Source organism: Nocardia sp. NPDC058658 (genome assembly GCF_042716665.1).
GTDB lineage: Bacteria > Actinomycetota > Actinomycetes > Mycobacteriales > Mycobacteriaceae > Nocardia.
Genome location: NZ_JBHXRR010000005.1, coordinates 55,109 through 285,794, shown reverse-complemented (window position 1 = coordinate 285,794; position 230,686 = coordinate 55,109). Strand labels below are relative to the sequence as shown.

Genomic DNA, 230,686 nt, shown 5'->3' with positions numbered 1-230,686 from the left:
ACGGCCGGATGACCGTGGCGGACCAACTGTGCGCCTTGCAGGACGAGTGCCATCAGTTCGACAACGCGACGGGCACGGTATTCGATATCGGACAGGTCGGTCAGTTCCTTGCCCACCCGGTCGATCGCATCGTCGAGGCGCGCATCCGCACCGCGGGCGAGCCCGACCTCGGCGAAGTACGCCTCGACCGTCTCGGGCTGACGCCCCATGGCACGCAACGCATCCAACGCCGCCACATTCCCCGAACCCTCCCAGATCGACATCAACGGCGCCTCGCGATACAGCCGCGGCATCCCCGATTCCTCCGCATACCCGTTGCCGCCCAGGCATTCCAGCGCTTCTGCGGCATGGGCGGGCGCGCGCTTACAGACCCAGTACTTGGTGATCGCGAGGGCGATCCGGCGCAGCGCGGCCTCGGCGGGATCGGTGCTGGCGCGATCGGTGGCCCCGGCCAGTCGCATCATCACCGTGGTCGCGGCATCGGATTCGACGACGAGGTCCGCCAGCACATTACGCATGGCGGGTTGATCGATCAGCTTGGCGCCGAACGCTTCTCGGTGCCTGGCGTGGTGGATGGCGGTGACCGCGCCGAGCCGCATGCCGGTGGCGGAGCCGATCACACAGTCGAGGCGGGTCATATTGACCATCTCGATGATCGTCTTCACGCCCGCGCCTTCGGCGCCGACGAGCCAGCCGGTGGCGTTCTCGTACTCGATCTCCGAGGAGGCATTGGACTTGTTGCCCAGTTTGTCCTTGAGCCGCTGAATACGAATCGGGTTGCGGGTGCCGTCGGGCAGCACGCGCGGCAGCAGAAAACACGACAGGCCGCCCGGGGCCTTGGCCAGGGTGAGGAACATGTCCGACATGGGCGCCGAGGTGAACCACTTGTGCCCGACGATGCGGTACGAACCGTCGGGTTGCGGTGCGGCCGTGGTGGTGTTGGCCCGGACGTCGGAGCCGCCCTGTTTCTCCGTCATCGACATGCCCGCGATGAGACCCGCCTTGGTCGATGGTTCGCGCAGGCCGAACTCGTAAGTGCGCGAACCCAACAGCGGTTCGAACCGCGCGGCCAGTTCGGGATTGTGGCGCAACGCGGGTACCACCGCATAGGTCATCGAGATGGGGCACATGTGTCCGGCGTCGGCGGCACCCCAGGTGAAGAACTTGGCGGCGCGGGCGGTGTGCGCGCCGGGCCGCTCGTCCAGCCACGGTGAACCGTGCAGGCCATGTGTCACAGCGACATTCATCAGGTCGTGCCAGTGCGGGTGGAATTCCACCTCATCGATCCGATTGCCCCACCGGTCGTGGGTGTGCAGGACCGGCGGGTACTCGTTGGCGAGCCTGCCCCACTCCTGCGCCTCGAAACCGCCTGCCAGCACGCCGAGTTCGCGCACCTCGGCTTCGGCCCAGCCTGCTCCTTCGCGGTGCAGGCCTTCCAGCAGCGCGGGGTTGCGCGCGGCGTCGAAGGGGATCAGCGGTGGCGCCTGATTGAACACTTCGTGGGTCGGCATGAGACTCCTTCGACTACAACGTTTCCGGGCGGGCGCCGAGCGCGCGCACGGCGAAGGCGACCAATTCGGGAATGACGGTTTCGGCGTGCGGCGCGGCGGCCAGCGGCCCGACGAGCACCTCACCGATCGCGCCGACGAGGGCGGCGGCGGTGAGGCTCGAATCCTGTGCGGGCAGTTGACCTTCGGCGACGCCGTGCGCGATGGCGGTCTCGAACGAGGCGGCGAACGCGCGCCGGAACTCCAGCCGCTGCGCATCGACGGCGGGATCGACGGGCTCGGCCAGCAGCACATAGGCCAGCTTCGGATTCTTCAGCGCACGACCGGCGAAGGTCTCCACCGCCGCGGTGACCCGCCCGACCACATCACCGTCGGCCACCGCGGCCCGCACCGCGTCGACCTCGCGGGCGACCACCGTCTCGAACACCGCCGCGACCAGCTCCGCCTTGTTCTCGAACTGCTTGTACACGGTGCCGGTGGCGATCCCCGCCTCGGCGGCGACCGCGGCCATCGACAATCCCGCGAACCCCGCCCGCGAGAGCACCCCGGTGGCACCCTGCACGATCAGCGCCCGTTGCGCGTCGAGCCGGGCCTGCACGGCCGGGGTCCTGCGATACACCATGCCAAGAAGTGAACCACCGATTCACCCCTTCACACAAGAGCACCCTGGCCGTATCGTCGAAGAATGGAACCAGGCCCAACCGCCGCCAACCGCGCGCAACCCCGGCAGCCCGTGGCCGAGCACGGCTTAACCGCCGCCGAGAGCAGCGCGCGAGGGCAATCCGCCAATTGCAGTGGGGTGAAGCGGTGAGTCCAGTGCGAGTGGAGCACGCGGGCCCGGTGACGACGGTGATCTTGGATCGACCGCATGCGCGCAATGCGGTCGATGGGCCGACCGCGCAGGCGCTGGTGGACGCGTTTCGTGCCTTCGAGGCCGATCCCGCGTCCTCGGTGGCGGTGCTGTGGGGCGATCACGGCACGTTCTGCTCCGGTGCCGATCTCAAAGCTCTCGGTACCGAGAACAGCAATCGCGTCACCGAAGACGGGGACGGGCCGATGGGGCCGACCCGGCTGCGGCTGTCCAAGCCGGTGATCGCGGCGGTCTCCGGGTACGCGGTGGCGGGTGGACTCGAACTCGCGCTGTGGTGTGATCTGCGAATTGCGGAGCAGGACGCCACTTTCGGTGTGTTCTGCCGCCGCTGGGGTGTCCCGCTCATCGACGGCGGCACCGTGCGATTGCCGCGCATCGTCGGCGAGGGCCGCGCGCTCGACATGATCCTGACCGGCCGCCCGGTGAGCGCACCCGAGGCGCTGCAGATGGGCCTGGTCACCCGCGTCGTGCCCACCGGCGACGCCCGCCGAGTCGCCGAGGAGCTGGCTGCCCAGCTCGCCGCCCTCCCCCAGACCTGCCTGCGCACCGACCGCGCCGCGCTCTACGACCAGTACGGCCACCCCGAGGAGGAGGCATTGCGCATCGAATTGCGGCACGGCATGACGGCCCTGTCCGGCGGTGCGCTCGACGGTGCCGCCCGCTTCGCCGCGGGCGAGGGCAGGCACGGCAGCACCGGCCACCGCTGATGGATCACCTCACCGTCGTCGACGAAATCTTCCTGCGCACCCACCGCGGCATGGGCACCCCCATCGCCCTCCAGGGCCTCTGGCGAACCCCCGACACGATGGAACCCGCGCTCCTGCAAGCGATTCACCACCACCTACGCCTCGGCCCCCTCGGCCGCAGAGTGGTCAACCCCCGAGTCCCCGGCGCCCGCCGCACCTGGCATCCCAACACCAACGCCCATCCCCTCGACCTCCTCCCGAGCGCCCGGCACGGCCGCCTCGAGGAGGCCACCCAGGCTTCCCGTAGCTCCAGCGCCGAAGTCGAGCCCATCGACAGCAACGCCCACGACGACGGACACACCCCACCTCACGGCCGCAACCAGGCAAGCGACTTTCTCCGCATCGACCGACTCCCCGACAGCGAAATCCTTCCCTGGGCCGACGCTCTCGGCGCCGACCTCGACCCCGAGTTCGGCCCCGGCTGGCGCCTCTCCGCTGCCCGCCTCGAAGACGGCGGAACCGTTGTCGCCCTGACCTGTTCGCACGCCCTGGCCGACGCCCGCGGCCTGATCCACGCCATCACCGCCGCCCTCCGATCCCTCGAATCAGCCGACACCGACCCAGCACACGATGCCGGACGGTCGCAGATCGCCCCAACGCCCGTCGTTGGTCGCGCGGCATCTTCGGAATGGACGGACGCCGTCTCCCAGTGGGCGACGATTTTCGGCGGCACCGCCCGCGCACTGCACCAGAGACTTCCTCGACCACTGATACGCCTCACCCGGACCGCAGCCTCTGACGAAACCCGGCCCGCCCACAGCAGCGCCACCGCCGAGACCCCGCCACCGATCCAAGGTTCCGATACCACCGACCGCCACCTGCACCCACTCCTACTCACCTTCGACGCCACCCACTGGAACACCACCGCCACCGCCCTCGGCGCAACCCCCAACAGCCTGTTCATCCACCTGATCGCGAACACCCTGTGGCAGAACGGCTTCCCGAATCCCACCATCACCGCCAGCCTCCCGGTCGACACCCGCGACGAACCCCGCGTCGACAACGACCTCGCGATGACCGAGATAACCATCCACCGCTCCGACACCCCCGCGACCATCCGCGACAAGGCCAAGGCCGCTTACCTACGCCGAATGTCCAGCCCCGCAGGCCTTCCCGAGGAAATCCTCCAGGTCGTCCCCGACCACCTGGCCTACACCCTCAGCAAGGGCGCAGGCGAACGAGACATCCTGTGCTCCAACATCGGCCCCCTACCCGAAGAAGTGCGAAAAGTAGGCCCGTACAACTGCACCCGAGTGGCAGCCCGCGCCATCCACCCGGGCATCACCACCTTCCCCCGCACCCAACTCGAGGGCTACTTCTCCCACCTCGGTGACACCTACACCCTCGCCCTGGTGAGCCTCGCCGACAACGACGCGCTGCCGGAGTCCGTCGACAAGGCCTGTGCGGCAATTGGATTACATCCCCACCCCTGGTAGTCAGACGCCGGCTATCCCGGCGAGCAAGGCACGTAACCCCCACACGAACTGATCCTCGGAATTCCACGCCGCCATCGCGTCCACCTGCGCGGCGGTGCGTGGCCAGCGATCGGCGTCGAGCAGGGCGAGCCCCTCGCGCCGTTGGGCGACGCGCTCGGATTCCGGTGCGAGCGGCGGCTTTCCGTCTGTCTCGGCAACATTGAGCGCGATCGAACCGAGTACCTGCACGATCACCGCGTACACACCGTGCGCCTGTTTCGCCGCGGGCAAGCCACCCCGGGCCAGGCACCCGAACATCGCCTCGCCGACATCGCTCGCCGCCTGCCCGTCCATCGGACCCGACATCATCAATATCGCGACCGCCGGATGCGCGAGCAGCTCGCCGCGCAGGCCGAGCGCGAAGCGGATCACCCCGTCGGTCCACTCCACGCCCAGGTCGCGCAGGGGTTCGAGGGAAACCGTCGAGAGCACACGTTCGATCACGGCGCGTTCGAGATCGGCCCGGCTCGCCACGTAGGTGTACACCGCGTTGGGATTCACCCCGAGCTTGCCCGCGACGGCCCGGATCGACAGCGCCCCGATTCCACCCTCGTCGAGGAGCTGCAGCGCGATGTCGACCACCTGCTCCTCGGCGAACGAACGCCGAGCCGGCCGCGACGCGCCGACACCTGTTGACTTCGCCTTCGACATGCGGTGAACTGTACTCCGTACAGCCAGAATGGATTCTCATGCGGAACACGTCATCGACCGAGCACCGCTACCCGCACGCCCACCCGACGAGCCGCGGACAATCGCTCGCGACCATCACACTGCTGATCTGCGCCCCGATCCTGATGAACCTGGCGTTCATCGGCCTGGGGACGACCTTCGATTACCCCGACGTCCTCCAGCTGCCCGCCACCGAGGTCCTCGCCCGATTCCGGGCCGAGCAGCGCACGATTATCACGCTGTTCACCGTGCTCGCCGCCGCGGCCTGCGCGTTCGTCCCGCTGTCGGTCCTGATCGGCCGCCTCGACGATTCACCCACGATGCGCTGGGCGGTGCGCGCGGGCGTCGCTGCGGCCATCGTGCAGACGATCGGCCTGCTGCGCTGGCCGCTGCTCGTCCCCACCCTGCCCGATTCCGCGATCGACGTTTTCGAACGGCAGCACATGCTGCTCGGCACCCTGCTCGGGGAAACCGTCGGCTACACCATGACCGCGATCTGGACAGCCCTGGTCGTCAAGGCCCTGCGCACCCCGGGCTGGTTCGCCGCACTCGGCAACATCAGCGCCGCCGCCATCGCCACCGGCGTGGTCGTCCCACTCGGCATCGAACCGGCCGCCGTCACCAACTTCGTCGGCTATCTGCTGTGGAGCGGGTGGCTACTCGCCTTCGCCGCCCTGCTCGCGAAGGGCACGGTCGTCCGTCAGGTCGCCGTCATCCCGATGAGCAGCACGCGAAGCCCCCAGACGAACTGATCGACGGAGGTCCAGGCGGCGATCTCCTCCAGGTGCGCGGTAGCGCGCGGCCACCGCTGCGGATCCAGATCCCGCAGGGCCTTGCGACGTGCCGCGATGCGCTCGGATTCCGCTGGCAGCGGCGGTTTTCCGTCGGTTTCGGCCACGTCGAGGGCGATCGAGCCGAGCACGTACACGAGCACCGCGTACACCCCGTGTGCGCGAATGGCGGCGTGCAGCCCGCCACGAGCCAGGCAGATGAACAGTGACTCGGTCATATCGCGCGCCACCGGTCCGTCCGCCGACGGACTGTCCATGGGCCCGGCCATGATCAGACCCGCGACGGCGGGATGTTCGAAAAGCCGCCCGCGCATGCTGAGCGCGAACTGGATCACCGCCGCGGTCCACTCCACCCCGTCGTCGGACAGGGGTCCGAGTTCCACCGACGCGAGCACGTGTTCGATCACGGCGCGCTCGAGGTCTTTCACGGTACCGACGCACGCGTGCACCGCATCCGCGTCGACCCCGAGCCGGTGCGCCACCGCACCGATGGACAACGCCTCGATGCCCCCCGTATCGAGGATCCCCAGCGCGGCCTCGACTACCCGCGCGACGGTGATCGCCCCTCCGTCGACGTCCGTACCTGGGGTTTCCACCTCGGACATACGCCGAACTGTACTCCGCGAACCACTGCGGCAGCCGTCACCGATCAGGGTGTCAGACCGAGTCGGGTGGCCAGCCACGGCAGCTGATCGCGCAACCCGGCCGCCCACAGCGCGAAATTGTGGCCGCCGGGCAGAATCCGCAATCGCACGTCCATCCCCGCGTCCTTCGCCGCCTGATACATCCGCTCCACCTGCGGCCGATACATCTCGTCGGAGGCCCCGACGACGAACGCACCGGCCGAGTCCGGATAGGTCCGCGACCGCAGCAGGTCGAGCGGATTGACCCGCAGCAGCGCTGCGGTATCGCCGCCGAACGCGGCGTCGACGGTGCGCTGCCGGTCGCCCAGCGTCGGCTCGTCCTGGCCGGAGATGTCGAGAAAAGTGGGGTAGACCTGGGGATAGTTGGTGGCCAGTTGCAGCGAACATGTTCCGCCGTAGGACAGTCCACCCACCGCCCACGACCGCGGATCCGGATCGACCTGCAGGTTCGCGCGCGTCCACGCGGGCACATCGACGGCCAGGTAGGTGGCGACATTGCCGAGCCTGGAGTCCATACACAGCGGGTTCGCCAGCTGGGAGCCGGTCCCGTCGGCCACCACGACCACCGGGGCGAGCCCACCGTGGGCGCGGGCGAAGGAATCCATGGTCTCGTCCAACTCCCCGCCGATGAACCAGTCTTCCGGCGCACCGGGCTCACCGGCGAGCAACACCAGCACCGGAAGCAACGGCCGAGGATCGGCGAAATAGGCTGGTGGCAAATAGATCTGGGCTTCCCGCGCGGTGAACCCGGACGCGGTCGGCGGCACCGTCGCGGTGAGCACCCGCCCACCGTCGGGCAGCCCGGCGGGCTCATGCCACGCGGGTTCCAGCGGACGCGCGCTGACCACCTGCTCACGCCGCGTCAGCTCACCGGCCTCGACCCGCTCCACCTCTTCGACGCCGAGCGCCGCGCCGACAGTCGGATACGACGCATACACCAGATTGATCCGAACACCCACCGTGACCAGCACCGCAACCGCCGCGAGCACGGTCACCACCCCGGTCCACACGCCCCGTCGCACCAGAATTCGCGGCACAACCAGCAGCACCGCGGCCAGCGCGATCCCGATCAGCACATACACCGACACGGCGATCGGGTCGGGAAACGGCCGCCACACCTCCTCGACGAACAGATACAGCGCTGCGGTGAGCACCGCGGCGGACAGCACCACGATCGGCATGATCGTCGTGACGTAGCGCCGCACGCGAGGTAACAGCAACCACACCGCACCCACGACGCCGAGTACCGTCAACGTCACCGGCAGCCATCCGGTGAGCAACGACAGATCGGTGATTCGCGTCATCGCTGACCTCCACTGATCACACTTCGACCGCCCGCGGCGCCCGCATCACCGGCCGGTACGGCCGCGATGACATACGGTACACAGAAGACGTCACGGCGCCGGTGCGGCGCACTCGCAGCAAAGGGTGGTTCCATGGACGACAACGCAGCTGCCACCGAACCGGCACCCGCACGCGGCGTCACGTTGGCGCGCACCGTGTTCCACCGGTTGCCGTTCACCGCGGGCTTCCTCGCCGTGGTCGCGATCCTCGGCCTGGCCACCGGCAGCCTCTGGCACAAGCTCTACGAGCGTTCGTGGTTCCCCGACATCGCCTACGGCTGGCCCGCCCTGACCGAGGGCAAGTGGTGGACACCGCTGTCGGGCTGGGTCTTCGGGCTCACACCCTTCCAATACCTGTGCATGGCAGTGCTTTTCGGGTTCGGAGTCGGCTGGGCGGAATGGCGGCTCGGCACCGCGCGCACCGCCGTGGTCTGCGTATCCGGCCAGTTGGTCGGCATCCTCGGCGCCTCGGTGACGGTCGGCCTGCTGGCGCACACCCATCTCGAATGGGCCGACCGGCTGTCGGAGGTGCGCGATGTCGGGTTCAGCACGGCGGCGATCTCGGCGCTGGCCGCGGTCTCGGCGACCCTGCGTTCGCCGTGGCGACTGCGGCTGCGGGCCGCGCTGATCGCGTACGTGTCGATCACGTTCCTGTTCGAATCGACCTTCGCCGATCTCATGCACCTGCTCGCGCTCGCCGTCTGGCTGCCGGTGGGCGAAAAGCTGTTCAGCCGTGTCGAACACGGCTTCTGGCCGCGCACCCGGCGCGAGGTACGCACGCTCGCCTTCGTCGGCCTGTTGGTGATCGCGGCGGCCTCGGTGGCGGTGTATTTCTTCCCCGGCAACAGCCTGCTCGGACCGACCGTGAACGAACGCGGCTCACTGGGTGGCACGATTCTCACGGTCCTGGTGATCGCGGTGGTCGCCGACCAGCTGCGCAAGGGCAGGCGGTGGGCGTGGTGGGCGACCGTGGCCTACGGTCTGCTGATCGTCGTCAGCACGCTGGTGTTGCTCGGCGTCGCCATCGGCACCGATTACGAGACCACCGGCGCGGTGACCGTCGGCACCGGCCTGCTGTGGGCGGGCGAGGTGGCGCTGCTCTACGGCGGGCGCGGTGCGTTCCGGGTGCCCGCGCGACGCAAGATCACCGACGGCGCGCTCACCGGCACCGAGCCCGGCGAGGCGGTCCGCACCCTGCTGGCTCGCTACGGCGGCAGCACCATGTCGTGGATGACCACCTGGCCGGAGAACAAGTACTGGTTCGCCGCCGACGGTGAACGCTGCGTCACCTACCAGCGCCACGCGGGCACGGTCATCGCGCTCACCGACCCGATCGGCCCCGCCGACCTGCTGCCCGACACCATCGCCACCTTCACCGACCGCTGCGAATCCGACGGCCTGATCCCGTGCCTGTTCTCCACCACCCAGTCCGTGGCCGACATCGCGGGCGAACTCGGTTGGCGCAGTGTGCAGATCGCCGAGGACACCATTGTCGACCTGCCGCAACTGGAGTTCAAAGGCAAAGCGTGGCAGGACATCCGGTCGGCTATCAACCGGGCAACCAAGGAAGGCATCGACTTCCGCCTCGTGGAACTGGCCGACCAACCGTTCGCGGTGATCGCCCAGGTGCGCGCGATCTCCGAGGAGTGGGTGGGCGAAAAGGGCCTTCCCGAAATGGGATTCACGCTCGGCGGCGTGGAGGAAGCCCTCGACCCGGCCGTCCGCGTTGGGCTGGCGATCGACACCGAAGGCAGCGTGCACGGCATCACCTCTTGGCTGCCCGTCTACGCGGCGGGCGGGGAGATCCGCGGCTGGACCCTGGACGTGATGCGCCGCCGACCCGACGGTTTCCGGCCGGTGGTGGAATTCCTCATCGCCTCGTCCTGCCAGACGTTCAAAGAGGAAGGCGCCGAGATCGTTTCGCTGTCCGGCGCCCCGCTGGCGCGCAGTGCGGGCACCGACGACGCCGAGCCGATCGATCGTCTGCTCGAAGGGCTCGGCGCTGCGATGGAACCGTATTACGGCTTCCGGTCACTGCATTCGTTCAAGGCCAAGTTCCAGCCCCGCCACGAACCGGTGTACCTGTGCTACCGCGACGAAGCAGATCTGCCGCGCATCGGCATCGCGCTGACGAAGGCGTATCTGCCGGAGGTCTCGGCCAAAGACCTCATGGCGCTCGGCACAGCCGGACATTAACCACCTGCCGGATCAGCCGCTCGGCACAGCCGGACATCAGCCACCCGCCACATCGGCCGCTCGGATCGCCGTGCCTGGGCGAGCCTCAGCTCACCGACACTTCGACCGGTGTCACCCGGGCCGCGACATCAGCGGGCACGTCGACGCCCGGTTCGAGGTTGTCGGCCGGGATCGGCTCACCCCACACCTGCCGCAGCGGCAGCACCCCGGCCCACACACCACCGGCCTCGATGTCGCTCGCATCGTCGTTGGGCCCACCGGTACGCACCTTGACCGAGGCCTCGGTGAGATCGAGCGCGAGCACCATCGTCGCCGCCATTTCCTTGCGATTGGGCGGGCGCACCCGATCCCACGCACCCGGCGCGGAGTGCTCGACGATCACCCGTAGGGCATCCATCCGCTCGGCCTCGTCGGTGACCAGCACCGCCCGCCCCCGGATCACCGCGGACCGGTAGTTCATCGAGAAATGCATGGCCGAGCGGGCGTAGATCAGACCGTCGACATGGGTGACCGCGAGCGAGATATCGGTGTCGATCGCGGCACGCAGATTGCCAGCGCCGGTGGATCCGTGCAGGTAGAGCGTGTCTCCGACCCTGCCGTAGATGGTGGGCAGCACGACCGGCGCCCCGCCGAGCAGCACACCGAGATGGCAGACCATGCCCGCGTCGAGCACCGAGTCGAGCTCCGCGCGATCGGTGGCGCCGCGTTCCTTGGAACGGGTCAGCGTGGTGCGCGGGGTCGGCGAGAGGGGGCTGCGGTTGACGTCGTGCGTACTCATAAGATGAGCTTCGCCGACGAAGTGGACCACGTGTAGATCCAATTCGATCGAAGTTCAACAGGCCAATTCGAGGTGGACGATGCTCGACGACCTTCCGATCCCGCTCGACCGAAGCGCCCCCGAACCGCTATCGGTGCAGGTAGCCGATGCCCTGCGCGCCGCGGCGACCGATCGGGTGCTGCGCGTCGGCGACCGCCTGCCCTCCTCACGCGCCCTGGCCCAGCGACTCGGCGTGAGCCGGACCGTGGTCGCGGGCGCCTACGACCAACTGCACGCCGAAGGCTGGCTCACCGGCAAACACGGCTCCGGCACCTACCTCAGCACCGCGCCCGCCCCCGCACCGCACACAACCGCCTCCCACCACCACCCAGATCCGGACGCGGACCTGCTCGATCTCAGCCCCGGCGCCCCGTGCGCCGAAGCGGTCGACTCCGCGGCCTGGCGCCGGGCCTGGCGCGCAGCAGGCGATCAGGCGCCCGAGACCCGCAAGAATCGCGCGGGCGAACCCGACTTCCGGACAGCGGTCGCCGATCACCTGCTCCGCCATCGCGGACTGGCCGCCGGACCCGGCTCGGTCGTCCTGGCCACCGCGGGAACCAGCAGTGCGGTCGTCGAACTCGCCACGGCGCTGCTCCGGCCCGGCGATACGGTCGCCATCGAAGACCCCGGCTACCTGCGTGCCGTCGGTGCGTTCCGGGCCGCGGGAATCGAGGTTCTCCCGGTGCCCGTCGACGCGGGCGGTTTGTGTGTCGACCGCATTCCGGCAGGCGTGCGCGCGGTGTATTGCACACCGGCACACCAGTTTCCACTCGGCGCGATGATGCCAGCGTCCCGCCGAGTCGAAATCGTCGAATTCGCCAGAACAACAGGCGCTTTGATCATCGAAGACGACTACGACGGCGAATTGCGTTACGACACAGCACCACTGCCACTACTGGCGTCGATGGCGCCCGACGTCGTCGTCCACCTCGGCACCACCAGCAAGATCATCGCCACCACCCTCGGCGTCGGCTGGCTCGTCGCCCGCCCCGACATCACCGACGCCGTACTCACCCACCGCGCCCACATCGGCACCTCCCCCAGCCCTGCCGGCCAGCACGTTCTCAGCGAGTTCGCCCGCCACGGCGACCTCGCTCGCCACCTTCGCCGCCTGCGCAGAGCAGTCCCACCGCGCCGTGCTCTCGTCGTCGACGAACTCGCCCGCCACGGCCTGCCCGTCCTCGGCGACGATGCCGGCTCGCACGTGGTCGTGGAACTGCCCGACCTCGCAGCCGAACACCACGCCATCGACACCGCCCGCACCCGCGGCGTCCGCCTCGACGGCCTGGCCCGCCACCACCTCGCCGAGCCACACCGTTTCGGCGTCGCCATCGGCTACACCGCCCTGACCAGCACCGACCTCGCCCGAGCCGTGCCGATCGCCGCCGACTGCCTCGCGCAGGCATCCCGCGGACAGCCGGGTGCGGTCGTAGCATGGACTCCAGAGTCCGGCACTACCCCTCCGACTATCGAACGGGTGAGCACATGACCGATCAGGACATTCTGGCGCGGATCAAGCAGCTGGTCGACGACGAGCACGCCCTGCGAGCCAAGGCCACCGCCGGTGAGATCGACCCGGTCGCCGAGCGCAAGCAGTTGGCCGAGCTGGAGGTGATGCTCGATCAGGCGTGGGATCTGTTGCGGCAGCGGCGCGCTCGGATCGGCTCCGGCGAATCTCCCGACGAGACCGGGATGCGTTCTCCCCGTGAGGTCGAGGGCTATCTGCAGTGACCGACGAATACGACGTCATCGTGATCGGCGGCGGCCCGGCGGGTGAGAACGCCGCCGCCTACGCCATCGCGGGCAGCGACCGCACCGCAGCCATCGTCGAGCGGGAACTGTTCGGCGGCGAGTGCAGTTTCTGGGCGTGTATTCCCAGCAAGGCACTGTTGCGTCCTGGTGCCGTTCTCGACCTCGGCGAGGCGATGCCGGGCGTGACCGCGAGCGGCCCGCAGGTGGGCGACGTCCTCGCTCGCCGCGACACGTTCATCCACCACCACGACGACAGTTCCCAGGTCGAGTGGGCGAAATCGGCCGGTATCGATCCTGTTCGTGGCGCGGGCCGCCTGGTCGGCGAGAAGCTTGTCGAGGTCGACACCGACGACGGCGTGAAAACGCTGTGTGCCCGGCACGCGGTGGTACTGGCGACCGGCACCACCGCCACCATCCCGGATATTCCGGGCGTGCGCGAGGCCCTGCCGTGGACCTCTCGCGACGCCACCAATCTCACCGTCGTCCCGCGCCGCGTCGCCATCGTCGGCGGCGGTGTCGTCGCCTGTGAGGCGGCGACCTGGCTGGCCGAACTCGGCGCCGAGGAGGTGACCCTGCTGGTCCGCGGCGACCGCCTGCTCCCCCGCAACGAACCATTCGCCTCGGCGATGGTGCTGCAGGGTCTGCTCGACACCGGCATCGTGAAGGTGCGTTTTCACACCGAACCGAAGCTGGTCTCGCGCCGCGACCCCGAGGACACCGGTGTCGGCCACATCCACGGCGGGCCGGTCACTCTCGTGCTCGATGACGGCGAACTCGAGGTCGACGAACTAGTCGTCGCCACCGGCCGCACCCCCGCCACTTCGTCCCTCGGCCTCGACACCGTCGGACTGCCCGCGGGTTACATCGAAGTCGACGACCAACTGACCGCACGCGGCGTACCGGGCGACTGGCTGTATGCCGTCGGCGACGTGAATCACCGTGTGGCACTGACACATATGGGCAAGTACCAGGCTCGCGTGTGCGGTGACGTGATCGCCGCACGCGCAGAGGGCAAGCCCCTCGACGGCATGCGGTTCACCGCGAGCGCCGACCATCAGCAGGTGCCCCAAGTCGTCTATACCGCACCGGAACTCGCGGCCGTCGGCCTCACCGAACACGAGGCGCGCACCGCGGGCCACGCGGTCGACACCGTCGAACTCGATATCGAGGTAGCGGGTTCGGCACTCTCGCGCGACGACTTCCACGGCCGCGCGAAACTCGTCGTCGACACCGCCGCCGACCGCATTCTCGGCGCCACCTTCGTCGGCCCCGACATGGGCGAACAACTGCATGCCGCCACCATCGCGGTGGTCGGACAGGTGCCGATGGACACCCTGTGGAACGCCGTCCCGGCCTTCCCGGCCGTCAGCGAATTCTGGCTCCGGCTACTGGAATCCTGGCGCCAGAAGACTATTTGAGCAGCCGCGACATCCGCCGGTCGGCGAGCACCTTGCCGCCGGTCTGGCAGGTGGCGCAGTACTGGAACGAGCGCTCGGCGTAGGACACCTCGCGCACCGTGTCGCCACATACCGGACACGGCTCGCCCGTTCTCGCGTGAACCCGCATGCCCGAACGCTTTTCGCCCTTCAACCGCGCCGCGTCCTGACCCACCGAGCGGTCGACCGCGTCGAGCAGCACCGTGCGCATCGCGGTGTACAACTGCGAAACCTTCTCCGCCGACATCGTTTTGGTATTCGCGAACGGGGAGATCTTCGCGGTGTGCAGTATCTCGTCGGAGTAGGCGTTGCCGATCCCGGCCAGCAGGGTCTGATCGACGATCGCGGTCTTGATCCGCTGCGAAGTGCTTTTCAGCAGCGCCGCGAACTCGTCCTCGGTCAGCCCGAGCGCATCGGGCCCCAGCCGCGCGATCCCCGGCACCATCATCGGGTCCTCGACGACGTACACGGCCAGCCGCTTCTTGGTCCCCGCCTCGGTCAGATCGATCGCCGGGGTCGTGCCCTCGGGCGTGAAGAAGTGCACGCGCAAAGCGAGGGGACTCTTCCCACCCGGCTTGGGCGGCATCGGATTCGGCTCGTCGACCCAGCGCAACCAGCCCGCGCGCGACAGATGGGTGATCAACCACAGTCCGCCACAATCCATTCCGAGGAACTTCCCCCACCGCCCCGCCCCGGTGACATCACGACCGGACAGCGCGGTGACCGGCGGATCGAAGGTCTTCACCACACTCAGGGCCGCCACGTCCACACGACCGACCACGGCGCCGACCGCATGATCCCGGAGGAACTGCGCCAACGCCTCGATTTCCGGCAGCTCGGGCACCAGGCCAGTTTAGCTACTTCGCGGGGATCGGCGCGGGATCCGTCAGCCCGCGCGGAGCAGATACACGTCCATGATCCAGCCCTTCTTCGCGCGTAATTCCGCTCGACGGGCCACGATGTCGCGTTCGACTTCGCGCAGGTTGCCTTCGATCAGCGTTTCGTCGGGCATGCCGAGGTAGGCACCCCACCAGATGTGGATATCGGCGCCCGGCACCTCGGTGAACGAGCATTCCCCGTCGAGCATCACCACCGTCGAACCGGGGCCGAGGCCTTCCTCGCGCAGCTTGCGTCCGGTCGTCACGTGGACCGGTTCACCGATCCGGTGCAGCACCATCCGGTGTCGGGCAGCCAGCGCGGCAATGCTGGTGACGCCCGGGATCACCTCGTAATCGAATATTGTCCGCCCCCGCGCCAGCACGTGCTCGACCATCCGCAGGGTGGAGTCGTAGAGCGACGGATCTCCCCACACGAGAATCGCGCCGACGCCGTCCACCTGGTCGAACGCTGCTTCCAGGAGTTCGGAACGACGTTCGTGCCAGTCCACGACCACCCCGGCGTAGTCGGCGGGGGTCCGTTCGCGCGGCGGATCGGCGATCTCGATGATCCGATGCGGCGTGTCGACGTACTCGGCCAGGATCGTCGTCCGCACGTCGACCAGTTCCTGTTTCTCGGCGCCTTTGCCGATCACGAAGAACGCCTCGGCCTTTCGCATGGCCTTGACTGCCTGCATCGTCACCTGATCGGGGTCGCCCGCACCGATGCCGATCACGTAGAGCTCGCGCATAGGCGAAGAGCTTGCCAGGTGGCTGGCCACCAGGTGACCAGGTGGTTGACCACCTACCGATCCCCGTAGGATTACCAGACGTGGCCACCCTTGATACGCAGTACGAGGATCTCCTCCGGGACGTGCTCGAGCATGGCACGCCCAAAGCCGATCGCACCGGCACCGGAACCCGCAGCATCTTCGGACACCAGCTGCGCTACGACCTGTCCGAATCCTTCCCGCTGATCACCACCAAGCGGGTCCACATGAAATCCATCGCCTACGAACTGCTGTGGTTCCTGCGCGGCGATTCCAATGTCTCCTGGCTGCGCGAACACGGTGTGACCATCTGGGACGAATGGGCCGACGCCAAGGGTGAACTCGGCCCCGTCTACGGCGTGCAATGGCGCTCGTGGCCGACCCCCGACGGCACCCACATCGACCAGATCGCCCAGGTGCTGCACACCTTGCGCACCGACCCGGATTCGCGCCGGATGATCGTCTCGGCCTGGAACGTGGCCGACCTGGACAAGATGGCCCTGGCCCCCTGCCACGCCTTCTTCCAGTTCTACGTCGCCGACGGCAAACTGTCGTGCCAGCTGTACCAGCGCAGCGCCGACCTTTTCCTCGGCGTGCCGTTCAATATCGCCAGCTACGCCCTGCTCACCCTGATGGTCGCCCAGCAGACCGAGCTCGAACCCGGCGAATTCATCTGGACCGGCGGCGACGTGCACATCTACGACAACCACGTCGACCAGGTCCGCGAGCAGCTCACCCGCGAACCCTTCCCGTTCCCCACGCTGCACCTGCGCCCGGCGACCAGCCTGTTCGACTACGCCTACGAGGACATCGAGCTGTCCGATTACAAGCACCACCCTGGCATCAAGGCGCCGGTGGCGGTGTGAGCGGTCAGGCCCGGAGGCGGCAGCGCAGCATAACCACGCAGGGCCCCGAGCACACCGAGAAGGTGACAGCGTGAGGCAGATCGGCCTGATCTGGGCGCAGGCGAACGACCGGGTGATCGGCGTCGACAACACGATTCCCTGGCGCGTGCCCGAGGACATGGCCAATTTCCGCGACACCACCATGGGTCACCCGGTGATCATGGGCAGGCGGACCTGGGACTCGCTGCCCGCGAGTTTCCGTCCGCTGTCCGGCCGCCGCAATATCGTGGTCACTCGCCAGACCGATTGGTCCGGCGAGGGTGCCGAACGCGCCGCCTCGGTGCCCGACGCGCTGACCATGACCGGCGAGTCCGACACCTGGGTGGCCGGTGGCGGCGAGATCTACCGCGCCGCGCTCCCGCTCGCGACAACCCTGCTGGTCACCGAGGTCGACACCGCCGTCGCGGGCGACGCGTTCGCGCCGGTCATCGGCCCCGAATGGCATGCCGACGACACGCCGTGGCTGACCTCGAAATCCGGTCTGCGCTACCGCATTCGCCACTACACCCGCGACTGACAACACCTGGCTAACGGTCGCGGCAAAACGCCCGACCGCGTGCGCGACGTCGGGCATACTCTTCGCAGACCTGCCCGCGAGATGCCTGCGAAAGGCTCGGATCCATGGACAAGAAATCGCTGACAGCGGTGGCCCGTCAACAGCTCAAGCTGGCTGCCACCTCGACGAGCGGCCGGAGTTCGCAAACGCTCATCGGCGGCCACACTCACGCGCTGCGCCAGACCGTCGTCGCCCTCGCCGAGGGCCAGAGCCTGGCCGAACACGACAATGCGGGCGATTCCACCATCCAGGTGCTGTCCGGCACGCTGGTGCTGATCGCGGGCACCGACGAGTGGAAGGGCTCGGCAGGCGACCTCATCGTCGTCCCGCGCGCCCGCCACAGCGTCAAAGCCGTCGACGACGTCACCTTTCTGCTGACCGTCGCGAAGTAGATCACCTGGTCGTTCGCCCGAAATGCACTGACACACCAGGACGCTGATTCGAACCTGTCGGTACGGAGCCGTACTCTGGACGCCATGGGTGAGCCACAGTCGGTCCTCGTTCCACTCACGCCCGCCGCAGTCTTCCTCGTCGCGACCATCGACGAGGGCGGCGAGGCCGCCGTTCGAACCTTGCTGAGCGAGGTCAACGATCTACGAAAGTCCGTTGGATTCCGCACGCCGGGCGGGGGTCTGAGCTGCGTCACCGGGATCGGTTCCAGCGCCTGGGACCGCTTGTTCACCGGGCCCAAACCCGCTGAGCTGCACGAGTTTCCGGGCTACAACGGCCCGAAACACTCCTGCCCCGCCACGCCCGGCGATCTGCTCTTCCACATCAGGGCCGAAACCACCGGCGCCTGCTACGAGCTCGCGATGGCCATCGCCACCCGCCTGCGCGGCGCCGCCACGGTGGTCGACGAGACCTCCGGCTTCCGCTATTACGAACAGCGCGACCTGCTCGGCTTCGTCGACGGCACCGCCAATCCGGAGGGCGCCGCCGCCGAGGCCTGTGTGTTCGTCGGCGACACCGATCCCGAGTTCGCCGGCGGTAGCTACGTGATCGTGCAGAAGTACATCCACCCGCTCGATCAGTGGAACGCACTGTCGGTCGAGGAGCAGGAACGCATCATCGGCCGCACCAAACTCAGCGATTACGAACTGCCCGACGACGTGAAGCCGCCGAGCTCGCACGTGGTGATGAACACCATCGTCGACGAGAACGGCGTCGAGCACGACATCGTGCGCGCCAACATGCCGTTCGGCACCATCGGCGACGGGCAGCTGGGCACCTATTACATCGCCTACTCGGCCACGCCGTCGGTCACCGAGAAGATGCTCGAGCGCATGTTCCTCGGCACCGATCAGGCCGCCTACGACCGCATCCTCGACTTCTCCACTGCCCTCACCGGCACCCTGTTCTTCACCCCATCAGCCGATTTCCTCGGCGACCTCCCCGACGCGCCCGCAGCGACCGCCACCGAAGACCCGGACGTTCCCGTCCCCGAATTCGAACCGGTGATCGAGGCGAACGCGGCGGCGACAGGCTCGGACGGTTCACTCGCCATCGGCACGATGAAAAGGAGCGCTCAATGAACAACCTGTACCGCGAACTCGCGCCGATCACCGGCGCGGCCTGGGCACAGATCGAAGAAGAAGCGACCCGCACGTTCAAGCGCAATATCGCGGGTCGCCGAGTAGTCGACGTGTCGGGCCCGCACGGGGTCGCCTACTCGGCGCTCAACCGCGGCAGGCTCACCTCCATCGACTCCCCGGATGACGGCGTGCAGGCCCACCAGCGTGTGGTGCAGCCGCTGGTCGAGCTGCGGGTGCCGTTCACGCTGAACCGCCAGGAACTCGACGACGTCGAGCGTGGCGCCAACGACGCCGACTTGGACAACCTGAAGGCGGCAGCTCAGAAGATCGCCTTCGCCGAGGACCGCGCGATCTTCGAGAGCTACGCCGCTGGCGGCATCACCGGCATCCGGGCCGCCGCGTCCAATGCCCCGGTCGCCCTGCCGAGCAATGTCGTCGACATCCCCGACGCGGTCGCGCACGCACTGACCGGCCTGCGGCTGGCCGGTGTGCAGGGCCCGTACTCGGTGGTGCTCAGCGCCGAGCTGTACACCCAGGTCAGCGAGACCTCCGATCACGGCCACCCGATCCGCACCCACATCGAGCGCCTGATCGACGGCGAGATCATCTGGGCACCGGCGATCTCGGGCGGCTTCGCGCTCACCACCCGCGGCGGCGACTTCGAACTGGCGCTTGGTCAGGATCTGTCGATCGGCTACCTCAGCCACGACGCCGAGACCGTGCAGCTGTACTTCCAGGAGACCTTCACGTTCCTCGTGGAGACCACCGAAGCAGTGGTATCGCTCGGTTCGTGACTAGGGTGGGCCACGAGTCGTGAGAGGGAGGTCCGCATGTCGGTCGTGCGTGCCGGGGTGGTGCCCGTTGGTCGGAGTCTGTTCTATTGCTTGATCGGAGTCCTGGTCACCACGGGCGTCGTCGGGTTGTTCCTGGCGATGTTCGGGGTGAACCGGGTGATCACCGGGTTGCTGGTCGGGGCGGTCGGCGGGTTCGCGGCGGGTGTCGCGCTGTTCGTCCGTGATGTCATCGAACTGCACGAGCACGCCATCTACGCGCGAACCCCGTTCCGCTCCTCGACCGTGCCGTGGGACCACGTCGTCGCGGGCCGCTTCACCCTCGACGAACACGACCGCTGGGCCCTTGCCCTCGACCTCACCGGCGAGCCCACCGACGAACTCGTCCTGCTGTCGATCCCCCCGGTGATCCGCCCCGTCACCGGCGCCTACGACATGCGCAAGCGCGAACAGGTGAGTGAGATCCGAGAACTACTGCGCGCCAAGCGAATCCCGATCACCGTCCTGCCCGAAATCGCCGGCGCCCTCAACCAGCACTGGCAGATCGCGCCCCCGACCACCCGCTGATACCAGCCCGGTGGCCGTACTCGCGCCGGGCAGTTATCCGGCAGCTGAGGTGCTGTGGGCCTCGCCCAGCCGGGTGACCAGCGCGTCGGCCGCCGCGCGCACCTGTTCGATGTCACCGCGGTAGCCGACGGTCCGCATGATCGCGGCCGGGATCTCGCGGTCGATGCCGATTCCCGCGGCGCCCTCGTCGTACCTGATCGCGATCACCGTTTCGACCAGCCGGAAAGGGAGAATGCGCGAGTCGTCGGATTCGCCTGCCGCAGCGGATGATTCGGCGGCGAGTCGTTCGTAGTGTCCGCGCAGTTCGTCGCGGCGGCAGCGGAACGCGACGAAACGTTCCGTACGCAGTTCGGGCAGCAGGTACAGCGCCCCGAGATTCCAACGCGCCGTGCGTAATTGACGCACATCGAACAGCGCCAGCGCGTACAGCTGGACCACCGCGGCTTCGGGCTCGGTCATCATCCGCTGCGCGAATTCCACCGGGCCCGCGACTGTTTCGGCCAGGAGCGCGTCGAGGATGTCGTCCTTGGCCGCGAAGTGGTGATACAGCGAGGCCTGCCGGATGCCGACCGCGTCGGCCACCGCCCGGGTCGAGGTGTTGGCGTAGCCCTTGGTGGTGAAGAGCTCCGCCGCCGCGTCGAGGATTTCCGCGCGCGGCGTGGTTCCCTGCCTGCGCCGCTGTTCCAGCCGGGGACGCCCGGGACCAAGATTCGCCACAGGTCGATTCTGTCATCGGACCCTCACCTGGGCCGCAGCGGGCAGTTCACCAGCAAGAAGGCCGGTCGGTCGAATTTCTGTCATTTGACAGAAACCCAGGCAACGCAGAAGTTACCGCGGTACCCGCAGTCGATACACGTACGACACCGTTCGAGCGATCGCGCGCGCAAAACTATCGACTGATAGATATTGGCCGCACCGCTGAAGGACACCGACATGGCCACGACCCTGGATTCCCCCGCCGCACCGCCCGAACTCGGCCGCGACAGCGCCGACCTGGCAACTTTCGGATATCAACCCGTCCTGCATCGCAAGCTGGGGCGCTACGCGTCCTTCGCGGCAGGTTTCTCGTTCGTCTCCATTCTCACCACGATCTTCCAGTTCTTCGGCTTCGGCTATTCGTTCGGCGGCGCCGCGTTCTTCTGGACCTGGCCGCTCGTGTTCGCCGGCCAGTTCCTGGTCGCGCTCAACTTCGCCGAACTCGCCGCCCGCTACCCGATCTCGGGCTGTATCTATCAGTGGTCGCGCCGCCTGGCGGGCGGGCTGATCGGCTGGTTCGCCGGCTGGATGATGGTGATCGCCCAGGTCGTCACCGCCGCCGCGGCCGCCATCGCACTGCAGGTGGTGCTGCCCTCGATCTGGGGCGGATTCCAGCTCATCGGCACCGACACCGCGCTCACCTCCCGCGACGGCGCGATGAACGCCGTGCTGCTGGGCAGTGTGCTGCTCGTGGTCACCACCACCATCAATGTGATCGGCATCGACCTGATGTCGAAGATCAATTCGATCGGCGTCACCGTCGAGATCGTCGGCGTGCTGGCGATCATCGCGCTGTTCTTCGTCAACACCGAGCGCGGCCCCGACGTGGTGTTCCAGACCGACCAGGCCTCCCCCGGCCCGTACTGGGCCGCGTTCCTGGTCTCGGGCCTGATGGCCGCGTACGTGATGGTCGGATTCGATTCCGCCGGTGAGCTTTCCGAGGAGACCAAGAACCCCCGCCAGGTCGCTCCCCGCACCATCCTGCTCGCCCTGTCGGTGTCGGCTCTCGGCGGCGGCCTCATGCTGCTGGGCGCCCTGATGGCGGCACCGAGCCTGTCCGACGGCGAATTGTCCACCGGCGGACTGGCTTACGTCATCACCTCGAAGCTCAACAGCCCCGCCGGATCGGTACTCCTCGGCTGCGTAGCCGTCGCCGTCATCGTCTGCACCCTCGCCATCCAGACCGCAGGCTCGCGCCTGATGTTCTCGATGGCCCGCGACGGCAAACTCCCCTTCGCGAAAGCCCTGTCGACAGTCCACCCCCGCTTCGGCACCCCCGTCTGGCCCGCCGTCGTGATCGGCGCCCTCGGCATCGGCCTCCTGGTCCTGAACCTCGGCAACCCCGCCATCTTCGCCACCCTGGCGAGCGTCTGCATCGTCAGCCTGTACCTGGCCTACCTCCTGGTCACCGTGCCCCTTCTCATCCGCCGCATCAAGGGCATGCCCGCCCTCGACGACCCCTCCCTGTTCCACCTCGGTCGCTGGGGCATCCCCCTCAACGCCCTCGCCGTCGCCTGGGGTATCGCCATGGTCATCAACCTTGCCTGGCCCCGCCCCGAGGTCTACACCCCCGCAGGCGGCAGCTGGTGGCAACTGTGGGCAGGCCCCCTCTCGGTAGCCGTGATCCTCACCGCAGGCGCCATCGTCTACCGCGTCGTCGTCGCAACCAGGCAAGCTGCCGAGGCCGAAACAGCCGTCGCGACAGTTTGATTCAGATTCGCGGCGGGCGCGGCGCGCACCCGCCCCGCCGCGACTCCGCCCAGTTCATCAACCCACTCGCCGAGGAGTCACCGATGACGAGTACCCAGTCCACCGACGGAGCCCGAGCCCACGCGCGAGCCCAGGCCGCGGCGGCCACATCGGCGCGCCCCCAGATACCGCCCGGTGTAGACGCCGTTGTCGCACAACGTATCCCCGCAGGGGGCTACGCGAACATCGTGCTCGGCCGCGGCACCCGCGTACGCCTCGCCGACCCGTCCGGCACCACCTGCGCCCACCTGTTCCTCTTGCGCGCCGAATCACCTTGGGAGCGCTTGAATGTCGCCGACACGGTCAAAGTTCCGTGGCAGGCCTACCTGAGCAACGGCCACCCACTGCTCTCCGACCAGGGCCGAGTCCTCGCCACCGTCCTCGACGACTCCGATGGCCACCACGACACGCTCTGCGGCCCCACCACCGAAGGCCGCCACCAACTCCACCTCGCCGGCGCCAAACAAGGCCTCGAACCCCGCGACATCGGCCCCTCGATCGCCCTGTTCCGCGGCGCGCGAGTAGTTGCCGACGGTGCGATCGAGCCGACCGGCAACGGCCCAGCAGGCGCCACCATCGACCTGATCATCCACCTACCGGTGACCCTGCTGATCGCCAACGCCCCCCACCCCCTCGACGACCGCCCCACCGGCGACCTCGACCTCCTCGCCTGGCTCTCCCCCGCAGACCTGAACACCACCAACACCGACCCCGAATACCAACGCGCAGTGGACAACACCGAAGCCGCCTGGTCGGCCGCACAGAACTCGGAGGTTCCGGCATGACCGCCACCCGCACCGTCGTCCTCGACGAAACCGTCCCCGCCCTGGCACCGTGGTCGGCCATCGTCCGCGCGGGCGACCACCTCGACATCATCGACCTGCACGGCAACCAGGCCGTCGACTGCCTGCTCTACTCCGCCGCCGACCACACCGACCGCTACAGCGCCCAGGCCACCGTCGCCGCCCAGCGCAATATCTTCCTCACCACCGGCAGCGTCCTGCTGACCGAGGGCGGCACCCCGCTGATGACGGTCGTGGCCGACGAGGTCGGCAACCACGACACCATCGCCGGCGCCTGCTCCCAGGAATCCAACACCCTGCGCTACGGCCACCACACCCGCCACCAGCACGCCTGCGTGGAGAACTTCCTCACCGCCGCCCTCGAATGGGGCCTCGGCAAACGCGACCTGGTCTCCAACATCAACTGGTTCATGAACGTCCCCGTCGAACCCGACGGCACCCTCGGCATCGTCGACGGCCTCTCGGCCCCCGGCAAGAAACTCACCCTCCGCGCCGAAATCGACACCCTCGTCCTGGTCTCCAACTGCCCCCAGATCAACAACCCCTGCAACGGTTTCGACCCCACCCCGGTCCGCATGGTGGTGACCCGATGAGCCTCGCCGACACCCTGAGCATCACTCTCGAACCGACCGCTGCCACTCCCGCCGCGACAACCCCGAACCCGCGACGCATCGATGTCGTGCGTCCCGGCATGCAGACCACCGTCCAGGACTGGCCGGGTCGAATCGGCTACTGGCACATCGGAGTTCCGCCGTCCGGGCCGATGGACGACCTGTCCTTCCGCCTCGGTAACCGAGTGCTCGGAAACCCTGAGGGCGCAGCCGGTTTGGAGTGCACGCTGGGCGGGCCCGCGCTACGGTTCTCGGCCCCGACCTGGGTGTGTGTCACCGGCGCGGTCGCCGATGTCCGCGTGGACGGCGTCCCGGTCGAGCAATGGCGAACCGTCGAGGTCCCGGCAGGCGGCGTGCTCGATGTCGGCGCGATCCGTGGCCCCGGCATGCGCACCTACATCCTGATCTCAGGTGGAATCGATGTAGACGAATTCCTGGGCAGCGCCGCCACTTTCACTCTCGGAAAGTTCGGTGGCGGAACCGGCGCAGCCCTACGCGCCGACGAATCGCTCACACTAGGCGCCCCCACGACCCGCCTCGCCCCCGCGATCCCGATGGCCGACCAACCCGCCTTCTCCCACCGTTGGGAACTCGCCGTCACCGAAGGCCCGCACGGCGCACCGGAGTTCTTCACCCGCAACGACTTCGACACCATCATCGGCACCGACTACGAAGTCCACTTCAACTCCGACCGCACGGGCGTCCGCCTCATCGGCCCCAAGCCCGAGTGGGCCCGCACCGACGGCGGCGAAGCGGGCCTGCACCCGTCGAACATCCACGACAACGCCTACACCGTCGGCGCCCTCGACTTCACCGGCGACACCCCGATCCTGCTCGGCCCCGACGGCCCCAGCCTCGGCGGATTCGTCTGCCCGGTAACAGTTGCCGCCGCCGACCGCTGGAAACTCGGCCAGCTCACCCCCGGCGACAAGGTCCGCTTCGTCCCCATCCGCGCCGAACACGCCGCGCCCGCAGCAGAACTCGGCCCCCGCCGCCGCGCCTCCTTCGGCACCGTCCTCTCAGCGGGCCGCGACGGTGACGACGGCATCCTGCGCCGCACCGAAGTAGACGACGAAACCGGCGTGACCTACCGCCGCCAAGGCGACGACGGCGTCCTCGTCGAATATGGCACCCTCACTTTGGATCTCGGCCTCCGCGCCCGCGTCCACGCCCTGCACCAGCACCTCATCGCGATCGGCCTGCGCGGCGTCATCGAGCTCACCCCCGGCATCCGCTCACTCCAGATCAGAGTCGACCCGGCCGTCCTGCCGATCCCCCGCCTGCTCGACCTCCTCGCCGAAGCCGAAGCGCAGCTACCGAATTCCGATCAGCTGATCGTCCCGAGCCGCACGGTCCACCTCCCGCTGTCCTGGGACGACCCCGCCACCCGCGAAGCGATCACCCGCTACATGCACGGTGTCCGCGCCGACGCCCCTTGGTGCCCGTGGAACATCGAATTCATCCGCCGCATGAACGGCCTGAACTCCGTCGACGACGTCTACAAGACCGTCTTCGACGCCGAATACCTGGTCCTCGGCCTAGGCGACGTCTACCTCGGCGCCCCCGTAGCCACCCCCACCGACCCCCGCCACCGCCTCGTCACCACCAAATACAACCCCGCCCGCACCTGGACCCCCGAGAACGCGGTCGGCATCGGCGGCGCCTACCTGTGCATCTACGGCATGGAGGGCCCCGGCGGCTACCAGTTCGTCGGCCGCACCACCCAGGTCTGGAACCACCGAGCCCGCCCCACCGGCACCGCGGGCCCCGGCGTAGACCACTTCCCCACCGAAACCCCCTGGCTACTCCGCTATTTCGACCGAATCCGCTGGCACCCCGTAGAACCGGACGAACTCCTCGACCTCCGCGCCGACTTCGCCGCAGGCAAGGTCGACATCCCCACCGAACCAGGCGAATTCCGCCTGGCCGACTACCGCAAATTCCTCGCCGACAACGCCCCCTCCATCACCGACTTCCGCACCACCCAAGCCGAAGCCTTCGCCGAGGAACGCCACTCCTGGCGCAGCACAGGCGAACTCACCGACTAGCCGATCAAGATCACCACGCTCCCACCGTGTTCGCCACTCGGGCGATACTTTGCTGGGAGCGTGGTGATCATTCGTCCAGTGCGACGAGGACGGTTTTGCCGGAGGCGTGGCCTTCGGCGAAGGCGGCGATCGCGGTGGGGGCTTCGGTGAGGGGGTAGCGGCGCTCGATGACAGGGCGGAGTGCGCCTTCGGCGACCAGGGTGGCCAGGTAGTTCAGGTCCGCGGATGCGGGGCGCATCAGGAGGGGTTTGAGGGTTCGGCGGGTGAAGAGGTTGACGATGACGACCGAGGCCAGCCAGCGGACGGGGCCGAGCCAGTTGTCGCCGGGGGCCGCCGCGGAGGAGATGTAGGCGCCGTCGGGGGTGAGTACGCGGAGGTATTCGCGGAGCTTGCGGTTGCCTGCGAGGTCGAAGATCGCGTCGTAAGGGGTGTCAGACGAGGTGAAATCTTCGACGGTGTAGTCGATTACGACGTCCGCGCCGACGCTTCGCACCATCTCGATGTGCCGGGTGCTGCAGACAGCGGTCACGTGCGCGCCGAGCACCTTCGCGATCTGCACCGCGAAACTGCCGACCCCGCCGGACGCGCCGTTGATCAGCACTCGCTGCCCCGGGCCGACCTTGCCGATGTCGCGCAGGCCCTGCAGTGCGGTCATACCCGAATCCGGCACGGCCGCAGCCTCTTCCCAGCCGATCGAGGCGGGAATGGCTGCGAAAGACTTCACATCGGCGCGGACATACTCGGCGAACGCCCCGCAAGGCACCTCACCGAAAACCCGGTCACCGATCGCGAATTCGGTGACAAGCGAGCCGACGGCGATCACCTCGCCCGCCAGGTTCTGGCCGATCATCGGATGCTTGGGCCTGCGCAACCCGAACCCGAGCCGCAGCAGATACGGCGTCCCCTCGAGCAGGTGCAGGTCCCCGCTGCACAGCGACGCCGCGCGAACCCGAACCACCACCTCGCGCTCGCCCGGCGTCGGCCGCGGCACGATCTCGCTGCGCAGCACCTCGCCCCCGCCGTATCGGGGCGCAACCCAGGCGGTCATCGAAGCCGTATCCACACCGGTCATCAGAATTCCTCATCTCGCACTTACAGCGTAAGTCTCTACAGCGAGACGCTACGCTTACGCCGTAAGTCCGTCAAGGAAGGAACACCCATGCCGCGCACACCCCTCACCAGAGAACGAGTCCTGCGCGCGGCCATCGACCTCGCCGACCAGGAGGGTCTCGACGCACTGTCGATGCGCAAGCTGGCCAAGGCGGTCGGTGTGGAGGCGATGTCGCTGTACAACCACGTCGCCAACAAGGACGACCTCTACGACGGCATCATCGACCTGGTGGTCGCGGAGATCTACGTCCCCGCGATCGGCGGCGACTGGCGGGCAGAGCTGCGCCACCGAGCGGCCTCGGCCCACGAGGTGCTGCTGAACCACCGCTGGGCCACCGGCCTACTCGGCTCGCGCGTCAATGTCGGCCCCGCCATGCTTCGCTATGTCGACGCCACCCTCGGCTGCCTGATCGCCGCCGGCTTCACCTACCAGCAAGCCGACCGGGCCTGGAACGCGATCGACAGCCACATCTACGGCTTCACGCTCCAGGCCATCAACTTCCCGCTCGAACCGTCCGAATACGCCTCGGCCGCGCAGCGATTCCTCCCGCTGATCCCCACCGAAACCCATCCGCACATGCACGCGTTGGCCTCGAAGGTCATCGCCGGAACGCACTCAGGTACCGCCGATTTCACCTTCGGTCTCGATCTGCTGCTCGACGGGTTGGCCAGGATGCTCGACCACCCGTGATCGGTCAGCCCGCGACCAGATCCGCGCTCCGGCGCACCGGTAGTCGACCGTCCAACTGCGGGGTGACCTCCATGACCGCTTCCGCCACGGCGAGACAGGCACCGAGGCGCGGCGGATGCCGCAAGCCCGAATCACCTTGCAGCAGTAGCCGAACCGCCGCCCACGGCAGATTCATATCAGCGAACTCCGTGTGGAACAGCCCCGCCGATGGTCGCGGATTCGCCTCGAGCAGCACCGGTTCGCCGGCGCGATAACGTAATTGAACATTGGTGAGATAGGCCAGTTCGAAGTGCCGAACGAGCCTACGCGCGATATCGACGGCCGTCGGGTCGTCGAGCAGCAGACGAAAGCGACCCTGCTTGGCGCGCGGAATGCCGACCAGCAGTTCACCTCCCGGCGCGGAAAGACAGTCGATACTCATTTCCGGGCCTTCGAGGAACGGCATCACCAACAGCGGCGACACCGATTCGCCCTCCTGCGCCGCCCGCCGCATCGCATCAGCTATCGCCTCGACCGAGGCCACCGGCCGCGGCGCGACCCGCAGGTTCGCCATGGTCAGCGGACGGTCGTCGAGGATACGGAACCCGAACGCCGAGAACTCACCACTTGGCTTGATGCACAGCGTCTCCCCCGTACGCGACAACTCCTCGACCGCCGCGTAGAACTCCTCAGCGTTGCTCGCCTCCCGCCACGGCGGCACCGGAATCCCTGCCGCACCGGCGATTTCGTAGGTGAGGACTTTGCTTGTCAACGCGGTCACCGCCGACAACGGCGAACACATCAGACTCGTGCCGACCGCCGCGAACTCCGCCAACCGACCCGCGAGCGCATCGAGGCGACGAGGCGGTATCAGCACATCGATGCGATGCGTCCGACAGAACTCGAGCGCGAACTGCGCGTATTCCTCGTTGCTCACATACCGAGGTTCGATCGCCGACACATCACACGCCGACAAGGCGGCCGCACTCGGATCCACGTTGCTGGCATAAATAGTGACCTCGACGCCGTCGGGATTCTCCCGTAGCAACCGCATAATCTGAACCGTTGCCGCACCAGCACTGCTCAGCCAAACCCGAAGCGTAATACCGACCGCTCCCTTCCTGTTCTCGAAGAGAATCGGACCCTATCCCGGTTCTGCTTCCAGCACATTTCAGGCAGAAGGACCCCACGTCACAGATCCGCGGTCCCTACTTCGCGAGCTGGCCGATCCGTTGGCGTGCGACGTTGAGCAATGTCGCGACATCGACATCGGGAATCTCCTCGCGGCGCAATTCCCGCACAAGTGAGCGCTGCTCCTCGTTCAATTCGTCAGTGAGGCGCTCGATCTTCGAACGGAGGTCCGAGATGTGCTCAACTCGGCCGCTGACATCACGCGCATCGCCGAAGTCATCGACGATCAGTCGCGTTTCGACCCGCGACAGAGGCACATCCAACTTGGCGGCGATGATCGTGCGCGCCTCGTATCCGACATCCGTGAGATGCCTGGCCTGCCCGCAAGGATCGTCTCCGTACACGTCGGGGACGGTGATTTCCCACCACCGGCCGACTCGGTTCGCGTGCACGTCGTAGGTGATTGCAGTCGTCATGATTCGTCCTCCTCCGGGCAATCGCACGCCGCCATCGCCTTGTTGATGGTCCGAACCACCCCTGGCGAGATAGTTCGATGACCATCGGGAACGCTCACGTCGTGCTTGCCTGCGTGACAGCCGTATATCGAGTGGCTACCCGCTCCATCGCGCAGCTCGACCAGCCCTCCTTCTTCAGGGCTTGCAGGACCTTCCTGGTCGGTTGCTCCGCGATCACCAAGCAACGCTACCAAGATAGCATCCATAACGACAAGTCGACTAGCTGTAATTTTCGCTAGCCGACTAGCGTACTACTCGAGGTCAGCCGAGCGGCGCCGCGACGATCACCGCCACTTCACCAACCGCCGCGTCGGTCGAGTCGCCCGCGACCACGAACCAGTGGGTGACCTCGCCGTCGGCCAGGTCGTCTTCGACCGCACCATCGGGCAGCACCGACAGCGCGCCTGCGGTGGACGAGACCAGGAACTCCTGGACGGCGGCCGGGCCGGAGGCGTGGGTGGTGTAGGTGGTGCATTCGTAGTCGATGCCGTGTTCGTCGCGCAGGGTTTCGGCGAGGGTGATCGCGGCGCTCTGGGTGAGCGTCGAGGTCGTGTCGCCGGAAACCTGAACGAAGGCGGGGTGGTCTTCGGACAGCGGGCGGACGCGGTCGGCGTAGGAGACGGGGTGGGCCGCGGCTGCGGCGATCTCGTCTTCGACGTCGGCCAGGACCAGCCAGTGGCCTGCCACGCCCGCGGCCGGCTCGGCGCTGATGCCGAATGTCGCTCCGGCGGCGGCGATTTCGACACCGGAGAGTTCGCCGGCGAACAGCACCGCGGCGCCCGCCTTGTGCACCGCCCAGGCGGCGAGGACCGAATCCAGGCTGCGGGGCAGCGAGATCGCGACCACGTCGCCGGGGCCCGCACCGCGCGCGATGAGCACGCGCGCCAGCTGCGAGGACTTGCGATCCAGTGCGCTGTAGGCGATTTCGCTGTCACCGCGCAGCAGGGCGGGTGCCTGCGGATCGGCTTCGACGACCTCGGCGAGCACCTTGGCCACCGTCTGCGCGCCGACACCCGCTGCCACCGGCGCCGAAACAGCCGCTGTCACACCGGATTCGGCGAGCAGCTGGGCCCGCTCGCTCGCGTCGAGGATGTCGATGTCGCCGACAAGGCCGGTCGGGTTGTAGAGCAGCTCGTCGAGCACGCGCAGCAGCCGCTCCGACAGCGTGCGTACCTCGTCGGCGGTGAACGTGCTGGTCAGGTACCGCATGGTGATCTCGATAGTCGAGTCGGCCATGACCACCAGCGTGAGCGGGTAGTGGGTGGCGTCGTCGAGGCCGACACCGGTGACCTGCAGTCCGTCGATCGAGCTCGCCGCGGTGACGGCGTCCTTGTCCACGGGGTAGGACTCGAACACCACGAGGGTGTCGAACGCCGACCCGTTGCCCGCCACCCGCTGGATGTCGGTCAAGCCGACGTAGTGGTGGCTGAGCAGTTCGGCCTGCTCGGACTGGACCCGCTTGGTCAGCTCCTGCGCGCTGATCCGGTCGTCGATCCGGATGCGCACGGGCAGGGTGTTGATGAACAGGCCGACCATCGACTCGACACCGGGCAGTTCCGGCGGGCGACCCGAGACGGTCGCGCCGAACACCACGTCGTCACGGCCGGTGAGGCGGCCGACGACGATGCCCCACGCGGTCTGCAGCAGCGTGTTCACGGTGACGCCGAGGCTGCCCGCGAACTTGCCGAGCGCCCTGGTGCGTTCGCTGTCGATCTCGACGATCAGCTTGTCGATCTCGTAGCGCTCCTCCGTGCGCGGCGCGGGTGCCAGCTGGGTGGGGCCTTCGACCCCGGCCAGCGCCTCCGACCAGGCCTGCAGCGACGCTTCGCGGTCCCAGCCCGCCAGGTAGGACAGGAAATTGCGGTACGACGCGATGCGCGGCAGCGCGTTCAGGTCGCCGTGCACCGCGTAGAGCACGAGCAGGTCGCGCATGAGCAGCGGCATCGACCAGCCGTCGATCAGGATGTGGTGCACGGTGATCGCCAGGTGGGCCTGACCGTCACCGGTGGTGTAGAGCCCGAAGCGGATCAGCGGCGCGGTGGCCATCTGGAACTGATCGGCCCGGTCGGCCGCCAGCAGCTGCTGCAGACGCGGCATCCGCTCGTCCTCTGGCAGACCGGTCAGGTCCACCTCGCGCCACGGCACCTCGAGCTCCGACATCACCACCTGCACCGCCTGACCGGCGGCGTCGGTGACGAACGCGGTCCGCAGGTTCGGGTAGCGGTCGAGCATGGCCTGGGCCGCGCCGCGCAGGCGGGCGATGTCGAGCGGGCCGGTCAGGTCGAGCACGGCCTGCACGGTGTAGACGTCGACGGTCGCCGCGCTGAGCATGGCGTGGAACATCAGGCCCGCCTGCAGCGGCGAGAGCGGCCAGATCTCCGACAGCGCCGGGTACTCGCGCTCCCACAGTTCGATATCGGCCTGCGAGACCTTCACCAGCGGCATGTCCGACGGGGTGAAACCGCCCGCGTCGGCCCGCTGCGCGTGGGCGGCCAGCGCGGTGAGCGCACCGACGAACAGGTCGGCGAAGTCCTGCGCCTGTTCGGTGGTGAGCAGCCCGGTCGGGAACGCGATGTTGGCGCCCAGCTGCGGGCCGTCGTCGCCGTCGTTGACGATGGCGTTGATGTCGAGCGTCGCGTTGGCGGGCATGTCCAGGTCCATCTCGGCGTCGAGCTGGCCCAGATCCGCGGCGGGCATCCAGCCCAGTTCGGCGAGCTCGGCTGGGATCTCGCCCGCGGTCGCCCGACCGAGGTAGTTGAAGCTGATCTGACCGGCGCTGGGCAGGTCCGCGCCCTCGCTGGTCAGGTACTTCAGCATGCCGTAGCCGATGCCCTTGTCGGGAATCGCGAGCATCTGCTCCTTGACCGACTTGATCACGTCACCGAGCACGGCGCCGCCTGCGAAGGCGTCGTCGAGATCGGCACCGGCCAGATCGACCCGGATCGGGAATGCGGTGGTGAACCAGCCGACAGTGCGCGAGAGGTCGGCACCGGCGACGATCTCCTCCTGGCGGCCGTGGCCTTCCAGCTTGATCAGCGCGGCGTTGCCGGATCGGTCACCGCGCCAACGGGATACGGCCAGCGCCAGTGCGGTGAGCAGGCCGTCGTTGACGCCGCCGTGGTAGAGGCCGGGGATCGCGGTGAGCACCGCGTCGGTGACCTCGGGCGACAGGGTGACCTGCACCCGGTCGACGGTGGCGAAGGTGTCGACCTTGGGGTCGAACGCCCGCGCGCCCAGCTGCGGATCGGCGGTGGTCGAGACCTCACGCCAGAACGGCAGTTCCTCGCGACGCTGTTCGCTCTGCTCCACCAGGCTGTGTGCCCAGCGGCGCATCGAGGTGCCGTTGACCGGCAGTTTGACCTGCTGGCCCGCCAGGATCTGGCCCCAGGCCATGCCGAGGTCCGGGATCAGGATGCGCCAGGAGACGCCGTCGATCACGAAGTGGTGGCCGACGATGAGCAGCACGTCGCGACGCGGCCCGTCGAAGGCGAACCAGACGAACTGCACCATGGCGGCGTTCGCGGGATCGAGACGGCCCATGGCCTCGTCGTATTCGACGCTGGCGAGCTTGGACAGCTGGTCGTCGGCGATGTCACCAGCGACCTCGACGCGGCGTACGAGCGTGGTCACGTCGACCTCACCCGGCGCCAATGCCTCGAACAGCCAACCCTTTTCGGCGCCGCCTGATTGCTCCGCTCCCGAGAGCCCTGCGTGGTCACGCTCCGCTACCGCCTCCGGGCTCGCCGGTCGCTCCGCGTGGGTGACCCGCGAGCGCAGCACGTCGTGGTGGTCGAACACCGCGCCGATCGTCGCGTGCAGGACCTCGTCGGTGAGGTTCTCGGGCAGACGAAGCACCATCGACTGGGAGAACCGGTTGTAGGTGGAACCGCCGGCCAGGATCTGGCGCATGATCGGCAGCATCGGGATCTCACCCACGCCGCCGCCGGGCAGCTCCGCCAGCACGATCTCGTCGGCATCGCCAGCGAGCACCGCGATCTCGGCGAGTGCGGCCACGCTGCGCTTCTCGAACACATCGCGCGGCTTGAACAGCACGCCACGGTCCTTGGCCCGCGAGACGAGCTGGATGGACAGAATCGAGTCACCGCCGAGGGCGAAGAACGAATCGTCCAGACCCACCGCGTCGACACCGAGCACCTCGGCGAAGACGGTGGCGATGATCGCCTCGACTTCACCTGTGGGCGTACGGAACTCGCGCGGGGCGAGGACCGGCTCGGGCAGGGCACGGCGGTCGAGCTTGCCGACCGGGGTCAGCGGGATCTCGTCGAGCACCATCACGGCGGCGGGCACCATGTGCCCTGGCAGCGCCTTGGCCGCGTGCTCGATCAGGTCGGCCGGGTCGGGGGCCGAACCGGGGACCGCGCGCACGTAGGACACCAGGATGGTGGCCCCGGCGTCGGTCTTGCGGCCGATCGTGGCGGCGAAATCGATCTCGTCGTGCGTGGTGAGCACGGCGTCGATCTCGCCCAGTTCGATGCGGAAACCGCGGATCTTCACCTGGAAGTCGTTGCGGCCCATGTACTCCACCACGGGCTTGCCCTTGACGGTGCGCCAGGCGACCACGTCGCCGGTGCGGTACAGGCGGGTGCCGGGTTCGCCGTACGGGCTGGCCACGAAACGCTCGGCGGTGAGGCCGGGGCGCGCGTGGTAGCCGCGGGTGAGCGGCGCGCCGCCCAGGTACAGCTCACCGGAGACGCCCTCTGGCACCGGCCGCAGCCGAGCGTCGAGCACGAGCGCGATCGCGCCGGGGATGGGGCCACCGATGTTCATGGTGTCGCCCGGCAGCAGCGGATCGGACAGGTTGGTCGCGATGGTGGTCTCGGTCGGGCCGTACAGGTTGTAGAACCGGTGCTGGTCCGGGTCGACGTCCACGCTGTGCCAGTTCGGCATCAGGTCGGCCGGCGCCGCCTCGCCACCGACGATCAGCGCCTGCAGGTCGACCAGCGAGGCGGGGTCCATCGAGGCCGCGACCAGCGGGGTGAGGAACACATGGCTCACCCGGTGACCGGTGATGATCTCGGCAAGTTCCTCGCCGCCGACCACCCCGACCGGGGTGATCACCAGCGTGCCCGCCGAACCGACGGCCAGCAGGAACTCGAGCACCGAGGCGTCGAACGAGGGCGACGCGAAGGCCAGCGCGCGGGTGCTCGTGTCGAGGTCGTACTGGCCGACCTGCGCGGCGGAGTAGTTCGGCACACTGAGGTGGCTGACCACGACGCCCTTGGGCAGGCCCGTGGAACCGGAGGTGTAGATCATGTACGCCGCGTTCGACGGCCGCACCGGCGCCAGGCGCTCCTCGGCGGTGACCGGCGCGGCGGACTGCTCGGCGATCTCGGCGCGCAGGGCCGGATCATCGAGCACCAGCCACTCACCCGAGGTGGGCATGGGCAGCTTGTCGAGCTCGGCCGAGATCGTAATGCCGCGTGCCGCACCGGAATCCGACATCATGTGCGCGATGCGATCGGCCGGGTACTTCGGGTCGACGGGCAGGAACGCCGCACCCGTCTTGACCACGGCCCAGATCGCCAGGGTCGTCTCCAGCGAGCGCTGCATCGCGATGGCGACGATCGTCTCCGGCGTGGCACCACGTGCGATCAGCACGCGAGCCAGGCGCGAGGACGCCGCGTCGAGCTCGGCGTAGGTCATCGACACGGTCGCGGCGCCGTCGACACCGGGCGCGACGATCGCCTCACCGTTCGGGTTGGTCGCCACGGCCTTCGCGAGCAGGTCCGACATGAGCGCGGTCGGGACAGCGGGACCGCCGGTGCGCGTGAGCAGGTCGGTGCGCTCGGCTTCCTCGAGGAGCTCGAGATCGCCGACCGGGGTGGCGGTGTCGGCGACGATACGGGCGAGCAGACGCTGGAAGCGCTGCGCGAACATCTCGATCGTCGACTGGTCGAAAAGGTCACTGGCGTAGGAGAACTCGGCGTAAGCGCCGGCTTCTTCGCCCTCAGCCGCCGCACGCATGGTGAGCAGCAGGTCGAACTTGGCGGTGTCGACGTCGAAGTCGACGGCCGAGACCGAAAGCCCCGGCAGTTCGAAGCTGGCGTCGGGCAGGTTCTCGAACGACAGCGCCACCTGGAACAGCGGGTGCCGCGCGGTGGAGCGATCGGGGTTGATCAGTTCCACCAGGCGTTCGAACGGGATGTCGGCGTTGGCGAAGGCGGCCAGGTCGGCTTCCTTGGCCTGAGCCAGCAGTTCGGTGAAGCTGAGCTGGCCGCCGACCTGGGTGCGCAGGGCGAGGGTGTTGACGAACATGCCGATCACGCCGTCGAGTTCGGCCTCGCCGCGACCCGCGATCGGGGTACCGATGACGATGTCGGAGGTACCCGACATGCGTGCCATGAACACCGCCAGCGCGCTGTGCACGACCATGAACAGCGTCGCGTTCTGTTCGCGGGCGATGGCGGACAGTCCGTCGTGGATGTCGCCGTCGATCGGGAACAGCACCCGGCCACCGGCGAAGGACTGTGTGGTCGGACGCGGCCGGTCGAAGGGCAGGTTCAACTCGTCGGGCACGCCCGCGAGGGCGCGCTTCCAGTAGTCGGCCTGCTGGGAGACGAGGCTGGTCTCGTCGGTCTCGGAGCCGAGCACCTCGCGCTGCCAGACGCTGAAGTCGGCGTACTGCACCGGCATCGGCGCCCAACCGGGTGCTTCGCCTGCCGCGCGGGCGGCGTAGGCGATCATCACGTCGCGGGTCAGCGGACCCATGGACCAGCCGTCGGCGCTGATGTGGTGAGCGACGAACACGAGGATGTACTCGCCGGCCGAGTCGGACACGGCTTGCGTCGAACCAGCGGCACTGACGGTGGTCGCGGCGGCATCGCCCGCAGCCGTCACGTCGGTGACAACGCGAAGCAGCTTGGCGCGCAAGGGAACTTCGCTGATCACGTCGAAGCCGGTGGAGATGACGTCGGCGATCTTGTCGCGAACCTGTTCGGCGGTAACGGTTTCCGGCGTCAGGTCGGGCACGTTGCCCTCGACCGACAGGATCACCTGGTGCGGTGTGCCATTGGCCGACGGGTAAACAGTGCGCAGGGTCTCGTGGCGTCCGAGGACGTCGGCGACGGCCAGCTGCAGTGCCTCGACATCCAGCGCGCCCGACAGTCGGACGGCGACGGGGATGTTGTTCACCGAGGACGCGGTGTCGAACTGGTTCAGGAACCACATCCGCTGCTGGGCGAGCGACAGCGGCACCTGTTCCGGACGCGGTCCGGCGACCAGCGCGCGCCGCCCACCGGCGCCCGCACCCTGCTCGACCTTCACCGCGAGCCCGGCCACCGTCGACGCCTCGAACAGCAGACGCACGGGCACCCGGCTGTCAAGGGCGGCGCCGAGGCGGGCCGCGACCTGGGTGGCCAGCAGCGAGTTACCGCCGAGGGCGAAGAAGTCGTCGTCGGCACCGACGCGTTCGGCGCCGAGGACGTCGGCGAAGACGCCGGCCACGATCTCCTCGATCGGGGTCGACGGTGCGCGGAAGGCTTGCGCCTCGAACTCCGGCTCCGGCAGGGCCTTGCGGTCCAGCTTGCCGTTCACGTTCAACGGCAGCGCGTCCATGACGACGAACGCAGCAGGCACCATGTACGAAGGCAGACCGGCGGCCAGCGTCGACTTCACCTGTGCCACATCGATATCTGCAGCAGTCGCCGAGGATGCAGCAGCGTCCACCGCCTGTGCATCCGACGCGCCGGCTTGCGACGCGCTCTTCGCTGCGGCACCGACCAGATAAGCCACCAGTCGGTCGCCGGTCAGCGGATCGGACTTGGCGATGACCGCTGCCTGCGCGATCTCGGGCAGCGCGAGCAGCGCGGCCTCGATCTCGCCGAGTTCGATACGGAAGCCGCGGATCTTCACCTGGAAGTCGGTGCGGCCCCGGTAGTCGAGTTCGCCGTTGTGCCAGGCCACCAGGTCACCGGTGCGGTACATGCGGGCACCGTCGGCGAACGGGTTGGCGACGAAACGATCGGCCGTGAGATCGGCGCGACCGAAGTAGCCGCGAGCCAGCTGGGCGCCGGCCAGGTACAGCTCACCGGCGACACCGTCGGGCACCGGACGCAAACGCTCGTCGAGCACGTAGACCTGGCTGTTCCACTCGGGCGAACCGATGGAAACCGAGCCCTGATCGGCGGCGTTGACCCGGTGCGAGGTGATCGAGACCGCGGCCTCGGTCGGGCCGTACAGGTTGAACAGCTCGGTGCGGCTGAACTCGGCGCGGAAGCGCTGAGCCAGCGAACCCGGCAGCGCTTCACCGATGGCCAGGACCCGCCACAGCGAATCGGGCATCCCGGAAGCGAGCAGCGCGTCGAGCATCGACGGCACCACATGCAGCGTGGTGACCCATTCGCGGGCCATCAGCTCGTTGAGGTAGGCCGGGTCGCGATGGCCGTCGGGCGAGGCGATCACCAAGCGACCACCACAGACCGCGGCCGACCAGAATTCCCAGACCGAGAGGTCGAAGGTGGCGGCGGTCTTGAGCAGCACCGCGTCGGCGGCGTCCATGCCGAACTCGATCAGCTTCCACTGCAGCTGGTTGGCGATCGCGCCGTGCGGGACGGCGACACCCTTCGGTCGGCCGGTGGAGCCGGACGTGAAGATCACGTACGCGGTGTTCTCCGAACGCAGGGGTTCCGTGCGCTCGGCATCGGAAATCGGTGCGGCACTGAGCGATTCCAGCTCGAGCTCGTCGATGCGCACCACAGGGGCGACATCGGTGGTGAACTCGGCGTTGGTCAGCACGCAGACCGGTGCCGCCGTCTCGAGGATGTAGTCGGTGCGCTCGGCCGCCTGATCGGGATCGACCGGCACGTACGCACCACCGGACTTGGCGACCGCGTACATCGCGACAACCAGATCCACCGAACGACGCATCGCCAAAGCGACCCGCGACTCCGGGCCCACACCGAGCGAGATCAGGTGCCGCGCAAGGCGGTTCACCTTCGCGTCGACTTCGGCGTAGGTGAGCTGGGCGCCGTCGTCGGCGACCAGCGCGGTCGCCTTCGGGTCGGCGGCCACGGACGCATCGAGCAGCGAGACCAAGGTGGCCTCGGTGTCGACCGCGTACGCCGTGGCGTTGCGGGCGTCGAGGATCTGGACACGTTCGGCCGGTGCGAGGAGTTCGATATCGCCGACCGCGGTGCGCGGGGTGGCGACGATCGCGCCGAGCAGACGGACGAACCGCTCCACGAACCCTTCGACCGTGGCGTGGTCGAACAGGTCGGTAGCGTAGGTGAACAGACCCGAAATGCCTTCGGGCTCACCGGCATCGGTGTAGCGGTCGGTGGCGATCAGGTGCAGGTCGAACTGCGACAGCTTGGAGTCGATGTCGAGTCCGGAGACCGTCAGACCGGGCAGTTCCAGGGTGGCGCGGCTGAGGTTCTGGAACGACAGGCCGACCTGGAACAGCGGGTGGCGCGCGGTAGAGCGGACAGGGTTGAGCACCTCGACGAGACGCTCGAACGGCACGTCGGCGTTGGCGAACGCCGCGATGTCGTCCTCGCGCTGGCGGGCCAGCAGTTCGGTGAAGGCTTCGCCGCCGTCGACCTTGGTGCGGAACACCAGGGTGTTGACGAACATGCCGATCATGTCGTCCAGGGCCGCTTCGCCACGACCGGCCATCGGGGTGCCGATGGCGATGTCGTCGGTGCCCGACAGGCGGGCCAGCAGTACCGCGAGGGCGGTGTGCACAACCATGAACAGCGTCGCACCTTCGGCGCGGGCCAGTTCGACCAGCGCGCGGTGGGTGTCGGCGTCGATCTGGAGGTCGACCTTGCTACCGGCGAAGGTCTGCACCGCCGGGCGCGGACGGTCGGCGGGCAGGTCGAGCTGATCGGGCAGGTCGGCGAGAGCCTGCCTCCAGTGCGCGACCTGCTTGGCCGCCATCGAGTCGGCGTCGTCCTCGCTGCCGAGGAGGTCGCGCTGCCAGATGCTGTAGTCGGCGTATTGGACCGCGAGGGGCGCCCAGCCGGGCTCGGCGCCCATGGAGCGGGCCGCGTAGGCGGTCATCAGGTCGCGGGTCAGCGGGGCGACCGAGGAACCGTCACCGGAGATGTGGTGGATGACCAGGGCAAGGACGAAGTCGCCCGCGATGCTCCCGGCGGGCCCGGAGGCGGTAGCGGAGCGTGACCACGCAGGGCCCTCGAGAGCATCGCCATCGGATACAGCGTTCTCGACACGGAAGAGAGCGACCTTCAGTGGCACCTCGGTCGTGACGTCGAACATCGTCGACATCAGTTCCGCGACAGCGGTTTCCATCTCGTCGGCGGCGACCGTGCGCTCGAGCAGTTCCGGCGCGGCCTGTGCGGGCGACAGGATCACCTGTGCCGCACCGGCTTCGGTCTGCGGGTAGATCGTGCGCAGGATCTCGTGGCGGGCCACCAGGTCGGCGACGGCCGCACGCAGCGCGTTCACGTCGAGCTCGCCGGTGAGGCGCACCGCGACCGGCACGTTGTAAGCCGCGGACTGGGTGTCGAAGCGGTTGAGGAACCACATCCGCTGCTGCGCGAGCGACAGCGGGATGAACTCGGGACGCGGGCCCGCCTTCAGTGCCTTACGATCACCGGTTTCGGCGTGCTGCTCGACCCGCTGGGCCAGGGCAGCGACCGTGGACGCCTCGAACAGCAGACGCACGGGGATGCGGGTGTCCAGTGCCTCGCCGAGACGCGCCGCGACCTGCGTGGCCAGCAGCGAGTTGCCGCCCCAGGCGAAGAAGTCGTCGTCGAGGCCGAACTGCTTGTCGGCGTCGAGGCGAAGGACCTCGGCGAAGGTGGCGGCGACGAGCTGTTCGCTCGGGCTCACCGGCGCGCGGAACACAGCCTTCTCGACCTCGGGCTCCGGGAGAGCCTTGCGGTCGAGCTTGCCGTTGGCGTTGAGCGGCAGGGCGTCGAGCTGCAGGAACACGGTCGGAACCATGTAGGACGGCAGTTCGGCGGCGAGTGCGGCACGGAGTGCGATCTTGTCGACCGGCGCGCCGGGCTCGACCGAGGTCGCGGCGTCGCCGGATTCCGCAAGCGCTTCGCCCGCGACACGGTCGGCCACGATGTAGGCGACCAGGCGATCGCCGACGACGGGGTCGGTGTGGGCGAGCACGGCAGCCGACGTGATGCCGGGCTGACGCAGCAGCGCGGCTTCGATCTCGCCGAGTTCGATGCGGAAACCGCGGATTTTCACCTGGAAGTCGGTGCGGCCCCGGTAGTCGAGTTCGCCGTCGGCGTTCCAGGCGACGAGGTCACCGGTGCGGTACATGCGTTCGCCGGTCACCGAGAACGGGTCGGCGACGAAGCGGTCGGCGGTGAGGTCGGCGCGACCGTAGTAGCCGCGGGCCAGCTGGGCGCCGGCCAGGTACAGCTCGCCGGAGACACCCACCGGGACCGGGCGCAGGCGCGAATCCAGCACGTAGACACGGCTGTTCCACTCCGGGGCACCGATCGACACCGACACCGTGTCCGCGTCGGTGACCGCGTGGCTGGTGATCGAGACCGCGGCCTCGGTCGGGCCGTACAGGTTGAACAGCGCGGCGGTATTGGCCGTGCGGAAACGCTGCGCGGTCGCGGCGGGCAGCGCCTCACCGATGGCGAGGACGCGGTGCAATGTACGCGGCAGTGCCGCACCGGATTCGGTGAGCAGTGCGTCGAGCATCGACGGCACCACGTGCAGGGTGGTGACGGCGGTGGCCCGCATCAGGTCGTTGAGGTAGGCCGGGTCGCGGTGTCCGTCGGCGGTGGCGACCACAAGGCGGGCGCCGGCGACGGCGGCGGTCCAGAACTCCCAGACCGAGAGGTCGAAGGTGGCTGCGGTCTTGAGCAGCACCGCGTCATCGGCACCGATCCCGAATTCGGCCGTCTCCCACAGCAACTGGTTGACGATCGCGCCGTGCGAGACCGCGACACCCTTGGGCTTGCCGGTCGAGCCGGACGTGAAGATCACGTACGCGGTGTTCGCCGGGACCAGGGCCACGCCGGTGATCGCGGCATCGCTGACATCGCTCAGGTCGAGCTCGTCGAGCACGACCACTTCGGCTGCCGCCGTGCTGAATTCGGCGTTCGCCGTGGTCAGCACAACAGCCGGGGCTGCGGTTTCCAGGATGTAGTCGGTGCGCTCGGCGGGCTGATCCGGGTCGATCGGCACATACGCAGCACCCGTGCGGGCCACCGCGTACATCGCGATGATCAGTTCGGCCGAGCGGCGCATCGCCAGCGCCACCCGATCCTCGGAGCTGATACCGAGCGAGATCAGGTGCCTGGCGAGGCGGTTCACTTCCGCGTCCAGCTCGGCATAGGTCAGCTCGATACGACCGGCAGTTTCGACAGCTGTCGCGCTGCTACGGGCAGTACCACCGTCGGCGCCGCGTTCGTCTGCGACCGCAACGCCCGCGGCGAAGGTATCGCCCGCAGCGTCGGAGTTGTCGACGGCCGAGGCGACCGTCTCCGTTGCGAGGCCCACCGGGGTGCGGCCCTGCGCGTCGTCCACGACCAGCGCGATGGCGTCGGGGGTGGCCGCCACGGTGGCGTCGAGCAGCGACACCAGGGTGGCGTCGGTGTCGACAGCATGCGCGGTGTCGTTCCAGGCGGTGACGATGCGCTCGGATTCCGGCGTGGTGAGCAGGTCGATGTCGCCGACCGGGATGGTGGCGTCGGCGGCGACCGCGTCGAGGACCAGCAGGAAGCGGTCGGCGAAGCTCTGGACCGTCGACTCGTCGAAAAGGTCGATGGCGTAACCGAATTCGGTGACCAGCTGGGCGGGTGCGCCGTCGTCGGTGTAGCGGTCGTAGAGGGTGACGTGCAGGTCGGTCTTGGCCAGCTGCGAGTCGTAGTCGACGGCGCTGACCGTGAGACCCGGCAGTTCGAAGGTGGTGTCGGCCAGGTTCTGGAACGACAGGCCCACCTGGAACAGCGGGTTGCGCGCGGTGGAGCGGACCGGGTTGAGCACCTCGACGAGGCGCTCGAACGGCACGTCGGCGTTGGCGAAGGCTTCCAGGTCGCGGTTGCGCACGTCGGCGAGCAGTTCGGCGAAGGAGGCGCCGGGGTTCACGGCGGTGCGGAACACCAGGGTGTTGACGAACATGCCGATCAGGTCGTCGAGTTCGCGTTCACCACGGCCAGCGATGGGGGTGCCGACGGCGATGTCGTCGGTGCCCGACAGGCGCGCGAGCAGCACGGCCAGTGCGGCGTGCACGACCATGAACAGCGAGGCGTTGTTCGCCCTGGCCAGATCGTGCAGGGCCGCGTGGCGGACCGGGTCGATCTCGAAGCGGATGGCCTGACCCTGGAACGACTGCGCGGGCGGGCGCGGCCGGTCGGTGGGCAGTTCCAACTGGTCGGGCAGGCCCGCGAGGGCTTCGGTCCAGTAGGCGACCTGCTTGGCGGCGAGGGATTCGGTGTCGGCCTCGTCGCCGAGGACCTCCCGCTGCCAGAGCGCATAGTCGGCGTACTGCACGGGCAGCGGCGCCCACTGCGGCGCCTCGCCCTGCACGCGGGCCACGTAGGCGGCCATGATGTCGCGGGCGAGCGGGCCCATCGAGGAGCCGTCGGCGGAGACGTGGTGCACGGTGAATGCGAGCACGTGGTCGGTCTCGCTGAGCTCGAACAGCGCGACCGCCAGCGGCACCTCGCGGGTGACGTCGAAGGTGGTCATCGCGAATTCGATGACCGCGCCGAGCAATTCGGATTCGTCGACATCGATATGGAGCACCTGCGCGCTGACCTGCGAGTTCGGCAGGATCACCTGGTGCGGGCCGTCAGCCGAGGCCGGGTAGGTGGTGCGCAGCATCTCGTGGCGGGCGAACACGTCGCCGATGGCCTGTTCGAGGGCGGGCACGTCGAGGTCGCCCGTGAGGCGGACGGCGAGGGGGATGTTGTCGACCGCGGAGGTCGACGTGTCGAACTGGTTGAGGAACCAGTAGCGCTGCTGGGCGGGCGACAGCGGGATGACGGCGGGCCGCTCCCCCGCGGTCAGGCGCGGACGGGCGCGGCCGGAACCGGCGTTGTGCTCGGCGCGGGCGGCCAGCGCGGACACGGTCGAGGCCTCGAACAGGTCGCGGACCGACAGCTGGGTGTCCAGGGCGGCGCCGATGCGGGCGGTGACCTGGGTGGCCAGCAGCGAGTTGCCGCCGAGTTCGAAGAAGTCGTCGTCGGCGCCGACGCGGGTCACGCCGAGCACGTCGCCGAAGGTGCCCGCCACGATCTCTTCGATCGGGGTGGACGCGGCGCGGAACACCTTGGCCTCGAACACGGGCGCGGGCAGCGCCTTGCGGTCGAGCTTGCCGGAAGCGTTGAGCGGGAAGGCATCCAGGATCACGAACGCGGTGGGCACCATGTAGGTCGGCAGTGCGCCGCCGAGCTCGGTGCGCACGGCGTCGAGGTCGATGCTGGTACCGGCGGCCGGGATCAGGTAGCCGACCAGCTGGTCGCCGAGGCGCTCGTCGGAGCGGACCACGACCACAGACTGGGCGATTGTGGGCAGTGCGGTCAGCGCGGACTCGATCTCGCCGAGTTCGATGCGCAGACCACGCAGCTTCACTTGGAAGTCGGTGCGGCCCAAGTACTCCAGCTCGCCGTCGCCCGTCCAGGTGACGAGGTCACCCGTGCGGTACATGCGCTCGCCGTCTTCACCGAACGGGTCGGCGACGAAGCGGTCGGCGGTGAGGTCGGGGCGGTTGACGTAACCGCGCGCCAGCTGGACACCAGCCAGGTACAGCTCGCCGGGCACACCGACGGGCACCGGGTGCAGGCGCGAATCCAGCACGTACACCTGGGTATTGAAGACCGGGGCACCGATCGGCACCGAGGTGATATCGGCGTCGACGACCTCGTGGAAGGTGACGTCGACGGCGGCTTCGGTCGGGCCGTAGAGGTTGTGCAGCGATGCGCCGGTGAGGGCGCGCATCCGCTGGGCGGTCGGCGCGGGCAGGGCCTCACCGGAGGCGAACACCAAACGCAAGGTCGACGCCGTCGCGGTGCCTGCGGTCTCTCCCGCGACCACGGAATCGGCAACCGTGCCGTCGGCGGGTGCGGGCGCGGTGCCGGCCGAAGCGACAGCGGCACGGTCGGCGAGTTCGGCTACGAACACCGACATCATCGACGGCACGAAGTGCGCGGTGGTGACACCCTCGGTGGCGATGATCTCGGCGAGGTAGGCCGGATCGCGGTGACCGTCGGGCTTGGCGACGACGAGACGCGCACCGATCTGCAAGGGCCAGAAGAACTCCCACACCGACACGTCGAACGTGGCGGGCGTCTTCTGCAGCACTACGTCGGCCTCGGTCAGGCCGTACTGCTCCTGCATCCACACGAGGCGGTTGACGATCGCACCGTGGCTGACCGCCACACCCTTCGGACGACCCGTCGAACCCGACGTGAAGATCACGTACGCGGTGTTCTCCGGCCGCACCGGGGTGATCCGCTCGGCATCGGTGACCGGTTCGGCCGAGTAGCCGGACAGGTCGAGGCTCTCGATGTTCAGCGCCGTGGTCGAACCGGCGTCGAATTCGTCACGGGCAGTGGTCAATACGCAGACCGGAGCCGCGGTTTCCAGGACGTAGTGAGTGCGCTCGGCCGGGTGGTCGGGGTCCAGCGGCACGTAAGCACCACCGGCCACGCTCACCGCGTACATGCCGATCACCAGGTCCAGCGAGCGGCGCATCCCGAGCGCGACCATGGTGTCCGGGCCGACGCCCTGGGCGATGAGGTGGCGGGCGAGGCGGTTCACCTGTGCGGAGAACTCGCGGTAGGACAGACTCGTCCCCTCGAAAGTGAGGGCGGTCGCGTTCGGGCTGGTCGCGGCCTGTGCCTCGAACATCGACACCAGCGTGGCGGCCTGGTCGACCGGATGCTCGGTGGCGTTCCAGTCGGTGACCACCTGGCGGTATTCGGCCGGGGCCAGCAGGTCGACCTCGCCGATCGCGCGGGTCGGCTCGGCGACGACCGCGGTCAGCATCCGCACCAGTCGCTGTGCCAGCGCGGCGATGGTGTCGGCGTCGAACATGTCTGTCGCGTAGGCGAATTCGGCCGACATGCCGTCGGCGGAACCGTCGGCACGGTGGCGGTCGGTCAGGTTCAGGTGCAGGTCGAACTTGGCGGTGACCACGTCCAGCGGCACGCCCGCGACCTCGAGGCCGGGCAGTTCGAAGGATGCCTCACCGGTGTTCTGGAACGACAGCATCACCTGGAACAGCGGGTGGCGTGCCTGCGAACGGGCCGGGTTCAGGATCTCGACGAGCCGCTCGAACGGCAGGTCGGCGTGGCCGAAGGCGGCGAGGTCGTTCTCCCTGGTCTGGGCGAGCAGGTCGGCGAACGGCTGGGCCGGGTCGACGGTGCTGCGCAGCACGAGGGTGTTGACGAACATGCCGATGGCATCGTCGAGCACCGCTTCACCACGGCCCGCGACGGCGGTGCCGATGGCGATGTCGTCGCTGCCCGACAGGCGGGCCAGCAGTGCGGCGAACGCGGCGTGCACGACCATGAACAGGCTGGCGCCGTGTTCGCGGGCGAGCGCGTTGAGGCTCGCCGCCAGGGTCGGGTCGATCGAGAACTCGTGCACGCCACCGCGATTGGACGCCACGGCGGGACGGGCGCGGTCGGCGGGCAAATCGAGCTGGTCGGGCAACCCGGCCAGATTCTGCGACCAGTAGGCCACCTGCTGGGCGATCATCGACGCCGAATCCGCTTCGGAACCAAGGGTTTCGCGCTGCCACAGGGCGAAGTCGGCGTACTGCACGGGCAGCGGTGCCCAGCCGGGCGCCTCACCGCGCGAGCGGGCGGCGTAGGCGATCATCACGTCGCGGGCCAGCGGGCGCACCGACCAGCCGTCGCCGGAGATGTGGTGCACGACGAAGACCAGCACGTGGGTGTCGGGGTGCGAGCCGTCCATCGAGCCCGCGATGCGCAGCAGTTCGGCGCGCACCGGGACTTCGGCGGTGACGTCGAATCCGGCGAGTACGAGTTCGCTGATCCGATCGCGAATCTCGTCCTCGCCCACGGTGATCGGGTTCAGCGAGATCGGCATCTGGCTCACGGGCAGCACAACCTGCACGCCGTGGCCGTCAGCGGTTTCGGGGTAGACGGTGCGCAGGACCTCGTGGCGTTCGACCACGTCGACGACGGCTTGGCGCAGGGCGTCGATGTCGAGGTCGCCGGTCAGGCGCACGGCGAGGGGGATGTTGTTGACGCCGGTGGCGCTGTCGAACCGGTTGAGGAACCACATGCGCTGCTGCGCCAGCGACAGCGGGATCTGCTCGGGGCGCGATCCGGCGACGAGCTCGCGACGGCTGCCGCTGCCCGCATGGGTTTCCACCTTGGCGGCCAATGCGGCCACCGACGGCGCCTCGAACAGCACGCGCACGGGCACGCGGGTGTCCAGCGCCGCACCGAGGCGGGCAACCACCTGGGTGGCGATGAGCGAGTTGCCGCCCAGGTCGAAGAAGTCGTCGTCGAGGCCGACCGCGCTGTCGCCGGTCAGGCCGAGCACCTCGGCGAAGGTGGTGGCGACGATCTCCTCGATCGGGGTGCGCGGCGCACGGAACTCCCGCGCCTCGAACACCGGCTCGGGCAGGGCACGGCGGTCGAGCTTGCCGTTGGCGCTGAGCGGCATCTCGTCGATGACGACGAACGCGGCCGGGACCATGTAGGACGGCAGCTGAGCGCCGAGCTGCGCACGCAGCGAATCGATGTCGACGGTCTCGCCGGTTGCCGGGACGACGTAACCGACGAGCTGGTCGCCGGTGCGCGCATCCGAACGCACGACCACCACGGCCTGCGCGACGGTGTTCTGCGCGGTGAGCGCGGCCTCGATCTCGCCGAGCTCGATGCGCAGACCACGCAGCTTGACCTGGAAGTCGGTGCGGCCGAGGTAGGTGATCACGCCGTTCTCGTCGCGGCGGACGAGGTCGCCGGTGCGGTACATGCGGGCGCCCGCGGTGCCGTCGCCGGAGTCGGTGTGCGAACCCGCGATGCTCTGGGCGGTGCTGCCAGTGGCGAACGGGTCGGCGACGAAGCGGTCGGCGGTCAGGTCGGGGCGGCCGAAGTAGCCGCGGGCCAGCTGGGCACCCGCGAGGTACAGCTCGCCTGCCACACCGGCGGGGACCGGGTGCAGGCGCGAGTCCAGGACGTAGGCCTGCGAGTTCCAGACCGGCGCGCCGATCGGAACGGCACCGTCGACCTGGTCGGCGACCGGGCCGTGCGTCGCGTGGACGGTGAACTCGGTGGGGCCGTACAGGTTGAACAGGGCCGCGTCGCTCACCTTGCGGAAGGCGACGACGGTATCGGCGGTGAAGGCCTCGCCGGCGATCAGCAGAGCGCGCAGCGAGGACAGAGCTCCGCCCTCGACAGCGGCTTCATCGACACTGCCAGCGAAAACGGTGAGCATCGACGGCACGAACGAGGTCATCGTGACCCGTTGCGCGGCAATGACATCCGCGAGGTACTGCGGATCGCGGTGACCGTCGGGGCTGGCCACGACGATCCGGCCGCCGGTGCTCAGCGGGCCGAACAGCTCCCACACCGACACGTCGAAGGTGGCGGGGGTCTTGAAGAGCACCACATCGTCGGCGCCGATGCCGTATTCGCCGGTGATCCAGCGGATCTGGTTGACCACGGCCGAGTGCGGCACGGCCACGCCCTTGGGTCGACCGGTCGAGCCGGAGGTGAAGATGACGTAGGCCGGGTGCTGCGGGAGCAGCGGCGCGATCCGCTCGGCATCGGTGACCGGGGTCGCCGGGTACGCCGAGAGGTCGATCGCGTCGACGACGAGCGTGAGCGGGTCACCCGCGACGGCGCCGCCGACGGCCGAGCGCATCCCTGCGGACGAGCCAGTCGCGACGTCCTCGCCGGTGGCGGCGACCTGGCCGGTCGCGGTCGCGGCAGGATCGGCAACGGCGCGCGAACCGACGGCAGCCTCATCGAGTCCGAACCCGTCGCGGGACGTGGTGAGGATGGCTACCGGGGCGGCCGTCTCCAGCACGTAGGCGATGCGGTCGGCGGGCTGGTCCAGGTCGAGCGGCACGTAGCCACCGCCTGCTTCCTGCACCGCGTAGGCGGCGACGACCAGGTCGATACTGCGACGCAGGCCGAGCGCGACCAGGGTCTCGGGGCCGACACCGGCTTCGATCAGGCGATGCGCCAAACGGTGCACGCGCGAAGCGAATTCGGCATAGGTGAGGGTTTCGCCGGTGGCGGGGTCGACCATCGCGACCGCGTCCGGGGTGGCCGCAGCCTGGCGGGCGAACTCGTCCACCAGCGTGCCCGCGCCGGGCAGCTCGTGGGCGGTGTCGTTCCAACCGTGTACCGCCAGTGCGGTTTCGGCGGAATCGAGCAGCGCGATGTCGCCGACGGCGCGGTTCGGGGTCGCCGCGATCTCGGTGAGCAGGCGGGCGAAGCGGGCGCCGAAGCGATCCATCGTCGCCGCGTCGAACAGGTCCGTCGCGTAGATCAGCTCGGCGACGATCCCCGATGCGTCACCCGGCTTCTCGGTGAGCACGACCTGCAGGTCGAACTTGGCCACGTCGATCGGCAGGTCGACGCCGCTGACGGTCAGACCAGGCAGTTCCAGGCTGGTCTGGGCGGTGTTCTGGAAGGCCAGCATGACCTGGAACAGCGGGTGGCGGGCCTGCGAGCGGGCCGGGTTGATGATCTCGACGAGACGCTCGAACGGCAGGTCGGCGTGGCCGAAGGCGGCGATGTCGCCCGCGCGGACCTCGCCGAGCAGGTCGGTGAAGCTGGCGTCGCCGTCGACCTCGGTGCGCAACACCAGGGTGTTGACGAACATGCCGATCAGGTCGTCGAGGGCGCGCTCACCACGGCCCGCGATGGGGGTGCCGATGGCGATGTCGTTCTCGCCGGACAGGCGCGAGAGCAGCAGCGCGAGGGCCGCGTGGGCGACCATGAACAGCGTCGCGCCGCGGGTGCGGGCCAGGTCTGCCAGTGCCGCATGGGTTTTCGCGTCGATCTCGAAGGTGTGGGTGGCGCCGCGTCCGCTGGCGACCGCGGGGCGCGGCCGGTCGGCGGGCAGATCGAGCTGTTCGGGCAGGCCGCGCAGCGTCGTTCCCCAGTACGAGATCTGCTGGGCGATCACCGATTTCGCGTCGTCCTCGTCACCGAGCACCGAACGCTGCCACAGCGCGAAGTCGGCGTACTGGACGTCGAGGGGACGCCAGGCCGGTTCCGCGCCTTCGACGCGGGCGCTGTAGGCGGTCATCACGTCGCGGGTGAGCGGACCCATGGAGAAGCCGTCGGCCGAGATGTGGTGCACGACAAGGGCGAGCACGTGTTCGGTCGGGCTGATCTCGAACAGGGCGGCGCGGAACGGCACCTCGGTGGTGACGTCGAATGCGGTGAGCACCAGCTCCGAAAGGCGTTGCGGCAGTTCGGCGGCGGTGGTCTCGATCGGCGCGAGGTCGGGAATGACCTTGCCGGTCGGGACGATCACCTGGTAGCCGGCGCCGGAAACCTCCGGGTAGTAGCTACGCAGGGACTCGTGGCGGGCGAGCACGTCGGCCACGGCCACCTGCAGCGCCTGGCGGTCGAGCAGGCCCGAGAGACGAACGGCGGCGGGGATGTTGTCCACCGCGGACTCGGGGTCGAAGCGGTTGAGGAACCACATGCGCTGCTGCGCGAGCGACAGCGGCACCCGTTCCGGACGCTGCTGCGGCACCAGCGGCGAGCGGCGTTCGGTACCGGAGTGCGTCTCCGCGCGGGCGGCCAGCCCGGCGACGGTGGAGGACTCGAACAGCTCGCGCACGCCGATATCGGTGTCGAGCGCGGACGACAGGCGGGCGGCGACCTGGGTGGCGGTGAGCGAGTTGCCGCCGAGGGCGAAGAAGTCGTCGTCGAGGCCGACCCGGTCCAGGCCGAGCACACCGGCGAAGGTGGCGGCGACGATCTCCTCGACCGGGGTGGTCGGGGCGCGGAACACCGCGGCCTCGAACACCGGCGCGGGCAGCGCCTTGCGGTCGAGCTTGCCGGAGGCGTTGAGCGGGAACTCGTCGAGGACGATGATCACCGTGGGGACCATGTAGGCGGGCAGGTTATTGCCCAGTTCCTCGCGGGCGTCCTCGATGTCGACGGTGCGGCCGGTCGCCGGGATCACGTAGGCGACGAGCTGGTCGCCGGTGTGCTGATCGCCGCGCACGACGACCACCGACTGCGCGACCTCGTCGAGGCCGGTCAGGGCCGATTCGATCTCGCCGAGTTCGATGCGCAGACCGCGCAGCTTCACCTGGAAGTCGGTGCGGCCCAGGTATTCCAGCTCGCCGTGTTCGGTCCAGGCGACGAGGTCACCGGTGCGGTACATGCGTTCGCCGCCCGCGGGGCTGCCGGCGGGCCCGGAGGCGGTAGCGGAGCGTGACCACGCAGGGCCTCCGGCTGCCCCGCCATCGGATACAGCGCCGAACGGGCTGGCGACGAAGCGATCCGCGGTCAGATCCGGCCGTGCGACGTAACCGCGCGCCAGCTGATCACCGGCGAGGTACAGCTCACCCGCGACGCCGACCGGGACGGGGCGCAGGCGCGCGTCGAGGACGTAGACCTGCGTGTTGAAGACCGGCGCACCGATCGGCACGGTGTCTACATCGGCATCCACGACCTCGTGGAAGGTGACGTCGACGGCGGCCTCGGTGGGGCCGTACAGGTTGTGCAGCGCGGCACCGGTCAGCTCACGCAGACGGTGAGCGGGCTTGGGCGGCAACGCTTCACCGGAGGCGAACACCATCCGCAGCGAATCGCATTGCGCGGCAGCGGCATCGGCGACGAACACCGCGAGCATCGACGGCACGAAGTGCGTGACGGTGACGCCCTCGGCGCGAATGATCTCGGCGAGGTACGCCGGATCGCGATGGCCGTCGGGCTTCGCGACGACCAGTCGCGCACCGATCTGCAAGGGCCAGAAGAACTCCCACACCGACACGTCGAACGTGGCGGGCGTCTTCTGCAGCACCACATCGGCCTCGGTCAGACCGTAGGCCTCCTGCATCCACACGAGGCGGTTGACGATCGCACCGTGGCTCACCGCCACGCCCTTCGGACGACCCGTCGAACCTGACGTGAAGATCACGTACGCGGTGTTCTCCGGACACAGCGGCGCGATGCGCTCGGCATCGGTGACCTGGGTGTCGGTGTAGCCGTCGAGGTCGAGCAGGTCGATGCGGACCTGCGCGGTGTCGATCTCCAGATCGGTGCCCGAGGTGAGCACGCACACCGGATCCGCTGTCGCCAGAATGTATTCCGTGCGCTCGGCCGGGTGATCGGGGTCGAGCGGCACGTAGGCGCCACCGGCCACGCTCACCGCGTACATGCCGACGACCAGGTCGAGCGAGCGGCGCATACCCAGTGCCACATAGGTTTCCGGGCCGACGCCGCGGTCGATCAGCCAGCGCGACAGGCGGTAGACCCGCTGGGCGAACTCGGCGTACGACAGGCTCTCGCCCTCGAAGGACAGGGCGGTGGCCTGCGGCGTGCGGGCGACCTGCGCCTCGAACATCGAGACGAGGGTGGCCTGCTGGTCGACCTCGTGCGCGGTCGAGTTCCACTCGCGCACAACCAGTTCGCGTTCGGCGGCGTCGAGCAGTTCGATATCGCCCACTGCGACAGTCGGTTCCGTGGTGATCGCGGTGAGCACTCGGATGAGGCGTTCGGCGATGCGGTGCACGGTGGCGGCGTCGAACAGGTCGCTCAGGTAGCCGGCGCGGATGCGCAGCTGGGTGTCGAGCTGGGCGATCAGCGACAGCGGGTAGTGGGTGGCGTCGGCGGCGTCGAGTCCGGTGACGGCCATGCCGTCGATGTCGGCGGCCTGGGCCTTGATGCCCTCGGCGTCGACGGGGTAGGACTCGAAGACCACCAGGGAGTCGAACAGGCCACCGATGCCGGCGGCGGTCTGGATCTCGGCGAGGCCGATGTAGTGGTGGTCGAGGAGGTCGGCCTGCTCGCCCTGGGTGCGGGTGAGCACGTCGCGCACCGATTCGGCGGCGTCGAAACGCACGCGCACCGGGACGGTGTTGATGAACAGGCCGACCATGGATTCCACGCCCGAGAGCTGCGCGGGACGGCCGGACACGGTGGTGCCGAAGAGCACGTCGTCGCGGCCGGTCATCCGGCCGAGCACGATCGACCAGGCGACCTGCAGGACAGTGTTCGGGGTAACGCCGAGGTCGGCGGCCAGCGCGACCAGGCGGGCCGTGGTGGGCTCGTCGAGGTCGAACAGGTACTCGTCGGACAGGGCGGCGATCTCGCGGCTCGCGTCGGGGCGGGCCAGCATGGTCGGCTCGGTGACGCCGCGCAGCGCGTGCGACCAGGCTTCGACCGAGACCGAATGATCCTGGCGGGCAACCCATTCCAGGAAGTGCCGGTAGGAGCGGACGGCGGGCAGCGCGCTCGCGTCGCCGTGCAGGGCGTAGAGGGCGAGCAGGTCGCGCATGACCAGCGGGGTCGACCAGCCGTCGAGCAGGATGTGGTGGTTGGACACCACGAAGCGCCATTCGTGCTCGGCGATCTGGATCAGCGTGAAGCGGATCAGCGGCGGGTTCGCCAGGTCGAAGCGAGCCGTGCGGTCGGCTTCGACGAGGTCGGCGTATTCGCCGGTCTCGATGCGGTCGTGTTCGGTCCAGGCCACGCGGGTGGTGTCGAGGACGACCTGGACGGCATTGCCGTCGTGGTCGGTGACGAACGCGGTGCGCAGGGTTTCGTGGCGATCCAGGAGTGCCTGGGCGGCGGCGCGCAGACGGGTGGCGTCGACGCGACCGGTGAGCGTGAGGACGGCCTGGGCGGTGTAGACGTCGACCGAGGTGGCTGCCAGCCGCGCGTGGAAGAACAGACCTGCTTGCAGCGCGGCCAGCGGCCACACCTGGGTCAGCTCGGGGTAGCGGGTTTCCCAGGTGTCGATGTCGCGCTGGGTGGCGCGCACGAGGGCGAAGTCGGACGGCGTGTGACCGCCCGCGTCGGCCGAATTGGCGTGCCGGGCAACGGCTTCCAGCGCGGTGATCCACAGATCGGCGAACTCGCGGACCTCGGCTTCGGCGAGCAGGGTGCTCGGGTAGCCGATGTTGGCGCTGAGCTTGTCGCCGACGACGATCGCGTTGACGTCGAGGGGTGCCATGGCGGGCATGTCGGCGTCGTAGGCGCCGCCGAGGGCGGCCAGCTCGGGTGCGGGGATCCAGCCGAAGCCGCGCAGGGCGTCGGGGACGTCGCTGTCGGCGACGCGGCCGAGGTAGTTGAAGCTGATCTGGCCGGGGAGCTGCGTGGGCAGTTCGGCGGCGGTCTCGGCGTTCATGTAGCGCAGCAGGCCGTAACCGATGCCCTTGTCGGGCACCGAAAGCAGCTGTTCCTTGACAGCCTTCACGGCCTGGCCCAGTGCGGGTCCACCGGCGAGGGCGGCGTCGATGTCGATGCCGGCCAGGTCGAGGCGGACCGGGAAGATGGCGGTGAACCAGCCGACGGTGCGAGACAGGTCGGCGCCGGGCGCGACCTCTTCCTCACGGCCGTGGCCTTCGAGACGCACGAGCAGGGCGTCGTTGTCCGTCGGCGCCCCGGCGACCGCACGGCGACCGTTCGACGCGGCGCTGTCGCCATTGCTCGACGTACCGGCCGAGCCGACGCGGGTGGAGCGCCACTTCGCCGCCGCGAGGGCCAGCGCGGTGAGCAGGCCGTCGTTGACGCCACCGTGGAACAGGGCGGGGACGGTGGTGAGCAGGGCCTTGGTGACCTCGGCGGACACCTCGACCGGCAGCTTCTCCACGACACCGGAGACGTCGACCGCAGGATCCATCGGCCGCTCGGTGAGCAGCGGGTCCGGGGTCGCGACGACCTCACGCCAGAAGTCGAGTTCGGCAGCGCGCTCGGTGCTCTTCGCCTCGTCGCCGAGGGCGTGCGCCCAGGCGCGCATGGAGGTGGCGGGGGCGCCGAGTTCGGGCTGCTGGCCCGAGGAGAGCTGGCCCCATGCGGAGACGAAGTCGGGCACGAGGATTCGCCAGGAAACACCGTCGACCACGAGGTGGTGGGCGACGACGATCAGGCGGCCTGCGCGAGAGGACGCGACATCCGGTTCCAGCCAGACGAAGCGCACGACGACACCGTTGGCCGGATCGAGGCGGTCGAGGCTGGCATCCAGTGCGGCCGAGGCGATTTCGACGAGTTCGGCGTCGGAGACGTTCGGGTCGAAGCTCGTGTGGTCGATCAGTTCGGTGGCGTCGACGGTGCCGGTGGGGGCGGTGGTGACGACCCAGCGACCGTCGACCTGGTGCAGGCGCGAGCGCAGCATGTCGTGGCGGTCGATGACCGCGCCGACGGTGGCGGCGATGCCCGCGCGGTCGATGCCGACCGGCAGTTCCAGTGCCATCGTCTGGTTGAACCGGTTGTACGAACCGGAGCGCTCCGCCATGAACCGCACGACCGGGGTCAGCGGCATCTCGCCGACGCCACCGCCCGGCAACTCGGCGAGGGTGATCGCGGAAGCCGCTGCGACATCGGCGGTTTCGGCGACCGAGGCCAGGCCGGCGACGGTGCGCTGTTCGAAGACGTTGCGCGGGGAGAAGAGCACGCCGCGGGCCTTGGCGCGGGAGACGAGCTGGATGGAGACGATCGAGTCGCCGCCGAGGGCGAAGAACGAATCGTCCACGCCGACGCGCTCCACCCCGAGCACCTCGGCGAAGACTTCGGCGATGGTCTGCTCGATCGGGTTGCGCGCGGCCCGGAAGGTGACCTCGGTGGCGAACACCGGTTCCGGCAACGCTTTTCGGTCGAGCTTGCCGACCGGGGTGAGCGGCACGTGGTCGATCACCATGATCGACGACGGCACCATGTACGCGGGCAGACGGTCCTCGACGTATGCGGTCAGTGCGGCGACGTCGATCGAACGGCCCGGCGCGGCAACCACATACGCGACCAGCGAGACGGCGCCCGCGGCGCTCTTGTGGCCGACGGTGGTGGCGAAGTCGACGGTGTCGTGTGCGGCGAGGGCGGAGTCGATCTCGCCCAGTTCGATGCGGAAGCCGCGGATCTTGACCTGGAAGTCGGAGCGGCCGACGTACTCGACGGTGCGATCGGCGGTCCAGCGCACGACGTCACCGGTGCGGTACATCCGCTCCCCCGGCAGGAACGGGTCGGCGACGAACCGGTCGGCGGTGAGTCCGGCGCGGGCGTGGTAGCCGCGGGCCAGCTGGATGCCTGACAGGTACAGCTCACCCGCGACACCGACCGGAACGGGCTGGAGCTGCGCGTCCAGGATCAGCGAGCGCATGCCGCGCGTCGGTCCACCGATGGTGACCAGTTCGCCCGGCATCAGCGCGTCGCTGATGTTGGTCATGATCGTGGTCTCGGTGGGGCCATATCCGTTGTGGAAGGCACGAGTTGTGCCGTCCGCCAAGGGAACTGCCCACTTGCTGACCAGATCGGCGGGCACCGCTTCACCACCGGCGACCAGGACACGCAGCGAGTCGAGACCGCTGGGGTCGAAGGTGGCCAGGGCGGCGGGGGTGATGAAGGCGTGGGTGACCTGCTCGGTGCGGATCAGTTCGGACAGTTCGTCGCCGCCGTAGACACCCGGCGGGACGACGACCAGCGTGCCGCCGCGGGCCAGGGCCAGCAGCAGTTCGAGGATCGAGGCGTCGAACGAGGGCGAGGCGAAATGCAGTGCGCGCGTGTCGGTGTCGAGTGCGTAGCGCTTGGCCTGTTCCTCGCCGAAGTTGGCGAGACCGGCGTGGGTGACCACGACGCCCTTGGGCACGCCGGTGGAGCCGGAGGTGTAGATGACGTAGGCGGGCTGTTCGGGGCTGGTCTCACGGACCAGTTCGGCGTCGGAGATCGGCCCGCCGTCGAAGCGTGCGAGGTCCAGCTCATCGAGCACGAGCCAACCGGCCGCCGGAGCGTCCACAGTCGAGCTGCTGGCGGCCGTCTCGGATGTGCCGACCTGCGACTCGGCCGACGTCGCGCCCGCTGCCGGGCTGCCGGGTGTCGTCTCGGCCCCCTGCGACTCGGCCGAGATGTCGACCGCGGCATGCGGCGCGATGTCCGGCAGTCCGCCGAGTACGGAGGCGACGGTGATGCCCAGCGGCGAACCGGAGTCGGTGACCATATGGGCGATGCGGTCGGCGGGGTAGGTCGGGTCGACCGGAACGAAGGCCGCACCGGTCTTGGCGACGGCCCAGGCGGCCAGCACCGAGTCGGCCGAGCGCGGAACACCGATCGCGACGAGGTCTTCGGCGCCGATCCCCTCGGCGATCAGCAAGCGCGCCAACCGGTTCGAGCGTTCGTCGAGGTCCGCGTAGGACAGGGCTGTCCCCTGGAATACGACGGCGTCACCGGTCGGGTTCTGGGCGACGGCCTCGGCGAGGAGGTTGCGCAGGGTGCGGGCGGGCACCGGCGGTTCGCCGACGCGGAACACCAGGTCGGCCCGCTCGGCGGCGTCGAGCACGTCGATCGCGCCGACGGTGATGGCGGCGTCGGCGGCGATCGCCTCGAGGACGCGCTGCCAGCGCACGGCGATGCTTGCGACGGTTTCCTCGTCGAAGAGTTCGGTGGCGTAGTTCAGTGCCAGCGCCATGCCGCCGTGGCCGGGTTCGCCCAGTTCGGAGAGGGTGAACTGCAGGTCGAAGCGGGCGATGCTCTCGTCGAGGTCGAGTGCGGAGACCGCGAGGCCGGGCAGTTCCAGGGTGGTGCGGTCCAGGTTCTGGAAGGCCAGCATCACCTGGAACAGCGGGTTGCGCGACTGCGAGCGTTCGGGCGCCAGGAGTTCGACCAGGCGCTCGAACGGGACGTCGGCGTTGCCGAAGGCGTCGAGGTCGGTGGCGCGTGCCTGTTCCAGGAGGTCGGTGAAGGATTCGGCCGGGCGCACGCCGGTGCGCAGGACCAGGGTGTTGACGAACATGCCGACCAGGTCGTCGAGGGCCTGCTCACCACGGCCCGCGATGGGGGTGCCGATGGCGATGTCGTCGGAGCCCGAGAGTCGGGCCAGCAGAACCGCGAGGGCGGTGTGCATGACCATGAACAGCGACGCGCCCTGGCGACGGGCGACCTCGTCGAGCTTGGCGATCAGCTCGGGCGAGAGTTCGCGGTGCACGGTGGCGCCGTGGTGCGAGGCGATCGCCGGGCGGGCGCGGTCGAACGGCAGGGTCAGCTCGTCGGGCACACCGGCGAGCTGCTGCTGCCAGTACCCGACCTGACGCGACATGAGCGAGTCGGCGTCGTCCTCGGTGCCGAGGACAGCGCGCTGCCAGATGGCGAAATCGGCGTACTGGACGGGCAGGGGTGCCCAGCCGGGAGCGGTGCCCTGGGCGCGAGCGGTGTAGGCCCGCATCACGTCGCGGGTCAGCGGTGCGATGGAGAAGCCGTCGGCGGCGATGTGATGCACGACCACGACCAAGACGTGCTCGGTGGCTGCGGAACTACCAAGGTGCTCACTCGCGGGACGCGAACCGTCGACACCGTTGTCGGCGTCGGCGACGCGGAACAGCCGCGCGCGCATCGGAACCTGTTCGGCCACATCGAAACCGGTGGAGACGAACTCGGTGACGGTCTCGAACAGCTCGTCCTGCGAGACCGCGACCGGACGCAGGTCGAGCGAAATGCGTTCCGCCGCAACGATCTGCTGCACCGGGGTGCCGCCGTGTTCGGGGTAGCGGGTGCGCAGCGATTCGTGCCTGCGGACCAGGTCGGCCAGCGCCAGAGACAGTGCCTCGGTGTCGAGTTCGCCGGTGAGGCGGATCGCGACGGGGAGGTTGTAGGCGGCGGAGGTGGTGTCGTACTTGTTGAGGAACCACATGCGCTGCTGCGCGAACGACAGCGGAACCAATTCACCCTCGGCGCGATCGCGGGCGACCAGCGCCGCGCGGGCGGTGCCGCCGGTGTGCGATTCCACCCGTGCCGCAAGGGCTTCCACGGTGGAGGCTTCGAACAGCGCGCGCACCGGCACCGTCGCGCCGAGTGCCGCACCGATCCGGGCGACGACGCGGGTGGCGATGAGCGAGTTGCCGCCGAGGTCGAAGAAGTCGTCGTCGACGCCGACCCGGTCTAGGCCGAGGACATCGGCGAAGACCGCGGCGACGGTTTCCTGCACAGGCGTGACGGGTGCGCGGAAGGCGCGCGCCTGCACGGCGGGGGCGGGCAGGGCGCGGCGGTCGAGCTTGCCGTTGACGGTCAGCGGGATCCACTCGAGGCGCACGAGCGCCGCCGGAACCATGTAGGCGGGCAGCTGTTCGGCCGCACCGCTGCGGATGACCTCGAGGTCGGGTTCGAGCTCACCCTCGGCGACCACGTAGGCGACGATCCGCTGGTCACCCGGCTGATCCTCACGCACGATGACCGCGGCCTGGGCGATGCCCGGCTGCGCGAGCACGGCGGCTTCGATCTCACCGAGTTCGATACGGAAGCCGCGGACCTTCACCTGGTCGTCGGCGCGGCCCAGGTACTCGAGTTCGCCGAAGCGGTTCCAGCGCGCGAGGTCGCCGGAGCGGTACAGGCGCGAGCCGCCCTGGTTCGGGCCGGCGAGGGGGTTGGCGACGAAGCGGGTGGCGGTCAGATCGGGGCGACCGAGGTAGCCACGCGCCAATTGCGGTCCGGAGACATACATTTCGCCCGCGACACCCACCGGCACCGGCCGCAACCGGTTGTCGAGGACGTACACGCCGAGACCCGCGATGGCCCGGCCGACGACCGAACCGGCCGCGGCGGCAATGGTTTTCGCGTCCAGCGCACGGAACGACACGTGCACCGTGGTCTCGGTGATGCCGTACATGTTGACCAGCGTCGGCGAGCTGTCGCCGTGGCGCGCAACCCAATCCGACAGGCGACGCAGTTCGAGCGCCTCACCACCGAACACGACGTAGCGCAGCGCGAGGGGCTCGAGACCCGGTCCGGCGTTCCGGTCGGCCTCGGCCAGCTGGTAGAACGCCGACGGCGTCTGGTTGAGCACCGTCACCTGCTCCACCCGCAGCAGTTCCAGGAACTGTTCAGGCGAGCGCGAGGTGTAGTAGTCGACGACGATCAGCGACCCACCGAACAGCAGCGGGCCCCACAGTTCCCAGACCGAGAAGTCGAAGGCGTAGGAGTGGAACAGCGTCCACACATCGCGCGGGCCGAAGCCGAAGTCGCGGTCGGTGTTGGCGAACAGGCGCACCACATTGCGGTGCGCGACCGCGACACCCTTGGGGCGGCCGGTCGAACCGGAGGTGTAGATGACGTAGGCGACATTGTCCGGCGAGAGCGGGGCGAGCCGGTCGGCGTCGGTGATCGGGGCGTCGTCGGCGTCTTCGACATTGCCGGTTTCCACGGCGAAGCCGTCGAGCACCACCGAGGGCAGGTACGCGGGCACCGTCACCTGGACGGTGGAATCGAGGATCACGCTGGTGGGGCGCGAGTCCTCGAGGACGTAGGCGATGCGCTCGGCCGGGTAGGTCGGGTCGACCGGCACGTAACCCGCACCGGTCTTGACCACGGCGAGTAGTGCGACGACGAGGTCGAGCGAGCGCGGCAGGATCACCGCGACCAGCGATTCCGGGCGGGCGCCGTCGTCGATCAGCCTGCGCGCCAACACATTCGCGCGGCGATCGAGTTCGCCGTAGGTCAGCGATTCCATGCCGAACTTGGCGGCGATGCGATCGGGGTAAGCAAGAGCCGCGGCGTCGAACAGGTCGACCAGGGTGGTGTGCTGGTTGCCGAACAGGCCGCGCCGGTAGCCGGCGGGGGTGCTGGCGTCGTGGATGACCGGCAGACCGATGGCGTCGACACCGGAGGACACCCAGCGCTGGGCGACGTCGCGCTGTTCGGCTTCACCGAGCAGGTCGATGTCGCCGACGATCACGTCGGGGTTCTCGGCGACGCTGCGCAGGATGCGGACCAGACGGTCACCGAAGGCGGCGACGGTTTCGGCGTCGAACAGATCGGTGGCGTAGTTCCACGACAGGGCGAGGGAGCCGTCGGCTGCTTCGCCCACAGTGAGCTGCACGTCGAATTTCGCTGTGCCCGGGTCGAAGTCGACGACGTCGAGGTCGAGGCCGGGCAGTGCGATGGTGCCGGTGTCGGCGGCGGTGGCCGCTTCGAAGGTGAGCGCCACCTGGAACAGCGGGTGGTGCGCCTGCGAGCGGGTGGGGCTGAGCACGTCGACGAGGCGTTCGAAGGGCACGTCGGCGTTGGCGAAGGCGGACAGGTCCACCTTGCGGATCTGGTCCAGGAGGTCGCTGAAGCTCGCGCTGGAGTCGACCTCGCTGCGCAGCACCAGGGTGTTGACGAACATGCCGACGAGGTCGTCGAGGGTGCGCTCGCCACGGCCCGCGATGGGGGTGCCGATGGCGATATCGGTGCTGTTGGACAGGCGCGCGGCCCAGGTGGCCAGGGCCGCGTGCATCACCATGAACAGGGTGACGCCGCGGGCGCGGGCGATCTCGGTCAGCGCGTGATGCAGATTCGCGTCGACCGAGAAGCGGTGTAGGTCACCGGCATTGGTGGCGACCTCGGGACGCGGGCGGTCGGCGGGCAGCTCGATCTGGTCGGGCAGGTCGCGCAGCTGCTCGGTCCAGTAGGTGAGCTGGCTCGCGGCGACCGATTCGGGATCGGACTCGTCACCGAGAACCTCACGCTGCCACAGGGTGTAGTCGGCGTACTGGACCTCGAGGGGCGCCCAGGCGGGGACCTCGCCACGGGTGCGCTCGGTGTAGGCGATGACGACATCGCGCAGCAGCGGGCGCAGCGAGAAGCCGTCGCCGCTGATGTGGTGCATGACCAGCACGGCCACATGGGTGCGCTCATCGACGCGCAAAAGGCCTGCGCGGAACGGGACTTCGCGGGTCACGTCGAAGTGCACGCTCGCCAGTTCGATGACCCGCGCGACCACGTCGTTCGCGGCGACCGGCTGCGCGGGCAGCGCGAAGCGGACTTCGTCGGCGGGCAGGATCTGCTGGTAGCCGGCGCCTTCCTCGACCGCGCCCGAAGTGATGTCGGCTGCCGGGTAGAAGGTGCGCAGGGACTCGTGCCGGGCGACCACGTCGGCGATGGCCGCTTCGAGTGCGGCCACGTCGAGGTCACCCGTGAGGCGGATCGCGACGGGGATGTTGTTGACGGCGGTGCGGTTGTCGAAGCGGTTGAGGAACCACATCCGCTGCTGGGCCTGCGACAGCGGCACCAGTTCGGGACGCGGGCGCGATTCGAGGGGAATGCGGCCGCCGCGGCCGGTGTGGGTTTCGACGCGGGCGGCCAGCGCGGCCACCGTCGAGGCCTCGAACAGCGCGCGCAGCGGCACCTGGGTGTCGAGGGCTTCGGACAGGCGCGCCGCGACCCTGGTGGCGACCAGGGAGTTGCCGCCGAGTTCGAAGAAGTCGTCGTCGAGGCCGACCTGACCGGCGCCGAGCACTTCGGCGAAGGTGGCGGCGACGATCTGCTGCACCGGCGTGACCGGCGCCTGGAAGGTACGCGCGGCGAAGACCGGCGAGGGTAGTGCCTTGCGGTCGAGTTTGCCGGAAGCGTTGAGCGGGAACGCATTCAGCACCACATACGCGGCGGGGACCATGTAGACGGGCAACTCGGTGCCGAGTGCGACCTTGACCGCATCGGTGTCGACGGTGGCGCCGGTCTGCGGGATGACGTAGGCGACCAGCTGATCGCCGGTGTGCTCGTCGGCACGGACCACGACCACCGACTGGGCGATCTCCGGCAGCGCCGTCAAAGCCGACTCGATCTCGCCGAGTTCGATGCGCAGACCACGCAGCTTCACCTGGAAGTCGGTGCGGCCCAGGTATTCCAGCTCGCCGTCGGCGGTCCAGGTGACGAGGTCACCGGTGCGGTACATGCGCTCGCCGGGCGCGAACGGGTCGGCGACGAAGCGATCCATCGTCAGGTCGGCGCGACCCACATAGCCGTGGGCCAGCTGCACGCCCGCGAGGTAGAGCTCACCCGCGACACCCACCGGCACCGGTCGCAGTCGCGAATCCAGCACGTACAGACGGGTGTTGAACACCGGGGCGCCGATCGGCACCGTCTCGGTGTCGGCGTCGGTGACCTCGTGATAGGTCACGTCGACGGCGGCTTCGGTGGGGCCGTAGAGGTTGTGCAGTGCGGCGCCGGTCAATTCGCGCAGACGCTGCGCGGTCGGCGCGGGCAGGCCTTCACCGGAGGCGAAGACATTGCGCAGCGAGACGCATTCGGCGGCAAGCGGTTCGGTGACGAACACGGCCATCATCGACGGCACGAAGTGCACCGTGGAGACCTGCTCGGCCACGATCAGCCGCGCCAGGTAGGCCGGGTCGCGATGCCCGTCCGGCTTGGCGACGACCAGGCGCGCACCGACCTGCAAGGGCCAGAAGAACTCCCACACCGACACGTCGAAGGTGGCGGGGGTCTTCTGCAGCACCACGTCGTCGGCGGCGAGGCCGTAGGCGGCGTGCATCCACACCAGGCGGTTGACGATCGCCGCGTGGCTGACCGCCACACCCTTCGGGCGACCGGTCGAGCCGGAGGTGAAGATGATGTAGGCGGTGTTGTCCGAGCGCAGCGGGCGGTGCCGGTCGGCATCGGTGACCGGCTCGGTCGAGTGACCGGACAGGTCGAGCTGGTCGATGCGCACCTCGCGACCGGCGGCCGCGGGCAGGCTCTCCCCCGAAGTCAGCACGCAGACGGGCTGCGCGGTCTCCAGGATGTGCTCGATGCGCTCGGCCGGGTGATCGGGATCGAGGGGCACGTACGCGCCACCGGCGGCGGACACGGCGTACATGCCGACCAGCAGGTCGATCGAGCGCCGCATACCAAGGGCCACATACGATTCCGGGCCGACACCTGCGTCTTTGAGCCAGCGCGCCAGCTGACGCACCCTGCCCGCGAACTCGGCGTACGACAGACTCGTCCCCTCGAACGTGAGCGCGATCGCGTCGGGAGTGCGCGCGACCTGGGCTTCGAACAGGGCGTGCAGGGTGGCCGGGTCGTCGTCGCTGGGGGTGCTCAGCGCGGCGTCGACGGCGAATTCGGTGTCGTTCCAGCGATCGAGCACCAGCGAGCGCTCGGCGGTGTCGAGCAGTTCGATGTCACCGACGGGGGCCGCGGGGTCGACCACGATGGCGGTGAGCACGCGCAGCAGGCGGGCGCCGAATCGTGCGGCGAAGTCGGCGTCGAAAAGGTCGGTGGCGTAGACGAGTTCGGCGTCCATGTGGCTGTCGTCCGGGACCTCGCTCAGCGCGAGCTGCAGGTCGAACTTGGCCATGTGCTGGTCGATGCCCAGCTCGGAGACCGTGAGGCCGGGCAGTTCCAGGGTGGTGCGGCCCAGGTTCTGGAACGAGAGCATCACCTGGAACAGCGGGTGCCGCGACTGCGAGCGCGCCGGGTTGAGCACCTCGACGAGACGTTCGAAAGGCACGTCGGCGTGGGCGAAGGCGGCCAGGTCGTGTTCGCGGACCTGTCCGAGCAGTTCGGTGAAGGTGGCGGCCGGGTCGACCTGTGCGCGCAACACGAGGGTGTTGACGAACATGCCGACCAGGTCGTCGAGTGCCTGCTGACCACGGCCCGCGACGGGAGTGCCGATGGCGATGTCGTCGGTGCCCGACAGGCGCGAGAGCAGAACGGCAAATGCGCTGTGCACCACCATGAACAGGGTGGTGCTGTGGTCGTGCGCGACCTGGTTCAGCGCGTCGACCAGTTCACCCGGCAGCTCGAAGCGATGCGTGCCCGCCTGGTAGCTGGCCTGCGCGGGCCGCGACTTGTGACCGAGGCGCAGTTCGTCGGGCAAGTCGGCCAGCGCACCGCGCCAGTGGTCGAGCTGCTCGGAGATCAGCGAGGTGGGATCGGTTTCGTCGCCGAGGATTTCGCGCTGCCACAGCGCGTAGTCGACGTACTGCACGGCCAGCGGCGGCCAGCCGGGTTCGGTGCCGGCGGTCCGCGCGACGTAGGCGGTCATCAGGTCGCGCACCAGCGGGCGCAGCGAGAAGCCGTCGGCGGCGATGTGGTGGACCACCATCACCAGGACGTGTTCGCGTTCGCTGAGTTCGTAAACGCGAAGGCGCACAGGCGCGTTCGCGGTGACGTCGAAACCGCGGCGGGCGAACTCGTAGAGCGAGGTCGCCATGTCGGTCTCGTCGGCTTCGATCAGCTCGACGTCCGGGATGGAACCGGCGGCCGCGAGGACCTTCTGGTAGGCGCTGCCGTCGGCCATGGTGGCGCGGCCCGATTCGGGCGCGACGTACACGGGGTAGACCGTGCGCAGGGTTTCGTGGCGGGCGATCACGTCGGCGACCGCGCCGCGCAGGGCGGGCAGGTCGAGCAGGCCCTGCAGGCGGACCGCGACGGGGATGTTGTAGGTGCCGGTGTCGGCGACGTCGAAGCGGTTCAGGAACCACATGCGCTGCTGCGCGAGCGACAGCGGCGGGTGCTCGGGGCGCGGACGAGCGGTGAGCTCGGCGCGCAGACCCGTGCCCGCGTGCGATTCCACGCGCGCGGCGAGCGCACCGACGGTGGGCGCCTCGAACAGGGTGCGCACGCCGACTTCGGCGTCGAGCGCCTTGCTCAGGCGGGCCGCGACCTGGGTGGCGACCAGCGAGTTGCCGCCGAGGGCGAAGAAGTCGTCGTCCACGCCGACGCGTTCGGCGCCGAGCAGGTCGGCGAAGATCTCGGCGACGATCTCCTCGATGGGGGTCGAGGGCGCACGGAACACTTTCGCCTCGAACACGGGCGCGGGCAGCGCCTTGCGGTCGAGCTTGCCGGAAGCGTTGAGCGGGAAGGCATCCAGCACAACGAGGGCCGAGGGCACCATGTAGGTGGGTAGCTCGGCGGTGATGCCTGCCTTCACGGCGGCGACGTCGACGGTCGTATCCGCTTCGGGCACAAGGTAACCGACGAGCTGGTCACCGGCGTGCGCGTCCGAGCGCACGACGACGACCGACTGCGCGACGCCCGGCTGGGCCAGCAGGGTCGCCTCGATCTCGCCGAGTTCGATGCGCAGACCGCGCAGCTTCACCTGGAAGTCGGTGCGGCCCAGGTAGTTCAGTTCGCCGTAGGTCAGCCCCGAGCCATCGGAGACCGAGCTCCAGGTGACGAGGTCGCCGGTGCGGTACATGCGCGAACCGGCCGCACCGTACGGGTTGGCGACGAAGCGATCGGCGGTGAGGTCGGCCCGGTTGAGGTAGCCGACGGCCAGCTGATCGCCCGCGAGGTAGAGCTCTCCCGCGACACCCGGCGCGACGGGATGCAGGCGCGAATCCAGCACGAACACCCGGGTGTTCCACACCGGGCGCCCGATCGGCACCGACTCCACATCGGCGTCGACAACCTCGTGATAGGTGACGTCGACCGCGGCCTCGGTGGGGCCGTACAGGTTGTGCAGGCGCGCGCCGGTGAGCTCGCGCAGGCGCTGCGCGGTGGGCGCGGGCAGCGCCTCACCGGAGGCGAACACCTGACGCAGGCGCACCGCGTTGCCGTTGCTACCCAGCGTCGAGACGAACACCGACAGCATCGAGGGCACGAAGTGGGCGGTGGTGATGCCGCGTTCGGCGATGATCTGGGCCAGGTACACCGGGTCGCGGTGGCCGTCGGGCTTGGCGACGACCAGGCGGGCGCCGGTCTGTAAGGGCCAGAAGAACTCCCAGACCGACACGTCGAAGGTGGCGGGGGTCTTCTGCAGGACGGCGTCGGCGGCGTCGATCGGGTACTCGTGCTGCATCCACAGCAGCCGGTTGACGATCGCGGCGTGATCGACCGCGACACCCTTGGGTCGACCGGTCGAGCCGGACGTGAAGATCACGTAGGCGGTGTTGGTGGCCCGAATCGGTTGCACGCGTTCGGCATCGGCGATCGGTGCGCCACTGAAGTCGGCGGGCGACTCGATGTTCTCGACCGCGGCCACGGTGACGCCGTCGGCGTCGAACGCGTCGCGACGGCTGGTGAGCACCAGGCGCGGCTGCGCGGTCTCGAGGATGTGACCGATGCGGTCGGCGGGCTGATCCGGGTCGAGGGGCACGTAGGCGGCGCCGGTCTGCAGCACCGCGTACATGGCCACGACCAGTTCGGTGGAGCGCCGAATCGCCAGTGCCACATGGTCACCGGGGCCCACGCCGTCGGAGATCAGGCGGCGGGCGATGCGGTTGGCCCGCTCCTGCAGCTCGCGGTAGGACAGTTCCTCGTTGTCGAAGACCAGGGCGGTGGCGTCCGGGGTGCGCTCGACCTGTGCGTCGAACAGTGACACCAGGGTGCCGTGCGGGACGGCGTGCGCGGTGTCGTTCCAGTCGACGAGGACCTGCGCGTGCTCTTCGGGGGCGAGAAGGTCGATGTCACCGACCATGACCTCCGGATCGGCGACGATCGCGGCGAAGATGTTGTCGAGCCTGCGGGCGAACGCGGCGACGGTGGATTCCTCGAAAAGGTCGAGGGCGTAGGAGAACTCGGCCGCCATGCCGCCGGCTTCACCGTCGGTGTCCTGCACCTCGGTGAGCGAGAGCTGCAGGTCGAACTTGGCCAGCTGGGGATCGTAGTCGATGCCGCTGACCGCGAGTCCGGGCAGCTGCAGGGAGGCCTGCTTGTTGTTCTGGAACGACAGCATCACCTGGAACAGCGGGTGCCGTGCCTGCGAACGGGCCGGGTTCAGCACCTCGACCAGGCGCTCGAACGGGACGTCGGCGTGGGCGAAGGCCTGCAGGTCGGTTTCGCGGGCCTGGTCGAGCAGGGTGGCGAAGGGGGTGGCGCCGTCGACCTGTGAGCGCAGCACCAGGGTGTTGACGAACATGCCGACCAGGTCGTCCAGGGCCTGGTCACCACGGCCTGCGACCGGGGTGCCGATGGCGATGTCGCTGGTGCCGCTGGCGCGGGCCAGCAGTACCGCCAGCGCGCTGTGCATGACCATGAACAGCGAGGCGTTGTAGCGGCGGCCCAATTCGACAAGGGCGCGCTGGGTTTCGCTCGCGATCACGAAGCTGTAGGTGCCGCCACGGTAGGAGGCGACCGGCGGGCGCGGGTGATCGGCCGGGAGCACGAGTTCGTCGGGCAGGTCGGCGAGTTCTTTTGCCCAGTAGGCGATCTCGGAGGAGATCAGCGACTTCGGGTCGTCCTCGGAGCCGAGGACCTCGCGCTGCCAGAGCGCGTAATCGGCATACTGGACCGGCAATTCGGCCCAGGTCGGCGCTTCCCACGAGGTGCGGGCGGCGTAGGCCATGATCACATCGCGCGAGAGCGGCGCCATCGACCAGCCGTCGGCGGAGATGTGGTGCACCACCATGCCGAGCACGTACTCGGACTCGGAGACCTCGAAAAGCCGTGCGTGCAACGGCACTTCGCTGGTCACGTCGAAGGCCATCGAGGCCAGATCGATCAGGTGATCGATGAGGTTGTCCTCGGTGACCCGGTACGGGGTGAGGTCGGGGACGATCTGCGCGGCGTCGAGGACCACCTGCACGGGGCCGTTGCCGGAGTCGGGGAACACCGTGCGCAGCGACTCGTGCCGGTCGATGACGTCGATGACCGCGACCTGCAGGGCGGCCACGTCGAGGTCACCGGAGAGGCGGATCGCGACGGGGATGTTGTTGACCGCCGACGCGGTGTCGAAGCGGTTGAGGAACCACATGCGCTGCTGCGCCAGCGACAGCGGTACGCGGTCGGGACGTTCGCGGGCCACGAGGGCCTTGCGCGCACCGTCACCGGCCTGGGACTCCACGCGCGCGGCCAGCGCCGCCACGGTCGGGGCCTCGAACAGCATGCGGACCGGGACACGGGTGTCGAGGGCGATGCCGATGCGGGAGGCGACCTGGGTGGCGATCAGCGAGTTGCCGCCCAGTTCGAAGAAGTCGTCCTCGACACCGACCCGGCCGAGCTCGAGCACGTCGGCGAAGATCTGCGCGACGATCTGCTCGATCGGGGTGGTCGGCGCGCGGAACTCACGCACCTCGAACACCGGCGCGGGCAGCGCGCGACGGTCGAGCTTGCCGTTCACGGTCAGCGGGATCGCCGCCAGGACCATGATCGACGACGGCACCATGTACGCGGGCAGGCGCTGCGCGACATGATCGGTGAGTTCGGCGATATCGATCGAATGACCCGGCGCGGCAACGACATAGGACACCAGCGAGGTGCTGCCGCCCTTGTTCTTGTGGCCGATGCTGACCGCGAAGTCGACGGTCTCGTGTGAGGCGAGGGCGGAGTCGATCTCGCCCAGTTCGATACGGAAACCGCGGACCTTCACCTGGAAGTCGGAGCGGCCGACGTATTCCACATTGCGGTCGGCGGTCCAGCGCACCACGTCACCGGTGCGGTACATCCGCGCGCCGGGGGCGTAGGGGTTGGCGACGAAACGGTCGGCGGTCAGCGAGGGGCGCGCGTGGTAACCGCGCGCCATGCCGACGCCGCCGATGTAGAGCTCACCCGCGACTCCCACCGGCACGGGACGCAGGCGGTCGTCGAGGATCAGGGTGTGCACGCCGCGGATGGGGCCGCCGATGACGACCCGCTCCCCCGGAATCAGGCCTTCGCTGAGGTTGGACGCGATGGTCGTTTCAGTGGGGCCGTAGACATTGCCCAGCATGCGGCGCGAGCCGTCGGGCAGGCGCACCGCCCACTTGGTGACCAGTTCCGGCGGGACCGCTTCACCACCGGCGGCGAGCACCCGCAGGTGATCGAGGCCGCGGGCATCGAAGGTGGCCAGCGCGGCGGGGGTCACGAAGGCGTGCGTGACCTGTTCGGTGATGAGGATGTCGCGCAGTTCCTCACCGCCGTACACACCCGGCGGGACGACGACGAGCGTGCCGCCCTTGCCGATGGCGAGCAGCATCTCCAGCACCGACGCGTCGAACGAGGGCGAGGCGAAATGCAGTGCGCGGGTGTCGGAGTCGAGCGAGTAGAGGTCGATCTGCTCGGCGCAGAAGTTCGCGACGCTGGCATGGGTGACCACCACGCCCTTGGGCACACCGGTGGAACCGGAGGTGTAGATCAGGTACGCGGGCTGCGCGGGATCGGTCTGGCGGACCAGTTCGCGCGGGGCGAGGGGTGCATCGGAAATGTGGCCGAGGTCGATGTCATCGACAACCACCCAGCTCACCGAATCCGGCAGCTCGTCGGCCTCGCCGGTGACCGTGATGCCAACGGACACACCGGCATCGGTGATCATGTGGGCGATGCGGTCGGCCGGGTAGTTCGGGTCGACGGGCACGAACGCGGCGCCGGTCTTGGTGACCGCCCACACGGCGAGCACCGATTCCAGCGAGCGCGGGACGGCGACGGCGACGAAGTCCTCGGCGCCCAGACCCTGCTGGATCAGCAAGCGCGCCAACTGGTTCGAGCGGCGATCGAGTTCGCCGTAGGACACAGCTGTCCCCTCGAACACCACGGCGGTCGCCTCGGTGTCGCGGGCAGCCTGGGCGATCAGCTGCGGCAGCGTGCGCGCGACTGCGGCGGGGGCGCCGAAGCGGGTGATCAGGTCGGCGCGTTCGGCATCGTCGAGCACGTCGATCGCGCCGACGGTGACGGCCGGGTCCGCCAGGATCGCGTCGAGCACCCGCCGCCAGCGCAGCAGCAGCTCTTCGACGGTGGACTGGTCGAACAGGTCGATGGCGTAGGTGAGCACGCCGGTCATGCCCGACAGCGAGCCGGTGCCGGTGTGTTCTTCGGTGAGGGTCCATTGCAGGTCGAACTTGGCCATGTCGACCTCGACCTCGTCGGCCGTGACCGTGAGACCGGGCAGCTCGAGGGTGCCGTGCGACATCTCCTGGAACGACAGGACCACCTGGAACAGCGGGTGGCGGGCCTGCGAGCGCGACGGGTTCAGCACGTCGACCAGGCGCTCGAACGGCACGTCCGCGTTGGCGAACGCGCTCAGGTCGGTTTCGCGTGTGCGGGTGAGGAATTCGGTGAACGGCTGAGTCGGGTCGACGTCGGAACGCAACACCAGGGTGTTGACGAACATGCCGATCAGGTCGTCGAGGGCCTGCTCACCGCGTCCGGCGATCGGGGTACCCACGGCGATGTCGGTGGTGCCCGACAGCCGCGCGAGCAGCACCGCGAGCGAAGCGTGCACGACCATGAACAGGGTGACACCGTTGGCGCGGGCCACGGCGGCGAGCTGTTCGTGGGTGTCGGCGTCGATCTCGAAACCGACGCGCGCGCCGCGGAAGCTCTGCTGCTGCGGGCGCGGGCGGTCGCTGGGCAGGTCGAGCTGGTCGGGCAGGCCATCGAGGGTCCGCTGCCAGTAGTCGAGCTGACGGGCGGCCATCGAGGTCGGGTCGGATTCGGCGCCGAGCAGTTCGTGCTGCCACAGGGTGTAGTCGCGGTACTGGACCGGCAGCGGCAGCCAGGCCGGGGCCTCACCCGCGGCCCGGGCCAGGTAGGCGGTGGCGACGTCGCGGGCCAGCGGGCCGAAGGAGAAACCGTCGGCCGCGATGTGGTGGACGACGAAGGCGACGGCGTATTCCGCTGCGCCCGCGCCGTGACCGGCGGGCTCGGAGGCGGTAGCGGAGCGTGACCACGCAGAGCCCTCGGGAGCGGCGCCGTTGGACTCAGCGGTTCCGCCGACGACCTTGAAGATCTGCACGCGGATCGGCAGTTCCAGGGTGACGTCGAAGCCGGTGGAGGCGAAGCTGATCAGTTCCTCGCGCAGGCGCGACTGGTCGATCGGGGTGACCGCGATGCCGAGGTCGAATTCGTCGGCGCCGAGCACCTGCTGGAAGCCGCCGTCGGCGTCGGGGAAGATCGTGCGCAGCGATTCCTGGCGCACCACAACATCATTGAGCGCGGCGATCAGGGCGTCGACGTCGACGCTGCCCTTCATCTGCACCACGAAGGGCAGGTTGTAGGTGGGCGCGGTGGGGTCGAACTGGTTGATGAACCACATCCGCTGCTGAGCCAGCGACAGCGGCACCTGCGCGGGATGCGGCTGTGCGACCAGCGGCGGGCGCGCGGCGGAAACGTCTGCGGGCGTGGCGGATTCGGCCCGCATGGCCAGTCCTGCGACGGTCGGGGTCTCGAACAGGGCGCGCACACCGAGCTGGATGCCGAAGGCGGCGCCGATGCGGGCGACGACCTGGGTGGCGACGAGGGAGTTGCCGCCGAGTTCGAAGAAGTTGTCGTCGGCGCCGACGCGTTCCTGGCTGAGCACGTCGGCGAAGATGCCCGCCACGATCTGCTCGGCGGGGGTGCGCGGGGCGCGGAAATCACCTGCGGCAGCGGTGAAGACGGGTTCGGGCAGGGCCTTGCGATCCAGCTTGCCGGAGGTGTTGAGCGGGAACGCGTCGAGCACCATGATCGACGCGGGCACCATGTAGGCGGGCAGCTTCTCGGACACGAAGCGGGTCAGGATCGCCGGGTCGGCGGCCTGGCCGGGCGCGGGAACGATGTAGGCCACCAGCTGCTGACCGGTCGCGGTGTCGACCACGAGGACGGCGGCCTGGCTGACGGTCGGGTGGGCGAGCAGGTCGGTTTCGATCTCGCCGAGCTCGATGCGCTGACCACGGAACTTGACCTGGAAGTCGGTGCGGCCGATGTATTCCAGGACGCCGTCGGCGTTCCAGCGCACCAGGTCGCCGGTGCGGTACATGCGCTCGCCGGGGGCGCCGACCGGGTTGGCGACGAAGCGGTCCGAGGTCAGGTCGGGGCGGCCGCGGTAGCAGCGGGCCAGCTGACGACCGGCCAGATACAGCTCACCCGGGGCGCCGATCGCGGCCGGGCGCAGACGCGAATCCAGTACGTAGACTTCGACATTCCACTCGGGGATACCGATCGGCACCTGGGTGGTGTCGGCTTCGGTTGCCTCCCAATAGGTTACCGAGACCGCGGCTTCGGTCGGGCCGTAGAGGTTGTGCAGGCCGGCGTCGGAGATCGCGCGCAGACCCGCGGCGGTCTCGGGCGGCAGGGCTTCACCGATAACGAAAACCGCACGCAGCGTTGCACATTGAGCCTGTGTGGCATGGGAGACGAACACGGTCAGCATGGACGGAACGAAGTCCGTCACCGTGACGCCGTGCCGAGAGATCATGTCCGCGACGTAGAGCGGGTCGCGGTGGCCGTCGGGGCTCGCGATGACCAGCTTCGCGCCGACCATCAGCGGCAGGAAGTAACCCCATAGCGACACGTCGAAGGTGGTGGCGGTCTTCTGCAGGTAGACGTCGTCGGCGGTCAACCGGTACTCGTCGAGCATCCACAGCTCTTGGTTGACGATCGCGTGGTGGGTGACCGCGACGCCCTTGGGGCGACCGGTCGAACCCGAGGTGTAGATGACGTAGGCCGTGTTGTCCGGGCGCAGCGGGGACAGACGGTCGACATCAGTGACAGGTGTGGCGTCGAAACCGGTCGTGTCGAGTCGATCGATCTCGACGCGGGCGACGGTTTCGGGCAGGTCGAGGTGGTCGCCGGAGGTCGTCAGGACGCAGACCGGTGCCGCGGACTCGAGGATGTAGGCGGTGCGGTCGGCCGGATGGTCCGGGTCGATCGGGACGTACGCGCCACCGGCCCGCAGCACGGCGTGCATGCCGATGACCAAGTCCAGCGAGCGGCGCATGCCGAGCGCGACCAGCGATTCCGGGCCCACGCCGTCGGCGATCAGGAAGCGAGCCAGCCGGTTCACCTTCGCACCGAATTCGGCGTAGGTGAGGGTTTCGCCTTCGAAATCGAGGGCGATGTTGTCGGGGGTGAGCGGGATCTGCGCGTCGAGCAGCGCGGGCAGCGTGGTCGCGGGGACCTCGTGCGCGGCGTCGTTCCACTCGGTCAGCGTGCGTTCCAGCTCGGCGGTGCCGGTGACCGGCAGGTTCCAGACCGGTAGCTCGGCGTCGGCGGCCAGGAAGCGGTCGAAGAACTCGAGGAACCGGCCGTGGTGGGTCTGTGCGTCGGCCGCGGAGTACAGGTTCGGGTTGGTCTCGAAGTCGATGTGGGAGCGGGTGCCACCGTGCGACTGATAGAAGTTGACGCCCAGGTCTTCGATGCTGCCCGTGGACAGCACGTTGAGCGTGCCCTCCATGTCACCGAACTGCAGGTGGTTGTCGAACAGCATGATGTTGACCCACGGGCCGAAGAACTCCGTGGAGACCATGCCCTCGCCCGCCGAGTCACGGCGGATGTCCTCGTGCCGGTAGCGCTGGTGGCGCAGGGCGCCGGAGACCTCGGTGGTCACCGAGCGCAGCAGCTGCGCGACCGTGGTGTCGTGGCCCACGCGCAGGCGCAGCGGGACGATGTTGGAGGTCACGCCGCCGGAGCGGCGCATCACTGCGGTGGTGCGGGCGGTGACCGGCAGGCTGAGGATGACGTCCTCGGTGCCGGTGATCTGGGCCAGGTACGCGGCGAAACCGGCGATCAGCAGCGGGGCGGCGGTGCTGTCGTGGCGGGCGATGGCCGCGGTGAGCAGCTCGTCCTGGGCGGTGCTCAGTGCCGCGCTGGTGACGTCGTTGACCGGCGAGGGCGGGGCCGAACGGCCGGTGAGGCTGCTGCCCTCTTCCAGACCCGCTACGCGCTGGGCCCAGTGTTCCTTGTCGGACTGGAAACGAGTGCTGTCGCGGTAGACGAGTTCGGACTCGTAGAGCGCGCGCAGATCCGTGGCTTTGTTCGGCGGGGCCGGAGTGCCGGTGACCTCGGCGGTATAGAGCTGTGCCGTGCGATTGACGAAGTTGTTGGCGCCGAAACCGTCGAGCACGATGTGGTGGACGCGGGCATACCAGTACCAGCGATCATCGCTGAGCTGCAGCGCGGCCGCCTGCACGAGACGGTCGCGCACGATGTCGAGCGGGCGGCTGTACTCCGCGCGCATCCACGCGGCGGCGGCGGCTTCCGGGTCGGCCTCGTCACGCAGGTCGACATAGATCAGCGTCGCGTCCTGTGTGGGATCGACGGTCTGCATCGGCTCACCGTCGACCTCGACGATGCGCAACCAGCCCGATTCGAGGTCGGTGGCCGCGTCGGCGCTCGCACGCTCGAGCGCGGCGACATCGAGGCGTCCACGCAGGTCGACGTACTGGGCGATGTTGATCGGCACCTGTGGGTCGACGTGCTGCGCGTACCAGATACCCAGCTGTGCGGGCGAGAGCGGGAAGTACTCCGAAGAGTCTCCACGTCCGTCACCAGTTTCGCCGTTTCCGCCGAAATCCAGCCGGTCCAACCCAAACCTCGCTTCCGGAACACCTGGGTAGGCGCTCCCCGACGACACCGGAACGCGAGCGCCCACCTAACTACCAGCGTGGCGCCCGCGTCTCGGGTTCAGTTCTCGAATCAATCAGGCAAAATGTCCATTGGCACTATCTCTCGGCCTGGCCGGTCTCGTTACACGGCCGAGACCATGCACCCAACCGCCCACACCGACAGCGCCGGTCTACTCGTCGCAAACCATCGCACCAATCTACCGGTGCGCCCGCCCCGCAACCAACCACCTCCATAGCTGGCGAGCATCGCCCCAGGTGAGCCAGTCGAGGTGCGTTTGCTGAAGCTTGTCTGCGTCCTCACATCCTCGCCGGACCGGCTGTGCATCGCACTCACTGAGGGATGGATCACACCGAACGGTCTGCTGTTGGGGTGCCAAGGGATACGGCGACATGAGCTGATCGTGCGCCGGTTCAATCCCTGACTTGCCGGACGCGGGCCGGGTCGTAGAGATGGGACTGAGCACAGTCGATCGACAGCGCCATCGCCCGGCCGACCAGGATCACCGCGGCTTGCCGTAGGCCCGCGGCTTCCACCTGGTCGGCGATGTCGATCAGGGTGCCACGCAGGACGAGTTGCTCGGGCTGGCTGGCGCGGTAGACGACGGCGACCGGGCAGTCCGCGCCGTACTCGGCGACCAGTTCCTCGGCGAGCGCTCTGATCCGGGTGATCGCGAGATGCAGGACGAGGGTGGCGCCCGTAGCGGCGAAGTTGGCGAGGGCCTCACCCTGGGGCATCGCGGTGGAGCGGGCCTGGGTTCGGGTGAGAACCACCGACTGGACGACTTCGGGGACGGTCAGTTCGGTGCCGAGGGCTGCCGCCGCGGCCGCGTAGGCGGGGACGCCGGGGGTGATGTCCCACGGGACGTTATAAGTGTCGAGTCTGCGGGTCTGTTCGGTGAGGGCCGAGTAGATCGACGGGTCGCCGGAGCACAGACGCGCCACGTCCTTACCCGCCTCGGTGGCACGCACGAGGTGGTCGATGATCTGGTCCAGGTCCAGGTGCTGGGTGTCGATCAGTTCCGTGCCGGGGGCGCAGTGCGCGAGGACCTCGGGATCGAGGTAGGTGCCCGCGTACAGACAGACCGGGCTGTTGCGCAGCAGGTTGACCGCTCGCACCGTGAGCAGGTCGGCGGCGCCGGGGCCTGCCCCGATGAAATGCACAGTCATGCACGGCAGTGTAGGGCGCTAGCCGATCACAGCGCCGGTGCGTTCGAATCGAAGGTGGCGATCCCGAGCGCCTTCCAAGCGGTGAGCAACTTCCCGTCACCGGATGCGGCAACCAGGTCAGGGTCCTCGAGTTGCGCAGCCGCCGCACAATGGACCGCGTCGTAGCCGCGCAGCGCATACCGCTGCGGGAAGGCAGCCGCCGATTCCGCCAGTTTCTCGTCCACCTCCGTCACATTGATCTGTTGCCAAAAATCGTCGCGCAGACGCGAGGCAGCACGGAGCTGGGATTCGTCGAGTCGGCCCATCCGGTGCGCCTGAGCCAGCGCTGCCGCAGATTCGACATAGAGCAGACGACACGACACAACATCATCGGCGAGGTCCCAAAACCGTTTACACGCAGCACTACTTGGTTCAGCGACCAGCAGCGGAATGAACGCGGAGGTATCGAGGTAGCCGATCACCGGCGCTGATCATCGATGAGATCGGAGACGATTCCACTGCCCTGAACCGGCTCTGCCGCAGGCTGCTTGCGCTTGCGGGCCGGCTGAACGCGGCCTTCTGCCCGCAGCTGCTCCAAAGCGGTCAGCCGATCAACGGGAACGATCCGGGCTATCGGCTTGCCGTGGTCGGTCACTGTCACAGTCCGGCCCGCCCGCACATCGGCCAGATGGCTGCTGAGATGGTCTCGCAGTTCCCGCACACCGATCTCCATGACGCTCCTTTTGTGTCCATAAAACCCTCCCCAATTATAGCCACTTTTGCTGGTTATGGACCGAGAGGCGCGGGCAAGTAGGTTCTGTATCGAACGGCGAGCGTCGGCGACGATGAGACGGGGGTCCGCGATGCGGGTTTCGAGTAGGACCGGTGGAGTGCGCAGCTCGGGTGCTTGCGTGCTGATGGTCGTGGCCGCGATCTCGGCGGCAGGGTGTGCGACCGACACGGTTGCCGGTCAGGCCACCGCCGCTGTCGACAGCTTCGCTCCGTCCGAGGGAGACCGGGATCCCTCGATCCGGATTCCCGGGGTCGTCATCACCGAGATCGCGCCCGGACAGCAGCATGTGCTGCGCACCCAGCGGGTCGCCTATCCGACGATCCCCGCAGTCGGTGGACCGCACGATTCCCAGTGGGCGGCCTGCACCGGCGTCGTCTACGCCAAGGCACTGCGCACCGAGAACGCGGTGCACTCCCTCGAACACGGCGCGGTGTGGATCGCCTACAACCCCGCGAAGGTGAGCGCCGAGGATCAGGCGACGCTGAGCGCCAGGGTGACCGACCGGCAGTACACCCTCATGTCACCCATCCCCGGCATGGACCACCCGATCTCGCTGCAATCGTGGGGCCACCAACTGCCCCTCGACTCCGCCGACGACGAACGCATCGACCAGTTCATCGTCGCCCTGCGCGAAAACCCGTACACCACACCCGAAGTCGGCGCGACCTGCTCGTCACCGCTGTTCGACCGCAACGATCCCCCGCCCTACGACCCGACTCCCCCTGGCCCCGACGCCGTCCCGATGCCCCGCTAGCCGGTCATATCGAAGTGCGCGATGACCTTCGTCGGCCGCACGCGCACCACGACTTCACCGGGAACCCCGTTGCGCTTCCCGAACTCCTCCGCCTTGTCCGCACCCATATACCGGGCGGCGATGGCGGTGGCGGTGCGCACCAGCTCGTCGAGGTCCTCGGACAATGTCACCGTGCCTTGCACCTCGACCAGCGCATACGGCTGCTCCTCGAGATCGACACACAGCGCCACGCGCGGATCACGCGCGAAAGCCCGCCCCTTTGCCGTCGCCTTACCCGTATTGAAAACCAGCTCGTCCCCCTCGACGATGAACCACACCGGCGTCACCAACGGCCGACCGTCCTTCGCGACGAACGCCACCTTCCCCGTTCGCGTGCCGTAGGAAAGAAACTCACGCACCTTGGGATCCGACAAAGAGGCCATCTACTCAGCGTAAACGCAGATGGCGCGCAGGTGCCGAAGGCGAATCAGCATGTCGAGGAGTCAGATCGCGCCGCTTTCGCGTGCTGTCGCCACGGCGGAGGTGCGCGACTTCACGCCGAGCTTGGCGTAGATGTGGACGAGGTGGGACTTGACCGTTGTCTCGCTGAGGAAGAGTTGTTTGGCGATGTCGCGGTTGGACAGACCCGCGGCGACGAGGCGAAGGACTTCGACTTCGCGGGGGCTCAGAGTGGTGTCGGCGCGGCGGACTCTGGTCATCAGCCGGGAAGCGACGGTTGGGGAGAGAACGCTTTCACCCGCCGCGGCGGCCCGGACGGCGGCGAGGAGTTCGGTGGGCGGGGTGTCCTTGAGGAGGTAGCCGACGGCCCCCGCTTCGATGGCGCCGAGGATGTCGGCGTCGGTGTCGTAGTTGGTGACCACGAGGACGTTCGGTGGCGTGGGAAGGGCGCGCAACCCCGCGGTGGCCGAGGCGCCGGAGCGGCCGTCGCCGAAGCGCAGGTCCATCAGGACCAGGTCGACGGGGGTTGCGGCGCAAAACGACACTGCCGCATCGGCATCCGCGACATCGCCGATGACGGTGATGTCGGGGGCGGCGTCGAGCAGGGCGCGCAGGCCCGCGCGGACGATGGCGTGATCGTCGGCGAGGAGAAGACGGATCACGATGCCGCCCCGAGCGGGAAGGTCACCGTCACGGCGGTGTGGCCGGGTTCGGATTCGACGGTCATCGCACCGCCCTGCTGCTCGACGCGGCTGCGCATGGCGGCGAGGCCGAACGCGCCGGATCGAGGGTGGCGCAACGTATCCGGCTTGATCCCGATACCGTCGTCGACGATGTCCAAGTGCGCGTCGGTGTCGTCGTAGGTGAGGGTGACCCGCATGCGCTCAGCTTGCGCGTGCTGCACCACATTGGCCACCGCGCTCTGCGCGATCCGCACCAGCGCCGCCTCGACCGGCATCGGCAGTCGTTCCGGCTCACCCTCGACGAGCAGCTGCGTGGTCAGCGTCGGCGACTGCGCGCGCAGGCAAATGCGTTCCAGCGCACCGGCGAGCGATTGTCCGTCCAGTGCGGCGGGCGACAATTCGTCGATGAGCCTGCGGGTTTCGGCCAGGTCTTCGGCGGCGGTCTCGCGCGCGAGCCGAATACGATCCAGCGCAGGATGATCCGGTGCTTCCTGCTCGACGGCGTGCAGGAGTAACTGAATACTGCTCAAGCCCTGGGCGACGGTGTCGTGGATCTCCTTGGCGAGGCGCTCACGCTCGGCGAGCTTGCCCGCGGTCCGTTCCTGTTCCGCGAGAGTCGCTCTGGTGCCGAGCAATTCGTCGATCAACCGCTCCCGCTCGACCGCCTCGCGATGCAGCGCCTGATAGCCGAGACCGATCCCGATCGCCACCAGCGCGCCGAGCACCGGCCCCACCACCGCACCCGCCGACCATCCACGATGCGCCGCGAACCCGAGCACACCGACCGCCGTCGCCACCATCACCGCGACCAGACTCCACGGCCGTGGCAGCAGGTGCAGGTAGACGAAGAACAACCCGAACGCCAGGTAGACCGCATCGGGGGTGAACGCGAGCAAAACCAGCCACACCACGGTCAGCGCCGCCAGCCACACCCACACCGCCCCGTCGGGAACGGCGTGCGGGAACTCCGCCCCCGCGAAATACACCAGCAGCCACACCACCGTCAGCGCGACCACCGCGAGTCCGTGACCGCCACCGCCGGGCAGCGACGCACGCACCGCCACCACCACCGCCAGCACCGTCACCAGCACATGCAGGCCGAGGCGCAGGGTGGTGACCACCGGGGTCAGGGGCGAGGGGTGCACGTCGACCAGCTTATGTGCGGCAACCACGCGGGCATCCATCGAAAGAAGTAACCGCCGCCAGACCTTGGATGGACGGCGTTTCGTGCGCCGGTGCGATGGCATCGGCAGTCGAGAACGAGACAGTGGAGTCATGTTCGTCGCACTCCGAGATCTGCGCGCCGCCCGTGGCCGCTTCCTGCTCATCACCACGGTGGTGCTGTTGGTGGCGGTGCTGGTGAGCTTCCTCAGTGGCCTCACGGCCGGGCTCGCGCACCAGAACATCTCCGCTGTCCAGGGGATCGATGCCGACCGGGTCGTTTTCGCCGAGACCGGCGCCGACCCGTCCTTCGACTCGTCGGTGCTCACCGAGCAGCAGATCGCGCAGTGGGAATCGGTGGACGCGACCCCCATCGGTATCTCGCGAACCAGGGCCGAGCACGCCGGTGCCAGTCCGACCCAGGTCGCGTTGTTCGGCGGCGATCCGTCGGCATTCAGCAATCACCCTGCTACTGGGCCCGGTGCGGTGGTGCTGAGTTCCGCGGCGGCACGTGAACTGTCCGCGGGCGCCGGTGACATCGTCGTGCTGGCCGGCCACGAGTTCACCGTCGCCGACGTAGCCGGCGACGAGTGGTACAGCCACACCCCCGTGATCTGGACGAGCTTGCCGGACTGGCAGGCGGCCAGCCCGCGCGCCGGTGTCGCGACCGTGCTCGCGGTGACCGGCGATGTGCCCGGCGGCCTCGACGCCGAATCCGGAACACACTCGCTGCCTGCGCGGGATGCCGTCCAGGCGATCGGCTCCTACCAGGCCGAGAACAGCTCACTCACCCTGATGACTGTGCTGCTGTTCGCTATCTCGGCGCTGGTGATCGGTGCCTTCTTCACGGTCTGGACCGTGCAGCGCCAACCCGATATCGCCACTTTGAAGGCCCTCGGCGCGACCACTGGCTCGCTGGTTCGCGATGCTCTCGCCCAGGCCGCGATCGTGCTGACCGCCGGCGTCACGGCAGGCCTTGCGATCACTGCACTCGCCTCGCTGTTCTTAGATGACGCAATGCCTTTCGTGCTCAGCCCCGCGACGACTCTGGTCCCCGCGCTGGCCCTGATCGTCCTCGGGCTCGCCGGCGCCGCTGTCGCCCTGCGCTTCCTGTTCACCACCGACCCGCTGACCGCGCTCGGCGCGACCCGCTGACCACCGCCGCCCGCACCGATGTCGCGGTCGCGCCGCCGATCAGGTGCACCGGCGGGCCAACCGAAGGATTCACCGTGGCAATCACTCTCACCGACGTGACCCTCACCTACCCCGACGGCACCGACCGTCTCACCGCCCTCGATCGGGTGAATCTGCATGTCCCCGGCGGCACCATCGCCGCGGTGACCGGCGCGTCCGGTTCGGGAAAGTCGAGCCTGCTCGCCGTCGCCGCGACTCTGATCCGGCCCGATTCGGGCACGGTTGTGCTCGAAACTTCTTCGGCTACTACGGATCTCGCCGCGTTGAGCCGCCGTGCGGCCGCCGCGGCTCGTCGGAACTCGATGGGCATCGTCTTCCAGCAACCGAATCTCATCCCGTCGCTCACTGCCGTCGAGCAGCTGGAGGTGACCGCCCACCTCGGCGGTCCGAAGCGGGCATCATGCAGTGAAACCACTGCCCGCGCAAAGGAACTGCTCGAAGCGGTAGGCCTGGCCGAACACGCGCACAAACGCCCCGTCCAGCTCTCCGGCGGCCAGCGCCAGCGCGTCAACATCGCCCGCGCCCTCATGAACGACCCCGCCCTGCTCGTGGTCGACGAACCCACCAGCGCGCTGGACTCCGAACGCGGTGCCGCGATCATCGCCCTGATCACCAGCATCGCCCGCGAGCACCGCGCCGCCACCATCCTGGTCACCCATGACCCCACCCACCTGCATCGCATGGACGCGGTCTACCGCATGTCCGACGGCCGCCTCACCGGTGTCACCGTCCCCGCGCCCGCCTGATCGTTGCGTCACCGCACAGGCGACGAATCCGGCGCGTCCGCTCGGCGCAACCCATGCCGACAGGCAGACTGGGCTCATGAGCGATCTGAGGCATCTCATCGTGGTGGATGCGGCCAATGTGATCGGGTCGCGGGCCAACGGGTGGTGGAAGGACCGGGCGGGTGCCGCGCGCAGGCTGCTCTCCGACGTGGCGACCCTGACGACCCGCCTTCCGGAAACCACCGAGGTCACGGTCGTCCTCGAAGGCGCGGCCAAGGCCGCCGCCGACGGCGCCGAACCCTCCGCACCGCGAATGCGGGTGGTCCTGGCCGAACGCTCGGGCGACGACAAGATCGTCGACGTGGTCGCCGAAGCGAACTCCCACGAGCAGATCACCGTCGTCACCGCCGACCGCGAACTCCGCACCCGGGTAGCAGCCCACGGCGCCGAAACCGTCGGCCCCGGCTGGTTCTGGAGCCAGCTCGACTGACCGCGAACTACCCTGTCAGCTCACCGTCCCCGGCGCCGCGATCCACTGGGTCGGCTGACCCGTCGCTTTGGAAACCGTCTCGAAATCGTGGTCGCAATGCAGAATCGTAATGCGATTCGCCTCTGCGGTCGCTGCGATCACCAGGTCCGCGGCACCGGCGCTGCGATGCTCCCCCTGTTCGGTGAGTAACTGCTGAATCTCATGCGTCCGCGTCCATACGCCATCGGGTGTGGGCGCCCAACCGAACAATTCGCCGAGCAGCTTCTTCTTTCGCAGTCGATCAGCGAGCGACGTTGCGCCATAGAGGAGTTCGAGCTCTACGACGTCGCAAACCGCGACCGCACCCGCAGTGACGGTCTCTTGCCATGCCTGTTTGACAGCGGGATTCGCGATGAATCTGACGGCGGCGGAGGTATCGATCAGATAGCTGATCATCCTCGGTAGTTGGACTTGTCGAGCAGCACGTCGAAGTCGCCCTGCTCGGCCATCTCAGCCAGGTTGTTCAACGCTCTGACTCGCTTGAGCCGCTTCGCGACCTCAGCGAGAGCTGCGTTGACAGTTTCCTTCTTCGTCGATGTTCCCAGAAGTTGCTGCGCCTCCGCGAGCGCTTCGTCGTCAACCTCGATCAGCAGCTTGGACACTTCCACCTCGCATTGACGTTATATACGACCTATATAGATTATATATCACCGAGTCGGGTCAGTGCATTCCTGCGGCGGCGGCCGACCTGCAAGCTAGGCCGACAGTGCGGCCAAGGCCATCTGACGCAGGACAGGGCGGGCGCGGGAGGCGCTGGCCGCGGAGGCGCTGTGGGGGGTGGAGTTGATCAGGCCGAAGGCGGCGTGGGCTTGGATTCGGGCGGTTTCCTCGAGGAGGGTGGGGGTCAGTTCACGGAGGACGCCTACCCAGATTTCGACGTATTGGCGTTGGGTGCGGCGCAGGGTGCGGCGGTCGGGGGTGGGGACGTTGTCGAGGTCGCGGTCCTGGATGCGGATGAGTTCGGGGTTGCCGAAGGCGAAGTCGAGGTGGAAGTCGACCAGGGCGGTGAGTGCTGTTGCCGCCGAGGATGATTCGTCAACTACCGCGCGGCCACCTGACAGCAGGCGCTCACTGACGCCGACGAGGAGTTCGACCAGCAGTGCCTCTTTGTTCGCGAAGTGGCGGTAGACGGCGGGGCCGCTGATGCCGACGGCGGCGCCGAGGTCGTCGAGGCGCACGCCGAAGAAGCCGCGGTCGGCGATGAGGCGCGCGCCCGCGGCCAGCAACTGCTCGCGACGCTGGGCCTTGAGCTGTTCGCGGCGGGTCACCTGAACAGGTTCGGTGGTCGACATTCCGGCGCCCCCTCTGGACAACTTGGTTAGTCAAGATTAACCTGAATTTCAGTTATTAGCGATTAACCGAATGAGAGAATGGCGCGATGACGGTTACGCAAGAGACCGAACCCACCGCGGTGAGCAATCGCGACGCGCACGCCGCGCTGGTCGCGGACCTACAGCAGCGGCTCGCCACGGCCGCGCTCGGTGGTCCACAGAAGTCGCGCGAACGGCATGTGGCCAGGGGCAAGCTGCTTCCCCGCGAGCGCGTCGACCAGCTCCTCGACCCGGGTAGCCCGTTCCTCGAGCTGGCCCCGCTCGCGGGCAACGGCATGTACGACGACGAGTGCCCCGGCGCGGGCATGATCGCGGGCATCGGCCGTATCTCGGGTCGCGAGTGCCTGATCCTGGCTAACGACCCCACGGTCAAGGGCGGCACGTACTACCCGATCTCGGTGAAGAAACACCTGCGCGCGCAAGAGGTGGCCGCCCAGAACAACCTGCCGTGCGTGTATCTGGTCGAGTCCGGCGGCGGGTTCCTGCCGCGCCAGGACGAGGTGTTCCCCGACCGTGAGCACTTCGGGCGGATCTTCTTCAACCAGGCGAACATGAGCGCGCGCGGTATCGCGCAGATCGCGGCGGTCATGGGTTCGTGCACCGCCGGTGGCGCGTACGTGCCCGCGATGGCCGACGAAGCGGTGATCGTGCGCGACCAGGGCACGATCTTCCTCGGCGGCCCGCCGCTGGTGAAGGCGGCGACCGGCGAGATCGTCACCGCCGAGGATCTCGGCGGCGGTCTGCTGCACTCACGCACCTCCGGCGTCACCGATCACCTCGCCGAGGACGACCGCGACGCACTGCACATCGTCCGCAATATCGTTGCGACGCTTGGTCCCCGCCCGGAGTCGCCGTGGGAGGTGCTGCCGAGCACACCGCCCGCCAAGCCCACCGACGAGCTCTACGACGTCGTCCCCGTCGACCCGCGCACACCGTACGACGTGCACGAGGTGATCGATCGAATCATCGACGGCGAGAGCGGCTTCCAGGAATTCAAGGCCGAGTACGGCAAAACCCTGGTCACCGGTTTCGCCCGCATCCACGGCCATCCCGTCGGCATCGTCGCCAACAACGGCGTGCTGTTCAGCGAATCCGCCATGAAGGGCGCGCATTTCATCGAACTGTGCGACAAGCGCAAGATCCCGCTGCTGTTCCTGCAGAACATCACCGGCTTCATGGTCGGCCGCGATTACGAGGCAGGCGGCATCGCCAAGCACGGCGCGAAGATGGTCACCGCCGTCGCGTGCGCGCGGGTGCCGAAGCTCACGGTGGTGATCGGCGGCTCCTACGGCGCGGGCAACTACTCCATGTGCGGGCGCGCGTATTCGCCTCGCTTCCTGTGGATGTGGCCGAATGCGCGCATCTCGGTGATGGGTGGCGAACAGGCCGCATCGGTGCTGGCGACGGTGCGCGGCGATCAGCTCGACAGCGCGGGCAAGCCGTGGTCGGTCGAGGATCAGGAGGCATTCAAGGCTCCGATCCGCGAGCAGTACGAGACCCAGGGCAACCCCTACTACGCGACCGCGCGCATCTGGGACGACGGCGTGATCGCGCCCGCCGACACCAGAACCGTGCTCGGCCTTGCCCTTTCGGTGTGCGCGCAAGCGCCGCTCGAACCCGTTTCCTACGGCGTCTTCCGGATGTGAGCCGAAATGCTGAACAAGAACCACCCCGTTGAATTCGACACCGTGCTGGTCGCCAATCGTGGCGAGATCGCGGTGCGAGTGATCAAAACGTTGCGCGCCATGGGCATTCGCTCGGTCGCGGTGTACAGCGATGCCGATGCCGATGCGCGCCATGTGCGTGAGGCCGATGTCGCCGTGCGGCTCGGGCCCGCGCCTGCCCGCGAGAGTTACCTGTCGATCGAGAAGGTCGTCGATGCTGCCGTGCGGTCCGGTGCGCAGGCGGTGCATCCGGGTTATGGCTTCCTGTCGGAGAATTCGGCTTTCGCGGCCGCGCTGGCCGATGCGGGCATCGTTTTCCTCGGGCCGCCCGCGAAGGCCATCGAGGTGATGGGCGACAAGATCACCGCGAAGAAGACGGTTACCGCGTTCGGTGTCCCCGTGGTGCCGGGCATCGCCGAACCGGGGCTCACCGATGCGCAATTGATCGCCGCCGCAACAGAAATCGGCTACCCGGTACTCGTGAAGCCGTCCGCCGGTGGTGGCGGTAAGGGTATGCGCCGGGTCGCCGATCCCGCTGATCTTCCTGCCGCGCTGGTCAGTGCCCGGCGTGAGGCCGGTGCGGCGTTCGGTGACGACACCCTGTTCCTGGAACGGTTCGTCAACCGGCCCCGCCACATCGAGGTGCAGGTCCTGGCCGACAAGTTCGGCAATGTGGTGCACCTCGGTGAGCGCGAATGCAGTTTGCAGCGCAGGCACCAGAAGGTGATCGAAGAGGCACCGTCGCCGCTGCTCGACGCACAGACCAGGGCTCGGATCGGCGCCGCGGCGTGCAATACCGCGCGCAGTGTCGACTACGTGGGTGCGGGCACCGTGGAGTTCATCGTCTCGGCCGACCAGCCCGACGAGTTCTTCTTCATGGAGATGAACACCCGTCTGCAGGTGGAACATCCGGTGACCGAGATGGTGACTGGGGTGGACCTGGTGGAGTGTCAGGTGCGGGTGGCGGCCGGTCAGAAGTTGGCGCGGACCCAGGACGAGATCCACCTGGTCGGCCATGCCATCGAGGCGCGCGTCTACGCGGAGGACCCGGGTCGCGGGTTCCTGCCCACCGGTGGCACCGTGCTCGCACTGTCGGAGCCGGAAGGTACTGGCGTTCGGGTGGATTCGGGGATCTCGGTGGGGACTGTGGTCGGTAGTGATTACGACCCGATGCTGTCGAAGGTGATCGCGCGGGGCAATACTCGCGCCGACGCCCTCGCCGCGCTGGATCGCGCACTGGAACAGACTGTGCTGCTGGGTGTTACGAGCAACATCGAATTCCTGCGGTTCCTGCTGGCCGACGACGATGTCCAGGCCGGCCGACTCGACACCGCGCTGCTGGACCGCCGCGTCGCCGACTTCGTGCCCGCCGAGGCCACCGACGACGAATTCATCGCCGCCGCAACGTATCACTGGCTCCGACGTTGGCCGGCTGGCGATGCGGACCTGTGGTCGACGCCGTCGGGATGGCGCCTCGGCACACCCGCGCCGACCACGATCCGCCTCGCAGCCGGAGACCTGGTGCGCCACGTCTTCATCACGGGCACACCGACTTCCGCCACTGTCTGGCTCGAGCGTGATGGCACTGCCGGGACCTCGCCGTCCGTGCCGGAGAGAGCCGCCGAACTACCCGCCCACACTGCGGGTGCTGGCGAACTACCCGCCCACACTGCGGGTGCTGGCGAACGGCCCGGCCATGCGGCAGGCTCGGACCACACGGCGGCCTCCGGCACACGCCCGCTCGACCTCGCCACAAGGCCCATGTCGGCCACCCTGGCCGATGACAGACTGACCCTCACCCTGGACGGACTGCGCCGCAAGGTGCGCATCATCGATGGCGACGATCAGCTGTGGGTGAGCGGCAACGGTCGCGTGGCCGTACTGCGCAAGGTCGCCGAGGCGGCCGTCCGTGGCGACGCCGCGCACGTCGGCGATGCCGAAATCCGCAGCCCCATGCCAGGTTCAGTCATCGCGACGCCGGTCGAGAACGGTGCGACTGTCGCCGTCGGCGATCCGGTGATCGTGATCGAGGCCATGAAGATGGAGCACGCGCTCACCGCGCCGGTAGCGGGCACGGTGGAGCTGCTCGCCGCCCCGGGCGCCCAGGTGAAGCTGGACCAGGTACTGGTGCGCGTCATCGCCGATCTACCGGACACCACCACTACCAACCCCGGCGTCACCGCCACGGCTGCGGCCATCGCCACCGGCCCCAGCGTCACCGCCACGGCTGCTGCTATCACGACCCACCCCGGCGTCACCGCCACCGTTGGCGGCCCGGCCGAGTCCGCCACCGTTGGCGGCCCGGCCGAGTCCGCCACCGTTGCCGGCCCGACCGAGCACGGCGCCGCGAAGACTGACCACCAAGGAACCCCCGCATGACCGACTACCTCTCCACCGGATCGCTGCCGGAGGAATACCGCCAGCTCGCACTCACCGTGCGCGACTTCGCCGACCAGGTCGTCGCCCCGGTCTCGGCGAAACACGATGCCGAGCACAGCTTTCCGTACGAAGTCGTGGCAGGCATGGCCGAGATGGGACTGTTCGGCCTGCCGTTTCCCGAGGAGTTCGGTGGCATGGGCGGCGACTACTTCGCCCTGTGCCTGGCGCTCGAGGAACTCGGCAAGGTCGACCAGAGTGTGGCGATCACCCTCGAGGGCGGCGTCTCGCTCGGCGCCATGCCGATCTACCGCTTCGGCAACGACAAGCAGCGCAACGAGTGGCTGCCCCAGCTCACCAGCGGTCGCGCGTTGGCGGGCTTCGGGCTCACCGAACCCGATGCGGGCAGCGACGCGGGCGGCACCCGCACCACCGCTGTCCAGGACGGCGAGACCTGGGTGATCAACGGCGCCAAGCAGTTCATCACCAACTCCGGCACCGACATCACCCGCCTGGTCACCGTCACCGCGGTCACCGGGCAGACCGGCGGCAAGAAGGAGATCTCCACCATCCTGGTGCCGACCGACACCCCCGGTTTCGTCGCCGAGCCCGCCTACAACAAGGTCGGCTGGAACGCCTCCGACACCCACCCGCTGAGCTTCACCGACGTGCGGGTGCCGCAGGAGAACCTGCTCGGCGAGCGCGGTCGCGGCTACGCCAACTTCCTGCGCATCCTCGACGAGGGCCGCATCGCGATCGCCGCCCTGGCGGTCGGTGCCGCGCAGGGTTGTGTGGACGAGAGTGTGCGGTACGCGAAGGAGCGGCAGGCGTTCGGCCAGGCCATCGGTCGCAATCAGGCCATCGCGTTCAAGATCGCCAGGATGGAGGCGCGCGCCCACACCGCGCGCACCGCCTATTACGACGCGGCCGCGCTGCTGCTGGCGGGCAAGCCGTTCAAGAAGCAGGCGTCCATCGCGAAGATGGTCGCCAGCGAGGCCGCGATGGACAATGCCCGCGACGCCACCCAGATCTTCGGTGGCAACGGATTCATGAACGAGTACCCCGTCGCCAGGCACTACCGTGACAGCAAGATCCTGGAAATCGGCGAGGGGACCACGGAGGTACAGCTGATGCTGATCGCAAGGGAGCTGGGTCTGTGACCGCGCCTGATCACGGCGGACCGGAGGCGGCAGCGGAGCGTGACCACGCAGGGCCTCGAGAGCAGGCGCCATCGAGCACAGCGCGTCGCGTCGTGCAGCGGGGGCTGTGGTTCGAGGAGTTCGAGATCGGCACGATCTACGAGCACCGCCCGGGCCGCACCATCACCGAGGCCGACAATGTCCTGTTCACCACGCTGACCATGAACACCCAGGCACTGCACCTGGACGCGGCCTTCGCCGACGCCCAGCCGCCGTTCAACCAGCGCCTGGTGAACTCGATGTTCACGCTGTCGACACTGGTCGGGCTGTCGGTCGCCCAGCTCACCCAGGGCACCCTGGTGGCCAACCTCGGCTTCTCCGAGATGACCGTGCCCGCGCCGCTGTTCCACGGCGACACCATGTACGCCGAAACGCTGGTGACCGACAAGCGCGAGTCCAAGAGTCGCCCGGGCGAGGGCATCGTGAGCCTGGCGCACACCGCGCGCAATCAGAACGGTGTGGTGGTGGCGACCGCCGTTCGCCAGACGCTCGTGCGAAAGGCGCCCGCCGCGTGAGCAACCGAGGCCCCGCTACCGCGTACGGCGTGAGCAGTGCGCGTCCACGGACCGTCGCCCTGCACCCGCGCGAAGCCGCCCGCGCGACCCGCCGAATGGAGTCAGCATGAGTACCTGGCAGCCGAGTGGACCCGCGTGGCTGTTCTGCCCGGCGGATCGTCCTGAGCGTTTCGCCAAAGCTGCCGCGGCCGCCGATGTGGTGATTCTCGATCTCGAGGACGGTGTCGCGGCGGGCGACAAGGCCGCCGCCAGACAGGCACTCCTCGACACTCCACTCGACCCGCAGCACACCGTGATTCGCGTCAACGCCGCCGACACCGACGAGTACGCGGCCGATCTGGCGGTGCTCGCGCAGACTGCCTACCGCCGGGTCATGCTGCCCAAATGTGAATCGGCAGAACAGGTTCGCAGCCTCGCGGATTACGAGGTGATCGTGCTGGTCGAATCGCCGCTGGGCGCAGTGCGGGTCGCCGAATCGGTGCAGGCCGACAATGCCATCGGCGTGATGTGGGGCGCCGAGGACCTGGTCGCGGGCCTCGGCGGCAATTCGAGCCGGACGGCCGACGGTGGCTACCGCGATGTCGCACGCCACGTCCGGTCGTCAAGCCTCTTGGCGGCCAAGGCATTCGGCCGCTTCGCCTTGGACTCGGTGTACCTGAACATCAAGGATCTCGATGGCCTCGCCGCGGAGACCGCCGACGCTGTCGCCGTCGGATTCGACGCCAAGGTCGCCATCCACCCTAGCCAGGTCGCCGTGATCCGTGACGGCTACGCGCCCGACCCGGCCGAGCTCGACTGGGCGCGCCGGGTGCTGGCGGAGGTGCCCAACCATCGGGGCGTCTTCGCGTTCGAGGGCCGTATGGTCGACGCACCGGTACTCCGGCATGCCGAGCAGATCGTTCGGCGAGCGGGCGTGCCGGGCTGAGTATCGGGGTAACCAGCTGCCGATATCCGAAGTAGTCCAGTTCGAGGAGGACATCCGGTGCAACCGCTATGGGTACCGAACGCACACGATATCGCGTCGGCCCGCATCACCGACTTCGCCACCTTCGTCACCGCGCGAACCGGCGTCGAATACCCCGACTACCAGGCATTGTGGCAGTGGTCGGTCAACGACGTCGAGGGCTTCTGGCAGGCGGTGTGGGACTACTTCGAGCTCGGTGAGACCGCGGGCGAGGTCCTGGAGTCGCGAGAGATGCCGGGTGCGCAGTGGTTCCCCGGCACCCGGCTGAACTATGTCGACCAGGTCATCCGCATGGCGCAGTTCGGCCACCCCGCGATCATCGCCCTGCACGAGGACGCCGAGCCACGCGAAATCCTGTGGTCGGATCTGATCGAGCAGGTCACCGTCTTCGCGCGGACACTGCGTGAGCAGGGTGTCGAAGCCGGTGACCGGGTGGTCGGCTATCTGCCGAACATTCCCGAAGCGATCGTCGCCTTCCTCGCCACCGCCAGCATCGGCGCGGTGTGGAGTGCGTGCGGTCAGGACTACACCGCCAAGGCGGCCCTCGACAGGCTGGGCCAACTCGACCCGAAGGTCCTGGTCACCGCCGACGGCTACCACTTCGGCGGCAAGGAACACGACAAGCGGGCCGATATCGCCGCCCTCCAGGACGGACTGGATCCGATTGCGACAGTGGCTGTTTCGCAGCTCGGGCTTGACGTGCCCGATGCGATGTCATGGACGGACGCTGTAGCCGACGCCGGGCTCGGTGTAATCGAAACTGTCCCTGTCGATTTCGACCATCCGTTGTGGATCGTGTTCTCTTCCGGTACCACCGGACTACCCAAGGGCATCGTCCACGGCCACGGCGGCGTGTTGCTCGAGCACCTGAAAGCCGTTGCTCTGCAGTCGAACATGGGCCCCGAAGACACGTTCTTCTGGTACACCAGCCCGAGCTGGATGATGTGGAACTTCCAGGTAGCGGGCCTGCTGACCGGCACCACTGTGGTCACCTACGACGGCAGCCCTACCGCCGGTGGAGCGGATGCCCTGTGGCGCCTCGCCGCTCAGGTCGGTGCCACCGTTTTCGGTACCAGCCCCGGTTATGTGCTCGGCTGCATCAAGGCCGGCTCGGTGCCACGCGTCGATCACGACCTGTCCGCGCTGCGCTCGGTCGGCATCACGGGGTCGGCGCTGCCCGTGTCGAGCGCGCTGTGGCTGAACGAGAATGCGGGCGAACATGTTCAGGTGAACTCGATCAGCGGCGGCACCGATGTGGTGTCGGCGTTCGTCGGCGGTGCGCCGACCGTACCGGTGTGGCCGGGTGAGCTCTCGGCGCCGTATCTCGGTGTCGCCCTCGATGCCTTCAACGAGCAGGGCGAGCCCGTGCGCGGCGAGGTCGGCGAGCTGGTGGTCACCGCGCCCATGCCGTCGATGCCGGTCAGGTTCTGGCGTGATGATGACGGAAAGCGCTACCACGCAGCCTATTTCGACACCTACCCCGGTGTATGGCGCCACGGCGACTGGATCACCCTCACCGAACACGGCAGCATCGTCGTGCACGGCCGCTCCGATTCCACCCTCAACCGCCACGGCATCCGCATGGGCAGCGCCGACATCTACCAGGTGGTCGAACAGTTCCCCGAGATCGCCGAGGCTCTGGTGATCGGTGCCGAACAACCCGACGGCGGCTACTGGATGCCGCTTTTCGTCGTGCTCGCCCCCGGCGCGGAACTGTCCGAGGACCTGAAAACCCGCCTGGCCACCGCGATCCGCACCGAGGTCTCCCCCCGCCACGTCCCCGACGAGATCCGCGAAGCCCCCGGCATCCCCCATACCCGCACCGGAAAGAAACTCGAAGTCCCCATCAAGAAGCTTTTCCAGGGCGCCGACCCCGCCCGCGTGGTCGAACGCAGTGCCGTCGACGACCCGGCGCTGCTCGACTGGTATGCCCGGATCACCCCGCCCGACAAGGGCTAATACACTTGAACTATGAATGTCAGCGATACTCGTGGGGCGCGTGGGGTAGCTGGGGCTGAAGTTCGGCGGCGACCGAAGAATCGTCGGGCGCAGATCGCGGCGTCGTCGGCGGTGGCATTCGGGGCCGCCGGATATCACGGAGTGAGCATGGAGGACATCGCATCCGGGCTCGGGATCAGCTCGGCCGCGCTGTATCGGCACTACCCGAGCAAGTACGCGTTGTTCCGGGAGGAGTTACTTCGGGTCGGGCAGTCGTTCACCACCTCGGTGATGGTGTCGGCGCCGGATACGCTGCCCGCGGCACAGCGGTTGCGGCACATGCTGACCGGGCTGATCGGCGCGACGGTCGAGAACCGTGCGACCGTGCGCCTGGTGCGCTGGGAGGGTCGCTACCTCGAACCGGCGGATCGGGTGATCCTGGACGAGCAGCAGAGCGCGGTACTGGTCGCGCTCGACGAACAGCTGGCGGTGCTGCGGCCCGAATTGACCACGGCCGAGCAGCGAATGGTCTCCACGGCGATTCTCGGGGTGGTCACCAGCATCGCCGATCACCACGCCGCGCTGCCCGTTCGCACGATGGACAAGTTGCTCAGCTCGGCGTGTATGGCGCTGACCGATACCGAATTGCCGCCTGCCGCACTCATTTCCGAGCAGGGTGCGCGCGCCGAGATCCCGGCCTCGTTCAAACATGAACTGCTGCTGCGCAAAGCGGTGGAGCTGTTCCACGAACGCGGGTACCCGAATGTGAGCGTCGAGGACATAGCTTCGGCGGCCGGGCTGTCGGCGGCGTCGGCGGTGTACCGGTTCTATCGCGGCAAGAGCGATATCCTCGCGGCGGCGTTCCGGCGGGCGGCGGACCGGGTGTCCGGGGCGATCGGGCCCGCGGTCGCGAGCACGCCCGACAGTGGTGCCGCACTCGGCGTGCTGGTCGATCAGTTCGTCGCCGACACCTTCGACGAGCGGGCGCTCGCCGTCGTCTACTACGCGGAGTTCGGGCACGTGCCCGCCGAGGAACGCGCGGTTCTGCGCAATATCCAGCGGTTGAGCGTGCAGGAATGGGCGCGGCTGGTGCGCGAGGTGCGCCCGGAACTGTCCGCGGCCGAGGCGCGCTTCCTGGTGCACGCGGCGTTCGCGATGGTGATCGACCTCGGTCAGACGTTCGGCGACGACCCGATCGCGGGCCGGGCCAGGGTGGGTTTCCTGATGCGACGGGTGCTGCTCGGCTGAGGTCACGCATTCGCCGGATGCGGCAGTTCACCCGTTGCGGATGAGGCGGACCGCTCGCGCGGCGACCTACGCTCGGCGATCAGGCCGTCGAACGGGAGCGTGAATGGATCCACGTGCGGGTGCGCTGACCAGGCGATCGTTGCTCGGACTCGGGGCCGCGATCGCCGCCGGTGCGCTGGTGCCAGGGTGCGGTGGCGAACCGTGGTCAGGGCCTGCCCACACGACCGGGCCCCGCGATGTCCTCGCCTTGGCGATCGAGGCTTACATCTTCGGCTATCCGATGATCATGCTGGACATGATGCGCGCGGCCAGCGGACCGTCCAACACCATCGAGCACAGCGTGCTGCCCGATCCGCACGACCGTGGGGTGGCCAGGCTCAGCCACGACATGGTGTATTCGCAGGCCTGGCTCGACCTTTCCGACGAGCCGATGGTGTTGCAGATTCCGGGGATGGAGCCGGATCGGTACTGGTTGTTCCAGCTGGTCGACGGGTGGGCCAATACGGTCCACGACCTGTCGAGTAAGACGCCGCGAACCTCCGTCGAGGGCCCGCCGTACACCTATGTCGTCACGGGTCCGCAGTGGACCGGCGACGTGCCGTCGATCATGACCCGACTACACATGCCGTCGGCGATGTGTACCGCTGTCGGCCGGATCCAGATCAACGGCACCGCGGACGCGCCCAAAGTGCACCAGTGGCAGCAGCAGGTGAAGCTGATCCCGTTGAGCGCCTGGATGCGGGGCGAACTCGACCGCACGGTCAGCCGCGTCCACCCGATCGACCGCGGACCGGAACCCCCGGTGAAACGCATCGCCGCGATGGACGGTCGCACCTACCTCGATCGCCTGTGCCGCGTCATGCTCGCCGATCCGCCCGCACCGGCTGACGCCCCGCTGATGGACCAGATCGCCGCGATCGGCGTACTCCCCGGTGGCACCGTCGACAACCAACCGACCGACGTGCTCGACGAGGCGGTCCGCCAGGCCCAGCGCCGCATCATCGACTGGACCGACCCCACCGCCCGCCACGTCAACGGTTGGGAAATCCCCATCGACCTGGCGAGCTTCGGCACCGACTACCTGCGCCGCGCCGCCAATACCCTCTACACCCCCGGCCTGGCTCCCCTGCGCGACATCCTCTACGCCAACCAGCAGGCCCCCACCACCGACGATCAGGGCCGCCCCCACCGCTACCGAATCCGCTTCGCCCCAGGCCAATGGCCGCCCGTCGACGCCTTCACCTCGATCACCGCCTACGACACCCAGGGTTTCCTCGTCCCCAACCCCGCCCAGACCTACTCCGTAGGCCACTTCCCCGCCGCCGTCCCCGCGCCCGACGGATCCGTGGAATTCGCTGTCCAACAACAAGACCCGAGCCCCACCATCCCCCAAGCCAACTGGCTCCCCATTCCCGAAACCGGCGACGTCATCCTCACCCTGCGCCTCTACGCGCCCCGCGAGGCGGCAATCGAGGGGAAGTGGGGGCCACCACCGCTGACCAGGCTCGACTGAGTCAGAAACGGCTCGGTACTACCGGCTGGGGAACTGAAACCACGGTCAGCAATTCGTCCAAGCCGAGAAAATCATCCGGGTTCGTGGTGAACAACGGGAGCTCCTCCGAGATGGCTACCGACGCGATCATGAGATCAGCGATCCGACGCCGCGGCTTACGCCCGACACTGACTACCGCAGCACATACCCGCCCATAGATCCGCGCAGCATCAGCACCGAATGGTATGGGGTCGAACTCGTTCTCCGCTCGCTGGAGGACATCCAAACGGCGCGCGCGCTCGGAATGCTCGTCGTATTCGTCCTGTTCGTCATTGCGGCGAACCTTATGCGGACCCGAAGACAACTCCGCCAGCGTGATTGTGCTGATGGCCATCGCGTCAGGCAGTTGCTCCGCATCGATCCAACGACGCAGGATCATGATGTTGGTATCGAGCAATCCGAACTCGTGATCAGCGGCCATACGGGTCACCCGCGTATTGGTCGGACACCTGGTCCTGGTCGGCGCGGAAAGCCTCGACGGAAATGGCAGGCGCGGTCCGCGACATCGCTGCGAACTCCGCCCGAGGCACGAAACGCCGACGACGGCGTAGCGGAATCAATTCACCGATCCGATGTCCGTCACGGGTGACAATGAAGGCCTGCCCTTGCTGGACGGCATCCATGATTTCCTTCGACCGATTACGTAAATCGCGTTGAGTGATCTCGGGTTGCGGCTGCATACCCCCAGTGTAGAGCAGGTGTGCCACAAGGTGCCACTATGTGCCACTCCCCTGAAATTCTGACAAGACTCCGGAAGTCAGGGTTTGTTGGACATGGCGGCGATGAGGGAGTTGGGGCGCATGTCGAGCCAGTGGGATTCTACGTAGTGCAGGCAGGAGGTTCGGGGGGCGGCGCCGAAGGCTACTGTCCAGCCGCCGGGGACGGCGGCGAAGGTGGGCCAGAGGGAGTGTTCGCCTTCGGTGTTGACCAGGACGTAGAACTGGGCGTTGTCGTCGTCGAACGGGTTGGTCACGGGGTGGCCTTTCTGATCACGGTGCCCAGGTGGGCCAAAGCTTGTGGGGTGCCTTCGATTTCGGTGTGGGCGAGGGCGCTGGTTCGGTACAGGCCCTCGCCGGTGGGGGGCGCGTGGAACGGGGGGAAGTCGGTGGTGGTGATGCCGTAGCTGGTGACGAGGGTGGCTAACCGGGTGGGGTCCGGTGGTTCGGTGAGGATCACCGTGGCGCCGATGCGCAGCGGGAGCAGGTAGCCGTGCCAGGCGGTGTGGGATTGGTGCAGGTGGACGTCGAGGGTGGTGAGGTTGTGGCGGGCCTGCATGGCGGTCACTCGGTGGACGGCGGCGGCGTGGCTGATGGTGACGCTGTGGGTGGCGCCGGGGGGAAACAATACGAGGGCGGGGTGTTGCGGCAGGATCGCGGTGCGGTGTTCGGTCCGGGCGATCGGTTCGCTGGGGTAGGTCGACAGGGTGACGCGGTCGATCGCGATCGTCGGGATGTCGTAGGACCCGAGGTGTTCGCGAGCGGCGACGGTCAGTGCCAGTGCGGGATCGGTGATCGGTGGCAGCAGGGCGGTGTCGACGGGCACCACCGCGCCTCCGGCTTTGAGCACCGCATAGGTGGCGACGATCAGTTCGACAGAGCGTGGGATATTCACCAGCACAGGCGATTCCGGGCCGATGCCGAGGGCGATCAGATGCCGGGCGAGTTGGTTGGTGCGCCGGTCGAGGTCACCGTAGGTGATGATCGAGGTCGGGCCGCCGTTCGGCGCATGGACGACGGCCGGGTCGAAAGGGGTTGCGGCAGCTTGGGCTTCGAACTCGTCGAGCAGCAGTTCGCCGGGCAGACCGGCGGACTGGGTATAGGGCCCGTCGTCGACGCGGCCGACGAATTCGATCTCGGCGGCCCATGCGTCGCCCGGCGGCCTGCGACGCACCAGGTCGCCGGTGGCGAACATCCGGTCGTCGACCGGGCCGATAGGGTTGGCGAGGAAGGTCGCCGCGGTGGCCTGTCTGCCGACGTAGCCGCGTGCCAATTGCACACCGGAGACGTAGAGTTCACCGATTTCGCCGTCGGCGACCGGGCACAGATGTTCGTCGAGGATCAGCAGTTCGACATCGTCGGCGGCCGAACCGAAGGGGACCACGTCGAGGTCGGCGCCGGTCACCTCGTGCGCGACGAATTCGCCCGCGGTTTCCGGCCTGCCGTAGACGTGCCACAGCGTGGCGCCACTCACCGCACGCAGGGCGGCGGCGGTTTTCGCGAGGTGCGATCCGCCGGAGCCGAGCACGATGCGCAGCGAGTCCAGGCGCGCTTCGGCGTCGGGCAGCGCAGCCAGTTCGGCCAGTTCCTCATGATCGAAACACGCTGCTGTCACGCCTGTTTCGGAGATGGCGTCGGCGAGCACCCGCGACGGCGAGACGACCAGGGTGGCGCCGGTCTGCAGGGCGAGCAGCATCTCCCCCACCGCGGCCTGGCCGGTCAGCGGCGCGTGCCAGAGGACGGAGTCGCCTGCGCCGATACCGCAGAGCCGTTGACGCCAGTTCGAATTCGCCTGTGCCGCACGATGTCCGACAACAACGGCGGTCGAGGAATTGGCGTCGACCACCAGGTAGGCGGGGTTGTCGGCACCGGGCCCCGGTAGCTCGTCGGGGGTGAGGTCGGCGATGGCATCGGTGTACAGCACCGGGAAGCCGGCGGGGTGCGCGGTTGCGGCGGCCGTGAGGATCAACGTCGGCGAGGCCAAGGTGACCGTGCGTTGTTGCAGGTCATCGGGGGTAGCAGGGTCGAGAAGGACGAACGCGCCGCCGGCTGCGAGCACCGCGTACGCGGCGACGACGAGTTCCGCCGAGCGCGGTAGCGACACCGCGACGGTGGTCTCGGGGCCGACGCCGTGCTCGACGAGTGCCGCGGCCAATGCGCCGACCCGCTGACCCAATTCGCCGTAGGTGAACGCTGATTCGCCGTCGCGGACGGCGAGGGCGTCGGGTTCGCGGTCGGCACAGGTGGTGAACGTGGCGATCAGCGTCGCCGGGTCACGGGGCTGTTCGCCGTCCAGGTCACGCAGGAGCGCGGCGAGGGTGGCTGCGGTTGTCATCGAATCCGTGTGCGACATCAGAGTTTTCCTTCCGAGTCGTCAACCGACCCAGCCCCGGCGATTACCGCGGCAGCTTCGGTCACCAGTGTTTGCAGAGTGGAAGTGAGGCCGGCCGCGCCGAGTGCGGCGAGCACGCCGGGCACGAGCCCGGCCAGCGCGACGTTCACCAGCGCTTCGGGTTTCATCTTCGCGCCCATCGCCTTGCTCACCGCGGCGAGTTTGGCGTCGAGGGCCGCGTAGGAGATGGCGTGCTCGCCGTGGGTGAATGCCACGGTCGCCGGCGCGATCCGAGCTGCCGAACCGATGAGGTTCGGCAGGTCGGCGATGGTGTGGGTGGTCTTCTCGGCGTCGGTGCGCATGTCGATCGCGCGCACCGCGACTCCTGGATCGGCGGCGACCGCGGTCAGCACCTTGCGGAAGCGTTCGGCCAGGGCCTGCACCGTCGACTCGTCGAAAAGGTCTGTGGCGTAGCCGAAGTGGATGTCGAGGCCGTCGAGGGCGCCGTCGTCGCTGTAGCGCTGCAACGCGGTGAGATGCAGGTCGAACTTGGCTTCGGTGAGGCCGGGGTCGAGGGCCCGCACGTGCAGGCCGGGTAGTTCGATGCCGCCCGGTGGCATGTTCTGGAAGGTCAGCATCACCTGGAACAGCGGGGTGTAGGCGCCGGTGCGGGTGCGGCCCATGGCGTCGACGACCTGCTCGAACGGCACGTCGGCGTGCGAGAGGGCGGCGAGGTCGCGTCGTTTCGCCTGGGCGAGCAGGTCGGTGAACGGCGCGCGCGAGTCGACCTCGGTGCGCAGGGCGACGGTGTTGACGAACATGCCGACGAGGTCGTCGAGTTCGCGGGCGCCGCGACCGGAGACCGGGGCGCCGATGGTGATGTCCGCGCTGCCGGATTGCTTGGCCAGCAGCACCGCCATGGCGCTGTGGACCACGGTGAACAGGGTGGTTCCGTTGGTGCGGGCCACCTCGTCGAGTCTGCGGGTGAGCGCGGTGTCGATACCGAATTCGACGGTGGCACCACGCATCACACGGCGGGCGGCGCGTGGCCGGTCCGTCGGCAGGGCGAGCAGTTCGGGTGCGCCTGCGAGTTCGCGGGTCCAATAGGCCAGTTGCTCGGTGAGCACGCTGTCGGGGTCTGTTTCGGAACCGAGCAGGTCGCGCTGCCAGGTGCTGAAGTCGCCGTACTGGATTTCCAGTGGGGCCCAGCCGGGTTCGCGACCGCTGGTGCGATCTACGTAGGCGCGCACCAGGTCTCGGGTGAGCGGGTCGATCGAGTAGCCGTCGGCGCTGATGTGATGCACCACGACGACGAGGACATGATCGTTGTCGCCGAGGCGGTACAGGGCGACGCGGATCGGGGGTGCGGCGGTGATGTCGAAGGGCTGGGCGACCAGGGCCGCGATGCGGGTTTCGACGTCGGTGGGCGCGACCGGGATGGGGGTGAGGTCGACGGCGGCCGACCAGGCGGGCATCACCTGCTGGATCGGTCCGGCCGCGGTGTCCGGGTAGCGGGTGCGCAGGGTGTCGTGGCGGGCAAGGAGATCGGCGACGGCCGCCTGCAGGGCGGGTAGGTCCAGGTCGCCGGTCAGTCGGATGGCGGCCGGGATGTGGTAGGCCGAGGACTGCGGCGACAGCTGGTGCAGGACCCACATGCGCTGCTGCGCGGGCGAGAGCGCCGCCGGGCCTTCGCCGGTGCGCTTTGTCAGCGGCGGGCGGGCGGTCGTGCGGTCGGCGGTGGTGAGGTGTTCGGCCAGTGCGGCGACGGTCGGGGCGTCGAAGACCGCGGCGACCGGGACCTGGGCGCCGAGTGCGGCGCCGAGGCGGGCGGCCAGGCGGGTCGCCATCAGCGAGTTGCCGCCGAGTGCGAAGAAGTCGTCGTCGAGTCCTGCGGCCGAGCAGCCGATGACCTCGGTAAACGTTTGTGCCACAAGACGTTCGGTCTCGGTGACCGGCGCGCGGAACGCCGCTTCGGCGAACTCCGGTTCGGGCAGGTTGGCACGGTCGACCTTGCCGTTGGCGTTGAGGGGCAGCGCGTCGAGGACAACCAGGGCGGCGGGCACCATGTAGGCGGGCAGGTCGGCGGCGAGTTCGGCGCGCAGTCGGGCCGCGACGTTTTGTTCGTCGCCCGGGGCCAGGTCGGAGACCGCCGCGTAGGCGATCAACCGGGCACCGGCGCGTTCGTCAGTCTTGGCGACGGCGACGGCGGCGCGGACCCCGGCACAGCGCAGCAGGGCCGTTTCGACCTCGCCGAGTTCGATGCGGAAGCCACCGATCTTGACCTGGAAGTCGGCGCGTTCGAGGTATTCGAGGGTGCCGTCGGCTCGCCATCGCACGATGTCGCCGGTGCGGTACATCCGTGCGTTCTCACTGAACGGATCGGCGACGAAGCGGTCGGCGGTGAGGGCTCGGCGACCGTGATACCCACGGGCGAGTTGCGCGCCGGCCAGGTAGAGCTCACCGGCGACGCCGATCGGGACGGGATGGAGTCGGGCGTCGAGCACGTACAGCGCACTGTTCCAGGCGGGCGTGCCGATCGGGACCATGGGCGACGGGTCCTGTGCCACTTCGTATTCGGTGATCGAGACGGCGGCCTCGGTCGGTCCGTACAAGTTGTGCAGAACGGCATCGGTGCCGCTGGCGCGGAACTGGGTCGCCGTGGCGGCAGGCAGCGCTTCGCCGATAGCGAGGACGGCCCGCAGCGAGGACGGGAGCGCGGTTTCGCCGGCCAGGAGCATGCCGACCAGCGACGGCACCGCATGCAGGACGGTGACGCTGTGCCGAGTCATGGTGTCGCGCAGCCTGTCCGGGTCGCGCTCGTCGCCGGGGCGGGTGATGATCAGCGCGCCGCCGGAGGTGAGGGGTGACCAGAACTCCCAGACCGAGAGGTCGAAGGTGGCCGGAGTTTTCAGCAGCACGCGGTCACCGGTGGTCATGGTGAAGCGGTCGTGCAGCCATGCGAGCTGGTTGACGATCGCGGCATGCGGGACGGTGACGCCCTTGGGCCGGCCGGTGGAGCCGGAGGTGAAGATGATGTAAGCGGGGTGCTCGGGGCGCAGCGGGGTGATGCGATCGGCATCGGTCACCGGTTCCGACGAGACTCCCTGCAGTGCACGGTGATCCAGTTCGAAGACGGGAACGTCCACGGGAATCGGGAGGCCGTCGACGGCTGTGGTGAGTACGCACAGCGGTGCCGCGGTGGTGACGATGTAGGCGATGCGATCGGCCGGGTGATCGGGGTCGATCGGCACGTAGGCGCCGCCCGCGCGGACCACGGCGTGCATGGCGATGACGAGGTCGATCCCCCGTCGCATCGCCAGCACCACCGTGCGCTCCGGGCCGACACCTTCTGCGATCAGAAGGTGGGCGATGTGGTTGACCTGGGCGTCGAAAGTTGCGTAGTCCAGGGTTTCGCCGCTCGCGTCGTCAACCAGCGCGAGAGCATCGGGGGTTCGATTCGCCTGGCGGGCAACCAGTTCAGCGAGGTCGGTCCGCTGCACCGGGTGGGCGGTGTCGTTCCAGGTTTCCAGGAGCAGGGTGCGGTCGGTGCCGAGTAGGTCGAGGTCGCCGACGGCGGTATCCGGTGCGGCGGTGACGGATTCGAGAATTCGGCGGAAGGTGGCGGCGAAGCGTTCGGCCGTTTCGGTGTCGAAGAGGTCGGTGGCGTAGCCGAGGGCCATGTCGATTCCCGCCGGGGTGCCGTCGGCGCTGTAGTTGTCGAGAGCGAACAGGTGCAGGTCGAACTGGGCTACACCGGAATCGAATTCGATGCTCGAGACGGTCAGGCCGGGCAGTTCCAGCTGACCACGGTCGTGGTTCTGGAACGAGTAGCCGACCTGGAACAGGGGGTGACGGGCGGTGGACCGGGTCGGGTTGAGCACCTCTACGAGCCGCTCGAACGGGACGTCGGCATGCGAGAACGCGGCGATGTCGGCGGTGCGGGCGGTGGCGAGCAGGTCGGTGAACGGGGCGTCCCCTGCGACCGGGGTACGCAGGACCAGGGTGTTGACGAACATGCCGATGACCTCGTCGAGTTCGGCTTCGCCGCGGCCCGCGTTGGGGGTGCCGACGGCGATGTCGGCGGTGCCGGAGATCCGGGCCAGCAGGGCCGCGAAGGCCGCGTGCACCACCATGAACAGGGTGGCGCCGTTGCTGCGGCCGAGGGCCGTGAGTGCGGCGTGCAGGTCGGCGTCGAGGGTGAAGCTCACCTTGTCGCCGCGCAGGGTTTGGCGGGCCGGTCGCGGGCGGTCGGTCGGCAGGGCCAGCTGGTCGGGCAGTCCGGTCAGCTGGGCCTGCCAGTAGGTGAGTTGCTGGGCGGCAACGGATTCCGGCTCGGCCTCGTCGCCGAGGAGGTCGTGCTGCCACAGGGCGTAGTCGGCGAACTGCACGGCGGGGGGTGCCCAGCCGGGGGCGGTGTCGGCGAGTCTGGCGGTGTAGGCCCGCATCAGGTCGGCGACGAAGGGTGCGATGGAAGAACCGTCGGCCGCGATGTGGTGCAGGACGGCGGCGAGCACGAACTCGGTGTCGGCCACCTGGAACAGGCGCATGCGCACCGGGATCTCGGTGGTGACGTCGAAGGTGGTCTCGGCCAGTGCGCGGATCGCGCCGGGGAGTGCGGCTTCGCTGATCGCCACCGGCATGAGCGGCGCTACGGCCTCGGCGAGTGTCGGAGTCGCCTCGGACCGCGCCGCGTCGACGCCCACCCACGACGCCGCGGACAACATCGCTTCGGAGTCTGCCGGCGTCGACATCGCTTCGGCGTCCGTCACCGGGGACACAGTCGACATCGCTTCGGCGTCCGTCACCGGGGACACAGTCGACATCGCTTCGACGCCCGTCGATGGAGCCACCATCGACATCGCCTCGGCGGGATCGCGGATCACCTGCACGGGCGTGCCGTCGAGCTCCGGATACACCGTGCGCAGCGACTCGTGGCGCGCGATCACATCGCCCATCGCGGCCCGCAGCGCGTCGACCTCGAGCGCACCGCTCAGACGCAGCACGAACGGGATGTTGTAGGCCACCGACGCGCGGTCGAAGCGGTTGAGGAACCACATGCGCTGCTGGGCGGGCGACAGCGGAAGGAGTTCGGGGCGGGCACGGCCGACGAGTGCGGGCCGGTCGACCCGAGACTGGGCGTCGACAGCGGCGGCCAATTCGGTGACGCGCGGCGCCTCGAACAGGGTTCGCACACCGACGCGCCGATCCAGGGCGGCACCGATGCGCGCCACGGCCTTGGCTGCCAGCAGGGAGCTGCCGCCGAGGGCGAAGAAGTCGTCGTCGGCGCCGATCGGCTGGTCGTCGGCGCGGCCGAGGACCCCGGTGTAGACGTCGGCGATGATCTGCTCGGTGATGGTGGCGGGCTTGCGGTAGGCGGTGGTTTCGAAGACGGGCGCGGGCAGGGCCGCCCGGTCGAGTTTGCCGTTGACGGTGAGCGGGATGCGATCGACCAGTACAACGGCGGCCGGGAGCATGTGCTCGGGCAGGGTGCGTGCCAGTTCCTTGCGCAGGGCTGCGCTGTCGAACTCGGCGGCGTCGGTGACCAGGTAGGCCACGATGCGCGGTTCGTCGACGAGGTCGGTGCGGACCAGGACAGCGACCTCGCGCGGTGCGACCGAACTGCGCAGCAGGGCAGCCTCGATCTCGCCCAGTTCCACCCGGAATCCGCGGAGGTTGATCTGCTGGTCAGCGCGGCCCAGGTATTCGAGGTCGACTCCGGCGTGATCCGTCTGCGCAGCACCGCCGGCACCGCCGGTGCGAGCGTCGGCAATCGGGGCATCGACATCGGAAGCGAGGGCTGACGACAGAGCGGCCTCGGCCGCACCGAGTTCGAGGATCAAACGATCGGCGAGTTCCGCGTCGGCGTGTGCCGATGCGGGCACCTCGCCAGCACAGGGCGCCACCCAGCGAGCCAGGTCGCCCGAACGGTAGGCGAGCGATCCGGGCGGTCCGTAGGGGTCGGCGACGAAGCGGCTCGCAGTGAGATCGGGTCGGCCCAGGTAGCCGCGGGCCAGCTGCGGTCCGGAGACGTAGATTTCGCCGGGGACGCCGACCGGAACGGGGCGCAGACGCGAATCCAGCACGCGCACTGTGAGTCCCGCGATCGCGCCGCCGATCACGCTGGCGGAGCCGGTGTTCGGGGTGATCTCACGGTAGGAGACGTGGACGGTGGTTTCGGTGATGCCGTACATGTTCACCATGCGTGGCGAGTCCGGGTAGCGGGCGAACCAGCCGGCGAGACGCTGGGGTTCGAGGGCCTCGCCACCGAAGATCACTGTGCGCAAGGCGTATTCGGTCGGCGCGGGTGCGGCCAGGTCGGCGGCGATGAGCTGATAGAACGCCGAGGGCGTCTGGTTGAGGACGGTGACGCGTTCGGTGCGCAGGAGTTCGCGGAACTGTTCGGGCGAGCGGGAGGTGAAGTAGTCGACCAGGACCACCGAGCCGCCGTGGAGCAGGGCGCCCCACAATTCCCAGACCGAGAAATCGAAGGCGTAGGAGTGGAACATCGTCCACACGTCCGAGGGCCCGAAGTCGAAGTTATGCGCGGTGTTGTCCAGCAGTGCAACGACATTCGCGTGCGGCACGACGACACCCTTGGGGCGGCCGGTCGATCCCGAGGTGTAGATGACGTAGGCGGGGCAGGCGGGGACCAGCGGCGTACGTCGGTCCGCGTCGGTCAGTGGTTCGGCGGCGAAGTCGGCCAGGTTGGCCGCGGCGGGATCGATGACCGGTCCACCGAACCAGTCGTGCGCCAAGCCCGTGTCGTCGTTGGTGATGGCGCAGAGCGGACGGGCATCGTCGAGGACGTATTCGATGCGATCGGCGGGGTAGTTCGGGTCGATCGGCAGGTAGCCGCCACCGGCTTTCAGCACGGCGAGCAAGGCGACGGGCAGCTCCACGGTGCGCGGAAGTGCCACCGCTACCAGTGCTTCCGGTCCGACGCCCGCGGCGACGAGACGTCGGGCGAGGCGGTTGGACCAGACGTCGAGCTCACCGTAGGTGAGGGTCGCCTCGCCGGCCTTCACCGCGACGGCGTTCGGGTCGAGAGCGGCGACACGCGCGAACCGGTCCACCATGGTGTCGGCGGCAGCCACCGAGGCACCGGTCGACGACCATTCGTGCAGGGTGCGCTGCTGTTCTTCGGCGCTGAGCAGTTGGATGTCGCCGACCACGACGGTCGGGTCGGCGACGACGGCGGCCAGCACCTGGGTGAACCGGCGGGCCAGCACCGCGACGCTGCCCTCGTCGAACAAGTCTGTGGCGTACGCGATTTCGATCGCCATGCCGTTGGCGCGTCCGTCGATGTCGTCGGATTCCCCGACGGTGAACTGCAGATCGAACTTCGCCACGGCGGCGTCGACATCGACCGGCTCGACGCGCAGACCCGCGGCCTCCAGCGGGGGAACGGTGAAGTTCTGCAGCACCAGTGCCACCTGGAACAGGGGGTGGCGGTTGCGGGCGCGCGCCGGATCGACGACGTCGACGACCTGCTCGAACGGGATATCGGCGTGCGAGAGGGCATCGAGGTCGCCCGCGCGGACGGCGTCGAGGGTGGTTTCGAATTCGGCGCGCGGGTCGATCTGGGTGCGCAGGACCAGGGTGTTGACGAACATGCCGATCACCCCGTCGAGGGCGGCCTCGCCGCGACCGGCGACCGGGGTGCCGATGGCGATATCGCTGCCACCGGACAGGCGGGCCAGCAGCACCGCGAGGGCCGCGTGCACGGTGCTGAACAGGGTGGCCTCGTGCTTGCGGGCCAGCTCGCGCAGTTCGCTGTGCAGGTCGGAGTCGATGTGGAAGCGATGGGTCGCGCCGCGGTAGGTGGACTCGGCCGGGCGGGGACGGTCGGTGGGGAGTTCGAGCTGCTCGGGCACACCCGCGAGAGCACGGCGCCAGAAGGACTGCTGGACGTGCGCGAGCGAGGTGGGATCGGTGATGTCACCGAGGATTTCGTGCTGCCAGAGGGCGTAGTCGGCGTACTGGATCGGCAGCGGCGCCCAGGCGGGGGCGGAGCCGGTGCGCCGGGCCGTGTAGGCGGACATGAGGTCGGCGGCCAGCGGGCCGAGGGAGAAGCCGTCGGCGGCGATGTGGTGGATCACCAGGACGAGCACATGGTGACCGTCGACCGCGAAAAGGTTCGCGCGGACCGGGATTTCGGCGGTGAGGTCGAACCGGACCGCGGCGCACTCGAGGAGGCGCGCGGAGAGGTCGGCTGCGGCGACGCTTTCGGCGCGCAGGGTGATGTCGGTGGCGTCGCTGATCTGTTGGACCGGGGTCGCCCACGCTGAGCGGACATTCTTTGCCGCATCGGTCGAATTTTCGACCGTTTCGTGGATTTGTGGGCGCTCAGCGCGGTGCTCCGCAACCTCCGGATAACTCGTGCGCAACGTCTCGTGCCTGCCGATCACGTCGGCGAGCGCCGCTTCCAGGGCGTCGACATCGAGGTCGCCGACGAGGCGCAGCGCGACGGGGATGTTGTCGACCGCATCGCCGACACCGTCGACGTCGGCCAGGTAGCGGTTGAGGAACCACATCCGGCGCTGGGCGGCCGAGAGCGGAATCTGCTGCGGGCGTTCGCGAGTGGTGAGTTCGAGGCGCGCGCCGGTGCCGCGCAGGGCGGTGCAGCGGTCGGCCAGCTTCGCCACCGACGGTGCGTCGAACAGCAGGCGGACCGGGATCTGGGTGTCGAGGGCGGCGCCGAGCCGGGCCGCGACCTGGGTGGCGTTGAGGGAGTTGCCGCCGAGGGCGAAGAAGTCGTCGTCGAGGCCGACTTCGCGGTCGGCGGGGAACCCGAGCACCGTGGCGAAAGTGGCCGCGACGATGCGTTCGACCTCGGTGGACGGCGTGCGGAAGACCGCGGCCTCGAAACTCGGTGCGGGAAGCGACTTTCGGTCGAGCTTGCCGGAGGAGTTGAGCGGGAACTCGTCGAGGACCACGAAGGCCGCGGGGACCATGTAGGCGGGGAGGGTGTCCGAGAGCGCGGACTTCAGGGCATCGACGTCGACGTGCTGTGCCGCGACGAGATACGCGACCAGGATGTCGTCGCGGACGAGGACCGCGGCCTGGGTGACCTGCGGCAGTGCGGAGAGGACGGCTTCGATCTCGCCGAGTTCGATCCGCAGACCGCGTAGCTTGACCTGGAAGTCGGTGCGGCCCAGGTACTCCAGTTCGCCGGTCTTCGTCCAGGTGACGAGGTCGCCGGTGCGGTACATCCGCTCACCGGGGGTGAAGGGGTTGGCGACGAAGCGGTCCTGCGTCAGGTCGACGCGACCCGCGTAGCCGCGCGCGAGTTGGTCACCCGCCAGGTACAACTCGCCGGGAACGCCGACGGGGACGGGGCGCAGGCGGCTGCCGAGGACGTACACCTGGGTGTTGTGCACAGGTGCGCCGATGGGGACCGAGATCGTGTCGGCGTCGGTGACCTCGTGGAAGGTCACGTCGACCGCGGCCTCGGTGGGGCCGTACAAGTTGTGCACAGTCGTACCGGTGAGCTGACGCAGCAACTGTGCCGGCGCGGGCGGCAGTGCCTCGCCCGAGGCGAACACCATGCGCAGCGAGGCGGCTGAGCCCGCGTCGAGGCGGCCGGGGGCGATCGCGCGGGCGTCGTCGAGTGCGGCGACGAAGACCGCGAGCATCGACGGGACGAAGTGGGCGACGGTGATCTGCTCGGCGTCGATCAGCCGGCTGAGGTAGGCGGGGTCGCGGTGGCCCTCGGGGTGGGCGAGGACGAGGCGGGCGCCGATCTGCAAGGGCCAGAAGAACTCCCACACCGACACGTCGAAGGTGGCGGGGGTCTTCTGCAGGACGGTGTCGTCAGGGGTGAGGCGGTAGGCGTCCTGCATCCACACCAGGCGGTTGACGATGGCGGCGTGGGAGACGACGACGCCCTTGGGCTTGCCGGTGGAGCCGGAGGTGAAGATCAGGTAGGCCGCGTTGCCGGGGGTGAGGGTGGCGAGGCGGTCGGCGTCGGTGATCGGCTCGGGCGAGTAGTCGGTGGTGTCGAGGTGTTCGAGGTCGAGAATCGCGGGAGAGTGCGTTCCGGCGGCCTCGCCCACCGCGGAGAGATCGAGGTCGTCGATCGCGCGGGTCAGGACGCAGACGGGGTCGGCGGCGGCGATGACCTGCGCGGTGCGCTCGGCCGGGTGGTCGGGGTCCAGTGGCACGTAGGCGCCGCCCGCGGCGATGACCGCGTACATGGCGATGACCAGGTCGGTGGATCGGCGCATACCGAGGGCGACGGTGCGTTCGGGGCCGACGCCGATCGAGATCAGCAGACGGGCAAGGCGATTCACCTTCACCGCGAGCTCGCCGTAGGACAGCACGCCCGCACAGCACGCTACGAAGTCGTCATCGGCCGACGACCGATCCTGCGCCACATCGAGACTCGTCGTGAACTGGTGTTCGGTCGGTACCTGGGTCCGCGCCACTGTGTTACTCGACGGCCCGGCCGACAAGTCGACTCCGAAGCTCAACGCGGGTGCGTCGGGGGTGCGCTCGGCCTGCGCGCTGAACAACGAGGCCAGCGTCAGGTGCTCGGGCACTGGGTACGCGGTGGCGTTCCAGGTGTCGAGCAGGCGGGTGCGCTCCGCGGTGTCGAGGAGGACGATGTCGCCGATCACGACGCTGGGATCGGCGGTCACCGTATCCAGCATCCGCAGGAAGCGGGTGCCGAAATCTGTGATGGTCTGCGCGTCGAAGAGGTCGGTCGCGTACTCGAAGCGGGCGAGCAGGCCGTCGGTGGTTTCGCGCAGGGTCAGGTGCAGGTCGAATTTGGCTGTGTGGGTGTCGATCTCGATTTCCGAGGCGGTCAGGCCCGCGAGTTCGAGTTCGGTTCTGGAGTTGTTCTGGAAGTCGAGCATCACCTGGAACAGCGGATGCCTGGCGGTCGAACGGTCGGGGTTGAGCACCTCGACGAGGCGGTCGAAGGTGACCTCGGTGTTGGCGAGCGCGCGCAGGTCGGCTGCGCGGACGGTGTCGAGGAGTTCCCGGAAGGTGGCCTCGGGGCGGATTCGGGTGCGCAACACGAGGGTGTTGACGAACATGCCGACCAGGTCGTCGAGCGCCTGGTCGCCGCGACCGGCGACAGGAGTGCCGATCGAGATGTCCTGCTGGCCCGACAGTTTGGTGAGTGTGGCCGCGAATGCGGTGTGCAGCACCATGAACAGCGACGCGTTGGCTTCGGTGCCGATGACGCGCAGTCGTTCGGCGATGGTGGCGGGGATCGTGAACGCCTGGCGCGCACCGCGACCCGATGCGACAGCGGGACGGGGGCGGTCGCTCGGCAGTGACAGCAGGTCGGGCAGGTCGGCCAGTTCCGTTGTCCAGAAGTCGATCTGGCGGGAAAGGGCGGAATCGGCATCGTCCTCGGCACCGAGGGCCGCACGCTGCCAGAGGGCGAAGTCGGCGTACTGGACCGGCAGTGGCGTCCACTGGGGTTCGGCGCCTGCCCGGTGGGCGGCGTAGGCGACCATCACGTCGCGGGTGAGCGGGGCGACCGACCAACCGTCGGCGGCGATGTGGTGCAGCACGAGGACGAGGACGTGCTCGTCGGTGGCGGTGTGCAGCAGGTGCAGGCGGACGGGGGGTTCGGTGTCCACCGCGAACGGCACGGCGGCCAGCGCGCGGATTCGCGTGTCGAGGTCGGCCGGGGCGATCGCGTGCGGTTCGAGGGTGATCGTCAGCTGGTCGGCGGCGAGTACCTGCTGGAACGGGATGCCGTCGACGGCGGGATAGCGGGTGCGCAAGGCCTCGTGCCTGGTGAAGACGGCAGCGACGGCCGCGTTCATGGCGGCGTAGTCGATGGTGCCGGTCAGGCGGATGGCGGCGGCGATATTGTCGGCGACCGATTCGGCGTCGAACTGGTTCAGGAACCACATGCGCTGCTGGGCGTAGGAGAGCGGAATCTGTTGCGGGCGTTCGCCTGCCACCAGCGCCGGGCGCACGGCGACGGCCGTCTCGGAGCCGAGCAGGGCGGCGAGGGCGGTGACGGTCGGTGCTTCGAACAGTGTCTTCAGCGAGACCGTGCGACCGAGCGCGGTGCCAAGGCGCGACACCACCTGGGTCGCGACGAGGGAGTTGCCGCCGAGGGCGAAGAAGTCGTCGTCGGCGCTGACCTGTTCGACCCCGAGCACCTCGCCGAACACCTGGGCCACCACCGACTCGGTGCCGACAGCAGGCGCGCGGAAGGAGCGGGCGGCGAACACCGGCTCCGGTAGCGCCCTGCGGTCGAGCTTGCCGTTCGGAGTGAGCGGCAGTTCGTCGATCACCACGAACGCGGACGGCACCATGTGCGCGGCGAGGGTGCCACGCAGAGCCGTGGCGAGCGCGTCGACGTCGATCTCGTCAGCCGGCGCGCACCGAGCCGCACGAGCCCCGTCGGCCGGACCGGCTGGCGCTTCGAGGCCTCCGACCACGGTGACGGCTGGCTCGCCCGCGCCGCGCTCCTGGGGGACCATGTCGGCATCGGCGCCCCGAACGGCTACCGCCGGATCTGCCTGCTGGACGGCGGACGTCTGCGGCTGCGCCTGTGGGACAAGGTAGGCGACGAGTTGGTCGCCGCGGTGGGCGTCGGCGCGGACCAGGACGACGGCCTGGCGGACCGAGGGCTGGGCGAGCAGCGCGGATTCGATCTCGCCGAGTTCGATGCGGAAGCCGCGAAGTTTGACCTGGTCGTCGTTGCGGCCCAGGTATTCGAGGGTGCTTTCGGGGGTCCAGCGGACCAGGTCGCCGGTACGGTACATGCGCTCGGACGGGGTCCAGGGGCAGGCGATGAAACGGGCGGCGGTGAGGGCGGCGCGGGAGCGGTAGCCGCGGGCCACCTGGGCGCCCGCGACGTAGAGCTCACCTGCGACGCCGACGGGGACCGGCTGCAGACGCGCGTCGAGTACCCACTGGGTGATGCCGCGCAGCGGGGTGCCGAGGGTCAGCGGGGAGTCGGCGGCGAGGGGGGCGCTGATATTGGTGGCGACCGTGGTTTCGGACGGGCCGTAGGCGTTCACGAACACGCGCGGGACGGGACCCGCGGTCCAGCGGGCGATGAGGTCGGGCGGGCAGGCTTCGCCGCCGACCATCACCATGCGCAGGGTGTCGAGCGGGGCGGGGTCGAGCACGGCGAGGCCGGACGGGGTCATCAGAGCGTGTGTGACGCGCTGCTCCGACAGTAGTTGCGCCAGTTCGTCTCCCACGTGACGTCCGGGCGGGGCGATCACCAGGGTGGCGGCGGAGTTCACGGCGAGCAGGAATTCCATCACCGAGATGTCGAAGGACGGCGAGCCGACCTGCAGGACGCGGGCGTCGGCGGTGCCGAACATGCGCGCGGTTTCCTCGGCCGCGAAACCGGCGATACCCGCCTGGGTGACCAGCACACCCTTGGGCAGACCGGTGGAGCCGGAGGTGTAGATGACGTAGGCCAGGTGCTGGGCGCGCAGGGGGCGGACGCGATCGAGTTCGGTGACGGGATCGCCGGAACGCCAGGCGCATTCGGCCATCAGCTTCAGTTCGTCGAGGACCAGCCAGTCGATCGGACCGGGCAGCGCCGACCGCGACTCGGACACTGTAAGACCAAGTCGCGCACCGGAATCGGTCACCATATGGGTGATCCGATCGAGTGGGTAGCTCGGGTCGACCGGCAACCAGGCGGCACCGGATTTGGCGATCGCCCACACCGCGAGGACCGACTCGATCGAGCGTGGGATACCGACGGCGATCACGTCGTCGGGGCCGACACCGCTGTCGATGAGGACCCTGGCCAGGCGTGACGACGCCCGGTCGAGTTCGCGATAGGTGAGGGTGCGGTCACCGTCGGTGACGGCATCGCGATCGCGGCCCGCGCCAACGGCGTCGGCCAGCAGGTCGGGGAGCAGACCGGTGGCGGTGACCGGTACTCCGCGCATGGTGGTGAGGTGGGAGAGTTCGGGTGCCGACAGCAGCGGCAGATCGCCGACCGCGGTGCCGGGGGTGGCGACCGCAGCGGACAGCAATCGCACGAAACGCGCACCGAGCGTGTGCATCTCGGGCTCGTCGAACAGGTCGGTGGCGTAGAGGGTGACGGCTTCGATGCCCGCGGGTTCGCCTGCGGGACCGCGGCGTTCGGCGAGGGTGAGCTGCAGGTCGAACTTGGTGATGTCGAGTTCGATCTCGTGCACGGTGACCGGCGAACCGGCCAGGTCGAAGGTGGTGTCGAGGACGGCCTGGAAGTTCAGCGCCACCTGGAACAGCGGGTGACGCGACTGCGAGCGGGCCGGGTTCACGACGTCGACCAGGCGATCGAAGGGGACGGTGGCGTGAGCGAAGGCGGCCAGGTCGGTTTCGCGGGTGTGCTCGAGGGCGGCGGTGAAGCTCGCGGCGGGGTCGACCTCGGTGCGCAGGACCAAGGTGTTGACGAACATGCCGATCAGGTCGTCGATGGCGCGGTCGCCGCGGCCCGCGACACCGGTGCCGATCGCGATGTCGGTGCTGCCGGACAGGCGCGCCAGCAGCACGGCCAGCGCGGTGTGCACAACCATGAACAGGGAGGCGCCTGCCTGCTGGGCCAGGTCGGCGAGGCGGCGGTGCAGGTCGGCGTCGATGGTGAAGGTGGTGCGGGCGCCGCGCATGCTCGGTTCGATCGGGCGCGGGCGGGCCGAGGGCAGTTCGAGCTGGTCGGGCAGATCCGCCAGAGTGCGCTTCCAGAAGGTGATTTCGCGCGATGCCAGGGATTGCGGGTCTGCTTCGGCGCCGAGGAGTTCGCGCTGCCACAGGGCGTAGTCGGCGTAGTGCACGCTCAGCGGCGACCAATCCGGCTCGACGCCGTCGGTGGCGGCGCGATAGGCGGAAAGTACGTCGCGCACCAGAACCTGCAGCGAAACACCGTCTGCCGCAATGTGATGCAGCACGACAGCGAGCACGCACTCCCCCGCCGAATCCGTAGCGAGCTCAGCCTCCGGATCTACGAGGAGGATTCGTGCGCGGAAAGGGGCTTCACGTTCGAGATCGAAACCGGCGCAAGCGAATCGGGTGAGTTCGGCGTCGAGGTCGGCGGCCGACACTGCGGTCGGGTCGCCGATGCGGACCAGGCCTGCGTCGCGGATGACCTGCTCGGCGACCTCGCCGCCGGGGGCGTCTACGGCGGGGAACACGGTGCGCAGGGCTTCGTGCCGGTCGACAACCGCATGGAGGGCAGCGACCAGGGCGGGTAGGTCGGTGTCACGCAGGCGGATGACGAACGGCATGTTGTAGCCGGGGGCCGAGGGGTCGAAACGGTTGAGGAACCAGATACGTTGCTGCGCAGGGGAAAGCGGGATCAGCGCGGGGCGCGGGCGAGCGGTGAGGACCGGGAGGCGGTCCGAGACACCGGTGTCGTCGCGCTCGGTGATGACGGCGGCGAGGCGGGCGACGGTGGTCGCGCCGAACAGGTCGCGCACGGTCAGGCGGCAGTCGAGATCGGCGCCGAGGCGGGCGGCTACCTGGGTGGCGACCAGGCTGTTGCCGCCCAGGGCGAAGAAGTCGTCGTCGCGGCCGACGCGGTCACGGCCGAGCACCTCGCCGAACACCATGGCCACCGCCTGCTCCACCGGACCGACGGGCTCGGCGTAGGTGACGACGGTGCGGACCGGGGCGGGCAGCGCCTTGCGGTCCAGCTTGCCCGAGGCATTCACCGGCAGCGCCTCGAGCAGCACGAAGGCGGCGGGCACCATGTAGGCGGGCAGGGCGCGCAGGGCGGTCTCGCGCAGATCGTCGATCGCGACCGTGCCCGGCTCGGCTTCCACCACATAGGCGACCAACTGTTCGCCGACACCCGCGTCGTCGCGGACCACGACCACCGCGCGGGCCACCGAGTCGACGCTGTCGAGGACCGCCTCGATCTCGCCGAGCTCGATCCGCAGACCACGCAGCTTCACCTGAAAGTCGGTGCGGCCCAGGTATTCCAGCTCACCGTTGGTGGTCCAGCGGACCAGGTCGCCGGTGCGATACATCCGCTCGCCGGGCGCCGGGCTCGGTGTACTACGACCGGACACCGACCCCTGATCGCGCGAAACGGCGCCGACTCGCCGGTCGGACACGTGCTGATCGGCGTCGATCACGGCAGGTCCTGGAGCGGCGACGAAACGGGCTGCGGTGAGTTCGGCACGGCCCACGTAACCCCGGGCGAGCTGTACCCCCGACAGATACAGCTCACCCGGAGCCCCGACCGGTACAGGCCGCAGCCGCGAGTCGAGAACATGGAGCCGGGTGTTGAACACCGGCGCGCCGATCGGCACCGTGACCCGGTCGGCGTCGAGCACCTCGTGGAAGGTGACGTCGACGGCGGCCTCGGTCGGGCCGTAGAGATTGTGCAGTCGCGCACCCGTGAGCAGCCGCAGCCGCTGAGCCGGTGCGGCGGGCAGCGCCTCGCCGGAGGCGAAGACCAGGCGCAGCGAGGTGCGCTCGGCGATTACCTGCTGTGCCAGAAAGACTTCGAGCATCGACGGCACGAAATGTGCGACGGTGACGCCGTATTCGGTGATCACCCGGCGCAGGTACGCGGGATCACGGTGGCCGTCGGGCTCCGCGAGCAGCAGGGTGGCGCCGATCTGCAAGGGCCAGAAGAACTCCCACACCGAGACGTCGAAGGTCATCGGGGTCTTCTGCAGCACCACATCGACACCGTGCAGGCGGTAGGTCTGCTGCATCCAGACGAGACGGTTCACGATCGCGGCGTGCTCGACCGCGACGCCCTTGGGCAGGCCGGTGGAACCGGAGGTGAAGATGACGTAGGCGGGGTGACCGGGGCGCAGCGGTGCGGTGCGGTCGGCGTCGGTGAGCGGGGCGTCGTCGTAGTCGCTCAGGTCGAGGGCGTCGACGGCCAGCACCGGCAGCCCGTCGACCGGCGAACCGTCGCGGGTGGTGGTGAGCACGGCGGCCGGGGCGGCGGTGGCGAGGATATGGGCGATGCGGTCGGCCGGGTGATCGGGGTCGATCGGCACGTACGCGGCGCCCGCGGTGAGCACCGCGTACATCGCGACCACGAGCTCCGGCGAACGCCGAATGCTCAGCGCCACCAGCGATTCCGGGCCGATACCGTCTTCGCGCAGGCGGCGGGCAAGTCGGTTGACGCGCTGGGCCAGCTCGCGATAGGTCAGGGTTGTGCCATCGAAGTTCGCAGAGTCGGCGTCACGAGCCGCGTCGGTCCGGGATGCGATCGCGTCACCCGATCGCGCGGTGTCAGCTGCATTCGATGTCGCAGCGTCGCCGGGACGCTGTGTTGCGTCGGCGTTCAGAGACGTCGCCATGCGCACGGCCACATCGTCCGGGGTGCGCGCGACCTGAGCCTCGAACATCGCGGGCAAGGTCGCGATCGGCACCGCACGCTCGGCCAGCGCGGCGTCCACGTCGAACCGGGTGGAGTTCCAGATTCGCGTGCTGACCTGCAGTTCCAGCTCGGTCGCTACCTCGATCGCGCTCAGCGGGGTGCCGAGGTCGGCGGCGGCGAGGCGCTCGAGGAAACCGAGGAAACGGGCGTGGTGCCTGGCCAGGGTGTCGGCGTCGTAGAGGTTCGGGTTGGCCTCGAAGTCGACGTGCACGCGGTCGCGGTCGCCGTAGTAGACGTTGAGGCTGAGGTCCTCGATCGGGCCGGTGGACAGCACCCGGTAGCGGCCGGTCGTGGTGCCGAGGGTGAGGTCGCTGCGGAAGAGCATGAAGTTGGCGAGCGGGCCGAACAGGGCGCGCCGGGCGGGGCGGCCGTCGTCGGAGGCGTCGCGGCGGATGTCCTCGGCCCGGTAGCGCTGGTGACGCAGCGCGCCCGCCACCTCGACCCGTGCGGCGCGCAGCAGCTCACCCCAGGTGGCGGCCGAACCCGCCGCGCCCGTGGGCAGACGCAGCGGCACGATATTGGACAGCATGCCCGCCGAGCGACGCATCACCGCGGTGGTGCGGGCGGTGACGGGCAGGCTGAGCACCGCGTCCGGGCGGTCGGTGAGGCGGCCGAGGTAGGCGGCGAAGGCGGCGAGCAGCACCGCGGAGATCGCCGAATCATCGCTGGCGGCAATGGTTTCCAGCCGGTCGACCAGCTTCTCCGACAGGCGTCCGCCGGTCACCAGGTTGATCGCCGAGCGCGGCGCGGTGCGGGCGTCGAGCGCGGTGGGGCTGTCCAGGCCCGCGATGCGCTGGGCCCAGTGGTCGCGATCGCCGATGAAACGGGTGCTCTCTCGGTACCGCTGCTCGCCTTCGACCAGCGCGGACAGCTCGCCCGGCATCACCTCGCGGGCCTGGGTGCCGAGCATCCGCGCGGTGTAGAGCTCGGCGATGCGCTGGGAATTGGTGAACGCGCCGTAGCCGTCGAGCACGATGTGATGGCCGCGCAAGTACCAGAACCAGCGCGTTTCGCCGACGCGCAGTACCGCGCCGGCCACCAGCCGGTCGGTGAGCAGGTCGATGGGAGCGCCGAATTCCGCGCGCATCCATTCCTGAGCGGCGGCGACGGGGTCGTCGTGGTGGCGCAGATCGATCAGCGGCAGCTCACGCTCGACTCCGATGGTGTGGTCGACGTACTGATGCGGGACACCGTCGGACTCGCCGATGCGCACCAGCGGTGAACCGTAGGCATGTGCGGCTTCGGCCGAAACCTCTTGCAGCACATCGGCATCCAGCTCGCCGTCGATATCGACGTACTGGGCGATGGTGATCGGGACGTCGGGGTCGAGCAGCTGCGCGTACCAGACACCCAGCTGGGCCGGGGTCAGCGGAAACGGCAGACCATCGACCTGCGCCTCCTGTGGTCGCGCGCTGTACCCACCCAACTCCGTACCGTGCACCAGAGCCTCCTCGAATCGCGAAAGAACAGCTCGAACCTTTTTCGGGCAACACGAATACACCTCGTGAACCGCAAGATTCGATATGAACGCGGTGGGCGTGACGCCACACTCGCGCAAGATCCCCGACAGATCATGTGAACGAGATCGGCGAGCTCTGCTCGCCGAAGCAGACAGACGTTGCGTCCGTCGCGGGTGCCTAGCTGTTGATCGTTCCTCCAACGGCCGTGTCAGTTACATCACATGGTTGCCTGTCCATGCAGTGCCGACAGTAGGCGCTCAGTTAATAAAAAGAAACTTTTTCCGCTAAAAAAATCGGTCGACTGTCCAGCAGATACCGGTCAGTAGGCATGACCTGGGCCTGAGTGTGGGCTCCAACATATCGGTGATTCCTATGTGAGCCACCACACCTTCAGATCCGGAGACTATGAGCCGAAACGTTGCATCTGCGTTGCATCGGCGCCGATGCGGCGATCGAGCACCCGGATCTTGGCTTCTATCTGCGCATACAGCGGTGAATCACGATCTATGGTGGCCCGATATGCAGCCCACGCGGCGGCGTCGTCGCGCCCTTCCGCGCAGGAGGTCCAGCGGCGCAGCACGGCGACGTCGGGCGCGGCGAGCACGGCGGTGCGCAATCGCACCCGGAGCTCGTCACGGATGTCGCAGATGCCCGGCGCCGAGGACCTCGGCAGCACCGGTCCCGCGTACAAGCGCAATGCGGATTCGATATCACCGGAGTCGAGCGCGGCCCGCAAGGCCTCCACATCGGTTGCGACATGCACGCGCAGACGGTAGGGACGCGAACCGACCACCGAGGCGCCGATCACCGAACGCAACCGCGACATCGCGGCGCGGATCGTGCCGTTGTCGAGATCGGTGTCGTCGAGCAGCAGCGCCAGATGATCGGCGCCGAGACCTTCGGGATGCTCGGTGAGCAAGAGCAGGATCTCGGCGTGACGCTGCGACAGCGACACCCGCTCCCCCGCGATGCTCAGCTGCGGTTGACCGAGACCGAGGACGTCGAGGCCGAGCCTGGCCGGTTCGGTGTCGTCGCGATTCGCCGGCGCCGGGGTGCCGTGTCCGGCGCGCATCGCCCGCAGCACCAGGTCCATCTCAGCGGCGGTCGCGGCCGCTTTGACCAGGGCGAGGATTTCCGGCTTGGCCACCCGCATCCCGCCGGCAATCATCAAGACGCCGATCAGCCGCCCGTCCGGCTCGTGCACGGGGGCCGCGGCACCGGTGATCTGGTGCATGCGATGCAGAAAATGTTCGGGTCCGTGGATCCAGGTGGCGCGGCCGGTGCGCACGACAAGGCCCACGGCGTTGGTACCGATGCGGCGCTCGCTGAGATCGTCGCCCTCGCGCACGCCGATCTCGGCGGCGGCGGCGACCTGTTCGGGATGGCCGTGCACCGAGAGCACCCGACCGAACTGATCGGCCACGGTCACGATCAATCCGGCCTGCGACGCGTCCTGGACCAGCAGTTTGTCGATCAGCGGCATGAGCGCGGCGATCGGATGGGCGTCGCGATAACGCTCCAGATCGGCGCCACGCAACCCGCGACCGTCGATGACGTCCGTCGGATCGACACCGCCGCGCACACTGCGCAGCCATGATTCGAGGACGAGCGGACGTAGTAGACCGGCCAGCTGGGTCAGCTGTTCCCCACCGGCACTGAGATATCCATGGGCCTGTGCGGCATAGGCTTCCAGAGCACCGAGCTGTGCGCCCGACTCCGATGCCTGCCGTGGGGGCCTCCCACCTGCAAGATTGCTGACCATTTGCCTTTCTTTCCCGCTACAAACTGTACCGGGCACTTATCGGGCAAAACGCCAGAAGTCGGGGTTTGTCCCGCAGGTCACATCGTGGTATCGAATGTCACTTCGTCACATGACCATGTAGTCGGCTATGTGTGCGGCCACCATCACCGTGGTGGCCTGTGGGCCGCGGCGCAGCGGGACGGGGACGATCGACAGATCGGCGACCGCCAGTGCTTCGATGCCGTGGACAGTGCCGTGCTCGTCGACCACCGCTCGATCGTCGTCGGGTCGGCCCATGCGGCAGGTGCCGGAAAGGTGTTGGGAGGTGCCCAGGTGTGCGTGGAGCCAGGGGTCGTCGGCGGGGCCGATTCGTCGGCCCAGGAGGTCGGCGGTGAGGGCTACTCCCTCGCGCAGGCGAGCGCGGTCCAGCTCGCTGCGGAGATAGTGCTGATCGACGTGCGCGGGGACGGATGGGTCCGCCGAGCGCAGCGTCAGCTCGCCGGATGATTCGGGGTGCATCAGTGCGACTCCGATTCGGCGCTGGCCCGGGGTGAATTTCTGGGTGTACGGGCGTAGTTCGAGGTCGTCGATTTCGAGGACGTATTCGAGTGGGACAGCGGGCTCGTCGGGCTTGCCGTCGGGGAATTCGACGCCGATCTCGGGGTGATCGGTGCACCACCGGCCCACCGGAGCGGGCTGCACGACCGGCACGCCGAGCGAGCGCAGCAGTGGTTCGGGACCGATCCCCGATCTGATCAACAGCGCCGCCGACTCGATCGCGCCCGCGCACAACACTGTTCGATCGGCATAGGTTCGCCCCCGCTCGCGACCGCGCGCCCACTCCACACCGATCACCCGGGGACCGCGCAGAAGCAGTCGAGTCACCATGGTGTCGGCGGTGACTGTCAGGTTGGGTCGTTCGAGTGCGGGATAGAGGTGGGTTATCGCGGGTCCGGCTCGTAGACCTTGCGAGACCGCCAACGGTACTCGACCGAATCCGACCTCAGCGGCACCTGCGTTGAGGTCCGGAATTTCGGTCAATCCTGCCGCTGCGCAACGTTCAGCGAAGTCGGCACTGAACTGGGCGGGGTCGTCGGTGCGCGAGATCGGGATCGGGCCGTGGGACCCGTGCCGAGCAGCCGTGCCGAAATCGTGGTCGTTTTCCAGATCGCAGAACACGGGTAGGACCGAGTCGAACGACCAGCGCGGGCCTGCCACGGCACTCCACGCGGCGAAGTCGGTGGCGGGTGGGCGAATGAAGTAACTGCCGTTGATCGCACCGGAGCCACCGATCAGCTTGCCGCGCAACAGGTTTCCCGGATATCGCCAGACCACCTCGGACGCGGGACCGATGGGGAGGTGGCCCGGGTCGAGCAGTTCGGCGGGCAGGTCAGCGGCGGTCGGCCAGACCGGACCCGCTTCGAACACCCGCACCGAACGCGCCGGATCCGCGCTGAGCCGAGCGGCGAGGACACAACCCGCCGACCCGGCTCCGACGATGAGAGCGTTCGTCACGCAACAGGATTCAGCGCGGGGGCATGCTCGGTTTGAGGGCTTCGAAGCTGCGGGCTCGGAGGACGCCGAGCCACAGGCCCGTTCCGTAGGCCACGTCGTCGAGGCGTTTGTAGGCGACGTAGCGCAGGGGGTCGAGCCCGCCCGAATCGCGGTGGGTGAACCAGTCGGCGAGGCCGTCCGCGAGTGCCATCGTGATGGCGATCTTGCGGATTCGGCTCGACGCGATGACCGCCAGTAGCGTCACCGGCCAATAGTCGCGACACATGGCCGAGGCCAGGCGCCACATGCCGGCGAAATAGCCGCGGGCCAGGTAGACCGCCGCGATTCTGGTCGGATTGTCGAGTTCGGTGAAGACCCGGCGCAGGCGGACGAGGGCGGTGGCGAGGGTGACGAGGCCGCCGAGCAGTCCCCATTTCGACAGGGTCGCGAACAGCAGACTGGCCAGCACGGTCCAGGTCGGCACCGACAACGGCGAGACCAGGCCGGAATGGCGTTTGCCCAGCGGGGCGGCACCGGTGCCGTAGAACAGTTTTCGCCCGAACCAGGCGCGGAAGGCCACGCGGTGATCGTGGGCGACGTGCGCGGCGGGCTCGTAACGCAGCCGCCAGCCCGCGCGTTCGAGCCGCCAGCACAGGTCGACATCCTCGGCCACCTGCATGGATTCGTCGAATCCGCCCTCGCCGAGCAGCGCCGCGCGTCGAGCCAGCAGCGCCGCGCTCGGCACATACGACACGATGCCGCGCGCGTGCACCGCCGATTCGCGGCGGCCAAGATCGAGGGAGGACCTGGTGTGTTCGTAGCGGGCGAGCGCGTTGGATTCCTTGTCGAGCGCCACGATGCGCGGGGCGACCAGCGCGACCTGCGGATCGCTGAAATGTCCGAGCATGACCTCGAGCCATCCGCTGCGCGGCACCACATCGGAGTCCAGGAACGCGACGAAGCCCGTTGTCGCCGCCTTCAATCCGGCATTGCGCGCGGCGGCGGGGCCGAGTGGGCTCTCGTGGCGGATCACCGATACCTGACCACGACCGGATCGCGGCGGGATGCGGACCGGCTCGTCGGAACCGTCGTCGACGACGATCACATTGTGTCCGCGCAGCACCGCGAGCAGACGTAAGAGCCCGTCGGCGTTGTTGTAGAGCGGGATGACGACGGTGACGTCGTCGAGGGACGGTTCCAGCCGTGGGCGCGGGTTGGCCACGCCGGAATCGAGCAGTCGGCGCGCGACGATCGCCGACCTGGTGTCGGTCACCTCCAGGTATCCGTCGCCGATCAACTCGGCGGCCTCCGGGGCCAAGCGCAGCATCCGTGCGGGCGATCCTCCGATCAGGATCCGACCCCCGGAAAATGCGCGTACCCGTGGATCGATCCGTACCCCGAAGCCGTCGGGCAGACGATCATGGCGCATTCCTCGCATGCTATTCGCAGTTGGGCCTCCAGACATCATCACCCCAGAAAAAAGGACCAAAGTCTGCCTGAAATACGGCTGTGACCGGTTGCCGGACGTGTCAACAAGATCGGCAGCGCACTTCCGGCAACTAGAGCGGACTCTCGTTGCACGCCTTGGCCGGTGGCCGCTTCACCGTGAGCGGCAGCGACACTCTGGTCCGGCTGCGCACCGGACGCGAGTGGTCGGCGGCGGGGCGCGGAATGGTGCGTCCCGGTGCCGTCAACGCCGCTTCGCCGTAGCCCTGCACGCACTCCGGGTCGGGCCCGTTGGCGGGGAGGCCGGTGAAGAATTTCGCGGCCAAGCAGCCGCCGCGGCAGGAGTCGTAGTGCGAGCATTTCGTGCACGCGCCACCGTCGACGGGTTCGCGGAGTTCGGCGAAGAGCTGCGAGTCGGTCCAGACCGCGTCGAAACCGCCGTCAGCGACGATGTTTCCGGCCTTGAAGCGGTCGTGGATGGCGAAGGGGCAGGCGTAGACGTCGCCGACCGGGTCGACCAGGCAGACCACGCGACCCGCGCCGCACATGTTCAAACCCGGTAGGGCCGAGCCGAATGCGGACAGGTGGAAGAACGAGTCGCCGGTGAGCACGCCCTCGCCGTTGGCCACGAGCCAGTCGTAGAGCTCGCGTTGCTGTTCGGGCAGGGGGTGCAGTTCGTCCCAGACGTCGGCACCGCGGCCAGAGGGGCGAAGGCGGGTCAGTCGCAGGGTGGCGCCGTATTTGTCTGCGATGGCCTTGAATTCGTCGAGCTGGGAGATGTTGTGCCGGGTGGCCACGACGGAGAGCTTCGCGTCCTTGAAACCGGCGTCGTACAGATTCGACAGTGCCCTGATCGCGGTGTCGTAGGAGCCGGGCCCGCGCACGGCGTCGTTGACCGCGGCGTCGGCACCGTCGAGGGATATCTGCACGTCGACGTAGTCGCTTGCCGCCAAGCGCGCGGCGACCTCTTCGTTGATGCGAACGCCGTTGGTGGAGAACTTGACCCCCACATTGTGCGCGGTGGCGTAGTCGACCAGTTCCCAGAAGTCAGGGCGCACGGTCGGTTCACCGCCGCCGATGTTGACGTAGAAGATCTGCATGCGTTCGAACTCGTCGATCAGCGCCTTGCACTGTTCGGTACTCAGTTCGTTCGGGTCGCGCCGGCCAGAGGAGGACAGGCAGTGCACGCACGACAGGTTGCAGGCGTAGGTGAGTTCCCAGGTGAGGCAGATCGGGGCGGCGAGGCCGGATTCGAAACGATCGATCAGCCTGCCGCCCTCGCTGGCCTCAGCGACTTCCAAGGCCTTCGGGGCGGGAGTGACCAGGCCTGGCGATGCCACGATCATGTCGGTGTCGGCCAGCTGCTCCAGCGCGGCGACATGGGCCTCGGAGGCGTCGATGCCCTTGGCACGCAGCGCGTCGCGCACCGAGGAGTGCGCGGGCAACGACCGGACCACGTCGACGAGATCGCGGCTCTTGAGGAACGAGAGCTTGCGGGTGCCGAAGTGATACAGCAGCGCGCCGAAGGACTCCGGGCGCAACGAGACCCGCGGGTGCAGCGTCCACCGGGTGTCGAGATCGAGCATGGTCAGTACACGCCGCACATGCCGTCGATGCTGACCTCTTCGATCAGCGTCTCGGTGACCAGGTCGGAGTCGGATTCGACGGTCGCAGGGGTGGTGTTCTCGGACATGACTACCTCCAGTGTGTTGCCGGTCACCCCGGACCTTAACGTCAGTGACTGCCATAAAGAGTGGAATCGGAAAATCTTTCTCTGCCCACACCCCACCCCCATCCCGTGCGAACCCCTCTAGACTTCCGGAGGGCAGGATGGGAAAAGGGCTGATGGCCCGGCGGCAGTAGAGGTGAGGCAGAGGCTTGCGTAACCATGGTGGGGCGGGTGCTGGTTCGACACTCTCCGAGGCCGAGATCGTTGATGCGGCACTGAAAGTTGTGCGCGAGGACGGTGTCGAGAAGCTCTCGATGCGGCGGCTCTCGCGCGAGCTCGGGGTGTCGCCGATGGCGCCGTACTACTACGTGGCCGACAAACGCGAGCTACTCGATCTCGTCGCCAGCGCCGCGCTGGTCGGGGTGCGCAAGCCGCCGCGCGAGTCCGGTCCGTGGCAGGAGCGCCTGCGCGATCTGATCGATCAGATAGACGATAAACTGCGCACGCATCCAGGCTTGGGCGACATCCTGCTCGAGCAGATGCTCGGAAAGCAGCTCGACCTGATCGACGCCGTGATGGAGATCCTGTTCGACGCGGGCTTTTCCGACCGCAATGTGCTGGCCGCCTACGCGACCATCCACACCTACCTGTTCGGCCGCAGCAGAGTGAACCCGCGCGATCGTTCCGCGCCCGCGGATGTGCTGCTGCCCGAGGCGGTGGCCCGAGCCACGAAGTACATGTCCGACCTGCGCGGCAAGTACTCCTACGACTTCGGGATGGAGGTGCTGGTCGCCGGACTCGAGGCGCAGCTTGCCCTGCAGGCGCGTCCCGGCCTAGCATGAAATTGAAACACGTTCTAGTTTTGCCCGAGAGGACGACATGACCACAGTCGAGGTTCCGCACGGCTCACGCTCGGTGGTGCTGCGGGTCGCCGCGGTGATCGCCGAAACAGCCGACACCCACTCCGTGGTCTTCGAGGTGCCCGCCGACCTGCGCGAGCGCTTCACCTACTCCCCCGGGCAGTTCCTCACGCTGCGCATCCCGAGCGAGCAGACCGGGTCGGTCGCGCGCTGCTATTCGCTGGCCAGCTCGCCGTTCACCGACGATCTGCCGAAGGTGACCGTCAAGCGCACCGAGGGCGGGTACGGCTCGAACTGGTTGTGCGACAACATCTCCGCCGGTGACCAGCTCGAGGTGCTGCCGCCCTCGGGCGTGTTCACCCCCAAGAACCTCGACGAGGATCTGCTGCTGTTCGGTGCCGGTAGCGGGATCACGCCGGTGATGTCGATTCTGAAGTCGGCGCTGTCGCAGGGTGGCGGCAAGGTGGTGCTGATCTACGCCAATCGCGATGCCGATTCGGTGATCTTCGCCGATGAGCTGCGCGAACTCGTGGGCAAGTATCCGCAGCGGTTGACCGTTGTGCACTGGCTCGAGCCGCTGCTCGGTCTGCCCACCGCCGACATGCTGGCGGGTCTGGTCGCGCCGTACGCCGCCTACGAGGCGTTCATGTGTGGGCCGAAGCCGTTCATGGATCTGGTGCACGACGCGCTGGCCTCGCTGAATGTGCCGCGCACGCGAACCCACGCCGAGGTGTTCAATTCCCTCGCCGGTGATCCGTTCGAAGACCACGCGCCGGTCGAGGTGTCCGAGGCCGAGGCGGCCGACGCCGCGACGGTCGAGGTGGAACTCGACGGGCAGGTGCACGAGATGTCGTGGCCGCGCAAGCAGACGCTGGTCGACATCATGCTCGACAAGGGGCTCGACGTGCCCTACTCCTGCCAGGAGGGCGAGTGCGGGTCGTGCGCTTGCACCGTGCTGGAAGGCAAAGTGGAGATGGCCAATTCGGAGATCCTGGATCCCGAGGACATCGAGAACGGCTACATCCTCGGCTGCCAGGCGCGACCGGTGACCGATCGGTTGCGGATCCAGTTCTAGCGCTTGGCCCTTCTAGCGCATGGCCCGGTAGGCGGCGCGCTGCTCCGGGTCGAGGTGCTCGGTCGCGTAACTCAGTGCGGTGCGGCCCAATTCGGGCGCGTTGTCGTTGAGGAAGTCGGTGAGTGCCGCCGGGTCGACGCGCTTGCCCACTTCTCTGAGCATCCAGCCGAGTGCTTTCTGGATGAGGTCTCGGTGGTCTTCTTTCAGGATCGCGGCGAGTTCGAGGGTGGTGCTGGGGTCACCTGCCTTGATGAAGGCGAACGTGGACAGCAGGGCGACTCGTCGTTCCCAGAGTGAATCCTGTTGCGCCAGTTCGAAAAGCAGGGTGCGATCGTCTTTGTCGAGCAGCCAGGGTCCGATGATGTTCTCGGCGGAGGCGTCGACCAGATCCCAGTTGTTGACTCGCCCTCTGCGGACGGCCGCCAGGTAGAGGTCGACCATCTCCTCGCGGGCCTTGTCGTCGCGGGCGCGTGGTTTCGATGCGGCGGCGAAGCGGGCATTGAGGATGAACAGGGCGGCCAGGCGTTCCTCGTGCATAGGGCTGTCGAGGAGTTCGTCGATCTGCGCGAGAGGCAATGTGGGGAACTGTTTCGCCACACCTCTGGTGGCGGGGACTCGGATGCCGAGGAAGATGTCGCCCTCGCCGTATTCGCCGGGGCCGGTTTTGAAGAAACGTTGCAGGTGATGCGCGTCAGTGGGGTTCGCCAGGTCGGCGAGGGTCTTGCGCACCTGTGCAGCGGTGGGAATCTCGGACACACGCACCTCCGGGTCGGGGTTCATTCAACACGGGGTGCGGTGACATCTTCGCGACGACCCCGTCGACTGTCCCCGACGGAGCTCAGGCGGAGGTGGTCGGCGCCGACTCTGCCGATCAGGCGGGCAGCGCACCGAGCAGGCGACCGGACTCGAATGTCGCCGCACCAGGGGGCAATTCGCCCGGTCGCCCGCTGGTGCGGACGGTGACGGTGCCGGTGCCGGTGGTGGGGCGGCCGAGTTCGTCCATCTTGCGGACCGTCTGCGCGGCGACGGCCGGGGCGCTGTCGAACATGCGCACACCGTCGGGCAGGGCCGCGACGATGGCGTCGATGACCAGCGGATAGTGGGTGCAGCCGAGGACCACGCCCTCGACGTCGGCGGGGGTGCGGGCGGCGGAGTCGGCGATCGAGGCGCGGATCGCGGTGACATCGCCGCGGTCGATCGCGTCGGCCAGTCCGTGACAGGCGACGCCGACGACCTTCGCGTCGCCACCGAAGCGGGCGATCAGGTCGGCTTGATAGCGGCTGGCGGTGGTCGCCGCCGTCGCCCAGACCGCGACCGATTTACATTGTGCCGCTGCGGGTTTGATCGCGGGGACGGTGCCGATCACCGGAATCTTGTCGCCAACGGCCGCGCGAACATGGTCGAGGGCGGTGACGCTGGCGGTGTTGCACGGCAGCACCACCACCTCGGCACCGAGTTCGACCGCCTGGCGCGCCGTGCCGACAACGCGCTCGACGACCCAGTCCTCCGGCTTCGGACCCCACGGTGCGTTGTCGGGGTCGAGCAGCAGCAACAGGTCGACATCGGGCCGCAGCTTGCGCACCCACGAAGCCGTAGGCAAGAGGCCGAGGCCGGAATCGATGAGCGCGACGATCACTGCTACACCGTATTACAGGGCGGAAATCGACCCTTCGCGACCGGTCAGACCGCCAGCTCGAGCTCGTCGAAGGCGACGGTCACGGTGCGTCGCCGCTGCTGCTTGGCGCCACTTCCGGGATGGTCGAGCCCTTCGGCGAACTCCACCCGGAGCATCGAGAGCTCGGCGTCGACATCGAGGACGACCCCGCTCAGACCGACGAACGGACCCTCTGGGAAATAGACGACCTCACCGGCCGACAGCTCACTACACCGCACGCAGGTCACGGTAATCGCGACCTCGGTGGATCGACCGGGATCCGCGCCGAATTCGGACACCGCCCTCATTCGCGAGGGCGGTGTCTGTGAAGGTGCTCAGCCCGCGGCGGCGAGGAGGTCGGCTACCGGGGTTTCGGTGGCGAGTTTGGCGCGCAGTTTCATCACCTGGGCGGTCATGCCCGCGCCGAGGACGGCGGTGAGGATGCCGTCGCGGGAGTAGTAGGCGAGGAACCTGCGGCCGTCGTCGGTGACGACGGTGACGTCGTCGTCGGGTGACGGGGTGCCGAGGGCCTGGATCTTGAGGTCGTACTGGTCGCTCCAGAAGTACGGGACGCGGGCCATGGTGGGCGGTGCGCCGCCGAGGAGGGCGGTGACCAGGAGTTTCGCTTGTTCACCCGCGCTGGTCCAGTGTTCTACGCGCTTGCGGACGCCACTGCTGTGCTGCCAGGCGGCAACGTCGCCGACGGCCCAGACGGCGTCGGCGTTCGTCCGGCCCACCTCGTCGGCGAGCACGCCGCCGCCCGCGGACCGTTCGGCCAGTTCGATGCCGGAATCGGCCAGCCAGTCGGTGACGGGGACCGAGCCCACGCCCACCACGACCAGGTCGGCGTCGATCTCGGTGCCGTCGGTGCATACCGCACCACGCACCCGGCCGGAGTCGTCGGCACGCAGGGTGTCGACGCCGACGCCGCAGCGCAGGTCGACGCCTTCGTCGCGGTGCAGACGTGCCACCAGGGCGCCGACCTGTTCGCCGAGAACCGAGGCCAGCGGGGTCGGCTGCGGTTCGATCAGGGTTACCTCGACACCGGCCGCGCGGAAGCTGGCGGCGAGTTCGCAGCCGATGAAACCGGCACCGATGATCAGCGCGCGATCCGCGCCGTCGAGTTCGGCGCGCAGGGATGCCGCATCCTCGTGCGCGCGCAGCACGTGTACGCCCGCGACGGCGGGCAGACCGGGGAGCCTGCGGGGGCGCAGACCGGTCGCGATGATCAGTTGGTCGTAGGCGAGCGTGCTGCCGTCGGCCAGTGCGACGGTGCGCGCTGCGGTGTCGACGCCGGTCACGGCCGTCCCGAGGCGCAGCTCGATGTTCTTGTCCACGAAGAACTCCGGCGGACGAAGGGTCGTGTCGTCGGTCTCCCCGCGCACGAACTGCTTCGACAACGGCGGACGGTCATAAGGCGGCCGAGTCTCGTCCCCGAGCAGCACCACCTCACCCGCATACCCCGCCCGACGCAGTTCCTCCGCCGTCCGCAGGCCTGCCAGCCCCGCTCCGACGATCACGATGGGCGCGCTCATGTTGTGTCCTCTCGGCAGGCTCGGTCACGACCGCACCATGCCTTGCTCTGCTGTGTCGCGGACCACTACGGCCCTAGATGTTTGTACCAGTGCAACGGCCCAGCTGTGCTGCCCACGTCGTAACCAGACGCCGCGACGACCGAGCCATCGACCGCCTCAGATGCAGATTCCGGGTCAGACAGACTCAACGAGGTCGGTGACATCCGGATGTGTGGCAACCAGGCCTTTGTCGAAGGTAACCAACCGTCCCCGATTCGACCGCGCCAGCGCGGCTAGATACGCGTCGGTCACCTGACGATGCACGATGACGCTCCCCATCTCGACTCCCGCAAACGGAATCGAGTCCGGCCAGAATTCGTGCCGCTCGTGCTGCGAAAGACCTTCGAGGGCCTTCAACGCGGCACCGGAAGTCTGCCCTTCACGCAGAAGTAGCCGCAAGAGACTGCCTTCAGTGATCGGACAGGTTGCGAACTTGACCGACGACCCTGCGAACCATTCCTCGGCTGCATCATGATGCGAGTGATCGGTAACGACCAGCGCGATCAGCACATTGGCATCGAGCAGCGCAGTCACTCATCCTCCAGCGAACGAACGTCCTCCGAGGTGACAACCTTCCCCAGCGTGATCGTCGGGAGCCCGGTCCGCTCACTCTCGGACACAACACCTTGGCAACCCTGGCCACCCTGGTTGAGACCACGACGCACGAGGAGCGCGACAGTCTGATTGAAGCTGCGGCGCGAGTCGCGCGCGATGGCCATGGCCTGAGCATGCAGGTCGTCGGGGAGATCGATCGTAGTGCGCACAACAACGAGACTAGCATCACTCGCATCATGATGCGAGGTATCGAGTATCGCCCAGGTGCTCACGGCGAGCCTCGTCCAACTCAGCCGATCCTGGCTCGACCGGCTCGCGCTGCGGACTCACGCGCAGGATGCGGATGGCGGTCAGGCCGAGGGCGGCGTGCAAGGTGGCGGCAACAGTGGCGACGACGTGTAGTCCGGTGGTGAAGGCTGTGCGGGCGTCCTCGAGGGTGGCGGGGGCGAGGGCGAGGTGGAGTGTTTCGGGGAGGGTGGGGGCGAGGTCGGGGCCGTTGAGACGGAAGAGGGCGGCGGCTAGGGAGCCGAGCAGGGCGATGCCAAGGGCGTTGCCGAGTTCGTTGGCTGTTTCGGCCAGGGCGGCGGCGGAGCCTGCGCGTTCGGTGGGGACGGCGGCGACGGCGATGTCGGCGACCACACTGAACGAGATGCCGTAACCGATGCCCGCGACGGCGGTTGCGGCGATGTACCAGCCGATACCGGCGCCGGTGCCGGTCGGCAACAGCAGTAGTAGGCCGGCCGCGATCGTGAAGTGGGCGGTGATCAGGGCGGTCGAGTGGCCGATGCGGGTCACGACGGCCGGGGTGACGACGGCGGCCACGGTGAGGACGAGGGCTCCGGGGACCGCGAGGAGTGCGGCGTCGGCGATGGACAGGCCGAGGACGGATTGCAGGTAGGTGGCCGCCAGGTACGCGGTCGCCGACCAGGCCGCCAAGGGCAGGAACCCGGTGATGATCGCGATGGTGAAGACGGGGTTGCGGAAGAGGGTGAAGTCGATCAGCGGGTTGTCGATGCGTCGTTGCCTGCGACCGAACACCGCGAGCAGCGCCACACCCGCGATGCCGAGAATCATCGGCCCGGTCGAGACGCCTTCCGCGGCAACATGCTTCACCGCATACATGCTCAGCAGCAGACCGGAGGCCGAGGTGAGCACGCTGACTATATCGACGCCGACACCGCCGCTCCCCCGCACCTCACCGAGCAGGATCGGCGCCAGCACCAGGAACACCAGCACCACGGGCACATTGATCAGCAGCACCGACCCCCACCAGAAATGAGTCAACAGCTGACCGGCGACGATCGGGCCGATCGCGAAACCCGCGGCGAAGGTGGCGGCGAAGATGCCGATGGCTTGGGCACGCTTGCGTGGGTCGGTGAACAGGGTGCCGAGTACGGCGAGCGCCGACGGCAACAGCGTCGCACCGGCCACACCCATCAGGACGCGGAAGGCGATCAGCAGTTCGGGGCTGGTGGCGAAGGCCGCTCCCACCGAACCGAGGCCGAAGATCGCCGCGCCGATCATCAGCAGGCGCTTGCGGCCGTAGCGGTCGCCGATGGTGCCGAACGCGATCAGCAGGGAGCCGACCGCGAAGCCGTAACTGTCCAGGATCCACAGGGATTGGTCGGCCGAGGGTGACAGGGCGTCGGTGATGGCGGGCATCGTCAGGAACAGCACCGAGCCGTCCATCGCGACGAGCAGCACGGGGCCGAGGACCACCAGCAGGCCGAGCCAGGAGCACACCTCGGTGTTTCGGGTTCGATTCATGCCACTCACCCTGCGATCGGACGGCGGCGGCAACCAGACCCCTGACGTGGGTACACCTGGGCGAGGTACGCAGGACCCACCCCCGGTGCCTACGATGGGAAGGATGGAGTTGGAAAGCCTCGGAACGTTCCTCAAGTCCCGCCGCGACCGCACCACCCCGGAACGGATCGGACTGCGCACCTTCGGCGTCACCCGCCGGGTGCCGGGCCTGCGTCGCGAGGAGCTGGCTCAGCTCGCCGGCGTCAGCGCCGGGTACTACACGCGCCTCGAACAGGACCAGGCAGGCACCGTCTCCGCGCAGGTGATCGACGCCCTCGCCCGGGTGCTGCAGCTCGACCCCGCCGAGACGACCCACCTGCACAATCTCGCGGGCCAACCGTCGGTCCCCCGGCTGGTCAGAGACGAACCGGAGCAGCCACACCCTCGGGTCCTCACGCTGCTCACCTCACTCGGTGACACGATGCCCGCCGTGGTCCTCGGTCGCCGTGGCGATGTGCTCGCCTGGAATCGTGCGGGGCACGCGCTCGTCGCCGAGCACGTCGATTTCACCGCGCCCGACGATCCCGCGCAACGCCCGTCGATTCCGCGACTGTTCTTCCTCGATCCGCACGCCAGGGACCTGTACCGGAATTGGGACGAGCTCGCCCGCATCCACGTCGGCTACCTGCGACTCACCGCGGGAAGGTACCCCACCGACGGGCATCTGGCCGAGCTGATCGGCGAACTCGCCATGCGCAGTGCGACTTTCGCGACGTTGTGGGCCGCTGCGGAGGTCACCGATTGCACTGTCGGACCCATGGATCTGCGTCATCCGACGGTCGGGCGCGTCGATGTCGACTATCAGGTGTGGTTGCAGCCCGACAGTCCCGACCACCGGCTCGAGATCTACACCGCGCGCGATGAGAGTTCGGCCGATGCGCTGCGCCTGCTGACTGCCGGATCCGCCGGGGCACAACAGCTTCCGGCGATGGTCGACTCCGAGACATCGGACGGAACCCACACCTAGACCGACGAACCGGTGACGCCGCACTGGCGACGCCACCGGTTTCGATCAGCTACCTGCGATGATCGCCCCTGCCGCACCCGGCGGGACCGGGGCGTAGGAATCGAACACCATCGAATAGTTCGCTCGGCCACGAGTTTTCGATCGTAGGTCCCCGATGTAGCCGAACATCTCTTGGAGCGGGGTCAGCGCGCGGATGACATGCGCGCCGCCACGTTCGGTGAGCTCGGTGACCCGGCCACGGCGGGCGTTGAGGTCACCGATCACCTCGCCGACGTACTCCTCCGGCGTGACGACCTCGACGGCCATCACCGGTTCGAGCAGGACCGGCTTCGCCCGCGCGATTGCCGCACGCACCGCCGCCGCGCCCGCCAGACGGAACGCCAGCTCCGACGAATCCTGCACGTGGGCGGCGCCGTCGAGCAGCGTCACCTTCACGTTCACCAGGGGGAAGCCGGCGAGCGTGCCGACGCGCAGCGCATCCTGTGCGCCCGCGTCCACCGCGGGGATGTACTCCCGTGGCACGCGCCCGCCGGTGACCCGGCTCTCGAACTCGTAGATCGCGTCGTCATCGGCCACGTGTGGTGCCAGCGCGATCACCACCTTGGCGAACTGCCCGTGCCCACCCTGTTGCTTGCGGTGGGTGTACTCGAACAGATCGACTGCGGCGGTGATGGTTTCGCGATAGGCCACGCGGGGGGCGCCGATGTCGGCGTCAACCCGGAACTCGCGTTTCATCCGGTCGACCAGGATCTCCAGATGCAGTTCGCCCATGCCGCCGATGACCGTCTGGCCGGTTTCGGCGTCGACGTGCACGGTGAACGTCGGGTCCTCGTCGGCCAGGCGAGCCAGGGCGGTGCCCAGTTTGTCCTGGTCGGCGCGGGTCCTCGGTTCGATCGAGACGGCGAGTACGGGGTCGGGGAACGTCATCGACTCCAGCACGACGGGGGCTTCCCGATCGCACAGGGTGTCGCCGGTTCCCGTCGCCTTCAGGCCGATCACGGCACAGATCTGCCCGGCCTGCACCCGCTCGACGGCGATCTCGGTGCTCGAATGCATCTGGAACAGCTTGCCCAAGCGCTCCTTTCGTCCATTGGTCGAATTCAGTACGGTCGCACCGGGTTCGGCGGTACCGGAGTACACCCGCAGGTACACGAGCTTGCCGAAGAACGGGTGCAGCGCGACCTTGAACGCCAGGGCCGCGAACGGCTTGGCGATATCGGGCGCTCGGTGGATGTGCTCACCTTCCGGCGAGAATCCGTGCACAGCAACGACATCCAGCGGCGACGGTAGGTAGTCGACGACGGCGTCCAGCAGCGGTTGCACGCCGATGTTGGCCAGTGCCGAGCCGCACAGAACCGGGTAGGCCTGCGCGTCGATCGTCATCCGCCGGATGGCGGCCTTCAGCATGTCGACGGCGATCGGCTTGCCTGCGAGGTAGCGCTCCAGCACTTCCTCGTCGGCTTCGGCGACCGCCGCCTCCAGCGCCTCGCGATGCTGGAAGGCCTTGGCACGCAGGTCTTCCGGGATCTCGATGGTCTCGAAGTGGGTGCCACGGTCGGTGTCGCCACGCCACACCTTCGCGGTCATCTCGACCAGGTCGATGATTCCCTCGAACTCGCGTTCGGCACCGATCGGCAGCTGAATCACCAACGGGCGCACCCGGAGTCGCTCCGCAATGGTCCGCACGGTGAACGCGAAGTCGGCACCGAGCTTGTCCATCTTGTTCACGAAGCAGACGCGCGGGACGCCGTACTTGTCGGCTTGACGCCACACCTGTTCCGATTGCGGCTCAACGCCTTCCTTGGCGTCGAACACCGCGACCGCACCGTCGAGCACCCGCAGCGAACGCTCCACCTCGACGGTGAAGTCGACGTGGCCGGGGGTGTCGAGGATGGTGATCTGGTGTTCGTTCCACCAGCAGGTGGTCGCCGCGGCCGTGATGGTGATGCCGTGTTCGCGTTCCTGGATCATCCGATCCATCACCGCGGTGCCGTCGTGCACCTCACCGAGGGTGCGGGTGACGCCGGTGTAGAACAGGATTCGTTCGGTGGTGGTGGTCTTGCCCGCGTCGATGTGGGCGGCGATGCCGATATTGCGTATTCGGGCGAGATCGATTCTGGTCATGGGAATCCCCCAGGCTGGTTCCGGTCGATGAATCGACGCTCGCCTGTCGGGCGTTCCGGGAACGGCACGGGCGTCGGATCACGCGGCGCCGCATCGGCGCCATCATGACCCGATGCGAACTAGAACCGCGGCTGCGGAAGTGCTGTAACCATGGGTCAAGTTCTACGCGACCGATTGCTGTCTGTCGACAGGATTTTCGCGCTCCGGGCATAAACGCGCGCACATCACAGTTCGTCCCAACGAGCAGCCCCGCCACCCCAAGGAGCCCACCGATGCCCGAAACCCCCCTCGACCTGCACGCCCTCATCGCCGACTCCCGCCTCGGCATCCTCGCCACCATCAAATCCGACGGACGCCCGCAACTGTCCCCCGTCACGCCGCACTACGACCGCGAGGCGGGCATCATCTACGTCTCCATGACCGAAGGCCGCGCCAAAACCGCCAACCTCCGCCGCGACCCCCGCGCCGCCCTCGAAGTCACCAGTGCCGACGGATGGTCATGGGCCACCGCCGAAGGCACCGCCACCTTGACCGGCCCTGGCACTGATCCTCACGGGCCGGAGGTCGAGGCCCTGGTCGGCTACTACCGCGCAGCGGCTGGCGAGCACCCTGACTGGAACGAGTATCGCGAGGTGATGGTCTCGGACCGTCGCGTACTCATGGCACTGTCCGTAGAACACGTCTACGGCGCCAAAATCCGCTGAGGCCTACTTGTGGCGACTCGACCACGGCGCAATCACCACATAGGGCTGCCTGAACCGGATCACGACTCGAAGGCTCGTTTGCGAGCTGCCTTGGCGTCCCGATGCGCCGCGGACGCGTTGTCGAAATCGCCACGCTGACCACGCTCGAAGAATCGTTGCGCCGCCTCGACCCGACGCAACCGCTGCATGTCGTCGAGCGGCGCGCCGCTGACCGTGTCGTCTTGGCGCGCGACCCCGGTCGCAATCCAGCCGATTCGTAACTGACCTGGACGAACTCGCTTCAGCCGCAGCGAAGTGTTGTCGCCCGCACGGGCATAGGGATCACCGTCTCCTCGCCAGCACAGGAAATCCACCCAAGCGACAGTTGCGGCAATCGACCCACCGTCGCCGACTATCTCGATCTCGTCACCCGTGTGGACCACACCACTGTCGACACGGCCCGAGACCACCACGGTGCCGTTGACGGTGAAAACGTTCTGAATCGGCATTCGGAACTGGCCCGAGATGCGATCCGCAGGACGGGGACGGTCGACCTCGACCGCGGCAAAGGTTAGGCAGGCGCGGATGTCTTCGCGCTCCAGGTAGGGGAATGCCTCGAGGATGGCGTCTTCGCTTTCGCCCTCGGCAAGGAGTTCCAACACGTCTGCGACGCTGATCCGCATACCGCGGATACACGGTCGGCCGCCGAGTTGATCCGGGTCGAAAGTAATCCTCGCGTGGTGGAACACAAGTGCGATGGTATCCACTGGGCCGCTGGCCGCAGGCCCGGCTTTCCGGAAACGCCGAACGGCGCCGCTCCCAGGGGAGCGACGCCGTTCGGGTTGTGCAGTGGGTCTTACAGACTCACTTGATGATCTTCGTGACGCGACCGGCACCGACGGTGCGGCCACCCTCGCGGATCGCGAAGCGCAGGCCTTCGTCCATGGCGACCGGCTGGATCAGCTTGACCAGCATCTCGGTGTTGTCGCCGGGCATGACCATCTCGGTGCCCTCGGGGAGGGTAACGACGCCGGTCACGTCCGTGGTACGGAAGTAGAACTGCGGGCGGTAGTTGTTGAAGAACGGGGTGTGGCGGCCGCCCTCGTCCTTCGACAGGATGTACGCCTGGCCCTCGAACTCCGTGTGGGGAGTCGTGGTGCCCGGCTTGACGACAACCTGGCCACGCTCGACATCTTCGCGCTTGATGCCACGAACCAGCAGGCCGACGTTGTCGCCCGCCTGGCCCTGGTCGAGCAGCTTGCGGAACATCTCGATACCGGTGACGGTGGTCTTGGTCGACTTCTCCTTGATGCCGACGATTTCCACCTCCTCGTTCACGTTGACGATGCCGCGCTCGACACGACCGGTGACGACGGTGCCACGACCGGTGATCGTGAAGACGTCCTCAACGGGCATCAGGAACGGGAGCTCGGTCTCGCGGACCGGGTCCGGGATCGAGTCGTCGACGGCCTGCATGAGCTCGACGATGGCCTCGGCCCACTTCTCGTCGCCCTCGAGGGCCTTCAGACCGGAAACGCGCACGACCGGCGCGTCCTCGTCGAATTCCTGCGAGGCCAGCAGTTCGCGGACCTCCATCTCGACGAGCTCGAGGATTTCCTCATCGTCGACCATGTCCGACTTGTTCAGCGCGACCAGGATGTAGGGCACGCCGACCTGACGGGCGAGCAGCACGTGCTCGCGAGTCTGCGGCATCGGGCCATCGGTGGCCGCGACGACCAGGATGGCGCCGTCCATCTGGGCCGCACCGGTGATCATGTTCTTGATGTAGTCCGCGTGGCCCGGGGCGTCGACGTGCGCGTAGTGGCGCTTATCGGTCTGGTACTCGACGTGGGAGATGTTGATCGTGATACCACGAGCCTTCTCCTCCGGCGCCTTGTCGATCTGATCGAACGCGAACGCGTCGTTCAGATCCGGGAACTTGTCAGCCAGCACCTTGGTGATCGCTGCAGTCAGCGTGGTCTTGCCATGGTCGACGTGACCGATGGTGCCGATGTTGACGTGCGGCTTCGTCCGCTCGAACTTCGCCTTCGCCACTTTTGGGTCCTCCTGGACTTGTTGTGCGTGCATTTGCAGCAGTGCGTGTGTCATCCCCACTGGCCGCGGGGATCGGGGTATTACTTGACGCCCGGCACCTGCGGTCCAGTGTGCCACTGGACCGCAAGAGGGTTTTATTCGCCGGTCGCCTTTGCGATGATCTCCTTGGACACATTGGCCGGAACCTCTGCGTACTGGGCGAACACCATGGAGTAGTTCGCGCGACCCTGGGTCTTGGACCGCAGGTCACCGATGTAACCGAACATCTCCGAGAGCGGAACCAGCGCCTTGACGACACGGGCACCACTGCGTTCCTCCATGGCCTGAATCTGGCCACGGCGGGAGTTGAGGTCGCCGATCACATCGCCCATATAATCCTCGGGCGTGATGACCTCGACCGCCATGAGCGGCTCGAGGATCACCGGACCGGCCTTACGGGCCGCTTCCTTGAGGGCCTGCGAACCCGCGATCTTGAACGCCATTTCCGAGGAGTCGACGTCGTGGTACGCGCCGTCGAGCAGGCTGACCTTCAGGTTCACCAGCGGGTAGCCGGCGAGCACGCCGTACTGCATGGCATCCTGGGCGCCCGCGTCGACCGACGGGATGTACTCACGGGGCACGCGACCGCCGGAGACCTTGTTCTCGAACTCGTAGGTCGCGCCGTCCTCGCCGACGAACGGCTCGAGGGCGATGATGACCTTCGCGAACTGGCCGGAGCCACCCGTCTGCTTCTTGTGGGTGAACTCGTGCTTTTCGACCTTCTTGGTGATGGTCTCGCGGTAGGCCACCTGCGGCTTGCCGACGTTCGCCTCGACCTTGAACTCGCGACGCATACGGTCGACGAGGATGTCGAGGTGGAGCTCGCCCATGCCGCCGATGACGGTCTGGCCGGTCTCCTGGTCGAGCTTGACCGAGAACGTCGGGTCTTCGCGCGCCAGCTTCTGGATCGCGGTGCCGAGCTTTTCCTGGTCGGACTTGGTCTTGGGCTCGATCGAGACCTCGATGACCGGATCCGGGAAGGTCATCGACTCGAGGACGACCTGGTTCTGCGCGTCGGACAGGGTGTCACCGGTGGTGGTGTCCTTCAGGCCGATGACCGCGTAGATGTGGCCTGCCGACGCCGCGGTGACCGGGTTCTCCTTGTTGGAGTGCATCTGGAACAGCTTGCCCAGACGCTCCTTCTTGCCCTTGGTCGAGTTCACGACCTGGGCACCGGAGGCAACCTGACCCGAGTACACCCGGATGTAGGTGAGCTCACCGAAGAACGGGTGCACCGCGATCTTGAACGCCAGGGCCGCGAACGGATCCTCGACGTTGGGCTTGCGGGTGACCAGCTCCTCTTCCTTGCCGGGGATGTGGCCGGTGGTGGCCTCAACGTCCAGCGGGGAAGGCAGGTAATCGATGACCGCGTCGAGCATGGGCTGCACGCCCTTGTTCTTGAACGCGGAACCACACAGCACCGGGTACAGCTCGGAGTTGACCGTCATCTTGCGGATGGCGCCCTTGATCTCCTCGATGGTGAGATCCTCGCCACCGAAGAACTTCTCGAGCAGTGCCTCGTCGGACTCGGCGACGGTCTCGAGCAGTTCCTGACGGTACTGCGCGGCCTTCTCCTTGAGGTCCTCAGGGATCTCGACGACCTCGTACTCTTCGCCGAGCTTGGTCTCGCCCTTCCAGACCTTGGCATTGTTCTCGACCAGGTCGACGATGCCCTCGAAGTCGTTCTCAGCGCCGATGGGCAGCTGGATCACGAGCGGACGAGCGCCGAGACGGTCCTTGATGGTCTGCACGGTGAAGTAGAAATCCGCACCGAGCTTGTCCATCTTGTTCACGAAGCAGATACGCGGCACGTCGTACTTGTCGGCCTGACGCCACACCTGCTCGGACTGGGGCTCGACACCCTCTTTGCCGTCGAACACCGCGACAGCGCCGTCGAGGACACGGAGCGAACGCTCCACCTCGACGGTGAAGTCGACGTGCCCGGGGGTGTCGATGATGTTGATCTGGTTGTCTTTCCAGAAGCAGGTGGTAGCCGCGGAGGTGATGGTGATACCACGCTCCTGCTCCTGCTCCATCCAGTCCATCGTGGCCGCGCCGTCGTGAACTTCACCGATCTTGTACGTGATACCGGTGTAGAACAGGATGCGTTCGGTCGTGGTGGTCTTGCCCGCATCGATGTGGGCCATGATGCCGATGTTGCGGACCTTGTTCAGGTCGGTGAGCACGTCCTGTGCCACGAAATTCTCCCTTTTAAGTGACGGGCCGGACTATCACCAGCGGTAGTGCGCGAAGGCCCGGTTCGACTCGGCCATCTTGTGGGTGTCTTCGCGACGCTTCACAGCGGCACCGAGGCCGTTGCTGGCATCGAGGAGCTCGTTGGCGAGACGCTCGACCATGGTCTTCTCGCGACGGGCGCGGGAGTAGCTGACCAGCCAGCGCAGCGCGAGGGTGTTGGCGCGGCCCGGACGGACCTCGACCGGCACCTGGTAGGTGGCGCCACCGACACGACGGGGCTTCACCTCGAGGGCGGGCTTGACGTTGTCCAGCGCGCGCTTGAGGGTGACGACCGGATCGGTGCCGGTCTTCTCACGCGCCTGCTCGAGAGCACCGTAAACGATACGCTCGGCGGTCGACTTCTTGCCGTCCATGAGGATCTTGTTGACCAGCTGAGTGACCAGCGGGGACCCGTAGACCGGGTCGTTGATCAGCGGACGCTTGGGTGCGGGGCCCTTGCGTGGCATATCAGCTCTTCTCCTTCTTGGCGCCGTAGCGGCTGCGCGCCTGCTTGCGGTTCTTCACGCCCTGGGTGTCGAGCGATCCACGGATGATCTTGTAACGGACACCAGGAAGGTCCTTCACACGACCGCCGCGAACGAGCACCATCGAGTGCTCCTGCAGGTTGTGGCCTTCACCGGGGATGTACGCCGTGACCTCGATCGCGCTGGTCAGGCGAACACGCGCGACCTTACGGAGCGCGGAGTTCGGCTTCTTGGGGGTGGTGGTGTACACGCGAGTGCACACGCCACGACGCTGCGGGCTCCCCTTGAGGGCCGCAGTCTTGGTCTTGGTGACCTTGTCGCGGCGACCCTTGCGGACCAGCTGGTTGATGGTTGGCATAGACCGGCTTTCCTTATTGGTAATTGCGCTTGGTGTGCAGTGTCTTGCAGTTCATCGAGCTTTCACCCGCACGTCAGACCACGTTTCCGTTAACCCGTGGTCGGGCGTGTCGCTGTGGCGCTCAGTGCCCTTTTCAAGGCACGCTGGAACGTATCGGCCGCTTTCGCTGGCCTACGTTCACACACGAACTTGCCCGTAGTAATCCGGGCACAGGGATCCACGATACCCGCGCGCAATCCTGGGGGCAAAGTGGGGTGCCTGGTCAAGGGTTCTATCGGGCCCGATTCAAGGTGAGTTCGACCAGCTTCGCCGCCACCGGGCACGGATCGGGGTGCCCGGACCCGGCGCGGTAGTTGATCCACCAACCGACCACACCCGCATCGGCGGCCTTCGCGCTCACCCCGCAGGAGTCGGGATCGCCAGGACGTCGGATCTCGACAGCCGACGCTCCCTGGATAGTAGTGATCGCCGAGGTGTAGCCGAGCTTCTGGTAGGTCTGCCGCTCGACATTGAGCGATCCGTTCTCGTACCAGTTCAGGGTCAGCTTCGCACCGCCCCCGGGGGCACCCATGACGTCCCACATGCAGACCGCACCGACGAAGGAGGCGTTGAACATCGCTTCCTCCCCCACCGCCTTGCCCATCTGCTCCTCGGTGAGCACCTCGCACTCACGCAGCAGCTTGTCGAATTCGTCGACGTTGACCGTGCCCCGACCGCCGCCACCTCCACCTTCGCCGACCTCCACCGGCGTGCCGGGGACAGTCTGGCCACAGCCGACGAGCACTGCCGCCGAGACCACCGCGAGGGCTGCCGCAGCGAAGCGCTTCTTCTCCGAGTGTGTTGTCCGCGTGTCGATCACTGCATCCGCCCCAGCGTCAGTTCAGCCAGTTGCCGCGCCGAGCCGCACGGTTCACGGCCTGCCACGGTGTATCCGAACGTGGACCACTCGAAGAAGTCGTCACCGAGTCCGATCGCGAAGTCGCAGGTAGTGCCGCCGAGACTCGTCCCGTACGACTGAAAACCCGTGCGCCCCTGCAGCGTTATCGTCTCGACGGTGCGATCCTTCGACTCGACCCACGCCCGTTCGCGGTCGATCGGGCTGCCTCGGTACGAAGCGAAAGTGACCACGGCCGAATCGGCTCCGGCGGATTGCCAGTTGCAGCCGACCGCATTACGGAACACCGCCGACAGACCGGGCAGCGCGGCGATGGACCGGACCTCGTCGTCGGTGACATGTCCGCACTCACCGACGAACGGCCCGAGTTCGGACACCTTGGGTGGAGTGCGCGCCGAACCAGTGGACTCGCCATCGTCGCTCGATCCGCACGCCGCCGATAGCACCGCACACGCCAGCCCTATCGCCACCGCAGGTTTGAACCGCATGGGCCCGACTCTACCCAGTGGACACAGCGCGAGCGGCATTCGAGCGCGCACATCACCTCATCGCCTCCGGCGGGGATCACAGATTGCCGCGGGCCTCCTGTTCGCGTTCGATGGCCTGGAAAAGGGCCTTGAAGTTGCCTTTTCCGAAACCGAGTGAGCCGTGTCGCTCGATGAGTTCGAAGAAGACGGTGGGGCGGTCGGTGAGGGGGCGGGTGAAGATCTGCAGGAGGTAGCCGTCTTCGTCGCGGTCGACCAGGATGCCGCGGCGCTGGAGCTCGTCGACGGGGACCCGCACGGCGCCGATGCGGGCGCGCAATTCCGGGTCCTCGTAATAGGTGTCGGGGGTTTGCAGGAATTCGACGCCCTCGGCGCGCAGTGCGTCGACGGTTTCGAGGATGTCGCCGGTGGCAAGGGCGATGTGCTGGACGCCGGGGCCGCGGTAGAACTCGAGGTACTCGTCGATCTGAGAACGCTTGCGGCCCACGGCCGGTTCGTTGAGGGGGAACTTCACGCGGTGGTTGCCGTTGGCGACGACCTTGCTCATCAGGGCGGAGTACTCGGTGGCGATGTCGTCGCCGACGAATTCGGCCATGTTCGTGAATCCCATGACGCCGCGGTAGAAGTCGACCCAGCGGTCCATCATGCCGAGTTCGACATTGCCGACCACGTGGTCGATGGCCTGGAAGACGCGCTTGCTCGGCTCGCGGGTGGAGGTGCGGGCGATATAGCCGGGCAGATAGGGGCCGACGTAGCCGGAGCGGTCGATCAGGGTGTGCCTGGTTTCGCCGTAGGTGGCCAGGGCTGCGGAGCGGACGGTGCCGAATTCGTCTGTCTCGTCGTGGGGTTCGACCAGGATGGTGGCGCCGTGCTCGCGCGCCCAGGCGATGCAGCGGTCGACGTCGGGGACTTCGAGTGCGATGTCGACGATGCCGTCGCCGTGGCGGTCGTGGTGGGCGACGAGCGGACTGTCGGGGTCGACGGCGCCGGTGATCACGAACCGCGCTCCCCCGCTGCGCAGCACGAACGCCTTGTGGTCGCGATTGCCGGTTTCGGGACCCGAGTACGCCTCCAGCCGCATCCCGAACGCCGATTGCAGGAAGTGGGCGCTCTGGGTCGCGTTGCCGACGACCCAGACGAGGGCGTCCCATCCGATCACGGGAAACGGATCGACACTGTCGTCGTGCTCGATCAGCCCGACGAGCTGCTGCTCAATGGTCATGACCAAGGAAATCGCGTCGCGGTACAGCTGGGCAACTACTTCATTTTTGCCTGAACAGGCTGGCATAAGAAGCCACCTGAAACGGCGAGATGGTGGACAATTTGAATAGCAACCGGACATGGAGGTCTTCGCATGCGCACGCCCGCGAAATTGGACGAACTCGACCTGGCGATCCTCACCGCGATGCACGAGTTCCAGAAGGCCGGGATCCTCGAGCTGTCACGGCGGACGAAGGTGGCGCGGGCGACGGTGCAGGCGCGGATCAACCGGATGGAGGAATCCGGGGTGATCGCCTCCTACGATCCGCAGATCGATGTCACCGCAGCGGGTTTCGATGTGCAGGCGTTCGTCACCTTGGAGATCGCGCAGGGGGCGCTGGATCAGGTGAGCGCGGAACTCACGGCGATTCCGGGGGTGATCGAGGCGTATGCGACGACGGGTTCCGGTGATGTGCTGTGCCGGATCGGGGCCGATTCGCATGCCGGGTTGCAGTCGGTGTTGTTGAGCATCGACCGGACGGGGTCGGTGGTGCGGTCACACAGCGTGATCGTTTTGTCGACGGTTGTCGCGCATCGGACGATGCCGTTGCTGCACACCTTGACCCCGGCGGGGACTGCGAAAGCGCCCGCCTACCGCGACCAGCGCTGAATGCGCCGTGGCGGCGGCGGATGTCGCGAAGTGGGCAAGCTCAGGGGCCGATGCCGAGTCAGTCGCTGATTTGCCTGGCAAGGCGAGTCAGCAGTCCTTGGACGTGTGCGGCGCTCATTGCCGGGTGAGGCGGGTCAGTAGTCCTTGGACGTGAGCTTCCGCGGCCGCGCGGGCGGACTCGGGATGCCCGGATTCGAGGGCTTCGACGATGCGGCGGTGTTCGCGCAGGGCGACGCGGCGGTTGCGGGCCGAGCACCACATGTCGCCGCGGTAGAGGTGGGCCTGGGCTTCGAGGCGGGCCAGTTCGTCGACGACGCAGGCGTTGCCGGAGGCGTCGCGGATGAAGGTGTGGAATTCCAGGTCGAGCTGGGCGTCGCGGGCGGGGTCGGCCGGTTCGTCGAGGTGGGTTTCCTGGGCGGTGATGATGCCGGTGAGCTTGTCGAGGTCGGTCTCGGTGAGGCGGGTGGCGGCCGCGGCGGCGGCCAGGCCGTCGAGGGCGGCGCGGACCGCGAGGACATCGCGGATGCGGTCGTCGTCGACGGCGGCCACCTTCGCCCCGGCGTGCGGTGCGCTCACGGCCAGACCCTCGTAGATCAACTGCTGCACCGCTTCGCGGACGGGGCTGCGGCTGACCCCGAGCTCGGTCGCCAGCGCGGGCACGCTGAGCGACCGGCCCGGGGGCAGTTCGCCGGAGAGGACCATCTGCCTGATCTGCCGATGGACAGACTGGCCGAGCAGCGAGGCCTCGGTCATCGCAGTGTCCTTTCCGTTGGTTGTGGTGATTATCCCTGGGGCCGGTAGTTCGCCTGCACCCGCTGAGTGAGGAAGTCCGCCGCGGCGACGGGCGGGTACTTGCCCGCGGGGCCCTGGATGATCGCGTCGCGGTCGGCCTGGGCGAAGTAGGCGATGCTGTAGCGCTCGCCCTGGTATTCGCCCTCGCCGGGGCTGCGGACACGGTGGAAGTTCGACGGCAGCAGGTCGTCGCTCCAGCGGGTGAGCATGTCACCGATATTGCAGGTGATCAGGCTCGACGACGGGGTGATGGAGGTCCATTCCTGTTCCTCCATCTCCTTGCCGGGGCACACCTGCAGTCCGCCCTGCCCGTCACGCTGGAAAAGCAGTGTGAGGCAGTCGAAGTCGGTGTGCGCGCCGGCCCGCCAGCGTCCGGGGACGCCACGCAGTTCCTCGGGGACGGCGAAGTAGTGCAGCAGCCGCAGGGCGCTCTGGTAGTTCTCGGAGCCGGGATCGTGTGCGGCGGTGAAGTGTTCGCGTTCGAGGCCGAGACGGTCGGCGAAGCAGGACAGCACGCGCATCGCCACTTCCCATGCCCGATGCTCGAAATCGAGGACACGGGAACGGAATCCGGCCAGTTCGGTTTCGGTCGGCCACAGCTTGTCCATGTGCGGCCGGGTGATCTGGTAGGACTCCTTCTGGTCCGGCACGCCGATGGACGGACGCACCTGACTCAGCGATTCCCAGCCCGCGTTGTTCTTCTTGACCAGGGGGTACTGCCCCTTGACCTCTTCGGGGAGGGCGAAGAAATCGGCTGTGGTGCCGAACATTTCGTCGATCAGGTCCTGCGGGATGCCGTGGCCGGAGAGCTGGAAGAAGCCGATCTCGGTGGCGGCGGCCCACAGCCCCTCGGTGATCTCGGCGCGTCGATCCTCGAAGTCGGTGAGGTCGATGACGCGGATCTCGCGGTCGGTGGTTTCCTTCCCGAGCCCGCCCATCTGCTTCTCGCGCGAGACCTCGGACATGTCGTAGCTGGTGGTCATGGGGTGGCTCCTTAGCCGGTGACGGAAATGGCGGGGTCGAGGAATTCCTTGGTGACCAGGTTTTTCGCGGTCAGGCCGGTGGGCACGTTCGCGCCGCCTGCCCGCAGGATGGGGCCGAATTCGTCGATGATGCGCTGGACGCGGGCGTCGTCGAAACTGCCGAGCACGCCGTCGGTGTCGTTGCCGATCAGGCCGCCGTCGATGAGGGCCTTGGACCCGAATTCGGCGAGTTCGGCGCTGTAGGGGTTGAGCTTGGGGTTCTGCTCGACGACGTCCACGACGACCTCGTTGACGTGGGTCGGGTCGGCCTTGAACGACGCGGTGGCCTGCTGGATCATCGGCACCAGCTTCTGCAGGCACGGGCGCAGCTCGGCGAGTTTGTCGGCGCGCACGTTCACGGTGCGGGCGTAACCCTCGTAGCCGACATCCTTGAGCAGCTGGTAGCCGACCGGCTTGTTCCAGGCCCGCACTTCGTGCTCGTAGGTGAAGGGTTCGGCATTGGCGAAGCCCTGCTGGGCGAAGGACGGATCGGTGACGAAACGCGAGGGCGAGTTGTCGTAGGAGGCGTCGATCTGCTCCTTCTTCACCAGCCCGCGCGCGACCAGCCAGTCCGGGTAAAGCTGCCCCTTGGACACCACCACCGGCTTGCCGGACTTGCCGATATCGGCGATGCCCTTCCAGTCGGGATTGGTCTTCGGGTCCCACATCAGCATCTGCGGGCTGTTGCGCAGCAGCGTGGTGACGGCGACGATCGGCTGCTGACCCGCGGCGGCGATGGCGTGCTCGGAGTGCGCGAGGCCGAGGGTGATGCTCTGGTCGACATACATCTGCGACGGCACGGTCTGGAAACCGATGGCCGGGCCGCCCGCGCGGATCTCCAGCTTCACGCCGGTGTCCTTGCCGCCGGCCACGAGCGGGCCGGTGATCTTGTTGTTGTCGGCGTCGACGGTGTAGCCGGGGCCGAGCAGGCCGAAGATCGGGCCGGAGTCGGTTTCGGGGGCCCACTGGAGCTGGACGACTACGGTGGCCGGGCAGGCGCCTGCGAGCTGCTGTTCGGCCGGGGCCGGTTCGAGGGCGACAGCGGGGGCGTCGGTGGTGTCGTCGGAACAGGCGGACGCGGTGCCTGCCAGCAGCACAGCGAGCGCGGCAATACCGATGCGACGCAAGGGAAGTTTCTTCATGATGATCCTCAGTTGGCGGAGTTGTGCCAGCGGCCGACGCTGACCTTCTGGATGACGGTGAACACCGTGAACACGAGCACGCCGAACAGGGCGGCCAGCAGCAGCGCACCGATCAGGTCCTCCGATTGCAGGCGGGCGCGGTAGGTGTCGAGCAGGGTGCCGATGCCGGGTTTGCCCTGTGCGAAGAACATGTCGCCGATGATGGCGCCCGTCACGGAAAGTCCTGCGGCGGTGCGCAATCCGGTCAGGGTAGAGGGCAGCGCGGCGGGCAGTTGCAGGGACCAGAGGCGGCGAAGGCGGCCCGCGCGGCCGAGGGTGAACAGTTCTTGGAGGTTGCCGTCGACGGATTTGATGCCGAACAGGGTCATCGCGATGATCGGGTGGATCGCGATCAGCACGCACACGGTAGTGCGGGCGGCGAAGCCGTAACCCAGCCACAGGCCGATCAGCGGAACCACGGCGAGCACCGGGATCGCTTGCAGGACAACCGCATAGGGGTAGACCACGTTCTCGATCGGCTTGGCCTGGCTCATCAGCACCGCGATCGCCACCCCGAGCACCGCCGAGATCAGCAGACCGGTGATCGCAACCTTGGCGGTCACCGCCAGCGCTTCGAGCATCACCTCGAGCTTCTTCGGGTCGGCGAGGGATTCACTGAACACCACATGCGGTGGCGGCAGCAGGAATCGGCGGCCCTCACTGAGGACCAGCATCGACACCGCGTACCAGGCGGCCAGCGCCAACGCGATCGAAACGAGTGGCGCCACCAGGGCACTGCCGACTTTGCGCAGCTGCGCCGTCGGGAGTTGCACCTTCGCTGCGGCGGGGATACGGGCCGCGACACTCACCATCAGGCAGCCTCTTTCAACGAGCGCGAGATGCGCGAAACGAGTTCGGTGAAGGCGGGTTCGAAACGCAGTTCGCGGTCCCGCGGGTAGGGCAGGTCGACGTCGATCACCTCATGGATGCGGCCCGGCCTGGCCGACATCACCACCACGCGCGAGGCGAGGAACACCGCTTCGGAGACCGAGTGGGTGATGAACAGGGCGGTGAAGGCGTTGTCGCGGTAGAGGCGAAGCAGCTCTTCCTGCATGTTGAGCCTGGTCATCTCGTCGAGCGCGCCGAACGGTTCGTCGAGGAGCATCAGGCGTGGTTCCAGCGACAGCGCCCTGGCCAGGGAGACGCGCATGCGCATGCCACCGGAGAGCTGGCTGGGCAGTTTGTTCGCGAAGTCCGCCAGGCCGACGGCTTCGATCGCCCGCTCGACGCGTTCGCGGCGCGTCTTGCGGTCGACCCCGGCCAACTCGGCCGAGAGTTCGACATTGCGGCGCACCTTGCGCCACGGCAGCAGGGTGGCTTCCTGGAAGATGAAGCCGATCGAATTCGTGCGTACCGCAACGGCTCCCGAGGTCACCGGTTCGAGGCCGGCGGCCAGGCGAAGCAGCGTGGATTTGCCGCAGCCGGACGGGCCGACCACCGCGACGAATTCGCCTTCGCGGATGTCCAGGTCGACATCGGTCAGGGCGAGCGTGCCGTCTTCGCCGCCGAAGCGCTTGCTCACGCCGGCGAAGGAAACCTCCATGCCGGACAGCAGCGTCCTCGCGTCGGCGTCGTTCACCGTGTCGTAGAGCGTCACCGTGATCACCTTCTCCTGCGGTCTATCGGTGTTGCGTGCAACTTTTGGACGATTTCAGTATTAGCCAGTCGAATTACATGCAATGTGTCGTTCGTTTCTGGCGTATTAACAGTCAGCGCATGCGAATCAGGCGCTGCGCGAGATCCCGGTGGTCGACGCGGGTGCTGACGCCGTCGCGGATGACGGCGTCGCCGTCGACCCACACGGTGTCGATCACGCGGGGCGAGGCGGCGGTGAGCAGGGTGGCGCCGGGGTCGAGCACGGGCAGACAGGCGAAGTCGCGGTCGAAGCGCACGAGGGTGAGGTCGGCGCGGTCACCGATCGCGATGCCGGTATGTGACGGGCGGCCGAGCACCCGGCCTGCCGCGCCGGTTGCCATGTGCAGCATCTGTTCGAAGCCGAGCAGGTCGGCCTTTTTGTGGGCCGCACGCTGCAGGTATGCGCCGATGCGCAGAGCGAGGAGCATGTCCTGGGTGTCGTTGCTGGCGGCACCGTCGACGCCGAGGGTGACATCGATGCCCGCCTCGAGCATCGCCGGGATCGGGGCGACGCCGCTGCCGAGGCGCATGTTCGAGACCGGGTTGTAGGAGACCGCTACGCCGCGCTCGGCGAAGACCTTGCGGCCGTGGTCGTCGAGGTTGACGCAGTGCACGGCCAGGGTGCGGTCCCAGAGGAAACCGCTCGCGTCGAGGTAGTCGACGGCACCGGCGCCTGCATGCAATCGGCACATGTCGTCGTCGGTGGTGGTCTCGAGGACATGTATCGACACGGTTTTGCCGGTGGACTGCGCGTACTCGCGGGCGGCCGCCATGCCGTCGGGGGTGAGGCAGCGCGGGTTGGGGACGGCGAGCGCGGTGGTGATGCGGGTGCCGAGCAGCTGCTTGTCGAGTTCGTCGACGTGGGCGAGCGCCTCGTCGAGGGGTTGCAGCAGGCGTGGGTCCAGGCCCCATTTGCGGGTGATGTCAGCGCGGTCGGCGATGCCGCGACCGAAGACCACGCGGATGCCCAGCTCTCGCAACGCGCGGAGCATGGCCTGGTGGACCTCGTCGGACGGGTTGGGCCACAGGTGTTCGACGACCGTGGTGACGCCGCTGCGCAGCAGTTCCAGACCACCGGCCAGCGCTGACAGGTAGGTCTGTTCGGGGGTGGCGGCCACGGTGTGTTCGCCGACGCAGCGCAGCCACTCCAGCAGCGGCAGACCCTCGCCGACCCCGCGCAGGACGGCCTGCTGCAGGTGGGTGTGGGTGTTGACGAAGCCGGGAAGCAGGTAGCCACCGCCACCGTCGGAACGGGGCAGATCGGCGTGCTCGGGACCGGCCTGGAGGGCGACGACGATGCCGTCGCGGACCACGATTTCGGCTGGTGCCCAGCCTTTTTCGGTGTAGGCGGTGACATCGGTGATGACGACGGAAGCGGCAGAATCCATGCGCGCACCTCTTTCGGGATGCGGCTGGTTAGCTCGCCGTTTTCAGCGGAACGCGTCGTCCGTTGCAGCCATGAACGACGTGGGACCGACCCTAGGAAGTGCTTGTTGCCGCCGGGTTAAAGCCGTGTCACGGGCGGACGTCCGCGCCGGGTTCGAGGATCTCGACCGACGGCACCGATTCGGGCTCGAGGAAGGCGAGCAAGGCCGCTGCTTCCGACTCCACCTGCGCCGCTTCGGTTTTCGTCCATGCGCGGGCCGGGCTGATCCGCAAGCGCGCCGTGCCGGACTTGACGAAGATCTTGTAGATGCCCGCCGTGAAGCCGTCGATCAGGACCGGCGAGACATTGGCGGCGTGGGCGCGCAGCGTCGGTGGGTTGTCGTCGCCGGTGATCCTGGCGCGGTCCTTGTGCGAGAGCAGCGCGTTGTCGTACCAGCCGAGCAGCCGGACCGGGGCGGGCAGGTCGGGGTCGGCCAGTTCGAGGTCGGCGGCGTCGTAGAGGGTGCGGCCGCGGTCGTCGGTGTAAGTGCGTACCCGGTCGCCCAGGTCGGTGACGGCTTTCTTCATGGCGGGCAGGCGTGACCAGGCCTGCATGTCCATGGTGCTCGCCGGGCCGAAGGCACGCAGGTAGCGCAGGATCAGTTCGCCGACGGGGTAGGTCGGGTCGAGTGGTGCGCCGAGCCAGGGCTCGACGCGCGACCAGACCGGTCGGCTGTTGTCGCGCCAGCGGCCGCGCGGCGGCGTTTGCAGGACGGGAAGCTGGTACAGCCAGGTCTGCACGACCGCGCCGGCGTCGCGGTCGGGGTAGCGCCGCGCGGCCTCGGCGCGCAGGTCCGCCGCCGACATCGGCTCGTCACCCAGCGCGGCTTCCCCGTGCGCGCGCACCTCGCCGGGGTCGAGACCGACCATCGCGCCGTAGTTGAAACCCTGACGGAACGGGGCCTTCTCGAGCTCGGGCTGGATGTGCGGGGCGATCCGCAACGCGTCCAGCGGGGTGACGAGATGAATCGTGCCGCGCATCAAGGTGATCCGCACGAGCGAACGGTCCTCGAGAGCCGCCGACACCGTCGAGGGGTCGAAATCGGCTATCCGACTCAACAATCCGATGAAGGGCGGTGGCACATCCTGGGCTTGCAGGCCGACGAGGTGGTCGCACATCTGCGGTGTCGTCAGGGACGACCGCTCGAGCAGGTGTTGACGTGCGAGCAACGTCCGGTTCAACACTCGATTCGACACCAGCATGCGTACTCCTTCGGCTCCTGCGCGAACGATACCGACAGGCCGGTCCCGCCCTGGGCTCGCCGACGATCGGAACAGACTGGCGTAATCACGCAATTCGCCTCGTTCCAGTCAGTTTTCTGACTATCGAAGGCCCGATTGCGTGATTACGCCGGTCTCATCGCAGCTGGACGACGACCTTGCCCGCTGCGGTCCGCTCGTCCAGGGCCGCAACAGCTTCCGCGGTGCGGTCGAGGGGGTACAGCACCGGGTCGGGGGCGGTGATCGCGCCGGAGGCCAGCAGCGGTTCGATCTCGGCCCACTGCTCGGCGAGGTAGGTGGGGTGGCTCATCACCCATTCGCCCCAGGCCGCGCCGACCACCTCGACGTTCTTGAGCAGCAGGCGGTTCACCTTCACCGTGGGGATCTCCCCCGCCGTGAAGCCGACGACGAGCAGTCGGCCGCCGCCCGCCAACGAGCGGATGCTGTCGGTGAAGCGGTCGCCGCCGACGGGATCGAGGACGATGTCGACGCCGCGACCGTCGGTCAGGTCCTTCACCGCGGCGAGCCAGCCGTCGGTCAGCACCACATCGGTGGCGCCGTTGGCCTTGGCGACCTGGGCTTTCGCGTCGGTGCTCACCACCGCGATCACCCGGCCCGCGCCCAGCGCCTTGGCCATGCGCAACGTGGAGGTGCCGACGCCGCCTGCCGCGCCGTGCACGAGGACCGCCTCACCGTCGGCCAGCCTGCCGCGCTTGGTCAGGCAGAAGTGCACGGTGAGGTCGTTGAACAGGACGCCCGCGCCTGCTTCGAGGGAGATGTTGTCGGGTAGCGGGAACACCGCGTGCTCGGGCGACACCGCCACCTCGGCGACGCCGTTGCCCAGCATGGTCAGTGCGGCGACGCGGTCACCGGGGCGCAGCGACGAACCCTCCGGCGCCTCGCGCACGATGCCTGCCACCTCGCCGCCGACGACGAAGGGCAGGCCCGGCTTCATCTGGTAGAGGCCGCGCGTCATGAGGACGTCGGGGAAGGCGATGCCCGCCGCGTGCACGTCGATCAGGACACCGCCCGGGTAGGCCACCGGCTCGGGCAGGTCGACGATCTCGATCGCCGACGGTCCGTCCAACTTGCCGACCTGGGCTGCGCGCATTTTTCGACACCTCTCTGGCGAATGACGTTCACCCGCGAACATAACCCGGCGGTGGGGTCAGCGATGGGCGAATTCGGTCACCGGCTCGCTGGCCAGCAGCACACCGGCCTTGGTGATCGTGAACCCGGACGCGCTCAGGTAGTACTGGGTGCCGTCGACCGGGTTCGTCGCGGTGAAGGAGCCACCACCGTTGGGCACCGGGTCGTCGAGTTCGAGCCCAGCACCGTCGCTGACCCGCAGGCCCTTGTAGTAGTAGCGCTGATCGCCGGTGTGGCAGATGACGACCCGCGATTTGGTGGTGCGGGCGATGGTCATCGCGGCGTCGTTGTCGTTGCAGCGGGGGCCCGATGAGAGGAAGCCCTGGCCGTCGGCGCCGGAAACGCTCGACTGCAGTGGAGGCACGGTGGTTTTGGTTGGCCCGCCGGGGACGGTCTGGCTGACGGTCACGACATCCGGTGGCGGAAGCGCGATTCCGGAGGTGACCGGCGGCCGATCGACGACCTGCTGATTGTCGTTGACGCTCAACATGATCCACACCGCCGCCCCGACCGCGGCGATCACGATCAGCGCGCCGAGGGCGCCGGCCAGGACCGGGGTCGACGAATTGCGTTGTGGGGGAAGGGGTAGCGGGGCCGACGGGTGGGTGTAGCCGGTGGGCGCCTGCTGCGTCACCTGGAAGCGGGCGGGATCGGGGGCGACCACTCGGTGGTCGGGCGACGAGCCGGTCGCTGAGTACGACTGCGACTGGGGGCCGGTTACCCGACGGTTCGAGTGCGAACCGGCGGACTCGGGGCCCGTCACCCGTCCAGCCGCCTGCGAACCGGCGGGCTGTGGGCCGGTTACCCGGCGGGTCGCGTGCGAACCAGCGGAGTGAGGGCCGGTCACTCGACGCGTCGACTGCGGGCTGACGGGTCCGGCTCCGGTGTGGTCCGGTGAAGCCGAGTCGGCCGCCGCACTCCAGGCCAGATGCTTCGACAGCGGGTCGGCGGCCGCTGTGGAGCCGCGAGTCTCCGGTGGGGAGTTCGGATCCACGGAGACCGCCGCCGAATCCCGAGTCTCGGGCGGGTCGGCAGGTACGACCGCCGAACCCCGAGTCGTCGGCGGAGAGTTCGGGTCGGATGCGGGCGACGACGTCGGCTGAGGGCCGGTGATCGGGATTCGGGGGCCGGATACCGTTGGCGGAGTGGAGCGGTCGGCCAGCAGGACCGCGTTGCGGGCGGCGCGAGCCAGGTCGACAGGGCTCGCGTACCGGTCGGCGGGCCGCTTGGCCATTCCCCGCTCGATCACCGGGTCGAAGGTCGCCAGGCTGGCGTCGGCCGCGCTGGGGCGGGGCGCGGGCGCCATCTGGTGCGAGCCGATCGCGCCCGCGAGGCTGTTCACCGGAAACGGCACCCGCCCGACCAGGCATTCGTAGAGCACGCAGGTGAGCGCGTAGGTGTCCACCGCGGGCGACATCGGCACACTCTCGAACCGCTCCGGCGCCATGTACGCCATCGAGCCGACCGCACTGCCCGCGCTGGTGAGCTGCGGGTCGGTGGCGGTGTGGGCGATGCCGAAGTCGACCAGGTAGGCGAACAGGTTGCCGGTGAGCAGGATGTTGCCGGGTTTCACGTCGCGATGGACCATCCCCACCTCGTGCGCGGCGTCGAGCGCGAACGCGATCTGCTCGACCACCTGCACCGACTCGACGGGCGTGAGCCTGCCGTACAGCTGCAGCCGCTCCTTGAGATCGACACCTTTGACCAGGCGCATATCGATGTAGAGAACACCGTCGACCTCGCCCCAGTCGTGCACCGGGATGACGTGCGGTTCCTGCACGCTCGCCATCGCCTGCGATTCGCGGCGGAAACGCTGCACGAAGGTGGGGTCACCGGCCAGTTCGCGGTTGAGCATCTTGAGGGCGACAACACGATTCTTGGAGGTGTCGTAGGCCTCATAGACCTCCCCCATACCGCCGACTCCGAGAAGTCTGCGAATTTCATAGCGCCCGAACATCGAGCCCGCCATTGCTCCGCCGGCCATTACTGCAGGCTACCCGGGTGCGGACACCTCTGTCATGTAAGACAATCGCGCCGGTACCGCCATCGTGATCGGCAACCGGTGCCGCTGGTCCCGGCTCGGCGCGAGGGTGTGATTCGCGACCCGTAAAGTCGTGTACAGAACTACGCAAGAAGTCGCGGCGCACCTGGTGGGCCGTGCAAGGAGCACACGTGTCACTCGATCAGCCACTGGCCCCGCTTCCCCAGGAGGGCACGGGCTTCGCCACGGCGTGGCCCGTCCGGGCCGGCGACGTGGATCCTTATCAACGACTGCGCCTGGACGCGGTAGCGCGCTACCTGTCCGATATCGCCTGGGACGAACTGAACCAGACCGCCCTGCACCTCACCGATCCCACCTGGATCGTGCGCCGCACCGTCATCGACGTGATCCGCCCGATCGTGTGGCCCGACAACGTGCACCTCGAGCGCTGGTGTTCGTCGATGTCGACGCGCTGGACGAACATGCGCACGCGGATCACCAGCGAACGCGGCGGGTTGATCGAGACCGAAGGCTTCTGGATCAACCTCAGCGAGTCGAGCAATCTGCCCGCCCGGATCAGCGACGACGGCCTCGCCTACCTGGCCCGATCCACCGACGAGCACCGCCTGCGCTGGCGGCCCTACCTCACCGATCCGGCACCGCGCGAGTCCGATTCCGACCTGCCGTTCCCGGTGCGGGCGACCGATATCGACCAGTACAACCACGTCAACAACGCCTGCTACTGGCAGGCCGTGGAACAGTTCCTGGTCGACTACCCGAAGCTGGTCGCGGGCCCGCACCGCGCCGTGATCGAGTACGTGGCGCCAGTGCTGGCCCGCGAGCACATCACCGTGCGCGCCCGCCACGAACCGGGCGATCACACCGGCCAGATGGTGCTGCGGCTGTGGTTTGTCGTCGGCGGCGTCACCACAACCGTCGTCCGCATCATGCCGCTGCCTGTGTAATCGGCGGCTGGCACCGCAGTTCGCGGCGCTTGACTCCGAGAACACGGGGCTCGGCCGTCCCCTCGGCAGCCTCGCTGCGCCCGGCAAGGCTGGTGGCCATGCCGGGCGCGTACGGCTAGCCCTTTGCTGCCTTGAGCAGGTCCGCTCGGGTGGTGAATTTGACTCGGGGTCTGCCTGCGGCTTTGCCTGCGGTCTTTTCGGCCTGGTCGATGGTCTTCCAGGCCTTGCGGTCGACCAGATCGGGTTGGCGTTCGGTGAGCAGGGCGCGCAGGGCGGCCCGGTCGCCGGTCGGCGCGGTGAGTTTGCCCGCGATGAAGTCGGCGATCACCGCTTCGACGGTTTCCTCGGCGTCGACCCGATTGGAGCCGATCACCCCGCGCGGGCCGCGCTTGATCCAGCCCGAGACATAGACGCCGGGGACGGGCTCGGCGGCCTCGATGACCCGGCCGTGTTCGCTCGGCACGGTGCCGCGACGCTCGTCGAAGGGCAAGCCCGCGACGGGTTCGCCGCGGTAGCCGATCGAGCGAAGGACCAGTCCGGTGTCGAGGGTTTCGGTGCGGTCGGTGGGGGTGGCCACCAATTGCCCGTTGTCGGCGGACAATTCGTTGTGCGCGAACTCGATCGCGGTGACCTTGTCGGTACCGAGCACTGCGGTCGGCGTGGCGAGATAGCGGAACACGATGCGCTTGTTCGCCGGATCCGATGTCGCCGTCGAATACTCCTGCGCGAGTTCGTACTTGAAACGCAGCGAGGGCTCGATGTTCGGATCGTCGAGGACCGCCTGGCTGTGCGGGTCGAGTTCGATCTCGGCGGGGTCGACGATCACATCGACACCCTTGCGATGGGTGAGCGCCAGGAACTCCGGCGAGCTGTACGCGGCCTGCAGCGGGCCACGCCTGCCCAGGATCACGACCTCGCGAATATTGCTGCGGCGCAAGGCGTCCAGTGCGTGATCGGCGATGTCGGTCTTGGCGAGCTCGTCCGGGTCGGCGGTGAGCACGCGCGCCACGTCGAGGGCGACATTGCCGTTGCCGACGATCACCGCGCGCTCGCCCGACAGGTCGAACTCGCGCTCGGCGAAGTCGGGATGGCCGTTGTACCAGGCCACGAACTCGGTGGCTGAGTGCGAGCCGGGCAGGTCCTCGCCGGGGATGTCGAGCGAGCGGTCGCTCGAGGCGCCGACGGCGTAGATCACCGCGTGGTGATGATCGAGGAGTTCGGTGTGATCGATGTGCTCGCCGACCTCGACATTGAGGTAGTACTGCAGCGTGTCGCGCCGGAACGCCGACTCGAACATCTCGGCCACGCCCTTGGTGCCCGCGTGATCGGGGGCAACGCCCGCGCGCACCAGACCCCACGGGGTCGGCAGCCGGTCGAACATCTCGATCTCGACATCACTGCGCCGCAGCAGTTCGTCGGCGGCGTAGCAGGCCGCCGGGCCCGCGCCGACGATGGCGACGCGCAGCGTGCCGAGGCTCTTGGGCGGGCGGGTCGGGGTGCTCAGCGGGTCGAAGTTCGACTCGAGCGGGTGACGCTGGAAGTAGGCGGCGTTGATCTCGCGGTATCTGGACAGCGAGGCCAGCAGGTCATCCTCGGAGAAGATCGCGTCCACCGGGCACGCGTCGACGCAGGCACCGCAGTCGATGCAGGTGTCGGGGTCGATGTACAGCATCTCCGCTGTCGCGAACTCCGGTTGATCCGGAGTCGGGCGGATGCAGTCGACCGGGCATTCGGTGACGCAGCTGGCGTCGTTGCAACAACGCTGCGTGATGACGTAGGCCATAGGTGCAGATCCTCGAAATGTGTGGTCGGTGGCTCGAGACGCCCCCTCGACGGCCCGCGGTGGGTGATCCGCGAACGCATCGATGGTGACGCAGCTTTCAGTGTGCCTCGAGTGTGACTGTCGCCTCACCGCTGCCCGCGATTACGGTGGTCTCATGGTGGCGACCCTGATCCTGATGCGGCACGGAAAATCGGCCTACCCCGACGGGGTGGACGACCACGCCCGCCCGCTGGCACCGCGTGGCGAACGCGAAGCGGCGCTGGCCGGTGACTGGCTGCGCGCCACCCAACCGCCGATCGACGCCGTGCGTTGTTCGACGGCCGAACGCACCAGACAGACGCTGGCCGTCACCGGCATCACCGCACCGGTCGAGTTCACCGACGACATCTACGACGCGAACCCGCACACCCTGATGGAACTGATCGGACTCACCGACGACTCGATCTCCACGCTGCTCGTCGTCGGCCACGTGCCCGGAATCCCCTGGACCGCATGGGAACTGGCGAGCAACCGCGAATCCGATCAGGCGACCGAACTCAGCCGCAAGTTCCCCACCTCGGCGCTGGCGGTGCTCGAATTCGACCGGCCGTGGGCACAACTGGGCCCCGGCACCGGCGAACTCACGTCATTCCACGTGCCGCGCTGAGTCCGTTTCGGGCGCGTTCACTTCAGTAACTTGCCGCCGACGACGACGCCGACGCCGAGCAGCACGAGCAGCAGGAGCGCGACGAATCCGTTCGTCAACGCCCAGACCACGCCGAGCACGAGTACCACCGGCGCCACCGCGATCGCGGTGATCACCGGACTCTCCTTGACCGTTTCCCAAGCCGAACGGGCCCTGACGCGGTCGATGTCCTTACCAGCCATGTGATCCACACTACGTTTCTGTCGGTGCCCGGTGTCATGCTTGCCCGCATGGATTGGAAAATCGAACTCGTTGCCATCCCGGTCACCGATGTCGACCGGGCCAAAGACTTCTACGTCAGTATCGGCTTCAACGCCGACCACGACCACACCCCGAGCCCGGATATCCGGTTCGTGCAGCTCACCCCGCCGGGTTCGGGGTGTTCGATCTGCATCGGGCGCGGGCTCACCAAGGCGGCGCCGGGCAGCGTCGAGGGCATGCAGATGGTCGTTGCCAGCGCCGACAAGGCCTATGAACAGCTGATCGCCGCAGGCGTGGAGGCCACTCCCGTCGAGGACATGGGCTGGGGCCGGTTCACCTTCTTCGCCGATCCCGACGGCAACAAGTGGGCCATCCAAGAGCTGCCGAACTACAGCTGAATTCGCTCGCCCGTGAGAACAATTCTTGCTTGGAGTGCACTCCAGGTGGATAGCTTCGAGGCAGTTCCACGGGAAAGGACGAGCACGATGGATCACGACGCCGCCCTGCGCGCCGACAGCGACGACGAACACGAGCGCCCGAAGTACTCGATCGGCCAGGTAGCCGAGCGTTCGGGCCTCAGTCGCGACACCCTGCGCTGGTACGAGCGGATCGGGCTGATGGGCTACATCGGCCGCGATCACACCGGCAACCGCCGGTTCAGCGACCGCGACCTGGAGTGGCTGGCGCTGATCGGACGGCTGCGTCTGACCGGCATGCCGGTGGCCGACATGATCCGCTACGCCGAACTGGTGCGGGCCGGGGAACAGACCTACCCGGAACGGCTGGAGATGTTCCGGCAGACCAGATCCGACGTGCTCGACAAGATCGCGGAACTCCAGCAGACCGTGGCCGTGCTCGACTACAAGATCGCGATCTACGAAGGACGATCCGATGCGTCGCGCCCGGCCACGATCACCGTGCCACCGAGCGAAGGAAGCGATACATGAGCACCACCGCGACACTGCCGACCACCACTCTCGGTACCGACGGTCCGATCGTCGGTACGCAAGGACTCGGCTGCATGGGCATCAGCGAGTTCTACGGCGATACCGATGCGGGCGAATCGCGGGCCACCCTCGACCACGCACTCGAACTCGGCGTCACCCTGTTCGACACCGCCGACGTGTACGGCTCGGGCCACAACGAGGAATTCCTGGCCGATTTCGTCCGCGCCAACCGCGACAACCTGCAGATCGCCACGAAATTCGGCATCGTGCGCAAGGCCGACGACCCGGCGTTCCGCGGCTTCGACAACTCCCCCGGCTACATCCGCGCCGCCGTCGAGGCCAGCCTGCGCAGGCTCGGCGTCGACACGATCGACCTGTATTACATGCACCGGCGCGACCCGCGCGTGCCGATCGAGGAGACCGTCGCCGCGATGGCCGAACTCGTCGCGGCGGGCAAGGTGCGTGCGCTCGGACTGTCGGAGGTGACCGGCGACGAACTGCGCGCCGCGCACGCGGTGCACCCGATCGCGGCGCTGCAGTCGGAGTGGTCGCTGTTCTCCCGCGATGTGGAGCGCACCGCGGTGCCCGCCGCGGCCGAACTGGGGGTGACGTTCGTTCCGTACTCGCCGCTGGGTCGCGGGTTCCTCACCGGTGCGTTCAAGTCGGCGAAAGAGCTGGGCGACAAGGACTTCCGCCAGTTCCAGCCGCGCTTCACCGGCGACAACGCCGAGCACAACACCGAGTTGCTGGCGCCGTTGGCCGCGATCGCCGCGGCGCACGACATCACGCAGGCGCAAGCCGCGCTGGCCTGGGTGCATGCGCGGGCGGGTGTGCACAACTTATCCGTGGTGCCGATCCCCGGCACTCGCAAGCGGAGCCGTCTCGCCGACAACGTCGCCGCGGCGTCGGTGCAGCTTTCCGCCGACGAGCTCGCGACGCTGGAACCTATCGCCGGGCAGGTGGCGGGTAACCGGTACGCGGACATGTCGTTCACTTCGGCCGGGCGCGAATAACTCCGGCCGGACGACGCGGGGCGACCTCGCCGATGCAGCCGTCGGGGAGGTCGCGGACCGCGTGGAATAGCGACTGGTCGCGAACAGTTCTTCTCGACGAACACAGGTCGGTGATCAACCGGGCCACTGCGTTCATGAACCGATCCGCAGTGCACCGGAACCGGTGCGGAAGGAGCACACGCAGATGACCGAGACCACCGAGGCGCAGCGTCGCGTCGTGCGCAATGTCGAGAAGAGCCGCTACGACGTGTTCTTCGACGATCAGCTCGCGGGCTTCACCGAGTACATCGAGCGCGACAACGACACCGATTTCATCCACACCGAGATCGACGACGCGTTCGCGGGCAAGGGGCTCGGCGGGGTGCTCGCCCGTCAGGCCGTCGAGGACGTGATCGCGCGCGAACGCACCATCACCGCGCACTGCCCGTTCATCCGCGGCTGGCTCGACAAGCATCCCGAGTACGACGCGCACGTGACGGGCAAGGGCATCGCGCGATGAGCGACCTGGAGGTCGACCCGGACGAGGCGCTGTGTGAGCCGTCGCCGCGCCCGGGTCCGATCACCGAGCTGTACCCGGCCAGGGAGGTGCCACTCGGCGGTGTGCGTGGTGTGTACGTGGAACGCACACTGCCGCAACGGGATCTACCGACCGTCGGGGCGTGGTGTTTCCTCGACCGCTTCGGCTCGGCCGCCGCGACCGAGGCGGGCGCCTCCCCCGACATCCTCCCGCACCCGCACATCGGCTTGCAGACGGTGACGTGGCCGCTCGACGGCCGCATCCGGCATCGCGATTCGGTGGGCTCCGATGTCGAGATCGAGCCGGGGCAGCTGAATCTGATGACCTCCGGTCGCGGCATCGCGCACTCGGAGTTCGCCGTGCCCGGCGCCGAGTCGGGCCACGGCCTCCAGTTGTGGATCGCCCTGCCCGGCACCGCGACCGGCGTCGATCCGCATTTCGAGCAGCATCGCGAACTGCCGATCTACGCGCAACCCGGACTGCGCGCCACCGTGCTGATCGGCTCACTGGGTGATGTCACGTCGCCGGCGAGGGCCTATACGCCGATCGTAGGGGCCGACATCGTGGTCGAGCCGGGTGCCGAAGTGCGGCTGCCGTTGGAGCAGACGTTCGAGTACGCGGTGCTGGTGATCGCGGGCACGGTCACCGTCGACGGCACCGAACTCGATCCGGGACCGCTGCTCTACCTGGGCACCGACCGGACCGAGCTGCACGTGACCAGCACCGGGGGCGCGCATTTCGCGCTGCTCGGCGGCGAACCCTTCGCCGAGGAACTGGTGATGTGGTGGAACTTCGTCGCCCGTAGTCACGACGAGATCGTCGAGGCCCGCGAAGCGTGGGAAGCCCGCGACACCAGCCGCTTTCCGCTGGTGGTCGGCCACAGTCCCGATGAGCGAATACCGGCCCCGCCATTACCGCCGTTGCGCTTGAAACCACGCAAACGAGCGACCGGCTGCGCTCACCACTGAGCGGCAACCCGATGCGAAGTCCTTGCACCGCATCGGGTTACGCAGTGTCAGCGCTCAGCGGCCAGCAGAGCGTCCAGCGCGCAGTAGCTGTCGTTGATGCCTGCCTCGCAGCCCGAGGCGACCATGCCCGCGCATTCCTCGGCGGTGTGGAAGATGCTGTCGGTGACGACCCTGGTGCGGCCGTCGCCGAGGTCGACGAAGGTGGTGGTGTCGATGCTGATGTGGGCGGGCATGCCGTCCCATTCGAAGGACTGCACGATGCGTTGCTTCGGGGTGATCTCGCGGAATCGGCCTTCGAAACCGAAGGTGTCGTCGCCGTCGTGTTCGACGAAGCGCCAGTGGCCGCCCTTGCGAAACTCCCAGCGCTCGACATCGACGACGTGACCACGCCCCCACCAGCGCGAGAGCTGTTCGATACGGCTGTAGGCGTCCCACACGCGGTCGAGCGGTGCGTCGAAATCGCGTTCGATGTGGAGTTCGCGGTCCGAGGACGTGAGGATCGTGGACTTGGTGGTTGTGCTCATCGCTCTGGCTCCGTTCGTTGCAGGAATTCACCGAGACGGTCCATCCGGGCCTCGAGCATCTGCCGATAACCCTGCATCCAGGCCACCTCCCGATCGAAGACGCGCTCGCAGATCCGGCAGTACCGCACCCGCCCACGCTTCTCGGTGACCACCATGCCTGCTTCCTCGAGCAGCCCGATGTGCTTGGAGATGCCGGTCAACGTCATCTCGAACCGCTCGGCCAACTCGCTGATACTCGCGGGCCCACGCCCGAGCTGCTCGAGGATGCCCCGCCGTGTGGGGTCCGCGAGCGCCCCGAACGAGGCATCCAGGAAGTCATACTGAACCATCTAGTTCAGTATGACGCGGCGCCCTCTTTCGGTCAAGGCCCCTTCGGCGAAAACCTGGACGGCGCCGAGATTGGCTACTACGCTCTGTCGTAGACAAGGTGGCGGACCGACCGAGGGGGAATCTCATGGACAAGACCACGTGCTGCATCGTTGGCGGCGGGCCTGCGGGGACGATGGCAGGCCTGCTACTGGCCAGAGCCGGGGTCGAAGTCACTGTGCTGGAAAAACATTCCGACTTCCTCCGAGATTTCCGTGGCGATTCGGTGCACCCGTCCACGGTGCGGTTGATCGACGAACTGGGGCTCGGCGCCGAGTTCGCCGAGTTGCCGCGCTCGGAGCTGAACCGGATGCACATGTACGCGGGCGACCGCATGGTGGCCGCCGCCGATTTTCGGCGGATTCCCGGCCGCTACCGACACATCGCCATGGTGCCGCAATGGGACTTTCTCGACCTGTTGACCAGGGCCGCCGCCGAAGAACCGACCTTCACCTTGCGCATGCGCTCGACCGCGACCGGAGTGATCGAGGAGGCAGGCCGGGTGACCGGCGTGCGCTGGCTCGACGCCGACAGCATCGAACACACACTGCGCGCCGACCTCGTGATCGCTTGCGACGGAAGAGATTCCGTGGTCCGCGAAGCAGCGGGGCTGCGTCAGCGGATGGAGGACGTGCCGATGGACATGTGGTTCTTCCGCATCCCGAAGGCGGTCGACGACGTCGACAGCGGGGCCGTGCAAGCTCGCTTCACCAATGGCAATTCCGCGGTGGCCATCGACCGCGGCGACTACTACCAGACCGGCTACATCATCGAAAAGGGCTGCGACGCACAGCTTCGCGCCGCCCACGACGTGGCGTGGCTGCGCGAGCGCGTCGCCGAACTGTTCGGCTGGTCCGCCGAATCGATGGCGGCGATCCGGACCTGGGACGACGTCAAGCTGCTCGAGGTCACGGTGGGCATGCTCGACCGGTGGTACGTGCCGGGGCTGCTGTGCATCGGCGACGCCGCGCACACGATGTCACCGGTCGGTGGGGTCGGGGTGAACCTCGCGGTGCAGGACGCCGTGGCTGCCGCGCGCATCCTGGCACAGCCGCTGCTCGACGGCACCGTGCAGACCACCGACCTGGAAAAAGTACAGCGCAGGCGACGACTGCCCGCGAGTTTCACCCAGCGATCCCAGCGCGGCGAACACGACATGCTCATCGCGCCCGCGTTGCGCGGAACCCTGCACACCGCACCCCTTCCGCTGCGCATCGTCGACGCCGTGCCCGCGCTCGCCGGCCTCACCGCCTATCTCGGCGGCATCGGCCTGCGCCCCGAGCACGCACCGGAGTTCGCGCGCCGACCGCGCATCGGCGCCCAACCGTCGAACGCGCGCCGCTGACCCGCGCGTACGGGCTTTCGCCGAACTGTCGGCTACGTCCCGAGGCCGGGCGTCGACCTCGCGCGTCGACGGGCTTTCCGAATCGCGCCGCAACGGCTAGGTTTGCCGCGAACGAACGGGACGAATCGGGCCCGGATGAAGCAGGAGGCTTGCGGGATGAGGATCGGCACTGGGGTCGGGGCGGCGCTGCTCGCGATGGGAGTCATCGTGGCGGCGGCGGGGAACGGGCACGCCGAGCCCAACCCGGCGGTCGTCGAACAGCAGGCCGCGGCGCCGTCGCTGCGCGGGGTCGACAAGGGCGTGAACTACCAGGTGAGCGCCACCGACGATCGACGCTCGGTGGTCACCACCATCGACACGGGCCGGTTCCAGCTCGTCCACGACGCGAAAGTCGTTGCGGTGACCGATGAATCGGGTGCGGTCCTCGCGGCGCTGCCGATGGTCGTGCGCATCGACGAGCACTCGGTGCCACTCACCCCGTCGATCGACGAGAAGGGCACCACCCTGACCCTCATCCCGGTCAGCGAATCCACCGCACCGGTGCGCGACATCAGCGCCCAGGAACGCTTCTTCGCCGAAACCCAGCGCCTGCAGCCACAGATCATCGAGGGAGCCGCCATCGGCGCGGCCATCGGTTTCGTGCTCGGCTTCCCGCTGGGGCTGTTCGTCCTGGACTTCATCACCGTCCCGGTCGCCACCGTCGCGGGTGCGGCGATCGGGGCGCTGGCCGCGTACGCGATGGCCGGTGGTCAGCCCGCGGTCGACACCGCGCTCGCCTACGTCACCGGGGCACCCTGACGGTTCGCCGCACGCGGCCACGCGCCGCTGGTTGTCAGCGGTTTCCGCTACCGTTGACACCAGGAGTCCGCACGGGTGGGTGGTGATGAGAGTGGAGTTCGACCCGCTGGCCGATATCGAACGCGCGCTGGCCGAACAGGCCGGGTGGACGTGGTTCGACGACTACCTGCTGTACACGTGTGGGGTGGCCGATCTGCTGGCGCGCGGTGAGGTGGCGCTGATCCCGCACACGGCCACGCGGGTGCGGACCGAGCCGGGGGAAGTCGCGTTGGCCGAGGGGGCGGTCAACTGGTACACGTGGCGGGCCACCGGCAACGGGAATTGGACGCCGAGCCAGGCCGCCGTCGCCGGGCCGACTCCGATCGCGGCCGCCGCGCAGTTGGGCAACGCCGTCGTGAACCGGACCCGGCGCACCCGGGCCGTGGCCGCCGCGCACCCGCGATGGGTGGCCGAACGGGCCGGGTCGGTGATGATCTCGGATCGGCGGCTGCACCTCACCAACCCGGATCGGTCGTTCTCGCTGTACTGGTCGGCACTCGAGTCCATCGACCTCACCGCACCGGATCGCGTCGGGTGCCGGTTCCCCGACCGAGACGGCAAACTGCAGCAGATCCAAGTCCAGACTCCGTGGGCAGCACTGCTTTTCGTCACCGCCGCGCTGCGGCACTTTCCGCACCATCCGCTGTTGAAGACCGGCACCTGGCTGCCCGCCGGGTTCGAGGACAAGTGTCATCTGGCGGGCAAGAAGTGTCCGAAAGTGCGCACGCTGGGATGAGACGTCCTCAGCGTTGACGTGCGCGGTAGGCGGCGACGGCGTTGCGGTTTCCGCAGGTGGTGCTGCAATAGCGGCGGGAGCGGTTGCGGGACAGGTCGAGGACGAGGCCCTCGCAGTCCGCGTCGGCACAGATCGACAGGCGACTCAGGTCGTCGGCGCGGATCAGGTCGATCATCGCCATGGCGGTTTCGACGGCGATGCGGACCGGGAGCGGGGCTTGCGGCGGGACGGCGTGCACGTGGTAGTCGACGTCGCCGTGGCGGACCAGCTGCGGCACGGCTCGGTGCTCGGCGAGGGTCTCGTTCACGAGCACGACGGCGGCATCGCGGTCGCTGGTGAGCATCGCGCGTAGGGGCGCACGCAATGCCCGGACAGCGGCCAGTTCGGCCGCGTCGCCGGCGTGGGCGCCGGTGTAGACGTGCCGGTGCAGGAACTCGGCGAGCTGGGCGGTCTCGGTGAGCGTGTCGGGGTCTTCTGCTGAGTTGACCAGCTCGACCGCCGCCAAGAGCGCCGCTTCGGTGTCATGAGCAAAAACCACGTTGACATATTACCTCAGCCTCCTTACCGTCATTAGTCATGGAGACTTTGACTCATGACGGTGCGGCCCGGAACCGAACCGGGTTGTTCTTCGCCCTCGCCTCCGCCACCTCGTTCGGCATGTCGGGGCCGCTCGCACGCGGACTCATGGACGCGGGCTGGAGTGCGGCCGCGGTGGTCGCCGCGCGCGTGCTGCTCGCCGGAGTCGTCCTGCTGCCCTTGGCAATTCACCAACTGCACGGCAACTGGCCACTGCTGCGCGCCAACGCGCGGCTCATCGCCGTCTACGGTTTGATCGCCGTGGCGGGCACCCAGCTCGCGTACTTCAACGCCGTCGCGCGCATGGAGGTCGGCACCGCATTGCTGATCGAATTCGCCGCCCCGATCGCCATCGTCGGCTGGCTGTGGGCGCGTCATCGTCAACGGCCCGGCGCGGCCACCATCGCGGGCGCGGCCCTCGGCATCACCGGCCTGATACTCGTTCTCGACGTGCTCTCCGGGGTCTCCACCGACCCGATCGGCATCGCGTGGGCACTGGGTTCGATGATCGGCGCTGCCGCCTACTTCCTGCTGTCCGCCGAGGGCGGCGCACTCCCCGGCACCGTCCTCGCCGCAGGCGGCCTCCTGATCGGCGGCCTCACCCTGCTCCTCGCAGGCGCCATCGGCATCGTCCCCCTCCACGCCACCACCAACCCCGCCGTCTTCGCCGACTTCACCACCCCCTGGTGGATCCCCATCCTGCTCATCGGCATAGTCACCGCCGCCATCGCCTACGTCACCGGCATAGCCGCCACCCGCCGCCTCGGCTCCCGCCTCGCCTCCTTCGTAGCCCTCACCGAAGTCCTGGCCGCCCTCATCTTCGCCTGGATCCTCCTAGCCGAAGCCCCCCGCCCGATCCAATTGCTCGGCGGCGCCTTGATCCTCATCGGCGTAATCACCGTCCGCCTCGGCGAACCCGCAACCGCCCTCGGCGACCCCGAGACGCCAGCAGACACCATTGAAGAGCTAAGAACTCCTACCCAACCCGGACCCCCGAGGATCGGAACACACCCATCAATATAAGTTCTGACTTATACTCGGACGTGTGGAATGGGAGATCGTGCTACTGGAGCCAGTCGATCACTGGTTCATGAAGCTGTGCGAGTCCGATCCGGCCTCGGCAGCCTTGATCGAGCAAGCGCTGGACCAACTCGCTGCCGTAGGCCCAGCACTGGGCCGACCTTTGGTCGATACCCTGGAGCACAGTCGGTTGAAGAATCTGAAGGAGTTACGTCCCGGTTCGAGTGGTCGGTCGGAAATCCGAATGCTGTTCGTGTTCGATCCCGATCGCCGCGCGATCATCCTGATCAGCGGCGACAAGACCGGGCGATGGTCCAAGTGGTACGACGACGCGATTCCGCTGGCCGAACACCGCTACGCCGACTATCGCGCTGATAGCGAGAAGGAGATCCGATGACTGGCGCACGAAGCTGGCGCGAAGTGAAAGAAGAAGCTCACCGGCTGCACCCTGAGCTGGCTGACCCCAAAGTCCAGGCAGCTGCGGCAGAACAGCTAGCGGGCCGCATCGCCGGACACCACCTCAAGGAACTCCGACAGGCGGTCGGAAAGACCCAGGCCGAACTCGCGGCCGCCCTCGGCGTAAGCCAGGCGCGTATTTCCCAAATCGAGAACGGCGACCTGGCGGCCATGGAACTCGACACCCTCCGCGCCTACGCCCGAGCCCTCGGCGGGCGAGTAGACATCAGCGTCAGCGTCGGGCCACACACGGTCAAGGTCGCTTGACTCACCACGGCGTGCCATTCCAGAGGCTCCATGAATTCGATCCGAACTACCGGTCGGAGTACTCCGCTTCGGTAATGGTCAGGGTCGTGCCGGGCATCGTGATCGTGGGGAGTTCGGTCTCGGAGTCCCAGGTGGCGGCGACATCACCTGCCGGGTAGGGAATGTCGTAGAACAAACCACGATTGGGTGCGATTCCGACGTGGAGGACGTACTCGGTGGACAACAACCCTGGCGTGGTGCGGTGGTACACGCAGTACGACCGACCCTGTTTCGGTTGAGCGTGTTCCGGGCGGCAACTCACGACCACCTGGTCCGAAATCGCGTGGGCGGCAATCTGATAGCCAGTGAATGCGATCGCCAGTACCCCGATCACCGCGAGCGCGACAACGACTATCTGAGACTTCATACCGCGACCGTACACAGAAAACGGCCCCCGCTCTCGAAAGAGCGGGGGCCGAAATCTGTTGGCTACCTACTGCTTAGCGGTAGTCGCTGAAGCCGTAGTCGTCCAGCGGCACTGCTGCGCCGGTGGAGGAGCCGAAGCTGTCCGGGGAGTAGTAGGTGTCGTCGTAGGACGGCACCGCGTACGCCGCGGCACGGGCTTCTTCGGTCGGCTGCACCGTGATGTTGCGGTAACGGTTGATACCGGTACCGGCCGGGATGAGCTTACCGATGATGACGTTTTCCTTCAGGCCGATCAGCTTGTCGGAGCGGCAGTTGATCGCCGCGTCCGTCAGCACTCGGGTGGTCTCCTGGAAGGAAGCCGCCGACAGCCACGAATCGGTGGCAAGCGACGCCTTGGTGATACCCATCAGCACCGGACGGCCCGAGGCCGGCTCGCGGCCTTCGGCCACCACGCGACGGTTCGAGTTCTCGAACTCGGCACGCTCGGTGAGCGAGCCGGGCAGGAACTCGGTCGCACCCGAATCGATGATCGTCACGCGACGCAGCATCTGGCGAACGATGACCTCGATGTGCTTGTCGTGGATCGACACACCCTGCGAGCGGTAGACCTCCTGGACCTCGTGGACCAGGTGGACCTGCACCTGACGGGGACCCATCACGCGCAGCACCTCGTGCGGATCGGCAGCGCCCTCGAGCAGCTGCTGACCCACCTCCACGTGGTCACCGTCGGCCAGCAGACGCTCGGAGCCGTCGTCGTGCTTGAAGACCCGCAGACGCTGACGCTTCGAGAGCTTGTCGTAGACGACTTCCTCGGACCCGTCATCAGGGATGATCGTGATCTTGTAGAAGCGATCGTCGTCCTCGAGACGCACCCGACCCGAGACCTCCGCGATCGGCGCCTTGCCCTTGGGGACACGGGCCTCGAAGAGCTCCTGAACACGCGGCAGACCACCGGTGATGTCGTCGCCGGCGACGCCACCCTGGTGGAAGGTACGCATGGTCAGCTGGGTACCGGGCTCACCGATGGACTGGGCCGCGACGATGCCGACGGCCTCGCCGATATCGACCAGCTTGCCGGTGGCCATCGAACGGCCGTAGCAGGTGGCGCAGACGCCGGTGCCGGTGGTGCAGGTCAGCACGGAGCGGACCTTCACCTCGGTGATACCGGCCTCGAGCAGCGCCTCCAGCGCGGGATCGCCGAGGTCGGCGCCCTTCGCCACGATGACGTTGCCCTTGGCGTCGACCGCGTCCTGCGCCAACGTACGGGCGAAGGTCGAGGTTTCCACGTGCGCGTCACGGATGATCGTGCCGTCGGCCAGCTTCTCCGCGATCGGCACCACGATGCCGCGCTCGGTGCCACAGTCCTCTTCGCGGACGATGACGTCCTGCGACACGTCCACCAGACGACGGGTCAGGTAACCCGAGTCGGCGGTACGAAGCGCGGTGTCGGCCAGACCCTTACGAGCACCGTGGGTGTTGATGAAGTACTCGAGCACGGTCAGGCCCTCACGGAACGAGGACTTGATCGGGCGCGGGATGAACTCACCCTTCGGGTTCGTCACCAGGCCCTTCATACCCGCGAGGGTACGAGTCTGGGTGAAGTTACCCGTGGCGCCGGAGTCGACGATCGTGATGATCGGGTTGTCCGGCGGGTAGTGGGTCCGCAGCGCGGCGCCCACTTCCTCGGTGGCTTCCTGCCAGATCTTGACGAGCGCGTTGTTGCGCTCGGCGTGATCGAGCGCACCACGCTGGTACTTCTTCTCGATCAGGTCCGCCATGGCCTCATAGCGTTCCATGATCTCGGGCTTCTCCGGCGGAACGAGCACGTCCGACATGGAGACGGTGACACCCGAACGCGTGGCCCAGTAGAAGCCGGCGTCCTTGAGCTTGTCGACGGTCTGCGCGACGACGATCATCGGGTAACGCTCAGCGAGATCGTTGATGATCGTGGCCTGACGCTTCTTCGGCATCGGCTCGTTGATGAACGCGTAGTCCGCCGGAAGCAGCTCGTTGAAGATCACGCGACCCAGCGTGGTCTCGGCCAGCCAGGCCTCGCCACGCTTCCAGCCATCCGGGAACAGCTCGTTCTCGATGTCACGCGGCGGGCGCTGCTCGGTCAGTCGCACCTTGATGGTGGACCGCACGGTCAGCTCGCCACGATCGACGGCCATCTGCGCCTCGGCGGGCGAGGAGTACACGCCGTACTCCGGCACGTCCTTGGCGCCTGCCTTGTACGTGCCCGCACCGTTCTCGTCGAGACGAGTCAGGTAGAACAGGCCCGTCACCATGTCCAGACGCGGCATCGCCAGTGGGCGACCCGACGCCGGGGACAGGATGTTGTTCGACGACAGCATCAGGATGCGTGCCTCGGCCTGCGCCTCCGCGGACAGCGGAAGGTGCACGGCCATCTGGTCACCGTCGAAGTCGGCGTTGAACGCCTCACACACGAGCGGGTGCAGCTGAATGGCCTTGCCTTCGACCAGCTGGGGCTCGAAGGCCTGGATACCCAGGCGGTGCAGGGTGGGCGCGCGGTTCAGCATCACCGGGTGCTCGGCGATGACCTCTTCGAGGACATCCCACACCTGGGCACGCTGACGCTCGACCATCCGCTTGGCGGACTTGATGTTCTGCGCGTGGTTCAGATCCACCAGACGCTTCATCACGAACGGCTTGAACAGCTCGAGCGCCATCAGCTTCGGCAGACCACACTGGTGCAGCTTCAGCTGCGGACCGACGACGATGACCGAACGGCCCGAGTAGTCGACGCGCTTGCCGAGCAGGTTCTGACGGAAACGACCCTGCTTGCCCTTGAGCAGATCGCTCAGCGACTTCAGCGGGCGGTTACCCGGTCCGGTGACCGGACGGCCACGACGGCCGTTGTCGAACAGGGCGTCGACCGACTCCTGCAGCATCCGCTTCTCGTTGTTGACGATGATCTCGGGCGCACCGAGATCGATCAGTCGCTTGAGGCGGTTGTTGCGGTTGATCACGCGGCGGTACAGGTCGTTCAGGTCGGAGGTGGCGAAACGGCCACCGTCGAGCTGAACCATCGGACGCAGCTCCGGCGGGATCACCGGAACAGCGTCCAGCACCATGCCCATCGGCGAGTTGCCGTTGGTCTGGAAGGCCGCGACGACCTTCAGACGCTTGAGCGCACGCAGCTTCTTCTGGCCCTTGCCGCTGCGAATGGTCTCGCGCAGCTTCTCGGCCTCGGCGTTGATGTCGAAGTTCTCCATCAGCTTCTGGATGGACTCCGCACCCATGGCGCCGGTGAAGTACTCGCCGTAACGGTCGACGAGCTCGCGGTACAGCACCTCGTCGACGATGAGCTGCTGAACCGACAGCTTGGTGAAGGTGGTCCAGATCTCGTCGAGACGGTCCAGTTCACGCTGCGAGCGGTCGCGCAGCTGACGCATTTCGCGCTCGCCGCCGTCCTTGACCTTGCGACGCACGTCGGACTTGGCGCCCTCGGCTTCCAGCTCGGCCAGATCGGCCTCGAGCTTCTGCGCGCGGGCTTCGAGGTCGGCGTCGCGCTGATCGGCGACAGCCTTCTTCTCGACCTCCATCTCGGCTTCGAGCGTGGAGAGCTCGTTGTGACGCAGCTCCTCGTCGACACCGACGATGACGTAGGCGGCGAAGTAGATGATCTTCTCGAGATCCTTCGGCGCCAGGTCGAGCAGGTAACCCAAGCGCGACGGAACGCCCTTGAAGTACCAGATGTGGGTAACGGGAGCGGCCAGCTCGATGTGGCCCATCCGCTCACGACGCACCTTGGCGCGAGTTACCTCGACACCACAGCGCTCACAGATGATGCCCTTGAAGCGGACACGCTTGTACTTGCCGCAGTAGCACTCCCAGTCCCGGGTGGGACCGAAGATCTTCTCGCAGAAGAGCCCGTCCTTCTCCGGCTTGAGCGTGCGGTAGTTGATGGTCTCCGGCTTCTTGACCTCGCCGTAGGACCACTGGCGGATGTCGTCGGCGGAGGCAAGGCCGATCCGGAGTTCATCGAAGAAGTTGACGTCTAGCACGTAACTTCCTTTCCCCTATTCGGGTCGAATTCGAGCAAAAGTTCACTAGTTCGGTCGATCGCGGACCGCGCGGGCGGCTGTCCTTTTCCACAGGACAGCCGCACCGCGCTTACCACCTAGTTCGCCAGATCGTCGATGGTTGCGGCTTCGTTCCTGGACAGGTTGATGCCCAGGTTCGCGGCCGCGCGCTCCAGATCCTCGTCTTCGCCGCCGCCCATCTCGATCGCGGCGCCGTCCGAAGACAGCACCTCGACATTGAGGCACAGCGACTGGAGTTCCTTGAGGAGCACCTTGAACGACTCCGGAATGCCCGGCTCCGGAATGTTCTCGCCCTTGACGATGGCCTCGTAGACCTTCACGCGGCCGACCACGTCGTCGGACTTGATGGTCAGGAGTTCCTGCAGCGTGTACGCCGCGCCGTAGGCCTGCATGGCCCAGCACTCCATCTCACCGAAACGCTGACCACCGAACTGCGCCTTACCACCCAGCGGCTGCTGGGTGATCATCGAGTACGGACCGGTCGAACGGGCGTGGATCTTGTCGTCGACCAGGTGGTGCAGCTTCAGGATGTACATGTAACCGACCGCGACCGGGTACGGGAACGGCTCACCCGAACGACCGTCGAACAGCGTCGACTTGCCGTCGGCGTTGACCATCCGCTCACCGTCACGGTTGGGCAGGGTCGAACCCAGCAGACCGGTCAGCTCGTCATCCTTGGCACCGTCGAAGACGGGCGTGGCGATGTTCGAGTCGGCCGGCGCGGCCAGCATCTCCTCGGGCAGCGTGGCTGCCCATTCGGGACGGGTGCCGTCCGCGGCCACGTCGATGTTCCAGCCGGCCTTACCGATCCACCCGAGATGGGTTTCCAGGATCTGGCCGATGTTCATACGACGGGGCACACCGTGGGTGTTCAGGATGATGTCGACCGGCGTGCCGTCGGGCATGAACGGCATGTCCTCGATGGGGAGGATCTTGCCGATGACGCCCTTGTTGCCGTGGCGACCGGCGAGCTTGTCGCCGTCCTGGATCTTGCGCTTCTGGGCCACGTAGACGCGGACCAGCTCGTTCACGCCGGGAGGCAGATCGTCGTCGTCCTCACGCGAGAACACGCGAATGCCGATGACCTTGCCGGACTCACCGTGGGGCACCTTGAGCGAGGTGTCGCGAACTTCGCGAGCCTTCTCACCGAAGATGGCACGCAGCAGACGCTCTTCCGGGGTGAGCTCGGTCTCGCCCTTGGGCGTGACCTTGCCGACCAGGATGTCGCCGTCGCGAACCTCGGCACCGATGCGGATGATGCCGCGCTCGTCGAGGTCGGCGAGGACCTCGTCGGAGACGTTCGGGATATCGCGAGTGATCTCCTCGGCACCGAGCTTGGTGTCGCGGGCATCGATCTCGTGCTCTTCGATGTGGATCGAGGTGAGAACGTCCTCTTCCACGAGGCGCTGCGACAGGATGATCGCGTCCTCGTAGTTGTGGCCTTCCCACGGCATGATCGCGACGAGCAAGTTCTTGCCCAGCGCCATCTCACCGTTCTCGGTGCAGGGGCCGTCCGCGAGGACCTGCCCCTTCTCCACCCGATCGCCCTCGTCCACGATCGGACGCTGGTTCGAGCAGGTGCCCTGGTTCGACCGGTTGAACTTGCGCATCCGGTAGGACTTGCGGCTGCCGTCGTCGGCCATCACGGTGACGTAATCGGCCGAGACCTCTTCGACCACACCGGGCTTCTCGTTGATCACGACGTCGCCCGCGTCGACGGCTGCGCGCAGCTCCATGCCGGTGCCCACGATCGGGGACTCGGAACGGATCAGCGGCACGGCCTGACGCTGCATGTTCGCACCCATGAGGGCACGGTTGGCATCGTCGTGCTCGAGGAACGGGATCATGGCCGTCGCGACCGACACCATCTGGCGCGGCGAGATGTCCATGAAGTCGACCTGCGCCGGCGACACGAACTCGACCTCTTCGCCCTGACGGCGAACGAGCACCTTCTCCTCGAGGAAGCGACCTTCGGCGTCGACCGGGGAGTTGGCCTGCGCGCGAACGTAGCGGTCTTCCTCGTCGGCGGTCAGGTACTTGACCACGTCGGTGACCTTGCCGTCGACAACCTTCTGGTACGGCGTCTCGATGAAGCCGAACGGGTTGACCCGCGCGTACACCGACAGCGAACCGATCAGGCCGATGTTCGGGCCTTCCGGGGTCTCGATCGGGCACATGCGGCCGTAGTGCGACGGGTGGACGTCACGAACTTCCAGACCGGCACGCTCACGGGACAGACCACCGGGGCCAAGCGCCGACAGGCGGCGCTTGTGGGTCAGACCCGACAGCGGGTTGTTCTGGTCCATGAACTGCGACAGCTGCGAAGTTCCGAAGAACTCCTTGATCGCCGCGACGACCGGGCGGATGTTGATCAGGGTCTGCGGCGTGATCGCCTCGACGTCCTGAGTCGTCATCCGCTCACGAACGACACGCTCCATGCGGGACAGGCCCACGCGGATCTGGTTCTGGATGAGCTCACCGACGGTGCGCAGACGACGGTTACCGAAGTGGTCGATGTCGTCGATCTCGACGGGGACCTCTTCACCGCCGGGGGCGGTCATCGTGCGGTCACCGGCGTGCAGACGCACCAGGTACTCGATGGTGTCGACGATGTCTTCCTTGGTGAGAACCGAGGAGGTCACCGGCTCGTGCACGTGGATGCCGAGCTTCTTGTTGATCTTGTAGCGACCGACGCGGGCCAGGTCGTAGCGCTTCTCCTTGAAGAACAGGTTCTCCAGCAGAGTCTGCGCGGACTCCTTGGTCGGCGGCTCGCCCGGACGCAGCTTGCGGTAGATGTCGAGCAGCGCCTCGTCCTGGCCGGGCGTGCTGTCCTTCTCCAGGGTGGACATCATGATCTCGGAGAAGCCGAAACGCTCGACGATCTCCTCGGTCGTCCAACCCAGCGCCTTGAGCAGCACGGTGACCGGCTGCCGGCGCTTGCGGTCGATACGGACACCGACGGTGTCGCGCTTGTCGACGTCGAACTCGAGCCACGCACCACGCGACGGGATAACCCGGACGCTGTGCAGGTCCTTCTCGGTGGTCTTGTCGATGTTGTGATCGAAGTAGACGCCCGGGGAGCGGACCAGCTGCGAGACGACGACACGCTCGGTGCCGTTGATGATGAAGGTGCCCTTGTCGGTCATCATGGGGAAATCGCCCATGAACACCGTCTGGCTCTTGATCTCGCCGGTGTTGTTGTTGATGAACTCCGCGGTGACGAACAACGGCGCCGCGTAGGTCATGTCCTTCTCTTTGCACTCATCGATGGAGGCCTTGACCTCTTCGAAGCGCGGATCAGAGAACGACAGGGACATGGAACCGGAGAAGTCCTCGATCGGCGAGAGCTCTTCGAGCACCTCCTCGAGGCCGCCTGCGAGACCGACGTCGCCGCGAGCGGCTGCCTTCTCACGCCAGTCGGGTGTACCGACCAGCCAGGCGAACGAGTCCGTTTGTAGGTCGAGAAGTCCGGGCACCTCGAGGGGCTCTCGGATCTTCGCGAATGAAACCCTCAACGGGGCTCCGGGGATACCAGCCTTGGTCTGGGTGGAGACTGCCAAGATGCGTCCTTCCAGCACCTCACGCGCGTCGCGTGGTGGTCCGCGACCGTCGCTTGTCTGCTACGAGTTCCGCTGGTTACGCACCCGATCGAAACCAGAACAAGCAGCAGCGGAAGTAACACCGGAAGGGTGGAACTTTCGTGTGCGAATCAAGGTGTGGACAGGAGGCAGCCAGCGCAACGTCCAAACTTACACCCCTAGACAAGGGAGTGTCAACATACCATCCGTGTGACCGCTCGCACGGGATAACGCGCCGAACCCTGAACGCTGGCCGCGTCGGGATTCCTCACCGCCCTGCGCCCTGCTGGCCGCCCCCCGAGCCGACCGTTCAGTAAGCACCCGAGTCCACCATCAGCTCGCGCTGGGTCCACCCTCAGTTGGCGCTGAGCCCTCTATTCAACTGGCGCTGAGTCCACCTTCAGCTGGCGCTGGCCCTTGGATATCACTGGCGCTGGTGCCCCTCAACAGCTCACGCTGTTGAGACAAGGGTGACGGTTCGCGGGCGCCTCGTCAAGTGGCGCGGGTAGGTCTGTTCCCGATGCGAGATCGCCTGGCGCGCTGGGAATCCCCGTCCCGCGCCGCGGTCATTTTACTCGCGACACGCCGTGCGCGCCAGCCCGCTGACGGCCGGTCGGCAACTGTTTTCCGCCCTGTCACGCAGAAGAGCCCCGGCCGTAGGCCGAGGCTCATCCGAGGCGTAAAAGTCGCTCAGCCGTTGATCTGGCCGTGCGGAACGGTCTTGAACGTTTCGGTGGGCTGATCGCTGCCACCGTAGTTCGCCATCACCTGGGTGTCGTTGTCGGTGGAATCGAGCGACTCGCGGATCGCCACCTGCGCCGCGTGCGGCAGCGTGTGGATGATCTCGCGCACCCGCGCCTGGCGACGGAACACAGCCTGGCGGGCGGGCATGCCCGGCTCGGCCTTCATCTGCGGGATGATGCCGTCGATCTCCTCGGCGCCACCGTGGTGGTGACCGGCGTCGACGAGCGCCTGCTCGCGCGCCATCTGCGCCTCGTCCTTCTCCTCCGACATTCCGATCGGGCCGATCATCCGACCGTTGAGGAACTGCTTGACCACCGGCTCCTCGCTGGTGAGCAGCACCTCACGGGGGCCGAACATCACCAGGTTGCGGCGGAAGAGCATGCCGATGTTGTCCGGCACGGTACGGGCCAGGTTGATGTTGTGCGTCACGATCAGGATCGTGGCGTCGATCTGGGCGTTGATGTTGAGCAGCAGCTGCGCCAGGTACGAGGTACGCACGGGGTCCAGGCCCGAGTCGGGCTCGTCGACGAGGATGATCTGCGGGTCGAGGACCAGCGCGCGGGCCAGACCGGCGCGCTTGCGCATACCACCGGAGATCTCGCCGGGCAGCTTGTTCTCGGCGCCGAGCAGACCGGTCAGCTCGAGCTTCTCCATGACCACGCGACGGATCTCGGATTCCGTCTTCTTCGTGTGCTCACGAAGCGGGAAGGCGATGTTGTCGTACAGGTTCATCGAGCCGAACAGCGCGCCGTCCTGGAAAAGGACGCCGAACAGTTTGCGGATCTCGTAGAGCTCCTTGTTGGAGCATGTCGTGATATCGGTGCCATCGATGAAGATGGACCCGCGCTCGGGCCGCAGCAGACCGATGAGCGACTTCAGGAACACCGACTTACCCGTACCCGAAGGGCCGAGCAACGCGCTCACCTCACCCGAAGGGAGCGTGATCGACACGTCCTGCCAAATTCGCTGTGAACCGAAGGATTTTGTTACTCCCTCGGTCCTGACCTCGACGCCCACTGCTACCTCCATTGATCCCTGCGAGCACCCCACCCGCGTTACCGCGCGCTCACATCACGGCGGCGCACCACGACTCTGTGGGTCCGGTCACTGTAACCCATCAGTGAGACGGGGCACACCCCTACATGACTGAAGAGTAACCTGCGGCGGTTCCCACAACCCGGAACACTTTCGCATGTCCGGGACAAATAGCAAACGGGCGGCCCGCGAGGACCGCCCGTTCACAAAAGCACAGGTTCCGAATTACTTGACGGAAACCTTGGCGCCGGCCTCTTCGAGCTTGGCCTTGGCAGCCTCGGCGGCGTCCTTGGCGACCTTCTCCAGGATCGGCTTCGGGGCACCCTCGACCAGGTCCTTGGCTTCCTTCAGGCCCAGGCCCGAGACGATCTCACGGACCACCTTGATGACCTGGATCTTCTTGTCGCCGGCACCCTCGAGGATGACGTCGAACTCGTCCTGCTCCTCAGCGGCGTCGGCAGCGGCGGCACCGGGGCCGGCCTGGACGATCGCGGCCGGGGCGGCAGCGGTGACGTCGAAGGTCTCCTCGAAAACCTTGACGAACTCAGAGAGCTCGAGCAGGGTCAGCTCCTTGAAGGCGCCGATCAGTTCTTCGGTGCTCAGCTTGGCCATGGTGGTTCCTTTCGTGGTGTACCTCGCGGCGCATACGCACCGCGAAGCGGGTAATAGATGTCTTATTCGGCGGCGTCGGCCGCGGGTGCCTCATCGGCAGCAGCAGCGGGGGCGCCTTCGGCACTCGTACGCTTCTCGAGCAGGGCCTGGGCGAGCCGGGCGACCTGCGAAGCGGGAGCGGCGAACAGGGCGGCAGCCTGCGACGGCTTGGCCTTGAACGCACCGGCCAGCTTGGACAGCAGCACCTCACGCGAGTCGAGATCAGCGATCTGCTCGACCTCGGACACGGACAGCGCGCGGCCGTCCATGTATCCGCCCTTGATGACCAGGGACTTGTTGTCCTTGGCGAACTGCTTGAGCGCCTTGGCGGCATCGACCGGCTCACCCTTGATGAAGGTGATGGCGGTCGGGCCGACGAACAGCTCGTCCAGACCCGCCACACCGGCTTCGCCGGCAGCGATCTTGACCAGGGTGTTCTTGGCGACGGAGTACGTGGCGTCGGCGCCGAGCGCACGACGCAGCTCGGTGAGCTTGCCGACCGACAGGCCACGGTATTCCGTGACAACAGTGGCCGTGGAGTTCTTGAACTGCTCCGCGATCTCCGCGACAGCGGTGACCTTTTCAGGTTTCGCCATACTTCGCCTCCTCTCTGATGTCGGTTTCGTTGGTGCACTACCGAATCAGGGGCCGGCGACAAAACGAACGCCCCGGACGCAAGGCGTACCGGGGCGCAAAATAATTTCGGCCTCAGCTCTCCCTGCGTGGGTCGCCGGCAATGTCGCCGGACCTTCGATCGACACCGTGAAACGGCATCAACGACCAACGGTCTTCGGTAGAACGAATGGGTGTGGTCTTCGAGAATGTATGCACATCCCGCATGACCGTTGTCCAGTCTACATACCGCGCATGTAATCCACAAAACGGGTCAGCGCGGCCGAGCGCCGGAAGACGAACGGGTCGCGAGCGTGAGCCGAATCAGCTTGCCGGACAAGGCCGCTGAACGCCGCGAGGGCGGGAACGCACAGTGCGTTCCCACCCTCGCGGTTGCTCTAGGAGCTAGCGGTCAGCCGAAGCTCACGCATCCTCGTCGAGGAGGTTGCGGGTGCGGTTCGGGTCCACCGGGATGCCCGGTCCGGTGTTCGTCGAAACCGTGATCTTCTTGACGTAGCGACCCTTGGCGGTCGACGGCTTCACACGCAGGATCTCGTCCAGCGCGGCGCCGTAGTTCTCCACCAGCTTGGCATCGTCGAAGGACGCCTTGCCGATGACGAAGTGCAGGTTGGCCTGCTTGTCGACGCGGAAGTTGATCTTGCCGCCCTTGATCTCGTTGACGGCCTTGGTCACATCGTTGGTGACGGTGCCCGTCTTCGGGTTCGGCATCAGACCACGCGGGCCGAGGACACGCGCGATGCGGCCGACCTTGGCCATCTGATCCGGAGTGGCGATCGCGGCGTCGAAGTCGAGCCAGCCGCCCTGAATCCGCTCGATCAGGTCCTCGGCGCCCACGGCGTCGGCGCCTGCGGCCTCGGCCTCGGAGGCCTTCTCGCCGGCGGCGAACACGATGACGCGGGCGGTCTTACCGGTGCCGTGCGGCAGGTTGACGGTGCCACGGACCATCTGGTCGGCCTTGCGGGGATCCACGCCGAGACGGACGGCGACCTCGACGGTCGCGTCGGTCTTGGTGGTCGCGGTCTCCTTCGCCAGGCGCGCGGCGGCCAGCGGGGAGTACAGGTTGTCGCGATCGACCTTCTCAGCAGCGGCGAGGTACGCCTTGCTTCGTTTTGCCATGATTTTCTGTCCTTAAAGTTTCGAGTTCAGATGTGGTTGTCGGGCCTGGCCGGCCCTCCCACATGGAGCGAGATTCGCTCAGCCTTCGACGGTGATACCCATCGAACGCGCGGTACCGGCGATGATCTTCGCGGCCTGATCGAGATCGGTGGCGTTGAGATCCTCGGCCTTGGTCTTCGCGATCTCACGGACCTGGTCCATGGTGACCTTGGCGACCTTGGTCTTGTGCGGCTCAGCGGAGCCCTTCTGCACACCGGCGGCCTTGAGCAGCAGACGCGCGGCAGGCGGGGTCTTCAGCTTGAAGTCGAACGTCCGGTCCTCGTACACCGAGATCTCGACCGGGATGACGTTGCCACGCTGCGACTCGGTCGCGGCGTTGTACGCCTTGCAGAACTCCATGATGTTGACGCCGTGCTGACCGAGCGCGGGGCCGACCGGCGGTGCCGGGTTGGCTGCGCCGGCCTGGATCTGCAGCTTGATGATCCCGGCGAGCTTCTTCTTCTTGGGGGGCATCTTTCTTCCTTGGCTTTCTGGGGTTCGGTTCCTTACGGTTGCCGTAAGCCTCGTATCCGCGCACGACTCGGCCCCGACAGGTATGCGGGGAAGTCAGAACACGAACCATCACACTCTACTTGACAAGCAACACCGCAAGACAATCGGGTGGCGACCAGCACAAACGCGAAACGGCACCGCCGATGAGCGGTGCCGTTTGCGAAAGCGGGAAACTTTAGATCTTGGAGACCTGGGTGAAATTCAGCTCGACCGGGGTCTCGCGACCGAAGATCGAGACGAGCACCTTGAGCTTCTGCTGCTCGGCGTTGACCTCGGAGATCGACGCGGGCAGCGTGGCGAACGGGCCGTCCATGACGGTGACCGACTCGCCGACCTCGAAGTCGACCTCGATGGTGGGCTTGCCCGAAGCCGAGCTACCGGCATCCGACCCACCGGCAGCGGCCGCTGCGGCCTTCTTCTGCGCCTGCGCACCGGCCGGGACCAGGAACTTCACGACCTCGTTGATGGTCAGCGGGGTCGGCTTGGCGCCGGGGCCACCGCCGGTCATCCCGACGAAACCGGTGACGCCGGGGGTGTTGCGCACCGCGCCCCACGACTCATTGTTCAGTTCCATCCGGACCAGGATGTAGCCCGGCAGAACCTTGCGGTTGACGTTCTTCTTCTGGCCGTTCTTGATCTCGGTGACCTCTTCGGTCGGCACCTCGACCTGGAAGATGTAGTCCTCGAGACCGAGGTTCTGCACGCGGGTCTCGAGATTGGTCTTGACCTTGTTCTCGTAGCCGGCGTAGGAGTGCACGACATACCAGTCGCCGGGCACGCGGCGCAGCTTGGTCTTCATCGACTCGATCGGGTCGGCCTCGGGGTCTTCCTCGGTGGCGACTTCGTCGATCACGGCTTCGTCGACGACAACCTCGTCGGCAGCGGCTTCGTCGTCGGCGAGCTCGGCGGCCTCGACCTCGTCGGTGGCGGTTTCCGCCACGACAGTGTCGTCAACCGGGAACTCGTCGTTGGTGTCGTTCTCCGGGGTGCTCACTGAGGCACTCGCTTCCTGTGTCGTCACGTACATCTTCTGGGCTGGTCGGGTGCGCGGTGGCGCACTCCGCCGCTGGCGACCCGTGATCGGCCACCGGCGTGGTTGTCGGCGATCAGCCGAACAGCCAGTCGACGCCCTTGATGAACGCTGCGTCGATCCCGGCGATGAACGCGACCATGAAGACCACGAACACCAGAACGACGGCCGTATAGGTGGCCATCTGCTTCCGGTTGGGCCAGATCACCTTGCGCAGTTCCGCGATGACCTCTCGCAGGAACTTGATCAACCGCTTGAACGGATTACCCGACTTGGCCTTACCGGCAGTCTTGTCCGCCTTGCGCGAGGCCGACGGCCGATCGAGCGTGGCCACCGATCCGGTGTCTGCCGGAACATCCGACGCGCGCACACGACGAGCAGACCGCTTGCCACTCGGTCGAGTGGCCGCGGCGGTGTCCTCGCCGTCTTCGCGAGTATCCCGCTCGTCGCTCACGTCGATCCTCTCTCGTCGCTGGCATCTAGGGCAGGGGCGACAGGACTTGAACCTGCAACCTGCGGTTTTGGAGACCGCTGCTCTGCCAATTGAGCTACGCCCCTTCGGTTGGACCAGCCTGAGCTGTAGTGCCCAACCACATTCGATATTCGGTTGTCCCTAGTGTCACACAACACGCGCGCCGCTTCCATGAGGATTAGACCCTCGGGAAGATCAGCGCGCAGCATCTCGTGACCCCAGAGTCCCGACTATACGTCACCGCGCGCGGTTATCGCCAATCCGGGGCACTCGACCAGGTCAGGACAGCTGGACGGTTGCTGTGGCACGGCCGAAGATCTTTTTGCCCGCCGACTTCGCCGTGATGGCGACCACCGCCGTACGCGTCTGCGGATCGACCGATTTCACCTTGCCGGTGTATTCGACCTCGGCCGGCACGTCGGAACCGACGTAGACCGGGCTGGTGAAGCGCACGTTGTATTCCTTCACCGCGCCCGGATCGCCCAGCCACGAGGTGACGAAACCGCCGCCGAGACCCATCGTGAGCATGCCGTGCGCGACCACGTTGTCCAGGCCGACCAGCTTCACGACCTCGTCGCTCCAGTGGATGGGGTTCGCGTCGCCGGAGACGCCCGCGTAGTTGACCAGGTCGCCGCGGGTGAGTCGCACCACGCGGGCGGGCAGCTCGTCGCCCTCCGAGACACTGTCGAAGGACAGAGCGTGCTCGCTGAACGTCGGCGCAGGCTGCTTGGTGATCGGGTCGGGGGTGATCTCGGTTCCGAGCTCGGACGGCGCGTGGTGGGCGGGCTCTTCCTCGCCGAGTCCGTGCATGAGCACATTGCGCACCGCCTCCGACATCCGAGGATCGATATCACCGCCGCTGCGGCCGATAAGGGTGGTGTAGGTGGTGAGCACCAACTCGTCGTCCTGGGCGGTGACGATGTTCTTCGTCACGATGATGTCGCCGCCGAAGGCCTGGCGGAACGAATGCAGATACACATCACAGGTCAACCGGTCGCCGACCCGGATCGGGCGGTGGAATTCCAGGATCTGATCGGTCTGCATGATCTGACTCAGGTCGTACCCGGTCACGATCTGTTCGAAGAGTTTGCGCTGGGCGAGAATGCCGACCAGGGAAATGAAGGTGAGCGGGGCGAGCAGGCCCTGATGGCCGTATTCGCGCGCGATGTCCTCTTCCCAGTGCACCGGGTGGTAGTCCTGCACGGCACGGGCGTATTCGCGCACCTTCTCGCGACCGACCTCGTAGTAGTCGTCGACGCGGTAGTGGTGGCCGACCATCGAGGCCGCGTGGGCGGCGGGATCGAAGGATTCGGCGGCTGCGGCAGAGTCCGCTTCGTGAGTTCCGGTGTTCACTGTCACATCGTGGACCTTACTCACCTGTAAGACAGCACCGACGTCGACCGGTGTAAAACGTGGCGCGTCCGGGTACTGTATCGGCCCCGAACAGTGGGCGAACTTCCCCGGAAAAGCACAAAGGCCGGACTCTCGTCCGGCCTTCGGCAGATGTTTTCAGAAACTAGCGCGACTCGCGGTGCGCCCGGTGAGTTCCGCAGTTCGGGCAGAACTTCTTGAGCTCGAGGCGATCCGGGTCGTTACGCCGGTTCTTCTTGGTGATGTAGTTGCGGTGCTTGCACTCGTCGCAGGCCAAGGTGATCTTTGGCCGGACATCGGTGGACTTCGCGGCCACGATTTGCCTTCTTTCCGGTCTGGGCTGAGTTGAAATTGGTAGCGATGGCCGGACTTGAACCGGCGACACAACGATTATGAGTCGTTTGCTCTACCAACTGAGCTACACCGCCACGGCGGACTAATATCCCGATGATGCCGCGGTTAGCCGCTCACCACCGGCAATCCGGCGAGCCCCCTAACGGAATCGAACCGTTGACCTTTTCCTTACCATGGAAACGCTCTACCGACTGAGCTAAGGGGGCATGACTACGTGGCACAGAGTCTGTATCGGCAAGCCGATCAGCGTGACCCCGTGCTCCGGCGTCCTGAACGAGATTACACACTCCGCACCCACAGCACCAAATCGGCAGCTCAAGGGCCGTTTTCACGGCACTGGAACCGGTCTTGGGCGGGTGGTTCTTATCGAGGCTACCCCGGATGCGCAGTGAGCCGGGTCCGTAAACCAAGGAACCCCCGCCGATCTTGATGATCGACGGGGGTTCGAGGTGGCAGATGTAGGATTCGAACCTACGTAGGCATAAGCCGACGGATTTACAGTCCGCTCCCATTGGCCGCTCGGGCAATCTGCCGTGTGCGCCGTTTCCGGTGCGCTGAGCAGCTTACAACGTAGGTACCCGGACTATCAAAACGCCTGCACAGACCCCCTGCGAGCACCGGTTGTCCGCCCATGGGGGTACAACTGTCTGGTTGGCCGGGGTAGCACCCGGCCCCGGAGTTCGCCGGACCTTCACAGGACAGGAGCGCAGTGTGGCTGATTCGTCATTCGACGTCGTGAGCAAGGTCGATCGGCAGGAGGTCGACAACGCTCTGCACCAGGCGGAGAAGGAGCTGAACTCGCGCTACGACTTCAAGGGCACCGACGCCTCGATCGCCTGGTCGGGCGAGGAGGCCATCGTGCTGACCGCCAATGCCGAGGAGCGGGTGCAGGCGGCGCTCGACGTGTTCAAGGAGAAGCTGATCCGCCGCGATATCTCGCTCAAGGCGTTCGAGGCGGGCGAGGCGCAGCCGTCGGGAAAGGTGTTCAAGATTACCGGCACGCTGGTGCAGGGCATCGACACCGAGAAGGCGAAGAAGATCTCGAAGAAGATCCGCGACGAGGGCCCCAAGGGCGTGAAGGCGCAGATCCAGGGCGAGGAGCTGCGGGTGAGCAGCAAGAAGCGTGACGATCTGCAGGAAGTGATCTCGCTGCTCAAGGGCGAGGACTTCGGCATCGCCCTCCAGTTCGTCAATTATAGATAGCGGCTGGTGCCGCGGGGTTTTCGGCCCCGTGTGCCTTGAATCCGAGGGGCGATACTCCGCCTTCGGCGTTACGTCTCGCCCCTCGGATCCGAGGCGGCCGAAAACCCAGCTAGTGCGGGTGAGTACCGCCCGCCATTTCCTCCAAGCGCTTGATGCGTTCGTCCATCGGGGGGTGGGTGGAGTACCAGCGGGCTACGCGGTCGCCGGCGCGGAACGGGTTGGCGATCATCAGGTGTGATTCGCTGGTGATCTTGGGGTCGGGTGGGAGCGGGGCCACCTGGACGCCGCGTTCGATCTTGCGTAGGGCCGAGGCCAGTGCGAGGGGATCGCCGGTGAGTTCGGCGCCGGACTGGTCGGCCTGGAACTCTCGCGATCGCGAGACGGCCATCTTGATCAGGCCGGCCGCGATCGGGCCGAGCAGGGAGACCAGCAGCACACCGATGATGTTCGGGCCGTTTCCGTCACGGTTGCCGAACGAGCTCGCGAAGAACGCCATGTTCGCCAAGCCGGTGATGACCGAGGCCATCGCGCCCGCCACCGACGAGATCAGGATGTCGCGGTTGTAGACGTGCGACAGCTCGTGGCCGAGCACCGCGCGCAGCTCACGTTCGTCGAGCAGTTGCAGAATGCCGCTGGTGCAGCAGACTGCGGCGTGGCGCGGATTACGGCCGGTCGCGAACGCGTTCGGGGCGGTGGTGGGGCTGATGTAGAGCCGCGGCATCGGCTGGCGCGCCGTGGTCGCGAGTTCGCGCACGATCCGGTACATGACCGGCGCCTCGAGTTCGCTCACCGGTTGCGCGTGCATCGATTTCAACGCCAGTTTGTCGCTGTTGAAGTAGGCGTAGGCGTTCATGCCCACAGCCAGCACGATCGAGATGATGAGGATCGTCGGGCTGCGGAACATGGCCCCGATGGCGACGATCAGCGCCGACATGCCGACCATCAAGGCGAAGGTCTTCATCCCGTTGGGCATGAATGAGCAACGCGAATCGAAGACCTTTAGTTCCGGCTAGCCGACTCGTTCGATGGTGTAGCGGACCAGGCGGGTGAGGGCGTCGTTGGCCGGGCCGGCGGGCAACGACGCGAGTTCGGCGTCGGCCAGGTCGGCGTATTCGGCGAGCTTGTCCTTGGCCATCGCCATGCCGGGTGAGCGGCGCAGCAGCTCCAGTGCCTCGTCGACCTCGGCGTCGGTTTCCAGCGGGCGGGCGAGCAGGGTGCGCAGGCGGTCGCCGTCGGGGCCGGTCTCGCGCAGGGCGTAGAGGACCGGCAGGGTGTGCACGCCCTCGCGCAGGTCGGTGCCCGGCGTCTTGCCCGACTGCTCGGCCGAGGACGAGATGTCGATGATGTCGTCGGAGATCTGGAAGGCGGTGCCGACGGCGTCGCCGAGGCGGGCCAGGCGTTCGACGTGCTCGCCGGTCGCCCCGGAGAAGGTGCCACCGAAGCGGCCCGCGGCGGCGATCAGCGAACCGGTCTTCTCCCACACCACACGCAGGTAGTGCTCGACGGGATCCTGGGTTTGCTTGGCGCCCATGGTTTCCCGCATCTGGCCGGTGACCAGTTCGGCGAAGGTCTCGGCGATGATGCGGACCGCGTCGGGGCCGAGGGTGGAGGTCAGGCGCGAGGCGTGCGCGAACAGGTAGTCGCCGGCCAGGATCGCGATGTTGTTGCCCCAGCGCGAGTTGACGCTCTCCGCGCCGCGACGCTGGGTCGCCTCGTCCATGACGTCGTCGTGATAGAGCGTGGCCAGGTGCACCAGTTCCACGACTGTGCCCGCGGTGACCAGCGCCGGGTCGGTCGGATTGGGGCCGAGCTGACCGGTGAGCACGGTGAACAGCGGCCGGAACCGCTTGCCGCCCGCCCTGGCCAGGTGCAGGGCCGCCTCCTGGAGGAAATCCTCGCCGTCGGAGAGTTCGTCGACGAGCAGTTTCTCGACCGCTGCCAGCCCGTCGCGCACGGTGACGGCGAGTTCGGGATCGACGAGATCCACCCCGGCAACCACGGTGCTTTCGTCGCTCACAGCCGATGTGCTCATTATCTTCTCCCAGCGATGCGTCCGACCCCGACGGGTAGCAACCTAGCGTGTTCCGGCACGATGGCCGATGAACCCCGTCACACAGTGACTATTCCCGGTGTACCCGACACTCTCGCACAGCGGCCGAGGGTGCCAGTATTGAGCCATGGGTTCACCGGATCTCACCCCCGCCGACCACGCGCCGCTACCCGCTACCGTCGAGGTACTGGTAGTCGGGGCCGGGCCTGCCGGTTCCGCGTCGGCGGCGTGGGCCGCGCGCGCCGGACGCGATGTGCTGCTGCTCGATTCGGCAGTTTTCCCGCGCGACAAGACCTGCGGCGACGGGCTCACCCCGCGCGCCACCGCCGAACTGGAACATCTGGGTCTGGGCGAATGGTTGCGCGCGCACACGGTGAACCACGGGCTGCGGATGGCGGGCTTCGGCAAGGAGGCGCTGCTGCCGTGGCCGGGCGGGTCGTTCCCGACCTACGGAAGTGCCGTTCCCCGAACCGAACTCGACGACAAACTGCGCGAGGCAGCGATCAAATCGGGTGCGCGGATGGTCGACGGCGCGAAGGTCACCGAGGTGCTGCGCGAGGGTGAGCGGGTCACGGGGGTGGCGGTGCGCATCGGCGAGACCACGCATACGGTGCGCTGCCGGGTGCTGGTGGTGGCCGACGGCGTGCGCTCCCCCATCGGAAAACAGTTGGGCCGCACCTGGCATCGCCGATATGCGTACGGCACCGCCGCCCGCGCCTACATCAAATCCGGTCGCAGTGACGACCAGTGGATCTCCTCGCACCTGGAACTGCGCAATGCCGCCGACGAACTGGTCCCCGGCTACGGCTGGATCTTCCCGCTCGGCAACGGTGAAGTGAACATCGGCGTCGGCTCACTGGCCACCGAGGCCCGACCCTCGCACGTCGCACTGAAACCGCTGCTCGAGCACTACACCCGACTGCGCCGCGAGGAATGGGAACTCGAAGGCGAACTGCGCGCGGTGGCCTCGGCACTGTTGCCGATGGGCGGCGCGGTCTCGAACGTCGCGGGCCCGAACTGGGTGCTGGTCGGCGACGCCGCAGGCTGTGTGAACCCGCTCAACGGCGAAGGCATCGACTACGGCCTGGAAGGCGGGCACATGCTCGCAGCCCTCCTCGACGAACCCGACCTGACCGAGGTGTGGCCGCAACTGCTACGCGACCACTACGGCCGCACCTTCTCGGTGGCCCGCAGGCTCGCGGGCCTGGCCACCCAGCCGAAGATGGTCCCGCTGGGTGGACCCCCAGTGATGCGCTCGAAGTACTTGCAGCGCACAGCAGTTCGCGTGATGGGCAACCTCGTCACCGACGAGGACCTCGACCTCACCGCCCGCGCCTGGCGAGCGGCGGGCCGAGCCTCACTACGCGCAGACGAACTCCCGCCCTTCAGTTCCGCCTCCCCGCGTACTCGAGCCTGATTCAGGGCCGGGGCTGATCTGCGTCGGCGGCTGCCGGTCCTGGCCAGGGCCGGGTTTGCCGTGGCTGGGGAGTCACCCATGTTCTTGCCTGATCAAGTCGTGCCGCCGAAGCGGCGGCACCAGCCCCGTGTCACAGGGTCGCGTACCAGTTTACGATGAATTTGCGTTCGCTGTTCAGTACGCGTTGGTGCAGCTGTTCGGCCAGGGGCTCGATGGCGCCGCCGACCAGCGGGACCTTCACCTTCACGGTGCCGACGACCTCGATTTCGCTGCCTTCGGCGGTGGGGCGCAGTTCGTAGGTGCCCGACATCTCGGTGGTGATGCCGCTGGTGTTGCCGGTGAAGCTGCCCTTGGCGAGCTCGCCCTGCAGCGGCTGCCAGTTGTCGGTGCGCACCAGGACCAGATCGCTCTTGAGCACCTTGCGTACGAGGGCGGGAACCTTGTCTTTACCTGGGGTTTCGGTCATCTTGATGGTGATCGAGCCGGGGCCGTCGGGATGGGAGAGTTCGATGGTCGCGGTCTCGGCGGCGGCGAAACGCGCCTGCCAGACCGCATCGTCGACGAGTGCCCGGTGAAGCTCTTCGACCGGGACTGCATAGGGCACGGTGAAGCTGAATTTGCGGGACATGCGGGGAATGTTAGGGGAGGGACTGATGGGGCGTGGCCGCGCGGGGACTTCCGGTGCGGGGGTGACCGGTACTGTGTGGCGGGTGTCGGAAACCAGCCTGTCGGAGCGGCGGAACAAGCGCCTGCGGCGGGCTCGGGCGTGGGTGATCGGGGCGGCGGCCGTGGTCAGCGTGCTGATGGTGCTGCTGGTGCTCGCGGCCTGGCGCAACGACTTCGAGATCGAACGCAATCGTGGCGTCACCTCCGGTGAGGTGCTGTCCGCGGGCCGGTTGCGCTCGGCGGTGATCTACGTGACGCCCGACAGCGTGACCCACAATCCGAAGGTCGGCATCCTGTATCCGACGAACCTGACCGTCGGTCAGCGGATCAACGTGGAGTACTCCACGCGCGATCCCGACCTGGTCCGGGTGGCGGGGCGCGATGCGCGGGTGGCGATCATCCCGGCGGCGTCGGTGATCGTCGTGGCCTGGGCGCTGGCCTTGCCGGTGCTGTGGATCCTGCGCCGCAAGCAGCGCGAATCGTAACTTCGTTTGCTGTTCGTCCCGCCTTCACGTCGGTGTGGGGGTGTCGCGCGGTGTGGCGGTCACCCTGAGAGGGTGCGCGTAGCCATCGTCTCGGAGTCTTTCCTGCCGAACATGAACGGCGTCGTCAACTCCGTGCTGCGGGTGTTGGACCACCTGGAACAGCACGGTCACGACGCGATGATCGTGGCGCCCGATTCCCTGCGCGGCGCCCCGCCTGCCCCGCGTTTCCACGGCCGCTTCCCGGTCCACCGGGTGCCCGCGATGATGGTGCCGAAGGTGAGCTCGCTGCCGGTGGGTCTCCCGCAGCCCGGAATCACCGCCGCCATCGCCGCTTTCGATCCCGATGTGGTGCACCTGGCCTCGCCATTTCTGCTCGGCGCGGGCGGGCTCGCGGCGGCGACGCGGTTGGATCTGCCGACGGTAGCGGTGTATCAGACCGATGTGGCCGGGTTCGCCAAGAGCTACGGACTCGGACTGGCCGCACGGGCCGCGTGGGCGTGGACGCGCCGGATCCACGAGGGCGCCACCCGCACGCTGGCGCCGTCGTCGGCGGCCGCGCACGATCTCGCCGAGCACGGGATCCCACGCGTGCACCGCTGGGGCCGTGGCGTGGACATCGCCCGGTTCAACCCGGCCGCGCGCAGTGCCGAATTGCGGGCGAGCTGGCTGGGCTCGAGTGATCGGCTCGTCGTCGGGTTCGTGGGCAGGCTCGCGCCGGAAAAGCACGTGGAGCGGCTGGCCGCGCTGGCCGGTGACCCGTCGATCCAGCTCGTCGTGGTGGGCGACGGACCGGAACGGGCCCGGTTGCGCAGGTTGATGCCGGACGCGGTGTTCACCGGTGAGCTGGGTGGCAGCGAACTGGCCACGCACTACGCCAGTTTGGACGTGATGGTCCATCCCGGCGAGCACGAGACGTTCTGCCAGGGCGTGCAGGAAGCGCTGTCCTCGGGTGTGCCGGTGATCGGGCCCGATGCGGGCGGACCGCGGGATCTGATCTCGCACTGCCGCAACGGGTATCTGCTGCCGGTCGACCGGTTCGCGGAATTGCTGCCGAGCGCGGTGTCGGCCCTGCGCGACGCACGCCAGCGCGAGTTGTTCGCGGCGGCGGCACGCAAGTCGGTGCTGCACCGCACCTGGCCCGCGGTCTGCACCGAACTGATGGGCCACTACGCCGACGTCACCGGGATGCACCAGCGATTGCCCCGCACCGCCTGAGCGCACCTCCGCCTTCGCTACGGCCGTGCGCGAAAGACTGACGAGCGCTGCGCGCCTGTGTTCACCAGGGTGGTGAAACCCACTCGCGCTATCGCGGCGAAAAAACTCTAAGCTCGGTTCGTGGCGACAACAGAGCAGCGAGAACCGATTCGGGCTTCGCTGGACAAGCAACCCCACGAGGTCGCGTCGATGTTCGACGGTGTGGCGAAACGCTACGACCTCACCAACACGGTCATCTCCGGTGGCCAGGATCGCTACTGGCGGTGGGCGACCCGACGAGCGCTCGGGCTGCGTCCCGGCGAGCGGGTGCTCGATCTGGCCGCGGGTACCGGCGTCTCGACCGTCGAGCTCGGTAAGTCCGGCGCCTGGTGCGTGGCCGCTGACTTCTCGCAGGGGATGCTCGGGGCGGGCCGGTTCCGCAAGGTGCCGATGGTGGCGGGCGATGCGATGGCGCTGCCGTTCGCCGACGATTCGTTCGACGCGGTGACCATTTCGTTCGGGCTGCGCAATGTCGCCGATATCGATCTGGCGCTGCGCGAGATGCTGCGGGTGACCAAACCGGGTGGCCGGGTGGTGGTGTGCGAGTTCTCCACACCGGTGTTCGGGCCGTTCCGCACCGTGTACATGGAGTACCTGATGAAGGCGCTGCCCCGGGTGGCGCGCGCGGTGAGTTCCAACCCGGACGCGTACGTGTACCTGGCCGAGTCGATCCGCGCCTGGCCGAACCAGCGCAGGCTGGCCCGCCGGATCGCCGACGCAGGTTGGGACTCGGTGCAGTGGCGTGACCTCACCGGTGGCGTGGTCGCGCTGCACCGCGGCTACAAATTGGGCTGAAACCCGGCCGGTCGCCGGGGTGAGTCCGGTCACCCCCGCTCGCGCGCGATTGCGCCTGCCCGACCCGGAATGTGCCCTGATCAGGGGTGATATTCGGGTCGAATCCTCACCGCCGAAATTTTGGCATGTGAGGTCGATTGTCACCTGGACATAACGTTCGGTAAATCGAGCGCAACGACCGATGCGGATGATCGAGTCATGACAGGGGAAGCGGACGGCACGGACACTGTGCGGACACAGTGCTCGTACTGTGGCGTCGGCTGCGGCATAAGCGTCCAGACAAAGACTGATAAGTCTGGCGCGCGGTTGATCGCGAAGGTCAGCGGCGACAAGCTGCATCCGGCGAACGCGGGCAGACTGTGCACCAAGGGCGCCACCCACGCGGAGATGATGGCCGCGCCGGGCCGGATGGACACGGCCTACCGGCGTCCCGCACGCGGACAGGTCCCCGTTCCGCTGCCGGTCGACGAGGCCGTGCACGAAACCGCCGCCCGCCTGCGCGCGATCCTCGACGAGCACGGCCCCGACGCGATCGCCCTCTACGTCTCCGGACAGATGTCCCTCGAGGCCCAGTACCTGGCCACCAAGCTGGCGAAGGGCTACCTGCGAACCAAGCACATCGAAGCCAACTCGCGCCTGTGCATGGCCAGCGCGGGCACCGGCTACAAGCAGTCCCTCGGGGCCGACGGACCGCCCGGTTCCTACGACGACTTCGAGCACGCCGACCTTTTCCTCGTCAGCGGCGCGAACATGGCCGACTGCCACCCGATCCTGTATCTGCGCATGGCCGACCGGCTCAAAGCGGGCGCCAAGCTGATCGTGGTCGACCCACGCCGCACCGACACCGCCGCCCGCGCCGACCTGTTCCTGCAGATCGCGCCGGGCACCGACCTCGCCCTGCTCAACGGGCTGCTGCACCTGCTCGTCGCCGACGGTGCGATCGACACGGCGTTCATCGCCGAGCACACCGAGGGCTGGGACGCGATGCCCGAGTTCCTCGCCGACTATCCGCCGGCCCGCGTCGCCGAATTGACCGGGTTGGCCGAAGCCGATATCCGCACCGCGGCCACGATGATCGCCGAGGCGGGCGAGTGGATGTCGCTGTGGACGATGGGACTCAACCAGTCCACGCACGGCACCTGGAACACCAATGCCCTGGTGAACCTGCACCTGGCGACCGGCACCATCTGCAGGCCCGGCAGCGGGCCCTTCTCGCTCACCGGCCAGCCCAACGCCATGGGCGGGCGCGAGATGGGCTACATGGGCCCCGGCCTGCCCGGCCAGCGCAGCCTGCTCTCCCCCGCCGATCGCACCTTCGTCGAAACCGCGTGGGAGCTGCCCGAGGGCACGCTGCGTACCGAGGCGGGCCCCGGCACCATCGACATGTTCCGTGGGTTGGCCGACGGCGAGATCAAGGCCGCGTGGATCATCTGCACCAATCCCGTTGCCACCGTGGCCAATCGCAAGACCGTGATCGCGGGTCTCGAGGCGGCCGAGTTCGTGGTGGTGCAGGACGCCTACGCCGAGACCGCCACCAACGCCTACGCCGATCTGCTGCTGCCCGCCGCGCTGTGGGCCGAAACCGATGCGGTGATGGTGAATTCGGAGCGCAACGTCACCCTGCTGCAGCAGTCGGTCGACCCGATCGGTGAGGCGCGCCCGGACTGGTCGCTGATCGCCCAGGTCGCCACCGCGATGGGTTTCCCCGGCTTCGAATTCGTCTCCAGTGCCGAGGTTTTCGCCGAACTGCAGCAGTTCACCAACCCGGCCACCGGCTACGACCTCAGTGGCATGAGCTACGAGCGCCTCGCTGATGGCCCGATGCAGTGGCCGTGCAACGACGCCGACACACCGCGCAACCCGATCCGCTATCTCAACGACGGCACCCATCAGCCGCTGCACGTGGCGGCCGACGGCACCACCCCTCGGCTCGCGTTCGCCACCCCGAGCAGGCGGGCGGTGTTCTTCCCGCGCCCGCACATGCCCGCCGCCGAACTGCCCGACGACGACTACCCGTTCCTGCTCAATACCGGCCGGCTGCAACATCAGTGGCACACGATGACCAAGACCGGCAAGATCGCCAAACTGACCAAGCTGAACGGGGCGCCGTTCGTCGAGGTGCATCCCACCGATGCCGAACGCCTCGACCTGTTGCCGGGCGATCAGCTCGAGATCGCCTCGCGCCGGGGCCGTGCTGTGTTGCCGGTGCTGATCAGCGACCGGGTGCGACCTGGTGATTGTTTTGCTCCTTTCCACTGGAACGACGAGCAGGGCGAATATCTGACGATCAACGCGGTCACCAATGACGCGGTGGACCCGGCTTCGCTGCAGCCGGAGTTCAAGGCCTGCGCGGTGGCGCTGCGCCGGGTAGGCCCCGCCGCCGCCCCCGAACAGACGCCGTCCCAACCGGATCGACTACCCGCGCAACCCGGCGCGCATCCCCTGGCCGGGATCCTCGGCCTCGACGCCGGAACCTCGCCCACGCTCAGCGAGACCGAGCGCATCTACCTCGGCGGCTACCTCGCCGCCCTCCAATCGCTGCCGGTCACCGGGCAGCCGGTGCTGCCGGTGAGCGCGCCGCTGTCGACACAGTCGCGACTGTGGGTCGACGGCCTGCTGGCAGGCATGTACTCCCGCAACGCCGGCGCCGCCGAACCCACCGACAGCCCGGCCCCCCACCCGATCACCGTCCTGTGGGCCTCCCAGACCGGCAATGCCGAGGAACTCGCCGCCACCGTCGCCGCCCGGCTCGCGGACGCGGGCCTCACGCCCTCGTTGCTCGACATGGACTCGTGCGAGCTGACCTCGATCACCGGTGACGTCCTCATCGTGACCAGCACCTTCGGTGACGGCGGCCCGCCGGACAACGGTGCCGACTTCTGGACCAGGCTCGAAGACAGCATCATTCGGCTCAACGGTGTTCGCTACGCGGTGTTCGCCCTCGGCGACTCCTCCTACGACGACTTCTGTGGCCACGGCCGCAAGCTCGACACCCTGTTCGCCGAACGGGGCGCGAAGCGACTGCTGCCGCGGGTGGACAGCGAACCCGACTTCGCCGATACCGCCGAGCAGTGGCTCGACGATGTCCTGCTCGCCATCACCAGCGGATCACCCGACGACAGCTCCTCCCTTGGTGCGCAGGGTCGCAACGGCTCGCCGGGCAACTTCCCGCCCGGCGGCACCGGTGCGCCGGGTGGTGCCCGACATGGTCGAGACGGCGCACCGACGAGCACTTCACCGAGCGGCTCCACGAACAGCTCCCTTCTTGATAGTGGTGCCCTGCAGACGAATTCGGCTCGCCCGATGCCCTCGCCCGTCGGCCGCGGTGGCGCCACCGTGCTCGACCGCCGACTCGCCCCCACCCAGCGCGCCACCGCCGCACCGTTCACTCGCCAGTCCCCCGTCCTCGCCACTCTGATGCGCAACGAGATCCTGAGTGCGCCGGGTTCGCCGAAGGAGGTGCGGCGCTTCGGTTTCGACCTCCACGATCTCGAGGCCGGCTACGAAGTGGGCGATTCACTGGGCGTGCTGCCCGCCAACTGCCCCGACCTGGTCGACGAATGGCTCGCCTGCACCGGCCTCGACGGTCGGCGCATGATCGAGGTCGACGACCGCGAACTCACCCTCACCGACGCCCTGCGCACCCACTTCGACATCACCAAGGTGAGCCAGGATCTGCTCGGCTTCATCGGCGAGCGCAATCCCCACCCGCAGCTGGCCAAGCTGCTGCGCCGCGACAACCGCAACGAGCTCGCGTCCTATCTCTGGGATCGTCAGGCCGTCGATGTGCTGCGCGACTTCCCGGTGCGCACCGATCTCGTCGACTGGCTCGCCGCTCTGAAAAAGCTGCAGCCACGCCAGTATTCGATTTCGTCCAGCCCGTTGACCACCCCGGACGAGGTGCAGCTGACGGTCGGTGTCGTCCGCTACGGCGACCCCGTTGGCACGTCCTCGCGACGCGGTGGGGTGTGCTCGACCTTCCTGGCCGACCGTGGCACCACCGAGGTGCCGATCTTCCTGCAGCGGGCACCGCACTTCCGTCCGCCGCTGGATCCGAACGCCCCGATGATCATGGTGGGACCGGGCACCGGTATCGCTCCTTTCCGCGGTTTCCTGCACGAGCGGCGGGCCATCGGCGCGACCGGCCGCAACTGGTTGTTCTTCGGCGACCAGCACGCCGCCCAGAACTTCTACTACCGCACCGAGCTCGAGGACATGTTCCGCTCCGGCTTCCTCACCCGCCTGGACCTGGCCTTCTCCCGCGATCAGCGCGAGCGGGTCTATGTCCAGCACCGGATGATCGAGCACGGCGCCGAGCTGTGGTCGTGGCTGCGCGACGGCGGCCACTTCTACGTCTGCGGCGACGCCTCCCGCATGGCCAAGGATGTCGACGACACCCTGCTGCGGATCGCCCAGATCCACGGAAAGCTGGACGAGGCGGGCGCGCTGGCCTTCAAGAAGCAGCTCGTGGCCGAGAAGCGGTACGTGCGCGACGTGTACTGATCAGGCCGCGTGGATCGCCGGCGGGTTGAGCCGGGTGAAGTCGGGCAGCCGGTGGTACGGGTAGTAGGGGTACGGGGGTGTGGTCGCGCTCGCGGCGTCGAGGGCGGCCAGGTGTTCGGGGTCGAGTTGCCAGCCGACGGCACCGAGGTTCTGGCGTAACTGCTCCTCGTTGCGGGCGCCGATCAATACGGTGGCCACCGTCGGCCGGGTGAGCAGCCAGTTCAGGGAGATCTGCGGGACGCTGCGGCCGGTTTCGGCGGCGATCCGGTCGAGCACGTCGACGATGTCGTAGAGGCGTTCGTCATCGACGGGTGGACCGGCCTGCGCGGTCTCGTGCAGTCGGCTGCCTGCCGGAAGTGGTTGTCCGCGACGGACTTTGCCGGTGAGCCTGCCCCAGCCGAGTGGGCTCCAGATGATGGAACCGACACCCTGGTCGGCACCGAGCGGCATCAGTTCCCATTCGTAGTCGCGACCGACCAGCGAGTAGTAGACCTGGTGCGCCACCGGCTTTTCCAGGCCGTGAGCTTCCGCGGTGGCGAGGGTTTTCATCAGCTCCCAGCCGGCGAAGTTGGAGACGCCGAGGTAGCGGACCTTGCCTGCCCGCACGAGATCGTCCAGGGCCGTGAGGGTTTCCGCCAGCGGGGTGCCCGCGTCGAAGGCGTGCAGTTGGAACAGGTCGAGGTAGTCGGTGCCGAGGCGGCGCAGGGAGGCCTCGACTGCGCGGATCAGCCGGGCGCGGCCTGATCCCGCCTCGTGGGGGCCGGGGCCGGTGGGCAGCGCCGATTTGGTGGACAGCAGCACCTGCTCGCGCCTGCCCTTGATCGCCGCGCCGAGCACTTCCTCCGACGCGCCGTCGGAGTACACATCGGCCGTGTCGAACAGGGTGACACCGGCCTCCAGGCTGATATCGATCAAGCGCCGCGCCTGCGCGGCATCGGTATCACCCCACGCGCTGAACAGGGCACCACCACCGCCGAACGTGCCTGCGCCGAAGCCGAGTGCCGGAACGAGAAGACCAGATGCGCCGAGCCGCCGGTATTCCATGAGAGCTCCTAAGGGGTCTATAGTTTCGTTAACTTGACCGACAGTACACCCGGTTCGCGCTAAACGAAACAGGAGTTCCGTTATGAATCACGATATCGCCTGGCCTGGATCCGTTCGCCCTGGTGGACGCACCGCCAGGGTGCGCGAGTCCGTGCTGGAAGTGGCAGGCGATCTGCTCGCGGACCGCGGCTTCGCCCATCTCGACCTGACCGAGGTCGCCACCGGCGCCGGGGTCGGCAAGACCACCGTCTACCGCCGTTGGCGCACCCCCGCGGGCTTGGTCGCCGACCTGCTCGTCGAGATGGCCGAGCAGTCACTACCCCGCGCCGACACCGGTTCGCTGCTCGATGACCTGACCGCCAACGCCCGGCTGGTCGCCAAGACCCTCGCCGACGGTCGCCAGAGCAACCTCTTCCGTGCCGTCATCGCCGCCGCCACCTGCGACGATGCCACCGCGGCGGCGCTGCACAGCTTCTACGACACCCGGCTCAACGAATGGGCACCGTGCGTCGAGGAGGCGGTAATCCGCGGCGAGGCCCCCGTCGGCACCGACCCGCGTGCCGTGCTGTCCGCCGTCTCCGCGCCGCTCTACTACCGATTACTGGCCAGCGGCGACCCGATCGATCAGGACATCGCCGACCGCTCGGCCAAGGCCACCACGGTCGCCGCCGCCGCCGGAATCTTCGTCACGGCCTAGGCGACAGCCGACGAACGCCAGGCGGGGTCACGGCCGGTGAGCCCGAGCACCCGCTCGAATTCGGGTGCGTCGGCCGGGATCTCGACGATCGGACCGAACAGGCCCGGCGTGCCGGCGGGATCGGTGTCGCGCAGGAATTCGTGCAGGATCGCCAGGTGGGCGGGGTCCACCCGCAGGGTCTGTCCGGTCGCGGCGGCGAGATCCCAACCGTGGATGACGATCTCGTCGAGCGCGACGATCGCCATGACAGCGGCGGGCATCTGCACACCACCGGCTTCGGTATCACCGTCCCATGCCTGCTCGTCGCGCCATGCCGCCGTCAACGCGTCGAGCTGCGCGGTGATGACCGTGCGCCAGTCGGCCGGCAGCACGATGTCGGCACCGCTGGGCGGCGGCGCCGAGTTACCGACCGCTTCCTTCGTCGCGGCCTGCCGGAAGGCCTCGGTCAGACCGACGACGTGGCCGAGCAGATCGCGCACGGTGGACTCACCCGACGGGGTGGGGTCGCCGAGTTGGTTGTCGGCGATGCCGTCGACGACCTCGGCAAGCGAGCGGGCGGCGGGTTCGAAATCGAACTGCGGTTCCATGAGCGACTCCTCATCGATGACAGGCGGGTGCACTCATGATGACGACACCGTGGCCCGAAACTCATCGGTCGCGGGTTGCCGCGCGCACCGGATCGGCGCACCCTGGACAGCGCAGGCCCGATCAGCGACACGACATGTCCGAGGCAACCACCGTCGGTAGGCAACAACGACGAACAGGAGCACCGATGATCGACTACGAAGCCGCCCGCCCGCTGGACGAGATCCCCGAGGCCGATCGCATCGAACAGGCACAGTCCGCCTTCCGCGACGACGACCCCGACGATCCGGCCTACCTCGACGCCGCCGACTACACCGACGAGATGGCGACCAATATTGCCCGCGACGCCGACACCGCCAACCCAGCCGACGTCATCGAACAGACCATTCCCGTCCCGCTCGACGACGGCGACGGCTTCATCGTCGCCGAGGAAACCTGACCGGCACCGACCCGACAGCGTTCCCCAGCTACGCACGGCCGAAGCTGAGCGGAGACACGCCTGACCAGTACCGCCGCGACAGCGATCCTCAGCCGCGCACGGCTGAAGCGAAGGCGGAGGTACACCTGACCAGCACCGACGCGACAGCGATCCTCAACTACGCACCGGCCACCGCGAATGCGGAGGTCCGCCTAGCCCGCGATCCTGGTCCGCAGGGTGGCGTGTAGTTCGCGGAGGCTGGAGCGCTCGGTCGCGACCTCGAGGACGCGCAGCCCGTGCGCGTCCTCGGCCAGTTCCACGGCCAGTTCGGCGGGGTCGACCTGGCGGTGCGGGATGCGGTAGGCGGCGCACAGTGCGGCCAGATCCATGCCGTGCGGTGTGCCGAACACCCGCTCGAATACGCCCGCGTACTGCGGATCGCCCTGTTCGAGCAGCTCGAAGATGCCGCCGCCGTCGTCATTGGCGACGACGATCGTGAGGTTGTCGGGGCGCGGTTCGCCACGGCCGATCAGCAGGCCGGACGCGTCGTGCAGGAAGGTCAGGTCGCCCATCAGCGCCACGGTGCGGCCCGGGTGCGCGAGGGCGGCGCCGACCGCACCGGAGACCGTGCCGTCGATCCCGGCGACACCGCGGTTGGACAGCACCCGGATACCGGGGCGCGGATGCGAGACAAGGGCCGCGTCGCGCACCGGGTTCGACGCGCCGAGCAGCAGCTGATCGCCCTCGCGTAGCGCGTCCATCACCACGGCCGCCACGTGCAGGCCGGTCGCCTTCGGGTGGGTGTCGAGCTCGTCGCGCACCACCGATTCGGCCTGGCGGTTCAGTTGCGAGCAGCGCGCCAGCCAGTCGGGCCGGGGCGCGCCGGTGGTGACCGCGCGGGTGCCGGTGCCGACGACATTGCCGGAGACATCGGGCCAGCGCGGGCCGGTGGTGAGCGCGAACACGGTGACATTCGGATCGGCCAGCACCCGCGAGACCTGCCGGTGCAGGGTGGGGCGGCCGGTGATGATCGCCTGGGTCGGCTTCAGCAGTGCGAGCGCGAGCGGGTGCAGGGCGGGTCCGTGCATCGGCGCGGTCGGCTCGGCGACCGTCGGCAGCGCGGCGAGTTCGGGCAGCAGGCGCGCGCCGTGGCCGGAGATGACGACGGTGTCGGGGGTGAGGTCGATGTCGAGGGGCACATCGAGGGTGGCGTACTGGGTTGCCGTCCACGGCCGGTCGCCCTCGCGGCCTGCGGGCAGCGGATCGTCGGACAGCTCGGGGACCAGCGGTTCACGCAGCGGGATGTCGAACTGCACCGGACCCGCGTTGCCGGACCGGGTTCCGCGCGCGGCGGCGAGCACCCGGCACACCGTCGAACGCCAGACGCTGTTCTGGCGCGGATACGCCGACTCCCCCGCCTCGCCTTCGGCCAGCCCGAGGCTGATCGTGGCGCGCACCTGCGAACCGAACAGTCCGAGCTGCTCCACCGTCTGATTGGCGCCGGTGCCCAGCATCTCGTAGGGCCGGTTCGCGCTGATGACGATCAGCGGCACCCGCGCGTAGTTGGCTTCCAGCACCGCCGGGCCCAGGTTCGCGACCGCGGTACCGGAGGTCATCACGACCGGCACCGGCAGGCCCGACGACACCGCGAGCCCGATCGCCAGAAATCCGGCGGTCCGCTCGTCGACGCGCATGTGCAGCCGCAACTGCCCGGCCGCGTCCGCCGCCTGCAGCGCGAACGCCAGTGGCGCGTTGCGCGATCCGGGGCACAGCACCACCTCGCGGACGCCGCCGCGAACGAGCTCGTCGACGACCACTCGTGCCTGCGCAGTAGACGGATTCACCATCACAGCCTGTCAGACCAGCGGGCACCCGTCTGCCCCCGGCCCGCGTTGTCTGCGTCACGGATGCGCCCCGAACCACACCGCCGACCATTTGCCGAGGGTTCGAGGCAGCTCGCCGACAATAGGTCATCAATTCTCATGTAGCCGATATTCATCGAATCGCAAAGAGAACAACCGGAAAAAGAAATACGGCGGCGAGACCATTGGCCCGCCGCCGTATTCACACCGACCCGATAAAGGGCTGGTCGAGCGATTGTTCAGCTCACTCGGCGGGAGCGGTGAGGTCCTTGATGCCGGTGACCGACTCGATGATGTTGAGCACGGCCGAGGTGGCGCTGTCGGCGGCGGAGCTGCCCGACTCGAGCACGCCCGAACCAGCGGACGAGCCGGTCAGCACGTCGGCCGAGCCCGAGGAGGCCTCGGCGGAACCGGTGTCGGCGCCTGCCATGGCGGCGGGACCGAAGAACATGACAGCGGCGGCAGCGGCGGCACCGGTGGCGGCGAGGGTCTTACGAGAGATCATGTGAACGAATTTCCTTTCGACCTGTGCAGTGCGTGTCAGCAATTCAATTATTCGAATCGCATGATTGGCAACGTAACCGATACCGCGGGGCTGTTGTCAATATCTCGCGCGGCGCTCGCACTGCTGTCGAATTTGCGGCAACCCGGAATTTTCCCGTCGTTAACCGTGGCGGTTATTTTTCTCACACGACCGGTCGAAGAATTGGCCGTGGACCGAACGATCGGAGTGGCGGAGGCCACCCCACCCCCCGGTTACGTGAGCGTGGTCACCCCATGGCGCCGAAACAGCCGACCCCCTCCCAGGACGACTCCTCGATGTAGCGCCGAGCCCACGCATGCCCTCGATGACAAGATCAGCAATCGATTCGCTACCGGCACAGCAAATGATCTTGAAATACTCGATGTCAGAACACACGAAAAAGGCGGTGGCGAAAGATAATTCGCCACCGCCTTCAATTTTCTTGCCGCCAGATATTACTCGGCGGGAGCGTTGAGATCCTTCACGCCGAGCAGGATGTCGATGATGTTGACACCGGTGCCGGTCATGTTGTTCAGGGCCGAGCTGCCGGTGTCGAGGATGCCGACACCGTCGCTGAGGGCGGCCGAACCGGTGGCGAGGCCACCGAGCGCGGCGGAACCGGCGCCGAGGGCAGCCGAACCGGTGCCGGCGGCGGCGGGGGCCGCGACGGCGGCGGAACCGGTGCCACCAGCGGCAGCAGCACCGAGAGCAGCGGAACCGGTGGCGCCGAGAGCGGCCGAACCTGCGGACGAGCCGGCGAAGGCGTTAGCGGCGGCGGCCGGGCCGGCCACGGCGATCGCAACGGCACCAGCGACGACGAGAGACTTGCGAATCATGAGAGTTCCTTCCAGGCCCGCCGCAGGGCTGTAATGCAATGTGGCGGAATGCAATATGACCGATCCGAATGACCGCTCCGATCTGCGGACAAGCAAAAAGCTAATCGATGCAGGTACCAGTATCCCAATCCGTTACACGTGTTGATAATCACTGTGAACGGCGTGATTCCCGGGCATTTACGGGACGTTAACTCACCGATTCATCAGTACGCATCCGACTATTCGAAATTCCCGCTATCACCGGGCGATATTCCTGGCAAACCTGCAGCGAGCGTCGCCGGGAGGCGAGCCCAGGAAGGTTACGAATGTTAAACGTCAATGTGTGACATGTGACACCGCAGAACGGCAGTCAGCGATCAGCGATACGCGACCAGAAGCACTACAGGCCGCACACCCGTCTCGGTGTGCGGCCTGTAGAACGTCCACTCACGACTCGGCGGTGAGCCCGAACCGGACTCACCGCCGAAACGCGAAACAATCAGCCTGCGTGCTTCTGCACCAGGTCGCCCACGCGGGGCAGCGCCTCGATGACGTGCTTCTTGGCCGAGCCACGCATCGAGGAGTACACCTTCTTCAGCGCCGGCCGGGTGGACGACTCGGCGCGGGCGTCGGTGACGGCCAGCAGCGACTCGGCGACCTCGTCGGACTTCGCCGCGAGCAGATCGGCGAAGGTGCCGCTGCCGGAGGTGGTGAATTCGGTCCAGTACGGCTGGAGCTGATCGAGCAGTTTCGGCGCCAGCGAGGCGAGGCCGTCGGGAACGATGGTCGGGCTGATCTTCTTGACCGCCGCGTAGCCACCCTTCACGGCCAGGCCCGACGCACCACCCTTGTCCGAGACCTCGGCGTCGAGAACCTCGACGGCATCAGCAAGGAAAGCCGGACGCTTGGCGTCGTCGAGCAGGGATTCAGACAGTGCTGCAACCACTTTCAGGTTCCTCCGGATCGGTTCGATGTACGAGCAGGCGCAACTATACGCATCGAGGCTTGCACGCACGCGGCGACTGCTCGAGCTGCGGTGTTACGACCTCGTACCGCATTGTCGGACCATAGGGCAATAATCGTGTTCGTGACTTTCGATCCGAAGCTGTGGCAGACCGTCCCTGGGTTCGAGGACCTGACCGACATCACCTATCACCGGCATATCGAGCAGGGCACGGTGCGGGTGGCGTTCGACCGTCCCGAGGTGCGCAACGCGTTCCGCCCGCACACCGTCGACGAGCTGTACCGCGCGCTCGACCACGCGCGGATGACGCCCGATGTGGGCGCGGTGCTGCTCACCGGCAACGGTCCGAGTGAAAAGGACGGTGGCTGGGCGTTCTGTTCCGGTGGCGACCAGCGCATTCGCGGTCGCAACGGGTATCAGTACGCCGACGGCGAGACCGCCGACACCGTCGACGCGGCGCGCGCGGGCCGGCTGCACATCCTCGAGGTGCAGCGGCTGATCCGCTTCATGCCCAAGGTGGTGATCGCGCTGGTCAACGGCTGGGCGGCGGGCGGCGGGCACAGTCTGCACGTGGTCTGCGACCTGACGCTGGCCTCGCGCGAGCACGCGAAGTTCAAGCAGACCGATGCCGATGTGGGCTCGTTCGACGGTGGTTACGGCAGCGCCTACCTGGCGAAAATGGTGGGCCAGAAGTTCGCCCGCGAGATCTTCTTCCTCGGCAGGCCCTACACGGCCGAGGAGATGCACCAGATGGGTGCGGTGAACAAGGTCGTCGACCATGACGAGCTGGAGAACGTCGCGCTCGAGTGGACCGCCGACATCAACGGCAAATCGCCGCAGGCCCAGCGCATGCTGAAGTACGCGTTCAACCTGCTCGACGACGGCCTGGTCGGCCAGCAGCTGTTCGCGGGCGAGGCGACCCGCATGGCGTACATGACCGACGAAGCGGTCGAAGGCCGGGACTCGTTCCTGGAGAAGCGCAAGCCCGATTGGACGCCGTACCCCTGGTACTTCTGATCCAGCCCTGGTACTTCGGAGAACGGACCCCCATGGAAATTCTCAACAGCCGGATCATCCTGCGGCCCAGCGACTACCAGCGCACGCTGGCGTTCTACCGTGACGACCTCGGCCTGGCGATCGCGCGGGAATACCCGGGCGGCACGGTGTTCTTCGCCGGGCAGTCGCTGATCGAGGTCGCCGCGCACGGTGGCAGCGGGCAGTCGGGCAGTTTCGACGGCGCGATCTGGTTGCAGGTGCGCGATGTCGACGATGCGGCAGCGGAGTTGGCGCTGAAGGGAATTCAGCTCGAGCGCCCACCGGTGCTCGAGCCATGGGGGCTGTGGGAGATGTGGGTGCGCGATCCCGACGGGGTGGCGATCGTGCTGGTGCAGGTTCCCGCCGAACATCCGATCCGGCGGGATCCGCGCTGGTCGGCGGAGTGAGCGAGTGGTGTCAGTGGGCGAGCCGAGTTGCCGATGCGGCCGGGGCCGCGCACGATAGCTGCGAGCAGGCGACCGACCACCGACGTTTGGACCGCAGCGCGCGTTCTGTCCGTCTACTGAATCGCAGTCGCTATGTCTGGCATATCCCACCCGTTTCCCGGCAAACCGACCCGTTGGCCGGGTCTTGTCGGTCGCATGACACGATCGAAGCTGTGAGGGCGCACAACTGGCAGGTTCCGGAGGTGGTGGCCATGAGTGAGCGCAGCGAGCGAATCATGTGCCAGCGCGCAATGCACACGCCGCAGCCGAGCGCCAGCGAGGCGGAGGCGTGAGCAAAACCCTGCGGACGCTGCAGATGCCTACCGGTTCCGGGGTCAGCGAAGTGATGCCCCACCTGCGTCAAGCTCTCGACGGCAGCGGTCCGGCGTGGTTGCCGATCCCGACCACCGATCGTCGCGAGGCGCGCAGGCTCTCCGACGCGCTCAAGCCGGGCGATCCGATCGATGACGATGTCGCGCTCGTGGTGACGACGTCGGGCACCACCGGCATCCCGAAGGGCGCACTGCTGGGCTCAGAAGCCTTGCGGGCCAGCGGCAATGCCACCCACGAACGGCTCGGCGGGCCCGGCAGCTGGCTGCTGGCACTGCCGACCCACCACATCGCCGGTATCCAGGTGTTGCTGCGCAGCATTCTCGCCGGGACCGAGCCGACCGTGCTCGACGTGTCGGGTGGGTTCCTGCCCGAGGCGCTGGCCGGTGCCGTCGGCGCGATGCGTGGGCCGCGTCGCTATACCGCCCTGGTGCCGACACAGCTGATCAAGTCGCTGGATTCGCCCGTGGCGTCCAAGGCGCTGGCCGAACTCGACGGTGTGCTCGTCGGCGGTGCCGCCACACCCGCGCCCGTGCTCGAGCGCGCGCAGGACGCGGGGATCACCGTGGTGCGCACGTACGGGATGAGCGAGACCTGCGGTGGGTGCGTCTACGACGGCGTGCCGCTCGAAGGCGCCGAGATCCGGATCGAAGACGGACGTGTGATCATCGGCGGCGCGATGGTGGCGCGCGGCTACCGCAATCTGCCCGATCACCCGGCCTTCGCCGAGCCCGGCTGGTTCCGGACCGAGGACGCGGGGTCCTACGAAGACGGAGTGCTCTCGATCTCCGGACGCCTCGACGAGGCGATCATGACCGGCGGGCTGCTCGTGATTCCGCAGGTGGTGGAGGCTGTGCTGGCCAACCACCCCGGTATCCGCGAATGCATCGTGCTCGGGTTGCCCGATGAGCGGCTCGGTCAGCGGGTCGCGGTCGCGATCGTGCCCGCGCCGGGTGCCGCGCCGACACTCGATGACGTGCGCGCACACGTCGTGGCCGAACTCGACTCGATCGCCGCCCCGCGCGAACTGGCCCTCCTGGACGAGATCCCGCTGCGCGGCCCCGGAAAACCCGACCGCACCGCGATCCGAAAGCTCCTCCTGGCGGAGTAATCGGCGCGCGGGCGTGTTCCCTCGGGAAAACTCCGTGCAAGAGCCGCCGACAGTGCGGTGCAAGGGCCGTGCAAGTCGGGGTGGGCACCGTAGTGCTCATGACTTACACACCCACTTCATCCCTCGCCGTCGAGGCGGACGGGCTGGTCAAGGTGTTCGGCAAGCAGCGCGCGGTCGACGGGGTGAGCCTTGCGGTGCCGCGCGGTGCCGTGTACGGGGTGCTCGGGCCGAACGGCGCGGGCAAGACCACGACCATCAAGATGCTGGCGACCCTGCTCCGCCCCGACGGCGGTAGCGCCCGGATCTTCGGCCGCGACGTCGTGGCCGAACCGAACGCGGTCCGCTCGCTGATCGGTGTCACCGGCCAGTACGCCTCGGTCGACGAGGAGCTCACCGCCACCGAGAACCTGATCATCTTCGCCCGTCTCCTCGGCCTGAGCCGGTCCGATGCCCGGCGCAAGGCTGTCGAACTACTGGAGGAGTTCGATCTCGCCGAGGCCGCGGCCAAGCCGCTGAAGAACTTCTCCGGCGGCATGCGCAGGCGCCTCGACCTCGCCGCCAGCCTCATCTCCACCCCGCCGCTGCTGTTCCTCGACGAACCGACCACCGGCCTCGATCCGCGCACGCGCGCACAGATGTGGGACACCATCCGCAGGCTGGTCCGCGAGGGTGCGACGGTGCTGCTCACCACCCAGTACCTCGACGAGGCCGACCAGTTGGCCGACCGGATCGCGGTCATCGACCACGGCAAGGTGATCGCCGACGGCACCGCCGACGAGCTCAAGGCCTCCATCGGTGGCGCCTCGGTCCACCTGACCCTGGTCGATCCCGCACAGCTCGACGAAGCCCGGCGCATCGTCGGCGACTTCCTCGGCGTGAGCGCGCAGATCACCCCCGAAGCGGGCAGGCTCACCGCACCGCTGCCCGACCCGAACCTCACCGCCGACCTGCTGATCCGGTTGCGCGACTGGGAAATCGGGGTCGCCGAGCTCGCCGTCAGTAAGCCGACGCTGGACGAAGTCTTCCTCACCATCACCGGCCACCCGGCCGACGACACCGAACGGAGCGCGGCATGACCGCTGTACTCACCGCTCCCCAGAAAACCGGCGATCTCCCCCAGGCCGGCGACCGAATCAGCCTGCGCGACACCGTCTCCACCTCGTTCACCATGGCCTATCGCGGCCTGCTCAAGATCAAACACAATCCCGAACAGCTCTTCGACGTGACGGTGCAGCCGATCCTGTTCACCGCGCTGTTCACCTATATTTTCGGCGGCGCGATCTCGGGCAGCGTGTCCGAATATCTGCCGGTGCTCATCCCGGGCATCCTCGTGCAAACCGTGGTGCTGACCTCCGTGGTCACCGGCACGCAATTGCGTGAGGACATGGACAAGGGCGTGTTCGACCGCTTCAAATCCCTGCCCATCGCCCGGGTTTCGGCCCTGTCCGGCGCGCTGCTGGCCGATATGGTCCGCTACGGCATCGCCTCGACGCTGACCGTGCTGGTAGGGCTGGCGCTGGGCTACCGCCCGGGTGGCGGGCTGGTGGGTGTGGTCGCGGCCTGCCTGGTGGTCGTGGTGTGCTCGTTCGCGGTCAGCTGGATCTGGGCGCTGGTCGGCGTCACCGGTAAGAGTGCCGCGTCGGTGCAGGGCATCTCGATGATGGTGATGTTCCCGCTCACGTTCATGTCCGGCGCGTTCGCCCCGGTGAGCACCATGCCGGGCTGGATGCAGGGACTCAACCACGCCAACCCGGTGTACTACATGGTCAACACCTGTCGGGAACTGATGAACACCAACAGTTACGGCACCGATCTCGTGTGGTCGCTGGTCGGTTCGCTCGTCGTGATCGCGATCTTCGCGCCACTGGCGGTGCGGGCCTACATGCGCCGGGCCTGAACTCCCGCAACGGCATCCGATCCACCGGGTCGGATGCCGTTGTCGTGTTCGCGCAGTCCGGCGATGATCTCGACGATGCGCGTCGCGGCATCCAGCCGACGTATCCCCGCCGCGCGACGCTGCGCGGCCTCCATCGCGTCCGCGCCGACCGCGCTCCGGTGCAGGGCGACATGCGCGGCCAGTGCCATCGACGGACCGTCCTGCCTGGCCACCGATGTCCTTGCCAGCGTGAGCAGTTCGAGTCCCTCGGTACTGCCGGGCTCGATGGTGAGCAGGTAGGAACCGAGCGCGCACGCGACCGCGCCGATCTGCGGCAGGTCCACGTACTGCGCCAACCGGTGATCGGCGGTCGCGATCATCTGCGCCACCAAGCCGGTGACCTCGCCTGCCCGGCCGTGCAGCACATGGGCGCTGATGGTCGCAGCCGCCACCATCAGCGAACCCGGACCGGGCGTCGGTTCGAAATCGGGCCAGCCGAGCAGCTCCAGTCCGCGGCGGTAATGGCGGAGCCCGGCATCGATATCGCCCTCGGCGAGTTCGAGTTCGGCGAGGGCGGTGGCGGCGTTCGCCAGCCGGTGGTTGCGGCGAACACTCGGGTCGTCGACGGGGCTGACGCCGCGATCATCCGGTCGCACCACAAAATCGAGTTCGGCACGCGCCTGCGCGAGCTGACCGCTGCCGACCAGCGAGGCGGCCAGGTAACAGCGACTCTCCATGATCTCGTCGTGCACGCGGAGCTTGTCCATCAGTTCCAGCGCACGGCGGTAATAGTGCACGGCATCGCTGTAGTGGGCGGACTGGCCGGACAACTGGGCCAGGTGCTGACACACCATCGACGTGCCCCACACTTCCGCCGGGCCCATCTCGTCCAGTGTGCGCAGGGAATCGTGCGTCGAGCCTGTGACGTTGCCGCCGTTCTCCCAGAAGTTGGCGCGCGCGATCAGTGCGGCGATCCGGACCTGCCGGTCCGGTGAGCGCGCACCTCGCGCGAACAGCGCGCCCAGCCGAAACCGTTCGGGCCGCACGGTGATCACGGCGCCGAGGAAGGACAGCCCCGGATCGAGAGCGGGGTCGGTGATCAGCCGCCGCGCGCGCAGACGCACGGTCGCCGTCGCGCGCAGGCCCGCGTCTTTGAGGAACTGCATGTGCAGGAACGTCAGCAGGTGGGTGATCATCTGCAAGTCGGCGGTCTCCGCCGAGGACGGCGGCGGCGGCACGACCGCGACCAATCGCAGTGCCCACCCCGTGAATTCCAGGTGCGCGCCACGCATCACCCACACCATCGCGACCACCGGAAAGACCGTGTACGCGGTGAGCGCGTCGCCCCGATCGACGGCGGTGCGCAGCACCGCGACCAGGTTGTCCAGGTCGGCGGCCACCGCGAGCACCGATGGCACCTGATCGCCGTTGCGGTAGGTGCGAAACGATGCCAGCGCGAATTCTCGTGCCCAGCACGACATTCTGTCGCGAATGAGTACGGACTCGGCGCCCGCGGTCTCGGCATCGACGGCGGTGATCTGTTCGGCGCCGAACTCGCGGACGGTTTCGAGCATGCGATAGCGGATGCCCACGCCGTCGGGGTCGTCGAGGACGGTGAGCAGGGACTGGCCGACCAGTCCGTCGACCGCGGCGGCCACATCAGGTCCCGCCGCGACGACCTCGGCCGCGGACAGGGTGAACCCGGCCGGGAAACGGCTCAGCCTGCGCAGGGTCACCTGCTGATCCGGTTCGAGGAGGTTCCAGCTCCAGGCGATCACCGCGTGCAGGGTGCGATGCCGGTGCGGCGCTGACCGATCGCCACTGCGCAACAGGGCGAAACGATGTTCGAGCCTGGTCTCGATCTCGGCGACGCTCATCGTGCGCACCCGCGCGGCGGCCAGTTCGATCGCCAGCGGGAGGCCGTCGAGGGTGCGACACAGCCGGGCGACGGTATCGGGGTCGAGTCGCACGTCGGGACGCACCGCCCTGGCGCGAGCCGAGAACAGTTCGGTGGCCGGTGAACCGGCCGCATCGATCGCCAAAGGAGCGAGGGGATAAACGGATTCGGCGCTGATCGTCAGCGGTGAGCGGCTGGTGGTGAGCACGGTCAGCTGAGCGCAACTACCCACGAGATCGGCGACCAGCTCGGCCGCAGCCTCGATCACGTGCTCGCAATTGTCCAGAATCAACACCATCGGCCGCGCCGCGAGCGCCTCCCGCAGACGGGTGGTCGCGTCGACGTGCCTGCCCACACGGAGGGCACCCGGTTCGCGCACCACCTCACCCAGGCCCATCACCTGCCCGATCGCGACCTCGATGCCGGTACGCGATTGGGCCCCGGACTCCGATTCGGCCTGCACCGAAGCCAATTCGACGAGAACCACCGGTCCCGAACGGGCCAGTCGCTCACCCACCGCGTTGGCGACCCTGGTCTTGCCGGTGCCGCCGGGGCCGAGGACGGTCGTCACTCTGGAGCGCTGCGCCATTTTCTCGATAGCATCGAGATCGGCTGTGCGCCCGAGCAATTCATTCGGTTCGGCGCGCAGACCTACCGCCGTGCGGGGTGCCGGAGCGTAGGTCGGTGACGGCCGGTCAGGCGTCGTGTGGTCGGCAGGGTCCGGCGAAAGCGTGTCAGCCCGCTGTCTGCCCGGTTCCGCGTGATCGGCGGCACCGATGCGAATCGGTCTCGCCGATGCGGCGCCCGGATCCGCCGCGCGTTCCCCCGAGAACCCGGCGTCACCGGTGGCGGCACCGTTCGCGGAGTCGGTCGACAAATAGTTGGCTGGTGTCTCCTCGACGGCCGCACGGCTGACTGCCCCGCCGTGGAGCTCCACCGGCTCGCCACGCAGGACTGCGGCGTTGAGAGCGAGCAGGGTCGGGCCCGGGTCCGTGCCGAGTTCCTCGATCAGGCGTAGGCGGTACGCGGCGAAGACCTCGAGCGCTTCGCTGGTTCGGCCTGCGGTGGCGAGGAGGCGGATCAACGTGGTGTGCGCGGATTCGCCCAGGGGGTCGGCCGCGGCGGCGGCGCGGGCCAGCGGGATGGCGGCGGCGAAATCTCGCTCAGCGGTGCGGGCGGTGAGTTCGCAGCGGGCGAGGTGGCGGCGGAGGTCGTCGGCGACCTCGCGCAGATCGTCGGCGGGAGTCGAGTCGGGGAGGTCGGCGCCCGGCTCGCCGCGCCACAGGGTGCGGGCCAGTGCGATCGTGGCGAGGCTGTCGGCGGTGTTGCCCTCGGCTAGGTGTTCGTCGGCTCTGCGGGCGAGTGTGGTGACCGCGGTGATGTCGATGTTGTCGGCGGGCAGTGTCAGCCGGTAGCCGGCGGGGCCGATCTCCAGTGCGCCCTCCGGCAGCAGGGCGCGCAGTCGCGAGACCTGGGTGTGCAGGGCGTTCATGGGTGCTCGGGGTGGTTGATCGCCCCAGACCTCGTCGATCAGCGATTGCGCACTGCGGGCGCGGCCGGGGTGCACCGCGAGGGCGGCGAGCAATAACCGCGCGCGGGCGCCGGGCAACGCGACCATGACGTCGTCGCGGCGGATCGCGATCACGCCGAGCACCCCCACGACAACGCGGGACAGGGCCTCGGAGGGCGGTCCCTCGGGGCCGCGGTGCTGTACAGACATGCCGGTAGTCATCGTAGGCGAGCACAGCGACGCGTTCCCGCTTCGCGCACAGGGTCGCACCACCGTCGAAGTGTCCCGCGATTTTTTCCCCACCTCGCCCTAGTCGTACCTCCGCATTCGCTCGAGCGTGTGAGGAACGCTGCCGCGTCTGTGCCGATTAGGCTCACGCACATGGGCAACTTCGAGGTGTCGCGGCGCACCGCCATCGCCGCCGAACCGGCACGAATCCACGCACTGATCGACGATTTCCGGCAGTGGCGGCTGTGGTCGCCCTGGGAAGACGCCGACCCGCAGCTCGCCCGCACCTACACCGGCCCGGAATCCGGTGTCGGCGCCCGCTACGCCTGGCGCGGTAATCGCAAGGCCGGGGCGGGCGTGATGGAGATCAAGGCCGATGCCGAACGTGAGATCGGGGTCGAGCTGAGCTTCGAAAAGCCGTTCAAAGCCACCAATTTCGTCACCTTCACCCTCGCGCCGCTCGCCGGTGGAACCGAGGTGACCTGGAAGATGACCGGCACTCATTCCGGACTGATGGGTGTGGTGAGCAAGGTCTTCCCGATGGAGAACCTCATCGGCAAGGACTTCGACAAGGGTCTGGCGCGGCTCAAGACGATCGCCGAATCCACCGCGGACTGACGCCGCACCGCTTCCCCGCCGGAGACCCGAATGCGCAAGACCGGGTGGCGCCGAGCCGGTTCGGGCGCTGCCGCGAAGGGACTCCGGGAGCGCGGGTCGGTCCTCTCGGATTAGGCTTCGATCCATGGCTACAGCAGCGGAATGGATCGAGGGCGCCCGACCGCGGACGCTGCCCAACGCGATCGCGCCGGTACTCGCGGGCACCGGCGCCGCCGCCTCGCTCGATGCGGCCGTGTGGTGGAAAGCGGCACTGGCGCTGCTGGTTTCGCTGGCACTGATCGTCGGGGTGAACTACGCCAACGACTACTCCGACGGCATTCGCGGCACCGATGACGAACGGGTCGGGCCCCTGCGCCTGGTCGGCTCGAAGCTGGCCTCCCCCAAGGCTGTTCGTACCGCTGCGGTCCTCAGCCTGGCGATCGGTGCGGTCGCGGGCCTGGTGCTGGCCGCGACCACGGCATGGTGGCTGGTGCTGGTCGGGGCATTGTGCCTGGCAGGCGCATGGTTCTACACCGGCGGCAGCAATCCCTACGGCTACAGCGGTTTCGGCGAGATCGCGGTGTTCGTGTTCTTCGGGTTGATCGCGGTGCTCGGCACCCAGTATGTGCAGGCACTGCGGGTCGACTGGGTCGGGCTGCTGCTCGCGATCGGTGTCGGCGCGTTCTCCAGCGCGGTGCTGGTGGCCAACAACCTGCGTGACATCCCCACCGACACCGAGTCCGGCAAGGTCACCCTCGCGGTGAAACTCGGCGACGCCCGCACCCGCACCCTGCACATGGTGTTGCTCGCGGCGCCGTTCGTGATCAGCCTCGCACTGGTGGCGCGCACGCCGTGGGCGCTGGCCGGACTGCTCGCGTTGCCGCTCGCGATCCGGGCCAACGCCCCCGTGCGCACCGGCAAGGGCGGGCTGGAACTGATTCCCGCCCTTCGTGATTCCGGGCTGGCACTGCTGGCTTGGTCAGCACTCAGCGCACTGGCCGTCGGACTCGGCTGAGCCTCTAGTCGTCGCCGTCCGGCAAATCAGCACAGCCCGAGTACCCGTCTGCGACCTAGCTAGTCGTCGCCGTCCGGGACCAGGATGCCGAGCACCCAGTTCACCAGCGTGATGATCACGCCACCCCACAGCGCGGCCCAGAAGCCGTCGACGCGGAGGCCGTAATCGGTGATCTCGGTGATCTTGGCCGTGAGCCACAGCATTCCCGCGTTCACCACCAGCAGGAACAGGCCGAGGGTGAGGATCACGAAGGGCAGTGAGAGGAGTTTCACGATCGGCTTGATCACGGCGTTGACCGCGGTGAACACGAGGGCGACGATGAGCAGGACCAGCGCCTTGCCCCAGTTGCCCCACTCCGATTGCCACTCGGGCGGCACGATGACGTCGATCTTGTCGATCCACGCGACCGCGGCCCAGATGGCTATGGCGTTGATGACCAACCGTATTGCTAGTTGCATACACGCAATGCTATGCCCGGAAACGGACATTGCGGCGGGTCCGACGCGGTCAATTCACGCGGCGCGGTCGAGCATGGCGTAGATGTCGGTGCGTAGACCCGACACCGCGTCGCGCCCGCCGAGCAGGTCGGTGGTGGCCGGGTCGGCGCCGCGCAGGATGCCGAGCAGCAGATAGGTCGAGGAGATCTCGCGATCCTTGCGGTCGATCGCCTCGCGCAGCGCGAGTTCGAGGGTCTTCTTGGCCTGGCCCGTGAACGGGATGTGCCCGGCGCCGAGCAGTCGGGCGAACACGCCACGTTTGGCTTCCGGTTCGGCCTGTTCCCAGGCTTGTGGTCCGAAGTTCTCGGCGATACTGGCCTGCACCGCGTCGAGGTCTATGCCGATCGAGCGCAGGGCTTGCGCGTCGTCGGGGCCCAGTGGCGGCTCCGCGGCGAGGGCGGCGCGGAGGCTGTCGGCGGTGATATCGCGCGCGTCGAGCACGGCCCGGAGGTCGGGTTCGGCGTTGGACACGGCGCCGAGCAGCACATGCTCCGGTCCGATCTGCTTCGCGCCCAGATCCTTGGCGTCGGCTTGCGCGCCCACCACCGCCAGCTTCGCCTCACGACTGAATTTCTCGAACATCAGCGGGTCCCACCTTTCCGATTGTGTTTCTGATGGACCGCTTGCTTGCTCACCTCGAGCGCCTCGGCGATGGCCTGCCAGGACCAGCCGTTGGCTCTGGCGTTGGACACCTGGATCGTTTCGAGGCGGTCGGCCAGTCGGCGCAGTGCGAGCACCGCGCGTAGTCCGACCGCCGGGTCGGGGTTGCCTGCCGCTGAGGCGAGCGTTGTTGCATCGGTCATGTTGTCAATTTTGATTGACGACTGAGGTGTTTGTCAACAAAAATTGACATCGCTGAGCGCGAACAGTCCCGGAAAGGTGTGCGGAGAAGTGATCAGCCGTTCCAGCGGCCGGTGGTGGCGAACTCGGTCAGGATCTCGGTCGGACCGGTCAGATCGATGTTCTGGGCAGCCACCCAGTCATCGTTGAAGTAGGTGCCCGCGTACCGGTCGCCGCCGTCGCACAGCAGCGTCACCACGCTGCCGCTGCGACCCGACGCGACCAACTCGGCGACGAGATGGAAGGCGCCCCACAGGTTCGTGCCGGTCGAGCCACCGACGCGACGACCGAGCGCGGTGCTCGCGTGGCGGGCGGTGGCGATCGAGGCCGCGTCGGGCACCACGATCATCCGGTCGACCACCTGGCTGACGAACGACGGTTCCACGCGAGGCCTCCCGATTCCCTCGATACGCGAAGGCATCCCGGTTTCATAGCCCGCGTCGCCGGTCTCGTAGCCGCCGTAGAACGCCGAATGCTCCGGATCGACCACGGCCAAGCGCGTCGCGTGCCTGCGATACCGGATGTAGCGCCCGATCGTCGCGCTCGTGCCGCCGGTACCGGCGCCCACCACGATCCACTCCGGCACCGGATGGTTCTCCAGCTTCAGCTGTTCGAAGATGGATTCGGCGATGTTGTTGTTGCCGCGCCAGTCGGTGGCCCGCTCGGCGTGGGTGAACTGATCCATGAAATGCCCGCCCGATTCGGCGGCGAGGCGCTTGGCCTCGGTGTACATGTCCGGCGGTCGATCCACGAAATGGCAACGGCCACCCTGTGCTTCGATCAACGCGACCTTCTGCGGCGACGTGCTCACCGGCATCACCGCCACGAAATCCAGACCGAGCAGCTTGGCGAAATAGGCCTCGCTCACCGCCGTCGAACCCGACGACGCCTCGACCACCGTCGTCCCCTCGGTGACCCAGCCGTTGCAGATCGCGTACAGGAACAACGAGCGCGCCAGCCGGTGCTTGAGGCTGCCGGTGATGTGGGTCGACTCGTCCTTGAGGTAGAGCTGCACCGGCCAATCGGCGGGCAGCGGATAGCGAAGCAGGTGGGTGTCGGCGGAGCGCTGGGTGTCGGCGTCGATCAGCCGGACGGCATTGTCGACCCAGTCACGCGGGGCGCTGCGGTCGAGGTATTTCATGCCGACGTGCTGTCGTCGTCACCCCGCAGGCGGGCACGCAGCTGCGCCTTGTCCTGGCGGCGGCGCGCGTCGACGACGGCGATGTCCTCGTTCACCTTCACCCGCAACTTCTTGAACAACGTCAGCGAGAGCGGCATCGCGACCAGCAATGCGAACAGTGCCGCGACGATCACCGGCACTTCGACACCGATCAGCTTGGCGACGCCTACGATCAGCGCGGCGATCACCACGACCAGCCCGAGACGGGCAAGCGTGTAGAGCGCGAGATTGCGTGCCAGGCGCTTTCCGGCGCCGGAACCCTGCTGACCTGTTGCTTCACTCACCGCTACAGCTTAATGGGCGCCGCCGCGACAGCGTTCACCAGCCGCGCACGGCCTCAGCGAAGGCGGAGGTACGCCTAGCGCCGGTGAATTTGTGGTCGATGCGGCCCCGTTCGCGGCTTTTGTCTATTACTTCCCCTTTACCAACAGTAGGTGGTTCGACTAGGTGGGGGTCACAGTGCGACGATGACGCCACTGATGAGGGAACTGTCGAGAACGGAGAGGTTAGCTATGACTGCGATCACCGTCGGCCTTCAGGACACTCTGCTGACACCAGGCCAAGTGGCCGCCATGTTCCATGTAGATCCCAAGACCGTCACCCGGTGGGCCCATGCGGGTCGGCTGGGTTCGCTTCGCACGCCGGGCGGACATCGCCGATTCCGCGAGTCCGAGGTTCTTCAGTTGCTCAGATCGCTCACCACCGAGGCAGCACCCCGCTGACTCGCAGGCTGACGCGAGCCCGCCGAGGGCTCGCGTTCGCCGAAAATTTCCCTCCCGTTGCGGATGTGCACACGGCGCGGACACGGCTACCCTCGATAGCAGGAGGTGAGCGACGTGACGTACCTGTTGGCACTGATCGCGATCGTGGCCATCGCGGTGCTGTGCTGGAAAGCGTTCGGACCCGAACGGCCCCGCCCGAATTCCGGACCCGCCCCGCGCAGACCGGTCCTCGGCCCCGACGACGACCCGGAATTCCTCTGGCGCCTCGGCAAACAACCCCGCGACGACTCCGGCCCCACCGAGTGACCTCGATTTTGTGTGTCGCCGTGAGCTGACCCACATACCCCCGTTGCGCGGCGAAAGAGCTGGGTAGATAACGTATTCCGGTGATTGATGTGCAGCAGGGTTCTGTCCCGACCACCTGGCGCGCGGCCGACGGCAGCGCCGTGACGTTCACCGAGGCACGGTCGGAGTGGACTCGTGCCGCACACGAGGTGCTGGCCGAAACCGCCAGCCGATTCAACAACTTCATCGTCAACACCGAGCTGGCCGAACTGGTCCAGGAAGAATCCGGCATCCGGACCGCGGTGAAGTGGCAGCACTGGCTGCCCGTCGTGCTCGACAAGGTCGCCGAGCACTGTCACAAGAACAACGAGCCGCCCCTGAGCGCCCTGTGCGTGCGCAAGAACCAGACAGTCGGCACCGGCTACCGCTACATCCTCGAACTCGCGGGCCTGCCCATCCCCGACGACCTCGAAATGCACGCCGCCGCCGCCCGCTGGCAGTGCTACCAGCACTACGCCACCGACCTCCCCGCCGACGGCGGCCTCCCCACCCTCCCCCCGAAGGTCGCCGCCATCCGCCAGTCCACCTCCGCGGACCTGGCCACCGCCGAAGCAGCCGAGGCAGCCGTCAAACGCTCCACCACCGCCCGCCGCAGCACCGCCGCAGTCCCCAAGCCCGAACCGGTCCGCAAACCGGTCTGCCTGAACTGCCACGTAGAACTCCCCGCCAACAAGATCTGCTACTACTGCTGATCAGCGGTCACCACGCCAAGGCCCAGAAGCTCTTCCGAGCCCTTGGCCTTACGTATTTCCTTGATTCGCACCGGAATTGAACCGGCACACTGGAACCGTGTCCCCTCACGAACACGGCCGCACGTACACCCGAGCCGCACGCGGCGCACTGGACCGCGCCGCCGAATATTCAGCTCAGTGGGGGCATGCCCACACGAGCCCACTCGGTCTGTTGCTGGCATTGATCGATGACAACGCCCCAGGCATGGCCGCCATCCTGCTCGAACGACACACTGCGACAATCACAATCCGTCGAGCGATCGCCACCCACCTGCGATCATCCGATTCCGCCACCGAGACCATCGACGCTTGCCTCGATCACGCTGAACAAGAGAATCCCGCCCGCCCCCTCGGCACCGATCACCTGCTGCTCGGTCTTCTGATGGCAGGGTCAGCCGCCGGCGACATGCTCGCAGCCAGCGGAATAACGCTCGATCAGCTCCGAGCCACACGTTCCGCACTGGGCGACACAACGTGTTACGGATGCGCCGAAGCAGATCCGCGACCATCACCTTTCACCGTTCCTGCGGCGAACCTGCCCACCGACCTCGCCGAGGTCCTAGCCGAGATCACCCACTGGCGTCACCTGAAGGAACAAGCGGTAGACGCCGGAAACTTCGAACTGGCAGCCCAACTACGGAACTCCGAGAAGCAAGCCCACAAGCGCATCGCAGACTGGGATCAAGCCACTCAGACCGACCGCCTGGGCACCGCCATCGACGAAATCCTCCGGCTACAGACCGCCCTCGCACACCTCACAACCCTGCTCCACTCCGGACACGGGATTTCGACGTAACCACCAACTGGCATGGCATTTGTGGCCTACGCGGATAGGCCTCGATTTGCCGACTACGTCGCGATATTCGTGGTGGGCACGGTAAACCGGACCTGCTCGCTGGTCGATTCCGACCAGCGGAGGTCGATGACGGTGCGGTCGCTGTCGAGGTGTTCGACGATGACCACTCCGATCGGGCACGCCATCGGGAAAGGTGCGTCGGGTCGGAGGGCGTCATCGTCCGGTCCGAAGAAGCGCGGCAGCTTGTCGATCACGGAATGCTTGACGTCATCCGCGTCGACGAACTGGACCTCGATAACGCCTCCGGCGGTGGAGTCATCACACACCCACCGGACAGCTGTCCCTCGCAACGTCGGCACACCGAATTGTCCTACAGCCCGGTGCAAACGCTCGACTCGCGACTTGGGCGCGGTCAGTTCAAGCCGGCGTAGCTGTGCAGGCCGCTGATCACCATGTTGATGATGAAAAGGTTGAAGAGCATCGCGACGAAGCCGGCGATGTTGATCCAGGCTGCCTTGGTTTCTCGCCAGCCGGAGGTGGCTCGGGCGTGCAGATACGCCGCGTAGAGGACCCAGGCGATGAAGGAGCAGGTTTCTTTGGGGTCCCAGCCCCAGAAGCGGCCCCAGGCGGCTTCGGCCCAGATGGCGCCGAGGATGACGCCTGCGCCGAAGAGGGGGAAGCCGATGATGGTGGTTTTGTAGGCGAGTTGGTCGAGGGTGCGGGCGTCGGGGAGGCGGCGGGCGATGGTGCCGAGGATGTTGGAGGATTCCTCGCCTGCTGGTATACGCATGCGGAACAGGTAGAGGAGGCTGGCTACGCCGGAGACCAGGAAGACGCCGCTGCCGATGCTGACGATCGTGACGTGGATCGGGAGCCAGAACGAGCGAAGGGCGGGGACGACGGGGGCGGCGTCGGCGTAGAGGACGGTGCCTGCCAGGAACATCAGGATCAGGACGGGGACCAGCAGGAACGCCCACATGGAGCGGTAGCGCTGGTCGCGCAGGAAGATCAGGCCGATCACCACGGCGGCCGCGGTGGCCATGGTGGTGAACTCGTACATGTTGCCCAGCGGGAAGCGGTGGGTGGCGAAGCCGCGCAGCACGATCGAGGTGATGTGCAGGACCGCGCCTACCGACAGCACCGAGAAGGCCATGTCGCCGAAGCGTTCGGCACGCGACTTTCCGGCGGGGGTTTCGACGCGGCCCGGCAGTGACGGGTCGATCGTGGTGCCCTGTTCGCGGCCGACGACCGCCTTCGTCCGCGCCGAGGCGTACTGCACGATCAGCAGCACCGTCGCCAGGGTGTAGACGGCGATGGCCGACATGAAGGCGAAGTCGCTGTAGCGGGCCAGCGTTTCGTCGATCTGCATCAGGATTCCTTCTCCGCGGCGAGCAGGCGTGTCCGCAGTCGATCGAATTCGGCGCCCCAACCGGCTTGATCGCTCCGGGCGAGGCCGCCCATTTCTACTACGGTGTGTCGTTGATCCACGGTACCTGCCGAAGCATCAGCGGGGTACGTCCGGATCCAGATCCGGCGGCGTTTCAGCAGCAGCGACACCAGCAGACCGGCCATCATCGTCAGCGCGCTGACCAGCACCCACTGCTGGGCGGGGTCGTGCGAGACCTGCAGGTTGACGAACTCCTGGGCCCCGTCGAAGGTCACCTTCGTCCCGTTGGGCAGCGAGGTCGACTCGCCCGGACGCAGGTTGACGCGCGCTTCCTTGGTCAACCGACCCTGCTTGATCATCTCCGGATCCAGCGAGAACAGCGACTGCGAGCGACCGGTGTCGAGTCCGGTGTTGCCGCGGTAGACGTCGACCGCGACGGCCGGGTCGTCCATGCGCGGGAACGACGAGGTGAGCAGGCTGCCGTGGAACAACGCGGTCGGCGCGAACAGGCCTTCGATCGCGATCTGGTTCTGGCGGCGTTCCTCCTCGGTGGCGTACATGCCGCCGGGCGGGTCGATGCGCAGCACGCCGCTGGACAGGAAGGTCTGGGCGTCGTCGGGGCGCCACTGGATGGTCTCGGTGCGGGTCTGCCCGTCCGGGAAAGTGACGGTGAACGTCGGCGCGAAACCGTGTCCCTGCAGGTAGACGCGGTCACCGGCGACGCGCAACGGATGGTTCACCCGGAGCTCGGTACTGCGCCAGGTGTCGGTAGCGAGATCCGCGCCCGCCTGGTACTCGATGTTCGAGTGGAACATCTCGGCCTGGCCGGTGGGCAGGTAGTCGGCCTTGAAGTCCTTCACCTTGACGCACAGCGGCGTCATGCCGGTGCCGTCGTTGGTGTTGCCCGCGCGGAACGAGTCGAACACCGCGGGTGAGGTGGTGCAGAAGCCGGGCCCGTTGTTGGCGATCACGATGACGTTGCCCTCGTACCCGAGCAGCTTGCCGAGCGCGATCGCGACCAACAGCCCCACCAGCGACAGGTGGAACACCAGGTTGCCGAACTCGCGCAGATAGCCCTTCTCGGCGGACAGCGTCACCTCGCCATCGCGCTGACCGGGGCGAACCTCGGTCCGCCAGCCGCGCAAGGACGCCTTAGCTGCCTCGATCACCTGGTCGGGCGTGCGAACGTCGGTCTCGCTGAAGTGGTGCGGCAACCGGCCGAGATTGCGTGGCGCGGGCACCGGCGGGGTGCGCAGCGCCCGGTAGTGGTCCCAGCAGCGCGGCAGGATGCAGCCGACCAGCGAGATGAACAGCAGCACGTAGATGGCGGTGAACCAGAAGCTGCCGAACACGTCGAACAACTCGAACCGGTCCATCCACGGGCCCAAAGTCGGCCGGTCGGCGATGTACTGCTCGACCTTCTGCGTGTTGAGACTGCGCTGCGGCAGCAGTGCGCCGGGGATGGCGGCCAGGGCGAGCAGGAACAGCAGCACCAGTGCGGTGCGCATGCTCGTGAGCCCGCGCCAGGAATTCCGGACCAGGGCCCAGGCCCGGCCCGGCAGTGATTGCCGGACGGGCGGGGTGGGGGTGGTCGGAGTGGTCAGCGTGTCAGTCATCAGATCGGAAGAGTCACCTCGGAGACGAACCCGTCACGCACCCAGCTCACGAACTGATCCCATGCCCCCGTGACCAGCGCGATGCCGACGGCAACGAGCAGAACACCCCCAACAACCTGAATGGTGCGCGAATTACGCCGCAGCCAACCGACCCCACGCAACGCGCCAGCCGACCCGAAGGCCAGCACGATGAACGGCAACCCGAGCCCGAGGCAGTAGGCGACGATCAACGTCACCCCACGCACGGCGGTGGTGCCCTCGGTGCCCGCGGACACCGCCATCACACCCGACAGCGTCGGCCCCAGACACGGCGTCCAGCCGAGCGCGAACACCCCGCCGAGCAGCGGCGCGCCGAGGATGCTGGTGAGCCTGCGCGGCTCCATCCGCGTGTCGCGCTGCAGGGCCGGGACCAAACCAATGAACACCAGACCCATCAGGATCGTCACCACACCGCCGATGCGCTGCAGCAGTTCCCGATTCACATTGAGGGTCTGGATCACGCCGAAAACAGTGGCCGTGGCCAGCACGAACACCACCGTGAACCCGGCGACGAACAGCCCGGCGGCACCGGCGACCCGCAGCTTCGCGCTACGACGTTGCGCGGTGAGGACCGCCTGGCTGCTGGTGGCGGGCGGCGCCTCGGCACCGACCAGACCGGCCAGATACGACAGATAACCGGGGACGAGCGGCACGACACACGGTGAAGCGAACGACACCAGGCCCGCGAGCAGGCAGGCTCCCAGCGCCAGCAGAAGCGGACCCGATGCCGCCGTCTGCTGGAAGGAATCCCCGACTGCGGCGAGCGGCATCACTCGTCGGTGTCCGAATCCTGCTGCTCGTCGCGCGGCAACGACAATTTACGCTCGGTCTCGGCCGGTTCAGCGGGCCCGAAATCGAACAGACCGGCACCGGCGACACTGCGCGGCACGGTCGCGATGCCGGCCCAACGGTCATCGACCGTCCAGCCCGCACCCATTCGGCGCGCGCCCTGACGGGGACGACACGCGGTCAGATTTCCTGGACGACGGCGGCTGCTCACTACTGCTTCTCCTCGGCGGCGATGCGCTCGACCACGGGCTGAAGGTCTTCGGCCAATAGCGAGCGAAGGAAGACCGCGGCGATCCGGTGCTGACGATCCAGGATCAACGTGGTCGGAATGACACTGGTGGGAAAGTTTCCGCCGAGAGCGAGCAAGGTCCGCATCGACGGGTCGTAGATGGACGGGTATTCGATCTTGTTGTCCATTACGAAGTCCTGGGCTTTGTCGCGCTGATGATCACGCACATTGATGCCCAGGAACGCGACGCCTTGATCTCTGGTCGCCGCGAAGACTTTTTCGAGCGCGGGCGACTCGGCGCGGCACGGGCCACACCACTGTCCCCACAGATTCACGACCACGATCTGGTTCGGGAAATCACCGACCGAAACGGTCTTTCCCTCGTTCATCAGATCGGGCCCCGAGAGCGTGCCGATCGTCCCGCGCGCTGCGGGCGGATCGTAGTAGATATCAGTCTTACCACCGGGCGAGACGAATTCGAAGGTCCCGCCACCGGTGGCCACCGCATCGGTACCCGTCGAGCAACCCGCCGCTGCGGCGATCACCAGCAGTGCGGTCAGAACGGCGGTCAACGCCCGCGGCGCACGGCCACGGGCGGTTCCCGATGAGGTGAAGCGTGTCATGCGCCGTGTACCGACGGATCCGAGGCGCCCGCGGGCTCGGAGTAGACGATGTCGACGAGGGTGTCGCCGTGGTAGACCAGCGAGGTCAGCGACGCGAGCGAGCACTGACGATTGCGCGGGTCGTGCCACAGCCGCTGGCCCTGCAGGAACCGGCGCAGCGTCCACACGGGCAGCTGATGCGAGACCAGAACCACCTCGTGACCTGCGGCTTCGACGCGCGCCTTGTTCACCGCGGCGAGCATGCGGTGGGCGATCTGCAGGTACGGCTCGCCCCACGACGGGGTGAACGGGTCGCGCAGCTTCCACCAGTGCCGCGGCTTGCGCAGGGCGCCGTCGCCGACCGACACGCGCAGGCCCTCGAAGGTATTGCCCGCTTCGATCAGGTTCTCGTCGGTGCGCACGATCAGGTCGTGGGCGGCCGCGATCGGCGCCGCGGTCTCCTGGGCGCGCTGCAGCGGGGAGGCGATCACCATCGCGATGTCGTGATCGGCCAGCGACCGCGCGACCGCACCGGCCTGCGCGCGACCGGCCGCCGACAGGCTGAAGCCGGGCAGGCGACCGTAGAGGATGCCGTTGGGGTTGTACACCTCGCCGTGGCGCAACGCGTGCACGATGGTTTCGACGGTCGACGGGTCGTCGTCGAGGGCGGGCGGGGCGGAGGCGGGGGCAGGATGGGGCGCCTCGTCGCTATCCGCCGGGACTGGGGCGAATTCTGCGTCGGGCTGGTCGGAGCTCACGCTGGGGATCCTTCGGGGGTTGCGGCCGCGGCCGCGAGGGCGGCGGCGGGCAGAGCGGCGGCGATACGGTCGAACGCGTCCTCGTCGAGTGCCGCGGAGACGAACCATGCCTCGAACGCGCTCGGCGGCGCGTACACGCCCGCGTCGAGCAGGGCGTGGAAGAAGGCCGGGTAGCGCCAGGTCTGGCTCGCTTTGGCGCCGGCGTAGTCGGTCACCGGGCGCTCGGCGAAGAACACGCTCACCATATTGCCTGCGAACTGGACTTGATGCTCGACACCGGCTTCGGTCAGGGCTTTCGCGAACAGCGAACCGAGGCGATCGGCGTTGCGGTCCAGGGCTGCATACACCTCGGTGTCGGCCGCGCGCAGCGTCGCAAGGCCCGCAGCGACGGCGACGGGGTTACCGGACAGGGTGCCCGCCTGGTAGACCGGGCCGAGCGGGGCGAGGTTGTTCATGATCTCGGCGCGACCGCCGAACGCGGCGGCGGGCAGGCCACCGCTCATCACCTTGCCGAAGGTGTAGAGGTCGCCCGCGACACCTTCACGGCCGTACCAACCAGAGGCGCTGACGCGGAAACCAGTCATCACCTCGTCCATGATCAGCAGCGCGCCGTTGTCGTGGGCGAGGTCACGCAGGCCCGCGTTGAAACCGGGCAGCGGGGCGACCGCGCCCATGTTGCCCGCGGCGGCTTCGGTGATGACGCACGCGATCTGGCCGGGGTGCGCCTCGAAGGCGGCGGCGACGGCGGCGAGGTCGTTGTAGGGCAGCACGATGGTGTCGGCAGCCTGCGCGCCGGTGACACCGGGCGAGGTCGGCAGACCGAGCGTCGCGACGCCAGAGCCCGCGTCGGCCAGCAGCGCGTCGACGTGACCGTGGTAGCAGCCGGAGAACTTGATGATCTTGGATCGGCCGGTGAAGCCGCGCGCAAGGCGCACCGCGCTCATGGTGGCCTCGGTGCCGGAGTTCACCAGACGCACCCGCTCGACCGGATCGACACGCGCGGCGATGGCCTCGGCCAGCTCGATCTCGGCCTCGGTCGGCGCACCGAACGACAGCCCGCTGGTCGCGGCCTTCTGCACGGCTTCGACGACGGCGGGGTGGGCGTGACCGAGGATCATCGGACCCCACGAACACACCAGATCCACATAATCGTTGCCGTCGGCGTCGATGAGCGTGTAGCCGCTCGCGGAGGTGATGAACCGGGGCGTACCGCCGACCGAATTGAACGCACGGACCGGAGAATTGACGCCACCCGGGATCACCGAAGCTGCCCGCTCGAAGAGCTGGGCCGAAACCGGTACCTGCGTAAGACTCACGGATTCCAGTGTCTCAGTTCGCCTCGGCACGCCGGACGACAGGGTGGAACACAGTGACCCAGACCGCAGCGACCCACCGACGACACGCCCGACACGCCGCCCCTATCGGCCGAACAATTCGATCTAGGCCCATTGGCCTGCGACTACGCTCCGGGCGGCTCAGCACCTGAGCCGGTGGTGATTCGGCTATCAGCGAGAGGGTTTTTCATGCGTTTGCGCGTTACCAGCACGGCCCTTGGCACGGGGTTCGTCGCAGCGGGAGTGCTGTTCGGCGCGGGTTCGGCCACCGCGTTCGCACCGCTGGCCCAGCCCGATCGGATCGGCGCTCAGCTCAGCCACGAGGAAACCGTGGCGCTCGGGTCGGGGCCGATTCCGGCGATCACCGCGATGTTCGTGCCCGCAACCAGGATCGGCGCAGGCCTGCACCCCGACACCGAGCTGTACCGCAGCGCCGACGGCGGGGTTCGCGCCACCCTGCGTCAGGTGGTGACGGAAGCGGCGGGTCATCCCGACGGCACCGTCTCCGTTTTCCTGAACGCGCCCGGCACGCGCGGCGGCCGCGTCGTCGACGTCTACCAGCAGTGGACGTCCTAGGCGCACCTTCGCTGCGGCCGTGCGACGAAGGACTGACGAACGCTTCGCCGCGGCCTCGGCCTAGGTGTACATGCACGGCACTTCGGCGGAGATCGTGTGCAGGTGGCACATGATGCCGTTGTAGATCGCGCTCGAGCCGGTCTCCGGGGCGAACCCTTCGGCGGCCTGCTCGGCGATCATCGGGGTGAGCGGCAGGCCGGGGGCGGCCTGGGCGGGAGCCGCGGCCAGTGTGATCGTCGCCAACGCGGCGGCGGTACAGATTCCGGCGGTCAGTCTGGTCATCGAATCCTCCTCGAGGGAGCCCGCGCCGCGAGCTCGTGTCCCGAACCCCCACGCGCGCATCGGAATTCGGCTTCCGCTAGAGCATCGGTTCGATGTCGCGGCGCGCTACAGATCTGGTGTGGATCCTGGCGGCGGCGTCGATCACCAGTAGCCCGCCCACCGTCACCAGCGCGCAGGCGAGCACCAGCAGCGGCGGCACATACCGCACCGCCGTGAAACCGGGATGCTCCTCGGTGCCGACGAATTCGGTCGTGCGCTCTGCGGCACGCCAACTGAGGACCGCACAGGCCACCAAGAGCGTGGCGAAGCCGAGTTCGAACAGCGGGCGTCTCATGCCTGCGATCTTGCCAGGATCGGCTCAGCCGACCAGGCGCGGGAGCAGCAGCAGCGCGATGACAGCGAGCGTGAGGACCACCATCAACCCGATGACCAACAGGTCACGCCGCAGGCTGTGTGGTTGGTGAATCACCACGCGCATCAGTGCCTCCGCTCAACAGGTGTGATAATCCTCACCATACACTGTGTGGGGTCACTTTCGGTGAGCCAGAAAATACTTCGTCGACTCCGGCCGGTAACTCAGGTATGCCGCGCCCGCGGCCAGCACGCCCTGCACGATGGCCGTGCCACCCGCCACGATCGTCGCGGGATTGGCGACGGCGGAGAAGGTGAACATCGTGGTAACGGCACCGAGCCCCAACCAGACGGCGATCACCATGAGTACCGTGCGCGCCCAGGATTTTCCGCGCCCGAGCTGATGCGCCACGGCCACCGTGACACCGGCCAGCAGCAGGCCGACCAGCGCGGTCAACGCGAAAGCAACCAGCACCATCAGGTCGATGGTCGACGCGGGGAAGCTCGGATCCGCCTTGTGCATCTCGTCGAGGAACTGCTTGGTGAGCTTGTCGCGCTCGCCCATCATGGTGACGACGCTGGCGCCGGTGTAGACGACGCCGAGGCCGGCAATCCCCCACCACAACTGGCGGGCGGTTCCGACGTCTTCGGGCATCGGAAGGGTTTCTGGTTTGTTCGGTGCAGCGATCACGACAGCCAGTGTGCTGCCTCGGTCGCCCAATAGGTGAGCACGATGTCCGCGCCCGCCCGCCGGATGCCGATCAACGATTCCAGGATCGAGGCCCTGCGGTCGATCCAGCCGCGCTCGGCGGCGGCGGTGATCATCGCGTACTCGCCCGAGATCTGATAGGCCGCGACGGGGACCGTCGAGCGGTCGGCGACGTCGCGCAGGATGTCGAGGTAGGACATCGCGGGCTTCACCATCACGATGTCGGCGCCCTCGGCGAGGTCGAGGTCGAGTTCGCGCAGCGATTCGCGGCGGTTGGCCGGGTCCTGCTGGTAAGTGCGGCGATCGCCTTCCAGCGACGAGCCGACGGCCTCGCGGAACGGGCCGTAGAAGGCCGAGGCGTACTTGGCGGCGTAGGCGAGGATGGCGGTGTCGGTGCTGCCGACCGCGTCGAGTCCGCGCCGGATCGCGCCGACCTGGCCGTCCATCATGCCGCTGGTCCCGAGCAGGTCAGCGCCCGCGTCGGCCTGCGACAACGCCATCTCCACGTAGCGGTGCAGGGTGGCGTCGTTGTCGACCGCGCCGTCGGTGCCGATCACGCCGCAGTGGCCGTGATCGGTGAACTCGTCGAGGCAGGTGTCGGCCATGATGACCGTCGCGTCGCCGACCTCTTCGGCCAGCGCGCGCAGGCCCCGGTTCAGGATCCCGTTCGGATCGCTGGCCTGGGAACCGGTCGCGTCCTTGTCCTCGGGCAGCGGCACCCCGAACAGCATGAGCCCGCCGACCCCGGCGGCCACCGACTCCACGGCGGCCTTGCGCAGCGAGTCGAGCGAGTGCTGGTACACCCCCGGCATCGAGCTGATCTCGCGCGGCTCCTCCAGCCCGTCGGCCACGAACATCGGCAGCACCAGCTGACGCGGCTGCAGCGTGGTCTCGGCGACGAGCCGTCGCAACGCGGGCGTTCTGCGCAACCGCCGCGGGCGGTCGAAAGCGGTCATAGCCCGCAGAATACGCCTGTCCGCCGCCGGTCGCCGCGGCGCCTACAGCGCGTCGTAGTCGCGAACCGGTTCGCCGACAGCTACCGGTGAATCGCCACCTGCAGAGCTTCGCCGAGGTCGGCAACCGGGTGTGGCGAACCTGTGGATAACATCGAAACACTGTGGAGCTCAATGACTTCCGGGCGCGAGCGCCGAAACTTGTCGGTGCCCCTCGCTATAATCGAAAGCGTGTTCGAGGGTTCCGACGATCGGGGGCGGAACCCACACGCAACGGGAGGACGCCGACATGAACGCCATTGCCGCCAAGACCACTTTCATCACCGCGCCGTACGTGCCGCTGGAGAAGAAGCGACTGCCCGCGGGCCGTCCGCGCCGCTGGTACGTGACGCACAATCGTCGGCTCAAGGCCATGCGGTTGACGATCGCGCTGCTGGATTCCGGTGTGTACCTACCCAATCAGGCCACCAACGAGACGATCCGCCGCACCGCCGAGAAGATCGACATCCGCCCACCCTCGGATGCCACCTGCCGACTCGTGCGCACGCTGCTGCGCTACAGCCGGTGACCCTGATACGCCGAAAGCCCGCCGTCGCGGGCGGGCTTTCGGGGTATCTACTGAGCCTAGCGGCTGCTGCTGCGGCGGCTCTTCTTACGCGGCGGGGGCAGCAGGCCCTCGGCGCGCAGGCGCGACGCGTGCTCGGCCAGCGCCTCCACCAGCGGGCCCACCTGCGCGGCCTCGGGCTGCACGTCCACGCGCAGACCGAACTCGATCGCGGTCTCGGCGGTCTTGGGGCCGATGCAGGCCACGATGGTGCGCGCGTGCGGCTTGCCCGCGATGCCGACCAGGTTGCGGACCGTGGAGGACGAGGTGAACAGGACCGCGTCGAAACCGCCGGTCTTGATCATCTCGCGGGTCTCCGCCGGCGGCGGCGAAGCGCGCACGGTGCGGTAGGCGGTGACGTCGTCGATCTCCCAGCCGCGCTCACGCAGGCCCTCGGCGAGGGTTTCGGTGGCGATGTCGGCGCGGGGCAGCAGCACCCGGTTCACCGGATCGAACACGTCGTCGTAGGGCGGGAAGTCGGCGAGCAGGCCCTCGGAGGACTGTTCGCCGCTGGGCACCAGTTCGGGGTTGATACCGAACGAGCGCACCTTCTCCGCGGTGGCCTCGCCGACGCAGGCGATCTTCACACCGGAGAACGCGCGAGCGTCCAGACCGAACTCGGCGAACTTCTCCCACACCGCGCGCACCGCGTTGGTGGAGGTGAAGACCACCCACTGGTAGCGCCCGTCGACCAGACCCTTGACCGCCCGTTCCATCTGGGCGGGGCTGCGCGGCGGCTCCACCGCGATGGTCGGCACCTCGATCGGGATCGCGCCGTGGGTGACGAGCCGTTCGCTCATCTCCCCCGCCTGATCCTTGGTGCGCGGAACCAGCACGGTCCAGCCGTAGAGGGCACGCGATTCCCACCACGACATCTTGGCGCGCTTGTCGACTTCCTTGCCGACCGTCACGACCAGCGGGCCGACCAACTCGGAAGCCGCGTTGTTCAGCGAGGCGAGAGTGGCCTCGATCGTGCGCTGCTGACGGGTGGTGCCGCGCACGGTCACCGCGACCGGAGTCTGCGGAGCCAGACCGTGTTCCACCAGCGCGCTGGCGGTCTCGGCCAGGTGGCCGGAGGTGGCGTGCAGGACCAGCGGGCCGGGAGCGGCGGCCAGCGCCGACCAGTCGACCTCGCCGCGCACATCGGCCTCGGTGTGCCCGGAGCCGAGCGCGATACCCGCGTAGCTGGGCACGGCCGAACCGTTGGGCAGGCCCGGCAGCACCTCGAACACCATGTGCGAACGGGTGACGGCATTGACCTCGCTGATCACCGAATCGGTGGTCAGCGGATCGCCGGTGACGATGCGGACCACGTCGTGGCCGTTGCGAGCCTCGGCGATCAGCGTCTTGGCCACCTCGGCCGGTTCGCCGAGGGCGGGCCGCACGTCGACCGGGCTCACGCCGTTCTCGTCCGCCTCGTGGGCGATACCGATCAGGGCGAGCACGCCCTTGTCGACGTCGGGGTCGGTGAACGCCAGCATCGCCCGCTCGAGCACCTCACGGGCGCGCACGGTCAGCAGGGCCGGGTCGCCTGGGCCGGATCCGACGAAAAGGATCCGCCCTGGTTGCTTCTTGGTAGCTCGGCTGCTGCTCATCGGTTGTTCTCCATCGGGCTGGAATTAGTGAAGTCGGTGGGTGCCGGTTCGTCTGTGACGCTCAGCAATGCGCGAGCACCCAGGTCCAGCAATTCGCGCGCCAGCGTGCGACCGAGTTCGGCCGCGTCTTTCGGCGCGCCGACGATCGAGGCGCGCAAGACGTCGGAGCCGTCGATCGCAGCGGCGCAGGCGCGCAGCGAGAGTTCGTCGAAGATCCGGCCGTCCTCGTCGATCGACTCGACGATCTCGGCGAGCGCTCCGATCGGCGCGGTGCAGCCTGCCTCGAGCTCACCGAGCAGCGAACGCTCGGCGAGCACCGCGGCTCTGGTCGCGGCATCGTCCAGACCGGCGAGTACCTCGATCAATTGCGGGTCGTCACTGCGGCATTCGACCGCGAGAGCACCCTGCGAGGGAGCGGGCAACATCTGCACCGGCTCCAGCGATTCGGTGATCTCGTCGGTGCGCCCGATCCGGCACAGGCCCGCGCGGGCGATCACGATGGCATCGAGTTCGCCCTCGCTCACCTTGCGCAGGCGCGAGTCGATATTGCCGCGCAGCGGAAGGATGTCGAGGCCGAGACCGAGCGCGCGCAACTGCGCGGCACGGCGCGGGGCCGAGGTGCCGACGCGGGCACCGGCGGGTAGTTCGCCGAGGACCATGCCGTCGCGAGCCACCAGCGCGTCGCGCGGGTCCTCGCGCGGCGGGATCGCGGCGATGGTGAAGCGCGGGTCCTGCGCGGTGGGGAGGTCTTTATAGGAGTGCACCGCGATGTCGATGCCGCCCGCGGCGAGCTCGTCGCGCAGCGCGGAGGTGAACACCCCGACACCGATCTTCTGCACCGGATCCGACGACAGGTCGCCCGGTGTCTTGATGACCACCAGTTCGGCGGGTTGCCCCACCGCGATCAGCGCATCCCGGATGGTGCCCGCCTGTGTCAGCGCGAGCAGGCTGCCGCGCGTGCCGATCCGCCACGGCGCACTGCTGCTGCCTGCGGTCACGGTGTCCTCTTCCTGCACTGTCGTGGTCATGCGGTTTCCTCCTGCGCATGCCCGAGCGGCGCTGCGTGGTTTCGCATACTGCCTGTGTCGGGTCTTGACTCGGTCAAGCGTGACGGCCCGTCGCCGAAATGGCCTGCGGTGAAGTCGTCGGCCAGCGCGGCCTCGGCCGCGGCGACCTCCATCGGTGCGGCAACCGCTTGTACCGCACCGGGTTTCAGTTCGAACAGCTCACGCAACGCCTCGGCGTAGCTGTCGCCGCCCGGGGTGGACGCCAGCTGCTTCACCCGCACGGTCGGCGCGTGCAGCAGTTTGTCGACGACGCGGCGCACGGTGCGCGCCACCTCGTCCCGAGCCGGGTCGGCCAGGTCCGGCAGCCGCGAATCGAGGCGGAGCAGTTCGGCCTCCACCACGTCGGCGGCCCGCTGACGCAGCGCGGCCACCGTGGGGGTGACCTCCGCCATGCGTTGCCCGGCAAGGTATTTGGCGAGTTCGTCGGCGACGATGAGGCGCGCGGCGGCGGTGTCGTCGGCCGCGGCACCCGCGGCCGGATCGCGCTGCAGCGATTCGATGTCGATGACGGCGACGCCCGGCAGGCCTGCCACAGCGTGCTCGACGTCACGGGGTAGGCCGAGATCGCAGAAGACCAAGGGACGTTCGGCGGCCTCGGTGCGCGCCCGGCCCGCGAGCGCGCGATGCGTATCGGCCAAGGTCACCACGGACCCGACCGCGCCGGTACAGGTGATCACGATGTCGGTGCCCGCCATCGCCTCGGTGAGTCGCGACATCTCGACCGCATCGGCGTCGACACCGTGCATGGTGCGCCCGGTTTCGGCGAGCCGCTGTGCGCGTTCGAGGGTCCGGTTGACGACGATGATGCGCCCGATCCCGGCGCGCGACAGATGCGCGACAGCCAGCCCACCCATCGCACCCGCGCCGACCACAACCGCGGTCCGCCCGGCGAGATCGCCGACCACACCACGCGCCCGATCCAGCGC

Annotated in this window: 174 protein-coding genes and 4 tRNA genes (2 of these 178 cut by a window edge); 69 read left to right on the top strand and 109 right to left on the bottom strand. The window is 67.8% G+C overall.

Annotated features, from left to right (window positions below; genetic code table 11):
* Both ACFWUP_RS11735 and ACFWUP_RS11730 read right to left on the bottom strand, forming a co-directional pair.
* Nucleotides 1-1,511, bottom strand: the 5' portion of a protein-coding gene (locus ACFWUP_RS11735) for an acyl-CoA dehydrogenase family protein (RefSeq protein WP_379233289.1). Its footprint begins 118 nt before the window's first position; 1,511 of the gene's 1,629 nt are visible here — the first part of the coding sequence; its start codon is at nucleotides 1,509-1,511; its stop codon lies beyond the left edge, outside the window.
* Nucleotides 1,512-1,524: 13 nt separating this feature from the next.
* Nucleotides 1,525-2,130, bottom strand: coding sequence for a TetR/AcrR family transcriptional regulator (locus tag ACFWUP_RS11730; RefSeq protein ID WP_379233287.1), 606 nt, complete (start codon nucleotides 2,128-2,130; stop codon nucleotides 1,525-1,527).
* Between the two features lie 194 nt (nucleotides 2,131-2,324).
* Here ACFWUP_RS11730 and ACFWUP_RS11725 point away from each other — a divergent pair, with 194 nt between their 5' ends.
* Entirely contained in the window at nucleotides 2,325-3,086 is a 762-nt protein-coding gene (locus ACFWUP_RS11725) for a crotonase/enoyl-CoA hydratase family protein (RefSeq protein WP_379233322.1), read from the top strand.
* On the top strand, nucleotides 3,086-4,561 hold the full coding sequence (locus tag ACFWUP_RS11720) for a hypothetical protein (protein WP_379233285.1): 1,476 nt from the start codon (nucleotides 3,086-3,088) through the stop codon (nucleotides 4,559-4,561). The genes ACFWUP_RS11725 and ACFWUP_RS11720 overlap by 1 nt, the downstream gene beginning before the upstream one ends.
* On the opposite strand, the gene ACFWUP_RS11715 is transcribed toward ACFWUP_RS11720, so the two are convergent.
* On the bottom strand, nucleotides 4,562-5,251 hold the full coding sequence (locus ACFWUP_RS11715) for a TetR/AcrR family transcriptional regulator (protein WP_379233283.1): 690 nt from the start codon (nucleotides 5,249-5,251) through the stop codon (nucleotides 4,562-4,564). It abuts the gene before it with no gap.
* Between the two features lie 38 nt (nucleotides 5,252-5,289).
* Between ACFWUP_RS11715 and ACFWUP_RS11710 the strand changes: the two genes are divergently transcribed.
* Complete coding sequence (locus tag ACFWUP_RS11710) at nucleotides 5,290-6,021, top strand: DUF4386 domain-containing protein (RefSeq protein WP_379233281.1); 732 nt, start codon at nucleotides 5,290-5,292, stop codon at nucleotides 6,019-6,021.
* Here the strand turns inward: ACFWUP_RS11710 and ACFWUP_RS11705 are convergent.
* Both ACFWUP_RS11705 and ACFWUP_RS11700 read right to left on the bottom strand, forming a co-directional pair.
* Nucleotides 5,970-6,665 (bottom strand): TetR/AcrR family transcriptional regulator, encoded by a 696-nt coding sequence (locus ACFWUP_RS11705; protein WP_379233279.1) that lies wholly within the window; start codon nucleotides 6,663-6,665, stop codon nucleotides 5,970-5,972. The genes ACFWUP_RS11710 and ACFWUP_RS11705 overlap by 52 nt on opposite strands.
* Before the next feature lie 44 nt (nucleotides 6,666-6,709).
* On the bottom strand, nucleotides 6,710-8,008 hold the full coding sequence (locus tag ACFWUP_RS11700; RefSeq protein ID WP_379233277.1) for an alpha/beta hydrolase: 1,299 nt from the start codon (nucleotides 8,006-8,008) through the stop codon (nucleotides 6,710-6,712).
* Between the two features lie 132 nt (nucleotides 8,009-8,140).
* On the opposite strand from ACFWUP_RS11700, the gene ACFWUP_RS11695 reads away from it, so the two are divergent.
* Nucleotides 8,141-10,243: a bifunctional lysylphosphatidylglycerol flippase/synthetase MprF gene (locus ACFWUP_RS11695; RefSeq protein WP_379233275.1), complete on the top strand. Its 2,103-nt coding sequence runs from the start codon at nucleotides 8,141-8,143 to the stop codon at nucleotides 10,241-10,243.
* 85 nt (nucleotides 10,244-10,328) lie between these two features.
* On the opposite strand, the gene ACFWUP_RS11690 is transcribed toward ACFWUP_RS11695, so the two are convergent.
* Complete coding sequence (locus tag ACFWUP_RS11690) at nucleotides 10,329-11,021, bottom strand: pyridoxamine 5'-phosphate oxidase family protein (protein WP_379233273.1); 693 nt, start codon at nucleotides 11,019-11,021, stop codon at nucleotides 10,329-10,331.
* Nucleotides 11,022-11,100: 79 nt separating this feature from the next.
* On the opposite strand from ACFWUP_RS11690, the gene ACFWUP_RS11685 reads away from it, so the two are divergent.
* Genes ACFWUP_RS11685 through ACFWUP_RS11675 form a run of 3 tightly spaced genes read left to right on the top strand, consistent with a single transcriptional unit; the run spans nucleotide 11,101 to nucleotide 14,230 of the window.
* Complete coding sequence (locus ACFWUP_RS11685) at nucleotides 11,101-12,549, top strand: PLP-dependent aminotransferase family protein (RefSeq protein WP_379233271.1); 1,449 nt, start codon at nucleotides 11,101-11,103, stop codon at nucleotides 12,547-12,549.
* The gene (locus ACFWUP_RS11680) at nucleotides 12,546-12,791 is read left to right on the top strand and encodes a DUF2630 family protein (protein ID WP_379233269.1); all 246 of its coding nucleotides are present in this window, start codon (nucleotides 12,546-12,548) and stop codon (nucleotides 12,789-12,791) included. The genes ACFWUP_RS11685 and ACFWUP_RS11680 overlap by 4 nt, the downstream gene beginning before the upstream one ends.
* Nucleotides 12,788-14,230, top strand: coding sequence for a dihydrolipoyl dehydrogenase family protein (locus tag ACFWUP_RS11675; protein ID WP_379233267.1), 1,443 nt, complete (start codon nucleotides 12,788-12,790; stop codon nucleotides 14,228-14,230). Before ACFWUP_RS11680 ends, ACFWUP_RS11675 begins: the two co-directional genes overlap by 4 nt.
* On the opposite strand, the gene ACFWUP_RS11670 is transcribed toward ACFWUP_RS11675, so the two are convergent.
* Both ACFWUP_RS11670 and cobF read right to left on the bottom strand, forming a co-directional pair.
* On the bottom strand, nucleotides 14,223-15,092 hold the full coding sequence (locus tag ACFWUP_RS11670) for an Fpg/Nei family DNA glycosylase (RefSeq protein WP_379233266.1): 870 nt from the start codon (nucleotides 15,090-15,092) through the stop codon (nucleotides 14,223-14,225). The two genes, ACFWUP_RS11675 and ACFWUP_RS11670, sit on opposite strands and share 8 nt — an antisense overlap.
* A gap of 42 nt (nucleotides 15,093-15,134) precedes the next feature.
* Nucleotides 15,135-15,875: a precorrin-6A synthase (deacetylating) gene (gene cobF, locus ACFWUP_RS11665; RefSeq protein WP_379233264.1), complete on the bottom strand. Its 741-nt coding sequence runs from the start codon at nucleotides 15,873-15,875 to the stop codon at nucleotides 15,135-15,137.
* Between the two features lie 80 nt (nucleotides 15,876-15,955).
* Between cobF and ACFWUP_RS11660 the strand changes: the two genes are divergently transcribed.
* The 6 genes from ACFWUP_RS11660 (at nucleotide 15,956) to ACFWUP_RS11635 (ending at nucleotide 20,244) form a co-directional block, all read left to right on the top strand.
* Nucleotides 15,956-16,759 (top strand): thymidylate synthase, encoded by an 804-nt coding sequence (locus tag ACFWUP_RS11660; RefSeq protein ID WP_379233262.1) that lies wholly within the window; start codon nucleotides 15,956-15,958, stop codon nucleotides 16,757-16,759.
* A 70-nt stretch (nucleotides 16,760-16,829) separates the two neighbouring features.
* Nucleotides 16,830-17,315: a dihydrofolate reductase gene (locus ACFWUP_RS11655; RefSeq protein ID WP_379233261.1), complete on the top strand. Its 486-nt coding sequence runs from the start codon at nucleotides 16,830-16,832 to the stop codon at nucleotides 17,313-17,315.
* 104 nt (nucleotides 17,316-17,419) lie between these two features.
* On the top strand, nucleotides 17,420-17,746 hold the full coding sequence (locus ACFWUP_RS11650) for a cupin domain-containing protein (RefSeq protein ID WP_379233259.1): 327 nt from the start codon (nucleotides 17,420-17,422) through the stop codon (nucleotides 17,744-17,746).
* A gap of 84 nt (nucleotides 17,747-17,830) precedes the next feature.
* Nucleotides 17,831-18,886, top strand: coding sequence for a Dyp-type peroxidase (locus tag ACFWUP_RS11645; RefSeq protein WP_379233257.1), 1,056 nt, complete (start codon nucleotides 17,831-17,833; stop codon nucleotides 18,884-18,886).
* Nucleotides 18,883-19,680, top strand: coding sequence for a family 1 encapsulin nanocompartment shell protein (locus ACFWUP_RS11640; RefSeq protein ID WP_379233255.1), 798 nt, complete (start codon nucleotides 18,883-18,885; stop codon nucleotides 19,678-19,680). The genes ACFWUP_RS11645 and ACFWUP_RS11640 overlap by 4 nt, the downstream gene beginning before the upstream one ends.
* A gap of 36 nt (nucleotides 19,681-19,716) precedes the next feature.
* Complete coding sequence (locus ACFWUP_RS11635) at nucleotides 19,717-20,244, top strand: hypothetical protein (protein ID WP_379233253.1); 528 nt, start codon at nucleotides 19,717-19,719, stop codon at nucleotides 20,242-20,244.
* A 33-nt stretch (nucleotides 20,245-20,277) separates the two neighbouring features.
* Here ACFWUP_RS11635 and ACFWUP_RS11630 read toward each other — a convergent pair whose 3' ends face one another.
* A complete protein-coding gene (locus tag ACFWUP_RS11630; RefSeq protein ID WP_379233251.1) occupies nucleotides 20,278-20,961 on the bottom strand; it encodes a helix-turn-helix domain-containing protein in 684 nt (227 codons plus the stop codon).
* Between the two features lie 216 nt (nucleotides 20,962-21,177).
* Here ACFWUP_RS11630 and ACFWUP_RS11625 point away from each other — a divergent pair, with 216 nt between their 5' ends.
* From ACFWUP_RS11625 to ACFWUP_RS11610, 4 genes are all read left to right on the top strand, one after another.
* On the top strand, nucleotides 21,178-22,710 hold the full coding sequence (locus tag ACFWUP_RS11625) for an amino acid permease (protein WP_379233249.1): 1,533 nt from the start codon (nucleotides 21,178-21,180) through the stop codon (nucleotides 22,708-22,710).
* A gap of 83 nt (nucleotides 22,711-22,793) precedes the next feature.
* Complete coding sequence (locus ACFWUP_RS11620; RefSeq protein ID WP_379233247.1) at nucleotides 22,794-23,534, top strand: DUF1989 domain-containing protein; 741 nt, start codon at nucleotides 22,794-22,796, stop codon at nucleotides 23,532-23,534.
* Nucleotides 23,531-24,145, top strand: a complete 615-nt coding sequence (locus ACFWUP_RS11615; RefSeq protein WP_379233245.1) for an urea amidolyase associated protein UAAP2 — start codon at nucleotides 23,531-23,533, stop codon at nucleotides 24,143-24,145. The genes ACFWUP_RS11620 and ACFWUP_RS11615 overlap by 4 nt, the downstream gene beginning before the upstream one ends.
* A 98-nt stretch (nucleotides 24,146-24,243) precedes the next feature.
* The gene (locus tag ACFWUP_RS11610; protein WP_379233320.1) at nucleotides 24,244-26,211 is read left to right on the top strand and encodes a 5-oxoprolinase/urea amidolyase family protein; all 1,968 of its coding nucleotides are present in this window, start codon (nucleotides 24,244-24,246) and stop codon (nucleotides 26,209-26,211) included.
* A 67-nt stretch (nucleotides 26,212-26,278) separates the two neighbouring features.
* Here ACFWUP_RS11610 and ACFWUP_RS11605 read toward each other — a convergent pair whose 3' ends face one another.
* Nucleotides 26,279-27,283, bottom strand: a complete 1,005-nt coding sequence (locus ACFWUP_RS11605) for an NAD(P)-dependent alcohol dehydrogenase (protein WP_379233243.1) — start codon at nucleotides 27,281-27,283, stop codon at nucleotides 26,279-26,281.
* Between the two features lie 87 nt (nucleotides 27,284-27,370).
* Here ACFWUP_RS11605 and ACFWUP_RS11600 point away from each other — a divergent pair, with 87 nt between their 5' ends.
* Nucleotides 27,371-28,012 (top strand): TetR/AcrR family transcriptional regulator C-terminal domain-containing protein, encoded by a 642-nt coding sequence (locus ACFWUP_RS11600; protein WP_379233241.1) that lies wholly within the window; start codon nucleotides 27,371-27,373, stop codon nucleotides 28,010-28,012.
* Between the two features lie 4 nt (nucleotides 28,013-28,016).
* On the opposite strand, the gene ACFWUP_RS11595 is transcribed toward ACFWUP_RS11600, so the two are convergent.
* The 6 genes from ACFWUP_RS11595 to ACFWUP_RS11570 all read right to left on the bottom strand — a co-directional run bounded on the left by ACFWUP_RS11595 (nucleotide 28,017) and on the right by ACFWUP_RS11570 (nucleotide 76,574).
* Nucleotides 28,017-29,078, bottom strand: a complete 1,062-nt coding sequence (locus tag ACFWUP_RS11595; RefSeq protein ID WP_379233318.1) for an ATP-grasp domain-containing protein — start codon at nucleotides 29,076-29,078, stop codon at nucleotides 28,017-28,019.
* A 121-nt stretch (nucleotides 29,079-29,199) separates the two neighbouring features.
* Entirely contained in the window at nucleotides 29,200-29,598 is a 399-nt protein-coding gene (locus tag ACFWUP_RS11590) for a hypothetical protein (protein ID WP_379233239.1), read from the bottom strand.
* A 300-nt stretch (nucleotides 29,599-29,898) separates the two neighbouring features.
* A complete protein-coding gene (locus ACFWUP_RS11585) occupies nucleotides 29,899-74,655 on the bottom strand; it encodes a non-ribosomal peptide synthase/polyketide synthase (protein WP_379233237.1) in 44,757 nt (14,918 codons plus the stop codon).
* Nucleotides 74,656-75,106: 451 nt separating this feature from the next.
* Entirely contained in the window at nucleotides 75,107-75,862 is a 756-nt protein-coding gene (gene cobM, locus ACFWUP_RS11580) for a precorrin-4 C(11)-methyltransferase (RefSeq protein ID WP_379233235.1), read from the bottom strand.
* A gap of 26 nt (nucleotides 75,863-75,888) precedes the next feature.
* Nucleotides 75,889-76,323 carry a type II toxin-antitoxin system VapC family toxin gene (locus ACFWUP_RS11575; protein ID WP_379233234.1) on the bottom strand — a complete coding sequence of 145 codons (435 nt, stop codon included), beginning with the start codon at nucleotides 76,321-76,323 and terminating at the stop codon, nucleotides 75,889-75,891.
* Complete coding sequence (locus ACFWUP_RS11570; protein ID WP_379233232.1) at nucleotides 76,320-76,574, bottom strand: type II toxin-antitoxin system Phd/YefM family antitoxin; 255 nt, start codon at nucleotides 76,572-76,574, stop codon at nucleotides 76,320-76,322. Before ACFWUP_RS11570 ends, ACFWUP_RS11575 begins: the two co-directional genes overlap by 4 nt.
* A gap of 157 nt (nucleotides 76,575-76,731) precedes the next feature.
* On the opposite strand from ACFWUP_RS11570, the gene ACFWUP_RS11565 reads away from it, so the two are divergent.
* Nucleotides 76,732-77,388, top strand: a complete 657-nt coding sequence (locus ACFWUP_RS11565) for a DUF3105 domain-containing protein (protein WP_379233230.1) — start codon at nucleotides 76,732-76,734, stop codon at nucleotides 77,386-77,388.
* Here ACFWUP_RS11565 and ACFWUP_RS11560 read toward each other — a convergent pair.
* The 3 genes from ACFWUP_RS11560 to ACFWUP_RS11550 are packed head-to-tail and all read right to left on the bottom strand — an operon-like array spanning nucleotide 77,385 to nucleotide 79,654.
* Nucleotides 77,385-77,810, bottom strand: coding sequence for a PPOX class F420-dependent oxidoreductase (locus ACFWUP_RS11560; RefSeq protein WP_379233228.1), 426 nt, complete (start codon nucleotides 77,808-77,810; stop codon nucleotides 77,385-77,387). The two genes, ACFWUP_RS11565 and ACFWUP_RS11560, sit on opposite strands and share 4 nt — an antisense overlap.
* 60 nt (nucleotides 77,811-77,870) lie before the next feature.
* Entirely contained in the window at nucleotides 77,871-78,488 is a 618-nt protein-coding gene (locus ACFWUP_RS11555; RefSeq protein ID WP_379233227.1) for a LuxR C-terminal-related transcriptional regulator, read from the bottom strand.
* A complete protein-coding gene (locus tag ACFWUP_RS11550; RefSeq protein ID WP_379233316.1) occupies nucleotides 78,485-79,654 on the bottom strand; it encodes a sensor histidine kinase in 1,170 nt (389 codons plus the stop codon). Before ACFWUP_RS11550 ends, ACFWUP_RS11555 begins: the two co-directional genes overlap by 4 nt.
* A gap of 130 nt (nucleotides 79,655-79,784) precedes the next feature.
* On the opposite strand from ACFWUP_RS11550, the gene ACFWUP_RS11545 reads away from it, so the two are divergent.
* The 3 genes from ACFWUP_RS11545 to ACFWUP_RS11535 all read left to right on the top strand — a co-directional run bounded on the left by ACFWUP_RS11545 (nucleotide 79,785) and on the right by ACFWUP_RS11535 (nucleotide 82,079).
* The gene (locus tag ACFWUP_RS11545) at nucleotides 79,785-80,825 is read left to right on the top strand and encodes an ABC transporter permease (RefSeq protein ID WP_379233225.1); all 1,041 of its coding nucleotides are present in this window, start codon (nucleotides 79,785-79,787) and stop codon (nucleotides 80,823-80,825) included.
* Between the two features lie 74 nt (nucleotides 80,826-80,899).
* Nucleotides 80,900-81,610, top strand: coding sequence for an ABC transporter ATP-binding protein (locus tag ACFWUP_RS11540; protein WP_379233223.1), 711 nt, complete (start codon nucleotides 80,900-80,902; stop codon nucleotides 81,608-81,610).
* Nucleotides 81,611-81,686: 76 nt separating this feature from the next.
* Complete coding sequence (locus ACFWUP_RS11535; protein WP_379233221.1) at nucleotides 81,687-82,079, top strand: NYN domain-containing protein; 393 nt, start codon at nucleotides 81,687-81,689, stop codon at nucleotides 82,077-82,079.
* A 15-nt stretch (nucleotides 82,080-82,094) separates the two neighbouring features.
* Here ACFWUP_RS11535 and ACFWUP_RS11530 read toward each other — a convergent pair whose 3' ends face one another.
* The 3 genes from ACFWUP_RS11530 to ACFWUP_RS11520 all read right to left on the bottom strand — a co-directional run bounded on the left by ACFWUP_RS11530 (nucleotide 82,095) and on the right by ACFWUP_RS11520 (nucleotide 83,410).
* Complete coding sequence (locus tag ACFWUP_RS11530) at nucleotides 82,095-82,514, bottom strand: PIN domain nuclease (RefSeq protein ID WP_379233219.1); 420 nt, start codon at nucleotides 82,512-82,514, stop codon at nucleotides 82,095-82,097.
* Nucleotides 82,511-82,720, bottom strand: a complete 210-nt coding sequence (locus tag ACFWUP_RS11525) for a type II toxin-antitoxin system VapB family antitoxin (protein WP_379233217.1) — start codon at nucleotides 82,718-82,720, stop codon at nucleotides 82,511-82,513. Before ACFWUP_RS11525 ends, ACFWUP_RS11530 begins: the two co-directional genes overlap by 4 nt.
* 93 nt (nucleotides 82,721-82,813) lie before the next feature.
* Nucleotides 82,814-83,410, bottom strand: a complete 597-nt coding sequence (locus ACFWUP_RS11520) for a TetR/AcrR family transcriptional regulator (RefSeq protein WP_379233215.1) — start codon at nucleotides 83,408-83,410, stop codon at nucleotides 82,814-82,816.
* A gap of 86 nt (nucleotides 83,411-83,496) precedes the next feature.
* Between ACFWUP_RS11520 and ACFWUP_RS11515 the strand changes: the two genes are divergently transcribed.
* The 8 genes from ACFWUP_RS11515 to ACFWUP_RS11480 all read left to right on the top strand — a co-directional run bounded on the left by ACFWUP_RS11515 (nucleotide 83,497) and on the right by ACFWUP_RS11480 (nucleotide 94,866).
* Nucleotides 83,497-85,095: a carboxyl transferase domain-containing protein gene (locus tag ACFWUP_RS11515; protein WP_379233213.1), complete on the top strand. Its 1,599-nt coding sequence runs from the start codon at nucleotides 83,497-83,499 to the stop codon at nucleotides 85,093-85,095.
* A 6-nt stretch (nucleotides 85,096-85,101) separates the two neighbouring features.
* Nucleotides 85,102-87,492: a biotin carboxylase N-terminal domain-containing protein gene (locus ACFWUP_RS11510; RefSeq protein ID WP_379233211.1), complete on the top strand. Its 2,391-nt coding sequence runs from the start codon at nucleotides 85,102-85,104 to the stop codon at nucleotides 87,490-87,492.
* Entirely contained in the window at nucleotides 87,489-88,649 is a 1,161-nt protein-coding gene (locus tag ACFWUP_RS11505; protein WP_379233209.1) for an acyl-CoA dehydrogenase family protein, read from the top strand. The genes ACFWUP_RS11510 and ACFWUP_RS11505 overlap by 4 nt, the downstream gene beginning before the upstream one ends.
* 92 nt (nucleotides 88,650-88,741) lie before the next feature.
* A complete protein-coding gene (locus ACFWUP_RS11500; RefSeq protein ID WP_379233314.1) occupies nucleotides 88,742-89,203 on the top strand; it encodes a MaoC family dehydratase in 462 nt (153 codons plus the stop codon).
* Between the two features lie 106 nt (nucleotides 89,204-89,309).
* On the top strand, nucleotides 89,310-90,128 hold the full coding sequence (locus tag ACFWUP_RS11495; RefSeq protein WP_379233207.1) for an HpcH/HpaI aldolase/citrate lyase family protein: 819 nt from the start codon (nucleotides 89,310-89,312) through the stop codon (nucleotides 90,126-90,128).
* A gap of 57 nt (nucleotides 90,129-90,185) precedes the next feature.
* Entirely contained in the window at nucleotides 90,186-92,126 is a 1,941-nt protein-coding gene (locus tag ACFWUP_RS11490) for an acetoacetate--CoA ligase (RefSeq protein ID WP_379233205.1), read from the top strand.
* A gap of 12 nt (nucleotides 92,127-92,138) precedes the next feature.
* Nucleotides 92,139-93,353, top strand: a complete 1,215-nt coding sequence (locus tag ACFWUP_RS11485) for a TetR/AcrR family transcriptional regulator (RefSeq protein WP_379233203.1) — start codon at nucleotides 92,139-92,141, stop codon at nucleotides 93,351-93,353.
* A gap of 103 nt (nucleotides 93,354-93,456) precedes the next feature.
* Nucleotides 93,457-94,866, top strand: coding sequence for a DUF1254 domain-containing protein (locus tag ACFWUP_RS11480; RefSeq protein WP_379233202.1), 1,410 nt, complete (start codon nucleotides 93,457-93,459; stop codon nucleotides 94,864-94,866).
* A gap of 1 nt (nucleotide 94,867) precedes the next feature.
* On the opposite strand, the gene ACFWUP_RS11475 is transcribed toward ACFWUP_RS11480, so the two are convergent.
* The 10 genes from ACFWUP_RS11475 to mftA all read right to left on the bottom strand — a co-directional run bounded on the left by ACFWUP_RS11475 (nucleotide 94,868) and on the right by mftA (nucleotide 123,116).
* On the bottom strand, nucleotides 94,868-95,326 hold the full coding sequence (locus ACFWUP_RS11475; protein ID WP_379233200.1) for a type II toxin-antitoxin system VapC family toxin: 459 nt from the start codon (nucleotides 95,324-95,326) through the stop codon (nucleotides 94,868-94,870).
* A complete protein-coding gene (locus tag ACFWUP_RS11470; RefSeq protein ID WP_379233198.1) occupies nucleotides 95,316-95,585 on the bottom strand; it encodes a type II toxin-antitoxin system Phd/YefM family antitoxin in 270 nt (89 codons plus the stop codon). The genes ACFWUP_RS11475 and ACFWUP_RS11470 overlap by 11 nt, the downstream gene beginning before the upstream one ends.
* 77 nt (nucleotides 95,586-95,662) lie before the next feature.
* Complete coding sequence (locus tag ACFWUP_RS11465) at nucleotides 95,663-95,878, bottom strand: MbtH family protein (protein ID WP_266293539.1); 216 nt, start codon at nucleotides 95,876-95,878, stop codon at nucleotides 95,663-95,665.
* Nucleotides 95,875-97,974 carry an AMP-binding protein gene (locus ACFWUP_RS11460; RefSeq protein WP_379233196.1) on the bottom strand — a complete coding sequence of 700 codons (2,100 nt, stop codon included), beginning with the start codon at nucleotides 97,972-97,974 and terminating at the stop codon, nucleotides 95,875-95,877. Before ACFWUP_RS11460 ends, ACFWUP_RS11465 begins: the two co-directional genes overlap by 4 nt.
* Nucleotides 97,974-116,723 carry a non-ribosomal peptide synthase/polyketide synthase gene (locus ACFWUP_RS11455; RefSeq protein ID WP_379233194.1) on the bottom strand — a complete coding sequence of 6,250 codons (18,750 nt, stop codon included), beginning with the start codon at nucleotides 116,721-116,723 and terminating at the stop codon, nucleotides 97,974-97,976. The genes ACFWUP_RS11460 and ACFWUP_RS11455 overlap by 1 nt, the downstream gene beginning before the upstream one ends.
* Nucleotides 116,724-117,145: 422 nt before the next feature.
* Nucleotides 117,146-118,504: a GAF domain-containing protein gene (locus tag ACFWUP_RS11450; protein ID WP_379233192.1), complete on the bottom strand. Its 1,359-nt coding sequence runs from the start codon at nucleotides 118,502-118,504 to the stop codon at nucleotides 117,146-117,148.
* A gap of 105 nt (nucleotides 118,505-118,609) precedes the next feature.
* Complete coding sequence (gene mftG, locus ACFWUP_RS11445; RefSeq protein WP_379233190.1) at nucleotides 118,610-119,998, bottom strand: mycofactocin system GMC family oxidoreductase MftG; 1,389 nt, start codon at nucleotides 119,996-119,998, stop codon at nucleotides 118,610-118,612.
* A gap of 10 nt (nucleotides 119,999-120,008) precedes the next feature.
* Nucleotides 120,009-121,406: a mycofactocin biosynthesis glycosyltransferase MftF gene (gene mftF / locus ACFWUP_RS11440; RefSeq protein WP_379233188.1), complete on the bottom strand. Its 1,398-nt coding sequence runs from the start codon at nucleotides 121,404-121,406 to the stop codon at nucleotides 120,009-120,011.
* A 130-nt stretch (nucleotides 121,407-121,536) separates the two neighbouring features.
* Nucleotides 121,537-123,009, bottom strand: coding sequence for a mycofactocin radical SAM maturase (gene mftC, locus ACFWUP_RS11435; RefSeq protein ID WP_379233312.1), 1,473 nt, complete (start codon nucleotides 123,007-123,009; stop codon nucleotides 121,537-121,539).
* Between the two features lie 2 nt (nucleotides 123,010-123,011).
* Nucleotides 123,012-123,116, bottom strand: a complete 105-nt coding sequence (gene mftA / locus ACFWUP_RS11430; RefSeq protein WP_379233187.1) for a mycofactocin precursor MftA — start codon at nucleotides 123,114-123,116, stop codon at nucleotides 123,012-123,014.
* Between the two features lie 185 nt (nucleotides 123,117-123,301).
* Here mftA and mftR2 point away from each other — a divergent pair, with 185 nt between their 5' ends.
* Nucleotides 123,302-123,934, top strand: a complete 633-nt coding sequence (mftR2, locus tag ACFWUP_RS11425) for a mycofactocin system transcriptional regulator MftR2 (protein ID WP_379233185.1) — start codon at nucleotides 123,302-123,304, stop codon at nucleotides 123,932-123,934.
* A gap of 37 nt (nucleotides 123,935-123,971) precedes the next feature.
* Complete coding sequence (locus tag ACFWUP_RS11420; RefSeq protein WP_379233183.1) at nucleotides 123,972-125,027, top strand: 2Fe-2S iron-sulfur cluster-binding protein; 1,056 nt, start codon at nucleotides 123,972-123,974, stop codon at nucleotides 125,025-125,027.
* A gap of 12 nt (nucleotides 125,028-125,039) precedes the next feature.
* Here the strand turns inward: ACFWUP_RS11420 and ACFWUP_RS11415 are convergent, their stop codons facing one another.
* The 7 genes from ACFWUP_RS11415 to ACFWUP_RS11385 form a co-directional block, all read right to left on the bottom strand.
* Nucleotides 125,040-125,807, bottom strand: coding sequence for a DNA alkylation repair protein (locus ACFWUP_RS11415; RefSeq protein ID WP_379233181.1), 768 nt, complete (start codon nucleotides 125,805-125,807; stop codon nucleotides 125,040-125,042).
* A 91-nt stretch (nucleotides 125,808-125,898) separates the two neighbouring features.
* Nucleotides 125,899-126,663 (bottom strand): glutamate racemase, encoded by a 765-nt coding sequence (locus ACFWUP_RS11410; RefSeq protein ID WP_379233179.1) that lies wholly within the window; start codon nucleotides 126,661-126,663, stop codon nucleotides 125,899-125,901.
* Nucleotides 126,664-126,707: 44 nt separating this feature from the next.
* Nucleotides 126,708-126,920, bottom strand: coding sequence for a hypothetical protein (locus ACFWUP_RS11405; RefSeq protein WP_379233177.1), 213 nt, complete (start codon nucleotides 126,918-126,920; stop codon nucleotides 126,708-126,710).
* Nucleotides 126,921-127,016: 96 nt separating this feature from the next.
* A complete protein-coding gene (locus tag ACFWUP_RS11400) occupies nucleotides 127,017-128,216 on the bottom strand; it encodes an NAD(P)/FAD-dependent oxidoreductase (protein ID WP_379233175.1) in 1,200 nt (399 codons plus the stop codon).
* Between the two features lie 174 nt (nucleotides 128,217-128,390).
* Entirely contained in the window at nucleotides 128,391-128,789 is a 399-nt protein-coding gene (locus tag ACFWUP_RS11395; RefSeq protein WP_379233173.1) for a TA system VapC family ribonuclease toxin, read from the bottom strand.
* A complete protein-coding gene (locus tag ACFWUP_RS11390; protein WP_379233171.1) occupies nucleotides 128,786-129,019 on the bottom strand; it encodes an antitoxin in 234 nt (77 codons plus the stop codon). The genes ACFWUP_RS11395 and ACFWUP_RS11390 overlap by 4 nt, the downstream gene beginning before the upstream one ends.
* 25 nt (nucleotides 129,020-129,044) lie before the next feature.
* Nucleotides 129,045-130,577 (bottom strand): MFS transporter, encoded by a 1,533-nt coding sequence (locus ACFWUP_RS11385; RefSeq protein WP_379233169.1) that lies wholly within the window; start codon nucleotides 130,575-130,577, stop codon nucleotides 129,045-129,047.
* A 103-nt stretch (nucleotides 130,578-130,680) separates the two neighbouring features.
* On the opposite strand from ACFWUP_RS11385, the gene ACFWUP_RS11380 reads away from it, so the two are divergent.
* Nucleotides 130,681-131,583 (top strand): helix-turn-helix transcriptional regulator, encoded by a 903-nt coding sequence (locus ACFWUP_RS11380; protein ID WP_379233167.1) that lies wholly within the window; start codon nucleotides 130,681-130,683, stop codon nucleotides 131,581-131,583.
* A gap of 45 nt (nucleotides 131,584-131,628) precedes the next feature.
* Here ACFWUP_RS11380 and fusA (ACFWUP_RS11375) read toward each other — a convergent pair whose 3' ends face one another.
* Nucleotides 131,629-133,707 (bottom strand): elongation factor G, encoded by a 2,079-nt coding sequence (gene fusA / locus ACFWUP_RS11375; RefSeq protein WP_379233165.1) that lies wholly within the window; start codon nucleotides 133,705-133,707, stop codon nucleotides 131,629-131,631.
* Between the two features lie 272 nt (nucleotides 133,708-133,979).
* Between fusA (ACFWUP_RS11375) and ACFWUP_RS11370 the strand changes: the two genes are divergently transcribed.
* Entirely contained in the window at nucleotides 133,980-134,411 is a 432-nt protein-coding gene (locus ACFWUP_RS11370) for a PPOX class F420-dependent oxidoreductase (RefSeq protein ID WP_379233163.1), read from the top strand.
* A 59-nt stretch (nucleotides 134,412-134,470) separates the two neighbouring features.
* Here the strand turns inward: ACFWUP_RS11370 and ACFWUP_RS11365 are convergent, their stop codons facing one another.
* The 8 genes from ACFWUP_RS11365 to hppD all read right to left on the bottom strand — a co-directional run bounded on the left by ACFWUP_RS11365 (nucleotide 134,471) and on the right by hppD (nucleotide 142,164).
* Nucleotides 134,471-135,139 carry a DUF433 domain-containing protein gene (locus tag ACFWUP_RS11365; protein WP_379233161.1) on the bottom strand — a complete coding sequence of 223 codons (669 nt, stop codon included), beginning with the start codon at nucleotides 135,137-135,139 and terminating at the stop codon, nucleotides 134,471-134,473.
* A 115-nt stretch (nucleotides 135,140-135,254) separates the two neighbouring features.
* Nucleotides 135,255-136,445 (bottom strand): elongation factor Tu, encoded by a 1,191-nt coding sequence (tuf, locus tag ACFWUP_RS11360; RefSeq protein ID WP_358109020.1) that lies wholly within the window; start codon nucleotides 136,443-136,445, stop codon nucleotides 135,255-135,257.
* Between the two features lie 134 nt (nucleotides 136,446-136,579).
* On the bottom strand, nucleotides 136,580-138,682 hold the full coding sequence (fusA, locus tag ACFWUP_RS11355) for an elongation factor G (RefSeq protein ID WP_379233159.1): 2,103 nt from the start codon (nucleotides 138,680-138,682) through the stop codon (nucleotides 136,580-136,582).
* 33 nt (nucleotides 138,683-138,715) lie between these two features.
* Nucleotides 138,716-139,186, bottom strand: a complete 471-nt coding sequence (gene rpsG / locus ACFWUP_RS11350; protein WP_056814216.1) for a 30S ribosomal protein S7 — start codon at nucleotides 139,184-139,186, stop codon at nucleotides 138,716-138,718.
* A gap of 1 nt (nucleotide 139,187) precedes the next feature.
* Nucleotides 139,188-139,562 (bottom strand): 30S ribosomal protein S12, encoded by a 375-nt coding sequence (gene rpsL / locus ACFWUP_RS11345; RefSeq protein ID WP_056814220.1) that lies wholly within the window; start codon nucleotides 139,560-139,562, stop codon nucleotides 139,188-139,190.
* Nucleotides 139,563-139,833: 271 nt separating this feature from the next.
* Nucleotides 139,834-140,421, bottom strand: coding sequence for a DUF3558 domain-containing protein (locus ACFWUP_RS11340; protein ID WP_379233157.1), 588 nt, complete (start codon nucleotides 140,419-140,421; stop codon nucleotides 139,834-139,836).
* Complete coding sequence (locus ACFWUP_RS11335; protein ID WP_379233155.1) at nucleotides 140,418-140,945, bottom strand: DUF3558 domain-containing protein; 528 nt, start codon at nucleotides 140,943-140,945, stop codon at nucleotides 140,418-140,420. Before ACFWUP_RS11335 ends, ACFWUP_RS11340 begins: the two co-directional genes overlap by 4 nt.
* Nucleotides 140,946-141,021: 76 nt before the next feature.
* A complete protein-coding gene (gene hppD, locus ACFWUP_RS11330) occupies nucleotides 141,022-142,164 on the bottom strand; it encodes a 4-hydroxyphenylpyruvate dioxygenase (RefSeq protein WP_379233154.1) in 1,143 nt (380 codons plus the stop codon).
* Nucleotides 142,165-142,296: 132 nt separating this feature from the next.
* Between hppD and ACFWUP_RS11325 the strand changes: the two genes are divergently transcribed.
* Nucleotides 142,297-142,812 (top strand): Lrp/AsnC family transcriptional regulator, encoded by a 516-nt coding sequence (locus tag ACFWUP_RS11325; RefSeq protein WP_379233152.1) that lies wholly within the window; start codon nucleotides 142,297-142,299, stop codon nucleotides 142,810-142,812.
* Between the two features lie 114 nt (nucleotides 142,813-142,926).
* Here the strand turns inward: ACFWUP_RS11325 and ACFWUP_RS11320 are convergent, their stop codons facing one another.
* From ACFWUP_RS11320 to ACFWUP_RS11280, 9 genes are all read right to left on the bottom strand, one after another.
* The gene (locus tag ACFWUP_RS11320) at nucleotides 142,927-143,565 is read right to left on the bottom strand and encodes a GntR family transcriptional regulator (protein WP_379233150.1); all 639 of its coding nucleotides are present in this window, start codon (nucleotides 143,563-143,565) and stop codon (nucleotides 142,927-142,929) included.
* A 29-nt stretch (nucleotides 143,566-143,594) separates the two neighbouring features.
* The gene (locus ACFWUP_RS11315) at nucleotides 143,595-144,587 is read right to left on the bottom strand and encodes an isopenicillin N synthase family dioxygenase (protein ID WP_379233148.1); all 993 of its coding nucleotides are present in this window, start codon (nucleotides 144,585-144,587) and stop codon (nucleotides 143,595-143,597) included.
* A gap of 11 nt (nucleotides 144,588-144,598) precedes the next feature.
* Complete coding sequence (locus ACFWUP_RS11310; RefSeq protein WP_379233146.1) at nucleotides 144,599-145,768, bottom strand: ABC transporter substrate-binding protein; 1,170 nt, start codon at nucleotides 145,766-145,768, stop codon at nucleotides 144,599-144,601.
* Nucleotides 145,769-145,776: 8 nt separating this feature from the next.
* Nucleotides 145,777-146,619, bottom strand: coding sequence for an ABC transporter permease (locus tag ACFWUP_RS11305; RefSeq protein ID WP_379233144.1), 843 nt, complete (start codon nucleotides 146,617-146,619; stop codon nucleotides 145,777-145,779).
* The gene (locus tag ACFWUP_RS11300; RefSeq protein WP_379233142.1) at nucleotides 146,619-147,404 is read right to left on the bottom strand and encodes an ABC transporter ATP-binding protein; all 786 of its coding nucleotides are present in this window, start codon (nucleotides 147,402-147,404) and stop codon (nucleotides 146,619-146,621) included. Before ACFWUP_RS11300 ends, ACFWUP_RS11305 begins: the two co-directional genes overlap by 1 nt.
* 112 nt (nucleotides 147,405-147,516) lie before the next feature.
* Nucleotides 147,517-148,830, bottom strand: coding sequence for an amidohydrolase family protein (locus ACFWUP_RS11295; protein WP_379233140.1), 1,314 nt, complete (start codon nucleotides 148,828-148,830; stop codon nucleotides 147,517-147,519).
* A gap of 127 nt (nucleotides 148,831-148,957) precedes the next feature.
* Nucleotides 148,958-150,070, bottom strand: coding sequence for a winged helix DNA-binding domain-containing protein (locus ACFWUP_RS11290; RefSeq protein ID WP_379233138.1), 1,113 nt, complete (start codon nucleotides 150,068-150,070; stop codon nucleotides 148,958-148,960).
* A gap of 154 nt (nucleotides 150,071-150,224) precedes the next feature.
* Nucleotides 150,225-151,199: an NADPH:quinone oxidoreductase family protein gene (locus tag ACFWUP_RS11285; RefSeq protein ID WP_379233136.1), complete on the bottom strand. Its 975-nt coding sequence runs from the start codon at nucleotides 151,197-151,199 to the stop codon at nucleotides 150,225-150,227.
* Between the two features lie 57 nt (nucleotides 151,200-151,256).
* A complete protein-coding gene (locus tag ACFWUP_RS11280) occupies nucleotides 151,257-153,221 on the bottom strand; it encodes a protein kinase (protein WP_379233134.1) in 1,965 nt (654 codons plus the stop codon).
* Nucleotides 153,222-153,409: 188 nt separating this feature from the next.
* On the opposite strand from ACFWUP_RS11280, the gene ACFWUP_RS11275 reads away from it, so the two are divergent.
* On the top strand, nucleotides 153,410-154,183 hold the full coding sequence (locus ACFWUP_RS11275) for an acyl-[acyl-carrier-protein] thioesterase (RefSeq protein WP_379233132.1): 774 nt from the start codon (nucleotides 153,410-153,412) through the stop codon (nucleotides 154,181-154,183).
* 115 nt (nucleotides 154,184-154,298) lie between these two features.
* Here ACFWUP_RS11275 and ACFWUP_RS11270 read toward each other — a convergent pair whose 3' ends face one another.
* Nucleotides 154,299-155,966: an FAD-dependent oxidoreductase gene (locus tag ACFWUP_RS11270; RefSeq protein ID WP_379233130.1), complete on the bottom strand. Its 1,668-nt coding sequence runs from the start codon at nucleotides 155,964-155,966 to the stop codon at nucleotides 154,299-154,301.
* Between the two features lie 154 nt (nucleotides 155,967-156,120).
* Here ACFWUP_RS11270 and ACFWUP_RS11265 point away from each other — a divergent pair, with 154 nt between their 5' ends.
* The gene (locus ACFWUP_RS11265; RefSeq protein ID WP_379233128.1) at nucleotides 156,121-156,612 is read left to right on the top strand and encodes a SixA phosphatase family protein; all 492 of its coding nucleotides are present in this window, start codon (nucleotides 156,121-156,123) and stop codon (nucleotides 156,610-156,612) included.
* A 17-nt stretch (nucleotides 156,613-156,629) separates the two neighbouring features.
* Here the strand turns inward: ACFWUP_RS11265 and ACFWUP_RS11260 are convergent, their stop codons facing one another.
* Nucleotides 156,630-156,833: a hypothetical protein gene (locus ACFWUP_RS11260; RefSeq protein ID WP_379233126.1), complete on the bottom strand. Its 204-nt coding sequence runs from the start codon at nucleotides 156,831-156,833 to the stop codon at nucleotides 156,630-156,632.
* A gap of 48 nt (nucleotides 156,834-156,881) precedes the next feature.
* Here ACFWUP_RS11260 and ACFWUP_RS11255 point away from each other — a divergent pair, with 48 nt between their 5' ends.
* The 3 genes from ACFWUP_RS11255 to ACFWUP_RS11245 all read left to right on the top strand — a co-directional run bounded on the left by ACFWUP_RS11255 (nucleotide 156,882) and on the right by ACFWUP_RS11245 (nucleotide 158,812).
* Nucleotides 156,882-157,250: a VOC family protein gene (locus ACFWUP_RS11255; protein WP_379233124.1), complete on the top strand. Its 369-nt coding sequence runs from the start codon at nucleotides 156,882-156,884 to the stop codon at nucleotides 157,248-157,250.
* 87 nt (nucleotides 157,251-157,337) lie between these two features.
* Complete coding sequence (locus tag ACFWUP_RS11250) at nucleotides 157,338-157,799, top strand: MerR family transcriptional regulator (RefSeq protein WP_379233122.1); 462 nt, start codon at nucleotides 157,338-157,340, stop codon at nucleotides 157,797-157,799.
* On the top strand, nucleotides 157,796-158,812 hold the full coding sequence (locus tag ACFWUP_RS11245; RefSeq protein ID WP_379233120.1) for an aldo/keto reductase: 1,017 nt from the start codon (nucleotides 157,796-157,798) through the stop codon (nucleotides 158,810-158,812). Before ACFWUP_RS11250 ends, ACFWUP_RS11245 begins: the two co-directional genes overlap by 4 nt.
* Here ACFWUP_RS11245 and ACFWUP_RS11240 read toward each other — a convergent pair.
* Nucleotides 158,790-158,948, bottom strand: a complete 159-nt coding sequence (locus ACFWUP_RS11240; RefSeq protein WP_379233118.1) for a hypothetical protein — start codon at nucleotides 158,946-158,948, stop codon at nucleotides 158,790-158,792. The two genes, ACFWUP_RS11245 and ACFWUP_RS11240, sit on opposite strands and share 23 nt — an antisense overlap.
* Nucleotides 158,949-158,996: 48 nt before the next feature.
* On the opposite strand from ACFWUP_RS11240, the gene ACFWUP_RS11235 reads away from it, so the two are divergent.
* Together ACFWUP_RS11235 and ACFWUP_RS11230 are read left to right on the top strand one after the other, a co-directional pair.
* The gene (locus tag ACFWUP_RS11235) at nucleotides 158,997-159,311 is read left to right on the top strand and encodes a GNAT family N-acetyltransferase (RefSeq protein ID WP_379233116.1); all 315 of its coding nucleotides are present in this window, start codon (nucleotides 158,997-158,999) and stop codon (nucleotides 159,309-159,311) included.
* Entirely contained in the window at nucleotides 159,308-160,297 is a 990-nt protein-coding gene (locus tag ACFWUP_RS11230) for a pirin family protein (RefSeq protein WP_379233115.1), read from the top strand. The genes ACFWUP_RS11235 and ACFWUP_RS11230 overlap by 4 nt, the downstream gene beginning before the upstream one ends.
* A gap of 47 nt (nucleotides 160,298-160,344) precedes the next feature.
* On the opposite strand, the gene ACFWUP_RS11225 is transcribed toward ACFWUP_RS11230, so the two are convergent.
* Together ACFWUP_RS11225 and ACFWUP_RS11220 are read right to left on the bottom strand one after the other, a co-directional pair.
* Nucleotides 160,345-160,821, bottom strand: coding sequence for an SRPBCC family protein (locus ACFWUP_RS11225; protein ID WP_379233113.1), 477 nt, complete (start codon nucleotides 160,819-160,821; stop codon nucleotides 160,345-160,347).
* Nucleotides 160,818-161,150, bottom strand: a complete 333-nt coding sequence (locus ACFWUP_RS11220) for an ArsR/SmtB family transcription factor (RefSeq protein ID WP_379233111.1) — start codon at nucleotides 161,148-161,150, stop codon at nucleotides 160,818-160,820. Before ACFWUP_RS11220 ends, ACFWUP_RS11225 begins: the two co-directional genes overlap by 4 nt.
* 125 nt (nucleotides 161,151-161,275) lie before the next feature.
* Here ACFWUP_RS11220 and ACFWUP_RS11215 point away from each other — a divergent pair, with 125 nt between their 5' ends.
* From ACFWUP_RS11215 to ACFWUP_RS11205, 3 genes are all read left to right on the top strand, one after another.
* Nucleotides 161,276-162,532 carry an FAD-dependent oxidoreductase gene (locus ACFWUP_RS11215; RefSeq protein ID WP_379233109.1) on the top strand — a complete coding sequence of 419 codons (1,257 nt, stop codon included), beginning with the start codon at nucleotides 161,276-161,278 and terminating at the stop codon, nucleotides 162,530-162,532.
* Between the two features lie 156 nt (nucleotides 162,533-162,688).
* Nucleotides 162,689-163,330 carry a hypothetical protein gene (locus tag ACFWUP_RS11210; protein ID WP_379233107.1) on the top strand — a complete coding sequence of 214 codons (642 nt, stop codon included), beginning with the start codon at nucleotides 162,689-162,691 and terminating at the stop codon, nucleotides 163,328-163,330.
* A gap of 85 nt (nucleotides 163,331-163,415) precedes the next feature.
* A complete protein-coding gene (locus ACFWUP_RS11205) occupies nucleotides 163,416-164,105 on the top strand; it encodes a hypothetical protein (RefSeq protein WP_379233105.1) in 690 nt (229 codons plus the stop codon).
* A gap of 7 nt (nucleotides 164,106-164,112) precedes the next feature.
* On the opposite strand, the gene ACFWUP_RS11200 is transcribed toward ACFWUP_RS11205, so the two are convergent.
* A complete protein-coding gene (locus tag ACFWUP_RS11200; RefSeq protein WP_379233104.1) occupies nucleotides 164,113-164,643 on the bottom strand; it encodes a CGNR zinc finger domain-containing protein in 531 nt (176 codons plus the stop codon).
* 38 nt (nucleotides 164,644-164,681) lie between these two features.
* On the opposite strand from ACFWUP_RS11200, the gene ACFWUP_RS11195 reads away from it, so the two are divergent.
* The 3 genes from ACFWUP_RS11195 to ACFWUP_RS11185 are packed head-to-tail and all read left to right on the top strand — an operon-like array spanning nucleotide 164,682 to nucleotide 166,424.
* Nucleotides 164,682-165,704, top strand: coding sequence for a DMT family transporter (locus ACFWUP_RS11195; RefSeq protein ID WP_379233102.1), 1,023 nt, complete (start codon nucleotides 164,682-164,684; stop codon nucleotides 165,702-165,704).
* 22 nt (nucleotides 165,705-165,726) lie between these two features.
* Nucleotides 165,727-166,098 (top strand): type II toxin-antitoxin system RelE/ParE family toxin, encoded by a 372-nt coding sequence (locus ACFWUP_RS11190; protein ID WP_379233101.1) that lies wholly within the window; start codon nucleotides 165,727-165,729, stop codon nucleotides 166,096-166,098.
* Nucleotides 166,095-166,424 carry a helix-turn-helix transcriptional regulator gene (locus ACFWUP_RS11185; RefSeq protein WP_379233099.1) on the top strand — a complete coding sequence of 110 codons (330 nt, stop codon included), beginning with the start codon at nucleotides 166,095-166,097 and terminating at the stop codon, nucleotides 166,422-166,424. Before ACFWUP_RS11190 ends, ACFWUP_RS11185 begins: the two co-directional genes overlap by 4 nt.
* Nucleotides 166,425-166,470: 46 nt before the next feature.
* Here ACFWUP_RS11185 and ACFWUP_RS11180 read toward each other — a convergent pair whose 3' ends face one another.
* The 16 genes from ACFWUP_RS11180 to ACFWUP_RS11105 form a co-directional block, all read right to left on the bottom strand.
* Nucleotides 166,471-166,830 carry a hypothetical protein gene (locus ACFWUP_RS11180; RefSeq protein ID WP_379233097.1) on the bottom strand — a complete coding sequence of 120 codons (360 nt, stop codon included), beginning with the start codon at nucleotides 166,828-166,830 and terminating at the stop codon, nucleotides 166,471-166,473.
* Between the two features lie 73 nt (nucleotides 166,831-166,903).
* Nucleotides 166,904-170,857, bottom strand: coding sequence for a DNA-directed RNA polymerase subunit beta' (locus ACFWUP_RS11175; protein WP_379233095.1), 3,954 nt, complete (start codon nucleotides 170,855-170,857; stop codon nucleotides 166,904-166,906).
* Between the two features lie 116 nt (nucleotides 170,858-170,973).
* Nucleotides 170,974-174,474 (bottom strand): DNA-directed RNA polymerase subunit beta, encoded by a 3,501-nt coding sequence (locus tag ACFWUP_RS11170; protein WP_379233093.1) that lies wholly within the window; start codon nucleotides 174,472-174,474, stop codon nucleotides 170,974-170,976.
* A 690-nt stretch (nucleotides 174,475-175,164) separates the two neighbouring features.
* Nucleotides 175,165-176,247, bottom strand: coding sequence for an ABC transporter ATP-binding protein (locus ACFWUP_RS11165; RefSeq protein WP_379233091.1), 1,083 nt, complete (start codon nucleotides 176,245-176,247; stop codon nucleotides 175,165-175,167).
* Nucleotides 176,248-176,478: 231 nt separating this feature from the next.
* Nucleotides 176,479-176,865: a 50S ribosomal protein L7/L12 gene (gene rplL, locus ACFWUP_RS11160; RefSeq protein ID WP_379233089.1), complete on the bottom strand. Its 387-nt coding sequence runs from the start codon at nucleotides 176,863-176,865 to the stop codon at nucleotides 176,479-176,481.
* A 62-nt stretch (nucleotides 176,866-176,927) separates the two neighbouring features.
* Complete coding sequence (rplJ, locus tag ACFWUP_RS11155) at nucleotides 176,928-177,500, bottom strand: 50S ribosomal protein L10 (protein ID WP_379233087.1); 573 nt, start codon at nucleotides 177,498-177,500, stop codon at nucleotides 176,928-176,930.
* 439 nt (nucleotides 177,501-177,939) lie between these two features.
* Complete coding sequence (rplA, locus tag ACFWUP_RS11150) at nucleotides 177,940-178,653, bottom strand: 50S ribosomal protein L1 (RefSeq protein WP_301903705.1); 714 nt, start codon at nucleotides 178,651-178,653, stop codon at nucleotides 177,940-177,942.
* A 78-nt stretch (nucleotides 178,654-178,731) separates the two neighbouring features.
* Nucleotides 178,732-179,166 (bottom strand): 50S ribosomal protein L11, encoded by a 435-nt coding sequence (gene rplK, locus ACFWUP_RS11145; RefSeq protein ID WP_019049397.1) that lies wholly within the window; start codon nucleotides 179,164-179,166, stop codon nucleotides 178,732-178,734.
* 214 nt (nucleotides 179,167-179,380) lie between these two features.
* Nucleotides 179,381-180,199, bottom strand: a complete 819-nt coding sequence (gene nusG, locus ACFWUP_RS11140) for a transcription termination/antitermination protein NusG (RefSeq protein WP_379233085.1) — start codon at nucleotides 180,197-180,199, stop codon at nucleotides 179,381-179,383.
* A 112-nt stretch (nucleotides 180,200-180,311) separates the two neighbouring features.
* On the bottom strand, nucleotides 180,312-180,689 hold the full coding sequence (secE, locus tag ACFWUP_RS11135; protein ID WP_379233083.1) for a preprotein translocase subunit SecE: 378 nt from the start codon (nucleotides 180,687-180,689) through the stop codon (nucleotides 180,312-180,314).
* A 31-nt stretch (nucleotides 180,690-180,720) separates the two neighbouring features.
* Nucleotides 180,721-180,793: transfer RNA gene (locus ACFWUP_RS11130), tRNA-Trp, on the bottom strand.
* A gap of 193 nt (nucleotides 180,794-180,986) precedes the next feature.
* Complete coding sequence (locus ACFWUP_RS11125) at nucleotides 180,987-182,060, bottom strand: fused (3R)-hydroxyacyl-ACP dehydratase subunits HadA/HadB (protein WP_379233081.1); 1,074 nt, start codon at nucleotides 182,058-182,060, stop codon at nucleotides 180,987-180,989.
* 163 nt (nucleotides 182,061-182,223) lie between these two features.
* Complete coding sequence (gene rpmG / locus ACFWUP_RS11120) at nucleotides 182,224-182,394, bottom strand: 50S ribosomal protein L33 (RefSeq protein ID WP_056814348.1); 171 nt, start codon at nucleotides 182,392-182,394, stop codon at nucleotides 182,224-182,226.
* 36 nt (nucleotides 182,395-182,430) lie between these two features.
* Nucleotides 182,431-182,506 (bottom strand) — tRNA-Met (locus ACFWUP_RS11115).
* 59 nt (nucleotides 182,507-182,565) lie between these two features.
* Nucleotides 182,566-182,638: transfer RNA gene (locus ACFWUP_RS11110), tRNA-Thr, on the bottom strand.
* A gap of 244 nt (nucleotides 182,639-182,882) precedes the next feature.
* Nucleotides 182,883-182,965 (bottom strand) — tRNA-Tyr (locus ACFWUP_RS11105).
* A 178-nt stretch (nucleotides 182,966-183,143) separates the two neighbouring features.
* On the opposite strand from ACFWUP_RS11105, the gene ACFWUP_RS11100 reads away from it, so the two are divergent.
* Nucleotides 183,144-183,635 (top strand): YajQ family cyclic di-GMP-binding protein, encoded by a 492-nt coding sequence (locus tag ACFWUP_RS11100; RefSeq protein ID WP_266293669.1) that lies wholly within the window; start codon nucleotides 183,144-183,146, stop codon nucleotides 183,633-183,635.
* Nucleotides 183,636-183,744: 109 nt separating this feature from the next.
* Here ACFWUP_RS11100 and htpX read toward each other — a convergent pair whose 3' ends face one another.
* Both htpX and ACFWUP_RS11090 read right to left on the bottom strand, forming a co-directional pair.
* On the bottom strand, nucleotides 183,745-184,608 hold the full coding sequence (htpX, locus tag ACFWUP_RS11095; protein WP_379233079.1) for a zinc metalloprotease HtpX: 864 nt from the start codon (nucleotides 184,606-184,608) through the stop codon (nucleotides 183,745-183,747).
* A 36-nt stretch (nucleotides 184,609-184,644) separates the two neighbouring features.
* Nucleotides 184,645-185,667 (bottom strand): polyprenyl synthetase family protein, encoded by a 1,023-nt coding sequence (locus tag ACFWUP_RS11090; RefSeq protein ID WP_379233077.1) that lies wholly within the window; start codon nucleotides 185,665-185,667, stop codon nucleotides 184,645-184,647.
* 145 nt (nucleotides 185,668-185,812) lie between these two features.
* Here ACFWUP_RS11090 and ACFWUP_RS11085 point away from each other — a divergent pair, with 145 nt between their 5' ends.
* Nucleotides 185,813-187,102: a geranylgeranyl reductase family protein gene (locus tag ACFWUP_RS11085; RefSeq protein WP_379233075.1), complete on the top strand. Its 1,290-nt coding sequence runs from the start codon at nucleotides 185,813-185,815 to the stop codon at nucleotides 187,100-187,102.
* Nucleotides 187,103-187,232: 130 nt separating this feature from the next.
* On the opposite strand, the gene ACFWUP_RS11080 is transcribed toward ACFWUP_RS11085, so the two are convergent.
* Complete coding sequence (locus ACFWUP_RS11080) at nucleotides 187,233-187,730, bottom strand: DUF2505 domain-containing protein (RefSeq protein ID WP_379233074.1); 498 nt, start codon at nucleotides 187,728-187,730, stop codon at nucleotides 187,233-187,235.
* An 82-nt stretch (nucleotides 187,731-187,812) separates the two neighbouring features.
* Between ACFWUP_RS11080 and ACFWUP_RS11075 the strand changes: the two genes are divergently transcribed.
* From ACFWUP_RS11075 to ACFWUP_RS11060, 4 genes are all read left to right on the top strand, one after another.
* Nucleotides 187,813-188,253 (top strand): DUF3592 domain-containing protein, encoded by a 441-nt coding sequence (locus ACFWUP_RS11075; protein WP_379233072.1) that lies wholly within the window; start codon nucleotides 187,813-187,815, stop codon nucleotides 188,251-188,253.
* Between the two features lie 72 nt (nucleotides 188,254-188,325).
* On the top strand, nucleotides 188,326-189,468 hold the full coding sequence (locus ACFWUP_RS11070) for a glycosyltransferase family 4 protein (RefSeq protein WP_379233070.1): 1,143 nt from the start codon (nucleotides 188,326-188,328) through the stop codon (nucleotides 189,466-189,468).
* Between the two features lie 120 nt (nucleotides 189,469-189,588).
* Nucleotides 189,589-190,302 (top strand): demethylmenaquinone methyltransferase, encoded by a 714-nt coding sequence (locus ACFWUP_RS11065; protein ID WP_379233068.1) that lies wholly within the window; start codon nucleotides 189,589-189,591, stop codon nucleotides 190,300-190,302.
* Nucleotides 190,303-190,500: 198 nt separating this feature from the next.
* A complete protein-coding gene (locus ACFWUP_RS11060) occupies nucleotides 190,501-194,805 on the top strand; it encodes a molybdopterin-dependent oxidoreductase (protein ID WP_379233066.1) in 4,305 nt (1,434 codons plus the stop codon).
* Here ACFWUP_RS11060 and ACFWUP_RS11055 read toward each other — a convergent pair whose 3' ends face one another.
* Complete coding sequence (locus tag ACFWUP_RS11055; protein WP_379233065.1) at nucleotides 194,806-195,849, bottom strand: aldo/keto reductase; 1,044 nt, start codon at nucleotides 195,847-195,849, stop codon at nucleotides 194,806-194,808.
* A gap of 82 nt (nucleotides 195,850-195,931) precedes the next feature.
* On the opposite strand from ACFWUP_RS11055, the gene ACFWUP_RS11050 reads away from it, so the two are divergent.
* Nucleotides 195,932-196,546, top strand: coding sequence for a TetR/AcrR family transcriptional regulator C-terminal ligand-binding domain-containing protein (locus tag ACFWUP_RS11050; RefSeq protein ID WP_379233063.1), 615 nt, complete (start codon nucleotides 195,932-195,934; stop codon nucleotides 196,544-196,546).
* Here ACFWUP_RS11050 and ACFWUP_RS11045 read toward each other — a convergent pair.
* The gene (locus tag ACFWUP_RS11045; protein WP_379233061.1) at nucleotides 196,543-197,133 is read right to left on the bottom strand and encodes a TIGR03086 family metal-binding protein; all 591 of its coding nucleotides are present in this window, start codon (nucleotides 197,131-197,133) and stop codon (nucleotides 196,543-196,545) included. The genes ACFWUP_RS11050 and ACFWUP_RS11045 overlap by 4 nt on opposite strands.
* 185 nt (nucleotides 197,134-197,318) lie before the next feature.
* On the opposite strand from ACFWUP_RS11045, the gene ACFWUP_RS11040 reads away from it, so the two are divergent.
* The gene (locus ACFWUP_RS11040; RefSeq protein ID WP_379233059.1) at nucleotides 197,319-197,570 is read left to right on the top strand and encodes a hypothetical protein; all 252 of its coding nucleotides are present in this window, start codon (nucleotides 197,319-197,321) and stop codon (nucleotides 197,568-197,570) included.
* Between the two features lie 191 nt (nucleotides 197,571-197,761).
* On the opposite strand, the gene menD is transcribed toward ACFWUP_RS11040, so the two are convergent.
* From menD to ACFWUP_RS11020, 4 genes are all read right to left on the bottom strand, one after another.
* Nucleotides 197,762-199,393, bottom strand: coding sequence for a 2-succinyl-5-enolpyruvyl-6-hydroxy-3-cyclohexene-1-carboxylic-acid synthase (menD, locus tag ACFWUP_RS11035; RefSeq protein WP_379233057.1), 1,632 nt, complete (start codon nucleotides 199,391-199,393; stop codon nucleotides 197,762-197,764).
* Between the two features lie 262 nt (nucleotides 199,394-199,655).
* Nucleotides 199,656-199,916 (bottom strand): hypothetical protein, encoded by a 261-nt coding sequence (locus ACFWUP_RS11030; RefSeq protein WP_379233056.1) that lies wholly within the window; start codon nucleotides 199,914-199,916, stop codon nucleotides 199,656-199,658.
* Nucleotides 199,917-200,389: 473 nt separating this feature from the next.
* Nucleotides 200,390-200,770 (bottom strand): hypothetical protein, encoded by a 381-nt coding sequence (locus tag ACFWUP_RS11025; protein ID WP_379233054.1) that lies wholly within the window; start codon nucleotides 200,768-200,770, stop codon nucleotides 200,390-200,392.
* 478 nt (nucleotides 200,771-201,248) lie between these two features.
* Nucleotides 201,249-201,695 (bottom strand): DUF6918 family protein, encoded by a 447-nt coding sequence (locus ACFWUP_RS11020; RefSeq protein WP_379233052.1) that lies wholly within the window; start codon nucleotides 201,693-201,695, stop codon nucleotides 201,249-201,251.
* 141 nt (nucleotides 201,696-201,836) lie between these two features.
* Here ACFWUP_RS11020 and ACFWUP_RS11015 point away from each other — a divergent pair, with 141 nt between their 5' ends.
* From ACFWUP_RS11015 to ACFWUP_RS10995, 5 genes are all read left to right on the top strand, one after another.
* Nucleotides 201,837-202,730, top strand: coding sequence for a 1,4-dihydroxy-2-naphthoyl-CoA synthase (locus tag ACFWUP_RS11015; protein ID WP_379233050.1), 894 nt, complete (start codon nucleotides 201,837-201,839; stop codon nucleotides 202,728-202,730).
* A gap of 32 nt (nucleotides 202,731-202,762) precedes the next feature.
* Nucleotides 202,763-203,155, top strand: coding sequence for a VOC family protein (locus tag ACFWUP_RS11010; protein ID WP_379233048.1), 393 nt, complete (start codon nucleotides 202,763-202,765; stop codon nucleotides 203,153-203,155).
* A 355-nt stretch (nucleotides 203,156-203,510) separates the two neighbouring features.
* Nucleotides 203,511-204,635, top strand: coding sequence for an o-succinylbenzoate--CoA ligase (gene menE, locus ACFWUP_RS11005; RefSeq protein WP_379233310.1), 1,125 nt, complete (start codon nucleotides 203,511-203,513; stop codon nucleotides 204,633-204,635).
* Between the two features lie 98 nt (nucleotides 204,636-204,733).
* Nucleotides 204,734-205,711, top strand: coding sequence for an ATP-binding cassette domain-containing protein (locus ACFWUP_RS11000; protein WP_379233046.1), 978 nt, complete (start codon nucleotides 204,734-204,736; stop codon nucleotides 205,709-205,711).
* Nucleotides 205,708-206,532: an ABC transporter permease gene (locus ACFWUP_RS10995; RefSeq protein WP_379233044.1), complete on the top strand. Its 825-nt coding sequence runs from the start codon at nucleotides 205,708-205,710 to the stop codon at nucleotides 206,530-206,532. Before ACFWUP_RS11000 ends, ACFWUP_RS10995 begins: the two co-directional genes overlap by 4 nt.
* Here ACFWUP_RS10995 and ACFWUP_RS10990 read toward each other — a convergent pair.
* The gene (locus ACFWUP_RS10990; RefSeq protein ID WP_379233042.1) at nucleotides 206,514-210,128 is read right to left on the bottom strand and encodes a BTAD domain-containing putative transcriptional regulator; all 3,615 of its coding nucleotides are present in this window, start codon (nucleotides 210,126-210,128) and stop codon (nucleotides 206,514-206,516) included. The two genes, ACFWUP_RS10995 and ACFWUP_RS10990, sit on opposite strands and share 19 nt — an antisense overlap.
* A 171-nt stretch (nucleotides 210,129-210,299) precedes the next feature.
* Here ACFWUP_RS10990 and ACFWUP_RS10985 point away from each other — a divergent pair, with 171 nt between their 5' ends.
* Both ACFWUP_RS10985 and ACFWUP_RS10980 read left to right on the top strand, forming a co-directional pair.
* Nucleotides 210,300-210,764: an SRPBCC family protein gene (locus ACFWUP_RS10985; RefSeq protein WP_379233040.1), complete on the top strand. Its 465-nt coding sequence runs from the start codon at nucleotides 210,300-210,302 to the stop codon at nucleotides 210,762-210,764.
* Between the two features lie 124 nt (nucleotides 210,765-210,888).
* Nucleotides 210,889-211,758, top strand: a complete 870-nt coding sequence (locus ACFWUP_RS10980; RefSeq protein ID WP_379233038.1) for a 1,4-dihydroxy-2-naphthoate polyprenyltransferase — start codon at nucleotides 210,889-210,891, stop codon at nucleotides 211,756-211,758.
* 59 nt (nucleotides 211,759-211,817) lie between these two features.
* On the opposite strand, the gene ACFWUP_RS10975 is transcribed toward ACFWUP_RS10980, so the two are convergent.
* From ACFWUP_RS10975 to ACFWUP_RS10955, 5 genes are all read right to left on the bottom strand, one after another.
* On the bottom strand, nucleotides 211,818-212,216 hold the full coding sequence (locus ACFWUP_RS10975) for a phage holin family protein (RefSeq protein ID WP_379233036.1): 399 nt from the start codon (nucleotides 212,214-212,216) through the stop codon (nucleotides 211,818-211,820).
* A 54-nt stretch (nucleotides 212,217-212,270) separates the two neighbouring features.
* The gene (locus ACFWUP_RS10970; protein WP_379233034.1) at nucleotides 212,271-212,837 is read right to left on the bottom strand and encodes a Clp protease N-terminal domain-containing protein; all 567 of its coding nucleotides are present in this window, start codon (nucleotides 212,835-212,837) and stop codon (nucleotides 212,271-212,273) included.
* Nucleotides 212,837-213,058, bottom strand: a complete 222-nt coding sequence (locus ACFWUP_RS10965; protein WP_379233032.1) for a helix-turn-helix domain-containing protein — start codon at nucleotides 213,056-213,058, stop codon at nucleotides 212,837-212,839. The genes ACFWUP_RS10970 and ACFWUP_RS10965 overlap by 1 nt, the downstream gene beginning before the upstream one ends.
* Nucleotides 213,059-213,150: 92 nt before the next feature.
* A complete protein-coding gene (locus ACFWUP_RS10960; RefSeq protein ID WP_379233030.1) occupies nucleotides 213,151-214,236 on the bottom strand; it encodes a PLP-dependent cysteine synthase family protein in 1,086 nt (361 codons plus the stop codon).
* Complete coding sequence (locus ACFWUP_RS10955) at nucleotides 214,233-214,559, bottom strand: DUF4229 domain-containing protein (RefSeq protein ID WP_379233028.1); 327 nt, start codon at nucleotides 214,557-214,559, stop codon at nucleotides 214,233-214,235. The genes ACFWUP_RS10960 and ACFWUP_RS10955 overlap by 4 nt, the downstream gene beginning before the upstream one ends.
* A 228-nt stretch (nucleotides 214,560-214,787) precedes the next feature.
* Here ACFWUP_RS10955 and ACFWUP_RS10950 point away from each other — a divergent pair, with 228 nt between their 5' ends.
* The 4 genes from ACFWUP_RS10950 (at nucleotide 214,788) to ACFWUP_RS10935 (ending at nucleotide 216,869) form a co-directional block, all read left to right on the top strand.
* Nucleotides 214,788-214,997 (top strand): BldC family transcriptional regulator, encoded by a 210-nt coding sequence (locus ACFWUP_RS10950; RefSeq protein WP_056814442.1) that lies wholly within the window; start codon nucleotides 214,788-214,790, stop codon nucleotides 214,995-214,997.
* A 114-nt stretch (nucleotides 214,998-215,111) separates the two neighbouring features.
* Nucleotides 215,112-215,303, top strand: a complete 192-nt coding sequence (locus tag ACFWUP_RS10945; RefSeq protein ID WP_379233026.1) for a hypothetical protein — start codon at nucleotides 215,112-215,114, stop codon at nucleotides 215,301-215,303.
* Between the two features lie 80 nt (nucleotides 215,304-215,383).
* A complete protein-coding gene (locus ACFWUP_RS10940) occupies nucleotides 215,384-216,034 on the top strand; it encodes a hypothetical protein (RefSeq protein WP_379233024.1) in 651 nt (216 codons plus the stop codon).
* A gap of 97 nt (nucleotides 216,035-216,131) precedes the next feature.
* On the top strand, nucleotides 216,132-216,869 hold the full coding sequence (locus tag ACFWUP_RS10935) for a Clp protease N-terminal domain-containing protein (RefSeq protein ID WP_379233022.1): 738 nt from the start codon (nucleotides 216,132-216,134) through the stop codon (nucleotides 216,867-216,869).
* 53 nt (nucleotides 216,870-216,922) lie between these two features.
* On the opposite strand, the gene ACFWUP_RS10930 is transcribed toward ACFWUP_RS10935, so the two are convergent.
* The 8 genes from ACFWUP_RS10930 to hemL all read right to left on the bottom strand — a co-directional run bounded on the left by ACFWUP_RS10930 (nucleotide 216,923) and on the right by hemL (nucleotide 223,605).
* Nucleotides 216,923-217,195 (bottom strand): hypothetical protein, encoded by a 273-nt coding sequence (locus tag ACFWUP_RS10930; RefSeq protein WP_379233020.1) that lies wholly within the window; start codon nucleotides 217,193-217,195, stop codon nucleotides 216,923-216,925.
* Nucleotides 217,196-217,281: 86 nt separating this feature from the next.
* A complete protein-coding gene (gene ccsB, locus ACFWUP_RS10925) occupies nucleotides 217,282-218,238 on the bottom strand; it encodes a c-type cytochrome biogenesis protein CcsB (protein ID WP_379233018.1) in 957 nt (318 codons plus the stop codon).
* A complete protein-coding gene (locus ACFWUP_RS10920) occupies nucleotides 218,238-219,872 on the bottom strand; it encodes a cytochrome c biogenesis protein ResB (protein WP_379233016.1) in 1,635 nt (544 codons plus the stop codon). The genes ccsB and ACFWUP_RS10920 overlap by 1 nt, the downstream gene beginning before the upstream one ends.
* On the bottom strand, nucleotides 219,872-220,681 hold the full coding sequence (locus tag ACFWUP_RS10915; RefSeq protein ID WP_379233014.1) for a cytochrome c biogenesis CcdA family protein: 810 nt from the start codon (nucleotides 220,679-220,681) through the stop codon (nucleotides 219,872-219,874). Before ACFWUP_RS10915 ends, ACFWUP_RS10920 begins: the two co-directional genes overlap by 1 nt.
* Nucleotides 220,681-220,911 (bottom strand): hypothetical protein, encoded by a 231-nt coding sequence (locus tag ACFWUP_RS10910; RefSeq protein WP_379233013.1) that lies wholly within the window; start codon nucleotides 220,909-220,911, stop codon nucleotides 220,681-220,683. Before ACFWUP_RS10910 ends, ACFWUP_RS10915 begins: the two co-directional genes overlap by 1 nt.
* Nucleotides 220,911-221,552 (bottom strand): TlpA disulfide reductase family protein, encoded by a 642-nt coding sequence (locus ACFWUP_RS10905; protein ID WP_379233011.1) that lies wholly within the window; start codon nucleotides 221,550-221,552, stop codon nucleotides 220,911-220,913. The genes ACFWUP_RS10910 and ACFWUP_RS10905 overlap by 1 nt, the downstream gene beginning before the upstream one ends.
* Nucleotides 221,549-222,166 carry a histidine phosphatase family protein gene (locus ACFWUP_RS10900; RefSeq protein ID WP_379233308.1) on the bottom strand — a complete coding sequence of 206 codons (618 nt, stop codon included), beginning with the start codon at nucleotides 222,164-222,166 and terminating at the stop codon, nucleotides 221,549-221,551. Before ACFWUP_RS10900 ends, ACFWUP_RS10905 begins: the two co-directional genes overlap by 4 nt.
* Nucleotides 222,167-222,285: 119 nt before the next feature.
* Entirely contained in the window at nucleotides 222,286-223,605 is a 1,320-nt protein-coding gene (hemL, locus tag ACFWUP_RS10895; protein ID WP_379233009.1) for a glutamate-1-semialdehyde 2,1-aminomutase, read from the bottom strand.
* A 207-nt stretch (nucleotides 223,606-223,812) separates the two neighbouring features.
* Here hemL and ACFWUP_RS10890 point away from each other — a divergent pair, with 207 nt between their 5' ends.
* On the top strand, nucleotides 223,813-224,199 hold the full coding sequence (locus ACFWUP_RS10890) for a hypothetical protein (RefSeq protein ID WP_379233007.1): 387 nt from the start codon (nucleotides 223,813-223,815) through the stop codon (nucleotides 224,197-224,199).
* 60 nt (nucleotides 224,200-224,259) lie between these two features.
* On the opposite strand, the gene ACFWUP_RS10885 is transcribed toward ACFWUP_RS10890, so the two are convergent.
* From ACFWUP_RS10885 to hemB, 4 genes are all read right to left on the bottom strand, one after another.
* Nucleotides 224,260-224,481, bottom strand: a complete 222-nt coding sequence (locus ACFWUP_RS10885; RefSeq protein WP_379233006.1) for a hypothetical protein — start codon at nucleotides 224,479-224,481, stop codon at nucleotides 224,260-224,262.
* A gap of 76 nt (nucleotides 224,482-224,557) precedes the next feature.
* Entirely contained in the window at nucleotides 224,558-224,815 is a 258-nt protein-coding gene (locus ACFWUP_RS10880) for a hypothetical protein (RefSeq protein ID WP_379233004.1), read from the bottom strand.
* A gap of 195 nt (nucleotides 224,816-225,010) precedes the next feature.
* The gene (locus ACFWUP_RS10875; RefSeq protein ID WP_379233002.1) at nucleotides 225,011-225,487 is read right to left on the bottom strand and encodes a hypothetical protein; all 477 of its coding nucleotides are present in this window, start codon (nucleotides 225,485-225,487) and stop codon (nucleotides 225,011-225,013) included.
* Between the two features lie 32 nt (nucleotides 225,488-225,519).
* Nucleotides 225,520-226,497, bottom strand: coding sequence for a porphobilinogen synthase (gene hemB, locus ACFWUP_RS10870; protein WP_379233000.1), 978 nt, complete (start codon nucleotides 226,495-226,497; stop codon nucleotides 225,520-225,522).
* Between the two features lie 286 nt (nucleotides 226,498-226,783).
* Between hemB and ACFWUP_RS10865 the strand changes: the two genes are divergently transcribed.
* Nucleotides 226,784-227,062: a hypothetical protein gene (locus ACFWUP_RS10865; protein WP_379232998.1), complete on the top strand. Its 279-nt coding sequence runs from the start codon at nucleotides 226,784-226,786 to the stop codon at nucleotides 227,060-227,062.
* 56 nt (nucleotides 227,063-227,118) lie between these two features.
* Here the strand turns inward: ACFWUP_RS10865 and ACFWUP_RS10860 are convergent, their stop codons facing one another.
* The 3 genes in view from ACFWUP_RS10860 to ACFWUP_RS10850 are tightly spaced (each overlapping or abutting the next) and all read right to left on the bottom strand, a layout consistent with a single transcriptional unit that may run on beyond the window.
* Complete coding sequence (locus ACFWUP_RS10860; RefSeq protein ID WP_379232996.1) at nucleotides 227,119-228,693, bottom strand: uroporphyrinogen-III synthase; 1,575 nt, start codon at nucleotides 228,691-228,693, stop codon at nucleotides 227,119-227,121.
* Nucleotides 228,690-229,721 carry a hydroxymethylbilane synthase gene (gene hemC / locus ACFWUP_RS10855; protein WP_379232994.1) on the bottom strand — a complete coding sequence of 344 codons (1,032 nt, stop codon included), beginning with the start codon at nucleotides 229,719-229,721 and terminating at the stop codon, nucleotides 228,690-228,692. Before hemC ends, ACFWUP_RS10860 begins: the two co-directional genes overlap by 4 nt.
* Nucleotides 229,718-230,686, bottom strand: the 3' portion of a protein-coding gene (locus ACFWUP_RS10850) for a glutamyl-tRNA reductase (protein WP_379232992.1). 504 nt of this gene lie beyond the right edge of the window; only the last 969 of its 1,473 coding nucleotides appear in the window; the start codon falls outside the window, past its right edge; it ends in the stop codon at nucleotides 229,718-229,720. The genes hemC and ACFWUP_RS10850 overlap by 4 nt, the downstream gene beginning before the upstream one ends.

Bases quoted from the DNA above. Each gene is read 5' to 3' on its own strand.
- ACFWUP_RS11315 (WP_379233148.1), bottom strand. From the start codon at position 144,587: ATGACCACCAGCTACGACATGTCCGAGGTCTCGCGCGAGAAGCAGATG.
- ACFWUP_RS11245 (WP_379233120.1), top strand. From the start codon at position 157,796: ATGAGCACCACCGCGACACTGCCGACCACCACTCTCGGTACCGACGGT.
- ACFWUP_RS11530 (WP_379233219.1), bottom strand. From the start codon at position 82,514: ATGATCAGCTATCTGATCGATACCTCCGCCGCCGTCAGATTCATCGCG.
- hppD (WP_379233154.1), bottom strand. From the start codon at position 142,164: ATGACCATTGAGCAGCAGCTCGTCGGGCTGATCGAGCACGACGACAGT.
- ACFWUP_RS11475 (WP_379233200.1), bottom strand. From the start codon at position 95,326: ATGGCCGCTGATCACGAGTTCGGATTGCTCGATACCAACATCATGATC.
- ACFWUP_RS11610 (WP_379233320.1), top strand. From the start codon at position 24,244: ATGCAGACCACCGTCCAGGACTGGCCGGGTCGAATCGGCTACTGGCAC.
- ACFWUP_RS11310 (WP_379233146.1), bottom strand. From the start codon at position 145,768: ATGAAGAAACTTCCCTTGCGTCGCATCGGTATTGCCGCGCTCGCTGTG.
- ACFWUP_RS11460 (WP_379233196.1), bottom strand. From the start codon at position 97,974: ATGTCGCACACGGATTCGATGACAACCGCAGCCACCCTCGCCGCGCTC.
- ACFWUP_RS11205 (WP_379233105.1), top strand. From the start codon at position 163,416: ATGAGAGTGGAGTTCGACCCGCTGGCCGATATCGAACGCGCGCTGGCC.
- ACFWUP_RS11625 (WP_379233249.1), top strand. From the start codon at position 21,178: ATGGCCACGACCCTGGATTCCCCCGCCGCACCGCCCGAACTCGGCCGC.
- ACFWUP_RS11165 (WP_379233091.1), bottom strand. From the start codon at position 176,247: ATGGAGGTAGCAGTGGGCGTCGAGGTCAGGACCGAGGGAGTAACAAAA.
- hemB (WP_379233000.1), bottom strand. From the start codon at position 226,497: ATGACCGCTTTCGACCGCCCGCGGCGGTTGCGCAGAACGCCCGCGTTG.
- ACFWUP_RS11325 (WP_379233152.1), top strand. From the start codon at position 142,297: ATGCGCACGCCCGCGAAATTGGACGAACTCGACCTGGCGATCCTCACC.
- ACFWUP_RS11280 (WP_379233134.1), bottom strand. From the start codon at position 153,221: ATGGCCGGCGGAGCAATGGCGGGCTCGATGTTCGGGCGCTATGAAATT.
- ACFWUP_RS11680 (WP_379233269.1), top strand. From the start codon at position 12,546: ATGACCGATCAGGACATTCTGGCGCGGATCAAGCAGCTGGTCGACGAC.
- ACFWUP_RS10885 (WP_379233006.1), bottom strand. From the start codon at position 224,481: ATGACCAGACTGACCGCCGGAATCTGTACCGCCGCCGCGTTGGCGACG.
- ACFWUP_RS11730 (WP_379233287.1), bottom strand. From the start codon at position 2,130: ATGGTGTATCGCAGGACCCCGGCCGTGCAGGCCCGGCTCGACGCGCAA.
- menE (WP_379233310.1), top strand. From the start codon at position 203,511: ATGCCTACCGGTTCCGGGGTCAGCGAAGTGATGCCCCACCTGCGTCAA.
- ACFWUP_RS11635 (WP_379233253.1), top strand. From the start codon at position 19,717: ATGTCGGTCGTGCGTGCCGGGGTGGTGCCCGTTGGTCGGAGTCTGTTC.
- ACFWUP_RS10865 (WP_379232998.1), top strand. From the start codon at position 226,784: ATGAACGCCATTGCCGCCAAGACCACTTTCATCACCGCGCCGTACGTG.
- ACFWUP_RS10890 (WP_379233007.1), top strand. From the start codon at position 223,813: ATGCGTTTGCGCGTTACCAGCACGGCCCTTGGCACGGGGTTCGTCGCA.
- ACFWUP_RS11225 (WP_379233113.1), bottom strand. From the start codon at position 160,821: ATGAGCACAACCACCAAGTCCACGATCCTCACGTCCTCGGACCGCGAA.
- ACFWUP_RS10970 (WP_379233034.1), bottom strand. From the start codon at position 212,837: ATGTTCGAGAAATTCAGTCGTGAGGCGAAGCTGGCGGTGGTGGGCGCG.
- ACFWUP_RS11010 (WP_379233048.1), top strand. From the start codon at position 202,763: ATGGAAATTCTCAACAGCCGGATCATCCTGCGGCCCAGCGACTACCAG.
- ACFWUP_RS11195 (WP_379233102.1), top strand. From the start codon at position 164,682: ATGGAGACTTTGACTCATGACGGTGCGGCCCGGAACCGAACCGGGTTG.
- fusA (WP_379233165.1), bottom strand. From the start codon at position 133,707: ATGACCAGAATCGATCTCGCCCGAATACGCAATATCGGCATCGCCGCC.
- ACFWUP_RS11620 (WP_379233247.1), top strand. From the start codon at position 22,794: ATGACGAGTACCCAGTCCACCGACGGAGCCCGAGCCCACGCGCGAGCC.
- ACFWUP_RS10960 (WP_379233030.1), bottom strand. From the start codon at position 214,236: ATGAAATACCTCGACCGCAGCGCCCCGCGTGACTGGGTCGACAATGCC.
- ACFWUP_RS11230 (WP_379233115.1), top strand. From the start codon at position 159,308: ATGAGCGACCTGGAGGTCGACCCGGACGAGGCGCTGTGTGAGCCGTCG.
- mftF (WP_379233188.1), bottom strand. From the start codon at position 121,406: ATGCGCCATGATCGTCTGCCCGACGGCTTCGGGGTACGGATCGATCCA.
- mftC (WP_379233312.1), bottom strand. From the start codon at position 123,009: ATGCTCGATCTCGACACCCGGTGGACGCTGCACCCGCGGGTCTCGTTG.
- ACFWUP_RS11615 (WP_379233245.1), top strand. From the start codon at position 23,531: ATGACCGCCACCCGCACCGTCGTCCTCGACGAAACCGTCCCCGCCCTG.
- htpX (WP_379233079.1), bottom strand. From the start codon at position 184,608: ATGCCCAACGGGATGAAGACCTTCGCCTTGATGGTCGGCATGTCGGCG.
- ACFWUP_RS11545 (WP_379233225.1), top strand. From the start codon at position 79,785: ATGTTCGTCGCACTCCGAGATCTGCGCGCCGCCCGTGGCCGCTTCCTG.
- ACFWUP_RS11260 (WP_379233126.1), bottom strand. From the start codon at position 156,833: ATGGCTGGTAAGGACATCGACCGCGTCAGGGCCCGTTCGGCTTGGGAA.
- ACFWUP_RS11480 (WP_379233202.1), top strand. From the start codon at position 93,457: ATGGATCCACGTGCGGGTGCGCTGACCAGGCGATCGTTGCTCGGACTC.
- ACFWUP_RS11470 (WP_379233198.1), bottom strand. From the start codon at position 95,585: ATGCAGCCGCAACCCGAGATCACTCAACGCGATTTACGTAATCGGTCG.
- ACFWUP_RS11215 (WP_379233109.1), top strand. From the start codon at position 161,276: ATGGACAAGACCACGTGCTGCATCGTTGGCGGCGGGCCTGCGGGGACG.
- ACFWUP_RS11705 (WP_379233279.1), bottom strand. From the start codon at position 6,665: ATGTCCGAGGTGGAAACCCCAGGTACGGACGTCGACGGAGGGGCGATC.
- cobF (WP_379233264.1), bottom strand. From the start codon at position 15,875: ATGCGCGAGCTCTACGTGATCGGCATCGGTGCGGGCGACCCCGATCAG.
- ACFWUP_RS11710 (WP_379233281.1), top strand. From the start codon at position 5,290: ATGCGGAACACGTCATCGACCGAGCACCGCTACCCGCACGCCCACCCG.
- rplK (WP_019049397.1), bottom strand. From the start codon at position 179,166: ATGCCCCCCAAGAAGAAGAAGCTCGCCGGGATCATCAAGCTGCAGATC.
- ACFWUP_RS11290 (WP_379233138.1), bottom strand. From the start codon at position 150,070: ATGCTGGTGTCGAATCGAGTGTTGAACCGGACGTTGCTCGCACGTCAA.
- ACFWUP_RS11700 (WP_379233277.1), bottom strand. From the start codon at position 8,008: ATGACGCGAATCACCGATCTGTCGTTGCTCACCGGATGGCTGCCGGTG.
- ACFWUP_RS11485 (WP_379233203.1), top strand. From the start codon at position 92,139: ATGAATGTCAGCGATACTCGTGGGGCGCGTGGGGTAGCTGGGGCTGAA.
- ACFWUP_RS11180 (WP_379233097.1), bottom strand. From the start codon at position 166,830: ATGAAGTCTCAGATAGTCGTTGTCGCGCTCGCGGTGATCGGGGTACTG.
- ACFWUP_RS10995 (WP_379233044.1), top strand. From the start codon at position 205,708: ATGACCGCTGTACTCACCGCTCCCCAGAAAACCGGCGATCTCCCCCAG.
- ACFWUP_RS11645 (WP_379233257.1), top strand. From the start codon at position 17,831: ATGGGTGAGCCACAGTCGGTCCTCGTTCCACTCACGCCCGCCGCAGTC.
- rpsL (WP_056814220.1), bottom strand. From the start codon at position 139,562: ATGCCAACCATCAACCAGCTGGTCCGCAAGGGTCGCCGCGACAAGGTC.
- rpsG (WP_056814216.1), bottom strand. From the start codon at position 139,186: ATGCCACGCAAGGGCCCCGCACCCAAGCGTCCGCTGATCAACGACCCG.
- ACFWUP_RS10880 (WP_379233004.1), bottom strand. From the start codon at position 224,815: ATGAGACGCCCGCTGTTCGAACTCGGCTTCGCCACGCTCTTGGTGGCC.
- rplL (WP_379233089.1), bottom strand. From the start codon at position 176,865: ATGGCCAAGCTGAGCACCGAAGAACTGATCGGCGCCTTCAAGGAGCTG.
- ACFWUP_RS11515 (WP_379233213.1), top strand. From the start codon at position 83,497: ATGACGGTTACGCAAGAGACCGAACCCACCGCGGTGAGCAATCGCGAC.
- ACFWUP_RS11090 (WP_379233077.1), bottom strand. From the start codon at position 185,667: ATGAGCACATCGGCTGTGAGCGACGAAAGCACCGTGGTTGCCGGGGTG.
- ACFWUP_RS10915 (WP_379233014.1), bottom strand. From the start codon at position 220,681: ATGCCGCTCGCCGCAGTCGGGGATTCCTTCCAGCAGACGGCGGCATCG.
- hemC (WP_379232994.1), bottom strand. From the start codon at position 229,721: ATGACCACGACAGTGCAGGAAGAGGACACCGTGACCGCAGGCAGCAGC.
- ACFWUP_RS11400 (WP_379233175.1), bottom strand. From the start codon at position 128,216: ATGAGCGCGCCCATCGTGATCGTCGGAGCGGGGCTGGCAGGCCTGCGG.
- ACFWUP_RS11380 (WP_379233167.1), top strand. From the start codon at position 130,681: ATGGAGTTGGAAAGCCTCGGAACGTTCCTCAAGTCCCGCCGCGACCGC.
- ACFWUP_RS11235 (WP_379233116.1), top strand. From the start codon at position 158,997: ATGACCGAGACCACCGAGGCGCAGCGTCGCGTCGTGCGCAATGTCGAG.
- ACFWUP_RS11270 (WP_379233130.1), bottom strand. From the start codon at position 155,966: ATGGCCTACGTCATCACGCAGCGTTGTTGCAACGACGCCAGCTGCGTC.
- ACFWUP_RS11335 (WP_379233155.1), bottom strand. From the start codon at position 140,945: ATGCGGTTCAAACCTGCGGTGGCGATAGGGCTGGCGTGTGCGGTGCTA.
- ACFWUP_RS11040 (WP_379233059.1), top strand. From the start codon at position 197,319: ATGATCGACTACGAAGCCGCCCGCCCGCTGGACGAGATCCCCGAGGCC.
- rplJ (WP_379233087.1), bottom strand. From the start codon at position 177,500: ATGGCGAAACCTGAAAAGGTCACCGCTGTCGCGGAGATCGCGGAGCAG.
- ACFWUP_RS11510 (WP_379233211.1), top strand. From the start codon at position 85,102: ATGCTGAACAAGAACCACCCCGTTGAATTCGACACCGTGCTGGTCGCC.
- ACFWUP_RS11685 (WP_379233271.1), top strand. From the start codon at position 11,101: ATGCTCGACGACCTTCCGATCCCGCTCGACCGAAGCGCCCCCGAACCG.
- ACFWUP_RS11080 (WP_379233074.1), bottom strand. From the start codon at position 187,730: ATGTCCCGCAAATTCAGCTTCACCGTGCCCTATGCAGTCCCGGTCGAA.
- ACFWUP_RS11385 (WP_379233169.1), bottom strand. From the start codon at position 130,577: ATGAATCGAACCCGAAACACCGAGGTGTGCTCCTGGCTCGGCCTGCTG.
- ACFWUP_RS11220 (WP_379233111.1), bottom strand. From the start codon at position 161,150: ATGGTTCAGTATGACTTCCTGGATGCCTCGTTCGGGGCGCTCGCGGAC.
- ACFWUP_RS10905 (WP_379233011.1), bottom strand. From the start codon at position 221,552: ATGACACGCTTCACCTCATCGGGAACCGCCCGTGGCCGTGCGCCGCGG.
- cobM (WP_379233235.1), bottom strand. From the start codon at position 75,862: ATGACTGTGCATTTCATCGGGGCAGGCCCCGGCGCCGCCGACCTGCTC.
- ACFWUP_RS11450 (WP_379233192.1), bottom strand. From the start codon at position 118,504: ATGGTCAGCAATCTTGCAGGTGGGAGGCCCCCACGGCAGGCATCGGAG.
- ACFWUP_RS11415 (WP_379233181.1), bottom strand. From the start codon at position 125,807: ATGAACCCCGACCCGGAGGTGCGTGTGTCCGAGATTCCCACCGCTGCA.
- ACFWUP_RS10990 (WP_379233042.1), bottom strand. From the start codon at position 210,128: ATGTCTGTACAGCACCGCGGCCCCGAGGGACCGCCCTCCGAGGCCCTG.
- ACFWUP_RS11030 (WP_379233056.1), bottom strand. From the start codon at position 199,916: ATGATCTCTCGTAAGACCCTCGCCGCCACCGGTGCCGCCGCTGCCGCC.
- ACFWUP_RS10920 (WP_379233016.1), bottom strand. From the start codon at position 219,872: ATGACTGACACGCTGACCACTCCGACCACCCCCACCCCGCCCGTCCGG.
- ACFWUP_RS11570 (WP_379233232.1), bottom strand. From the start codon at position 76,574: ATGGAGATCGGTGTGCGGGAACTGCGAGACCATCTCAGCAGCCATCTG.
- ACFWUP_RS11025 (WP_379233054.1), bottom strand. From the start codon at position 200,770: ATGATTCGCAAGTCTCTCGTCGTCGCTGGTGCCGTTGCGATCGCCGTG.
- ACFWUP_RS10950 (WP_056814442.1), top strand. From the start codon at position 214,788: ATGACTGCGATCACCGTCGGCCTTCAGGACACTCTGCTGACACCAGGC.
- ACFWUP_RS11240 (WP_379233118.1), bottom strand. From the start codon at position 158,948: ATGAACGCAGTGGCCCGGTTGATCACCGACCTGTGTTCGTCGAGAAGA.
- ACFWUP_RS11505 (WP_379233209.1), top strand. From the start codon at position 87,489: ATGACCGACTACCTCTCCACCGGATCGCTGCCGGAGGAATACCGCCAG.
- ccsB (WP_379233018.1), bottom strand. From the start codon at position 218,238: ATGCAGATCGACGAAACGCTGGCCCGCTACAGCGACTTCGCCTTCATG.
- ACFWUP_RS11720 (WP_379233285.1), top strand. From the start codon at position 3,086: ATGGATCACCTCACCGTCGTCGACGAAATCTTCCTGCGCACCCACCGC.
- ACFWUP_RS11295 (WP_379233140.1), bottom strand. From the start codon at position 148,830: ATGGATTCTGCCGCTTCCGTCGTCATCACCGATGTCACCGCCTACACC.
- rplA (WP_301903705.1), bottom strand. From the start codon at position 178,653: ATGGCAAAACGAAGCAAGGCGTACCTCGCCGCTGCTGAGAAGGTCGAT.
- ACFWUP_RS11605 (WP_379233243.1), bottom strand. From the start codon at position 27,283: ATGACCGGTGTGGATACGGCTTCGATGACCGCCTGGGTTGCGCCCCGA.
- ACFWUP_RS10975 (WP_379233036.1), bottom strand. From the start codon at position 212,216: ATGCAACTAGCAATACGGTTGGTCATCAACGCCATAGCCATCTGGGCC.
- ACFWUP_RS11210 (WP_379233107.1), top strand. From the start codon at position 162,689: ATGAGGATCGGCACTGGGGTCGGGGCGGCGCTGCTCGCGATGGGAGTC.
- ACFWUP_RS11690 (WP_379233273.1), bottom strand. From the start codon at position 11,021: ATGAGTACGCACGACGTCAACCGCAGCCCCCTCTCGCCGACCCCGCGC.
- ACFWUP_RS11695 (WP_379233275.1), top strand. From the start codon at position 8,141: ATGGACGACAACGCAGCTGCCACCGAACCGGCACCCGCACGCGGCGTC.
- ACFWUP_RS11535 (WP_379233221.1), top strand. From the start codon at position 81,687: ATGAGCGATCTGAGGCATCTCATCGTGGTGGATGCGGCCAATGTGATC.
- ACFWUP_RS11055 (WP_379233065.1), bottom strand. From the start codon at position 195,849: ATGGAATACCGGCGGCTCGGCGCATCTGGTCTTCTCGTTCCGGCACTC.
- ACFWUP_RS11520 (WP_379233215.1), bottom strand. From the start codon at position 83,410: ATGTCGACCACCGAACCTGTTCAGGTGACCCGCCGCGAACAGCTCAAG.
- ACFWUP_RS10980 (WP_379233038.1), top strand. From the start codon at position 210,889: ATGGCTACAGCAGCGGAATGGATCGAGGGCGCCCGACCGCGGACGCTG.
- ACFWUP_RS10985 (WP_379233040.1), top strand. From the start codon at position 210,300: ATGGGCAACTTCGAGGTGTCGCGGCGCACCGCCATCGCCGCCGAACCG.
- ACFWUP_RS11420 (WP_379233183.1), top strand. From the start codon at position 123,972: ATGACCACAGTCGAGGTTCCGCACGGCTCACGCTCGGTGGTGCTGCGG.
- ACFWUP_RS11265 (WP_379233128.1), top strand. From the start codon at position 156,121: ATGGTGGCGACCCTGATCCTGATGCGGCACGGAAAATCGGCCTACCCC.
- ACFWUP_RS11590 (WP_379233239.1), bottom strand. From the start codon at position 29,598: ATGACGACTGCAATCACCTACGACGTGCACGCGAACCGAGTCGGCCGG.
- ACFWUP_RS11600 (WP_379233241.1), top strand. From the start codon at position 27,371: ATGCCGCGCACACCCCTCACCAGAGAACGAGTCCTGCGCGCGGCCATC.
- ACFWUP_RS11370 (WP_379233163.1), top strand. From the start codon at position 133,980: ATGCCCGAAACCCCCCTCGACCTGCACGCCCTCATCGCCGACTCCCGC.
- ACFWUP_RS11255 (WP_379233124.1), top strand. From the start codon at position 156,882: ATGGATTGGAAAATCGAACTCGTTGCCATCCCGGTCACCGATGTCGAC.
- ACFWUP_RS11045 (WP_379233061.1), bottom strand. From the start codon at position 197,133: ATGGAACCGCAGTTCGATTTCGAACCCGCCGCCCGCTCGCTTGCCGAG.
- ACFWUP_RS11495 (WP_379233207.1), top strand. From the start codon at position 89,310: ATGAGTACCTGGCAGCCGAGTGGACCCGCGTGGCTGTTCTGCCCGGCG.
- ACFWUP_RS11715 (WP_379233283.1), bottom strand. From the start codon at position 5,251: ATGTCGAAGGCGAAGTCAACAGGTGTCGGCGCGTCGCGGCCGGCTCGG.
- ACFWUP_RS11560 (WP_379233228.1), bottom strand. From the start codon at position 77,810: ATGGCCTCTTTGTCGGATCCCAAGGTGCGTGAGTTTCTTTCCTACGGC.
- ACFWUP_RS10860 (WP_379232996.1), bottom strand. From the start codon at position 228,693: ATGAGCAGCAGCCGAGCTACCAAGAAGCAACCAGGGCGGATCCTTTTC.
- ACFWUP_RS11305 (WP_379233144.1), bottom strand. From the start codon at position 146,619: ATGGTGAGTGTCGCGGCCCGTATCCCCGCCGCAGCGAAGGTGCAACTC.
- ACFWUP_RS11085 (WP_379233075.1), top strand. From the start codon at position 185,813: ATGGGTTCACCGGATCTCACCCCCGCCGACCACGCGCCGCTACCCGCT.
- ACFWUP_RS11050 (WP_379233063.1), top strand. From the start codon at position 195,932: ATGAATCACGATATCGCCTGGCCTGGATCCGTTCGCCCTGGTGGACGC.
- ACFWUP_RS11640 (WP_379233255.1), top strand. From the start codon at position 18,883: ATGAACAACCTGTACCGCGAACTCGCGCCGATCACCGGCGCGGCCTGG.
- ACFWUP_RS11060 (WP_379233066.1), top strand. From the start codon at position 190,501: ATGACAGGGGAAGCGGACGGCACGGACACTGTGCGGACACAGTGCTCG.
- ACFWUP_RS10875 (WP_379233002.1), bottom strand. From the start codon at position 225,487: ATGCCCGAAGACGTCGGAACCGCCCGCCAGTTGTGGTGGGGGATTGCC.
- ACFWUP_RS11000 (WP_379233046.1), top strand. From the start codon at position 204,734: ATGACTTACACACCCACTTCATCCCTCGCCGTCGAGGCGGACGGGCTG.
- ACFWUP_RS11285 (WP_379233136.1), bottom strand. From the start codon at position 151,199: ATGCGCGCAGCCCAGGTCGGCAAGTTGGACGGACCGTCGGCGATCGAG.
- ACFWUP_RS11250 (WP_379233122.1), top strand. From the start codon at position 157,338: ATGGATCACGACGCCGCCCTGCGCGCCGACAGCGACGACGAACACGAG.
- ACFWUP_RS11650 (WP_379233259.1), top strand. From the start codon at position 17,420: ATGGACAAGAAATCGCTGACAGCGGTGGCCCGTCAACAGCTCAAGCTG.
- ACFWUP_RS10965 (WP_379233032.1), bottom strand. From the start codon at position 213,058: ATGACCGATGCAACAACGCTCGCCTCAGCGGCAGGCAACCCCGACCCG.
- ACFWUP_RS11320 (WP_379233150.1), bottom strand. From the start codon at position 143,565: ATGACCGAGGCCTCGCTGCTCGGCCAGTCTGTCCATCGGCAGATCAGG.
- ACFWUP_RS11185 (WP_379233099.1), top strand. From the start codon at position 166,095: ATGACTGGCGCACGAAGCTGGCGCGAAGTGAAAGAAGAAGCTCACCGG.
- mftA (WP_379233187.1), bottom strand. From the start codon at position 123,116: ATGTCCGAGAACACCACCCCTGCGACCGTCGAATCCGACTCCGACCTG.